Annotated in this window: 235 protein-coding genes, 1 pseudogene and 1 other annotated feature (2 of these 237 running past the window's edge); of the genes and pseudogenes, 31 read left to right on the top strand and 205 right to left on the bottom strand. The window is 43.7% G+C overall.

Going from position 1 to position 230,686, the window contains the following annotated elements:
- From tsf to QNH36_RS08895, 70 genes are all read right to left on the bottom strand, one after another.
- Positions 1-803: the 5' portion of a translation elongation factor Ts gene (gene tsf / locus QNH36_RS09240; protein WP_144474899.1), read on the bottom strand. The gene continues 82 nt to the left of window position 1, outside the view; only the first 803 of its 885 coding nucleotides appear in the window; its start codon is at positions 801-803; its stop codon lies off the left edge, out of view.
- A 148-nt stretch (positions 804-951) separates the two neighbouring features.
- Positions 952-1,662, bottom strand: coding sequence for a 30S ribosomal protein S2 (rpsB, locus tag QNH36_RS09235; protein ID WP_144474898.1), 711 nt, complete (start codon positions 1,660-1,662; stop codon positions 952-954).
- Positions 1,663-1,805: 143 nt separating this feature from the next.
- Positions 1,806-2,390 (bottom strand): hypothetical protein, encoded by a 585-nt coding sequence (locus QNH36_RS09230; protein WP_283905073.1) that lies wholly within the window; start codon positions 2,388-2,390, stop codon positions 1,806-1,808.
- 9 nt (positions 2,391-2,399) lie between these two features.
- Entirely contained in the window at positions 2,400-2,714 is a 315-nt protein-coding gene (locus QNH36_RS09225; protein ID WP_283905072.1) for a hypothetical protein, read from the bottom strand.
- Between the two features lies 1 nt (position 2,715).
- Positions 2,716-4,104, bottom strand: coding sequence for a flagellar assembly protein A (locus QNH36_RS09220; RefSeq protein ID WP_283905071.1), 1,389 nt, complete (start codon positions 4,102-4,104; stop codon positions 2,716-2,718).
- 13 nt (positions 4,105-4,117) lie between these two features.
- Positions 4,118-4,879: a FliA/WhiG family RNA polymerase sigma factor gene (locus QNH36_RS09215; protein WP_283905070.1), complete on the bottom strand. Its 762-nt coding sequence runs from the start codon at positions 4,877-4,879 to the stop codon at positions 4,118-4,120.
- 48 nt (positions 4,880-4,927) lie between these two features.
- Positions 4,928-5,425 (bottom strand): chemotaxis protein CheD, encoded by a 498-nt coding sequence (locus tag QNH36_RS09210; RefSeq protein ID WP_283905069.1) that lies wholly within the window; start codon positions 5,423-5,425, stop codon positions 4,928-4,930.
- On the bottom strand, positions 5,418-6,059 hold the full coding sequence (locus QNH36_RS09205; protein WP_283905068.1) for a chemotaxis protein CheC: 642 nt from the start codon (positions 6,057-6,059) through the stop codon (positions 5,418-5,420). The genes QNH36_RS09210 and QNH36_RS09205 overlap by 8 nt, the downstream gene beginning before the upstream one ends.
- Positions 6,060-6,077: 18 nt before the next feature.
- Positions 6,078-6,533 carry a chemotaxis protein CheW gene (locus QNH36_RS09200; RefSeq protein ID WP_144474892.1) on the bottom strand — a complete coding sequence of 152 codons (456 nt, stop codon included), beginning with the start codon at positions 6,531-6,533 and terminating at the stop codon, positions 6,078-6,080.
- A gap of 46 nt (positions 6,534-6,579) precedes the next feature.
- Entirely contained in the window at positions 6,580-8,643 is a 2,064-nt protein-coding gene (locus QNH36_RS09195; RefSeq protein ID WP_283905067.1) for a chemotaxis protein CheA, read from the bottom strand.
- A gap of 19 nt (positions 8,644-8,662) precedes the next feature.
- Positions 8,663-9,751: a protein-glutamate methylesterase/protein-glutamine glutaminase gene (locus tag QNH36_RS09190; RefSeq protein ID WP_283905066.1), complete on the bottom strand. Its 1,089-nt coding sequence runs from the start codon at positions 9,749-9,751 to the stop codon at positions 8,663-8,665.
- A 7-nt stretch (positions 9,752-9,758) separates the two neighbouring features.
- Positions 9,759-10,625, bottom strand: a complete 867-nt coding sequence (locus QNH36_RS09185) for a MinD/ParA family protein (RefSeq protein WP_283905065.1) — start codon at positions 10,623-10,625, stop codon at positions 9,759-9,761.
- Entirely contained in the window at positions 10,618-11,796 is a 1,179-nt protein-coding gene (flhF, locus tag QNH36_RS09180) for a flagellar biosynthesis GTPase FlhF (protein ID WP_144474888.1), read from the bottom strand. The genes QNH36_RS09185 and flhF overlap by 8 nt, the downstream gene beginning before the upstream one ends.
- On the bottom strand, positions 11,793-13,829 hold the full coding sequence (flhA, locus tag QNH36_RS09175; protein WP_144474887.1) for a flagellar biosynthesis protein FlhA: 2,037 nt from the start codon (positions 13,827-13,829) through the stop codon (positions 11,793-11,795). The genes flhF and flhA overlap by 4 nt, the downstream gene beginning before the upstream one ends.
- Positions 13,830-13,864: 35 nt before the next feature.
- Positions 13,865-14,950, bottom strand: a complete 1,086-nt coding sequence (gene flhB / locus QNH36_RS09170; protein WP_144474886.1) for a flagellar biosynthesis protein FlhB — start codon at positions 14,948-14,950, stop codon at positions 13,865-13,867.
- 1 nt (position 14,951) lies between these two features.
- A complete protein-coding gene (fliR, locus tag QNH36_RS09165) occupies positions 14,952-15,728 on the bottom strand; it encodes a flagellar biosynthetic protein FliR (protein WP_144474885.1) in 777 nt (258 codons plus the stop codon).
- Between the two features lie 4 nt (positions 15,729-15,732).
- On the bottom strand, positions 15,733-16,002 hold the full coding sequence (fliQ, locus tag QNH36_RS09160) for a flagellar biosynthesis protein FliQ (protein WP_144474884.1): 270 nt from the start codon (positions 16,000-16,002) through the stop codon (positions 15,733-15,735).
- Between the two features lie 14 nt (positions 16,003-16,016).
- The gene (gene fliP, locus QNH36_RS09155; RefSeq protein WP_144474883.1) at positions 16,017-16,682 is read right to left on the bottom strand and encodes a flagellar type III secretion system pore protein FliP; all 666 of its coding nucleotides are present in this window, start codon (positions 16,680-16,682) and stop codon (positions 16,017-16,019) included.
- A complete protein-coding gene (locus tag QNH36_RS09150; protein WP_395883493.1) occupies positions 16,675-17,352 on the bottom strand; it encodes a flagellar biosynthetic protein FliO in 678 nt (225 codons plus the stop codon). The genes fliP and QNH36_RS09150 overlap by 8 nt, the downstream gene beginning before the upstream one ends.
- Positions 17,353-17,377: 25 nt before the next feature.
- A complete protein-coding gene (locus QNH36_RS09145) occupies positions 17,378-17,740 on the bottom strand; it encodes a response regulator (protein ID WP_023614882.1) in 363 nt (120 codons plus the stop codon).
- An 18-nt stretch (positions 17,741-17,758) separates the two neighbouring features.
- Complete coding sequence (gene fliY, locus QNH36_RS09140) at positions 17,759-19,036, bottom strand: flagellar motor switch phosphatase FliY (RefSeq protein WP_144475005.1); 1,278 nt, start codon at positions 19,034-19,036, stop codon at positions 17,759-17,761.
- Positions 19,026-20,024, bottom strand: a complete 999-nt coding sequence (fliM, locus tag QNH36_RS09135; protein ID WP_251542000.1) for a flagellar motor switch protein FliM — start codon at positions 20,022-20,024, stop codon at positions 19,026-19,028. The genes fliY and fliM overlap by 11 nt, the downstream gene beginning before the upstream one ends.
- A 42-nt stretch (positions 20,025-20,066) precedes the next feature.
- A complete protein-coding gene (gene fliL, locus QNH36_RS09130; RefSeq protein WP_144474880.1) occupies positions 20,067-20,495 on the bottom strand; it encodes a flagellar basal body-associated protein FliL in 429 nt (142 codons plus the stop codon).
- Entirely contained in the window at positions 20,485-20,706 is a 222-nt protein-coding gene (locus QNH36_RS09125) for a flagellar FlbD family protein (RefSeq protein ID WP_283905064.1), read from the bottom strand. The genes fliL and QNH36_RS09125 overlap by 11 nt, the downstream gene beginning before the upstream one ends.
- A 54-nt stretch (positions 20,707-20,760) precedes the next feature.
- Entirely contained in the window at positions 20,761-21,975 is a 1,215-nt protein-coding gene (locus QNH36_RS09120; RefSeq protein WP_144474878.1) for a flagellar hook protein FlgE, read from the bottom strand.
- Positions 21,976-22,061: 86 nt separating this feature from the next.
- Positions 22,062-22,451 carry a TIGR02530 family flagellar biosynthesis protein gene (locus QNH36_RS09115; RefSeq protein ID WP_251542002.1) on the bottom strand — a complete coding sequence of 130 codons (390 nt, stop codon included), beginning with the start codon at positions 22,449-22,451 and terminating at the stop codon, positions 22,062-22,064.
- A gap of 17 nt (positions 22,452-22,468) precedes the next feature.
- Complete coding sequence (flgD, locus tag QNH36_RS09110) at positions 22,469-23,098, bottom strand: flagellar hook assembly protein FlgD (RefSeq protein WP_144474876.1); 630 nt, start codon at positions 23,096-23,098, stop codon at positions 22,469-22,471.
- 10 nt (positions 23,099-23,108) lie between these two features.
- On the bottom strand, positions 23,109-24,350 hold the full coding sequence (locus QNH36_RS09105) for a flagellar hook-length control protein FliK (protein WP_283905063.1): 1,242 nt from the start codon (positions 24,348-24,350) through the stop codon (positions 23,109-23,111).
- Positions 24,351-24,379: 29 nt separating this feature from the next.
- Positions 24,380-24,979, bottom strand: coding sequence for a MotE family protein (locus QNH36_RS09100; RefSeq protein WP_144474874.1), 600 nt, complete (start codon positions 24,977-24,979; stop codon positions 24,380-24,382).
- A gap of 4 nt (positions 24,980-24,983) precedes the next feature.
- On the bottom strand, positions 24,984-25,430 hold the full coding sequence (gene fliJ / locus QNH36_RS09095; RefSeq protein WP_251542008.1) for a flagellar export protein FliJ: 447 nt from the start codon (positions 25,428-25,430) through the stop codon (positions 24,984-24,986).
- Between the two features lie 7 nt (positions 25,431-25,437).
- Complete coding sequence (fliI, locus tag QNH36_RS09090) at positions 25,438-26,751, bottom strand: flagellar protein export ATPase FliI (RefSeq protein ID WP_144474872.1); 1,314 nt, start codon at positions 26,749-26,751, stop codon at positions 25,438-25,440.
- Entirely contained in the window at positions 26,751-27,515 is a 765-nt protein-coding gene (fliH, locus tag QNH36_RS09085; RefSeq protein WP_186326642.1) for a flagellar assembly protein FliH, read from the bottom strand. The genes fliI and fliH overlap by 1 nt, the downstream gene beginning before the upstream one ends.
- Positions 27,508-28,521, bottom strand: a complete 1,014-nt coding sequence (gene fliG / locus QNH36_RS09080; RefSeq protein ID WP_144474870.1) for a flagellar motor switch protein FliG — start codon at positions 28,519-28,521, stop codon at positions 27,508-27,510. Before fliG ends, fliH begins: the two co-directional genes overlap by 8 nt.
- 14 nt (positions 28,522-28,535) lie before the next feature.
- Positions 28,536-30,131: a flagellar basal-body MS-ring/collar protein FliF gene (gene fliF, locus QNH36_RS09075; RefSeq protein WP_144474869.1), complete on the bottom strand. Its 1,596-nt coding sequence runs from the start codon at positions 30,129-30,131 to the stop codon at positions 28,536-28,538.
- Between the two features lie 77 nt (positions 30,132-30,208).
- Positions 30,209-30,487 (bottom strand): flagellar hook-basal body complex protein FliE, encoded by a 279-nt coding sequence (gene fliE, locus QNH36_RS09070; protein ID WP_283905386.1) that lies wholly within the window; start codon positions 30,485-30,487, stop codon positions 30,209-30,211.
- A gap of 45 nt (positions 30,488-30,532) precedes the next feature.
- Positions 30,533-30,982, bottom strand: coding sequence for a flagellar basal body rod protein FlgC (flgC, locus tag QNH36_RS09065; RefSeq protein WP_251542012.1), 450 nt, complete (start codon positions 30,980-30,982; stop codon positions 30,533-30,535).
- Between the two features lie 2 nt (positions 30,983-30,984).
- The gene (gene flgB, locus QNH36_RS09060) at positions 30,985-31,380 is read right to left on the bottom strand and encodes a flagellar basal body rod protein FlgB (RefSeq protein ID WP_144474867.1); all 396 of its coding nucleotides are present in this window, start codon (positions 31,378-31,380) and stop codon (positions 30,985-30,987) included.
- Positions 31,381-32,126: 746 nt separating this feature from the next.
- Entirely contained in the window at positions 32,127-32,906 is a 780-nt protein-coding gene (gene codY / locus QNH36_RS09055; RefSeq protein ID WP_144474866.1) for a GTP-sensing pleiotropic transcriptional regulator CodY, read from the bottom strand.
- A gap of 128 nt (positions 32,907-33,034) precedes the next feature.
- The gene (hslU, locus tag QNH36_RS09050; protein ID WP_186326640.1) at positions 33,035-34,462 is read right to left on the bottom strand and encodes an ATP-dependent protease ATPase subunit HslU; all 1,428 of its coding nucleotides are present in this window, start codon (positions 34,460-34,462) and stop codon (positions 33,035-33,037) included.
- Positions 34,462-35,004: an ATP-dependent protease subunit HslV gene (gene hslV, locus QNH36_RS09045; protein WP_251542014.1), complete on the bottom strand. Its 543-nt coding sequence runs from the start codon at positions 35,002-35,004 to the stop codon at positions 34,462-34,464. Before hslV ends, hslU begins: the two co-directional genes overlap by 1 nt.
- A 21-nt stretch (positions 35,005-35,025) precedes the next feature.
- Entirely contained in the window at positions 35,026-35,928 is a 903-nt protein-coding gene (gene xerC, locus QNH36_RS09040; protein ID WP_144474863.1) for a tyrosine recombinase XerC, read from the bottom strand.
- Positions 35,929-35,988: 60 nt separating this feature from the next.
- Positions 35,989-37,296: an FADH(2)-oxidizing methylenetetrahydrofolate--tRNA-(uracil(54)-C(5))-methyltransferase TrmFO gene (gene trmFO, locus QNH36_RS09035; protein WP_283905062.1), complete on the bottom strand. Its 1,308-nt coding sequence runs from the start codon at positions 37,294-37,296 to the stop codon at positions 35,989-35,991.
- A gap of 540 nt (positions 37,297-37,836) precedes the next feature.
- On the bottom strand, positions 37,837-39,912 hold the full coding sequence (topA, locus tag QNH36_RS09030; protein WP_144474861.1) for a type I DNA topoisomerase: 2,076 nt from the start codon (positions 39,910-39,912) through the stop codon (positions 37,837-37,839).
- A 303-nt stretch (positions 39,913-40,215) separates the two neighbouring features.
- A complete protein-coding gene (dprA, locus tag QNH36_RS09025; RefSeq protein WP_144474860.1) occupies positions 40,216-41,073 on the bottom strand; it encodes a DNA-processing protein DprA in 858 nt (285 codons plus the stop codon).
- Between the two features lie 62 nt (positions 41,074-41,135).
- Positions 41,136-42,038: a succinate--CoA ligase subunit alpha gene (sucD, locus tag QNH36_RS09020; RefSeq protein WP_144474859.1), complete on the bottom strand. Its 903-nt coding sequence runs from the start codon at positions 42,036-42,038 to the stop codon at positions 41,136-41,138.
- Positions 42,039-42,060: 22 nt separating this feature from the next.
- Positions 42,061-43,221, bottom strand: coding sequence for an ADP-forming succinate--CoA ligase subunit beta (gene sucC, locus QNH36_RS09015; protein ID WP_144474858.1), 1,161 nt, complete (start codon positions 43,219-43,221; stop codon positions 42,061-42,063).
- Positions 43,222-43,522: 301 nt separating this feature from the next.
- A complete protein-coding gene (locus QNH36_RS09010) occupies positions 43,523-43,807 on the bottom strand; it encodes an EscU/YscU/HrcU family type III secretion system export apparatus switch protein (protein WP_144474857.1) in 285 nt (94 codons plus the stop codon).
- Complete coding sequence (locus tag QNH36_RS09005; protein ID WP_283905061.1) at positions 43,804-45,660, bottom strand: hypothetical protein; 1,857 nt, start codon at positions 45,658-45,660, stop codon at positions 43,804-43,806. The genes QNH36_RS09010 and QNH36_RS09005 overlap by 4 nt, the downstream gene beginning before the upstream one ends.
- 22 nt (positions 45,661-45,682) lie before the next feature.
- A complete protein-coding gene (locus QNH36_RS09000; RefSeq protein ID WP_283905060.1) occupies positions 45,683-46,453 on the bottom strand; it encodes a ribonuclease HII in 771 nt (256 codons plus the stop codon).
- Positions 46,454-46,531: 78 nt separating this feature from the next.
- A complete protein-coding gene (gene ylqF, locus QNH36_RS08995) occupies positions 46,532-47,419 on the bottom strand; it encodes a ribosome biogenesis GTPase YlqF (RefSeq protein ID WP_283905059.1) in 888 nt (295 codons plus the stop codon).
- A 52-nt stretch (positions 47,420-47,471) separates the two neighbouring features.
- Entirely contained in the window at positions 47,472-48,026 is a 555-nt protein-coding gene (gene lepB, locus QNH36_RS08990) for a signal peptidase I (protein WP_144474853.1), read from the bottom strand.
- A gap of 169 nt (positions 48,027-48,195) precedes the next feature.
- Positions 48,196-48,540 carry a 50S ribosomal protein L19 gene (gene rplS / locus QNH36_RS08985; protein ID WP_041964491.1) on the bottom strand — a complete coding sequence of 115 codons (345 nt, stop codon included), beginning with the start codon at positions 48,538-48,540 and terminating at the stop codon, positions 48,196-48,198.
- Between the two features lie 130 nt (positions 48,541-48,670).
- Entirely contained in the window at positions 48,671-49,411 is a 741-nt protein-coding gene (gene trmD, locus QNH36_RS08980) for a tRNA (guanosine(37)-N1)-methyltransferase TrmD (RefSeq protein ID WP_144475003.1), read from the bottom strand.
- Positions 49,411-49,929 (bottom strand): ribosome maturation factor RimM, encoded by a 519-nt coding sequence (gene rimM, locus QNH36_RS08975; protein WP_144474852.1) that lies wholly within the window; start codon positions 49,927-49,929, stop codon positions 49,411-49,413. Before rimM ends, trmD begins: the two co-directional genes overlap by 1 nt.
- 7 nt (positions 49,930-49,936) lie before the next feature.
- Positions 49,937-50,329, bottom strand: coding sequence for a YlqD family protein (locus tag QNH36_RS08970; protein WP_144474851.1), 393 nt, complete (start codon positions 50,327-50,329; stop codon positions 49,937-49,939).
- A gap of 354 nt (positions 50,330-50,683) precedes the next feature.
- Positions 50,684-50,914: a KH domain-containing protein gene (locus QNH36_RS08965; RefSeq protein ID WP_023614919.1), complete on the bottom strand. Its 231-nt coding sequence runs from the start codon at positions 50,912-50,914 to the stop codon at positions 50,684-50,686.
- A gap of 14 nt (positions 50,915-50,928) precedes the next feature.
- Positions 50,929-51,201 carry a 30S ribosomal protein S16 gene (rpsP, locus tag QNH36_RS08960; RefSeq protein ID WP_144474850.1) on the bottom strand — a complete coding sequence of 91 codons (273 nt, stop codon included), beginning with the start codon at positions 51,199-51,201 and terminating at the stop codon, positions 50,929-50,931.
- Between the two features lie 109 nt (positions 51,202-51,310).
- Complete coding sequence (ffh, locus tag QNH36_RS08955) at positions 51,311-52,663, bottom strand: signal recognition particle protein (protein WP_283905058.1); 1,353 nt, start codon at positions 52,661-52,663, stop codon at positions 51,311-51,313.
- Positions 52,664-52,676: 13 nt separating this feature from the next.
- A complete protein-coding gene (locus QNH36_RS08950) occupies positions 52,677-53,006 on the bottom strand; it encodes a putative DNA-binding protein (protein ID WP_144474848.1) in 330 nt (109 codons plus the stop codon).
- A 100-nt stretch (positions 53,007-53,106) separates the two neighbouring features.
- Positions 53,107-54,111 carry a signal recognition particle-docking protein FtsY gene (ftsY, locus tag QNH36_RS08945; protein ID WP_144474847.1) on the bottom strand — a complete coding sequence of 335 codons (1,005 nt, stop codon included), beginning with the start codon at positions 54,109-54,111 and terminating at the stop codon, positions 53,107-53,109.
- A gap of 18 nt (positions 54,112-54,129) precedes the next feature.
- Positions 54,130-57,696, bottom strand: a complete 3,567-nt coding sequence (gene smc, locus QNH36_RS08940; RefSeq protein ID WP_283905057.1) for a chromosome segregation protein SMC — start codon at positions 57,694-57,696, stop codon at positions 54,130-54,132.
- 188 nt (positions 57,697-57,884) lie between these two features.
- Positions 57,885-58,652, bottom strand: a complete 768-nt coding sequence (gene rnc / locus QNH36_RS08935) for a ribonuclease III (RefSeq protein ID WP_144474845.1) — start codon at positions 58,650-58,652, stop codon at positions 57,885-57,887.
- 409 nt (positions 58,653-59,061) lie between these two features.
- The gene (locus QNH36_RS08930) at positions 59,062-59,295 is read right to left on the bottom strand and encodes an acyl carrier protein (RefSeq protein ID WP_044394334.1); all 234 of its coding nucleotides are present in this window, start codon (positions 59,293-59,295) and stop codon (positions 59,062-59,064) included.
- A gap of 105 nt (positions 59,296-59,400) precedes the next feature.
- Complete coding sequence (gene fabG, locus QNH36_RS08925) at positions 59,401-60,144, bottom strand: 3-oxoacyl-[acyl-carrier-protein] reductase (protein WP_144474844.1); 744 nt, start codon at positions 60,142-60,144, stop codon at positions 59,401-59,403.
- Positions 60,141-61,088 carry an ACP S-malonyltransferase gene (fabD, locus tag QNH36_RS08920; protein ID WP_144474843.1) on the bottom strand — a complete coding sequence of 316 codons (948 nt, stop codon included), beginning with the start codon at positions 61,086-61,088 and terminating at the stop codon, positions 60,141-60,143. The genes fabG and fabD overlap by 4 nt, the downstream gene beginning before the upstream one ends.
- Before the next feature lie 39 nt (positions 61,089-61,127).
- A complete protein-coding gene (gene plsX / locus QNH36_RS08915) occupies positions 61,128-62,126 on the bottom strand; it encodes a phosphate acyltransferase PlsX (protein WP_144474842.1) in 999 nt (332 codons plus the stop codon).
- Positions 62,127-62,139: 13 nt separating this feature from the next.
- Positions 62,140-62,709, bottom strand: coding sequence for a transcription factor FapR (fapR, locus tag QNH36_RS08910; protein WP_144474841.1), 570 nt, complete (start codon positions 62,707-62,709; stop codon positions 62,140-62,142).
- A gap of 300 nt (positions 62,710-63,009) precedes the next feature.
- On the bottom strand, positions 63,010-65,106 hold the full coding sequence (gene recG / locus QNH36_RS08905; protein WP_144474840.1) for an ATP-dependent DNA helicase RecG: 2,097 nt from the start codon (positions 65,104-65,106) through the stop codon (positions 63,010-63,012).
- A 282-nt stretch (positions 65,107-65,388) separates the two neighbouring features.
- Positions 65,389-67,059 (bottom strand): DAK2 domain-containing protein, encoded by a 1,671-nt coding sequence (locus QNH36_RS08900; protein WP_283905056.1) that lies wholly within the window; start codon positions 67,057-67,059, stop codon positions 65,389-65,391.
- A 15-nt stretch (positions 67,060-67,074) separates the two neighbouring features.
- Positions 67,075-67,437: an Asp23/Gls24 family envelope stress response protein gene (locus tag QNH36_RS08895; protein WP_144474838.1), complete on the bottom strand. Its 363-nt coding sequence runs from the start codon at positions 67,435-67,437 to the stop codon at positions 67,075-67,077.
- A gap of 293 nt (positions 67,438-67,730) precedes the next feature.
- Here QNH36_RS08895 and rpmB point away from each other — a divergent pair, with 293 nt between their 5' ends.
- Positions 67,731-67,919 (top strand): 50S ribosomal protein L28, encoded by a 189-nt coding sequence (gene rpmB / locus QNH36_RS08890; protein WP_023614934.1) that lies wholly within the window; start codon positions 67,731-67,733, stop codon positions 67,917-67,919.
- Between the two features lie 213 nt (positions 67,920-68,132).
- Here rpmB and spoVM read toward each other — a convergent pair whose 3' ends face one another.
- The 17 genes and pseudogenes from spoVM to QNH36_RS08805 form a co-directional block, all read right to left on the bottom strand.
- Positions 68,133-68,213, bottom strand: a complete 81-nt coding sequence (spoVM, locus tag QNH36_RS08885) for a stage V sporulation protein SpoVM (protein WP_144475002.1) — start codon at positions 68,211-68,213, stop codon at positions 68,133-68,135.
- Between the two features lie 137 nt (positions 68,214-68,350).
- Positions 68,351-68,998 (bottom strand): thiamine diphosphokinase, encoded by a 648-nt coding sequence (locus tag QNH36_RS08880; RefSeq protein WP_251542042.1) that lies wholly within the window; start codon positions 68,996-68,998, stop codon positions 68,351-68,353.
- A gap of 70 nt (positions 68,999-69,068) precedes the next feature.
- Entirely contained in the window at positions 69,069-69,713 is a 645-nt protein-coding gene (rpe, locus tag QNH36_RS08875) for a ribulose-phosphate 3-epimerase (protein WP_283905055.1), read from the bottom strand.
- A 3-nt stretch (positions 69,714-69,716) separates the two neighbouring features.
- A complete protein-coding gene (gene rsgA, locus QNH36_RS08870; RefSeq protein ID WP_251542059.1) occupies positions 69,717-70,598 on the bottom strand; it encodes a ribosome small subunit-dependent GTPase A in 882 nt (293 codons plus the stop codon).
- Between the two features lie 18 nt (positions 70,599-70,616).
- Positions 70,617-72,569 carry a Stk1 family PASTA domain-containing Ser/Thr kinase gene (gene pknB / locus QNH36_RS08865; RefSeq protein ID WP_283905054.1) on the bottom strand — a complete coding sequence of 651 codons (1,953 nt, stop codon included), beginning with the start codon at positions 72,567-72,569 and terminating at the stop codon, positions 70,617-70,619.
- 5 nt (positions 72,570-72,574) lie between these two features.
- Positions 72,575-73,327, bottom strand: a pseudogene (locus QNH36_RS08860) (Stp1/IreP family PP2C-type Ser/Thr phosphatase).
- Positions 73,328-73,331: 4 nt separating this feature from the next.
- Entirely contained in the window at positions 73,332-74,423 is a 1,092-nt protein-coding gene (rlmN, locus tag QNH36_RS08855; protein WP_144474833.1) for a dual-specificity RNA methyltransferase RlmN, read from the bottom strand.
- Position 74,424: 1 nt separating this feature from the next.
- A complete protein-coding gene (gene rsmB, locus QNH36_RS08850) occupies positions 74,425-75,774 on the bottom strand; it encodes a 16S rRNA (cytosine(967)-C(5))-methyltransferase RsmB (protein WP_144474832.1) in 1,350 nt (449 codons plus the stop codon).
- Position 75,775: 1 nt separating this feature from the next.
- Positions 75,776-76,720 carry a methionyl-tRNA formyltransferase gene (gene fmt / locus QNH36_RS08845; RefSeq protein WP_283905053.1) on the bottom strand — a complete coding sequence of 315 codons (945 nt, stop codon included), beginning with the start codon at positions 76,718-76,720 and terminating at the stop codon, positions 75,776-75,778.
- Positions 76,717-77,202 (bottom strand): peptide deformylase, encoded by a 486-nt coding sequence (def, locus tag QNH36_RS08840; protein ID WP_283905052.1) that lies wholly within the window; start codon positions 77,200-77,202, stop codon positions 76,717-76,719. The genes fmt and def (QNH36_RS08840) overlap by 4 nt, the downstream gene beginning before the upstream one ends.
- 282 nt (positions 77,203-77,484) lie before the next feature.
- Positions 77,485-79,899: a primosomal protein N' gene (gene priA / locus QNH36_RS08835; RefSeq protein ID WP_283905051.1), complete on the bottom strand. Its 2,415-nt coding sequence runs from the start codon at positions 79,897-79,899 to the stop codon at positions 77,485-77,487.
- Positions 79,896-81,107: a bifunctional phosphopantothenoylcysteine decarboxylase/phosphopantothenate--cysteine ligase CoaBC gene (gene coaBC, locus QNH36_RS08830; protein ID WP_144474828.1), complete on the bottom strand. Its 1,212-nt coding sequence runs from the start codon at positions 81,105-81,107 to the stop codon at positions 79,896-79,898. The genes priA and coaBC overlap by 4 nt, the downstream gene beginning before the upstream one ends.
- 153 nt (positions 81,108-81,260) lie before the next feature.
- Entirely contained in the window at positions 81,261-81,485 is a 225-nt protein-coding gene (gene rpoZ / locus QNH36_RS08825) for a DNA-directed RNA polymerase subunit omega (RefSeq protein ID WP_079508381.1), read from the bottom strand.
- Positions 81,486-82,100, bottom strand: a complete 615-nt coding sequence (gene gmk / locus QNH36_RS08820) for a guanylate kinase (RefSeq protein WP_144474827.1) — start codon at positions 82,098-82,100, stop codon at positions 81,486-81,488.
- Between the two features lie 9 nt (positions 82,101-82,109).
- Complete coding sequence (gene remA / locus QNH36_RS08815) at positions 82,110-82,373, bottom strand: extracellular matrix/biofilm regulator RemA (protein WP_023614949.1); 264 nt, start codon at positions 82,371-82,373, stop codon at positions 82,110-82,112.
- A 56-nt stretch (positions 82,374-82,429) separates the two neighbouring features.
- Positions 82,430-83,305 (bottom strand): YicC/YloC family endoribonuclease, encoded by an 876-nt coding sequence (locus QNH36_RS08810; protein WP_144475000.1) that lies wholly within the window; start codon positions 83,303-83,305, stop codon positions 82,430-82,432.
- Positions 83,306-83,416: 111 nt separating this feature from the next.
- Positions 83,417-86,107 carry a calcium-translocating P-type ATPase, SERCA-type gene (locus QNH36_RS08805; protein ID WP_144474826.1) on the bottom strand — a complete coding sequence of 897 codons (2,691 nt, stop codon included), beginning with the start codon at positions 86,105-86,107 and terminating at the stop codon, positions 83,417-83,419.
- 849 nt (positions 86,108-86,956) lie between these two features.
- On the opposite strand from QNH36_RS08805, the gene QNH36_RS08800 reads away from it, so the two are divergent.
- The gene (locus tag QNH36_RS08800) at positions 86,957-88,654 is read left to right on the top strand and encodes an Rqc2 family fibronectin-binding protein (protein ID WP_283905050.1); all 1,698 of its coding nucleotides are present in this window, start codon (positions 86,957-86,959) and stop codon (positions 88,652-88,654) included.
- 244 nt (positions 88,655-88,898) lie between these two features.
- On the opposite strand, the gene pyrE is transcribed toward QNH36_RS08800, so the two are convergent.
- The 48 genes from pyrE to QNH36_RS08560 form a co-directional block, all read right to left on the bottom strand.
- Complete coding sequence (gene pyrE, locus QNH36_RS08795; RefSeq protein ID WP_283905049.1) at positions 88,899-89,534, bottom strand: orotate phosphoribosyltransferase; 636 nt, start codon at positions 89,532-89,534, stop codon at positions 88,899-88,901.
- Positions 89,531-90,247 carry an orotidine-5'-phosphate decarboxylase gene (gene pyrF / locus QNH36_RS08790; RefSeq protein WP_283905048.1) on the bottom strand — a complete coding sequence of 239 codons (717 nt, stop codon included), beginning with the start codon at positions 90,245-90,247 and terminating at the stop codon, positions 89,531-89,533. The genes pyrE and pyrF overlap by 4 nt, the downstream gene beginning before the upstream one ends.
- The gene (locus tag QNH36_RS08785) at positions 90,219-91,160 is read right to left on the bottom strand and encodes a dihydroorotate dehydrogenase (protein ID WP_251542091.1); all 942 of its coding nucleotides are present in this window, start codon (positions 91,158-91,160) and stop codon (positions 90,219-90,221) included. Before QNH36_RS08785 ends, pyrF begins: the two co-directional genes overlap by 29 nt.
- Entirely contained in the window at positions 91,157-91,924 is a 768-nt protein-coding gene (locus QNH36_RS08780; RefSeq protein ID WP_283905047.1) for a dihydroorotate dehydrogenase electron transfer subunit, read from the bottom strand. Before QNH36_RS08780 ends, QNH36_RS08785 begins: the two co-directional genes overlap by 4 nt.
- Positions 91,921-95,133 carry a carbamoyl-phosphate synthase large subunit gene (gene carB / locus QNH36_RS08775; protein WP_283905046.1) on the bottom strand — a complete coding sequence of 1,071 codons (3,213 nt, stop codon included), beginning with the start codon at positions 95,131-95,133 and terminating at the stop codon, positions 91,921-91,923. Before carB ends, QNH36_RS08780 begins: the two co-directional genes overlap by 4 nt.
- A complete protein-coding gene (locus tag QNH36_RS08770; RefSeq protein ID WP_283905045.1) occupies positions 95,120-96,217 on the bottom strand; it encodes a carbamoyl phosphate synthase small subunit in 1,098 nt (365 codons plus the stop codon). The genes carB and QNH36_RS08770 overlap by 14 nt, the downstream gene beginning before the upstream one ends.
- A complete protein-coding gene (locus QNH36_RS08765; protein ID WP_283905044.1) occupies positions 96,214-97,497 on the bottom strand; it encodes a dihydroorotase in 1,284 nt (427 codons plus the stop codon). Before QNH36_RS08765 ends, QNH36_RS08770 begins: the two co-directional genes overlap by 4 nt.
- The gene (locus tag QNH36_RS08760) at positions 97,460-98,404 is read right to left on the bottom strand and encodes an aspartate carbamoyltransferase catalytic subunit (RefSeq protein WP_144474817.1); all 945 of its coding nucleotides are present in this window, start codon (positions 98,402-98,404) and stop codon (positions 97,460-97,462) included. Before QNH36_RS08760 ends, QNH36_RS08765 begins: the two co-directional genes overlap by 38 nt.
- Before the next feature lie 174 nt (positions 98,405-98,578).
- Positions 98,579-99,901, bottom strand: coding sequence for a solute carrier family 23 protein (locus tag QNH36_RS08755; protein WP_144474816.1), 1,323 nt, complete (start codon positions 99,899-99,901; stop codon positions 98,579-98,581).
- A 148-nt stretch (positions 99,902-100,049) separates the two neighbouring features.
- Positions 100,050-100,592 (bottom strand): bifunctional pyr operon transcriptional regulator/uracil phosphoribosyltransferase PyrR, encoded by a 543-nt coding sequence (gene pyrR / locus QNH36_RS08750; protein WP_144474815.1) that lies wholly within the window; start codon positions 100,590-100,592, stop codon positions 100,050-100,052.
- 211 nt (positions 100,593-100,803) lie between these two features.
- Positions 100,804-101,715, bottom strand: a complete 912-nt coding sequence (locus QNH36_RS08745; RefSeq protein ID WP_283905043.1) for an RluA family pseudouridine synthase — start codon at positions 101,713-101,715, stop codon at positions 100,804-100,806.
- Positions 101,687-102,178 carry a signal peptidase II gene (gene lspA, locus QNH36_RS08740; RefSeq protein ID WP_144474813.1) on the bottom strand — a complete coding sequence of 164 codons (492 nt, stop codon included), beginning with the start codon at positions 102,176-102,178 and terminating at the stop codon, positions 101,687-101,689. The genes QNH36_RS08745 and lspA overlap by 29 nt, the downstream gene beginning before the upstream one ends.
- Positions 102,179-102,562: 384 nt before the next feature.
- Positions 102,563-102,850, bottom strand: a complete 288-nt coding sequence (locus tag QNH36_RS08735; protein WP_283905042.1) for a TraR/DksA C4-type zinc finger protein — start codon at positions 102,848-102,850, stop codon at positions 102,563-102,565.
- 158 nt (positions 102,851-103,008) lie between these two features.
- Complete coding sequence (gene ileS / locus QNH36_RS08730; RefSeq protein ID WP_144474811.1) at positions 103,009-105,768, bottom strand: isoleucine--tRNA ligase; 2,760 nt, start codon at positions 105,766-105,768, stop codon at positions 103,009-103,011.
- Positions 105,769-105,847: 79 nt separating this feature from the next.
- Positions 105,848-106,091 (bottom strand) — a binding site (T-box leader).
- Between the two features lie 49 nt (positions 106,092-106,140).
- Positions 106,141-106,662, bottom strand: coding sequence for a DivIVA domain-containing protein (locus QNH36_RS08725; RefSeq protein ID WP_144474810.1), 522 nt, complete (start codon positions 106,660-106,662; stop codon positions 106,141-106,143).
- 90 nt (positions 106,663-106,752) lie between these two features.
- Positions 106,753-107,526, bottom strand: a complete 774-nt coding sequence (locus QNH36_RS08720; RefSeq protein WP_144474809.1) for a YlmH family RNA-binding protein — start codon at positions 107,524-107,526, stop codon at positions 106,753-106,755.
- Between the two features lie 417 nt (positions 107,527-107,943).
- Entirely contained in the window at positions 107,944-108,204 is a 261-nt protein-coding gene (locus QNH36_RS08715; RefSeq protein ID WP_144474808.1) for a YggT family protein, read from the bottom strand.
- A gap of 5 nt (positions 108,205-108,209) precedes the next feature.
- Positions 108,210-108,650, bottom strand: a complete 441-nt coding sequence (locus QNH36_RS08710; protein WP_144474807.1) for a cell division protein SepF — start codon at positions 108,648-108,650, stop codon at positions 108,210-108,212.
- Between the two features lies 1 nt (position 108,651).
- A complete protein-coding gene (locus QNH36_RS08705; protein ID WP_144474806.1) occupies positions 108,652-109,338 on the bottom strand; it encodes a YggS family pyridoxal phosphate-dependent enzyme in 687 nt (228 codons plus the stop codon).
- Positions 109,338-110,168 carry a peptidoglycan editing factor PgeF gene (pgeF, locus tag QNH36_RS08700; RefSeq protein ID WP_144474805.1) on the bottom strand — a complete coding sequence of 277 codons (831 nt, stop codon included), beginning with the start codon at positions 110,166-110,168 and terminating at the stop codon, positions 109,338-109,340. The genes QNH36_RS08705 and pgeF overlap by 1 nt, the downstream gene beginning before the upstream one ends.
- A 68-nt stretch (positions 110,169-110,236) precedes the next feature.
- On the bottom strand, positions 110,237-110,509 hold the full coding sequence (locus QNH36_RS08695; RefSeq protein WP_144474804.1) for a YlmC/YmxH family sporulation protein: 273 nt from the start codon (positions 110,507-110,509) through the stop codon (positions 110,237-110,239).
- Positions 110,510-110,630: 121 nt separating this feature from the next.
- Positions 110,631-111,410: an RNA polymerase sporulation sigma factor SigG gene (gene sigG / locus QNH36_RS08690; protein WP_144474803.1), complete on the bottom strand. Its 780-nt coding sequence runs from the start codon at positions 111,408-111,410 to the stop codon at positions 110,631-110,633.
- Positions 111,411-111,577: 167 nt separating this feature from the next.
- Complete coding sequence (sigE, locus tag QNH36_RS08685) at positions 111,578-112,297, bottom strand: RNA polymerase sporulation sigma factor SigE (RefSeq protein WP_251542120.1); 720 nt, start codon at positions 112,295-112,297, stop codon at positions 111,578-111,580.
- A 44-nt stretch (positions 112,298-112,341) separates the two neighbouring features.
- On the bottom strand, positions 112,342-113,280 hold the full coding sequence (spoIIGA, locus tag QNH36_RS08680; RefSeq protein ID WP_144474801.1) for a sigma-E processing peptidase SpoIIGA: 939 nt from the start codon (positions 113,278-113,280) through the stop codon (positions 112,342-112,344).
- 448 nt (positions 113,281-113,728) lie between these two features.
- Positions 113,729-114,871, bottom strand: a complete 1,143-nt coding sequence (gene ftsZ / locus QNH36_RS08675) for a cell division protein FtsZ (protein ID WP_144474800.1) — start codon at positions 114,869-114,871, stop codon at positions 113,729-113,731.
- Positions 114,872-114,911: 40 nt separating this feature from the next.
- On the bottom strand, positions 114,912-116,195 hold the full coding sequence (ftsA, locus tag QNH36_RS08670) for a cell division protein FtsA (RefSeq protein WP_144474799.1): 1,284 nt from the start codon (positions 116,193-116,195) through the stop codon (positions 114,912-114,914).
- Positions 116,196-116,332: 137 nt separating this feature from the next.
- Positions 116,333-116,683 carry a small basic family protein gene (locus tag QNH36_RS08665; RefSeq protein WP_144474798.1) on the bottom strand — a complete coding sequence of 117 codons (351 nt, stop codon included), beginning with the start codon at positions 116,681-116,683 and terminating at the stop codon, positions 116,333-116,335.
- A complete protein-coding gene (locus QNH36_RS08660) occupies positions 116,683-117,417 on the bottom strand; it encodes a DUF881 domain-containing protein (RefSeq protein ID WP_144474797.1) in 735 nt (244 codons plus the stop codon). The genes QNH36_RS08665 and QNH36_RS08660 overlap by 1 nt, the downstream gene beginning before the upstream one ends.
- Positions 117,418-117,509: 92 nt before the next feature.
- On the bottom strand, positions 117,510-118,244 hold the full coding sequence (locus tag QNH36_RS08655; protein ID WP_144474999.1) for a DUF881 domain-containing protein: 735 nt from the start codon (positions 118,242-118,244) through the stop codon (positions 117,510-117,512).
- Positions 118,192-118,983: a cell division protein FtsQ/DivIB gene (locus tag QNH36_RS08650; protein WP_144474796.1), complete on the bottom strand. Its 792-nt coding sequence runs from the start codon at positions 118,981-118,983 to the stop codon at positions 118,192-118,194. The genes QNH36_RS08655 and QNH36_RS08650 overlap by 53 nt, the downstream gene beginning before the upstream one ends.
- 225 nt (positions 118,984-119,208) lie before the next feature.
- Positions 119,209-120,117, bottom strand: coding sequence for a UDP-N-acetylmuramate dehydrogenase (murB, locus tag QNH36_RS08645; RefSeq protein WP_144474795.1), 909 nt, complete (start codon positions 120,115-120,117; stop codon positions 119,209-119,211).
- Between the two features lie 64 nt (positions 120,118-120,181).
- Complete coding sequence (murG, locus tag QNH36_RS08640) at positions 120,182-121,276, bottom strand: undecaprenyldiphospho-muramoylpentapeptide beta-N-acetylglucosaminyltransferase (RefSeq protein ID WP_283905041.1); 1,095 nt, start codon at positions 121,274-121,276, stop codon at positions 120,182-120,184.
- Positions 121,277-121,641: 365 nt separating this feature from the next.
- The gene (spoVE, locus tag QNH36_RS08635) at positions 121,642-122,742 is read right to left on the bottom strand and encodes a stage V sporulation protein E (protein ID WP_144474793.1); all 1,101 of its coding nucleotides are present in this window, start codon (positions 122,740-122,742) and stop codon (positions 121,642-121,644) included.
- Between the two features lie 100 nt (positions 122,743-122,842).
- On the bottom strand, positions 122,843-124,195 hold the full coding sequence (gene murD / locus QNH36_RS08630; RefSeq protein ID WP_144474792.1) for a UDP-N-acetylmuramoyl-L-alanine--D-glutamate ligase: 1,353 nt from the start codon (positions 124,193-124,195) through the stop codon (positions 122,843-122,845).
- On the bottom strand, positions 124,196-125,170 hold the full coding sequence (mraY, locus tag QNH36_RS08625) for a phospho-N-acetylmuramoyl-pentapeptide-transferase (RefSeq protein WP_144474791.1): 975 nt from the start codon (positions 125,168-125,170) through the stop codon (positions 124,196-124,198).
- Positions 125,170-125,619, bottom strand: coding sequence for a hypothetical protein (locus QNH36_RS08620; protein WP_144474790.1), 450 nt, complete (start codon positions 125,617-125,619; stop codon positions 125,170-125,172). The genes mraY and QNH36_RS08620 overlap by 1 nt, the downstream gene beginning before the upstream one ends.
- Before the next feature lies 1 nt (position 125,620).
- Entirely contained in the window at positions 125,621-127,081 is a 1,461-nt protein-coding gene (locus QNH36_RS08615; protein WP_144474789.1) for a UDP-N-acetylmuramoyl-L-alanyl-D-glutamate--2,6-diaminopimelate ligase, read from the bottom strand.
- A gap of 296 nt (positions 127,082-127,377) precedes the next feature.
- Positions 127,378-129,291 (bottom strand): stage V sporulation protein D, encoded by a 1,914-nt coding sequence (locus QNH36_RS08610; RefSeq protein WP_144474788.1) that lies wholly within the window; start codon positions 129,289-129,291, stop codon positions 127,378-127,380.
- Between the two features lie 733 nt (positions 129,292-130,024).
- Positions 130,025-132,235, bottom strand: a complete 2,211-nt coding sequence (locus tag QNH36_RS08605) for a penicillin-binding protein (RefSeq protein WP_251542122.1) — start codon at positions 132,233-132,235, stop codon at positions 130,025-130,027.
- Positions 132,235-132,606 (bottom strand): cell division protein FtsL, encoded by a 372-nt coding sequence (ftsL, locus tag QNH36_RS08600; RefSeq protein WP_349654844.1) that lies wholly within the window; start codon positions 132,604-132,606, stop codon positions 132,235-132,237. Before ftsL ends, QNH36_RS08605 begins: the two co-directional genes overlap by 1 nt.
- Positions 132,607-132,637: 31 nt before the next feature.
- Positions 132,638-133,576 carry a 16S rRNA (cytosine(1402)-N(4))-methyltransferase RsmH gene (gene rsmH, locus QNH36_RS08595; RefSeq protein WP_144474997.1) on the bottom strand — a complete coding sequence of 313 codons (939 nt, stop codon included), beginning with the start codon at positions 133,574-133,576 and terminating at the stop codon, positions 132,638-132,640.
- A gap of 57 nt (positions 133,577-133,633) precedes the next feature.
- On the bottom strand, positions 133,634-134,065 hold the full coding sequence (mraZ, locus tag QNH36_RS08590; RefSeq protein ID WP_102262102.1) for a division/cell wall cluster transcriptional repressor MraZ: 432 nt from the start codon (positions 134,063-134,065) through the stop codon (positions 133,634-133,636).
- A gap of 380 nt (positions 134,066-134,445) precedes the next feature.
- A complete protein-coding gene (bshC, locus tag QNH36_RS08585) occupies positions 134,446-136,080 on the bottom strand; it encodes a bacillithiol biosynthesis cysteine-adding enzyme BshC (protein WP_251542125.1) in 1,635 nt (544 codons plus the stop codon).
- Between the two features lie 223 nt (positions 136,081-136,303).
- Positions 136,304-136,696, bottom strand: a complete 393-nt coding sequence (locus QNH36_RS08580; protein WP_349654843.1) for a DUF3397 domain-containing protein — start codon at positions 136,694-136,696, stop codon at positions 136,304-136,306.
- Complete coding sequence (locus tag QNH36_RS08575) at positions 136,693-137,589, bottom strand: 2-dehydropantoate 2-reductase (protein WP_251542126.1); 897 nt, start codon at positions 137,587-137,589, stop codon at positions 136,693-136,695. The genes QNH36_RS08580 and QNH36_RS08575 overlap by 4 nt, the downstream gene beginning before the upstream one ends.
- Positions 137,590-137,793: 204 nt before the next feature.
- A complete protein-coding gene (locus QNH36_RS08570) occupies positions 137,794-139,335 on the bottom strand; it encodes an acyl-CoA carboxylase subunit beta (RefSeq protein WP_251542127.1) in 1,542 nt (513 codons plus the stop codon).
- A gap of 170 nt (positions 139,336-139,505) precedes the next feature.
- A complete protein-coding gene (locus QNH36_RS08565) occupies positions 139,506-139,718 on the bottom strand; it encodes an acetyl-CoA carboxylase biotin carboxyl carrier protein subunit (RefSeq protein ID WP_144474783.1) in 213 nt (70 codons plus the stop codon).
- A gap of 14 nt (positions 139,719-139,732) precedes the next feature.
- The gene (locus tag QNH36_RS08560; protein WP_251542128.1) at positions 139,733-141,076 is read right to left on the bottom strand and encodes an acetyl-CoA carboxylase biotin carboxylase subunit; all 1,344 of its coding nucleotides are present in this window, start codon (positions 141,074-141,076) and stop codon (positions 139,733-139,735) included.
- Between the two features lie 232 nt (positions 141,077-141,308).
- Between QNH36_RS08560 and QNH36_RS08555 the strand changes: the two genes are divergently transcribed.
- Positions 141,309-141,782: an N-acetyltransferase gene (locus QNH36_RS08555; protein WP_144474781.1), complete on the top strand. Its 474-nt coding sequence runs from the start codon at positions 141,309-141,311 to the stop codon at positions 141,780-141,782.
- 139 nt (positions 141,783-141,921) lie between these two features.
- Here the strand turns inward: QNH36_RS08555 and tnpA are convergent, their stop codons facing one another.
- The 5 genes from tnpA to QNH36_RS08530 form a co-directional block, all read right to left on the bottom strand.
- Positions 141,922-142,392 carry an IS200/IS605 family transposase gene (gene tnpA, locus QNH36_RS08550; RefSeq protein ID WP_144481521.1) on the bottom strand — a complete coding sequence of 157 codons (471 nt, stop codon included), beginning with the start codon at positions 142,390-142,392 and terminating at the stop codon, positions 141,922-141,924.
- A 182-nt stretch (positions 142,393-142,574) separates the two neighbouring features.
- The gene (locus QNH36_RS08545) at positions 142,575-143,195 is read right to left on the bottom strand and encodes an RsfA family transcriptional regulator (protein ID WP_251542129.1); all 621 of its coding nucleotides are present in this window, start codon (positions 143,193-143,195) and stop codon (positions 142,575-142,577) included.
- A gap of 78 nt (positions 143,196-143,273) precedes the next feature.
- A complete protein-coding gene (locus QNH36_RS08540) occupies positions 143,274-144,041 on the bottom strand; it encodes an enoyl-CoA hydratase/isomerase family protein (protein WP_251542130.1) in 768 nt (255 codons plus the stop codon).
- A 116-nt stretch (positions 144,042-144,157) separates the two neighbouring features.
- On the bottom strand, positions 144,158-144,331 hold the full coding sequence (gene rpmF, locus QNH36_RS08535) for a 50S ribosomal protein L32 (RefSeq protein WP_023615018.1): 174 nt from the start codon (positions 144,329-144,331) through the stop codon (positions 144,158-144,160).
- A gap of 80 nt (positions 144,332-144,411) precedes the next feature.
- Complete coding sequence (locus tag QNH36_RS08530) at positions 144,412-144,936, bottom strand: YceD family protein (protein WP_251542131.1); 525 nt, start codon at positions 144,934-144,936, stop codon at positions 144,412-144,414.
- Positions 144,937-145,082: 146 nt separating this feature from the next.
- On the opposite strand from QNH36_RS08530, the gene QNH36_RS08525 reads away from it, so the two are divergent.
- Positions 145,083-146,300 (top strand): nucleotidyltransferase, encoded by a 1,218-nt coding sequence (locus QNH36_RS08525; protein ID WP_251542132.1) that lies wholly within the window; start codon positions 145,083-145,085, stop codon positions 146,298-146,300.
- Positions 146,301-146,317: 17 nt separating this feature from the next.
- Here QNH36_RS08525 and QNH36_RS08520 read toward each other — a convergent pair whose 3' ends face one another.
- Positions 146,318-147,343 carry a SepM family pheromone-processing serine protease gene (locus QNH36_RS08520; RefSeq protein WP_251542133.1) on the bottom strand — a complete coding sequence of 342 codons (1,026 nt, stop codon included), beginning with the start codon at positions 147,341-147,343 and terminating at the stop codon, positions 146,318-146,320.
- Positions 147,340-148,155: a patatin-like phospholipase family protein gene (locus tag QNH36_RS08515; RefSeq protein ID WP_186326639.1), complete on the bottom strand. Its 816-nt coding sequence runs from the start codon at positions 148,153-148,155 to the stop codon at positions 147,340-147,342. Before QNH36_RS08515 ends, QNH36_RS08520 begins: the two co-directional genes overlap by 4 nt.
- 264 nt (positions 148,156-148,419) lie before the next feature.
- Here QNH36_RS08515 and ylbJ point away from each other — a divergent pair, with 264 nt between their 5' ends.
- Positions 148,420-149,643 carry a sporulation integral membrane protein YlbJ gene (ylbJ, locus tag QNH36_RS08510; protein WP_283905040.1) on the top strand — a complete coding sequence of 408 codons (1,224 nt, stop codon included), beginning with the start codon at positions 148,420-148,422 and terminating at the stop codon, positions 149,641-149,643.
- Between the two features lie 16 nt (positions 149,644-149,659).
- Here ylbJ and coaD read toward each other — a convergent pair whose 3' ends face one another.
- Both coaD and rsmD read right to left on the bottom strand, forming a co-directional pair.
- Positions 149,660-150,151: a pantetheine-phosphate adenylyltransferase gene (gene coaD / locus QNH36_RS08505; protein ID WP_144474773.1), complete on the bottom strand. Its 492-nt coding sequence runs from the start codon at positions 150,149-150,151 to the stop codon at positions 149,660-149,662.
- Positions 150,152-150,724, bottom strand: coding sequence for a 16S rRNA (guanine(966)-N(2))-methyltransferase RsmD (gene rsmD / locus QNH36_RS08500; protein WP_144474772.1), 573 nt, complete (start codon positions 150,722-150,724; stop codon positions 150,152-150,154). It lies immediately after the preceding gene.
- Positions 150,725-151,110: 386 nt separating this feature from the next.
- Here rsmD and QNH36_RS08495 point away from each other — a divergent pair, with 386 nt between their 5' ends.
- Positions 151,111-151,500: a DUF7147 family protein gene (locus QNH36_RS08495; protein ID WP_144474771.1), complete on the top strand. Its 390-nt coding sequence runs from the start codon at positions 151,111-151,113 to the stop codon at positions 151,498-151,500.
- 41 nt (positions 151,501-151,541) lie between these two features.
- On the opposite strand, the gene QNH36_RS08490 is transcribed toward QNH36_RS08495, so the two are convergent.
- The 4 genes from QNH36_RS08490 to QNH36_RS08475 form a co-directional block, all read right to left on the bottom strand.
- Complete coding sequence (locus tag QNH36_RS08490) at positions 151,542-151,817, bottom strand: YlbG family protein (protein WP_144474770.1); 276 nt, start codon at positions 151,815-151,817, stop codon at positions 151,542-151,544.
- Between the two features lie 142 nt (positions 151,818-151,959).
- The gene (locus tag QNH36_RS08485) at positions 151,960-152,427 is read right to left on the bottom strand and encodes a YlbF/YmcA family competence regulator (RefSeq protein ID WP_144474769.1); all 468 of its coding nucleotides are present in this window, start codon (positions 152,425-152,427) and stop codon (positions 151,960-151,962) included.
- Between the two features lie 95 nt (positions 152,428-152,522).
- The gene (locus QNH36_RS08480) at positions 152,523-152,762 is read right to left on the bottom strand and encodes a YlbE-like family protein (protein ID WP_214703721.1); all 240 of its coding nucleotides are present in this window, start codon (positions 152,760-152,762) and stop codon (positions 152,523-152,525) included.
- A 15-nt stretch (positions 152,763-152,777) separates the two neighbouring features.
- Positions 152,778-153,167 (bottom strand): YlbD family protein, encoded by a 390-nt coding sequence (locus QNH36_RS08475; RefSeq protein WP_251542135.1) that lies wholly within the window; start codon positions 153,165-153,167, stop codon positions 152,778-152,780.
- Between the two features lie 196 nt (positions 153,168-153,363).
- Here QNH36_RS08475 and QNH36_RS08470 point away from each other — a divergent pair, with 196 nt between their 5' ends.
- The gene (locus QNH36_RS08470; RefSeq protein WP_251542137.1) at positions 153,364-153,855 is read left to right on the top strand and encodes a PaaI family thioesterase; all 492 of its coding nucleotides are present in this window, start codon (positions 153,364-153,366) and stop codon (positions 153,853-153,855) included.
- A gap of 11 nt (positions 153,856-153,866) precedes the next feature.
- Positions 153,867-154,223 carry a hypothetical protein gene (locus tag QNH36_RS08465; RefSeq protein WP_251542139.1) on the top strand — a complete coding sequence of 119 codons (357 nt, stop codon included), beginning with the start codon at positions 153,867-153,869 and terminating at the stop codon, positions 154,221-154,223.
- 1,067 nt (positions 154,224-155,290) lie between these two features.
- Here QNH36_RS08465 and QNH36_RS08460 read toward each other — a convergent pair.
- Entirely contained in the window at positions 155,291-156,304 is a 1,014-nt protein-coding gene (locus QNH36_RS08460; RefSeq protein WP_251542141.1) for a CAP domain-containing protein, read from the bottom strand.
- Positions 156,305-156,657: 353 nt separating this feature from the next.
- Complete coding sequence (locus QNH36_RS08455) at positions 156,658-157,086, bottom strand: CBS domain-containing protein (protein ID WP_251542143.1); 429 nt, start codon at positions 157,084-157,086, stop codon at positions 156,658-156,660.
- Between the two features lie 243 nt (positions 157,087-157,329).
- Between QNH36_RS08455 and QNH36_RS08450 the strand changes: the two genes are divergently transcribed.
- Positions 157,330-157,689 carry a YugN family protein gene (locus QNH36_RS08450; RefSeq protein ID WP_144474762.1) on the top strand — a complete coding sequence of 120 codons (360 nt, stop codon included), beginning with the start codon at positions 157,330-157,332 and terminating at the stop codon, positions 157,687-157,689.
- 22 nt (positions 157,690-157,711) lie between these two features.
- Here QNH36_RS08450 and QNH36_RS08445 read toward each other — a convergent pair whose 3' ends face one another.
- Entirely contained in the window at positions 157,712-158,068 is a 357-nt protein-coding gene (locus QNH36_RS08445) for an Asp23/Gls24 family envelope stress response protein (RefSeq protein WP_144474761.1), read from the bottom strand.
- Between the two features lie 271 nt (positions 158,069-158,339).
- On the opposite strand from QNH36_RS08445, the gene ytvI reads away from it, so the two are divergent.
- Positions 158,340-159,398, top strand: a complete 1,059-nt coding sequence (gene ytvI, locus QNH36_RS08440; protein WP_144474760.1) for a sporulation integral membrane protein YtvI — start codon at positions 158,340-158,342, stop codon at positions 159,396-159,398.
- Between the two features lie 42 nt (positions 159,399-159,440).
- Here ytvI and QNH36_RS08435 read toward each other — a convergent pair whose 3' ends face one another.
- The 8 genes from QNH36_RS08435 to cyoE all read right to left on the bottom strand — a co-directional run bounded on the left by QNH36_RS08435 (position 159,441) and on the right by cyoE (position 167,806).
- Positions 159,441-160,619, bottom strand: a complete 1,179-nt coding sequence (locus QNH36_RS08435) for a GNAT family N-acetyltransferase (protein WP_144474759.1) — start codon at positions 160,617-160,619, stop codon at positions 159,441-159,443.
- A 533-nt stretch (positions 160,620-161,152) separates the two neighbouring features.
- On the bottom strand, positions 161,153-161,617 hold the full coding sequence (locus QNH36_RS08430; RefSeq protein WP_251542145.1) for a DUF420 domain-containing protein: 465 nt from the start codon (positions 161,615-161,617) through the stop codon (positions 161,153-161,155).
- Between the two features lie 146 nt (positions 161,618-161,763).
- Positions 161,764-162,675 carry a cytochrome c oxidase assembly factor CtaG gene (gene ctaG / locus QNH36_RS08425; RefSeq protein ID WP_251542147.1) on the bottom strand — a complete coding sequence of 304 codons (912 nt, stop codon included), beginning with the start codon at positions 162,673-162,675 and terminating at the stop codon, positions 161,764-161,766.
- Positions 162,676-162,833: 158 nt separating this feature from the next.
- Positions 162,834-163,169 (bottom strand): cytochrome c oxidase subunit IVB, encoded by a 336-nt coding sequence (gene ctaF / locus QNH36_RS08420; RefSeq protein WP_144474756.1) that lies wholly within the window; start codon positions 163,167-163,169, stop codon positions 162,834-162,836.
- A 4-nt stretch (positions 163,170-163,173) separates the two neighbouring features.
- Positions 163,174-163,803 (bottom strand): cytochrome (ubi)quinol oxidase subunit III, encoded by a 630-nt coding sequence (locus tag QNH36_RS08415; RefSeq protein ID WP_144474755.1) that lies wholly within the window; start codon positions 163,801-163,803, stop codon positions 163,174-163,176.
- Positions 163,803-165,674 (bottom strand): cytochrome c oxidase subunit I, encoded by a 1,872-nt coding sequence (gene ctaD, locus QNH36_RS08410; RefSeq protein WP_144474754.1) that lies wholly within the window; start codon positions 165,672-165,674, stop codon positions 163,803-163,805. The genes QNH36_RS08415 and ctaD overlap by 1 nt, the downstream gene beginning before the upstream one ends.
- 31 nt (positions 165,675-165,705) lie before the next feature.
- Positions 165,706-166,779, bottom strand: a complete 1,074-nt coding sequence (coxB, locus tag QNH36_RS08405; protein WP_144474753.1) for a cytochrome c oxidase subunit II — start codon at positions 166,777-166,779, stop codon at positions 165,706-165,708.
- A 100-nt stretch (positions 166,780-166,879) separates the two neighbouring features.
- Positions 166,880-167,806, bottom strand: a complete 927-nt coding sequence (gene cyoE, locus QNH36_RS08400; RefSeq protein ID WP_144474752.1) for a heme o synthase — start codon at positions 167,804-167,806, stop codon at positions 166,880-166,882.
- A 615-nt stretch (positions 167,807-168,421) separates the two neighbouring features.
- Here cyoE and QNH36_RS08395 point away from each other — a divergent pair.
- Entirely contained in the window at positions 168,422-169,378 is a 957-nt protein-coding gene (locus tag QNH36_RS08395; RefSeq protein ID WP_283905039.1) for a COX15/CtaA family protein, read from the top strand.
- A 38-nt stretch (positions 169,379-169,416) separates the two neighbouring features.
- Here the strand turns inward: QNH36_RS08395 and QNH36_RS08390 are convergent, their stop codons facing one another.
- Both QNH36_RS08390 and QNH36_RS08385 read right to left on the bottom strand, forming a co-directional pair.
- The gene (locus QNH36_RS08390; RefSeq protein ID WP_283905038.1) at positions 169,417-170,625 is read right to left on the bottom strand and encodes an FtsW/RodA/SpoVE family cell cycle protein; all 1,209 of its coding nucleotides are present in this window, start codon (positions 170,623-170,625) and stop codon (positions 169,417-169,419) included.
- A 189-nt stretch (positions 170,626-170,814) separates the two neighbouring features.
- The gene (locus tag QNH36_RS08385; RefSeq protein ID WP_144474749.1) at positions 170,815-171,096 is read right to left on the bottom strand and encodes an Fpa/YlaN family protein; all 282 of its coding nucleotides are present in this window, start codon (positions 171,094-171,096) and stop codon (positions 170,815-170,817) included.
- 187 nt (positions 171,097-171,283) lie between these two features.
- Between QNH36_RS08385 and QNH36_RS08380 the strand changes: the two genes are divergently transcribed.
- The gene (locus QNH36_RS08380; protein ID WP_283905037.1) at positions 171,284-171,784 is read left to right on the top strand and encodes a peptidyl-prolyl cis-trans isomerase; all 501 of its coding nucleotides are present in this window, start codon (positions 171,284-171,286) and stop codon (positions 171,782-171,784) included.
- 90 nt (positions 171,785-171,874) lie between these two features.
- Here QNH36_RS08380 and QNH36_RS08375 read toward each other — a convergent pair whose 3' ends face one another.
- Positions 171,875-173,215, bottom strand: a complete 1,341-nt coding sequence (locus QNH36_RS08375) for a PhoH family protein (RefSeq protein ID WP_144474747.1) — start codon at positions 173,213-173,215, stop codon at positions 171,875-171,877.
- Between the two features lie 182 nt (positions 173,216-173,397).
- Here QNH36_RS08375 and QNH36_RS08370 point away from each other — a divergent pair, with 182 nt between their 5' ends.
- Positions 173,398-173,985: a YhcN/YlaJ family sporulation lipoprotein gene (locus QNH36_RS08370; protein WP_144474746.1), complete on the top strand. Its 588-nt coding sequence runs from the start codon at positions 173,398-173,400 to the stop codon at positions 173,983-173,985.
- A 26-nt stretch (positions 173,986-174,011) separates the two neighbouring features.
- Here QNH36_RS08370 and QNH36_RS08365 read toward each other — a convergent pair whose 3' ends face one another.
- The gene (locus QNH36_RS08365) at positions 174,012-174,467 is read right to left on the bottom strand and encodes a pyridoxamine 5'-phosphate oxidase family protein (protein ID WP_144474745.1); all 456 of its coding nucleotides are present in this window, start codon (positions 174,465-174,467) and stop codon (positions 174,012-174,014) included.
- 156 nt (positions 174,468-174,623) lie between these two features.
- Between QNH36_RS08365 and QNH36_RS08360 the strand changes: the two genes are divergently transcribed.
- The gene (locus tag QNH36_RS08360) at positions 174,624-174,824 is read left to right on the top strand and encodes a YlaI family protein (protein ID WP_144474744.1); all 201 of its coding nucleotides are present in this window, start codon (positions 174,624-174,626) and stop codon (positions 174,822-174,824) included.
- A 937-nt stretch (positions 174,825-175,761) separates the two neighbouring features.
- Here the strand turns inward: QNH36_RS08360 and QNH36_RS08355 are convergent.
- From QNH36_RS08355 to typA, 3 genes are read right to left on the bottom strand one after another with little or no spacing between them, the layout of a single operon-like run.
- Positions 175,762-176,055, bottom strand: coding sequence for a hypothetical protein (locus QNH36_RS08355; RefSeq protein WP_251542152.1), 294 nt, complete (start codon positions 176,053-176,055; stop codon positions 175,762-175,764).
- 11 nt (positions 176,056-176,066) lie between these two features.
- On the bottom strand, positions 176,067-176,381 hold the full coding sequence (locus QNH36_RS08350; RefSeq protein WP_144474742.1) for a YlaH-like family protein: 315 nt from the start codon (positions 176,379-176,381) through the stop codon (positions 176,067-176,069).
- Between the two features lie 19 nt (positions 176,382-176,400).
- On the bottom strand, positions 176,401-178,236 hold the full coding sequence (gene typA, locus QNH36_RS08345; RefSeq protein ID WP_251542166.1) for a translational GTPase TypA: 1,836 nt from the start codon (positions 178,234-178,236) through the stop codon (positions 176,401-176,403).
- A 153-nt stretch (positions 178,237-178,389) separates the two neighbouring features.
- On the opposite strand from typA, the gene QNH36_RS08340 reads away from it, so the two are divergent.
- Positions 178,390-178,575, top strand: coding sequence for a DUF5325 family protein (locus QNH36_RS08340; RefSeq protein ID WP_144474740.1), 186 nt, complete (start codon positions 178,390-178,392; stop codon positions 178,573-178,575).
- A 35-nt stretch (positions 178,576-178,610) separates the two neighbouring features.
- Here QNH36_RS08340 and QNH36_RS08335 read toward each other — a convergent pair whose 3' ends face one another.
- The 3 genes from QNH36_RS08335 to QNH36_RS08325 all read right to left on the bottom strand — a co-directional run bounded on the left by QNH36_RS08335 (position 178,611) and on the right by QNH36_RS08325 (position 180,315).
- Positions 178,611-179,072 (bottom strand): GNAT family N-acetyltransferase, encoded by a 462-nt coding sequence (locus QNH36_RS08335; RefSeq protein ID WP_251542170.1) that lies wholly within the window; start codon positions 179,070-179,072, stop codon positions 178,611-178,613.
- On the bottom strand, positions 179,066-179,869 hold the full coding sequence (locus tag QNH36_RS08330) for an inositol monophosphatase family protein (RefSeq protein WP_144474738.1): 804 nt from the start codon (positions 179,867-179,869) through the stop codon (positions 179,066-179,068). Before QNH36_RS08330 ends, QNH36_RS08335 begins: the two co-directional genes overlap by 7 nt.
- A 251-nt stretch (positions 179,870-180,120) precedes the next feature.
- Positions 180,121-180,315 carry a hypothetical protein gene (locus tag QNH36_RS08325; protein ID WP_144474737.1) on the bottom strand — a complete coding sequence of 65 codons (195 nt, stop codon included), beginning with the start codon at positions 180,313-180,315 and terminating at the stop codon, positions 180,121-180,123.
- Positions 180,316-180,481: 166 nt separating this feature from the next.
- Between QNH36_RS08325 and QNH36_RS08320 the strand changes: the two genes are divergently transcribed.
- Positions 180,482-181,102, top strand: a complete 621-nt coding sequence (locus QNH36_RS08320; RefSeq protein WP_251542172.1) for a YktB family protein — start codon at positions 180,482-180,484, stop codon at positions 181,100-181,102.
- Positions 181,103-181,395: 293 nt separating this feature from the next.
- Here the strand turns inward: QNH36_RS08320 and QNH36_RS08315 are convergent, their stop codons facing one another.
- The gene (locus tag QNH36_RS08315; protein ID WP_251542174.1) at positions 181,396-181,686 is read right to left on the bottom strand and encodes a UPF0223 family protein; all 291 of its coding nucleotides are present in this window, start codon (positions 181,684-181,686) and stop codon (positions 181,396-181,398) included.
- Between the two features lie 109 nt (positions 181,687-181,795).
- A complete protein-coding gene (locus QNH36_RS08310) occupies positions 181,796-182,755 on the bottom strand; it encodes an NAD(P)H-dependent flavin oxidoreductase (protein ID WP_251542176.1) in 960 nt (319 codons plus the stop codon).
- A gap of 220 nt (positions 182,756-182,975) precedes the next feature.
- Here QNH36_RS08310 and QNH36_RS08305 point away from each other — a divergent pair, with 220 nt between their 5' ends.
- Complete coding sequence (locus tag QNH36_RS08305; RefSeq protein ID WP_144474733.1) at positions 182,976-184,445, top strand: aminotransferase class I/II-fold pyridoxal phosphate-dependent enzyme; 1,470 nt, start codon at positions 182,976-182,978, stop codon at positions 184,443-184,445.
- A gap of 40 nt (positions 184,446-184,485) precedes the next feature.
- On the opposite strand, the gene QNH36_RS08300 is transcribed toward QNH36_RS08305, so the two are convergent.
- Both QNH36_RS08300 and QNH36_RS08295 read right to left on the bottom strand, forming a co-directional pair.
- A complete protein-coding gene (locus QNH36_RS08300; RefSeq protein ID WP_079508283.1) occupies positions 184,486-184,608 on the bottom strand; it encodes a GapA-binding peptide SR1P in 123 nt (40 codons plus the stop codon).
- 314 nt (positions 184,609-184,922) lie between these two features.
- Complete coding sequence (locus QNH36_RS08295) at positions 184,923-185,222, bottom strand: DUF3055 domain-containing protein (protein ID WP_251542180.1); 300 nt, start codon at positions 185,220-185,222, stop codon at positions 184,923-184,925.
- A gap of 157 nt (positions 185,223-185,379) precedes the next feature.
- Between QNH36_RS08295 and QNH36_RS08290 the strand changes: the two genes are divergently transcribed.
- Positions 185,380-185,814 carry a DUF1885 family protein gene (locus QNH36_RS08290; RefSeq protein WP_144474731.1) on the top strand — a complete coding sequence of 145 codons (435 nt, stop codon included), beginning with the start codon at positions 185,380-185,382 and terminating at the stop codon, positions 185,812-185,814.
- A gap of 28 nt (positions 185,815-185,842) precedes the next feature.
- On the opposite strand, the gene QNH36_RS08285 is transcribed toward QNH36_RS08290, so the two are convergent.
- Positions 185,843-186,715, bottom strand: a complete 873-nt coding sequence (locus QNH36_RS08285; RefSeq protein ID WP_251542182.1) for a polysaccharide deacetylase family protein — start codon at positions 186,713-186,715, stop codon at positions 185,843-185,845.
- A 526-nt stretch (positions 186,716-187,241) separates the two neighbouring features.
- Between QNH36_RS08285 and QNH36_RS08275 the strand changes: the two genes are divergently transcribed.
- Entirely contained in the window at positions 187,242-187,619 is a 378-nt protein-coding gene (locus tag QNH36_RS08275; protein ID WP_251542186.1) for a small peptidoglycan-associated lipoprotein, read from the top strand.
- Positions 187,620-187,661: 42 nt separating this feature from the next.
- Here QNH36_RS08275 and lpdA read toward each other — a convergent pair whose 3' ends face one another.
- The 5 genes from lpdA to QNH36_RS08250 form a co-directional block, all read right to left on the bottom strand.
- Complete coding sequence (lpdA, locus tag QNH36_RS08270; protein ID WP_144474730.1) at positions 187,662-189,071, bottom strand: dihydrolipoyl dehydrogenase; 1,410 nt, start codon at positions 189,069-189,071, stop codon at positions 187,662-187,664.
- A 3-nt stretch (positions 189,072-189,074) separates the two neighbouring features.
- A complete protein-coding gene (locus QNH36_RS08265; RefSeq protein WP_144474729.1) occupies positions 189,075-190,433 on the bottom strand; it encodes a dihydrolipoamide acetyltransferase family protein in 1,359 nt (452 codons plus the stop codon).
- 42 nt (positions 190,434-190,475) lie between these two features.
- Positions 190,476-191,453 (bottom strand): alpha-ketoacid dehydrogenase subunit beta, encoded by a 978-nt coding sequence (locus tag QNH36_RS08260; RefSeq protein ID WP_144474728.1) that lies wholly within the window; start codon positions 191,451-191,453, stop codon positions 190,476-190,478.
- A gap of 3 nt (positions 191,454-191,456) precedes the next feature.
- A complete protein-coding gene (pdhA, locus tag QNH36_RS08255; RefSeq protein ID WP_144474727.1) occupies positions 191,457-192,572 on the bottom strand; it encodes a pyruvate dehydrogenase (acetyl-transferring) E1 component subunit alpha in 1,116 nt (371 codons plus the stop codon).
- A gap of 606 nt (positions 192,573-193,178) precedes the next feature.
- Positions 193,179-193,856, bottom strand: a complete 678-nt coding sequence (locus QNH36_RS08250; protein ID WP_251542188.1) for a YkyA family protein — start codon at positions 193,854-193,856, stop codon at positions 193,179-193,181.
- A 242-nt stretch (positions 193,857-194,098) separates the two neighbouring features.
- Here QNH36_RS08250 and QNH36_RS08245 point away from each other — a divergent pair, with 242 nt between their 5' ends.
- Together QNH36_RS08245 and def (QNH36_RS08240) are read left to right on the top strand one after the other, a co-directional pair.
- Complete coding sequence (locus tag QNH36_RS08245; protein ID WP_144474725.1) at positions 194,099-194,227, top strand: YjcZ family sporulation protein; 129 nt, start codon at positions 194,099-194,101, stop codon at positions 194,225-194,227.
- A 116-nt stretch (positions 194,228-194,343) separates the two neighbouring features.
- On the top strand, positions 194,344-194,898 hold the full coding sequence (gene def / locus QNH36_RS08240) for a peptide deformylase (RefSeq protein ID WP_144474724.1): 555 nt from the start codon (positions 194,344-194,346) through the stop codon (positions 194,896-194,898).
- Positions 194,899-194,966: 68 nt separating this feature from the next.
- Here def (QNH36_RS08240) and QNH36_RS08235 read toward each other — a convergent pair whose 3' ends face one another.
- Positions 194,967-195,737, bottom strand: coding sequence for a Cof-type HAD-IIB family hydrolase (locus QNH36_RS08235; RefSeq protein ID WP_144474723.1), 771 nt, complete (start codon positions 195,735-195,737; stop codon positions 194,967-194,969).
- Between the two features lie 630 nt (positions 195,738-196,367).
- Here QNH36_RS08235 and QNH36_RS08230 point away from each other — a divergent pair.
- Together QNH36_RS08230 and rnjA are read left to right on the top strand one after the other, a co-directional pair.
- Positions 196,368-196,580 (top strand): DNA-dependent RNA polymerase subunit epsilon, encoded by a 213-nt coding sequence (locus tag QNH36_RS08230; protein ID WP_144474722.1) that lies wholly within the window; start codon positions 196,368-196,370, stop codon positions 196,578-196,580.
- A gap of 3 nt (positions 196,581-196,583) precedes the next feature.
- The gene (gene rnjA / locus QNH36_RS08225) at positions 196,584-198,251 is read left to right on the top strand and encodes a ribonuclease J1 (protein ID WP_144474721.1); all 1,668 of its coding nucleotides are present in this window, start codon (positions 196,584-196,586) and stop codon (positions 198,249-198,251) included.
- Positions 198,252-198,371: 120 nt separating this feature from the next.
- On the opposite strand, the gene QNH36_RS08220 is transcribed toward rnjA, so the two are convergent.
- From QNH36_RS08220 to QNH36_RS08175, 10 genes are all read right to left on the bottom strand, one after another.
- On the bottom strand, positions 198,372-199,325 hold the full coding sequence (locus QNH36_RS08220; RefSeq protein ID WP_283905036.1) for a DUF4349 domain-containing protein: 954 nt from the start codon (positions 199,323-199,325) through the stop codon (positions 198,372-198,374).
- A 96-nt stretch (positions 199,326-199,421) separates the two neighbouring features.
- On the bottom strand, positions 199,422-201,239 hold the full coding sequence (locus QNH36_RS08215) for an ABC transporter ATP-binding protein (RefSeq protein ID WP_481825304.1): 1,818 nt from the start codon (positions 201,237-201,239) through the stop codon (positions 199,422-199,424).
- Between the two features lie 57 nt (positions 201,240-201,296).
- Positions 201,297-203,045: an ABC transporter ATP-binding protein gene (locus tag QNH36_RS08210; protein WP_283905034.1), complete on the bottom strand. Its 1,749-nt coding sequence runs from the start codon at positions 203,043-203,045 to the stop codon at positions 201,297-201,299.
- 851 nt (positions 203,046-203,896) lie between these two features.
- On the bottom strand, positions 203,897-204,352 hold the full coding sequence (locus QNH36_RS08205) for a TlpA family protein disulfide reductase (protein WP_251542192.1): 456 nt from the start codon (positions 204,350-204,352) through the stop codon (positions 203,897-203,899).
- Between the two features lie 38 nt (positions 204,353-204,390).
- Positions 204,391-205,515 (bottom strand): N-acetyldiaminopimelate deacetylase, encoded by a 1,125-nt coding sequence (locus QNH36_RS08200; protein ID WP_251542194.1) that lies wholly within the window; start codon positions 205,513-205,515, stop codon positions 204,391-204,393.
- A 63-nt stretch (positions 205,516-205,578) separates the two neighbouring features.
- Entirely contained in the window at positions 205,579-206,289 is a 711-nt protein-coding gene (gene dapD, locus QNH36_RS08195) for a 2,3,4,5-tetrahydropyridine-2,6-dicarboxylate N-acetyltransferase (RefSeq protein WP_144474716.1), read from the bottom strand.
- Positions 206,290-206,426: 137 nt separating this feature from the next.
- The gene (locus QNH36_RS08190) at positions 206,427-207,320 is read right to left on the bottom strand and encodes a transcriptional regulator CcpC (protein WP_144474715.1); all 894 of its coding nucleotides are present in this window, start codon (positions 207,318-207,320) and stop codon (positions 206,427-206,429) included.
- Positions 207,321-207,588: 268 nt separating this feature from the next.
- Entirely contained in the window at positions 207,589-209,094 is a 1,506-nt protein-coding gene (locus tag QNH36_RS08185; RefSeq protein WP_251542196.1) for an MDR family MFS transporter, read from the bottom strand.
- 57 nt (positions 209,095-209,151) lie between these two features.
- On the bottom strand, positions 209,152-209,598 hold the full coding sequence (gene cbpB / locus QNH36_RS08180) for a cyclic-di-AMP-binding protein CbpB (RefSeq protein WP_251542199.1): 447 nt from the start codon (positions 209,596-209,598) through the stop codon (positions 209,152-209,154).
- A 215-nt stretch (positions 209,599-209,813) separates the two neighbouring features.
- On the bottom strand, positions 209,814-210,050 hold the full coding sequence (locus tag QNH36_RS08175) for a YkuJ family protein (RefSeq protein ID WP_079508258.1): 237 nt from the start codon (positions 210,048-210,050) through the stop codon (positions 209,814-209,816).
- Between the two features lie 183 nt (positions 210,051-210,233).
- Between QNH36_RS08175 and QNH36_RS08170 the strand changes: the two genes are divergently transcribed.
- Both QNH36_RS08170 and QNH36_RS08165 read left to right on the top strand, forming a co-directional pair.
- Positions 210,234-211,196: an MBL fold metallo-hydrolase gene (locus QNH36_RS08170; protein ID WP_251542201.1), complete on the top strand. Its 963-nt coding sequence runs from the start codon at positions 210,234-210,236 to the stop codon at positions 211,194-211,196.
- A 1-nt stretch (position 211,197) separates the two neighbouring features.
- Positions 211,198-211,437, top strand: a complete 240-nt coding sequence (locus QNH36_RS08165) for a glutaredoxin family protein (protein ID WP_144474711.1) — start codon at positions 211,198-211,200, stop codon at positions 211,435-211,437.
- A gap of 79 nt (positions 211,438-211,516) precedes the next feature.
- Here QNH36_RS08165 and QNH36_RS08160 read toward each other — a convergent pair whose 3' ends face one another.
- From QNH36_RS08160 to QNH36_RS08150, 3 genes are all read right to left on the bottom strand, one after another.
- Positions 211,517-212,185: a DUF3993 domain-containing protein gene (locus QNH36_RS08160; protein WP_251542203.1), complete on the bottom strand. Its 669-nt coding sequence runs from the start codon at positions 212,183-212,185 to the stop codon at positions 211,517-211,519.
- A 212-nt stretch (positions 212,186-212,397) separates the two neighbouring features.
- Positions 212,398-212,640, bottom strand: a complete 243-nt coding sequence (locus tag QNH36_RS08155; RefSeq protein ID WP_251542206.1) for a hypothetical protein — start codon at positions 212,638-212,640, stop codon at positions 212,398-212,400.
- A gap of 73 nt (positions 212,641-212,713) precedes the next feature.
- Positions 212,714-213,922: an EAL domain-containing protein gene (locus QNH36_RS08150; protein ID WP_251542209.1), complete on the bottom strand. Its 1,209-nt coding sequence runs from the start codon at positions 213,920-213,922 to the stop codon at positions 212,714-212,716.
- A gap of 171 nt (positions 213,923-214,093) precedes the next feature.
- On the opposite strand from QNH36_RS08150, the gene QNH36_RS08145 reads away from it, so the two are divergent.
- Positions 214,094-214,882, top strand: a complete 789-nt coding sequence (locus QNH36_RS08145; protein WP_251542211.1) for a C39 family peptidase — start codon at positions 214,094-214,096, stop codon at positions 214,880-214,882.
- A gap of 39 nt (positions 214,883-214,921) precedes the next feature.
- Here the strand turns inward: QNH36_RS08145 and QNH36_RS08140 are convergent, their stop codons facing one another.
- Positions 214,922-215,146, bottom strand: a complete 225-nt coding sequence (locus QNH36_RS08140) for a hypothetical protein (RefSeq protein WP_144474706.1) — start codon at positions 215,144-215,146, stop codon at positions 214,922-214,924.
- Positions 215,147-215,314: 168 nt separating this feature from the next.
- Between QNH36_RS08140 and QNH36_RS08135 the strand changes: the two genes are divergently transcribed.
- On the top strand, positions 215,315-216,199 hold the full coding sequence (locus QNH36_RS08135) for a metallophosphoesterase (RefSeq protein WP_251542213.1): 885 nt from the start codon (positions 215,315-215,317) through the stop codon (positions 216,197-216,199).
- On the opposite strand, the gene QNH36_RS08130 is transcribed toward QNH36_RS08135, so the two are convergent.
- On the bottom strand, positions 216,200-218,311 hold the full coding sequence (locus QNH36_RS08130) for a sensor domain-containing protein (protein WP_251542214.1): 2,112 nt from the start codon (positions 218,309-218,311) through the stop codon (positions 216,200-216,202).
- Between the two features lie 202 nt (positions 218,312-218,513).
- Between QNH36_RS08130 and QNH36_RS08125 the strand changes: the two genes are divergently transcribed.
- Positions 218,514-219,011 carry a L,D-transpeptidase family protein gene (locus tag QNH36_RS08125; protein WP_251542222.1) on the top strand — a complete coding sequence of 166 codons (498 nt, stop codon included), beginning with the start codon at positions 218,514-218,516 and terminating at the stop codon, positions 219,009-219,011.
- 110 nt (positions 219,012-219,121) lie between these two features.
- Complete coding sequence (locus QNH36_RS08120) at positions 219,122-219,592, top strand: YkyB family protein (protein WP_251542224.1); 471 nt, start codon at positions 219,122-219,124, stop codon at positions 219,590-219,592.
- Positions 219,593-219,638: 46 nt separating this feature from the next.
- Here the strand turns inward: QNH36_RS08120 and QNH36_RS08115 are convergent, their stop codons facing one another.
- The 3 genes from QNH36_RS08115 to QNH36_RS08105 all read right to left on the bottom strand — a co-directional run bounded on the left by QNH36_RS08115 (position 219,639) and on the right by QNH36_RS08105 (position 221,843).
- On the bottom strand, positions 219,639-220,544 hold the full coding sequence (locus QNH36_RS08115; protein WP_251542226.1) for a chemotaxis protein: 906 nt from the start codon (positions 220,542-220,544) through the stop codon (positions 219,639-219,641).
- Between the two features lie 179 nt (positions 220,545-220,723).
- The gene (locus tag QNH36_RS08110) at positions 220,724-221,293 is read right to left on the bottom strand and encodes a dihydrofolate reductase family protein (RefSeq protein ID WP_144474701.1); all 570 of its coding nucleotides are present in this window, start codon (positions 221,291-221,293) and stop codon (positions 220,724-220,726) included.
- 76 nt (positions 221,294-221,369) lie between these two features.
- Positions 221,370-221,843 (bottom strand): DinB family protein, encoded by a 474-nt coding sequence (locus tag QNH36_RS08105; protein WP_283905033.1) that lies wholly within the window; start codon positions 221,841-221,843, stop codon positions 221,370-221,372.
- A 136-nt stretch (positions 221,844-221,979) separates the two neighbouring features.
- Between QNH36_RS08105 and QNH36_RS08100 the strand changes: the two genes are divergently transcribed.
- On the top strand, positions 221,980-223,125 hold the full coding sequence (locus QNH36_RS08100; protein WP_283905032.1) for an aminotransferase A: 1,146 nt from the start codon (positions 221,980-221,982) through the stop codon (positions 223,123-223,125).
- Positions 223,126-223,162: 37 nt separating this feature from the next.
- Here QNH36_RS08100 and QNH36_RS08095 read toward each other — a convergent pair whose 3' ends face one another.
- A complete protein-coding gene (locus QNH36_RS08095) occupies positions 223,163-223,339 on the bottom strand; it encodes a hypothetical protein (RefSeq protein WP_186326637.1) in 177 nt (58 codons plus the stop codon).
- A gap of 62 nt (positions 223,340-223,401) precedes the next feature.
- Entirely contained in the window at positions 223,402-224,283 is an 882-nt protein-coding gene (locus tag QNH36_RS08090) for an NAD(P)-dependent oxidoreductase (protein WP_283905031.1), read from the bottom strand.
- A gap of 230 nt (positions 224,284-224,513) precedes the next feature.
- Between QNH36_RS08090 and QNH36_RS08085 the strand changes: the two genes are divergently transcribed.
- On the top strand, positions 224,514-225,179 hold the full coding sequence (locus QNH36_RS08085) for a GNAT family N-acetyltransferase (protein WP_283905030.1): 666 nt from the start codon (positions 224,514-224,516) through the stop codon (positions 225,177-225,179).
- A gap of 540 nt (positions 225,180-225,719) precedes the next feature.
- Here QNH36_RS08085 and ptsP read toward each other — a convergent pair.
- From ptsP to QNH36_RS08060, 5 genes are all read right to left on the bottom strand, one after another.
- On the bottom strand, positions 225,720-227,435 hold the full coding sequence (gene ptsP, locus QNH36_RS08080) for a phosphoenolpyruvate--protein phosphotransferase (RefSeq protein WP_144474696.1): 1,716 nt from the start codon (positions 227,433-227,435) through the stop codon (positions 225,720-225,722).
- Positions 227,435-227,701, bottom strand: coding sequence for a phosphocarrier protein HPr (locus QNH36_RS08075; protein ID WP_144474695.1), 267 nt, complete (start codon positions 227,699-227,701; stop codon positions 227,435-227,437). The genes ptsP and QNH36_RS08075 overlap by 1 nt, the downstream gene beginning before the upstream one ends.
- Before the next feature lie 310 nt (positions 227,702-228,011).
- Positions 228,012-229,271, bottom strand: coding sequence for a hypothetical protein (locus tag QNH36_RS08070; RefSeq protein ID WP_283905029.1), 1,260 nt, complete (start codon positions 229,269-229,271; stop codon positions 228,012-228,014).
- Positions 229,268-230,464: a DUF58 domain-containing protein gene (locus tag QNH36_RS08065; protein ID WP_144474693.1), complete on the bottom strand. Its 1,197-nt coding sequence runs from the start codon at positions 230,462-230,464 to the stop codon at positions 229,268-229,270. The genes QNH36_RS08070 and QNH36_RS08065 overlap by 4 nt, the downstream gene beginning before the upstream one ends.
- 4 nt (positions 230,465-230,468) lie before the next feature.
- Positions 230,469-230,686: the end of an AAA family ATPase gene (locus tag QNH36_RS08060; RefSeq protein WP_283905028.1), read on the bottom strand. It continues 727 nt past the right edge of the window; the window shows 218 of its 945 coding nt (coding positions 728-945); its start codon lies beyond the right edge, outside the window; its stop codon occupies positions 230,469-230,471.

The raw sequence follows: 230,686 nt of genomic DNA, 5'->3' as shown, positions 1-230,686 counted from the left end.
GTGAACTCACGAAGTGTTCCGCCTTTTGATTCAACAAACTGGCGTACTTTTTGGTCAGGGTTTTTAACGAATGCCTGGTCAAGAACACAAACATCTTCGAAATATTTGCTTAGGCGGCCTTCAACCATTTTAGCAACGATGTTTTCCGGCTTGCCTTCGTTAAGAGCTTGTTGAGTAAGGATTTGACGCTCATGCTCAACTTCTTCTTGAGATACTTCGTCACGTGATACATATTTAGGGTTCAATGCAGCGATGTGCATAGAAACGTCTTTAGCAGCTGCTTCGTCAGTAGTTCCTTCAAGAACTGAAAGTACGCCAATGCGTCCGCCCATGTGAAGGTAAGCACCGAATGCATCGTTATCAGTTTTAGTTACAACTTTAAAGCGGCGAAGTGACAGTTTCTCACCAATTTTAGCAATTGCATTGTTGATAGTAGTTTCTACTGAATCGCCATTTTCCATAGTTTGAGCATTAGCTTCTTCTACAGATGCTGGCTTATTCTTAAGAAGGTGCTCAGCGATTTCCTTAACAAGAACCTGGAAGCCTTCGTTCTTTGCTACGAAGTCTGTTTCAGAGTTTACTTCTAGGATGACTGCTTCATTTCCTTCTGTAAGGATGTAAGTTGTACCTTCCGCAGCGATACGGTCAGCTTTTTTTGCAGCTTTAGCGATACCTTTTTCACGAAGGAAATCGATAGCCTGGTCCATATCACCATTTGTTTCCTGAAGTGCCTTTTTGCAGTCCATCATACCTGCGCCAGTTTTTTCGCGCAATTCTTTTACCATTTGTGCAGTAATTGCCATAATGAAATTCCTCCTAAAATCTCGGTTATATGTAACTATACTTTATTTTAACTTGATTTTGCCAATATAAACCCTAACGAGGCTTATATGGAATAAAGTCTTAAAAAAAGGTGATAAAGGGCGCTTCCCTATATCACCTTATTTTAAATTAAGCTTCTACAGTTTCTGTAGTTTCTTCGCCTTGCTTAGCTTCGATAATAGCGTCAGCCATTTTAGATGTAAGCAATTTAACAGCGCGGATCGCGTCATCGTTCGCAGGGATAACTACGTCGATTTCGTCTGGATCACAGTTTGTATCAACAATTCCAACGATAGGAATGTTCAATTTGCGTGCTTCAGCAACAGCGATGCGCTCTTTGCGTGGGTCAATGATGAAAAGAGCATCTGGAAGAGTCTTCATATCCTTGATTCCGCCTAAGAACTTTTCTAAGCGCTCTTGCTCTTTTTTCAATTGAACTACTTCTTTCTTTGGAAGTACTTCAAAAGTTCCATCTTCAGACATTCTTTCAATGTTCTTAAGACGAGAGATACGCTTTTGGATTGTTTCGAAGTTTGTTAAAGTACCGCCCAACCAGCGTTGGTTCACATAGTACATACCAGAACGAGCTGCTTCTTCTTTAACAGAATCTTGAGCTTGTTTCTTAGTACCTACGAAAAGAACAGTACCGCCGTTACCAGCTAGCTCTTTCACGTAGTTGTATGCTTCTTCAACCTTCTTAACAGTCTTTTGAAGGTCGATGATGTAGATGCCGTTACGCTCAGTGAAGATGTATTTCTTCATCTTAGGGTTCCAACGGCGAGTCTGGTGACCGAAGTGTACACCAGCTTCAAGCAGTTGCTTCATAGAAATTACTGACATTGTGTTTCCTCCTAATGGTTTTGATTTCCTCCGTCCAAATCACCTTCAGCCAGGAACTGCCTGGCAGCACCATCTGGCCAAATCATTGAACGTGTGTATTAACACCATGAGATAATATAGCATAAATAAAACTGACAATCAAGTTAATCTTTCGTATTTTGCCGAAATTTAAGCAAAAGTTCAATCTCTGTTTTCCCTTTATCAAGATCCCTGGCTATTTCTTCGATCGTCAGCCCCTGATGTCTCATGGCTGTAACCTGATCAAACAAGGTGAGTTCTTTTGTTTCTGGTCCTGGATCCGCAGTTTGGCCGACATCGATTTCTGTCTCATCCGTATCTCCAGGGGTAATTGTGGTTGTTTCACTGGCTTTATGATATGCCTGTCTTGCAGCGTGATAAGATATACCTTTACCGGGACGGTGTTGTTGGATTTCGTGGTCTCTGGCTTCGGGGTCCTTCTGTGATCCCATATCTGTTACATCAGCAGGCTTTTCCGCTTTGTCCGTATTTAATTTAATATTGCTGTTTGACATCAACTCAAGAAACTTATCATTCTCTTCTTTCAATTCAAATAGATAGGACGAAAAAATCTCTTCCATTTCGCTGATGATTTTTCCCTGTTTTTTTTCTGCTTCAACAAGCCGATTCTGCCGTAAATATAATAGGATAATGGCGAAGATTGCTGCCGCGTTCAGTATGAGGCTTAAGAGTAGTAGAAAAGTGGTCATTATATCCCTCTATCCGCTGTAATCAATCACCTTCCCTTTATAAGGGTGGTGTGGCTGTACATCTTGATCATCCTTGCTTTTTTTATCGTCCCTGTCTTTTTGCTGATGGTGGCCTGGTTGGCCGCCATCCTGATTCAGGCGGGCTTCCTGCTTCTGGTTGTTTTTAATCACCGTTTTGCGTTTTAATTCATCTTCCTTCGTCACACTTTGTGCCGCATGTTCCTGAAGATGCTGTCCCCGCTGTTGAAGTTGCTCTTGAATTTTGCCGGCATCATGTGTCCTCGGAAGAGCAATCTGCATTTCGATTGCTTTGAGGCTCATCATGTCACTTCCTAACTAGTGATGGTTCGAGTTTTACAATCGGATTAATCGAAATCTCACTATTTTCGAGATGGAAATTCACCTTTTTATATATCTGGTTTGTCAGGAAAGCGTACTTCCCGAAAAAAACTTTCGTATTTGGAAATACCTTATCATTTACGGTTAAGCAGGAATTCAATCGATCTTGTTTTTCAAGCTGTAAAAACTCCAGATCGGCCAACAGTTCCTCAAGGGATTTTTCAACTTGCAGCCTGGTATTCCGCTGTTTCGCTATCATTTGCTTCTGCTCGTTCGTTAAGGTACCTGCATGCCTGCCAATTTCAGCAAGCTTCACTTCTATTTCTGTCAGTTTCCGGATATTGATTTTGGCTGTTTCGATGGAAGCAATCGTGTCCTGTTCAGTTTTCTCCAACAATGGGTCCCAGCCCACAGCTAATTCTGTTTTAGTAAAGAGCTCATTCCCCAATTCCTTGACTGAAATATTTCGGCCAGCCGAAATAGTGCCTCCGATGATGGTTCCAGTTTGGCAGTCCACATTTCCAGCAGCTGTCAGTTTGCTGTGCAGAATGGATGTCTTGACAATGATATCCTGGCCAGCTTTTACATTTGCCTGGTTAAGGTAATTGGCGAACACGTTCCCGCCTGCAGTCAGCCGGCCCTTCATGGCTCCGGCCACTCCGCCTTTAATGACAATATTTCCTCCAGCCTGGAGATTGGCTGCTTCAACAAGTCCATCTACGATGATATCCCCGCCGGCTTTCAGTTCATAGCCGCTGGGAACATTGCCTTTTATGACGATATTGCCTACAAAATCCAAATTCCCTGTTCTCAGATCAAGATCTCCTCTTACCTCATACACAGGATTAACGGAAATGGATTTCTGCGTAACACTCATTTGTCCATCGCATGCGGCATAGAATTGTCCAGCTTCGAACACAACATTATTCCCTGCTTTAACCTTTAGCGGCCGGCCAGGCTTTGCAGGAACGATTCTTCCGGTCACGTCTTTTCCAGGTGTTCCATTGACAGGAGGGACCACACTTGCGAGCAGCTGACCTTTCGTTACTGAAGGGATATGCATAATCGTGCGGAAATGAAAGACTTTCTGTTCCTCAATGCTTGTTTGTTCTAGTTCATTGCGCAGATAGGAATCTTCACCATCCACATTCTCCATTCCAACCGCTATTGCCACAGGATATTCAACAGAAGCAGGACTTTCGGCAATTTGCGCCAATACATCCATTTTAATACCGAACACGACTTGCTCTTTCTCCAAGTAACCCAATAGATTTCGAACAGATATAGCAAAATCCTGATCCTGGATATTGAGTTCCAGTTCTGCAGAAAGCCTATCTTTGGATATCCTCACTAAATAATCCGTCGCCACATCCATCTCCTGCCTTCTATCAGGCTGACTCCAGCCATTTTCTTAGCTTAAAAATTGCCTTTGAATGAATCTGCGAAATTCTGGAGGTAGATAAATTCATGACTTGACCGATTTCTGTTAACGTTAATTCTTCTTTGTAAAACAAACTTAATACAAGCTGCTCTTTATCATTCAATTTAGAGATTTTATCAGCTACTTCGTCAAGCAGCTCAGACTTTATCAGCTTGTCCTCAGGAATTTCAGCCTTATCGTCCTTGATTATGAATGACTGGTTATCACGCTCATCATTTTCATTTGGATGCTCATCTATTGAGAGGACATTCGCGAAAAAATGTTCATTTATAGTCGTGTATATCTCCGTTTCATCCATATTCAATTCTGTGGCGATTTCCTCGATGGTCGCATTGCGCATGTGGCGCTGTTCGAGCCTCTCAATTGCTGCGTCTATTTTCTTTGCTTTTTCCCGGGTACTTCTTGGGAGCCAGTCTTCCTTTCTTAATCCGTCCAAAATTGCCCCGCGAATCCGAAATGAAGAATATGTATCAAACTTCAGATCCCTGTTTGGATCGAATTTTTCCAGAGCATCATATAATCCAATCATTCCTAAACTTCTTAAATCATCCCTGGAAACACTCTTCGGAAGACTCACAGAGATTCTTTGCACATGGTAGGAAACAAGTGGCATATATTTTTTTATCAGCATATTCCCCGCATCCGGATCTCGGGATTGTACCCATTTATCCCATGTAATCTGTTCTTCCGAAGTGGATCCTCGCACCATTGTCATCCTCCTCACGCGCATTACGCTTTTTTCTAGTTGCTATCCAAACTAAATCTCACTATTCCCTTTATTCACAGTCCTGATCTGCATTAAACCGGTCTTCGGGTCGAATTCTATGGTCCTGCCGCTATTGCCGCCGACATCGTGGGCCATAAGCGGGATACGAAATTCTTTCAATTCCTGTAAAACTGCCTCTACATTCCTTGGTCCGATTCTCATCATGTCACTGCTGCCTGAAAATTGGAACATTTGTGCGCCCCCGGCAATCTTTGCTTTAATGCCTGCCTGTCTTGCACCTGATTGAATCATGAGCTCCAAAAGTTCTTTGATTGCTGTATCAGCGAATTTCGCCTTATTCAGCGGTTCGGTACGGGAGAGTGATGAATCGGGAAGCATAACATGCGCCATGCCAGCCAATTCAGCACCCTGATCATACAGCACTACGCCAACACATGATCCCAGTCCAGTAGTCCGGATCAAATCAGGTACTTTCACAATATTCATATCGGCAATGCCCACTTTAACGATTTCTGCTGTTTTATGCATCCACCTTTACTCCCAGCGCAGAAAAAATGATATGGAATGAATCGGGATCAGGCAACAAAAAGAAATGGCCTTTCACACTTTCTGGCAGCTTGGCATCTTCTTCATCCAGTGCCGTATCAATCACAATTGCGTAATCACTTACCTGTGATAACTCCAACAGCCCAAAACTGACGACTGCCCCCACCATATCAATACTAAGCGCAGGAACAGATGGATACAGGCTCAAATTAGTAAAATCGGACAAAGAAGAAAGATATGAACCTGATAGAATATTGCCTAATTCTTGAAGTGCCGACAACGCCAGCTCATTGTCCTGTTCATCGGTGAATGTGAATGTCTGGTTCTTTGTCAGCTGGCGGATATATTTTTCTGCCTGAGGAAGAGGAAGGATAAAAAACATACTCCCCGGAGCCTCCCCCTCAATCCGGAGAAACACGCTCGCTACAACATTGTCCGCTCCTCCTGCCAGTTCCATCACTTCATCGAAAGACACAACTCTGACACTGGGCACCTTCATATCAATCTTTTTATTCATTAAGGTAGATAAGGCTGTTGCAGCATGTCCAGCTCCAATATTACCGACCTCTTTTAAAATATCCAGGTGAACGTCCGAAATGCTTTTTAGAAAAGTCATAGCCAGATTCCTTTCCGCCTATAAAGCTTTTTCTTCATCGGACTCAAGAATTTTATCCAAATCAATTAAAATCAATAACCTTCTGTCGAGATTGGCAACTCCTTTGATGAACCCCTCTGCAGCAAGGCCTACTACCTCCGGCGGGGGTTCAATCATGCTTGACGGTATATCAATGACGTCATTTGCTCCATCCACAATCAAACCTACTTCTTTATCCTCATCCGCAACAATGATGACTCGAGTGCTGTCTGAGTAACTTTGTTCCTCCATGCCGAACCTGACACGCAAATCCAATAGCGGAGTAACCACTCCTCTAAGGTTCATAACCCCTTTCACAAACGGGTTCACATGTGGAACTCTTGTAATATGCATGATTTTTTCAATTGACCTAACCTGACTAACAGGAACCGCATATTCTTTTTGATTCAATTGGAATACGATCACTTTCAAATCTGAAACCAAACTTTCAGCCATCTTCATCACTCCTAAAATATCATTCTTCCTTAGCCTGCCAAGGAATCTATTTAATCAATGCGTTGCAATCCACGATCAATGCTACCTGGCCGTCACCAAGAATCGTTGCACCGGAAATCGCAAAAACATTGGTTAAGTAATTTCCTAGCGATTTAAGGACTACCTCTTGCTGGCCAATGAAGGAGTCGACGATTAAACCAGCCATTTTATCTCCTTTTCGAACGATAATGACAGAGTGGAATTGATCCTCATCACCTTCGTAAGGAACCTCGAAGATATCTTTTAGGAATAGCAGCGGGACGACCTTGCCCCTGAAATCAATCACCTTTTGATTATGGGCATTCATGATTTCAGAATCCTTGATTATCGCTGTCTCAATGATGGAAGACAGAGGAATAGCGAATTTCTCTTTCTGGATTTCCACTAACATGACCGAAATGATTGATAATGTAAGCGGAAGCTGTATCGAGAAGATCGTGCCCTGATTCTCCTTGGAATCAATAGAAATCGAGCCTCCCAGTGATTCGATGGTATTCTTAACAACATCCAGGCCTACTCCACGTCCTGAGATATCCGAAATAGTCTCTGCTGTAGAAAAACCTGATGAAAGAATCAATTCAAATGCTTGTTTATCCGTAAAGCCAGCAGCAGATTGTTCCGTAATGATTCCCTTGCTGATGGCTTTTTGCAATACTTTGTCTTTGTTGATTCCAGCACCATCATCTTCAATTTCAATGAACACATGGTTTCCGCTATGGAATGCACGCAGCACCACGGTTCCTTCTTCGTTCTTGCCCTTGGCCCTGCGAGCTTCGGGTGATTCAATGCCATGGTCTACAGAATTTCGCAGTAAGTGCACAAGCGGGTCGCCTATTTCATCAATGACAGTACGATCCAATTCTGTTTCCGCGCCGACGATTTCAAGATTGATTTTTTTATTCAAGTCCCTCGCTAATTGACGGATCATTCTAGGGAAACGATTGAATACCGTCTCCACCTGCACCATCCGCATATTCAGGATGATGTTTTGCAAGTCTCCGGAAATCCTGGACATACGCTCAACCGTTTCAGTTAGTTCCCCATTCTCCAATTCCTTGGATATTTGCTCTAATCGGCCGCGGTCGATGACTAATTCTTCAAATAAATTCATGAGAATATCGAGCCGTTCGATATTTACACGGATAGTTTTGCTATTAGTCTGCTGTTTAATGCTGCTCTTACCGTCTTGGACAGGCGCTGCCTCTGGTATTGCATTGGCAGAGGACGATTCAGCTGCTGGGGCCTTTTCTGTATCTGCAACGGCTTTTTTTTCCGGGATTTCAATCGTTAATTCCGGGTTTGCTGTATTGAAATCGATTGGCATTACATCCGTTTTGACCACTTCAGATACCTTCATGATCTTGCCTTTGACATCTTCAGGATTCTCCCTTGTGATGATCGTTACAGAAAACTCATCATCAAACTGCTCTTCCTCTAGCTGTTCAACTGAAGGGTTCGCTTTGATTACCTCTCCGATTTTTTCCAGCACTTCAAATACCATGTACACCCGGGCAGCTTTCAGCAGGCAATCTTCACGCAATCCGATTTGTATTTCATACACACCGAACCCCTGCTCTTTAGACTGCTTTAAAACGGTCAGTTCAAATTCATCATAGTTGGAGGAGGACTTAGGAGATGCTTCAAGCGTTGCAGCAGCAGCCACTTCCAAATCTGCCGAACGGGACAAGGGCTCTCCCTTTTCAATTAACTTCAACTTCTCGACTGTATCGGAAACGTTCTTCTTCCCATCTCCTCCGGCAGCAATTGATTCAACCATTTCCTCGAGATGGTCAACAGCCATAAAGATAACATCGAGTATTTCTGGAGTCGTGAGCAAACGATTATTGCGGATAGCATCAAGAACGTTTTCCATTTGATGCGTCAGGCTAGCGAGATCCTCATATCCCATCGTTGCTGACATCCCTTTTAACGTGTGGGCAGATCTAAAAATTTCATTAATGATCGATAAATCCTGTGGATTTTTCTCCAGCTCGAGCAGCTGCTCATTACAGTTCTGCAAATGCTCTCTACTTTCTTCTAAAAACACTTCAAGATATTGGTTTAATTCCATGTGCACCGCACCTCCGGCCTTAAATATAATTCATGATTGTGTCAGCAATGTGATCGACATTTGCCACTTCATCAACCATGTTCGTTGCAATCGCTGCTTTAGGCATCCCAAATACAATCGATGTATCCTGCGATTCGGCAATCGCTTTTACCATGCCGTTCTTTTTCAATTCAACCAGCCCTTTTGAGCCATCCGCACCCATCCCGGTCATGATGACAGCGATTTTCGAGTAATTCTGGATGGTACTGACCGACTCGAACATTACGTCCACGGAAGGACGATGACCGTTTCGGGGAGGTGATTGACTCAGGCTGATTGCCAGAGCCGGGCCAACACTCTTAACCTCGAGATGAAATCCTCCAGGTGCTATATATGCTGTTCCTTTTTGCAGCAGCTCTCCATCCTCCGCTTCCTTGACGGTAATCTCGCTCAAGGAATCCAGTCGGCTGGCAAGGGACTTGGTAAAGCCAGGCGGCATGTGCTGGACAACAAGCACAGGCACGCAGATATCTTTTGGAAGTGATGTTAAAACTTGCTGCAGAGCCCTTGGCCCGCCTGTTGACGTTCCGATACAGACGATTTTTTTTGATTCTTGACTGAATCTTCTGTTGTACAGGGCCTCAGCTGGCTTTTTCTCTGGTTCTATTGCAATGGATAACTGTTTCCTGACCGTTCTTGGTTCGTGCTGACTGTTTATTTTGGATAGATTTGCCTTGCTCGCAGACAACACTTTCTGAATTAACTCTGTTTTGACTTTATGTAGATCAATTGATATGGATCCTGAAGGCTTTGCCACAAAATCCACAGCACCTGCCTGAATTGCCTGCAGTGTCGTGTCCGCACCTTCTTTAGTCGTGCTGGAAAGCATGACGACTGGAAGCGGGCGTTCCTGCATGATTATTTTCAGGACATCGAGCCCATTCAGTTTTGGCATTTCGACATCAAGCGTAATGACATCAGGGCGCATTTCCCGGAATTTCTTTACTGCATCCTCTCCGTTTCGCGCCGAGCCAATAACCTCTATCTCTGGGTGTTCTGATAGAAAGTCGCTGATCAGCTTTCTCATGAAAGCTGAATCATCTACGATGAGAACTCTTATCTTTTCCACTCGACCACTACCTTTCGAAAAGGAATTGCTTCAATCTTGCTGTAAAACTCCTGTTATCTCTCTTTTCGGCATTGTAGCTCTGTTTATTGATATATTTTTCGATAATCTGCGACATTCCCTTTGACGCTTGTGACCGTTCATTGAACAGCACAAAAGGGATTTGCCGCTTTACCGCTTCCTGGACGGAATTATCATCCGGCAGCATACCGAGCTTGATCGGTGTCCTGCCCAGAAATTTTACGAGTACATCCTCAAGCCTGGCCATCGTTTCCCTGCCTTCCTTGACAGAGCCTGCCCTATTGACTACTAGATAAAAGGGCAGCCCGGCATCGGCAAGATGGATGTATTTCATTGTAGCGTAGGCATCCATCAAGGAGGTCGGCTCCGTCGTGGTAATCACGAAAATTTCGTTTACCGAGAGAAGGATTGAGAGAGTTTCTTCATTTAAACCTGCTCCCATATCAAAAATAAGATAATCATATTTTCTTAGTACATCACTTAAGCTTGAGGTAAAATATTCGACACTTTCCCTGTCCATCCGGATCAGATGGCTCAAGCCTGTCCCGCCTGATATATATTCAATCCCATGCGGGCCTTGAAAAATCACTTCTTCCATCGATGCTTTGCCTGAAAGAAAGTCAGCTATCGACAGCGGAGAATGCTTGCCCATTAAAATCTCGATGTTTCCCATTCCGATATCCAGATCAAAGAGCAATACTCGATTTCCCTGCTTTGCCAGGGAAATCGAGAAGTTCAGAGAAAAGTTCGATTTCCCTACCCCTCCCTTTCCGCTGACAACAGCAAGGGTCTTTGCTTCATTCATCGGAATATTTGTCATGAGCCGCTTTCTTAACTTTTCTGCCTGGTCACTCATAGTGGTTGACTCCAATAATTGTATTGGCCGTAATTTCAGGACTGGCCCCGATTAAATCATCGGGTACATTCTGTCCATTGGTTAAATAGGCAATACCGGTCGAAAACTTCTCTGCCATATTGAGCATTGAACCGTAAACGGATGTCTCATCAAGTTTGGTAAAAATGTATTTGTCGATATTGATAAGCGAAAATTGCTTCCGTATTTCCTCCATATCCTTTTGCTTTGAAGTCAGCGCCAGGACCAGGAAGGTTTCCATTTCCTCACTGAAGTCAATTACATCGTTTAAATCATTTACATATTTTTGATTCCTGAAATTACGTCCTGCTGTATCAATAAAAACCACGTCATATTGTGCGAACTTCGTGGTCGCTGCCTTGAAATCGTCCATGTTGTAGCAAACCTCAATTGGCACATTGAGGATTTTCGCATATGTTTTCAACTGATCGATTGCTGCGATCCTATATGTGTCTGTCGTAATAAAAGCTACATTTTTTTGATGCTTCAAAACACATTCAGCTGCGATTTTTGCCAGCGTAGTTGTTTTACCTACTCCTGTCGGGCCAACTACATTGACGAATTTCTTTGTAAAAGTAACTCCTCCGAAAGAAAGTCTGCTTAACCTTTGCTGAATGGCTTGAGCACTCCAATCGGCTATCTCACCTTCACTTGAGGCTGCTCCGTTCAAATACCATTTTTCCAGAATGACACCAGACAATTCATCAATAATGGACTGGTCCACATCCTGATCCCTTAAGTGCTGGAGTTGTCTGCTTATAGGCTCTGGAAGTGAAATTCCTTCTGTAGTGCCAGATGATTTCAGCAGGTCTTTCAGCTGTGAGATCTCCTTTAATAAATCTTTGTCAGCCATTGAAGATGCCGCCAGTCCCGCTCCCTTTTTATAAGAGTTCGGTTCTGCCTTAGTTTCTTCTGTTTTTATCGATAAAGGGGGATATTTCATGGATTTATCCATGTTTGCCTGTTTAGGGACTAGCTCAGTGTCCGGATCAATAGCTGCAATGACTTCAATGCTGTTTTTCTTGAAGAAACCCATGAATCCTCCTGTCTGGATCACACGGGAATTCAGGATCACGGCATCGCTGCCAAGCTCGGATCTAACCTGTTTCATTGCTTCGGGCATGGATGAAGCTGTATATTTTTTTACTTTCATTCTATATTCACCACTCCGACACTTTGGACTTCGACATTCGCTTCAAGTTCGTTATATGACAATACAGGGATCTGCGCAAAATATCTTTCCGTCAGCTGGCGCACATACATTCTTACTGCTGGCGAGCAGAGGATGATCGGTGTCTGTTCCATGATGCTCAGCTGTTCCACCTGACTTGCAACCGATTCAAGAATCCCCTGAGAAACCGAGGGATCAAGCGATAGATAATTTCCATGTTCGGTTTGTTGGACACCTTCGGCTACCATTTTTTCTACCCTGCCAGATAATGTGATAACCTTAAGTGTTTCTCCATTTCTAGAATACTGGTTGGTAATTTGCCTTGCCAGTGCCTGCCGTACATATTCAGCAAGGATATCCGTATCAGTTGTGACCTTTCCATAATCAGCAAGTGTTTCAAAGATGATTGGCAGGTTCCTGATTGAGACATTCTCCCTAAGCAGCTTGCCAAGCACTTTTTGAATTTCGCCGACTGACAATGGATTTGGCGTAGCTTCCTCGACCAGTATAGGGTAGCTTTCCCGAAGATGGTCGATCAGCTGCTTTGTTTCCTGTCGTCCTAGAAGCTCGTGGGCATTTGCTTTGATTACTTCTGTAATGTGTGTGGATACGACTGAAGGCGGATCAACGACGGTATAACCAAAAATTTCAGCCTGCTCCTTCATTTCTTCCGTAATCCACTTCGCCGGCAATCCAAAGCTAGGTTCAACCGTATCAATTCCTTCAATCGATTCATCCTCGATTCCGGGACTCATGGCGAGATAGTGGTCCAGCAGCAATTCTCCCCTGGCCATTTCGTTTCCTTTGATTTTCAGCCTGTATTCATTTGGCTGAAGCTGGATATTGTCACGGATCCTGACGACTGGGATAACGAGTCCCAGTTCAATGGCAAGCTGTCTTCTGATCATGACAATCCGGTCAAGGAGGTCCCCGCCCTGGTTGGCGTCTGCCAGTGGAATGAGTCCATAACCGAATTCGAACTCTATTGGATCCACATTCAAAAGATTGACAACACTTTCCGGACTCTTCATTTCATCCATCTGGATATCCTCTTCCATTTCCTGAAGCTGTTGTTGATCAGGTTCTGGTACACGGGAGAAAGCATATCCGCCATAAGCTAATAACCCGGCCAGCGGAATGGTCAGCAAATCTGTTATTGGTGTGAACAAACCAAGCATGAAGATCGTACCACCGGCGACATAAAGCATCTTTGGGTAAGCAGTTAGCTGTGAAGTTATGTCGAAACCCAAATTACCATCTGATGCTGCCCTGGTGACGACAATGCCGGTAGCAGTTGAAATCAACAATGCTGGGATCTGGCTGACAATGCCATCTCCCACTGTCAATAGCGAATACCGTTGAGCGGCATCGCCAATCGCCAGTCCCTGCTGCGCCATACCGATGACGATACCAAAAATCAGGTTAATCAGAACAATGATGATACCAGCAATTGCATCCCCTTTAACAAACTTGCTGGCACCGTCCATCGCTCCATAGAAATCTGACTCCCTGCTGACCTTTTCGCGTCGTTCACGGGCCTGTTGTTCAGAGATCATCCCTGCGTTCAAATCAGCATCGATGCTCATCTGTTTACCAGGCATCGCATCGAGTGTAAACCTCGCAGCAACCTCTGATACACGTTCAGATCCTTTTGTGATGACTATGAATTGGATAATGACCAAAATGAAGAAAACAACCATACCTACTACTACATTTCCACCTACAACGAAAGAACCGAATACCTCAACAACTCCCCCAGCCTCTCCATGGGACAGGATGGAACGGGTCGTGGAGACATTGAGGCCCAGACGAAACAAAGTTAAAATTAACAGCAATGAAGGAAAAACAGAAAATTGCAGCGGCTCCGTCATATTCATTGTGTTCAAAAGCACAAGCAGCGCGATTGATATATTGACCATGATCAGTATACTTAACAGCCAGGATGGGAAAGGGATGATTAGCATCGCAACTATTAAAATGACACCGAAGATGACAGATAGGTCTTTTCCGGACATATTTCTTCTCTCCTAAACACTGCATACCTTGAAAATTACAGCACTTTATTTTTTGTTTGATATACATACGCGAGAATCTCGGCCACAGCCTTGAAAAATTCCTCTGGTATGGCATCCCCGATTTCAGCCTGACTATATAAAGCCCTGGCAAGCGGACGATTCTCAACAGTCATGATTTCATTTTCTTTGGCAATCAATTTGATTTTCTGGGCGACAAAATCGACACCTTTGGCAACCACGACGGGTGCATCGGCCTTCTCTTCGTCATACTTTAAAGCAATAGCGTAGTGAGTCGGGTTCGTTATGACTACATCTGCTTTTGGCACTTCTTGCATCATCCGCCGCATTGCCATCTCTCTTTGCTTTTGCTTGATCTTTGATTTGATGAGCGGGTCACCTTCTATGTTCTTATACTCATCCTTCAAGTCTTGCTTAGACATGCGGATACCCTTTTCAAAGTCATATTTTTGGTACAAAAAGTCCAATAATGACAAAAATAGCAATGCTCCGGAAGCAAAAAGCCCCATTTGGAGCGTAAGTCCGGCAATAGTCGCAATTGCAGCACCAACGCTTTTATTGGCAAGCAGCAAAACTTCATCCATCCTCAGCCAAAGGATCGAAAAAGCGATGACTCCAATGAAGGTGATCTTAAGAATTGATTTAAGCAATTCGACAATTGCCCTCATCGAGAAAATCCTTTTAAAGCCGCTGATTGGATTGATTTTTTCTAATTTCATCTGGATTGCCTCAGTGGAAAACATAAAGCCGACCTGCATATAATTAGCGGCTACCCCTGCAATCAAGGCAACGGCCATTACTGGTCCTAAGAAAATGACCAGTTCACCAAGTATCTCAATTACAATTGATTCTATATTATTAGCAGTCAATTCCATGAACATATAATTTTGCAGCGAGTGACGCAGAACTCCTATCAATCTCTCAGTCATCGTCTTTCCAAAAAACATCAAAAACAGGAATACGGCAAGCAGCACTATCGCTGTATTGACATCCTGGCTTTTGGCAACCTGTCCTTTTTTTCGGGCATCCTGTCTTTTCTTAGGAGTCGCTTTTTCTGTTTTTTCACCAGCAAAAAATTGAAGGTCCAATGTCAAAAAATTCATTTTATGCTCCCCCGATCAGTTCCATCAATCCCCGCATCGTCGCGAGTGTTGTCGAAACAAGATCCGATGTAACCGCGATTAGCACACCCATTACTGCTATGAGGACCAAAAAGCTGACACCGATTTTAATAGGCAGGCCAACAACAAAAATGTTCAGCTGCGGCACAGTCCTAGCCACGATCCCAAGAGCAACGTCCACCAGAAACAATGTGCCCACAACCGGAAGAGACATCTGGAAGGCAATGATGAACATCTTATTAAATGAAAGAATGACGAATTCCGCGATGTTTTCATTGCCGAATGGGATCATCATCTGGTCTATCGGTATAAAGTTATAGCTGTAAAAGATCCCGTCCAATAGCAAATGATGGCCATTGACAGTCAGTAAAAACAAAAGTGCGATGGTATATAAATATTGTCCCATCAAAGGACTCTGTGCGCCTGTTTGTGGATCGATGACATTGGCAATTGCAAATCCCATCTGGAAATCGATAAACCCGCCTGCAATTTGGATAGCAGCCATCATTAACGCAGCGATGAACCCTATGAATAAACCCACCAGGGCCTCCTTGATGACTAACAAGAAATATACGCTGTCAATCGCCACCTCAGGAGCACCTATTGCAGAAAACATGATAAGTGCCAGCATAAAGCCAAGACCTATTTTATGTGTTGCCGGGATCGTTCGATATGAAAATAACGGCATCATCAGAAAGAATGATGTCACCCTCACAAAAATCAGCAGGAAAGCTGGAAAAGATGGTATAAAATCTAGCATCTCATCAGCCTACGAACCTTGTAAGATTTGAAAAAATCTCTGTTGCATAGGAAAGCATATAGCTGAGCATCCATGGCCCGAAAAAAATTATTCCGACGAGGACAGCTACAATTTTCGGGACGAAAGCCAGTGTCTGTTCCTGTATTTGTGTGGTTGCCTGAAAAATACTGACAATCAAGCCAACTACAAGCGCCAAAATAAGCAATGGTCCTGATATCATCAAAACTGTATATATTCCACGTTCGGCTATTGAGATTACCGATTCTGCTGTCATTATCAATCACCTGCTTAAAAACTTTGTAATAATGATTTCACGACTAAATACCAGCCATCCACCATGACAAACAGGAGGATCTTGAATGGCAGAGAAATCATTACCGGCGGCAGCATCATCATACCCATTGACATCAGGACACTCGCTACTACCATATCAATCACCAGGAATGGGATGAAAATCATAAACCCAATCTGGAATGCGGTTTTGATTTCACTGATCGCAAAAGCCGGGACCAGCGCTGTCAGCGGAATATCCTGCACCGATTCAGGAGTTTCCGCCTTAGCATATTGAAGGAATAATGCCAGGTCCTTCTGCCTTGTATGCGCGCTCATGAACTCCTTAAAAGGAATCGATGCTCTATCATAGGCCTGCTCCAGATTGATTTCTTCATTAAATAACGGCGTCAGTGCCTGTTCATTCACTTCCTGGAAAGTAGGTGCCATGATGAAGAATGACAGGAACAACGCAAGACCAACCAGTACCTGGTTAGGCGGCATTTGCTGAGTGGCAAGCGCCGTTCTGACAAAGGAAAGAACGATGATGATTCTTGTAAAACTGGTCATTAGAATCAAGATGCCAGGCGCAATCGAAAGAACAGTGAGCAAGAGCATTAATTTTACGGATGTAGATACACTTTCTGGATCACTGCTGTTGAAAAACTCCATGAACTCATTCATCGTTCTTTGATCCTTTCTTTTGTATCTCCTCAAGCATCTTCTTTCGTCCGCTCGCCATGTCATTCAGCTGACTTTTAAGCAATGCGGAAAAGTTGGAACTTTGTGGATCGCTGCCATCTTTCTTCGCTCTTTTAAGCAACTTTGTCACAATATCGCTTGGCTGTATAAGCTGTTCCATTTTATTGTTATACTCCTGGATGACTTGATCGTACTCTTCTGGATCGTCTATTTCTCTCAACAGCTGAATATTTTCTCCTACTCCAACAATCAACAGACGGTTTCCCGCCTTTACGATCTGGACAGACCTGTTTGCTCCAAGGCTTGTACCTCCAAGATTCTCAACAAGCTGTGAGCTTTTATATGACATACTCTTTTTATTGATGAATTTGAGAAGGAAATAGATTAACGCTGCCACGAACACCGTAGCAAAAATCATCCTGACAAAATCCAGGAAACTTACTCCTACCTGTGCTTCTTGTGCCTGTGCTTCACCTGATTGCTTTGCTGTAGTTTTTGCCTGTCCCTCTTCACAAGAATCAGGATTTTTAATGCAATCCTGAACACTTTTATTCAGCTGCTCTGCCTTTGTCAAGCCAATAGGACTGAACAGAGCAGCTAATAAGAATAGAATGGCCGAGGCAGTTCGGATTAGTCTTAACAATTGCCGCACCCTCTAAAATATATAAATAAGTCCATTATGCTAATGTTTTGGAAATCGCTTCAATAACACGATCTGCCTGGAAAGGTTTCACTATGAAATCCTTCGCTCCTGCCTGGATGGCATCAATGACCATTGCCTGCTGGCCCATTGCAGAACACATAATGACCTTGGCATTCGGATTGATTTTTTTGATCTCCTTCAGTGAAGTGATCCCATCCATTTCAGGCATGGTAATATCCATTGTGACGAGGTCTGGCTGAAATTCTTTATATTTCTCAAGCGCCTGGGCTCCATCCGCAGCTTCAGCAACCACCTCAAACCCATTCTTTGTCAAAATATCCTTTATCATCATTCTCATGAAAGCCGCATCATCTACGACTAAAATTTTGTTCGCCATTGGAATTCCTCCTGTAGATTATTTCAATTTTTTAATTCGATCGCTCTGGCTGATAATATCTGTAACCCGGACTCCAAAGTTCTCATCGATGACCACTACTTCCCCTTGTGCAATCAAGCGGTTGTTCACCAGGATATCAACAGGCTCTCCTGCCAGTTTATCCAGTTCAATGATCGATCCGGACCCTAGTTCAAGGATGTCCTTTACCGAACGTTTCGTCCTTCCCAATTCCACAGTTACCTGTAACGGAATATCAAGCAGCATATTAAGGTTCTTTGTTTCAGCCTGCTGCCCTTGGACATTCTCGAAACTGGAGAAGACTGCGGGCTGGACCGTCGGCTGGCTTCCGGTCATCACATTTCCTCCATAATGCTGCGGCCCAGGCTGCATCGGCTGAGGATTATATCCAAATCCTTGCGGCATATTTTGCTGCGCATGAGGCTGATAATAAGCCTGCTCCTGCTGAGGCTGATATTCCGGCTGATGGAAACCCTGATGTTGAACAGTATTTTGGTGCTGCCCTTGTTCATTTGGATTGTTTTGCGCTGCGGGAGCATGGTTGGCCTGCGGTGTTTGAGACACTGTCTCTTCCTCCTGGGCCGATCCTGATCCCCCTGGATTCAATAATTCATCAACAAGGCTTTTCGCGAAGGTTACCGGCAAAAGCTGCATGATGTTTGAATCAATTAAACTGCCAATTTTTAATGAAAAGGATACCTTAACTAAAATATCATCTTCAGGAATCGATTCTGTTCCTTCTCCTTCAACTACATTCAATAAATTGATATTTGGAGGCGAAATATCGACCCTCTTGCTAAATACAGTTGACATCGAGGTTGCCGCCGAACCCATCATCTGGTTCATCGCCTCTTGTACTGCACTAAGCTGGATTTCATCTAGCAGTTCCCTTGGATTCATGCCATCTCCGCCCAGCATTAAGTCAGCGATGATCGCTGCGTCATTTTGCTGGATTACTAGCATATTGCTGCCAATGAATCCTTCAGTATAATGTACCTGAACGGCCACATACGGATCCGGGAATTCGTCTTCCAGTTTAGACTTGTGCACAACTGTAACCGTAGGTGTATTTATTTCAACCTTTTGGCTTAGCAGAGTGGATAATGCTGTAGCCGAGCTGCCGAATGAAATATTCCCTATTTCACCAAGGGCATCTCTCTCCATAAAAGAAAAATAGTCATCTACATCAATCATGTTTTCTGTTTCTTCCGCCTCATCAGAAGTCCCTCTGAGAAGCGCATCAATTTCATCTTGAGATAACATGTCATCACTCACCATCATCGTCTCCCCCCTTAAATGTATCAAACACTTGAATGGCTAACTTCTTGTTCAATTTCCCTGGCTGTCCTACAAATTTAGGGATATCTCCGACTTTTATCAGTAACGGCTGGTCAATCTGCTGATTCAATTCAATTACATCGCCGATTTCAAGCATCAGGAAATCCTGGATCGATATTTCTGACGACCCTATTTCTGCTGTAATTGAAACATCAGCCTTCTGGATCTCACTCTGCAGTACTGCATTTTCAATTGGCAAGCTTTGTTTCTTATCCGATTGCATCCAATATTTCACTGACAATTTAGGAATGATCGGTTCCAGGACAACATGCGGTATACATATATTGATCATTCCGCTCGCTTCCCCGATCGTCGTATTCAAAGAGATGACTACGACAGTTTCATTTGGCGAAACCATCTGCAAGAATTGCGGGTTGATCTCAAATTCCGAAAGCTGCGGATCGATATCCGAAATCGAACTCCAAGCCTCCCTGAAATTCTCAAAAGCTTTCTCAAACATATTTGACATGATTTTTGTCTCAATTTCTGTCAAACTGTCAACTTTGTTGTGGCTTGTCCCCCTGCCGCCTAGCAGACGGTCCATCATGGCATAAGCAATGTTCGGATTTACTTCCATGAGAATCCTGCCTTCAAGCGGTTCTACATCGAATGCATTCAATATCGTCATCTTAGGAATCGACCGGATAAATTCCTCATAAGGAATCTGATCTGCCGATGCTACGCTGATATTGACATATGTCCTTAATTGAGCGGAGAAAAAGGTAGTCAGCAGCCTGGCAAAGTTTTCATGAATCCTGGTCAGGCTTCGGATTTGATCCTTTGAAAAGCGCAACGCTCTCCTGAAATCATATACTTTCACCCTTTTTTCTACTTGTTCCTTTTTTAATTCATCCGCATCCATTTCCCCTGTTGACAGGGCGGACAGTAAAGCATCTATTTCACTCTGTGATAATACCTCTCCCGACATTCTCTTCACCTCCATACGTTTACGATAATAGGATTCATTCTGTTACTGGAGTAGAGAACCTGTTATATAGACCTTCTTGATTTTTCCATCCTGCATCAGGTCATTCAACTTCACTTTGAGAGTTTCTTCAAGGTTCATCTTGCCTTCCTTGCCTTGCAGTTCTTCTGCCTTTTTCTCGGATAGTTCATAGATAATCAGGTTCTTAACCTGGAAATCTCTCTTCTCGAGTTCTTCTTTTGCTTTTGTTCCATCTGTTTCAATTTTGAATGAAATCTTGATGAAGTCATTTGATGCAAGGTTCGTGGTTACCTCCGGTATATCTACCGAAGCCTCCAGCACCTCTTCAATACTTGGTTCCTTCTCACCATCACCAGCTTTAAGCTTCATCACTGCTACCACTGCGACTGTCCCTACAAGCAGGATGGCTACCAGCATGACTGTCATAATCATGACCAGTTTATTATTCTTCATGTTCCAGTTCCTCCAACAACCGGCCTCCCAAAAGGCCGATACTCTGGTAATATTCCTTGATTAAAATCGTTACTTCATTTTTGCTTTCCCTGACAACATACTTCCGGCCATTGGCTAGAGTAATCGTCGTATCCGGAAAAGCCTCAATTGTCTCAATAAATAATGAATTAAGCCTGAACGATTTACCATTTAATTTCGTTACTTTTATCACTATTATCCACAGGGGCTAAAAGAATCACCCTTTCAGCCCTGCTCCTCTCTTAATCTATCGTTTTAAGTTCACGAGCTCCTGGAGGATTTCATCAGATGTAGTAATGATTCTTGTATTTGCCTGGAAACCACGCTGAGCCGTGATCATTTCGGTGAACTCTTCAGAAAGGTCTACATTGGACATTTCAAGTGCACCTGCCGCGATGGATCCCCTGCCTTCTCCAGGAACATTGATATTCGCTGTTCCAGAGTTGACTGATTCCTGGAAAGTATTATTCCCAACCTTGGAAAGACCTGACGGGTTGCTGAATTTAGCAAGCGCAAGTTGTCCAAGTGTGAGGACTAATCCATTTGAGAATACTCCATTGATTTCACCAGTTGAGCCGATGTTGAAGCTTTCCAAAGCACCCTGGGTGTTGCCGTCAGGGTAGGCGTTTGCATCCATGCTGCCGCCGTCGACAGTTAAGCCACCAAGCGGCAATGCAACGGTAAATGGTACAGCTGTACCTGACCCGTTGTTAAGATTTAAAGTAATATTTTGAGCGGTATTTGTCGGTATCTGGATGTTTACTGTCGTGATATTGGGGTTCGGCTGAGTAGGATCAGCGACCGGAATCGATTTATCAACAAAAGAGACCGTCCAATTACCTGTTGCAGCACCATTTGCACCATCTGGCTTTATAGTCATGTCAATAACATGCTCAATTCCATTTCCATCAACGACTTTTAACTGCTGAAGCAGTTCAGATGCCCCTTTAGCATCCTCTGGAAGATTGCCTTTCATCACCAGTTCAGTCGTTTGCTTAGCTGGCAAGAGCGCATTAACGTTAACTGTAATATCTTCTAGGATTCCATTATTCAAAGACTGAACCTTCAATCCATCACCAGTAACTAGCGTACCATTATCATCCAGATAGAAGTTTCCGGCACGTGTATACATTTGTGATTGTCCTTGCTTTACGACGAAATATCCATCACCTGAAATGGCAAGGTCAAGAGCGCGACCTGTTGTTTGCAAGCTTGATTGAGTATCGATCAAATCGATGCTTGCAATTGTAGACCCAAGGCCTACCTGCATCGGGTTCTTTCCGCCTTTATTCTGTGTCGCAGCACTAGCACCAGAGATGGTTTGATTCATTGTATCTTTAAAAGTGACACGGCCTTTTTTGAAGCCGTATGTATTTACATTGGCGATGTTGTTGCCGATGACATCAAGTTTAGTCTGGAAATTTTTCATTCCGCTGATTCCTGAGTACATTGAACGAAGCATAACTTGTAAAACTCCTTTCGATTTAGGGGCTGCTTCAATCGGTCCACAGCCCAGGCCTCCGTGAAGGTCCAGCCATTTAGTATTTTTTAATTATCCATCACAATCGTTCCATTTATATTGGTGAAAATTTGTTCTGCCGCTTCCTGCCTTCCCATCGCAGTGATGACGGTGTTGTTTTTCGCACTGACAATCAGCGCTGCGTCTTTCAGCAGGACAAGCGAATCACTCACGCCCTTGGCCTTCGCCTGACTGACTTTCTCCTCTATCCTGTTCCAGTGCTCCTGGGAAATACTTATTCCCCGCTGCTCCAGCCGTTCAGTTGCATGCTTGCTAATGGTCAGTCCATTCTTCGATTGGATGGCATTTTGCAATTGCAAGGAAAAAGGTGTTTGCGTAAAGTTGTTGGCTTTCACAGGTTTTTGGTTTGTCCTGTTAACAGGCAGTGAATGAATTGGACGAAAATTTGTTTTATCCATTACCTCACTTCCTTAGGTCATTGAATTTTGGTGATTTGTGAAGAAATGATGCTTGTTTTATTCTCATCATCCAGCAAATAGGATGTTTTTCCATTTTTAAATGAGACAGACAGGACATTAGCTGATTTCTCTTGTTTATTTTCATCTACATAGGTAACAGATTTGCCAATCAGCATGCTCGCCTGCAGCATATGGTTTTCACTTGAAAGCTCATTGATTTGCGAAATATTCGCGGGTTCCAGAACAGTGCCATCTTCAAGAATAAAAGAAACTGTATCTTCCTTGAACTGGACAGAGGCAACTTTTCCATTTCCTTGTTTAATCGTTTCCTGGCCGTCAGCAGAATCAATCTTGTGCCAAGTAATCTCCTTGCCTACAAACTGGCTGTAGGAAATCATTTTGTTTTGCTGTTCAGCCTGTACAAATCGGTCGATGGATTTTCCCATATTCGTTATTTGCTCAAGTGTCGAAAATGTTGCCATTTGTGCTATAAAATCTTTATCCTGCATCGGATTCAAAGGATCCTGGTTCTGAAGCTGGGTCATCAGGATCTTCAAAAAATCATCTTTCCCAAGAATATCCGAACCTGCTTTCCTTTCCTTTTGAAGATTCGATAGCAGATAAGAAGAATTAATTGAGTTCACCATGGTATTTCTCCTATGCTTCTGTATTTAGCAGTGCTTCCTCGAAAGTAAGGTTAAAATCCCCTTGTTCTTCTTTCTTTTCCTGTTCCCTGGTGTCAGGCTGTCTTTCCTGCTGCTGGGAATCTCTATTCAGGAAACGTTCTTGTTGTGCCTGCTGCTGGGTAACTTCGATTCTGTCGACTGAAAGGTTTTGTGCAGCAAAAGCCTGTTTGAGACCGTTAATATGGGATTCCAATGTTTCTTTTGCACTGCCTGAAGTAGTAATGATTCTGGCCATCATTGTCTGGTCTTTTTGGAATAACTCTACCCGAATGCTGCCCAGGTGCTCTGGAAACAATTTTATGAATAGTTTTTGTGTTCCGCCGCTATTCATGAATTGAGACCTTGAGAGAATCGATTCGAATTGTTTCATTAATTGCTCTGCGGAAACCGGCCTTTCAGGACTATTCATCATCAATGTAAGCTGCTCAGCTCTTGCCATTTGCGGAAGAAATGTGACAGCCCCTGTTTGCCCATCGGCCTTAATCGACGATCCAGTTTCTGCTAAACTATTAACCTCTAAAAAATTTGTTTTTTTCGCATCTAACAGGTTTAACTCTCTCGCTAACTGGGTAAATCGATTTTGGATATATTCTTGGCCACTTCGGTTATCAGGCTTTAAAAGACTAGTCAAACCTTCCTCGAGGTTTTGCATTGACTCCTTCAGTAATGCTGTTTTCTTAGATTCATAGCCATCAGCATACTTTGACATCAGCTCATACAGCTTTAGAACCTTGATGGTTTCAACATCATTGGTATCAAGCCTGGCGGCGAGTTCTTTTTTTGGCAAATTTGCGATTCCAGCCAGGATAGCGGCAAGAGACGCCAGCAATTCATCTTCCGGAACATTGTCTGTCTTTTCCTCATTGTTCCCAGGCCATTTCTGAAGCAGCTGCTGAACTTGGTCCATGCTGATTCCCAGATGGGAAAGAGCCTTGCCTAAAAGATTTTCTGAATCTGCCATAAGTGATTCCATCAGCTTCAGTCCATCTTCCAAATCCAACAGGTCCTCAGTGTTCAAAAAGCCAGCCAAGTCTGCCAGACTCTCCAATGCTTTTGTATCTTGTCCTGGTATTTCAGCAATCTTTGAGCCATTTGCCCCTGAAAGGACCATTGCCATCATGCCAGCAAAACCGCCTTCCAATTCACTCTTGCCGGCTGCAGGCTGTTTTACGGCTGCGACACTATTAAAGAACCCAAGCCCTCCAACTTCCATGTTTTCACCCCCTTTCAAAATACAACTCTCTAATTGCTTTCGGTTTCGTTAGTCAAAAATTCCGTATACTTTGCTGCTACATCTGCCGGAAGCTTTTCCATGATTGCAGCAAGTGATTCGGGTTTGATATTTGTCAGGATCTTTACCGCTTCATCTGAGTCCATTTTAGAAACAATTGCTGCGGCATTTTTGGCTGACATCGTTTCATACGTTTTGACAATTTCCCGAAAGGCTCGTTTGTTTTCTTCCTTGATTGCAGTCAATTCCTCTATCTGCGCCTGGAGCTGGGTTTTCTCGAGCTCGATCCTTTTCAGCTGTGTATCTTTGCTTTCGATTTTGGACTGAAGCTGTTCCACTTTAGCTTCACGATCCTTTATCTCTGCTTCCAGACTGACAATATTTTTTTGGAACTCCTCAACTGAAGGCTGCTTATCCTCATTCACGATTTCTGATAGGAATGGGACCCTGCCGCCGATATCCTTTGCTGTTTCAAAAATATTGATTCCGAGAAAGGAAAGGGCAACCAAAGCCACAACAATCGCAAATAAAATCGGTATTGCTACTACGAGCAAAAAACCCTGGAACTTACTCTCACGCTGGTTTTCTTTTTCCTCCATGCTCTCTGCCATTTAATCACCTTATTTCCCGGTTCATGTATTGCTGAATCGAGACTTCGTCCATCATCCTGCTCTCGACATATTTTTCATTCGCAAGAAACTGAAGATGGTCTTTCTCTTTGATTTTTTCGTACTTTTTGACTTCCTTGTTCTTTTCCATCAGTTGCATTTGCTGAAAGTTCATTATATTTCTCGCGTTCATCACAACTTTTTGATAATGCGCAATCGATTTTTCCAGATTGCCGATAAATTGCTGATGGTGGCGTATTTCCTGTACCGGCAAACCTCCTAAAAGCCTGTCTGACTGGAAGCTCTCAAGATCCTCTTTTTTCTTTAAAAGTTCATAAAGTCTTTCAGCTGCATCTTCGAACTTTTTGACTGAATCTTGGTATACGACTTGTGCCTCGTCCATTTCTCTTGATTTGAGAGATAGGATTTTATCAAATTTGTATTGATAACGCATTGAACAATCAACCTTTCCTTACTAGCTGCAATAAAGCCTCCACACTCTCATTGATCGAGACCTTTTCATTCGTACTCTGCTTCAAAAAATTCAGTATTTGAGGATATCTGGTAATGGCTTCATCGATTTCTGCAGACGTGCCTTTCTTATATGCCCCTATATTGATCAAATCCTCAGAGTTTATATAGGTGCTTAATAATTCCCTCAATCTCTCAGCAGCCTTGACATGATCATCGCTGACAATATTGTTCATGATCCTGCTGATACTTTTCAGGACATTCACTGCAGGGTACTGGCCTTTATTGGCTAAGTCCCTGTCCAGTACAAAATGGCCATCCAGGATTCCCCGGACCGTATCCGCAATCGGCTCATTCATATCATCTCCATCGACAAGGACAGTATAGAAGCCAGTGATTGACCCATATTCATTGGTACCTGTTCTTTCGAGAAGCCTTGAAAGGATCGCGAACACCGACGGAGTGTAGCCTTTGGTGGTTGGGGGTTCGCCAACAGCAAGACCAACTTCACGCTGAGCCATCGCGACTCGTGTTACTGAATCCATCATGAGCATGACATTCAGGCCCTTATCGCGAAAATATTCTGCGATCGCGGTTGCCGTATAAGCCCCTTTGATCCGCATCAATGCCGGCTGATCTGATGTTGCAACAACGACAATCGAACGCTTTAAACCTTCAGGCCCTAAGTCGCGTTCAATGAACTCCCTTACTTCCCTTCCACGTTCTCCGATCAGCCCGATGACATTCAGGTCTGCGGTGGTGTTTCTCGCAATCATCCCCAGCAATGTACTTTTCCCAACGCCACTACCCGCGAATATCCCAACACGCTGGCCATTGCCAACTGTCAGCAGACTGTCAATCATCCTGACTCCCACTTCGATAGGTTCTGAGATTGGCGGCCTGCTCAAAGGGTTGGGTGGATCTTGCTCCGTAGGAACCGAGGCAAGTCCTTTCGGAAGACTGGATTGATCCAATGGGACTCCCAGAGAATCAACGACTTTCCCGATCAAGCCCGGTCCAGCTTTTATTTCAAGTGGTTTCATTGTAGTTTCCACTAGACTTCCAGGCGAGATATCATGAAGAGATGTATAAGGCATCAGAATGACATTTTCATCTTTAAAACCAACGACCTCTGCCTGGATTTTCCGTTTCTTCTTTGTGCCTACATGGATAAAACAAACATCTCCGATTGAACTTTCAGGACCTTGAGACTCGATCATCAAGCCGACTACCCGCTTGACCCTGCCATAGCGCTTGAAGCTATCCAACGAGTCGACATGCTGCAATAAATCCTCAGCCTTCACTATAGTTCACTCTCCAAAATCTCGAAAAGTTTATTCTTGATTTCCTCTAACTGGCTGTCCACACTCGCATCAGTCCTGCCATTTTCAGACTCGATCACGCAGGCCGATTCTTCCAGTTCATCATCTGGATAGATATAGAACACAATCTCTTTTGGGAAGATAGCGATCAATTCTTCTTTGTGTGCAAGCAATTCCTGATAATGATTCGGATGGACATGGAGCTGAATATCCTTATAATCCCTTGCGTTTTTCAACGCTCTTTTAACAAGCGGAAGGAATCCTTCTTCAGCGGCCAGTTTTTCTCCAATGATCTTCCCAGCGATTTTTACCCCAAGGTCGAGAATCACTTTTTCCGATGAATCGATATGGTTCTGGTAATCCTGTTTTGCCGCTTCCACCGTTTCTTGCGCAAACATTATTGCCTGACGGTATTCTTCGTAGCCTTGATGTCTGCCATCTTGAAATCCCTGTTCAAAACCCGATTGTCTGGATTCTTCCGCCAGAAGATTTTTTTGCCTCTCCCAATCCTGCTTTTCCAATTCAACTTGCTTCCTGATAAGATCGGCTTCCTCCATCGCCTTTGAAAAGATATGATTCGCTTCCATTAACGCGTTATCTAGGATTCTCTTCCTCTCGTCCTCTGTATGGGTGAATACAGGTGAAGCCGTTTCTGCCTCTAAGGAAGTTTCCAGCATCTTGATGGAAATGACTTTCTTCTCTGTTGGCAAAGTACTGGTGAACTGTGATTTGATTAGCCTAGACAATGATATCATCCCCTCCGCCACGGGCAATGACGATTTCACCGGCTTCCTCCAGGCGGCGAATGATGGCGACAATCCTTGATTGGGCCTCTTCCACATCGCGAAGCCTTACAGGGCCCATGAATTCCATTTCATCCTGGAAGGTTTCAACCATGCGTTTAGACATGTTTTTAAAGACAATCTCCTTGACCTCATCACTTGAAACCTTAAGAGCAAGCATAAGATCTTCATTTTCACAATCGCGGATAACACGCTGGATCGCGCGGTTATCAAGTGTGACAATATCTTCAAATACGAACATCCGCTTTTTGATTTCCTCAGCAAGCTCAGGGTCCTGGATTTCCAGGGCATCGAGAATTGTGCGCTCGGTTGCACGGTCTACACCGTTCAACACATCAACAACAGCCTCGATTCCGCCTGTTTGAGTATAATCCTGCGTGACCGTAGCTGACAGCTTTCTTTCAAGGATTTGTTCAACCTCATTAATGATTTCCGGCGATGTACTGTCCATCACTGCAATACGACGGGCAATATCCGCCTGTACTTCCTGCGGCAGTTCAGATAAAATCTGGCCGGCCTGGGCGGAGTCCAAATAAGAAAGGATCAGTGCGATCGTTTGCGGATGTTCATTTTGTATGAAATTGAGAATCTGGCCAGCATCGGCTTTACGCGCAAAATCAAACGGCCTTACTTGCAGTGATGAGGTCAATCTATTGATGATCACCGCTGCCTGATCGTTTCCTAATGCTTTTTCTAAGACCGTTTTCGCATATCCGATTCCACCCTGGGTGATGTAATCCTGCGCCAGGGCAATGTTATGAAACTCTTCAAGAATTTCTTCCTTTGCGATGGAATCCACTTTTTTCACACCTGAGATTTCAAGTGTAAGCTTCTCGATTTCTTCTTCACTTAAATGCTTGTATACCGAAGCAGAAACATCTGGTCCAAGCGAGATCAGGAGGATGGCTGCCTTCTGTTTTCCGGTTAATTCTTTTTGGTCTTTCCTCACTGTTGGTCCTCCTCCTAATCCTCAGAAATCCATGTCCGCAATAGCTTCGCGAAATCCTCTGGCTTTTCTTTCGCCATTTTTTCCAGCTGTTTTTTCTTCATTGTGCCCTCTGTCTCAAATTCCTTGTTCACATCAGGAACACGAATTGGTTCATACTTTTCTTCCATGACATACTCTTCTTCTTCCAATTTGTTCTTTCTTGATCTCATGAATAACAGCAACAGAATCACGATTGCCGCCAGCAGCAACCCGCCAATGAGGTATATCCACCAAGGCAGTTTTTCAACAACCTGATTATCAAATGTAACCTTGCCGTTGAATGGCTGGACAGAAACGACGACTTTGTCCTCGATCAATTCATCAGTCAACTCTGATCCAAGAGCATCTTTGTCAATTGTTGTCCTTATAATCGTACCCAGGATTTTTGTTATATCTTCTCTTCTTTCCTGAGGCAATGAATTAGGGTCATCAGGAGTCGGAGGTTCAACCATTACCTGGATTCCCAAATCCCTCACCTTGTACGGACTTTCTGTTATCTCTTTTCGGATCCTGCTTACTTCATTATTAATGGTCTCTTCCACTCGCTCATAATCACCGTTCCCGGTCGCTCCTTCAAGGTATTGGGAACCAGTCGTTTCACCAGGATTTCCTCCTTCAGGAATTCCTCCAGCCTGATCTGCATTGCCGGTGAATGTCTCTGTGATCCGCTGGGCGCTGATTGCGATGCCTTCCATATTTTCTTTATCAACAGGCTCAACAATGTTTTCTTCCCTGTTTTCCTGGGTAAAGTCAATATCGGCAGTTACTGAAACAACGACTTTATCATGACCCATAAGCGTTCCGAGCATGTTTTGGACTTGTCTCTGGACGTCTCTTTCAATCTGTTGTTTTATTTCATGCTGTGAGGCAAATGTAGCACCACTGGAATTTTTTTCATTTTTTAAATCAAAATACTCAAAAAACTGATTCATGATGACGATATTATCTGTAGGAAGATTCGGAACACTTTTTGCTACCAGATGGTAAAGAGCAGTGATCTGTTCATCTTTGAATTGATAACCCGGACTTGTATTTAGCACGATGGATGCTGAAGCCGGCCCAGCATTATCACTGACGAATATCCCCTTTTCAGGAAGGTTAATCATTACATTGGCATCATTTACTCCGTCGATTCCTTTCATCAAGTTGGCCAATTCCGTCTGCATGGCTTCAAGCTTCAATACATTGAACTCATTATCTGTCATGCCCATACCTGCGTTCTGGCTAAAGAAGGAATAATCGATACTGCCAGATTTCGGAATCCCTTCAGCCGCCAGCTCTACTTTCAAGCTATCGACCGCCTCTTCGGGAACCATGATGGTTTTTCCGCCATCCGTTATTTCAGATGTAATGCCCCTGGCATCCAGACTTTCTTTGATCGTTCCAGTCTCTGCGGGCGATAAATTGCTATAAAGCGGAACTAGGGAAGTCCTTGTTACAAAAAAGGCGGTAAGGACGGCAACGGTCAAAACAAAGAAAATAGAAGCCCCAATACTTATTTTTTGTTTTCTGGTGCGCCCTTGCCAGAAATCCTTCATTGTATGTAGATACTTTTGAACGGTTTCTTTCATTTCAATCCCCCGGTTATTATGTCTCTTCTTTTTATACAGCTAATAACCGATCTAATCTTAGTTTTTAGCCTATAATATTAAACTTGCATTCTCATCATTTCCTGATACGCTTCGATTACTTTATTTCTGATTTCCATGGTTGCCTGCAGTGTTATGCTTGCCTTTTGGCTTGCGATCATCACCTGGTGGAGGTCAACATTTTCTCCACGCGCCAATTTTTCTGTCAGTATATCGGATTGAAGCTGGGTTTGATTTAAATTTTCAATTGATTGCTTAAGTACGGACGAAAAACTTTTCTGCGCTTCGTATGGTGTAGGTGTGGGAGTAGACCCTTTTGTTTCAAACGGCTTGACCATTTGGGTTACTGAATTGATCCCAGCTGTGTTCATTTAGTTATCTCCTTACTTTCCAATTTCAAGTGCTTTCATCATCATGCCTTTAGAGGCGTTGAAAACTGTGACGTTTGCTTCATAGGAGCGAGTAGCGCTTATCAAATCCACCATTTCTCTCAAGGGGTCCACATTGGGATATGCAACATAGCCATCTGCATCTGCATCGGGATGCTCTGGATCATATACCATTTTGAGCGGGTTTTCTCTGTCTTCTATGATTCTTGTTACTTTAACTCCATTTCCAGCTCCCGAGCTGTCTGTTTTTCCCATTGCTTTATTGAGAAATGAAGAAAAGTTTCCTTCCTTTGGCTGCATGACGACCATCTTCCTGCGGTAAGGCTCTCCATTCACCCCTCTTGTGGAATCCACATTCGCCATATTGGAGGAAATGACGTCCATTCTCAAACGCTGCGCAGTTAACGCAGAAGCGGTAGTGTTCATACTATGAAAGATTGTCATCCTTACTTGCCTCCTCTTATGACAGATTGGAGCGAATTGAATTTACCATTGATTCTTTCAGTCAGCGCATTGTAGTAAATTTGATTCGTTGCCATATCGGCCATTTCTTTATCCAAATCAACGCTATTCCCATTCTCGTTATAATTGACGTTTGGTTTACTGATGATTCCAGGCATGCGGCTTGGCTTGCTGCTGAAATCATAATGTCGTGAGTCCGATTTATGAGCTTGAAAGGATTGTCCCATGACATCCTGGAATACCGCTTTGAAAGACACATCCTTCGCTTTATAGTTCGGCGTATCAACATTGGCAATATTTTGCGAAATAACTTTCTGCTTTGCAGAAGAGTAGTTCAGCGCATGTTCCAGCGTCGATACCGTATTTGAAAACAACTTCATTTTTACACCTCTCATTTACAAAACAGGATGATTTTGCTGAATTTTGTAATTCCTTGGTGAATTTCGTCAATCTATCACTAATTGTAAAGAATCTGAAATAATCTGTCTATGTACTTTCAGTTAATTTTTATCATGCATAATGCTCATTTTACAAAACAGTACAAAAGACCTATGCACTTACTTTTTTTTATATTTTTTAAAATACCACCCATTTTATTGTCAAGTTTTATTAGATAAATAGGGCCAAAGGAATTAAAAAAACCACCTTTAAAGTTACTTAATTAGGATAAAATGCTCATAACAATTTATGTATTTTCCATTATTTTCTTTATTTTTTTAATAAAGTTAATCGCTTCTGCATCTACCTGTGTAAAAAAACAGCAATCTTTTTGTAACATTTAACGAGTTAATCCAAGCATAAGTTTCTATTATATGCAAAAAACTTCGCTGATCATCAGCGATGTTTTTATGAAGACATACTTGACTGTTGATTTAGGTTCCAGACACTCGCTTTCCGCGAGACTGCGGAGAGCCTCCTAACAGTCTTTAGCGTCTCCTGGGTCTCTCACTTGTCCAAGTTGTTCCTGCAGCACTTTGATAAAGCTTCTACACAGCTGGCCAGGCTTTTTTCGAAGTAGTTTACCCTTTGATTAAATTAAGCAAATGACAAAAAGGGATTCGGAATGAGACCATCCGAACCCCTTTAGTCAACAAAGTAAAATCCGCTGAGATCAGCGGATTTTCTTTTAGCTATTTTTAAGTTTTTCTAGTTCAAACAAGAACTTATCGTTCAATACTTTAATGTATGTTCCCTTCATTCCTAAAGAACGTGATTCAATGACGCCTGCGCTTTCAAGCTTACGCAACGCGTTTACGATGACAGAACGAGTGATGCCGACTCTGTCTGCGATTTTTGATGCAACAAGCAAGCCTTCCTTTCCATTAAGTTCTTCAAAGATGTGCTCGATTGCTTCAAGTTCACTGTATGATAGTGAGCTGATCGCCATCTGGACGACAGCTTTGCTGCGTGCCTCATCCTCGATTTCTTCAGCCTTTTCACGAAGGATTTCCATCCCTACAACCGTTGCGCCATATTCGCCAAGGATAAGATCATCATCATGGAACTGTTCTTCCAGACGGGCAAGGATTAATGTTCCAAGTCGCTCGCCGCCACCGATGATTGGCACGATTGTTGTTAAGCCGCTCTTGAATAACTCTCTGTTTTCAACCGGGAATGCTGTATACTCACTGTCAACATCCAAATTCGGAGATGTCTCCTGGATGTTGAATAGATTCTTTGTATACTCTTCTGGGAATTGACGGTCTTCAAGCATTTTAACCATGCGCTCATTCTCGATTTGCTGGTTGATGGCGAAGCCTAGCAGCTTACCTCTGCGGCTGACAACAAAGATATTCGCTTCGATTACTTCACTTAGTGTCTCTGACATCTCTTTGAAATTCACCGGTTTACCGGCAGCTTTTTGGAGCAGGGCATTAATTTTTCTAGTTTTTGATAGTAAGTCCATTGTTTCTTCCTCCTATTTGCTTCAAACAAAATAACATTTATTTAAATACTGGCCAGTTTCAATGCTTTAGCACAATAGGCAGCCTTTATTTGTCTACCCTATTGAGTATGCATTAAAACGGTAAAACATTATAATATGAACTGGCTTAAATCCTTATTTCTTGAAATGGCGCCCAGTTTTTCTTCAACATATTGCGGAGTGATCGCTACCTTCTCAAGATTGATGTCTGGTGCTTCGAAGCTTAGATCTTCAAGGAGCTTCTCAAGGATTGTCTGCAGCCTTCTTGCTCCTATATTATCAGTATTCTGGTTCACTTCGTATGCAACTTCTGCTATCTTACGTATAGCATCGTCAGAAAATTCAATTTGTATACCTTCAGTTTCCAATAAAGCTTCATATTGCTTTGTCAGTGCGTTGTCTGGCTCAACCAGAATTCGATAGAAATCTTCTACAGTTAACTTGGTGAGCTCGACACGGATCGGGAAACGACCTTGCAGTTCTGGTATCAGATCAGAAGGCTTCGCCATATGGAAAGCACCGGCAGCGACGAATAAGATGTGATCTGTTTTGACAGGCCCATATTTCGTATTGACCGTCGACCCTTCCACTACAGGCAGGATGTCCCTTTGAACACCCTCTCGTGAGACGTCGGCACTGGAACCGCCAGAATTCTTGCTGGCGATCTTATCAATTTCATCAATGAAAATGATACCCGCCTGCTCAGCACGATATGTAGCTTCCTGAGTAACCTCATCCATATCGATCAGCTTTTGTGCTTCCTCATTGATCAGCAATTTCCTTGCCTCACGAACAGGAAGTTTTCTTTTCTTCCTTTTCTTTGGCATCAAACCGCTTAATGCATCCTGCATGTTCATCCCCATTTGTTCCATTCCTGAGCCCTGGAGCATATCAAACATGGAAGGTGCCTGCTCTTCGACTTCAACGGTTACCAGCTCATCTTCAAGTTCACCTTGTTCGAGTTTTTGCTTGATGTTTTTCCGTTTTTCGAATAATCCCATATCCTCTGACTGGCTTGTTTCTTGCTCGGGCTGCTGCTGGCTGCCGCCAAAGAGCATCTCCAAAGGATTTTTATAATTCACCGATTTTTTCGCTGATGGGACAAGGAGCTCGACCAGACGGCGATTTGCATTCTCTTCTGCTGGTTCCTTGACTTTCTCCATCTTTTCTTCTTTTACAAGTCTGATTGAAGTTTCGACAAGATCCCTGACCATTGACTCGACATCACGGCCCACATAGCCGACTTCGGTAAATTTGGTGGCTTCAACCTTTACGAAAGGAGCCCCAACCAATTTAGCCATCCTTCTGGCTATTTCCGTTTTACCTACGCCTGTTGGTCCAATCATCAGGATGTTCTTGGGAATGATTTCATCCCTGATATTTTCAGCGAGCAATCCACGTCGATACCTGTTCCTAAGAGCAACTGCCACCGCTTTTTTTGCATCTTTTTGTCCGATTATATACTGGTCCAGCTTTTCAACGATCTGCCTTGGAGTTAAATTTGTTGTCTGTTTCACACTCTTCACTCCTTTTATCATTACAGTTCTTCCACAATGATATTGTGGTTTGTGTAGACACAAATATCAGCTGCAATTTCCAATGAAGACTTCGCGATTTCTTTAGCTGTCAGATGATCTCCAGCATATTGCTTTAGCGCACGGCCTGCAGACAAAGCATAATTCCCGCCAGATCCGATGGCAAGAATGCCGTCATCAGGTTCGATGACTTCACCAGTTCCGGAAATTAGAAGCATACTGCTTTCATTCATAACAATCAGCATGGCTTCAAGCTGCCGGAGGACTTTGTCACTCCTCCACTGTTTGGCAAGTTCCACAGCAGCCCTTTGAAGATTGCCGTTGTATTCCTCCAGCTTGCCTTCGAACTTTTCAAACAAGGTGAACGCATCAGCTACCGAACCGGCAAATCCTGCAATTACTTTACCATTAAACAACTTCCGGACTTTCTTTGCTGTGTGTTTCATCACTACAGCATTGCCCATGGTAACCTGACCATCGCCTGACATGGCGCATTGCCCTTTATGTTGAACAGCAAATATCGTTGTGGCATGGAATTCCGACATCTTTTTCGTCCTCCTTTTGGCTTATGCCCTCGGGTGGTGTGACAAATAAATACTGCGTAAGTGCTCCTTTGTAACATGGGTATATACTTGCGTGGAAGACAGGAAGGCATGGCCCAGAAGCTCCTGGACAGTCCTCATATCAGCTCCATTGCTCATCATATGTGTCGCAAAGGAATGGCGCAATTTATGCGGATGGATTTTCCCGGTAAGGGCAGACTTTTCGATCAGTTTATTAAGGATTTCCCTGATACCTCTGTCTGTAAGAGCCCCGCCACGGAAATTCAAGAATAAATGGCCATGGTCATCCTTGCCATTCAGCAAGTCAGGCCTACCATTCTTTATGTAGTCTTCAATCGCATCCTGAGCAAAACTTCCGAATGGCACATATCGATCCTTTTTCCTTTTTCCATGAACCAAAACAGTCGAAAGCGATAAATCCACTTCCTTCACCTGGATTTTACAGCACTCACCTACACGGATTCCAGTCGCATAAAGCAGCTCCAGGAGTGCTTTGTTCCTTTTTCCAAGTGCTGTCTCGGTTTCACATACTTTGAACAACTGTGATAGTTCCTCTTCGTAAAAAAAATCCGGCAGCCGCTTTTCCAGTTTTGGAATGGATACAAGCGAAAATGGATTGTCACCGACCATTTTCTCACGTAGCAAAAACTTATAAAAGCTGCGCATGCAGGAAATTTTCCGTGCGACTGATTTTCTGGAGAGCTGCTGGTCAAACAATTTTGTCAGGTAAATCCTTGTGTCCGCATACTCTACATCATCCAGACTTGTCAGCCCTTGTTCAGACATGAACAAAAAAAATTCCCTAATATCATGTTGATAATGTTCAATTGTATATTGTGAGTAGTTTTTCTCAATTTGTAAATATTCAATAAATAACTTTAAAGAATTGTTCACATTTGCTTCCATCTTATCACCTCACAAGGGCTACTAAATAGTATCATATTTGTATAGCCCTCGCAATAGAAATTACAAATTTTTCACAAATTTCTGAATTGTTTCCAATGCTCTGGAAGCATGCTTTTCATTACGTTCCTGCTTGGCTTTGATTTTCTCCGGAAGATCAGGGAAAAGACCAAAATTGGCGTTCATCGGCTGGAAGTTCTTTGCATTAGTTGTTGTAATATATCTTGCCATGCTCCCCATCGCTGTTTCATGCGGGAATTCAAGCGGCTCTTCCCCTTTGACAAGACGTGCCGCATTGATTCCGGCGATCAAGCCGCTGGCAGCAGATTCAACATAACCCTCAACACCGGTCATTTGTCCTGCAAAGAATAAATCCTCTCTATTCCTGAATTGGTACGTCGCTTTTAACACTTTTGGAGAGTTAATGAATGTGTTGCGGTGCATCACACCATAACGGACGATCTCAGCATTTTCAAGACCCGGGATTAATCTTAGCACTTCTTTTTGCGGGCCCCATTTCAAGTGTGTCTGGAAGCCAACTATATTGTACAATGTCCCAGCAGCATCATCCTGGCGCAGCTGGACGACAGCATATGGCCTTTTCCCTGTTCTTGGATCCTCTAGACCCACAGGCTTCATAGGGCCAAACAGCATCGTCTTTCTTCCTCTTTGCGCCATCACCTCAATCGGCATGCACCCTTCGAAAAAAACTTCTTTTTCAAATTCCTTCAACGGTACCGTTTCAGCGGTAATCAACGCTTCGTAAAATCTGTCGAATTCTTCTTCTGTCATTGGACAGTTAAGGTAGGCAGCTTCACCTTTATCATACCTGGATTTCAGGTAAACTTTATCCATGTCGATGCTTTCCTTCTCAAGGATCGGTGCAGCAGCATCATAAAAGTATAGATACTCTTCTCCCGTAAGCTGCTTCAATTGCTCGGATAAAGCCGGACTTGTCAATGGACCGGTGGCAATGACTGTAGGCCCATCCGGAATTTGAGTGATTTCTTCATTAATGACCGTTACATTCGGATGCTCTTTTACAGAATTCGTTACGTGTGCTGCAAATTCGTGCCGGTCAACCGCCAGAGCACCGCCAGCTGGTATAGCACAAGCATCTGCAGCTCCGATGATGACAGAGTTTAGCATTCTCATTTCTTCCTTTAATACTCCTACCGCATTTGTCAATGTATTCGCACGTAAAGAATTACTGCATACCAGCTCCGCAAATTTGTCGGTATGGTGGGCTGGTGTCTGCTTCACCGGCCTCATTTCATATAGGTTGACCTTGATGCCTCTTTCAGCAAGCTGCCAGGCAGCTTCACTTCCGGCAAGACCGGCACCAATGACATTTACTGTTGCTTCTGTCATATCTATTTCCTCCATTGCTATTAAAAGTCATCAATAAATGTAATATCATGTTTAAACAGTATGTAATGCTTCAAAGTCAGGCTAAGTCGCATGAACAGCATTATCAAAAAGCTTATTATACCATCTGCCTTAACATAAAGCTTCTATTATATACTCCATCTTACTTACTTTTCCCTGACACCTGTATCATTTTGCACCTTTATTTACGAAAAAGAAAGAAAAAAGTTTCATTTTTAGAAAAGCGGAAGCCCCTTGATCAGCCCTGACAAGCACTGGAGGGCCAGTCAATGAAGTCACTCTTTGACTTCATTGACAGGACACCGAAAACGAAATGTGTAGCCACTGACCAGAAACGCAGAAACTGGAGACTCAGACAAAGAAGCGCTTTTTGCTTCTGCCGGCGGAGTTGAAGTTTCGAAGTTTCTAGGAGGCGAAAATAGACAAGTGACTCGAAGGGCTGAGCGCTGGAGCTGGACAATGAAAAGCGGAGGCGCCATGACAACTTCTTTACAAACATAAAGAGTGAGCCCCTGGCTCACTCTAGCTTTGTGGTTCTTCTTTGTAATCACACTCTGTACACTGAACCTGGACACCCTTTTTAAGCTTCTTCTCGACAAGCATATTTTCGCATTTCGGGCATTTCCTTGCAAGTGGTTTGTCCCATGATAGGAAGTCACATTCAGGATAGCGGTCACAGCCGTAGAAAATGCGGCGTTTCTTGCTCTTCCGTTCGATGATATTCCCCTCTTCACATTTCGGGCACTTGACTCCTATATCCTTCACAATTGCCTTTGTGTTCCGGCATTCAGGGAAATTGCTGCAGGCCATGAACTTTCCGTAACGGCCCATCTTAAAGACCATAGGCGAGCCGCATTGTTCACAATCCTCGCCCGCAGGTTCATCCTTGATTTCGATTTCCTGCATTTCTTTCTCCGCTACCTCTAGACTCTTTTCAAAATCGCGATAGAAATCATCAATGACCTTGACCCAATTGATCTTTCCTTCCTCGACATGGTCAAGATTCTCTTCCATTTTGGCTGTGAACTCGAGATCCAATATCTCAGGGAAGAACTCAAGCATCAATTCATGGATAACCTCGCCAAGTTCTGTCGGAACAAACCGCTTATTATCAAGGGATACATATCCTCTTTTCTGGATTGTATCAAGAGTTGGCGCATATGTTGATGGCCGGCCTATTCCCATTTCTTCAAGTGTTCTGACGAGCCTGGCTTCTGTATATCTTGGAGGCGGCTGGGTAAAGTGCTGTTTCGGTTCCATATCTTTCTTGGTAACCTCGTCGCCTTCCTTAAGGTCGGGAAGGAATTTATCTTTTTCCTCAACCTGGTCATCCGTTCCTTCTACATACACCTTCATGAAACCTGGGAATTTAACCTTTGATCCTGTTGCACGGAAAGTTATATCCCCATTCCTTAAATCCACGCTCATTGTATCCATGATTGCAGAAGCCATCTGGCTGGCCACAAAGCGTTCCCAGATCAATTTATAAAGCCTGTACTGGTCCCTTGAAAGAAATTCCTTTATCTTCTCTGGAACTTTCATGGTGCTCGTTGGCCTGATCGCTTCGTGGGCATCTTGAGCGTTTGACTGTTTCTTCTCTTTTCTCGGCTCGGTTTGGACGAATTTTTCACCATATTCCCCAGTGATATACTCTCTTGCTTCTCCCTGGGCAAGCTCGGAGATCCTTGTAGAGTCCGTTCTCATATACGTAATCAAACCGACTGTTCCTTCTTTTCCAAGATCGATACCTTCATAAAGCTGCTGGGCAAGCATCATGGTCTTCTTGGCACGGAAGTTAAGTTTCCTTGCTGCTTCCTGCTGTAAGGAAGATGTGATGAATGGCGGTGCAGGATTTCTCTTCCTTTCCTTCTTCGTCACTGTATCGACTGAGAATTTGTTCCCCTTCAGTTGCTTGAGGATGTTCTTTACATCTTCCTCAGATTTCAATTCGGTTTTTTCCTTGCCAATGCCATAGAAGGAAGCTTCAAAAGCATTTTTGCCTTTTAGGAATTCAGCGCCGATTGTCCAATATTCTTCTGGCTCAAAGGCCGCAATTTCTTTTTCGCGATCGATGATCATCCTTAGAGCGACTGATTGAACGCGGCCAGCGCTCAGCCCTTTCTTTACTTTCTTCCAAAGGAGCGGACTGATATTGTATCCTACCAGCCTGTCTAATGCACGGCGTGCCTGCTGGGCATCTACCAGGTCCATATTAATCGCCCTTGGGTGTTTGAAAGATTCCTTGATGGCATCCTTTGTAATCTCATTGAATACCACCCGGCAATCGGAATGGACATCAACATCAAGGCTTTGTGCTAAATGCCAGGCAATTGCTTCCCCTTCTCTGTCGGGGTCAGCCGCGAGATAGACTTTCTTTGCCTTTTTAGCGGCAGATTTCAATTCTTTCAGTACGGGACCCTTGCCCCTGATTGTAATGTATTTTGGATTATAGTTATTTTCCGTATCGATTCCCATCTGGCTCTTGGGCAAATCTATCAAATGGCCCATAGAAGCTTTCACTTTATATTTTTTTCCAAGATAACGCTCGATCGTCTTAGCCTTGGCCGGCGATTCGACGATTACTAAAAAATCTGACATCCATTTGTCCTCCTTAGAGGTATAAAATTATCATTAATTATTATATACATATCTTAAAATTGTCAAATTTACCCTAAAAGTAAACGGTTTCATCTGATTTGGGGATTTTAAAATACCTGATGCAAAATGTATAACAGATTGAAAATTATTTCAACCTTTTTGTTGCAATTTCTAATATAAATTCTTAATTTTCTTCCAAAATGGGGCAATTTCAAACAAGCTTAACAGTTGAATCATACCCCTAAAAGTCAATTCTTGCTGCTTTTTAAGCATTATATACAATTCTCTTGTTATCATTCCACATTAGTTTCCGAGTTCCTCCAGAATATCCTCCGGACCTTTTATCAGTTTAGCGCCCTGTTGAATCAAATAGTGGACTCCATCGGAATCTGGAGTCAGAATACTTCCAGGAACAGCAAATACATTCCGTCCATCATTCAAAGCAAAATCTGCGGTGATCAATGAACCGCTCTTCTTCCTTGCCTCAATAACCAGTGTACCCTCTGAAAGGCCGCTTATAATCCTGTTTCGCATCGGAAAATGCCATTTTGCCGGGTGAGTTGCCGGAGGATATTCCGATATCACGAGCTGCTTCTCCATCATATATTCTGCCAGCTTGCTATTTTCCCTGGGGTATAGATGTTGAAAACCTCCAGCAATGACACCGATAGTTTTCCCGCCCAGTTTTATCGCTGTCTTATGGGCATGCGCATCAATCCCTTTTGCAAGGCCACTTACAATCAGAATATTCTTTTCTATTAATGAGGGAAACAAGAAATCAATTGACTTAAACCCATAGTCTGTCGCATTCCTTGAGCCAACGACAGCCAGGGCATTATCTATATTCAGCAGGGAAAGATTACCTTTTGCGAATAGGACCCATGGAGGCTGATAGATGTTTTTGAGTCTTTCAGGGTATTCTTCATCAAAAATGGTGATCAGATGGATATTTTGTGAGGAGTAATGATAGAGAAGTCGATCAACGGAAATAAGCTTAAGGTCTTGGTGGAGTTTTTGTGTTTGAGGTTGATTTTTGAAGGCAAAATGGGTTTCTTCATTAGTATTAGTGGATGCATCGTATTTCAAGATTGAGTAGATGGTTTTCCAGCTCGCATGCCTGCTGTGGACAAGCTGGATCAGTTTCCTTTTAAATTCGTCCATTTTCTTCCCCCTGGGATTAATAAACAGTCCCTCTGTTCGGAGGGACTGCCTGATTGATTATATTAGTGTGTTTTGCACTTATCGTATAAACCTTGTTCCTTCAATACACCGATCAGCGTTTCACCCATTACAGATGGAGTATCAGCAACCTTGATTCCGCATTCGTTCATGACACGGATCTTTTCGTCTGCTGTACCCTTTCCGCCTGAAATGATCGCACCAGCGTGGCCCATGCGCTTTCCTGGAGGCGCCGTTCTTCCGCCGATGAAGCCGACAACTGGTTTAGTCATGTTTGCCTTGACCCACTCAGCCGCTTCTTCTTCAGCCGTACCGCCGATTTCACCAATCATGATGACAGCGTATGTTTCAGGATCTTCATTGAATGCTTTTAAAACATCGATGAAGTTTGTGCCGTTTACCGGGTCTCCGCCGATACCTACAGCTGTTGACTGGCCAATTCCAGCCTGTGTCAACTGGTGTACAGCTTCGTATGTCAATGTTCCGGAACGTGATACAACACCGACATGCCCTTTAGTATGGATATAACCTGGCATGATGCCGATCTTGCACTCTTCTGGAGTAATGACACCAGGGCAGTTAGGGCCTACAAGACGAGTCTTCTTGCCTTCCATATAACGTTTTACCTTTACCATATCCAATACTGGAATATGTTCTGTGATACAGATTGCCAGATCAAGCTCTGCATCCACTGCTTCAATGATCGCATCTGCTGCGAATGGAGCAGGTACATAGATAACAGACGCGTTAGCACCCGTGGTTTCAACAGCCTCTTTTACTGTGTTGAATACTGGAACGCCTTCTACTTCTGTACCGCCCTTGCCCGGAGATGTTCCCCCAACAATTTTTGTACCATATTCAAGCATTTGTTTTGTATGGAAAAGGGCTGTAGAACCCGTAATCCCTTGAACAATGACTTTTGTATCTTTATTAATGAATACGCTCACGTCAAATTCTCTCCTTTCGATCCTACTTAACTAATGAAACGATTTTTTCAGCGCCGTCTGCCATTGATTCAGCAGCAATGATATTCAATCCAGATTCGTTCAGAATCTGTTTTCCAAGATCAACATTAGTACCTTCCAGGCGGACTACAAGCGGTACTTCAAGGCCAACCTGCTTGGCTGCTTCCACGACACCTGTAGCGATGACATCACACTTCATGATGCCGCCGAAGATATTAACAAAGATACCCTTAACATTTGGATCTGAAAGGATGATTTTGAATGCTTCCGTAACTTTCTCTGCAGTAGCACCGCCCCCAACATCAAGGAAGTTGGCAGGGTCTCCGCCGTAATGCTTGACGATATCCATTGTTGCCATCGCAAGTCCTGCACCGTTAACCATGCAGCCGATGTTGCCATCCAAAGAAATATAGCTCAAATCATACTTGGATGCTTCGATTTCTTTTGGATCCTCTTCTTCCAGGTCGCGGTACTCAAGGATGTCCTTCTGGCGATATAGAGCATTCGCATCGAAGTTTAATTTAGCATCAAGAGCCATTACCTGTCCGTCACCTGTAACAACAAGCGGGTTGATTTCAGCAATTGAGCAATCTTTTTCGATATATGCAGTATATAAGCCCATCATGAACTTAACAGCCTGATTGACAAGCTCTTTAGGGATGTTGATATTGAAAGCGATTCGGCGAGCCTGGTATGGCATCAAGCCTAGTACAGGATCGATTTCCTCTTTGAAGATTTTTTCAGGAGTCGCTTCTGCAACCTCTTCGATTTCAGTTCCGCCCTCTTCTGAAGCCATCAGGACAACACGTGAAGTCGCGCGGTCAAGTACCAGACCTACGTAGTACTCCTTCTTGATGTCACAGCCTTCTTCAATCAGCAGACGTTTTACTTCCTTGCCTTCTGGACCAGTCTGGTGAGTAACCAGGGTCTTCCCAAGGATTTCAGATGCATATGTACGCACTTCATCAAGGTTTTTCGCAACCTTGACACCGCCAGCTTTACCCCTTCCGCCGGCATGGATCTGAGCTTTCACGACTACTACTGACGAGCCAAGCTCTTTAGCAGCTTCAACAGCTTCATCGACTGTAAAAGCAACTTTCCCATTAGGTACTTTTACCCCATATTTTCTGAGGATTTCTTTTCCTTGATACTCATGGACATTCATTTCCCATCCTCCTATCTATTAGGAAAACTCGATCGTTTCATGGCCAGATAACGGCCTGAAAAGGTTTTCCTAAGTAGAAAATATAATTCATTTAAATTTTTAAAAAATAGACTGCGCTTTCATTTTATATAATGAAATATTGATTGTCTACCTTTATGATTTAAATATTTCCCCTTTTTAAATATTGTAAAAAAGTATCATGGTGATTGTATGCCACTATAAAAAGCCGGGATGATAACCTTTCCCGGCTTTTAGCATTGATATTCATGGACAGAAAAACTATTTTTGTTAATTGAAAATATTAATTTCGTTTCCCTGCTTGCTGATCAAGATGATAGATATAGGAAAAAACCTCGGCGACTGCCTGGTACAGCTCTTCTGGTATTCTTTCATTCAATTCCAGCTGTGACAATACTTCAACCAGGGATGGGTCTTCCTGGATGGGAATATCATGATCCTTTGCTTTGTCTATGATTTGCTGAGCCACCAGGCCCTTTCCCTTCGCCATCACTTTCGGGGCATCCATGCTTCCCGCGTTATAACCCAAGGCAACAGCTGTCTTTCTTGTATGCTTAGGAGTTTTCATATTTTAATATCCACTCCATAATATTCTTTTTGCCCGTATAATTCTGACAGACTGCGCTGATTACTTCTGCCATTGGATTCTCCAGGGACATGGAAGTGAACAGATGATAATTTATATTCCAGTTCAGATAACTTCGTTTTCAATATCGGCGTCATCTGTTCGGCCATTTTTTTAAGATCGGGTTGATCATTAAAAATCTGTATGCTCATGACTCGATTCTGAACCTGCATATCGATTATGGTATCGTCGAGGTACTGCAGTTTCAGATAGAAGAGGACACGGCAGAAATCAGCGTCTATTTTGCCATCTTCAGTCCTTTTCCCACTCCACTGCATCGAGAGTTCGCTTGTCTTCCCTCCCAAAAAAATTGGGACCTGGACCACGAGCTGCTGGATGGGGCCTGCTTCCTGCGATAGCAGCTGGAAGCCTGTAAGTTTGTTTACCAGCGGCTCTGCAGCGTCTTTGACAATCTGGGGAGGATTTTCATTCAACAATCGAAGTGTCAGTGATTTAAGGGTATCAGGGACTTGCGTTTTTCCCACCTCACCATCCTTCATGATTTCACTAAGATGATGTTCGTAAGATAGACCCAGAGCAGAAAGGAATCTTTTAATCTTTACATCCGACAGAAGTGAGAGTCCGTTTTCCTGAAGTGCAGGTGCCGGCTCCGCTTTGCCAGCCGCTTCCGATAACAGCTGGGCATGCATCCCCACTGTACCGGCTTGCTGCTGTCTTCCTGCAGCCTCCAGCAGTTTTAATCCTGCTTGTTCCCAGTCTGCCTTACCTGCAAGTAAGAGGGACAGCGCACTGCTGGCATTAGAATGTGATAATAACTGTTTAAAGGCCAGAAGCCCGGTTTGTGTATTTGTGTCTTTGCCATTTGCCCTGTCAAAAATGAAATGAAGTGAGTCTGCGAGATCGTTGACAGGGAATGATTTATCATTAATGAAGCTTGCCATGATCTGCCGAGCGGAAAAACTGTCTCCCTTCTCGATAAGCGTTAGGACTGTTTTTAGAAACTTCAATCCTTCTGGCAGATTCTCTTCCGCACCATCCAGATGTTGAAGACTCGATAACAGCTGCTGTAAAACATTCTTTTCACTGCTTTTCGCGGGAATCGCTCCGTACTGTTGAAGAAGGTCCAGAGCGGCTTCGCTTTGCTTGCCATTGCTGCCGAGCCATGCTGAAGCAAGATGGTTTAAAGCGGCTGCAGAAGATATTGTCTTATTTGCTGGAAGCATTTCATTCAATAGCTTTCTCAGGCTTACAACTGTATCTGACTCATCTGCTGCCTCCAGGGACTTTCCGAGCTGTTCCAAAAGCATAACCAGAGATTGTTCCTTCGTGGCTGTATAAAGGGCCTCAAATGCAGCCTTGGTGACAGGCATCCCCCTTGTCAGCAGCATCTTTATGGCATCCTCCCCGGCAGTCCGGGATCCAACCGTTTTCAACCATTCTGAGGCGCGTTTAAGAAGCTCACCATTGACAGGGAGCTGTTCTTTGATGAAAAAACGGACAAGATCCAGGTTTTCCTTTGTCGGCTGCAATCCGAATTCAGACAGGATCCTGGTCAGGTTTCCCGGCTGGCCCTTCTCCTCACCACTTGAACTGATCAGCTTTAAGTGGACTTTTCCTTCTCCAGGCTGAACCTGAAACCAGTAGCGTTCATTTGCCGATAACGGCACTTCTAATTGGGCGACCATTTTTTGGTTCCCGATTTGGACTTCTGCTACTTGATCAGGGAATAGCTTAATGATTTTGCCATTGATGATTTGTCCTGGACGAAATTCGGTTATTTTTGTCTGCTGTGTTGTCTTTTGGTTAAATAAACTTTTAAGCGCTCCTGTTTCCATGGTTCACCCGCTTTGCCAAGTTCTACTGAATACGCTCTCTTACTGGAGCGAAGGTCTTGCGGTGATGTTCTGTAACACCGTGTTCTCTCAGGGCATTCAAATGCTCAGCAGTTCCATAACCCATATTTGCCTGAAAGCCATATTGCGGGAATCTGAGACCCAGATCCTTCATCAGCCTGTCCCGTGTTACTTTTGCAATGACCGAAGCCGCGGCTATGGAAACGCTTCTGGCATCCCCCTTGATTAATGCTTCAAAGGGATAAGGTGTCTCCAGCTTGACTGCATCAATCAAAAGAAAATCAGGATTGATTTCCAATTGTGCTGCCGCATGGAGCATCGCTTTTTTACTGGCCTGAAGAATATTGATTTCATCTATTTCGGCAGCTTCGATGATTCCGATTCCGACAGCAAGGGCTTGGTCATTAATGATTTCAAAATATTCTTCCCTTTTCGCTTCTGTCAGTTTCTTAGAATCATTGAGACCCGGAAGGTAAAAATCCTCTGACAAGATGACTGCCCCTGCTACAACTGGCCCAGCAAGCGGTCCTCGGCCAGCTTCGTCAATACCGGCAATGAACCTGAAACCCTGGGACCGATACTTCCTTTCAAAGGAAGTCATCTCAACAAACTGACTGTGGGCCAGCTCTTTTTGCGCTTCTTGCTTTTCCCACTTCATGATGAGTTTTTGAACACCTTTGCGGTTGTCTTTTTTTAATTCCTCAATGTACTCCATGTCCACTTTATCTTTACTGAATAGCAGCTGATCAATTTCGCCAATTGTCCATTTTTCCATATCCTATTTCCCCTAGTTATGTTCTTTATTATGTATCGGCAAGAAGAAAGAAAAATAAAGGTCCTGGAATCAGGACCTTCAATTTTCTTCTTGTTTATCTGCATCTTCATCCCTCAACAGGTCTTGAGGCCTTTCAAAGGAGAGAGGACCTAATTTTTCTGTGCGTATTTCCCGAATTACCAATTCAGCGACTTTATCATAGTCTACATAACCGCCAGGCATTCTGCAGCCCCGGAAATCGCCAATCTCGTCGAAAAGCTCAACGATATCCACAGGGAGCGAGGAAAGCTTGTACCTCTCCTGCAGCCGCTCAGGGTAATACTTTTCTAAAAACCTTAAAGCATATACGGTTAAATCCTGAAGATTGAGGATGGTATCCTTGATAGCCCCTGTTATAGCGAGCTTGGTCCCTACCTCCTGATCCTCAAACTTTGGCCAGAGGATACCCGGAGTATCAAGGAGTTCAAGTTCCTTTCCTACCTTGATCCACTGCTGTGCTTTCGTCACACCCGGCCTGTTCCCGGTCTGGGCTATATTTTTCCCGGCAAGACGGTTGATCAATGTCGACTTCCCCGCGTTCGGAATCCCGACAATCATCGCCCGAATCGCTCTTGGCTTGACTCCTTTAGACTTTAAGCGGTCAAGTTTATCCTTAAGCAGGGCCTTTGATTCCTGGACAATTTGCTTTAAGCCTGTCCCGGCCTGCGAGTTGATTGCAAGTGCAGTAATCCCTTTTTCGCGATAATAGCGCAGCCACTCATCGGTGACAGCTTTGTCGGCCATATCTGCTTTGTTCAATAAAACTATTCTTGGCTTATGCTGGATAATTTCATCAATCATCGGATTTCTGGATGAGTATGGAATCCTGGCATCCACCAGTTCAAATATGACATCGACAAGCTTTAGTTTTTCCGTGACCTCTCTGCGAGCCTTGGCCATATGGCCAGGAAACCATTGGATCGTCAAAGCAGCCACCTCCTATCTGTTTACATCTTTCAATACGGCGGCAGTTCATGGACTAGTCTATTGTGCGGATATCCTCAACCGGCCAGTAAATGACGTTTGTTTTTCCCAGTACCTTTTCGAATGGAACAGTACCTATGTGACGGCTGTCCTTGCTGAAACGGCGGTTATCGCCCATGACGAAAAGATGGCCTTCAGGGACTGTTTCACTGCCAATCTTCTCTTCCAGCGTAAATGGGTCTGTCAGCGGCCCATCAATAACCTGTTTTTTATATTCTTCCAAGTATGGTTCTTCGTATGCTTTGCCATTCACATACAGCGTGTCATTTTTGTATTCTATTTTATCGCCTGGAAGGCCGATGACCCTTTTTATGTAATCTTTATTCTCTGGGGCATGAAAGACAATGATATCGAATCTTTCAGGCTCGCCTACTTTATAGCTCAGCTTATTTACGATCATCCTGTCCTGGTCATGGAGAGTCGGCATCATCGATAATCCGTCCACTACGATTGGGGCAAATAAAAAGTATCGGATCACAGCTGCGAGCACGACAGCAATCAGCAGTGCCTTCGTCCATTCCCATAGTTCATTCTTCTTTTTTTCGGCCATTCTTTTCCCACCATTCCAAAATAAATGTAGTTTAGGTACATAACTTTATTTTACATAAGTCAGTCAAGATAAACACGATGGGCGGTGATTTTTTAAAATAAATTTTCAAACTGGCATTTTGTAATGAAAAAGGAGCTTGGCTAGGCAAGCTCCTTTTTGACATTCATTCTTATCGAATTTCTTTGATACGAGCTTTTTTACCACGCAGGTTACGCAGGTAGTAAAGTTTCGCACGGCGGACTTTACCGCGGCGGATAACTTCAAGCTTCGCAATTTTTGGTGTGTTAACAGGGAAAGTACGCTCAACGCCTACTCCGTAAGAAATCTTACGAACTGTAAAAGTTTCGCTGATTCCACCACCACGACGCTTAATCACTACACCTTCAAACAACTGGATACGTTCACGAGTTCCTTCGACAACCTTAACGTGTACACGTACTGTGTCACCAGGACGGAAAGATGGAAGATCAGTGCGAAGTTGTGCTTTTGTGATTTCTTCGATTAATTGTTGCATCGTTTTCATCTCCTCCCACGAATGCTCTTGCACACTTTCTTTGCAGCGGAACATTGTTATAAGCAGCAAAAAGCACGATTGCTTTTAGCCACAAGAAGTATCTTAACATAAACAGGGACTGACTGCAATATTATTCATTAAGTTTTATCAGTTCATCCAGCCATTTTTTTTGCTGATGTGTCAAGTCTGCTTCTTCAAGAAGATCAGGTCTCCGGCTCAGCGTCCTTCTCAGGCTTTCCTTCATCCTCCACTCTTCAATCAGCTTATGATTGCCTGAAACAAGGACATCCGGAACCTTCATCCCACGGAAGTCGGCCGGTCTGGTATAGTGTGGGTGCTCGAGCAGGCCTGTGCTGAAAGAATCCTGGATATGGGACTCTTCACTGCCCAGTACACCCGGAAGCAGTCGTACAACGCTGTCGATCACGACCATTGCCCCGAGCTCGCCGCCTGTGAGGACATAATCGCCGATCGAAATTTCATCGGTGATGACATGCTCACGGATGCGTTCGTCATAACCTTCATAATGTCCGCAGATGAATATTAAATGTTCTTCCTTCGCCAGTTCTTCAGCTTTCTTCTGTGTGTACCTTTCCCCCTGGGGACACATCAGGATCACTCTTGGCGAAGTGCTTTTTGCCTGTTCTTTCAAATCAGATACCGCATCGAAAATTGGCTGTGGCTTTAACACCATGCCAGCACCGCCGCCATATGGATAATCATCGACTGTCTGATGTTTGTTATCAGCAAAGTCCCGGAAATTGACGACATTGTACTGTGCAGCTCCTTTTTCAGAAGCCTTTTTCAAGATCGAATGGCCAAATACGCCCTCGAACATTTCTGGAAAAATAGAAAGGACATCGATATTCATCATGAGAGAAGCCCTTCCATAGGCTCAATCACAATCATCTTTTCCTTGACGTCAACTTTTTTCACAATGTCCTCAATATACGGAATCAGGATTTCCTTGCCTTTCTCTCCCTTTACCACCCATACATCATTGGCACCTGGTGTAAGGATTTCAATTACCTTGCCAAGTTCTTCACCATCGACGGTCATCATTGTGCAGCCGATAATATCCTGGAAATAGAACTCGCCTTCCTCCAATTCGCCGCGCTGTGTCTCAGGAACCTTGAGGATACCGCCCCTCATCCTTTCAACCTGATTGACATTATCGAAACCTTCAAATGTCAGCAGATTGAAATTCTTATGAGTCCTGTGGCTTTTTACGACCAATTCCTCGGGATCCTTTGAACCAGGCATGAATAAAAATAGTGTGTTGCCTATTTTATAACGCTCTTCTGGAAAGTCAGTCCTCGAGATCACCCTTACCTCGCCCCGGATTCCATGAGTGTTGACAATCTTTCCGACATTAAAAAATTTCTCCATTATTCGATCACCTCTCGCGTATTTCGGTCACGATGCCATCTTTTACAATTATCGTCTTACCTGAAAGAAACTCATCCCACTGGTCGCCTATATTCACATCAACAATCCCTTGAAGCTCTGTTTCTTTAATTTCACTCCCAAGCGGAAGAATATGTAGTTGTTCTATTTGAAAATCCAGGAGCTTGATTTTTTCTTTATGGACTTTTATTTCTTGTTCAAAATGCTTTTTCAATGTTTCAGGTGAAAACTTTTTAGACTTTTCTAGCTTCTTCAGTTCAAATCTCAGTTGATCGCATTCTTTCTGCAGCTGAAGCTTTCTGGAGTGGTATTTTTGGTGGATTTTTCCCTTGCTTTCTTCCGTAAGTACCTGTTTGACAATGATCGTTTGCAGTACCTTCAAAGCATTCCCTCCTTAAAGCCCACCTGTTAACAGCATTTCTCCAACTACTGGTCACAGATCACCTTAATCCTTGTGGTCACTATTATATCAAGTATTTATTATACCGTAATTTTTACAAATTTAGAAAAGCGTAAGCGCCTTGGTCAGCCGCGACAAGCGTTGGAGGGCCGACCGTTGAAGTCGTTCTTTGACTTCAATGGGCGGACCGAAACGTCTCGAGGGGCTAGGCGCTGGAGCTGGACAATTCTCGAAGTTAATTTTACACATTTTTAATCTACAAAAAAAAGGAGGGTTACCCCTCCCTTTTAGAACAATCATATAGAGTTATCTACCTTCTGCTTGCGCAGCTGATTGTTATTCGACGATTTCCAAGAAAATCTTCTTTTGCTGTGATGATCCTGCTGCATAGACTACTGTTCGAATCGCCTTTGCAACGCGGCCCTGCTTTCCAATTACTTTGCCCATATCACTTTTGTTGACGGAAAGCTTATAGGTTACGCGCTGATCCTCTTCATGTTCATTCACATGAACATCTTCCGGAAAATCAACAAGGGGTTTCACGATCGTCTCAATTAATTCTTTCATGGGCGTGTCCACAATTACTTGCTAAGCTTTGCGTTGTGGAATTTTTCCATGATACCTTGCTTAGAGAACAAGTTACGCACTGTATCAGATGGTTTAGCTCCGTCGTTCAACCACTTAAGAACCAACTCTTCGTTAAGTTCAACCACTGCTGGTTGAGCAACTGGGTTGTAAGTTCCTACAGACTCGATGAAACGGCCGTCACGTGGTGAACGGGAATCAGCTACTACAATACGATAGAAAGGAGATTTTTTAGCTCCCATACGTTTTAAACGAATTTTTACTGCCATTTTAAATAAGCACCTCCGAATAGTTTCACACAAGATAGAATAATACCAAATAGAAAACAGCTTGTAAAGGGTTTTTTCTTTACAGACTGAAAATACCTGATTTTACAAGTTAAAAAGGGTTGAACGGAAGCTTGAATCCGCCTTTTTTCTTGCCTTTTTGCTGCATGTTCGTCATCTGTTTCATCATCTTTTTCATGTCTTCGAATTGCTTGAGCAGGCGGTTGACTTCCTGGATGGAGGTCCCGCTTCCTTTCGCGATCCTTTTGCGCCTGTTGGCATTGATGATTTCAGGATGAGTTTTTTCATTAGCCGTCATCGATTGGATGATTGCCTCAACATGCGAGATTTGTTTCTCGTCGATTTGAAGATTGTTCATGCCCTTGATTTTATTTGCACCAGGCATCATTTTCAGGATTTCATCCAGCGGCCCCATCTTCCTTACCTGGCCAAGCTGATCCAGGAAGTCATCAAGGGTAAATGATGCTGTACGCATTTTTTTCTCGAGCTCTTTCGCTTTTTCTTCATCGACGTTAGCCTGGGCCTTCTCGATCAGAGTAAGGACATCACCCATGCCAAGGATTCTGGATGCCATCCTTTCAGGGTGGAATGCTTCCAGTGCATCAAGTTTTTCACCAAGACCAACAAATTTGATTGGCGTATTGGTCACGGCACGGATTGAAAGTGCTGCACCACCACGAGTATCGCCGTCAAGCTTCGTCAGGACGACACCAGTCAAGCCAAGCTGCTCATTGAAACTCTGGGCAACATTGACGGCATCCTGCCCTGTCATCGCATCGACAACAAGGAAAATTTCGTCCGGCTTGGACAGCTCCTTGATCTGCTTAAGCTCATCCATCAGGTTTTCATCCACATGAAGACGGCCCGCAGTATCGATGAGGACATAATCATTGTGGTCTTCCTTCGCCTTGGCAATTGCCTGTTTAGCAATTTCAACCGGACTGACCTGGTCTCCCAGTGAGAATACCGGCATACTCAATTGTTTGCCGAGTGTCTCAAGCTGCTTGATGGCAGCCGGGCGGTAGATATCCGCCGCTACAAGCAAAGGCTTGCGGTTATATTTCTTGCGAAGGAGATTTGCCAGCTTTCCGGTTGTAGTCGTTTTACCTGCACCTTGAAGCCCGACCATCATGATGACGGTCGGCGGGCGATTGGATGCAGCAATCTTGCTTTGTTCCCCGCCCATCAACTCGGTTAGTTCTTCTTTAACAACCTTAATGACCTGCTGGCCTGGTGTCAGGCTTTTTACAACCTCCTGGCCAACGGCCCTTTCAGTGACCTTCTTAACGAAGTCTTTTACAACTTTAAAGTTAACGTCGGCTTCAAGAAGCGCCAGACGGACCTCTCGCATCATTTCTTTTACATCCGCTTCTGAAACCTTGCCTTTTCCGCGGATCTTTTGCATTGTATTTTGCAGTCGGTCGGCCAATCCTTCAAATGCCATATCATGTGCCTCCCTAGTCTAATTTCTCAAGCTCGGCTATCATTTCAGCTAGATCACCGCTGTTCTCGCCATCCCCCATTAGCTGTTTCATTTTTGAAATCAGCTCATTTCGCTTCTGGAATTTTTCGAACAACAATAACTTCTCTTCGTACTCCTCGAGCATCGCTTCAGTACGTTTGATGTTGTCGTATACTGCCTGCCGGCTAACATCATACTCTTCAGCAATTTCCCCAAGAGAGTAATCATCAAGATAATATAGAGCCATATAACTGCTTTGTTTTGGAGTCAGCAATGCCTGATAAAAATCATACAAATAATTCATTCGGTTCGTTTTCTCAAGCATTTCAATTCCCCCATGTTAAGTGAAATACCTTTACATAAAGAGTTTACACACGTTCATCTTTCCTGTCAAGATAAGTTCTTTACAGCAATTTGCCTGTAAATCAAGATTCATCCGCTATTTCCTCTTCTTCGACGAGGTCAGCAAACAGACCATATACATATCTTTCAGGATCGAATTCCTGAAGGTCATCCATCTTTTCTCCAAGACCGACAAATTTCACCGGGATATTCAGTTCATTGCGAATAGCCAGGACGATACCACCCTTGGCAGTACCGTCAAGCTTGGTAAGAACGATACCGCTGACATCTGTCGCTTCCTTGAACGTCTTGGCCTGGATCAGGGCATTCTGCCCGGTAGTGGCATCCAGCACAAGCAATACCTCATGAGGAGCGCCCGGCACTTCTCGTTCGATGACACGCTTCACCTTTTCAAGCTCTTTCATGAGATTGACCTTGTTTTGAAGACGCCCTGCAGTATCACAAATCAGGATATCTGCTTTACGGGATTTCGCAGACTGGACAGCATCATACATGACAGCCGCAGGGTCGGAACCTTCTGCCTGCTTGATGACATCCACCCCGACACGCTCTCCCCAGACCTCAAGCTGCTCGATTGCTCCTGCACGGAATGTATCCCCTGCAGCAAGCAGGACATTCTTTCCTTCATTCTTGAATTTATGGGCCAGCTTGCCGATGGTCGTGGTTTTGCCGACTCCATTGACTCCTACGAACAAGATGACAGTCAATCCATCCTCCTGGATGTTCAGGTCGAACGATTCGTCTTCAGATCCGTTTTCATAAATTTCAACAAGTTTCTCGGAAATGACAGCCTGGACTTCTTTCGTGTCCTGGATGTTGCGTCGCTTCACTTCTTTCTTCAGTTCCTCGACTAATTCCATCACCGTTTCGAATCCAACATCCGCCTGGATGAGGATTTCTTCAAGTTCCTCAAAAAAATCCTCATCGACTTTACGATAACGGGATACCAGGTCATTCACTTTATTGGAAAAATTATCTCTCGTTTTCGTCAAGCCATCTCTGAATTTCTCTGTGACACCCTCAGTCTGTGTCGTAAATTTTTCTTTTAATTTCTTGAAAAAACTCACGGTCCATCGCCTCTCTCATTACATTTTCACAAGTTCTTTTGAGTCCTCCAGCCGGACGGATACAAGCTTGGATACGCCCGATTCCTGCATCGTTACACCATACAAGACATCTGCTTCCTCCATTGTACCTTTTCGGTGGGTGATGACAATAAATTGCGTTTCTTCACGGTATTTTTTCAAGTATTGGGCGAAACGGTATACATTGGCTTCATCCAACGCCGCTTCCACTTCATCAAGAATACAGAATGGGACTGGACGTACCTTCAGGATGGAGAATAATAGTGCGATCGCCGTCAATGCACGTTCACCGCCAGACAGGAGCCCAAGATTCTGAAGCTTTTTCCCGGGTGGCTGTGCAACAATTTCGACCCCGGTGTTTAACAGGTCCTCAGGCTGGGTCAGCCGCAAGTCTGCTCTTCCGCCGCCGAACAACGCCTGGAACACGGGTTCGAAGTGGGAGCGGATGCCGGTGAAAGTCTGCTCAAAACGCTTCTTCATTTCCTGATCCATTTCCTCGATGACAAGGAAAAGAGTGTCCTTTGCTTCCTGGAGGTCATTCTTTTGTTCCAGCAGGAATTCATAACGCTCAGATACTCGCTCATATTCCTCTATTGCCCCGAGATTGACGCTTCCCAGTTCTTCAATCGCCAGCTTGATAAGCTTCACTTTCCGTCTTGCTTCATCAGCCGGGATTGTCAGCGGATACTGCTCTTTAGCCGCCTCATAGGAAAGCAGGTACTCTTCGCGAAGATGGGCCAGTTTATTGTCCAGTTCCACATCCAGCCTGTTCAGTTTCACTTCCTCATCCCTGAGCACTTCATTAATACCTTTTTGCAGCCTTCTTAGTTCCTTAGACTCCAATTCCTGGTCCTCAAGTCTGTTCTGAAGCTCGAGTCTTTCATGTCTTCTGGATGCAATCAGCTTCAGTGTTTCATTTTTATCCTGAAGCTTGCGCTTTGCTGCTTCCTCCAGCTGAGTTTCTCCAGAGGAACTATCCGTCATCTCTGACGAAAGAAGAGACAGATCTTCTTTCAACACTGACAATTTCCCTGATTGTTCATCTGCCTGCAAGCTTGCTGAATCCAGTTTCTCCTTTGCATGCGAAAGCTGCTCTTTCTTAGCAGCCAGGCTGATCTTCAAATCACTGATTTCGGAAACAAGTGTATCCTTGGAGGTAGAATTCGAGTTTTTAAGCTCTGTCAGCCTTTCAATTTCTTTATCAAATTGAACGAGTGTCTGCTGATACTTTGCCAGCAGATCATCCAGTTCGGCCAACCTTGATTCAAGCTTTTCCTTGTCTGAATCAAGCTGGGTCTTTTCAGAATCATAGACCGACAAGCGTTCATTGATATTTTTCTGTTCCAGCTCGACTTCCCGGAGGTCGCCTTTCAGGGCCTGCTGCTTGAATCGAAGCTCTTCCCCAGTTTTCCTGAGTTTTTCAAGCCTCGCTTCACTTGATTGGGTGTCAGCCTTCAATGCCTTTACCCGCGATTCCAGCGTTCTGGTTTTCTCTTCCATGTCAGCGAGCTTGTTGGTCAAATCCTCCAGTTCACCTTTACGGCTTAAAAGAGACGATGACTTTTGCTTCACTGCACCGCCCGTCATCGAACCGCCCGGGTTGACTACATCGCCTTCAAGGGTCACGATTCTGCTGCGGTATTGCAGCATTTTCGCTATTTCATTGGCACCCTTCAGATCTCTGGCAATCACGACATTCCCGAGCAGGTTCTTCACGACTTCTGCATACTTCTGATCATATTGAATCAAATCAGCGGCCGTGCCGATATAGGCGCCATGGCCTGAAAGAAGCGATAGCTGCGAGCCTGCCAGATACTTGCCCTTGATGATGCTGAGAGGCAGGAAGGTTGCCCTGCCAAATGACTTTTGCTTTAGGTACTGGATCGCAGTCCGTGCATTTTCTTCCGTCTGGACGACAATATGCTGCATTGCACCGCCAAGGGCCGTTTCAATTGCCGTTTCATATTGCTTTGGCACATGAATCAGTTCGGCTATGGCGCCCTCTACCCCCTGAAGACGGGTATCCCTGGCTTTCAACACTTCTTTGACCCCCTGGAAGAAGCCTGAATAGTCTTCTTCCATTTCCTCCAGCATTTCTTTTTTCGATTTCGCCTGCTGCAGGAATTGATAGGCTTGATAAAGTGTTTTCTCCTGCTTCTCATAATTGCTTCTTAAAGATTCCAGCTTCCTCTGTTCTTCAAAATAGAGCTTTCCCTGCTCTTCCAATTCCAGCTGTGAGGAAGCAGCCCTCTTTTCGATTTCTGCTTTTTTCTCCTTGATTTCATCACGGATCGATACAAACCGATCATTGTCATGATCCAGTCTGGATCCCTTGGCTGAATGCTGCTGCAGCTGCTGCTCAATATAGATTTTTTCATTTTTGGCGCCGGCCTGTTCATTCAGCACCTCGATATAATCACTCTTAATTGAATCGATCTTGAGCTCGACATCTTCGCTATAGAGCGTCAATTGCTCCTGTTTCTCCTGAAGCTCTTTTTGCAGCGCAGCCGCCTCAGCTGCAAGCTCAGATACAGATTTCTCATATTCAGCCTTCTGTTCTTCCAATCTGGCAATGGAGAATGTCAGTTCCTCAATATTCTTTTCAAGCTGGCCTTTATTTTGTGAAGCATTCTTTTTACGTTCCTTGAGGACTTCCCTCCTGCCTTCCAGCTTTTCAAGCTCCTCGCTTGCATGCAGGAGGACATTCTGAAGGTCGCTGACCGATTCATCCAGTGCAGCTAACTGATCCCTCATTTTTTCAATTTCTGCCTCTTTTTTCTGGAGAATGGCAGACTGCTTGATTTCATCTTCTTTATGCTGTTCCAGCTGCCTTGAGAGCTGTTCCCAGCGGGCATGCAGATCCTCTATTTCATACGCTGTCAGCGCTACTTCAATCTGTTCCAGTTCTTCTTTTTGCTGAAGATAGTCCTTTGCAATCGATGCCTGGATCTTTAACGGCTCAACCTGGCCTTCAAGCTCATGGATAATGTCAGTTACACGGTTTAAGTTCTCTTGGGTTTCGAAAAGCTTGCTTTCTGCTTTTTTCTTCCGCGATTTATATTTTAGGACCCCAGCCGCTTCTTCAAAAATCGTCCTCCGTTCCTCAGGCTTGCTGTTGAGGATTTCTTCAACCCTTCCCTGGCTGATGATGGAGAATGCTTCTCGGCCAAGTCCGGAATCCATGAATAAATCGACAATATCCTTAAGTCTGCAATTCTGTTTATTGATTAAATATTCACTGTCACCTGAACGGTAAACACGCCTTGTTACACTCACTTCGTTGTAATCAAGCGGTAATGATTGATCTTCGTTATCAAGGGTTAATGTGACTTCTGCAAAATTCAGCGGTTTTCGTGAATCACTTCCGGCAAAAATGATATCTTCCATCTTTGCGCCCCGCAGCGACCGGGCTGATTGTTCCCCAAGGACCCAGCGAATGGAGTCGGTGATATTGCTCTTTCCGCTTCCATTCGGTCCTACGACAGCCGTCACGCCGGGAACGAATTCCACAGATATTCTCTCGGCAAACGATTTAAAGCCGACCACATCTAATCGTTTTAAAAACAATATGGCTCTCCCTTTCCTGTTTAACTTTTTCTAAGGTGTCATTAGACACATGCGACTCGAGCAGCTCCAAAAAGCTTTTCGCAAGTTCATCGAGAAAAGCCAATCCAGGGATGTAACGGCTAAGCGCTGGAACTGGCTTTTTTCATAGTGGAAATCATTTATGAATCTATAATGAACCTTGTTGTGTCCTATTTTTCGTCCTGTTCCGGGGCAGCCTCTATGTGGGCCTTCAGCTTTTCAAGAGCCATCTGGGCAGCATGCTGCTCCGCTTCCTTCTTGGAGCGGCCAGTACCAGCACCCAATTCTTGGCCATTAAGGTAGACATGGGATTCGAACTCCCTGCTGTGAGCTGGACCAATCTCCTTCATGATCTTGTATTCCAGCGAGCCTGCGGCATCGCGCTGGACGAGTTCCTGAAGCTGGCTCTTAAAATCCATCACATGAGAAAAAGCACCGGCATTGATTTTTGGAAAAACTATTTCTTCCAGAAATGTTGTGACTGTATCAATTCCTTTATCAAGGTACAAAGCGCCGATGAAGGCTTCGAAAACATCAGCCAGGAGCGCAGGCCTTGTCCTGCCGCCTGTCATCTCTTCACCTTTGCCCAGTAAAACGAGGTCGCCAAAGGCCAGCTCATTTGCAAAGGCCACTAGTGATGGTTCACAAACGACAGCCGCCCGAAGCTTTGTCAATTCACCTTCGCTCATCATCGGGTATTTTTTAAACAAAAATTGGGATACAGTCAGCTCCAACACAGCGTCCCCGAGAAATTCCAATCTCTCATTATCCTCATGGGGTTTCCTGCGATGCTCATTCACATAGGATGAATGGGTAAAAGCCTGTTTCAATAGCTTGTCACTTTCAAAATGAATTCCGATCCTATCCTGGAATTCTTTGAATTTCAGGTCCTTTGCGCGGATATTCTTCTTTTCTCTTTCTCTGCCATTATTGCGCATGATTAATTCCACCTTGCTCATAAATTAAAGCTGTTTTCGTAAAGATTGTTGTTAAAATCCTAAAGCCGATTTTAACGTGATAATAGCCATTTTGTATGTCGGTACTAAGTTTGCAAGCTCTTTTCTCAGCATAAGCGTTAATTGTATGAATAATCTAAGGTAATTCAACCCTATTATTTAGGCAATAGCAACAAAGATTGAGAAAAGAGCCTAAATTAAAGCTGATCTTCTATGAATTGCGGATTACACAATTCTATACAGACTACTAACAGTTTACAAAAAATGATGTCCATAAAGCAAAAAAACTTGGTTTGATTCCAGCAGATTCCTTGTTGAAGAAAGCCAAGAGCTTTATTTACAGAAGAAAGCCCCGTTTTTTAAAAACGGAGCTTCTCAGTAAATCGAACAATTACACTTGGCTATTTATGTAGTTCACAGCGTCACCAACTGTACCGATTTTCTCAGCGTCATCATCGGAAATTTCCATGTTGAATTCGTCTTCCAATTCCATAACCAATTCAACAACATCAAGGGAATCAGCACCTAGATCATCTTTAAAAGATGCTTCTAAAGTTACTTGAGATTCATCTACTCCCAAACGGTCAACAATAATTTTTGTTACGCGTTCTAAAACGTCTGCCATGCTCGTTCACCTCCCCTCAAGCCATTATAGATGATTTTATATAATTAATAAATGGCTGCAATCACTTTTTATTTTGTTCCGGCTCTTTTTCAGGTGTGCAGGATTCTACATTACCATGCCGCCATCGACGTGGAGGGTTTGGCCTGTCATATAGGCACCGTCTTCTGAGGCAAGGAAGATAACAGTCCGGGCGATATCCTTTGGCTCTCCGAAACGCGCCAATGGGATTTGCTTCAACATTTCTGACTTGACGTCTTCATTCAGTTTATCTGTCATGTCAGTCGTGATAAAGCCTGGGGCAATGGCATTGACAGTGATTCCTCTTGACGATAATTCCTTCGCAGTTGTTTTCGTCAGTCCGATCACTCCCGATTTTGCCGCAACGTAATTCGCCTGCCCAGGATTACCGCTGACACCGACAATCGATGAAATATTGATGATCCTGCCGCCTCTCTGCTTCATCATTTGCCTTGTGACGGCTTTCGTGCAAAGGAAGACACCTTTAAGGTTAATGTTGATGACATCATCCCACTCGGATTCTTTCATTCTCATCAACAGGTTATCTTTTGTAATACCCGCATTGTTGACAAGTATGTCGAGTTTCCCGAAATGTTCGATTGTTTCTTTTACCATCTCAGTGACTGAGTCGGAACTGGAAACATCTGCCTGGATCGCGAAAGCATCTCGGCCCATCGCTTTGATTCCATCGACCACTTCTAGTGCTTTCGCTTCGCTGCCGGCATAATTGACAGCAACTGAGGCTCCTTCCCGGGCAAGTTCAAAGGCGATTTCCCGGCCAATTCCACGTGATGCGCCAGTTACAAGCGCTACTTTACCTTCAAGTCTCATTCCTTCTCCTCCTTCAATGCAGCCACGGCCGCGGCACAAGTTTCCGCATCATAAATTGCGAATGTCCTAGCAGAGCGGTCCACTTTTTTTACTAGCCCGGACAACACCTTGCCAGGTCCAATTTCTACAAAAGTATCAACTCCGAGCTCAAGCATCTTTGACACGGAATCCTCCCACAGCACAGGAGAGTAAAGCTGCTCTACCAATCTCTTTTTAATTTCAGATGCTTCTGTCATCGGTTCAGCAGTCACATTGCCAATCACCGGGGTTGAGGCATCCTTTAGTGAAATATTATCCAGTACTGCTTCAAATCGTTCGGCTGCAGGCTTCATTAGCGAAGAATGGAATGGCCCGCTCACATCGAGTGGAATGACCCGTTTTGCTCCTGCTTCCTTTGCTTTGACAGACGCTTCTTCCACTCCAGATTTGGAACCTGAAATGACAATTTGCCCCGGGCAATTTAAATTGGCCAGCTGAACAGGATTACCACCCGCCGATACTGTCTCGGTCACATCCATAAGTTTATCGCGATCCATTCCAAGGACGGCTGCCATCGTGCCCTCTCCATTTGGCACCGCTTCTTCCATGAACTCACCACGCTGGCGGACTGCGTAAACAGCATCCTCAAAGGATAACGCCTCCGATGCTACAAGTGCAGAATATTCCCCTAGGCTATGCCCAGCGGTATAGTCCGGCTTGATTCCAAATTGGCTGAAATATTTCAGGATGGCAATGCTTGTTGTCAGGAGTGCAGGCTGAGCATTTGTTGTTAGAGTCAGCTTTTCCTGAGGGCCTTCAAAAATCAATTTGCTCAAAGACTCCCCAAGGACTTCATCCGCTTTATTAAATGTTTCGGAAACTGCTTGCTCGGACTCCGCAAGTGCCTGCCCCATGCCAACAGTCTGTGACCCCTGGCCCGGAAATAAAAACGCGATTTTCCCCATGAAAGATTCCCCTTTATCGTTTATTTTATCCAGTCGCTCCTACTGAATGACGCCTTCTCTTTTTTCAACAGCTGTCCTGATCGTGCCTGAAACATCTTTTTCAACCATTTCTCTGGCCTGCCGGATTGAGTTGAAAACGGCATTCGCATCCGATGATCCATGTGCCTTAATGACCGGGGCTTTCAATCCGAATAATCCGGCGCCACCGTATTCTGTGTAATCCATCTTATTTTTCAACTGAGCGAGGTCCGGCTTCAGGACTGCGGCAGCCATCTTACTTTTGAAGCTTGATGTCAGGGCCGATTTCAGCATTTTAAATACTGACATTGCCGTTCCTTCGATTGTCTTCAGCACCATATTGCCGGTGAATCCGTCCGCCACAACCACATCTGCTACACCATCCAGCAAGTCTCTCGCTTCAACATTGCCGATGAAATTGATATCTGTGTCCTTAAGTAATTCGAAGGTGCTCCTTACTAATTCATTTCCCTTCTTCTCTTCTGTGCCGATATTCAGCAATCCAACTCGCGGGCGTTCAATCCCTCTTGCTTTCTCACTGTAGATCGAGCCCATGATCGCATATTGGACAAGGTGCTCCGGCTTGGCGTCAGCATTTGCGCCAACATCCAGAAGCAGGAAGCCTTCTCCCCCGATCGTCGGAAGTGTAGGAGCAAGTGCGGGCCGTTCTATGCCATTGATCCGTCCGACCACAAACAATCCTGCAGCCATCAGAGCTCCAGTGTTTCCGGCTGAAATGCAAGCGTCAGCTTTTCCGTCTGCTACCTGCTGCGCCGCCAAAACCATGGACGCAGTCTTTTTACGGCGAACAGCCCTTACAGGTTCATCTGTTCCCAGGATGACCTCTTCAGTATGGAGAATTTCAATCCTATCTTCGGTCGTCAAATGCTCCCTGATTTTTTTCTCGTCACCTACAAGGAGGATATGTATGTCTTTGAAGTTCTCTACTGCCTTCATTGCTCCGAGGACGATTTCTTTTGGTGCATTGTCTCCGCCCATCGCATCTATTGCAAGCCTCATCGCTTTTCATCCCTTACTTCTCATTATTTGATCTGTACATTTCAAATTCGCCTTTGAAGACAAGTTCATTATTTACGTAACTCATCACTTCCACATTCGTCCGCCCATTATCACTATCGATTTTTGTGACCCTCGCTTTAGCGATGACCCGTTCACCTTCTTTTACCGATCTGGTAAACTGGATACTCGATTTTGCAGTCAGCGCCAGCTCATCATTGATCACAGCAACCGCCAATGAATTCGCCTGGGCAAACAAATGGTGTCCTCTGGCAATTTTATTTCGTTTAAAAACATGTTCTCTTTTTATATCAAGTATGGAAATTGCACTTTGATCAAGTTCAATATCGATGATTTCTCCAATTACTTCTTCCAGCGGCAATGAACGGACTTCGTCTTCAAAACGTTTTTCAGCAACGTTCTTGATTCTCTCCCTGAGTTCAGGTATAGACAATTCGAGTCTGTCCAGTCTGATCGTCTGGATGCTGACAGCAAATTTTTCGGCCAGCTCTTCATCTGTTATGAATGGGTTATCTTTTATCGTATCAGTCAGCAGTGACTGCCGATCTTTTTTATTGCGTTTCATCTAAAAACACCGCCCGAGCTATTAAGACTAGGTACTAATAGTAGTATATATATTATAAAAAAAGATTGCAAGAAGAAATATTTTTAGTAAAAAGACCCTGTTATACAAGACTGTGGATTTCCGTTCCAGGCGCTTCGCTTTCCGCGGGGATGGCGCTAAGCCCGCGGGTGTCTACGCGTATTCCACTACAATCAACAGGGTTTAAAAATCAACTTCAGCTTTAACAGAGCCATCAAAAAAGGAAGCAGATGACTGCTTCCGCTCTATCATTCTTCTAAAAATTAATAGATTGGGTTTGAATCAATCCAGTTTTTCATTTGCCAGTGCACCTGACTCCGCCAAATATTCTCTCAATGAACGATATTTTTCGCTTTGCCAGAAAGCTCCTGACTGCACCAGCAAGGACGCATCATTCCTCGCTGTTTCCAGTGCACGGTAGTCATGGACCATGTCCGCCACTTTGAATTCTGGCAGTCCGCTTTGTTTTTTTCCGAAGAAATCTCCAGGGCCGCGCAGCTCCAGATCCTTCTCACTAAGAACAAAGCCATCATTCGTTTCAGACATGATTTTCATGCGTTCTTTCCCGACTTCGCTTTTCGGATCGGCGAGCAAAATGCAATATGATTGGTCACTTCCACGGCCAACCCTTCCTCTAAGCTGATGAAGCTGTGACAGACCAAATCTTTCGGCATCATATATGAGCATCACTGTCGCGTTCGGGACATTCACCCCTACTTCAACGACGGTAGTGGAGACGAGCACTTGCACTTCATTTTCACTGAAGGACTTCATCACCTGGTCTTTTTCGTCGGAATGGAGTCGTCCATGCATCAGGCCAACCTGAAAACGGTCCTTAAAATAGAAACTCAGGGTGCTGTGGACATCGATCGCATTCTGGACATCAAGCTTATCTGACTCCTCGATCAATGGGCATATCACATATGCCTGCCTTCCTTTTGCCAGTTCCTTTTCCATGAAGGCGAGCACCCGCTCAAGCATCTCGTGCTTGGCCCAATACGTTTCGATCGTCTTGCGTCCAGCCGGCATTTCATCGATCACCGAGACATCCATTTCACCGAAGACCGTGATTGCCAATGTCCTCGGGATTGGTGTTGCGGTCATGAACAAGACATCGGGATTTTCACCTTTCTCCCTGAGAACCCGCCTTTGTTCAACCCCAAATCGATGTTGTTCATCTGTGATGACAAGACCGAGGCGTTGGAAGTCCACTTCATCCTGGATCAAGGCGTGCGTGCCAATCAATACATCAATATCACCCTGCTTCAGCTGCTCGAGCATCTCTCTTCGCCGTTTGCCTTTTACCGAGCTTGTCAGCAGAGCCGCTTTAACACCGAATGGCTCAAGCAGCTGTGTCAGGGACTGAGAGTGTTGTTCAGCCAGTATTTCTGTTGGGACCATCAATGCTCCTTGGTAGCCAGCTGTCTTAGCAGCATAAAGGGCAATCGCCGCGACCACCGTTTTACCTGAACCAACATCACCTTGAAGGAGGCGATTCATACGGTATGGAGATTTCATGTCACCGAGGATCTCATTGACTACTCGCTTTTGTGCGCCCGTTAACGGGAAAGGCAGTCCGCCGATAAATTGTTTCAGCTTGTCCAATTCATAGGAGAACGAAATTCCGGGACTCTGTTCCCGTTCCAGTTTCCGTAATGACTGCATTTTAAGCTGGAATAAAAGAAACTCCTCGTAAACAAATCTTCTTCTCGCCTGTTTCATTTCGTCAGAACCTGAAGGCAGGTGCATGATTCTTAAGGCATCCCTGCGGTTCAGCAGCTTATATTTTTGCAAAAGCTCTGCCGGCAATATTTCGTCTATTTCATGCCCGAACTGAGAAAAAGCCTGCTTGATCAGCCTTCTGATCGTTTTTACGGTCATTTTTCCTTTCACTGCGTAAACCGGTTCAAAATCCTGGCTTTGAGCATGCTCTCCCAATGACATTTGACTGGCTGTGATCGTCTGTCTATGCTGATCCCATTTCCCCGTGACTGTAATCGTCTCTCCGACGGTTATTTTTTGTTTTAAATAAGGCTGGTTAAAGAAAGTTGCAATGATTAAGTAACGGCCCACGAGCAGCCTGACGGTAAGCCGATTCTTTTTGCGGCCGTAATAGACAAGTGCAGGCTCACTGTGCACCTTGCCCTCCACCGTGACTCTTTCGTCATGCTTAACTTCTGCCAGATCCTTAAGCCGATAATCTTCGTAACGATATGGGAAGTATTCGAGCAGATCACCGACAGTCCTGATGTGCATATCCGCCAGAGTCTCCGCCATTTCATTGCCGATTCCTTTTATTGCTGTTACTGGTTGCTTTAGTTGTTCATTCACATTATTCAAGCGGTGTGCCGAAACTCTTGGCCTCCAGCTCCCGGCCAATCGGTGCTGCCGCTCCCCCTCCTTACGCTGTTTCTGGAGTATTGATGTTATTTGTTTTACGTGGAATCAGACATGACCATGCAAAATAGTCTGCTTTTCCCCCTGTTGTCCACCCACTGCGTATCCGAATCTACAGCTGTTCTTACGTTTACCTTTTCACATATGAATGCGGAAACAATCCTTTTATATACAAAACGAAATAGAAGGGGATTCCCCTTCTATTTCTTAGTATCATATTACAATTTTATTTGTCCAGCCGGAGATTCTCCGACATCGGATTAATTATTCAATCGCGAAGATGAAGGCGTATAATGGCTGTTCTCCATTATGGACTTCTATCTCAACATCTCCATACTTGCCCTCAACAAACTCAACGATGGAATCAACATCATCATCTGAAGCATCTTCCCCTTTAAGGATGGTCAGGATTTCAGTGTCTTCATCGAGCATCTGGTCCAGCAGGTCCTTTGCTGCTTTAACTTTATCACGATCTTTCAAGACAATTTTCCCATCCGCCAGGCCCATGAAATCTCCGGTTGAGATTTCAAGTCCGTCGATGCTGGTGTCACGAACTGCATAAGTCAGCTGGCCCGTTTTCACATGCTGCATCGCTTCTGACATGGCATCTTTATTTGCGGCAGGATCGGCTGATGGATTGAATGAAAGCAATGCTGTCATTCCCTGAGGCACAGTTTTCGAAGGGATGACTACCACTTCTTCCTCCGCTACCTCGGCAGCCTGTTCTGCAGCCATGATGATATTTTTATTGTTCGGCAGGATGATGACCTTGCGTGCGTTCACCTCTTTGACAGCCTTGATGATGTCCTCGGTGCTCGGATTCATCGTCTGGCCGCCTTCGATCACGGCGTTGGCACCAATGCTGCGGAAAAGTTCAGCAATTCCGGAACCCATCGAGACAGCGACGATTCCATATTCCTGCTTTTCTTTCTTTGGTTCATTAGCCTGTGTGCGCAAAGGTGTTGTCGGTTCACCGACAATATCTGTATGCTGCTGACGCATATTTTCAATTTTCATATTGATGAGGCTTCCGTATTTTTGTCCATATGACAATACATCGCCAGGCTGTTCTGAGTGGATATGTACTTTTACGACCTCTTCGTCGGAAATGACGAGAAGAGAATCTCCATATTTGCTCAAGTCCTGACGGAAATTCTCCTCAGAGAATGTCTCTTTCCCCTCAAGTTTAACCATGAATTCGGTACAATAGCCGAATTCAATATCCTCAGTATTCATGTGGCTCTGGACGCTCTTATGGTGCTCGGCGCTTACAAGCTCAGTCATATTCGGCATCGCAGATGGGGAGTCAGGAAGCTTTTCGCCCTTCAATTCTGCAAGAAAACCTTCATAAACGAAAACAAGGCCTTGTCCGCCGCTGTCTACTACTCCTACTTCCTTTAGGACCGGCAGCAAATCTGGCGTACGATTCAATGAAGCCTTTGCTTCTTTAAGAACCTCTTCCATAAGTCCGTCAATGCTTTCGTGGTTTGGCGCAACTGCAACAGCATGCCTTGCAGCATCTTTGGCCACTGTTAAAATCGTTCCCTCAACCGGCTTCATAACTGCTTTATAAGCAGTCTCCACACCCGCGTTTAATGCAGAAGCAAATTCAACAGCTGTTACAACCGGCTTTGTTTCAATTGCTTTCGCAAATCCGCGGAATAATTGGGACAGGATGACTCCTGAGTTGCCCCTCGCTCCCATAAGCAAACCTTTGGCAAGCGCGGAACCCACCTTCCCGATATGTTCCTGTACATTGTTCTTTACTTCCTTAGCTCCGGAAGTCATGGATAAATTCATATTTGTTCCCGTATCACCATCAGGAACAGGGAAGACGTTCAACGCGTCGACATACTTGGCATTGGCCGCCAAATGGTTGGCACCCTGAATCACCATCTCCGCAAAACGTTTTCCGTCTAGAACATTAATAGACACAAATCTTTCCTCCTCTTACGGGTTCGTTACACGAACTCCTTGAACGTAAATATTGACCGAGTCAACAGCCAGCCCGACTGTTTTATCAAGGGTGTACTTAACCTTTGATTGGACATTGTGGGCAACCTCGGAAATTTTCGTCCCATAGCTCACAATAATATACATATCGATATGTACTTCGTCATTTTCCTGGCGAACGATGACTCCGCGGGTAAAATTCTCCCTGCGCAGGATATCTGTTAATCCGTCCTTGATCTGATTCTTAGAAGCCATCCCGACAATACCATAACAATCAACTGCTGCACCGCCTGCAATTGTTGCAATGACATCATTTGATATATCAATTTGTCCGTACTTCGTTTTTAGCTCGATGGACATGATTCGTTCCCCCTTTGGAAAAATAGCATTATGCTACAGTTATTTTACTATAAGCCAATCAATTTTTAAAGTTATTCTGCACTTCCCTTTATTATTCAGCAAGAATCTGAACTATATGTCAAGGTTTTTTTCTTTATAGCTTTTGCCGGAAGTATTGCAAATGGGAAATTTCTATGATAAATTATTAAAGTATGTCAGAGAAAAGGTTGTCCTGTTTCATTCGCAATTCTGACGATATGCAAATAATTGCAGCAAAAAATAGTAACAGCTCTGTCAGTTAGGAGGGAAATCATATGCCACGTAAATGTGTAGTAACTGGTAAATCAACTCGTTCTGGTAACGCACGCTCCCACGCAATGAACGCTAACAAGCGTACATGGGGTGCTAACCTTCAAAAAGTACGTATTCTTGTAGACGGTAAGCCAAAGCGTGTTTGGGTATCTGCAAGAGCTCTAAGATCAGGTAAAGTTGAACGCGTTTAATTAAAAACCGCAGACTTGCTGCCTGGCTCCAGCAGCCGGAAGTGAGCTGCATGGCATCCATAAAGGGTGCCTTTTTTTATTGCCTGAACACTCACCGTCCGTCCTTCTGTTCATTCTGCCCAATTCATGAAAAAATAATAGCACCCCGTAACCAGGGTGCCAAATGCTTGCATATCGGTTTTCAATCTTTGATTACTCCATACTAAATGGTTTTTAATCCTTCTTAAATGCACCTAACATCGCCCGTACGAGGCCACCCAAAAATCTAGGCAGTTTGATTGTATAGAATCTCATACCGTCCCTCCTCACCATCTCTCGCAAACAGTCTTCTTTCTGTATCCCTATAGTATATTCCCGGGTATACAAAATTTGCTCTTTTCAGGGGAAGAAATCATATTGCTGAAAAGAACCCTGAGCTAAATGAAGACATCTCAATCCTTGCTCCTTACTACTAATAATATGCCTTCGGAAAAAGAAAAAGTACCATGACCTCTAATAAGTTCATTACTAATACATAGTGTCGAGCCCATTGGAATATGACAATCAATTAACGGGTATTTAAAATTTTCAAGTGACAGTCCGGATACAGACGGTGTGATTGGAAGGAAGGAAATGTACTTAAAATCATCATTTGGGTTAACTGTATAGCATCCTGGTTTTTTTATATATAAGATATTCTGGGTATCAATGATCTGGATGTGTACAAAATCATCCTTCTCAAGAGGCCTGACCAGCAGCTGGATATTGGCCATCAAATGGTCAAGGCGCCCCCCTGTCGCCCCGAAAATGGTGATTGACTCCGGGTGCTGGTCAAGGGCCCAATTTAGAGCCAGCTCCATATCTGTCTCATCTTTTTCCGGCTTGAATTTCTTCAGGTCAGCAACCGTCTTTTCAATGTTTTCCATTTCTCCTTCGGAAACGGAATCAAAATCGCCAAATGCTGCTGCGGGATTTAATCCTGCTTCTAATAAATAGAATACACCCCTATCGATCCCGATCCAAACCACGTTTTCCTCTTCATAGAGATGGAAATCTGGTATCATGTACCGCGGTCCACCGGCAACCAAATTAATTCTCATTAAAAAATCTCCTTTGTTTCTGGATTCCACTTATTGAAGAAAAGCCAGCCTCTGCAAGGCTGGCTTTTCTTTATGGTCTCAAGCTGGCGATTGCGGCTTCCCTGTCTTCTTTATTGAAGACTGCTGAACCCGCCACCAGAACATTGGCCCCTGCTTCAATTACAAGCTTGGCTGTTTCCTCGTTCACGCCGCCGTCAACCTCTATTTCCAGGTCTGGATTTAGTGAATCAGCAAGTTCTTTAACCTGCCTGATTTTTGGAAGGACCGAAGAGATGAACTTCTGACCGCCAAATCCAGGATTAACAGACATAAGCAGGACCATATCAACATCCTCGATTATGTGCTTCAGGCTATCAACTGGTGTAGCAGGGTTCAAGACGACGCCTGCCTTGACCCCTGTCGATTTAATCAATTGTATGGTCCTATGCAGATGCCTGCATGCTTCCACATGGACAGTGATATAATCGGCCCCTGCCTTGGCAAATGCTTCGATATATTGGTCCGGGTTCTCGATCATCAGGTGAACGTCAAGCGGAAGCTTTGTAACCGGCCTGATTGCCTCGACAATCAGAGACCCGATCGTGATATTCGGCACGAAATGCCCATCCATTACATCCACATGTATATAATCGGCCCCACCGCGCTCGACATCCTTTATTTCTTCGCCAAGTCGGGCAAAGTCTGCCGATAAGATTGAAGGTGCGATCTTAACCATGATTTAATACCTCGGCTTTCTATCTTTGATTTCTAACAAAAAGTCTTTATAGTGCTCATACCTGTATTCAGGCAGAATTCCTGACTCAACTGCTGCCTTGACCCCACATTTAGGCTCCGCCATGTGAAGACAGCCGCGGAACTTGCAATTCTCACTGAACTCAGCAATATCAGGGAAGCATGAATTCAGCTCTTCCGTTTCAATCTCTGTGAATTCCAGAGAACTGAATCCTGGAGTGTCAGCAACTAGCCCATTGTTAATCGTAATCAGCTCTACGTGCCTTGTTGTATGCTTGCCCCTTCCCAAATGGGAGGATATATCATCGGTTTTCAACTCGAGATCCGGCCTGATTGCATTGAGCAGGGATGACTTCCCGACCCCTGACTGACCGGCAAAGACAGAAATCTTACCTTCAATATGCGGCCTCAGCTTTTCCAGACCTTCTGAAGTTTCAGAGGATGTAAAAATAACCTCATAGCCTGCCTTCCGATAATCTTCTGCATATTCCTCGAGACGTGATTTTTCCTCTTCATTGGTCAAATCCATTTTCGTAATGCAGATGAGGGGCTCAATGTGGTTATACTCAACAAGAACCAAAAACCGGTCGAGCAAGGTTGTACTGAATCCAGGTTCAACAGCAGAAAAAACAAGGATGGCCTGGTCTACATTCGCAATCGGCGGACGGACCAGCTCATTTTTCCGGTCCTTGACTTCCAGGATATAACCTTCCGTGTCATTTTCAGCCTGATAAACCACCTCGTCACCAACAAGGGGTGTAACCTTATTCTTGCGGAAAACCCCCCTGCCGCGGCATTGCACTATACCGTCCTCATTGGCAACATAATAAAAACCGCTCAGCGCCTTGATAATTTTGCCCTCAGGCATAGCAACACTCCCTGTCTGTTAGTCTTCTGGATAATCAACGCTGCCACTGTCAAAGATTTCTCCATCCCGCAGAATTCGATACTCACCCTGTTTGCCAGGCGCAATTAGGAAATCAAGGCTAATCATTGTGTCCTCTGTGATTTCAATCGTATCTACTGGAGCTTCATCTGTATGGTTTACATCATTCATATAGATTTTGAGTTCCTGTGGAACGCCTTCTTCTTTAGGCTGGTATGGTACGTTAATTTCAATCGTCTTTTCTTTCGGAACAGGTTCCGGTCCTTTTGAAATGACGACACTTACCTTACTTCCTGGCGGCAGTTGAGTTCCCGCTTCAGGTTTTTGGGATATAACCAATCCGGCCGGTATGGTATCATGAAAACCCTCCGTACTTTCAACAACAAGCCCAGTGGTGTCAGCATAAAGATCGAGATTTCTCTGGTTGTATTCTTTTAAATCACCCAGAGTTACCAATTCAGGACCCATGCTGACCTTGAATTCCAAAGTTGTGTCCTCGGGGACAACAGACTCCCCACCAGGAGGATATTGTTCCAGAATAGTCCCAGGCTCGCTATCATCATGCTCTTCGGTTTTTTTGATATCTTTGAAGCCTTTACCTTCAAGCAGTTTGACGACATCATCGTAGGCCCTGTCGGTATAATCCGATAACTCTATTTCTTCTTTGCCAGTACTGATATAAAGATCAATTTTATTTCCCTCTTTTATCATCTTACCGGCTTTCGGATTTGTTCTGATGACATTTCCTTCTTCGATCTCTTCATCGCTAATCTCTTTTTTGTCCCCAATAATAAAACCTGCAGACATGAGTTCAGCGACTGCTTCTTCTACTTCCATGCCACTTACATCCGGCACTTCCTTATCCTTTGGCCCAAAAAGATCTGGCCCCATTGTCACCATGACAATACCCGCAGTCAGTATGAGCAAAAACAAAACAGTTAAAATCACTGGCCATTTCTTTTTCTTCTTCTTCACAGGTTTATCCTTTGATGGCTGATCCATGGAGTCTAAAGCATCTTTGCGAATAATGGTTTCATCAAGATTATGATAAGGCCGGTCATTCGTTATGATAGGGATTGCTTTGGTTGCTTCATCGTCCTCAGGAATCACAAACTTGCTCTCATTCAGACGCTTGCTGTCAAGTGCTGTCCTTAGATCATCTTCCATTTCATCGACATTGTCATATCGATGGAAAGGATCTTTCGCAGTGGCCTTAAGCACGATATTCTCTACGCTCTGTGGAATTTGCGGATTCCACCTTTTTAATGAAGGTGTTTCTGATTGAAGATGCTTCAATGCGATCGAAACGGCTGATTCACCTGAAAAAGGGAGTCTGCCTGTCAATAATTCGAACATGACGATCCCGATTGAATAAATATCCGATTTTTTATTTGCCATGCCGCCTCTGGCCTGTTCTGGTGACAGGTAATGCACAGATCCAAGCACAGAATTCGTCTGGGTGATGCTCGTTGCACTCAATGCCATCGCAATGCCAAAGTCTGTGATCTTCACTGTACCGCTGCTGTCTACCAAAATATTATGCGGCTTGATATCACGGTGGACAATATGATTGTGATGGGCATGAGAGATAGCAGATGTCAGCTGCTTCATGATGTCTAGGGCTTCTTCAACAGGAACGGGTGCATGCTGCTGTATGTATTGCTTCAGTGTTTGGCCATCGACATATTCCATCACAATATAGTATAGACCATCCTCTTCACCGACATCATATATACTGACGATGTTCTGATGGGCCAGACTCGTTGCAGATTGTGCCTCTCTATGGAACCTGCGGATGAATTCATCATCATTGGCAAAATCAAGACGGAGCATTTTGACCGCAACATCCCTGTCAAGGATCATATCATGGGCAAGATAGACATTCGCCATACCTCCGCCGCCAATCATATCCTTGATTTTATAACGACCGCTGATTCTTTTTCCGATGATCATATTTTTCACCTGCCCTCGTTGAATTCCTTGTATTCGACGATTGCAAGAGTTATATTATCTTCGCCGCCATACTGATTGGCCCTTTTAATAAATTCTGCCGCTTTATCTTCCAGTGACATATTATTGTCTGTCAGGATGCTTTCCATTTCTTCCTGGCTCACTTTATTGGAAAGGCCATCCGAACAAAGCAACAGCACATCTCACTCTTCATAGATGATGGTCTTAATGTCCATCTCCACTGATTCTTCTGTTCCAAGGGCTCTTAATAGAACATTTTTACGAGGATGATGCTCTGCATCTTCTTTGGAAATTTGTCCGGAACGTACAAGTTCATTGACGAGAGAATGATCCTCTGTCAGCTGTTTGAATCCCGTTTCATTCAGTAAATAACAGCGGCTGTCTCCTATGTTCACCACTGTTGCGAACAGATTCGTGCAAATGGAGGCAACAATTGTTGTGCCCATGCCTTCACATTCCGTATTATTCAATGAATGCTGAAAGATCTCCTGATTCACCTGTACAACAGATTCCTGCAGCCATTGTTCCGCTTCTTCTGCTGTATGTATCAATGCTGACGTTTCCCAGAGAACTTTTAGATGCTGGATTGTCATTTCACTGGCTACATCTCCTGCACGGTGGCCGCCCATGCCATCTGCTACGATGGCAAGGCGCTGTCCGTGAGGGTTCATAAAGATGCCGCCATTGTCTTCATTATGCAGGCGGACCTTTCCCCTGTCTGTCATGAAAACAGCCTTCATCTTGTCACCTCGTCTCTTCTTTTCTTTCTTTTGCCCGAAGTTGTCCGCAAGCTGCTTCAATGTCATGCCCTTGTTCTCTTCTAATCGTTACATTCACTCCGCGGTCGCGAAGAGTGCGTTCAAATTTGAAGATCTGGCTCTTAGGTGTTCTTACGTAATCACGTTCAGGTACATAGTTGACCGGAATCAAATTGATATGGCATTTCAATCCTTTTACCAGCTGGGCAAGCTCTTCTGCGTGCTCAACCTGATCATTCACTCCTCCAAAAAGACCATATTCAAAGCTGATTCTGCGGCCGGTTTTGTTCACATAATATCGGACCGCATCCATTAGATCAGGAAGCTTGTATGCTCGGTTGATCGGCATCAATCTGCTTCGAAGCTCGGTATTCGGAGCATGAAGTGAAATCGCAAAGTTGATTTGCATATTTTCATCCGCAAATTGATAAATCTTAGGAATGATTCCGCTTGTAGACACGGTAATATGGCGCGCTCCAATATTCATGCCTTTGTCATGGTTCATGATTTTCAGGAATGAAAGCATGTTGTCATAGTTATCAAACGGTTCGCCGATCCCCATGATGACAATCGAGCTTACTCTCTCATCTGTCTCATCAAGTGCCTGTTGTACTTTTACGACCTGGGCAACGATTTCTCCTGCTTCCAGATTCCTTTTTAAACCGCCGAGTGTGGAAGCGCAGAATGTACATCCAATACGGCAGCCCACCTGTGTGGTGACACAAACTGAATTTCCATATTCATGCCTCATAAGCACCGTCTCGATCGATACTCCATCATGCAGTTCAAACAGGAATTTGATGGTTCCGTCAGATGATGTCTGCTGGATGATCGTGCTGAGTGTTGTCAGCACAAAATGCTGATCCAGCTTGTCCCTTAAAGGCTTTGACAGATTGGACATATCCTCAAATGATGCTGCTCTCTTTTTGTAGAGCCAGTCATAAATTTGTTCTGCCCTGAATGGCTTTTCTCCTTGTTCCTTCAGCCAGTCTTTCAGTTCGTGCAGCTGAAGTGAATAAATGGATTTCTTGACTGATTCTTGTGTTGCTGGTGTTCTAGTTGATTTTTCCTGTTCCATGTTATTCCACCTTCTTTCTCAAACAAGCAATATAAAACCCATCAGAACCAAAATCCTGTGGAAGAATCTGAACATCGAAGCCATTGATCAATGGCCTGATTGCTTCTGGCATTCTTTCTGCAAGAGTTGGATCTCCCGAGAATTCAGGATGCTCGCGTAAAAATATTTCTATTACTTCCTGGTTTTCTTCCCTGTCTACTGTGCAAGTGCTATAGACAAGCGTTCCGCCATCTTTAAGCAATGGCGCGACAGATTCTAGAAGGCTGAGCTGGATTGATTTCAGCTGACTGAGATCCTGTTCTTTTTTCGTATATTTCATGTCAGGCTTCCGTCTCATTACGCCAAGTCCTGAGCAAGGAGCATCGAGCAAAACTCGGTCAATCGATTCATGCTTGAAATGATGTGCCGCCTCTCGACTGTCCATTTTTTGAGCTTCAATATTTTCAAGCCCAAGACGCTCGGCATTCTGGGCAATCAGCTTGACCTTATGCTCGTGAAGATCCAGTGAAATCACTTTTCCGCTGTTGCCGAGTTTCTCTGCAATATGAGAGGATTTCCCCCCAGGGGCCGCACATGCATCAAGGATTACCTCTTCTTCCTCTATGCCAAGTGCGTGGGCAACTAGCATAGAACTCTCATCCTGAATTGTCAACAAGCCATATTTAAATGCCTTTGAAGATGCAAGATTGCCTCGGAGGCATTTGATGGCTTCAGGCAAGATAGGGCTCGGTTCTACTTCGAAACCTTCTTCTTCCAGCAATTCCAGGCATTCATCACGGGAAATCCGTGTCAAATTGACCCTTCCTGTCTGCAGCGGTGCAGTCAGATTCACTTCACACATTTCCCTCGTCTTTTCAATCCCGAACTGGCCGACCCACCTTCTGACTAACCATAATGGGTGGCTGGTCTCTACTGATATTCTTTCCGCAGGGTCGGTTATCGAATCCAGAGAAGGAAGTCCATTTCGCTGAATGCTGCGGAGAACACCGTTCACCAGGCTGGCAATGCCTTTATGTCCTCGCCGCTTGGAAATTTCGACTGCCTCAAAAATCGCTGCCCTGTCTGGTATTTTATCTAAATACACCATCTGGTAAACGGTCATGCGAAGCAGATTGACCACCCAGGTTTGCAATTTCTTATTTTTCTCGATAAATGGCTTAAGGTAGAAATCAAGAGTCATCTTACGCTGTAAAGTACCATATACCAATTCAGTCAGCAAGCCGACATCAATCGGACTGATTTCATTTTTTTCAATCGCATTGTTCAGGAGCAAATTGCTGTAAGCCTGGTTCTTTTCAATCGTTTCCAGGAGCTGCACTGCCGCATCCCTGACATTCTTCTTTTTACTCATTTCAGTCTCCTAACCTGACGCCGGTCTCTAAGTTCGACCCTGCCCCAAGCAGGAATTGCTTAGCGTCCATCTTTTTCTTGCCAGCTGGCTGGAGCTCTGTAATCTTAATAGCTGTTCCATCTCCGGTTGCCACTATAAAACCGTCAGCTTCAATTCTGACGATGGTCCCGGCTTGTTCGCTTCCTTTATAATCCACCTTCAGGGAATTCCATATCTTCACCACTGCACCTTCCATTGTCGTATAGGCAACCGGCCAGGGATTCATGCCGCGGATATGGTTATAGATTTCGTGTCCTGTTTTTGTCCAGTCGATTTTCTCCTGTTCACGCTTGATATTCCAGGCAAAAGTCGCCTCGTCATCATTTTGCGGGACAGGAGTGATCTCCCCGTTCAATAGCTTTGGAATCGTCTCAGATAAAAGATCTGCTCCAGCAGGGCTCATTTTATCGTGCAATGAACCCACTGTATCTGTTTCCGTGATCGGAACTTCGACTTGTGTCAATATGTCCCCTGCGTCCAGCTTTTCAACCATGTACATAATCGTGATTCCCGTTTTCTTTTTTCCTTCGATGATTGCGTAATGGATTGGTGCACCGCCGCGCAGTTCGGGCAACAACGAAGCATGGACATTGATACAGCCAAACTTTGGTGCCTCAAGCAGCTGATTTGGCAAAATCTGTCCAAAGGCCGCAGTGACGATTAAATCTGGTTCAAGCGCGAGGATTTTATCCAGTTCTTCCTTTTGGCGGATTTTTTCCGGCTGGTAAACAGGGATGCCATGTTTCAGCGCTTCCGCTTTTACAGGAGGCGGAGTCAGGACTCGTTTTCTGCCAACAGGGCGATCAGGCTGCGTGACGACACCGACCACCTCGTAACCTTCCTCTACCAGTCTTCGCAAAACCGGTACTGAAAAGTCTGGAGTTCCCATAAATACGATTCTTGTCATTCCTGGTTCAACTCCTCTAAATCAGCTTCTTCCATATATTTTGACACTTTCGTGGTAAATAACACACCGTGCAAATGGTCGATTTCATGGAGGATTGCCCTTGCTAAAAACTCCTCTGCCTCGACTTCGAAGGTCTTTCCTTTCCGGTTTTGGGCCTTCACCTTCACATAATTCGGTCTGGTTACCTCTCCGTATAATCCCGGGAAGCTCAAGCACCCTTCCGGCCCGGTCTGCTCGCCACTGGTTTCAAGAACTACCGGGTTGATCATCTCGATTGTTCCATGCTCATCATCGATGTCGACAATCGCAATCTGTTTCTTTATATCTATCTGAGGGGCGGCGAGACCGACTCCATCAAACTCGATCATTGTATCGTACATATCATCCAGCAGTTTGGCCAGCTTTTTATCAAAAACGGTGACTTTTTCACATTCCTGCTCCAATATTTCTGCCGGGTAGGTTACTATTTTTCTTACTGCCAAAATAAATCCTCCAATAACTCCATTTGAATATAGTATTAGCTTGTTCAATCAGCTTTTACTGTAAACTTTCATGTTTCCATAAGGCACTTTTCTCAAACTTTGTTGCTAATGCCTAAAAAATAGAATTGAATTACCTAAAATTATTCACATAAATATCAACTATTATGAGAAAAGAGCTTGCAAACTTAGTACCGACATACAAAACAGCTATTATCACGTTAAAATCGGCTTTAAGATTTTAACAACAACCATTACGAAAACAGCCTTCCATAAAATGAATCATTACATCAGGATGTAAGGGTTCAGGTCGACAGAAATCTGCAGCCCGCCTGATCCCATTTCCTGCTGGTAATGGTCCAGTATGGTTTTTAGCGTAGTGCTAAGCTCTGGTTCCTTTTTGTATTTTATCAAACATTGATAACGATATCTATCATTGATGCGAGGGATCGGTGACGCAACCGGCCCGAGGACCACTGAATCCTTCGACAATCTGGAAGTGATGAATTTGGCGATTTTCTCGGTGACCGATACGACCTTCATCAATTCTTCATGACTGACCGTAACAAGGGACAAATAATAAAACGGCGGATATTGATGCACCTTCCGCATCAGCATCTCCTGTTGGTAAAACCGGTCGTAATCCTGGCTTCCTGCCAGCTCAACACTATAGTGCTCAGGTGTATAAGTCTGGATAACCACCTCACCTGGAAGCTTGTGCCTTCCAGCACGCCCGCTGACCTGGGTCAGAAGCTGGAAAGTTTTTTCTGAAGAACGGAAATCCGGGAGGTTCAGCATCGTGTCTGCCGAAAGCACGCCTACAAGCGTGATATTGGGGAAATCAAGCCCCTTGGCAATCATTTGAGTCCCCAATAATATATCTGCCTGTCCTTCCTGGAAAGCAGTCAGCAGCTTCTCATGGGACCCCTTTCGACCAGTCGTATCGACATCCATCCTGATGACTCTCGCTTCAGGAATGAGCTTGAGCAGCTCTTCTTCCACTTTTTGGGTGCCTGTCCCGAAATAACGGATATGTTCACTATTGCATTCCGGGCAAATAGTCGGCACTCTGTCTTCATATCCGCAGTAATGGCATTTCATCTGTTCATTGTACCGGTGGTAGGTCAGCGTGATATCGCAATGAGGACAATTCATCACGTATCCGCAATCACGGCACATGACAAAAGACGAATGTCCGCGCTTATTAAGGAATAGGACCGTCTGTTCTTTTCTCTCAAGCCGGTCTTTAATTTTTTCAAAAAGCTTTACTGAAAACATCGAGCGATTGCCAGTTCGGAGCTCTTCCCGCATATCAACGATTTCAACCTCGGGCAGTGCCTGGTTGTTCATCCGTTTCGGAAGTGTCAGCAAAGTGTATCGCCCTTTTTGCGCCCTTGCAAACGATTCGAGTGATGGTGTGGCGCTGCCAAGAACGACCGGACATGCATAGGTTTTAGCACGCTGAATCGCAACATCCCTGGCATGGTAGCGTGGATTTTCTTCCTGCTTGTAGCTTGTTTCATGCTCTTCATCAATGATGATGATGCCAATGTTTTCGAATGGAGCAAAAATCGCCGATCGTGCCCCTACGACTACTTTGACTTCCTTGCGTTGGATTTTCCGCCATTCATCATATTTCTCACCTGCAGAAAGGCCGCTGTGCATGACAGCAACAAGGTCTCCGAACCGCTCCTTGAAACGAGTGACCATTTGGGGAGTCAAAGAGATTTCTGGCACAAGCACGATTGCTTCCTTTCCTTTGCGCAACACTTCCTGGATCGACTGCAAATAGATTTCCGTCTTGCCGCTGCCTGTGACTCCATATAAAAGGAAGACTTCATGATGCTCCTTTTCAATCGAAGATAGAATTGGGCTGATTGCTTTTTCTTGCTCAGCAGTCAATTCCAGGGCAACCTTCCTTTCAAATTCCCTTTCTGCGTAGGGGTCTCTGTATACCTCCATCTCTTCGGCTTTCAGGATTCCCTTCTTGACGAGTGATTGAACCGATGCCTGGGAAATTCCAAGAGTGGTGAGAAGCAGCCTCTGTTCCACAGGCTCAGGATGCTTAAGGAAGAAATCAATCACAGCCTGCTGTCCTGACGCTTGTGATGAAAGCTTGGCTCTTGCTTCTTCCAGCTGTTCCGAACCAATCGCAGGATAAATATGCTTAAGCAGTTTTTTGCGCACCCGGTCCTTCACTTGGTAGACAACCTCAACCCTGCCGGCAGCCGCTTCCTTCTGCAGCTGCTGGACAAGCCCCTGTGCGACGGCATCTTCCCATTTTAGCTCACTATTATTTAGAAAGAGTTCGGCAAGATTTTTTGGCAAGCTGTTTAATTCGGTCCCTTTTGCCAGTACAATCTTTTTCTCGTATTTTGCTTTTAATGCAGCTGGCAGCATTGCCTGGTAAGAGGAAATTTTATAGCTTAATGTATGTTCTGTCAGCCATTCCCCCAGCTTCAGAAGCTCCTCATTCAACACCGGCGTCAAATCCAGCGGTTCAACGATGGAACGCAGCTTTGAAAAACTCGACTGGTCTTTGAGCTCCGTAACAAAACCTTGAATTTTCCGCGGGCCAAAAGGCACGATGACCCTTGTTCCGGGCTTAATGACCTCCAGGAACTTATCGGGAATTTTATAGTCAAATGTTTTGTCCGTCTGCTTTGCAGGTACATCGACAATAACACTGGCTATATTCATTGGCTTTCATCCTTTTTTAAAAGGAAGACGACTTCTGAGAGGATCCGGCGGGCAACCTCAGTTTTGGCCATGAGAGGCAATTCGTTCTTACTGCCGTCTTTCTTGTACATGGTGACAATATTCGTATCGGCACCGAACCCGGCACCTGCCTGTTTTACGTCGTTTGCCACAATCATGTCAGCATTTTTCCGGGTAAGCTTGCCCATAGCATGCTTTTCGATATCATTGGTTTCCGCTGCAAATCCAACAATGACCTGAGCTGCTTTTCTTTGCCCTAGTTCAAAAAGAATATCCTGCGTCCGTTCTAGCTCGAGTGCCTGGTCGCCTTCTTTTTTCTTCATTTTTTCTTCAAAAGTATATTTAGGCCGGTAATCTGCTACGGCAGCAGTTCCGATCAGGACATCCGTTTCCGCGAAATTTTCAAGTGCGGCGTTGTACATCTCTTCGGCACTTTCAACTTTAATCAGCTCTGCTCCTTTTGGCGGAATAAGGGAAACCGGGCCGGAAACAAGGATGACTTTAGCCCCCATCTTTACCGCTTCACCGGCAATCGCATAACCCATTTTTCCGGTTGAATGATTGGTCAGGAACCGGACTGGATCGATTTTTTCCCTCGTTGGCCCCGCAGTAATCAAAACAGTCTTACCGGAAAGTTCCCCGCTTTCTGTTTTGAAAAACTGACTGGCGCGCTCTACAATCGTCTCCGGTTCCTCCAGGCGGCCTTTCCCTGTGTATCCACATGCCAGATAGCCTTCACCTGGTTCAATGAATTCATATCCAAAGCTCCTGAGCGTTTCCATATTCTTTGTCACGGCCGGATGCTGGTACATATGCACATTCATGGCCGGAGCTATCCATACCGGAGCAGTCGCCGCCAGCAATGTTGTCGAAATCATATTATCGGCAATTCCGTTTGCCAGCTTGCCGATGATGTTGGCAGTAGCCGGGGCAACGATAATCAGATCTGCCCAATCCGCTAAATGGATATGCGCGATATTTTCAGGATTTTTTTCGTCGAATGTATCGGTATAAACCTCACTTCTGGACAACGCCTGGAACGTGAGCGGAGTGACAAATTTCGCTGCTGATTCACTCAGGATTACTTTTACCTCTGCGCCAGCCTGGGTCAGCTTGCTTGTCAGCGCAGCGCCTTTATATACAGCAATCCCGCCGGTTACGCACAATAGAATCTTTTTACCGTTCAGCATGTCAGAGAACCCCCATTTTATAACAATCTATCATTATGATAGAACTATAACATTTTTTCACTTAATAAGCATGAAATAGGCAAGATTAATCCACTTCAAACTTTTGAAAAACAAAAAAAATAACAACCCAATAAATAGGTTGTTATCGCGGTGTTATTCGTTGATATTGAGCTCTTCGTGGCTTCCGGCTGTTTTGAAGTGAAGCTTTTCAGCGTTGATTTCTTCAAGTGCTTTTCCAACGAATTTGTTGGAAACATACTTGTCGATTTTCGGGTCCATATGAACCTGCATGCTGCGTGCACGCTTGGCTGCAACAGATACCAAAGAATATTTCGAATCAATTTTTGTCATTAAAGAATCAATAGAAGGATAAAGCATTTAATCTACCTCCAGCATTTTTTTATAACGATGTTGAACTCGTTCCCTGCGGCAGTGCTCAGCTACGACAATCGATTTGACACGTGCGGCTGCTCTCTCGACCTGGTCGTTTTCAACAACATAATCATATAATTCCATCATTTCAAGCTCATCTCTTGCAGCTTTCATCCTGCCTTTGATGATATCCTCCGTCTCAGTGCCCCTAGTCACGATCCGGTTCTCCAGTTCTGAAAGGCTGGGCGGCGCAAGGAAAATGAACAGGCCTTCGGGGAATTTCCTCCTTACCTGGCTCGCTCCCTGAACTTCTATTTCAAGGAAAACATCTTTCCCTGCATCAAGAGTTTCACGGACGTACTCAACAGGAGTGCCATAGTAATTGCCTACAAATTCTGCAAACTCAAGCAATTGGTCCTCCCTGATCATCTCTTCAAATTCTTCCCTTGTTTTGAAGAAATAATCTACTCCATTCCGTTCTCCTTCCCGCGGAAGCCGCGTTGTCGCGGACACAGAGTATTCAAAAGCGGTATCCGGCTGGGAAAACAACTCTTTCCGGACCGTTCCTTTACCAACCCCGGAAGGTCCTGAAAGCACAATCAACAATCCTTTTTCCTGCATGAACACGTCCTACCCTTCATCAATAATATCATCTCTGTCATTCAAGCGGTGTGCCACTGTTTCCGGCTGTACCGCAGAGAGAATGACATGGTCGCTGTCCATGACGATGACAGCCCTGGTCCTTCTTCCATATGTAGCATCTATTAAAGATCCACGATCACGTGCATCCTGGATGATCCGTTTAATCGGAGCTGATTCAGGACTTACGATTGAAATGATTCTGTTTGCTGAAACAATATTGCCGAAGCCTATATTGATAAGCTTAATTGCCATGATGGTCCCCCAATCATCAGTTAATTATTTTGGCCCTGCAAGGCCCTTTCTAAACGCTACTCTATATTTTGTACTTGTTCCTTAACCTTTTCAAGGAGGCTTTTCATCTCGACAACTTCCCTGGCAATCTTTGAATCATTCGCTTTGGATCCAATCGTGTTGACCTCTCGGTTCATTTCCTGAAGCAGGAAATCCAGCTTCCTTCCCAGCGGCTCATCCACCTTCAGGATTTCGGTGAATTGGCAAACATGACTTTCCAGCCTGGCAATTTCTTCGCTTATATCTGCTTTATCTGCAAAAAAGGCTGCTTCTGTCATGATCCTGTCATCCCCTGCATTGCCTTCCATGAAATCAGCCATCTTCTTTCTTAGCCTCTCACGGTACTGGTCCACAACATCGGGAGCAAATTGCTTAACACGCAAAATATGATTTGACATCAGACTTATATATTGCAAGACATCCTTGTGAAGGGCTGCACCTTCAAGCCTGCGCATTTCTACAAGCTTAAGGCCGGCCTCTTCGACTGCAGATAGAACAAGCAGATCCAGCTCCTCATTCTCTGCTTCCCTTTCTTCAATATGGATGATGTCCTCCCTGCTGACAATATCACGGATTTCTAAGTCTCCAGCTAAACTGTACCTGTTTTTAATTTCGGATATGTTATCGACAAATTCGTCAAGGGCCTCCCAGTCAATATGTACCCTTCGGCTGACGATCCCTTCGCCTTCCAAAGTGACAAATACTTCGACTCGCCCTCTTTTAATATGTTCGCCAAGTTTCTTCTTGATTTTTTCTTCTGTTTTCAGGAGCTGCCGCGGCATTCGAATATGAAATTCACAAAAACGGTGATTGACCGTTTTCACCTCAACCGTGACACTGCAACGTTCAGATTCTGCCTTGCCCCTGCCAAACCCAGTCATACTGACGACCATTCCAGACACATCCAATCTCTCCAAAAAGTCGAGTTTCCTGTTGACCCATGGAACGGGTAATATATGTAAAAAAAAAGAAAGGCAATAGAGTCTTCTCTATTACCTAACGGATTATATCATATTTCTCTTTGTTTTTCTTGCAAAAAATGTTCCGGCAAGCAAAAATGTTGGAACGGCAGATAAGCCTATAATCAACAGCCAGTCAGTCAGCAGGATCGGGACAGTATGGAAGATTGGCTGCAAGACTGGTGAATAGATGACTCCAAGGACCATAACCAGCGAAGAGATTACTGCCCAAACCAAATATTTGTTTCCAAATGGATTACGGGCAAAGATCGATTTTTCGCTTCTGCAGTCAAACACATGGATCAGCTGCGCCATGACAAGTGTTGTGAAGGCAATCGTCTGGGCGTAGATGAGTTCATCCGGGTTCCTTTTATATACGACGATGAATGCGATCAATGTCATCAGTCCAATCAAGAAACCACGGGAAACGACCTTCCACCCTAACCCGCGCGAAAAGACACCTTCCTTAGGATGACGAGGATTCCTCTTCATCACATCGTCCTCGGGCTGGTCAAGACCTAGAGCCATTGCAGGCAGGCCATCTGTAACCAGATTCACCCAGAGGATTTGAATCGGAACGAGCGGCAGCGGCAATCCCATGATCATTGCGAATAGCATGACCAAAATCTCGCCAACATTCGAGGCAAGAAGATAGCGGATGAACTTCCTGATATTCTCATAGATATTCCGGCCTTCTTTGATAGCTGCTTTGATGGTGGCAAAGTTATCGTCCAGGAGTACCAGAGATGAAGCTTCTTTCGCTACATCGGTACCCGTGATTCCCATCGCCACACCGATATCCGCCGCTTTGATGGCCGGTGCATCATTAACTCCATCCCCAGTCATCGCGACGATATGCCCTCTGTTTTGCAGTGCCTTTACGATTTTTAATTTATGCTCCGGTGATACTCGGGCAAAGACCGAAACATCGTCTACGATATCCTCGAGCTCTGAAACTGACATCTCGGATAACGCTTTGCCTTCTATCACTTTGCTGTCTTTTGATAAAATCCCCAGCTGTTTAGCGATCGCCTTTGCTGTGATGACATGGTCACCAGTAATCATGACGGTTTTGATTCCTGCATCCCGGCATTCTTTTACAGCCGTTTTCACTTCGGGGCGAGGCGGATCGATCATTCCCTGCAGCCCGATGAAGGTCAAGTCTTTTTCAGCTTCGTTTTCATGGAGGATCACCGTCCCCTGAGGAATTGGCTTGAACGCGATTGCAATAGTCCTTAATGCGTTACCTGCCAATTCATCAATCGCTCCCTGGACTTTTGCACTCAATTCCTTCGTTAACCTTTGCTGCCTTTCATCCCAGAGAATGGATTCACTTAGTCCAATCAGGACATCCGGTGCTCCCTTTACAACAGCAAACTTTCTGCCTGTTTTATCTTTAACAATCATGCTCATCATTTTCCGTTTGGAATCGAAGGGAAACTCATTGACAATTTCAAATTGCTCGAGCAGGAGGTTTTTCCTAAACCCTGCTTTCATCGCGGCAACCAGCAGTGCCCCCTCGGTTGGATCACCATCGATGGTATACTCCCCTTCTTTCTCAATCATCTCGGCATGATTGCAAAGCATTCCGAAGGTCAGCAGCTGCTGAAGTGATTTTTCTCTCTGTGGATCAATGCTTTTGTCTTTATGGAAAAACAATCCTGTCGGGGAATAACCAACCCCATCAACTCGCCAGGTTTTGCTGCCGCTCCATAAATGGGTCACCGTCATTTTGTTTTGCGTCATCGTTCCCGTCTTATCCGAGCAAATGACAGATGCACAGCCAAGCGTCTCCACTGCAGGTAATTTCCGCACGATTGCATTCTTTCTGATCATCCTCTGGACACCCAGTGACAATGCAACGGTTACGATGGCCGGAAGACCCTCTGGAATCGCTGCCACGGCCAGGCTGACTCCTGCAAGGAACATGGTATACAGATCATGGCCTTGAAGAACACCAATCCCAACAACGAGCAATGTCAGGAAGAGCGCTGCTGTTATCAGGATTTTCCCTAACTGTTCAAGTCTGCGCTGCAGAGGTGTTTCCTGTGCTTCAGCGGTTTGCAGCAAATCAGCAATTTGCCCCATTGCCGTTTTCATTCCCGTAGCAACGACCACCCCGGTACCGCTTCCTCTTGTGACCATCGTGCCCATGAACGCCATATTTTCCATATCGCCAAGTCCCGGATTCGGAATCCTTAATGGTGTGGTGCTTTTCTGAACCGGAACTGATTCACCAGTAAGTGCTGACTCTTCAATCTCAAGACTCCAGGATTCAATCAGCCGAATATCCGCGCCAATCCTGTCCCCGCTTGAGAATTTCAGGACATCTCCTGGCACGACATCCTTTGAAGGAATCTTCACCCATTCCCTTTCCCTTAATACATGTACCTGAGGTGCAGAAAGTTCCTTTAAGGCATCGAGTGACTTCTCCGCCTTCCTTTCCTGGAAAAATCCCAGGATGCCATTAACCAGTATGATGGCAATGATCGCTATTGCATCAACCATCTCACCAAGAAGGCCTGATATTAACGTTGCCGCTAAAAGGACTAGCACCATAAAATCCTTGAACTGGCTGAAGAATAATAACAGGGCGGATTGCTTTTCGCCTTCCGCCAGAGCATTATACCCATGCTGATCACGTCTGCGTTTTACTTCCTTTTCATCCAATCCTTCTGTAAAATCTGTTCTTAAGGCACTAGCAATTTCTTGTTCATTCATTTCATGGAACTTCATGGGGCCATCACACTTCCTCCTTGTTTGTCCTACTCTAAAGAAAGCTTATTCAGCCCTGTCCAAAAAAATGATAAGATGTTTGTAGATATAAAAGCGGAAGCGCCTTGGTCAGCCCCGACAAGCGTTGGAGGGCCGACCAGTGAAGTCGCTCTTTGACTTCATTGGGCGGACCGAAACGTCTCGAGGGGCTAGGCGCTGGAGCTGGATAAAGAAAAGCGAAGGCGACTGTCCAACTCCGACAAGCGCTGGAGGGCCTGACAGTGAAGTCGTTCTTTGACTTCATTGTCAGGACCGAAACCGAAAAGTATAGCCGACTGTCCAGAAACGCAGAAACTGGAGACACCGACAAAGAAGCGCTTTTTGCTTCTGCCGGCGGAGTTGAAGTTTCGGAGTTTCTAGGAGGCGACACTGGACAAGCGTCTCGAGGAGTTAGGAGCCGTAGCTGGACAATATAAAAGCGGAAGCGCCTTGGTCAGACCCGACAAGCGTTGGAGGACCGACCAGTGAAGTCGCTCTTTGACTTCATTGGGCGGACCGAAACGTCTCGAGGGGCTAGGCGCTGGAGCTGGATAAAGAAAAGCGGAAGCGCCTTGGTCAGACCCGACAAGCGTTGGAGGGCCGACCAGTGAAGTCGCTCTTTGACTTCATTGGGCGGACCGAAACGTCTCGAGGGGCTAGGAGCCTTAGCTGGACAATAAGAAACATGAAGTTAACTCGCTAATTCCAAACGGTATTGGTGACTTCTTTTTCGAAAATCAACCGTTTTTGGGCGCCAATAGCTTTGCACAAGCTAGACAGAATACCCGCTTATACCCAGCATGCCAGATAATAGAAAAGGATGTAATTCAAATGTCATTTGACGGATTGTTTACAAGAGCGATTACACATGAACTTTCCTCCCTGCTTAAAGGAGGAAGAATCAATAAAATACACCAGCCATATAAAAACGAAATCATTCTTGCGGTGAGAGCGAATGGCGTCAACCATAAGCTGCTGCTCTCGGCTCATCCAAGCTACGCAAGGGTCCAGATCACCAATGAGCAATATGATAATCCAAATGAGCCGCCAATGTTCTGTATGCTGTTGCGCAAGCATCTGGAGGGATTCATCATCGAAGATATCAAGCAGGCAGGACTTGACCGAATGATTATTTTTGAGGTGAAAGGACGGAATGAAATCGGTGATATTTCATACAAACAGCTGATTGTTGAGGTCATGGGGCGCCACAGCAATATTATCATCGTGGATAAGAACAGGAACATCATTCTTGACAGCATCAAGCATATTTCTTTCGCCGTGAATTCACACCGGGCGATCATGCCTGGCCAGGAATATATCATGCCTCCTCAACAGGAAAAACTGAACCCGCTTGAGGCTGGGGAAGAAGATGTCCTCAGGGTGGTTGATTTCAACGCTGGAAAGATCGATAAGCAGTTGGTTGCAAATTTTGCCGGGGTTTCTCCTGTACTGGCAAAAGAGATTGCCTTTAAGGCAGGGCTCGTCAACCGGACAACTCTCCCTAAGGCTTTCGCCGCCTTGATGGAAGAGATTAAAAATCATCATTACAAGCCGGCTGTAACGTATGGAAGCAATAAGGAAGCCTTTTACCTGCTCCCTCTTGAACATTTACAGGGAGAGACCAAATCTTTCGAAACGCTGAGCCAGCTTCTTGATCGCTTTTATTTTGGAAAAGCTGAGCGCGACAGGGTCAAGCAGCAGGGAAATGACCTGGAACGTCTGCTGGCGAATGAAAAAGAAAAGAACGAGAAGAAAATCAAGAAGCTCGAAGCTACACTGGAGGATGCAAAAAAGGCCGAGCAGTTCCAGCTTTACGGAGAATTGCTGACCGCGAATATTTTTATGGCCCAAAAGGGAATGAAAGAAATCTCGGTCGTGAATTATTATGATGAAAACGGCGCTTCCATCAACATACCATTGGATCCGCGGAAGACTCCATCTGAAAATGCGCAAAAATATTTCACAAAGTATCAGAAGGCCAAGAACTCCGTCAATATTGTAAAGGAGCAAATTCAACTGGCACAGGACGAGGTGGCCTATTTCGATTCCCTGCTGCAGCAGGTTGAAACAGCTTCACCAAAGGATATTGAAGAAATCAGGGAGGAATTGATTGAAGGCGGATATATCCGGGCGAGACAGAAAAAGGGCAATAAGAATAAGCAGAACCTGAAACCTGTCCTGGAAAAATATCATTCAACTGACGGAACAGAAATCCTCGTCGGTAAAAACAATAAGCAAAATGATTATTTAACGAACAAAGTTGCAGCCCGTGATGAAATCTGGCTGCACACAAAAGATATTCCAGGATCACATGTCGTGATCCGAAGCAAAGAGCCTTCGGAAGATGTCATCCTTGAGGCCGCCCAGATTGCCGCTTATTTCAGTAAAGCAAGGAATTCAAGCTCTGTTCCAGTCGATTTCACCCGGGTTCGCCATGTAAAGAAGCCGGCCGGTGCCAAACCAGGATTCGTCATTTACGAACAGCAGCAGACCGTTTATGTCACACCAGATGAAGATGTGATCCTGTAATTGAAGCAATGAAGAACAAAAAGCGCAAGCGCCTTGTTCAGCCCCGACAAGCGTTGGAGGGCCTGACAGTGAAGTCGTTCTTTGACTTCATTGGCAGGACTGAAACGTCTCGAGGGGCTAGGCGCTGGAGCTGGATTAAGACACCCATATGTAGTTATCCACACAAAAATACTATTATAATTTAATGTAGACCCAAAAGAACCTGCCGGCAAGCTCGGCAGGTTCTCTTCTTTTTTTGCGAGGGTCAAGAGTTTTTAGCTGTTCCCCATTCAGCCGGATCCTGTTTCCATTCTTCCAGGCTGCTAAGGTTCTCCTTCGTTATCAGTCCCTTTTGTTCCGCGATTTTTGCCAGTGTACTGAAATCTGTCAATGAGTATGCTTCTATATTAGACGATTTCAGCTGCTGTTCTCCTTTTGCCAGTTCGTATGTAAAAATAGAGACCACTCCAAGCACCTGACAGCCTGCGTTCCGCAAAGCCTGGACGGCTTCGATTACACTGCCCCCAGTTGAGATCAGATCCTCTACAACCACTACTTTCTGTCCTTCCGTCACCTTGCCTTCAATCTGATTGCCTTTTCCATGTCCCTTTGCTTTAGAACGTACATAACACAAAGGAAGATCCAGCAGTTCACTTACCCAGGCGGCGTGAGGGATCCCAGCAGTAGCTGTTCCGGCAACCATCTCAGTCTCTGGGAAATGCTGCTCGATGAGATCCTTTAATCCTTTAGCCACTATTCTGCGGACAGCAGGATAAGAGAGTGTCAATCTGTTGTCACAGTATATGGGTGATTTCAGTCCTGACGACCATGTGAATGGATTGTCTGGCTGTAAGCTTACCGCTTCGATTTCAAGCAAGGATTCTGCAATTTCTTTTCTCATATTCTAACACCCTTCCAGTCACTTTTAATTTTAAGGTAGCTCTCAAGCGGATTGGCAGCACGGGTGATTGGCCTGCCGACAACGATTGCCGAGATTCCTTGTTCTCTGGCGAACTCCGGGGTGGCTGTCCGTTTCTGGTCCTGCTTCCCGCTTTCCACTGGACGGATTCCCGGTGTCACGGTATGAAATTCCCATCCCAATCGGTGATGAATCATGCCGGCTTCATGAGGTGAACAGACAACACCATCCAAACCTGATTTTTTGGCTAATTCTGCGTAATTCAACACGGATTCCTGTAAGGAAACACCGATTTGCTGTTCTGTATTGACCTGGGCTTCAGATGTGCTTGTCAGCTGTGTAACCGCAATGCAATCAGGACGCTTTAGACCTGATGGTGTGCCTGCATCCAGACCTTCGAGCGCCGCTGTCATCATTTCCGAACCCCCAGCAGCGTGGACATTGACAAGGTCGCAGCCTAAACCCGCAAGAACCTTCATTGCACTTTTTACTGTATTCGGGATGTCATGAAGCTTCAAATCGAGGAAAATTTTGCGATTCTGCTTTTTTAACTCCTCGATGATGGACGGTCCTTCAGAATAAAAGAGCTCCATTCCAACCTTGACAAAAAGCTGCTCATTTCTGAATGGTTCAAGGAAATCCAGCACCTGCCCTTTGTTTGGAAAATCAAGGGCGATAATAAGCGAGTCTTTCATTCTTCTTCCAGCTCCTCCCGGTTAATTCTGAGATATGCTCTGCCCCTAGATTTTCCAGGATTTCGGGCAATTCTTCTATGATTTTCGGGCATACAAACGGATCAACGAAATTCTGGGTTCCAACCGCCGCTGCGCTTGCTCCGGCAAGGAAAAATTCGACCACATCCTCTGCTGATTGGATGCCACCCATGCCGATGATCGGGATGGAAACGCGCTGGCTGACCTCATAGATCATCCTGATGGCTACTGGTTTTACAGATGGGCCGGATAACCCTCCCGTCTTATTCGCAAGTATTGGCTGACCAGTTGAAAGGTCAATTCTCATTCCAAGCAATGTATTGATCATCGTAATCCCGTCAGCGCCGCCATTCTCAACCGCCTTCGCGATACTGACGATGTCAGTAACATTAGGGGAGAGCTTCACATATACAGGCACTTCTGACACTTCTTTTACCTTTTTTGTCAGTGCCTTTGCCATTTCAGGATCCGTACCAAAAGCGATTCCGCCAGTTTTGACATTCGGACATGAGATATTCAATTCAAGCGCTTTAACATTTGGTGCCTTTGACAGCTGTTCAGCGACAGCGACGTAATCATCCTCCGTAGAACCAGCTATGTTTGCAATAATTGGTACATCGAATTCACTGAGCCAGGGCAGTTCCTCATTGAACACCTTTTCCAAGCCGGGGTTTTGCAAGCCGATGGCATTCAGCATCCCGCCTGGTGTTTCCGCGACCCTTGGTGTAGGATTTCCGAAGCGCGGTTCGGGAGTCGTTGCTTTGATCATTATTGCCCCGAGCAGACTCAGGTCGTACAATTGGCTGAACTCCCTGCCAAATCCGAAGCAGCCGGATGCAGGCATGACTGGATTTTTCAGAAGAAGCCCAGGCAGCTCGATTGATAGTGAACTCATATGACAACCTCCCCTGCTTTAAATACTGGTCCGTCGCTGCAAACCTTTTTGTATGAGAATCCTTTGAGATCGTCCTTCGTATGGCAAACACAGGCAAAGCACGCGCCGATGCCGCAGCCCATCCGTTCCTCGAGCGACAGGTAGGTTTTCGCCGCATAGTTTCCATTCTCGATGGCTCTTAGCATAGGTGTCGGACCGCAAGCGTAAATGATATCCGCTTCCTGGCCCTGAAGAATATCTGTTACAAACCCTTCTCGGCCGTGAGATCCATCAACCGTCGCGACATAAACTTCACCAAATTCGCCCAGTTCTTTTTCATAAAAAACAGCATGTGCTGATTGGAATCCGATAATGCTGATCACTGTTACCCCTTTTTGGGCTAGCTGTTTGGCCAACTCGTACATCGGCGGGACCCCCACTCCGCCCCCAACCAGGATTGCGGTTTGCCCAGGCTTTGCCTCCGTTACCGGGAATCCATTTCCCAGCGGGCCGAGGACATCGACTGACATCCCGGGTGTTCTTTCGGCAAGCAGGGAAGTGCCTCTTCCCTGCCTCCTGTATATGATTGTGAAGGTTCCATCATTGATTGAAGCAATGCTGATCGGGCGGCGCAAGAGCGGATCGAATCCTTCACCAGTTTTTACATGAACAAACTGTCCAGGCTGGTCCATTTCGGCAGAAAGGTCACCGCTTAGTACAAGTTCAAAGATATTGTCGGCAATCTGCCTGTTGCTGACAACTTTGCAGATTTCCTGCCTGATCATGAAAGGACACCTTCTTTGGCTTGCTCCATTGGCTTTAAGGCATCCGCTGAGAAAGTCATAGATTCAATGACTCTTAAAATCGCTTTTGCTGTATCCAGGGACGTCAGGCAAGGCACGCCATTTTCAACTGATTCACGGCGAATCCTGAAGCCGTCGCGTTCAGGCTGTTTTCCTTTTGTAAGCGTATTGATGACCATCTGAGCTTCCCCTTTACGGATGACATCAATCAGGTTCTGGCCAGGAGAGCCAATCTTGCCGACTGTTTTGACTTTGATTCCGTTATTTTGCAGGTATTTTGCCGTGCCCTCGGTAGCCATCAGCTGATAGCCGATGCTCGAGAACCTTTTGGCTAACGCCAGTGCTTCTTCTTTATCTTTATCCGCCACTGTCAGCAGCACAGTCCCGAATTCCTTGAATTTCATTCCGGCAGCGATCATGCCTTTATACAGAGCTTTTTCAAGCGTTGTATCCTTGCCCATTACTTCACCTGTCGATTTCATTTCAGGTCCTAACGTAATGTCCACGCGGCGCAGTTTTTCAAAGGAGAACACCGGTACTTTGACAAACACTCCCTCTTGTTCTGGTACAAGTCCAGTCTGGTAGCCCTGGTCTTCAATGCTTTGTCCAAGGATTACTTTTGTGGCGATTTTTGCCATCGGCACATTCGTGATCTTGCTCAGGAATGGTACCGTCCTGCTTGAACGCGGATTGACTTCCAGAACAAAAACCTCTTCATTCGCGATTACATACTGGATATTCAGCAAGCCTACGATGTTTAGTCCTCTTGCAAGGTCGATTGTATAGGATACTAGCTTTTGTTTTACTTCTTCACTCAGGCTTTGCGGCGGATAGACTCCGATTGAATCACCTGAGTGGACGCCGGCTCTCTCGATGTGCTCCATGATCCCGGGAATCAATACATTTTTGCCATCCGAAATCGCGTCCACTTCAACTTCTTTTCCAGTCAGGTAACGGTCAATCAGTACCGGATAATCTGGATTTACCTTTACTGCATTTTTCATATAGAAAAGCAGCTCTTCTTCTTTGTAGACGATTTCCATTGCTCTGCCGCCAAGTACATAGGATGGGCGGACGAGGACTGGGTAACCAATTTCCGCTGCTATTGCGGCTGCCTCTTTTACTGATTTTGCTGTGCTTCCTTTTGGCAGCGGAATGTTCAGGTCTGAAAGAGCATATTCAAACTTGTCTCTGTCCTCTGCACGGTCTAGGTCCTCAAGGCTTGTGCCAAGTATTTTAACCCCTCTGTCCACCAGCTTCGAAGCTAGATTGATAGCTGTCTGGCCCCCGAATTGGACGACAGCGCCAATCGGTTTCTCCAGGTTCACGATGTTCATGACGTCTTCAATTGTTAGTGGTTCGAAGTACAATTTATCAGAGATGCTGAAATCGGTAGATACCGTTTCCGGGTTATTATTGACGATGATTGCTTCATAGCCTGCCTCTTTTATAGCTTTGACAGAGTGGACGGTAGCATAGTCGAATTCGATTCCCTGACCAATCCTGATTGGACCGGACCCCAGTACGATGACGCTTGGCTTTTCCGTCACGATCGACTCATTCTCTTCCTCGTAGGTACCATAGAAGTATGGAGTTCCAGATTCGAATTCAGCCGCACAAGTGTCGACCATTTTAAAGACAGGAGTCAGCCCATTATCTATGCGCCATTGGTATACTTCTTTTTCTGTCACCTTCCACAGTTTGGCGATGACCTTATCGGCAAAGCCTTTTTGTTTCGCGGTCCTGGCTGTTTCGAGCTCGAATGGCTGTGCCGACAGCTCCTTTTCGAAAGCTATTAATCTCTCTAATTTATATAGGAAGAATAAGTCGATTTTGCTCCAGCTGTGCAGCGTTTCGATGGTGATACCTCTTCTGATCGCTTCCGCAAGATAAAACAGTCGCTCATCCCCTGCTTTGCGGATCCTTTTTTCAAGCAGTTCATCATCGATTTCATCTTTATTATTCAGTGAAAGATGGGTGACGTCCGCCTCAAGTGAACGGATTGCTTTTAGCAAAGACTCCTCAAAGTTTCTGCCGATTGCCATGACTTCGCCGGTGGCTTTCATTTGCGTACCCAGTGTTCGGTTGGCGGATTCGAACTTATCGAATGGCCAGCGCGGAATTTTTGTTACGACATAATCCAGTGCCGGTTCAAAGCAGGCATATGTTTTACCTGTGACCGGATTCAGCATTTCATCGAGTGTCAACCCTATCGCGATCTTTGCAGCCAGCTTGGCAATCGGGTATCCTGTCGCCTTGGAAGCCAGTGCGGACGACCGGCTGACACGTGGGTTCACCTCGATTACATAGTAATTGAAGCTGTCTGGGTCAAGCGCCAGCTGTACATTGCAGCCGCCCTCGATTTTAAGTGCCCTGATGATTTTCAGGCTTGCGTTCCTGAGCAGCTGGTATTCACGGTCACTCAATGTCTGGCTAGGTGCGACAACGATTGAATCCCCTGTGTGGACGCCAACCGGATCGAAATTCTCCATATTGCAGACTACAATGGCATTATCATTGCTGTCGCGCATCACTTCATACTCAATTTCCTTGAATCCGGCAATGCTTTTCTCGAGCAGGCATTGTCCTACCGGGCTGTTTTTAATTCCGCTTGTCACGATTTCAATCAATTCTTTTTCATTGCTGCAGATTCCGCCGCCAGTTCCTCCCATTGTGAAAGCGGGACGGACGATCACGGGGTAGCCGATACTTTCTACGAATGCATATGCCTCTTCAAGGCTATGGATGATTTCGCTGTCCGGAACCGGCTGCCCAAGCTCGTTCATCAGATTCCTGAACAGCTCCCTGTCCTCAGCCTGGTTGATTGCTTCAAGTTTGGTTCCGAGGATTTGTACGCCGCATTCATCCAATACTCCTGAATTGGCCAGTTCGACAGCCAGGTTCAAGCCGGTCTGCCCGCCAAGGGTCGGAAGGATTGCATCCGGGCGCTCCTTGCGGATGATCCTTGATACAAACTCCTGTGTAAGGGGTTCTATGTATACAACATCGGCAATTTCCGTGTCCGTCATGATTGTCGCCGGATTGGAGTTGACAAGGATGACCTTGTAGCCTTCTTCCCTTAATGCGATGCATGCCTGTGTGCCTGCATAATCGAATTCCGCCGCCTGGCCGATGATGATTGGCCCTGAACCTATAACTAAAATTGTCTGTACATCTTTACGCTTTGGCATGTGCGACAACCTCCTTTTTTTCTGCTTCAACTAACTCCATGAATTGATTGAACAATCCGTTTGCATCCTCCGGTCCTGGTGATGCCTCCGGATGATATTGTACAGTGAATGCCGCCACATTTTTGTGGGAAAGCCCTTCGATTGTGCCATCATTAAGGGCAATATGGGTGATCTCCAGTTCTGTTCCTGTTACTGAATCTTCTTTTACCGTATATCCATGGTTTTGGGATGTCAGCGCGACCCTCCCTGTCCGTATATCTTTCACCGGATGGTTCGAACCTCGATGGCCGAATTTCATTTTCTCGGTATTGGCTCCGCAAGCAAGCGCGAACAGCTGATGGCCAAGGCAGATTCCAAACAGCGGCACCTTGCCGAGCAAACCCTGGATCATTTCGATTGCTTCCGGGACGTCCTTTGGGTCCCCAGGTCCGTTTGAAAGCATGATGCCATCAGGACTAAGGCTGAGAATTTCTTCGGCAGTCGTATTGTATGGAACGACAATCACATCACAGTTTCTTTTATTCAATTCTCTCAAAATCCCGTGCTTCAGCCCGAAATCAACCAGGACAACTCTATGTCCGCGGCCTGGGCTTGGATAAGGTGTTTTTGTTGATACCTGCTTCACCTGGTCATTTGGCAGGTTTTTCATTTTCAATTTTGCAACAATCTCTTCGGCATTCTCTTCAATACCGCAAATCATGCCTTTCAACGTTCCGTGCTGGCGAATGATTTTTGTCAGTTTCCTTGTATCGATCCCGGCAATTCCCGGAATGTTTTTCATTTTAAGGTAATCGTGCAATGACAGTTCAGCACGCCAGTTAGAAGGGAATTCGGCATTCTCTTTAACGATTAATCCCTGGACTGCAGGATTGATCGACTCAAAATCATCCCTATTGATTCCGTAATTTCCAATCAAGGGATAGGTCAATGTCACGATTTGGCCGCAGTAGGATGGGTCAGACAGGATTTCCTGATAGCCGGTCATACCAGTATTGAAAACAACCTCTCCTGTCGTCTGAGTTTCACTTCCAAAGCCTTCTCCCACAAAAACCGTTCCATCTTCCAATATCAGCTGCTTCTTCATGCCTTAACAACTCCCTTTTCCCAGACTATTTTTCCTTCAGCAATTGTCAGTACTGGCCAGCCCTTGCAGTTCCAGCCGCCGAATGGTGTGTTCTTTCCTTTTGATAAAAATTCATCTGGATTAATCTCTTTTTCCTGATCGAGATCAATCAGAACGATATCTGCAGGTGCACCAGGCTTCAACTCCCCATATGGCAGCCCGAATGCTTTTGCAGGCTTGATGGTCAAAAAGTCAATCAGTTCCTTTAGTGTAAGGACCTTTTTTTCAACAAGATGTGTGTATAAGAGCGGGAATGCTGTCTCCAGGCCGACAATCCCGAATGGCGCAAGTTCAATTCCTTCTGCTTTTTCCCCGCTGGTATGCGGCGCGTGGTCTGTAGCGATAAAATCGATCGTGCCATCCAGCAATCCTTCAATCAGTGCTTCCTGGTCGGCTTTGCTCCTTAGCGGAGGGTTCATTTTAAAATTGGCATCATTCCCTGGTATATCCTCTTCACTCAAAATCAAATGGTGTGGAGTTACTTCTGCAGTAACCTTGATGCCGTACCGTTTTGCATCGCGCACTGCCCTGACAGATTCCTTCGTGCTGATATGGCAGACATGGTAATGGCAGCCCGCTTCTTCAGCAAGAAGGATATCCCTGGCGATATGAACTGACTCGCATACTGATGGGATTCCGTTGATGCCAAGCTCTGCAGCTTTTTTTCCCTCATGAAGCGAGCCTTTGTTGATCAGTGTATTGTCCTCACAATGAGCGACGACAGCCATATCAAGCTTTGCAGCCCTTTTCATCGCTTCAAGCATCATTCCTGCTGATTGGACTCCTACTCCGTCATCAGTCAGTGCGAAGGCACCTGCTTCTTTCAGTTCAGCGAAATTGGTGAGCTCCTGGCCCAGTTCTCGGACAGTGATCGAAGCATATGGCAACACCCTAACTGAAGCAGTTTCCTGTATCCTTTCCTGCAGCCATTCCATCTGGGCTTTACTGTCCGGTACGGGTCTTGTGTTCGGCATGGCGGCAACGGTGGTAAATCCGCCTTTCGCTGCTGCAAGTGTCCCGGTTGCAATCGTTTCTTTCTTTTCACCGCCTGGCTCGCGAAGGTGTATATGGAGGTCCACCAGTCCTGGTGCCAGCAGCTTTCCGTCTGCATCAATGATTTCTTCTGCTTCTATTGAGATTTGAGGTTCAACCTTTAAGATTTTTCCGTTTTCTATTAGAATCTCAACATTTTCAAACCCGTTCTCAGTAAGCAGTTTGCCATTTTTGATTAGCATTGACATCTTCCATTCCCCCATTTCTTTTTTCAAGTGCCCTTTTCAACACTGCCATTCTTATGTAGACACCATTTTCCATCTGCTTGAAGATCCTCGATTTAGAACACTCCACTAATCCGTCTGCAATTTCTACACCGCGATTGACCGGTGCTGGATGGAGAATGATACTTTCTCTTTTCATCTGCTTTTCTCGTTCCAGCGTTAAGCCGAAGCGATTATGGTAGTCATTTTTCTCAAAAAGGAGCTTTCCGTCATGGCGTTCATGCTGGACGCGGAGCAGCATCACAACATCAGCCACACGTACTGCATCATCCACTTCCATATACTCGCAGGCTTGCGGAAGTTCATGAATGTCCACCCAGCTTTCAGGCCCTGAAAAAATAATCCTGGCTCCGAGCCTCACAAGCGCATCAGCATTGGACCGTGCCACCCGGCTGTGAAGGATATCCCCGATGATTGCTACTTTCAACCCTGAGAAGCTTCCGAATTCCTGCTGAATGGTCATCAGGTCAAGCAATGATTGTGTTGGATGATGACCTTTGCCATCGCCGGCATTAATGACCGGGATGGATATGCCCTTTTCCAGTTCTGCAAAATAATTATCAGCACTATGCCTGATCACGACGGCATCCGTTCCAATCGCCTCGAGTGTCCTGACTGTGTCATACAATGTCTCGCCTTTTAAAACGCTGGATGTCTGCACCTCAAATGGAATAACCTCGAGACCCAATTTGCGTTCGGCCATTTCAAAACTTGATTTTGTCCTGGTGCTCGGTTCAAAAAACAAATTACTGATAAAAACCCTTCCTTTTGGCTGCCAGATTTCCCCCCTGGCAAAGCCCGTTGCGCTCTTTAGAATTCCCTCTATTTCATCTATTCTCAGCTTTGATGTTGTCAGCAGATCCCATTTCATGCTTGATCCTCCCCTCTATTTGCAAAAAAAGCACCCTGTTGAATTCAACAGGGTGCTTTTACATGAACTTTCCGGCATAAAACCGCATGAATGCGTGTTTAAGTATACGCTGAAATAAGCCGGTTCGCTCATAACACCCTTTTAAGCCTCTCTGGACCTTTTTAAAAGGTGGAACTATGCTACATCGTTCTTTAACTCAGTTTTTTTTTCAGATTCAAGTTCGAACATATCTTCCTGGATCTCTGGACGTCCAGGCAGGACAAGGTTCAGGATGACACCTACCAAAGCCGCTAAAGCCATGCCATGAATTTCGAAGTTTTCATTTACCTTGATGAATGCTCCGCCAATCCCGATTACAAGGATGACTGATGAGACGACAAGGTTACGTGTGTTGCCAAAATCGATTTTGCTGTCAACCAGCATTCTTAATCCTGATGATGCAATGATCCCGAACAACAGGATGGATACTCCGCCCATAACTGGTGTTGGAATCGAGCTGATCAGCGCTGTGATTTTACCGATGAAGCCGAATACTGTCGCGATGATTGCCGCTCCAAGCAGGACATAGACACTATATACTCTTGTGATTGCCAGCACACCGATGTTTTCGCCGTAAGTCGTTTTTGGTGGGCCGCCGATCAAGCCGGAAATCATCGTTGCCATACCATCACCCATGATCGAACGGTGAAGGCCTGGTTCTTTTATATAGTCTTTGCCGACAACCTTGCTTAACACAAGCTGATGGCCAATGTGTTCAGATAGAGTTACGATTGCGACTGGTACCATCAGAAGGACAAGTTTCAAGCTGATGCTTATATCATAATCTACAAACGGGAAGATGAAATCTGGCATTTCAAATACTTTTGCTGCTTTTACACCGCTGAAGTCTACAATCCCAATCGAGAGGGAATATAGATATCCGACTACGATTCCCCCTAAGATCGGAACCATGCTCAGCATTCCTTTTCCATAAATCGAGAAGACGATTGTTGCGGCAAGCGTCACAAGTGCAGCAGAGAAGTGGATCAAGCTGTACTCATTCGTTCCAGGGTTATTCATTGCCATGCTAACTGCAGTACCAGCTAATGAAAGTCCAATTACGATGATAACCGGGCCTACAACTACAGGCGGCAACAACTTCATGATCCAGCGATAGCCTGCTTTCTTGATGATTAAAGCGACGATTCCATATACAAGGCCGGCAAGGAAGGTCCCGACCATGGCTGCTCCCGGTCCGCCGCCTGCTTTGGCTGCGATGACGGGTGCGATAAAAGCGAAGGAGGACCCCAGGTAAGCTGGAACCTGGAATTTTGTGATGATCAGGAAGGCGATCGTCCCAAGTCCGCTTGAGATCAAGGCGATTGCCGGGCTTAAGCCCACAAGATAAGGTACAAGGATTGTAGCGCCAAACATGGCGAATAAGTGCTGAAGGCTTAGTGTCACCCATTGAAAAGGTGATGGTACGTCTTTTATATCCAGGATTGGTTTTGTATTCATCTGTAATATCCCCTTTCTTTTATAAAAAGAAAAACCCTCTTTGCCAGTGAGTGGATGCAAAGAGGGTGGGTAAAAAAGCCCGCACAAAGCCATCGGCGTTGCGCTCCCCCTTTCCAGCCTCTCTGGACTGTTATTAAAAGGGCACTATTTATTTTTCAAAAATGCTTACGCGGTCTTCTTCATCCACTTCCTGCAGTTCAACCACAATTTTTTCCGAACTTGAGGTCGGGATGTTTTTTCCTACAAAGTCTGCCCTGATCGGCAGCTCCCTGTGACCTCTGTCAACCAGGACTGCAAGCTGGATGGTCGCCGGACGACCGATGTCAATCAGCGCATCCATTGCGGCACGGACTGTCCTGCCTGTATAGAGTACATCGTCAACTAGGATCACCTTTTTATTTGATACGTCCACCGGAATATCCGAGCCTTTTACTTCAGGCTCCATGTCAATGGTTTTCGTGGTCAAGTCATCGCGGTACAGAGTGATATCAAGTTCACCTACCGGCATTTCCGCCCCTTCAATCTCGCGGATTCTCTCTGCCAGCCGATTGGCTATATAAATTCCTCTCGTGCGGATGCCAACCAGGACACAATGTTCGATCCCTTTGTTTCTTTCAATGATTTCATGGGCGATCCTCGTCAACGCCCGGCGAATTCCCTGGTTGTCCAGGACAACCGCTTTTTCGGACATTTGTTTTCACTCCTTCTCTTTCTATGGTTTGAAAACGGATTTAAGTAAAAAACCCTCCTGCCAGTTCGGGCAAGAGGGTAAACGTGTAGTGTAAATTGCATCGAGGCATAGAATAATGCCTGTTGCAGATCCGTTTCCTTCTCAGCCTCACGGGACTGTCTTTAAAGGACTTATTAAACTATAGTCATCTTAAGATACTTGTTGAACTTTGTCAACGATTTTCTCTTAATTGATTTAAAAGCTCCGTGAAATAGTCAGGAATCGGCGCTTCAAATTCAAGATATTCGCCTGTTCTCGGGTGGTCAAACCCAAGGAGGCCGGCATGCAATGCCTGTCCGCCAAGCTCTAGCGTCTTTTTCGGACCATATTTCGGATCCCCGGCAAGCGGATAACCGATGTATTTCATGTGGACACGAATCTGGTGAGTCCTTCCTGTTTCAAGCTGGCACTCAACCAAGGTGAAGTCCTGGAACCGTTCGAGCACATTAAAGTGTGTGACAGCATTTTTCCCATTATCGACAACTGTCATGCTCTGGCGGTCTTTTGAATCACGTCCGAGCGGCGCGTCGATTGTGCCATGGTCATGCGGGATATTTCCATGGACGAGCGCTTTGTATTTTCGGGTTACCGATTTGGCAACAAGCTGGTTCACTAGGCTTTCATGTGCCATGTCATTTTTAGCGACCATCAGCAGGCCTGATGTATCCTTGTCAATCCGGTGGACGATACCGGGGCGCAATACACAATTGATTCCAGACAAATCTTTGCAATGTGCCATCAGACCATTTACAAGCGTGCCCGTCATATGGCCTGGTGCAGGATGAACCACCATTCCTTTTGGCTTGTTTACTACAAGGACATCATGGTCCTCATAATAAATTTCAAGATCCATCTCTTCAGGAATGACGTCAAGGATTTCTGGTTCAGGAATGACGATTTCCAGTTTGTCATCCAGGCTGCATTTATAGTTTGTTTTTACCTGGGTTCCATTTACAAGTACATTGCCTTCCTTGATCCATTGCTGGACCTGGCTTCTTGACCATTCAGAATCCAATGTTGAAACGACTTTATCTATTCTGTCACCAGCCTGTTCCTCACTGATGATGTGTTCCATTTTCTCCATAAGCTTTCCTTTTCGCCTCTCTCTCTTCCCTGATCATATCAATCATCAACAGACCCACTCCAATGACAAGAGCAGAATCCGCGATATTGAAAATAGGGAAATCGTAACCAAAAATATATGTGTTGACGAAATCAACTACTTCTTTCCGGAATACCCTGTCGATAAAATTACCTATTGCCCCGCCAAGCATGAAACCAAGCGAAACTCCCAGCAGCAGTTTGCCTTTCGCTGCCTTTTGAATATAAATGACAAGGCCAATCACCACTGCGATGGTAATGACATAAAAGAACCACATTTGCCCCTGCAGGATTCCCCATGCAGCCCCACGGTTGCGGTGAGAAGTGATGTACAAGAAATTCTCAATGACCTTTATGCTATCTCCAAGCTCCATGTTTTTAACAATTAACCATTTAGTAATCTGATCAAGCAAAATAACAAACAGCGCAATTATGTAATAAAACACAAAGGTACCCTCCACATCAAAAGCAATTCATATATCACCTTTGCATTTTAGCACATCTGCGGTCAAAACTACAGATTTTATCAGTTTTAGTATTGTTGCTCGCATTCTACACTGGTTTAACATATGCAAATTGAAATATTCAGTTGGAAACTGGAGGTTTTTATCTCGATTTTCCCAGAAATTAAATTACGGTTTGTTTATTGGCGAAAAAATATTTTTATTGGCGATTTTCAATGTTTTATTGGCGGAAAATTTATTTTATTGGCGATAATGCACAGTTTATTGGCGAAAACCGATTTTTATTGGCGACTTGGAAATTTTCACTGATTTTTTCCAATTTCCAGCTTTCAACTCGTGAATTTCATAGGGATTGCCACGAACCCATCACGAGTAAATCGGTTTCCGGCAGTATTGTTCTATTTGCGCCAATTCTCCTGCAGACCTGGCTGTTGGGATGGTCTGCAAAAACTCATATGGCAGGTATTCTCCGGATATTTCACATATTCCATATTCGCCATTTTCGATTTTTTCCAGTGCTGCTTCGATATCGCGAAGTTCATCCTTGATATAATGTAAAATCCTAACATCACTTTGACTATAGTTCAGGTACGTTAACAATTCTATTCTTGTTTCGCGGAGCTCGTTGTAAATGTAATCAAGATTACCTTCCATATTTCTGCCCCCGTTCCTGTTTACAGCTATTATTTCCCGTTGCCATTTGCTGACTCAGTTAAAGTTTTAACATGAACTGCAGGAATTCCCGGAGCAGGAAGATATTTGACATGATAAAAAAACTCCGGGTTCGAAAACCCGGAGTTTCATATAACGGATTAGTAATTTTCTTTTACAACTGTTGCACAGCGTTCGCAAAGTGTTGGATGTTCTTCCACCTTGCCGACTTCCGGAGTGACAACCCAGCATCTTTCGCAGGTTTCGCCTTCTGCTTTTGTGACGACGATTGCCGCATTCTCGAGTTTGATCGCATTTTCAGGAGCCTGGTCGTAGCTTCCGGCTACCTCAAAGCCTGAAACGATGAACAGCTGGCTTAAGTTTTCAGAGATGGAATCGAGCAGTTCTTTCGTGCTGTCATTGACATATAAGGATACCTTGGCAGTCAGTGACTTTCCGATCACTTTCTCATTTCTTGCTTCTTCAAGAGCCTTCAGGACATCGTCACGAAGCTTCATGAATGCATTCCATTTCTTCTCAAGTGCTTCAGCGTTTGCGACTTCTTTGGCTTCAGGCATATCTGTAAGCTGGACACTATCTTCCTTGGCAGAAGGTATGAAAGCCCAAACCTCATCAGCAGTATGTGAAAGGATTGGAGCAGTAAGCTTAACCAATGCAAGCAGGCTTTCGTGCAATACTGTCTGAATTGCACGGCGCTCTGCGTTATCTGCTGCTTCGATGTAAAGAACATCTTTCGCAAAATCAAGATAGAAAGCACTCAAATCTAAAGTACAGAAGTTATTCACCGCATGGTATACACCCGCGAATTCATAGTTGTCATAGGCATTGCGTACATATTTGATTAACTTGTTGAGCTTCACAAGCATGAACTGGTCGACTTCACGAAGCTGGTCGAATGGAACCGCATCAGTCTCAGGATTGAAGTCTGACAGGTTTCCAAGCAAGAACCTGAATGTGTTACGGATTTTACGATATACCTCGGCAACCTGTTTTAGAATTGCGTCAGATACACGTACATCTGATTGATAGTCAACGGATGCAACCCATAGACGAAGGATATCAGCTCCCAGCTGGTTCATGACCTTGGCAGGAACGACGACGTTCCCGATTGACTTACTCATCTTGCGGCCTTCGCCATCCAGAGCAAAACCATGGCTTAGTACACCTTTGTATGGTGCCTTACCTGTGACAGCTACCCCAGTAGATAGAGATGAGTTGAACCAGCCGCGGTACTGGTCAGACCCTTCAAGGTAAAGGTCTGCTGGACGCTGCAGTTCATCACGCTCGACAAGCACTGCCTGGTGAGAGGATCCTGAATCGAACCAAACATCCATGATATCAGTTTCTTTCGTAAAATGGCCGTTCGGGCTGCCAGGATGGCTGAAGCCTTGAGGCAGCAATTCCTTCGCTTCTTTTTCGAACCATATGTTTGAGCCGTGCTCGCGGAACAGGTTTGAAACATGTTCAATCGTTTCATCTGTGATGATTTCTTGCCCGTTCTCAGCGTAGAATACTGGGATTGGAACACCCCACGCACGCTGGCGGGAAATACACCAGTCACCGCGGTCGCGGACCATGTTGAACAATCTTGTTTCTCCCCATGCCGGAACCCATTTCGTTTCTTCCACTGCCTTGAGCAACTCGCTGCGGAAGTCTTTGATTGAAGCGAACCATTGGGCAGTAGCGCGGAAGATAACCGGCTTCTTTGTTCTCCAGTCATGCGGATAGGAGTGTGTAATGAAGCTTAACTTCAATAACGCACCGACTTCCTCAAGTTTTTCGGTGATTGGCTTATTAGCCTGATCATAGAATAAACCTTCAAATCCTTCTGCCTCAGCAGTCATGACACCCTTATCATCAACAGGACATAAAACATCCAGACCGTATTTCTGGCCGACATGGAAGTCATCCTCACCGTGTCCCGGAGCAGTGTGTACGCAACCTGTACCAGCATCAGTCGTAACATGCTCTCCAAGCATCACCAGGGAATCGCGGCCGTAGATTGGATGTTTTGCAAGAACACCTTCAAGCTCTTTACCAGAAACTTTCTTGACAGCAGAAACCTCTTCCCAGCCGATTTCCTTCGCAACAGCTTCAAGCTGAGCTTCGGCAACTAGATATTTCTTATTGTCAGCCTCCACTACCACATAAGTGAGGTCAGGGTGAACAGAAATCCCAAGGTTGGCAGGAATTGTCCAAGGAGTTGTTGTCCAGATGACGATTTCCACATCCTGATCAAGAACACCTTTCCCGTCTTTTACCGGGAATCCAACATAGATGGAAGCTGAACGCTTATCCTGGTATTCGATTTCTGCTTCTGCCAGCGCAGATTCACTTGATGGTGACCAGTACACTGGCTTTTTGCCTTTGTAGATATAGCCTTTCTTTGCCATTTCACCAAATACCTTGATTTGCTGTGCCTCATATTCTGGCTTCAATGTGATATAAGGATTTTCCCAGTCACCGCGAACACCAAGACGCTTGAACTGTTCACGCTGGTTGTCAATCTGTTGGTAAGCATATTCTTCACAAAGCTTTCTGAACTCAGCGACTGTCATTTCCTTGCGCTTAACGCCTTTGTTCGTCAACGCCTGTTCAATCGGCAGGCCATGTGTGTCCCAACCAGGAACATAAGGTGAGCAGAAACCGCTCATTGACTTATAACGGACGATAAAATCTTTCAGGATTTTATTCAATGCGTGGCCCATATGGATGTCTCCATTGGCATATGGAGGTCCGTCATGCAAGATGAACAGCGGACGCCCTTCAGTGTGTTTTTGAACCTTTTCATAGATATTCATTTCTTCCCATTTTGCCTGGATTTCCGGTTCCCTGTTTGGAAGGTTTCCGCGCATTGGAAACTCAGTCTTCGGCATGAGCAAAGTGTCTTTGTACTCCATTTTATTGATCCTCCTATTTTTACCGTTGCATACATGTTCGAAATCAATCATGAAAAATAAAAAAACCTCCTCATCCCTGAAAAGGGACGAGAAGGTTTATTTCCCGCGGTACCACCCTAAATAGACAAGGATCATCGTGATCCTGTCCTCTTAGCATTCTTAACGCGAATGTCACGCCTGTGCTTACTGATCCTGATTGGATGTTCAGCTCGGAACTATCGGGTGATCTTCTGGCAATCCGCTTGCAATGGGCTTCCACCTTCCCCATTTCGCTGAAAAAGCAAGCAACTGGAACGCCATACTGTCCCTGTCATCGTTTCTGTCATGTATTGCACTTTGTTATGAAATTATATGCGAAACAGCGTGCCTGCGTCAAGCCAGTGAATCTTCTTCTTCTCTTGCAGTCGCCTTTAATTCTGTTGAATCAAGCTCATATTCAAGCAGGTGATCCCAATCATCGGTATTCAGCATATCAAGCTGTGCTTCAATCAGCATCTTGAATCTTGTCCTGAATACTTTGGACTGTTTCTTCAATTCTTCAATCTCCAGGGCAATTTTTCGTGCTTTGGATAAGGATTCATTGATGATTCGATCAGCGTTCTTTTCCGCTTCCTTAACGATCAGCTTTGCCTCTTTTTGCGCGTTGCGGCGGACTTCTTCCCCAGCTTCCTGGGCAATAACGATTGATTTATTCAAGGTTTCTTCTATATTTGTAAAATGGCCAAGCCTGGAATTCATTTCATTCAGCTTTTCTTCCATTTCTTTTTTTTCACGGATTATTAGTTCGTAGTCCTTGATGACTTGATCAAGGAACTCATTCACTTCATCTTCATCATACCCGCGAAATCCCTTATTGAATTCTTTGTTGTGTATATCTAACGGCGTTAAAGGCATTACGCCACCTCCCATTTCGTTATAATCCTTTATGTACTTAAAGCAATGATTCGACAAAAAGACTAAAAATCCTTCTTCTTTACTATATAATTATTTTTTTCTTCCGGCAATAACTCGATATTTATCTTTTTTCGTTTTCCCTTCAATTGTGATGATTTTCGCACGCCCATATCCGCGAGCAGAGATGACATCCCCTTCACCACATTCAAATGCTGTATTTTCGATAGCTGTCCAATTGACTTTCACATGCCCATGCTGGATCAAAAGCTGGGATTTTTGCCTGGAAAGATTGAACAGTGCAGACATGACTGTATCCAGCCTTAAAGATGAGACCGTGGTACTCATCTCATTCCATTCATCATCAATTGCTGCAGCATCTTCAAGGGGAAGCTCGGCCAGGCTGATTGTAGCCCTTCCGACAGATTCTAGCTGCAATCTGATGTAGTCGGCGATTTCAGCAGCAGCAAAAAATTGGACCGTATCCCCATCAATAAGGATGTCGCCAAACTTTCCGCGCTTCAGCCCAAGTGACATCAGGCTTCCGAGTACCTGTCGATGCTCGATGTTCACGAACTTACTGGCATAATCAATGCCGAAAAGCTTAACTTGAAAATCCTCTTGTTTCGCTTCCAAATACTCTGGAAACAGAAACGCCCGTTTTCTCTCTGTACCTGCAGCCCCACCAAACAATTCCCATTTCACTTCTGAATGCTTTCCGATGACAGTTCCTAAGATTTGCTGCTCCCGCGGGTCCAAGAAATCAGTCAGCTTTGGAGCATAATTTTGCTCAACATATTCTTTCCAGTTAATCACCTGATCGATAAATTCCCGTTCCTCAGGACGGAAATGCTGGTAAATACTCATACTTTACTCCTTTGGTACCTTAATAGAAGGCTCTGTTAAACAAGGTTGTTGATTTTCGTTCCAGGCGCTTCGCTTTCCGCGGGGGAAGAATTTAAAAAGCTCAAGTGCCAGCTTTTTCAAAGACCAAATTCTTCTTGGCTGGCGCTGAGCCTCCTCGTCGCTTTGCTCCTGCGGGGTGCAAATGATTCCTCACGTGAATCATTTCACCTAGGTCTCACCTGACCAGCTGCGCCCGCAGGACACTGAATAGCTTCCTCGAATCAGCCCACGCACGATGGAAATGCGTTAGCATTTTCGGAGGAGTCTACGCGCCTTCCACTACAATCAACAGGTTTTTAAAAACAAAATTCAGCTTAAACAGAGCATAATAGAAAATAAACAGGGCCTGAATCAGACCCTGCAAGAATAGTCATATTTTTAAAACCAATGAGCCAACTGATACAAGCCTGATACCGCGAATTTCAATACTAGAAACGCCACGATTGGCGAAATGTCAATCATGCCAATTGAAGGCACGATCCTGCGGAACGGCTCCAAAAACGGCTCGCAAATTCGAGCCAAAAATTGTCCGATTGCTGTTTCCCTTGCATTAGGAAACCATGACATGAAAATATAAATTATCAATGCCCATTGATAAATTCCAACTAATTGGGCTATTAATCCAATCACTATATCCATTAACCCTACCACCTCGACTCTTGGTAATCCCGCTCCTGCATCAGTTCAGAAATATTCCCTGTCACTTCCACATTATCCGGGGTACATAAAAAGATATTCATGCCGATCCGCTGGATATCACCACTGATGGCATAAACGGTTCCGCTTAAGAAATCCACAATCCTTCTCGCCTGGTCTTGTTCAATACGCTGCAGGTTCACGACAACAGCCCGGCGATTTTTCAAGTGGTCAGCAATTTCCTGCGCTTCGGCATACATCCTTGGTTCCATCAGGATAACCTTGGATGCTTTTTGCACGCTTTGAAGGCTTACCACATTCTGCTTTTGCTGGACAGGATGTTTGCTCGGCTTGTATGGTTCAGTTTCTTCTTCGAGCATTTCCTCATCATTATAGTCATATTCATCTTCCAGGAAAAAAAATGTCTTTATTTTTGATTTTAAACTCATATTATTGCACCTCCGATTCATTGCCTACCAGGGCTGTACCGATTCGCACCATAGTGGAACCCTCTTCAACCGCTATTTTAAAATCATTTGACATTCCCATTGACAATTCATGGCATGGAGCATATTCCAGTCTAAGCTGTTGGATCTCTGCCTGAAGATTTTTCAGTGTTCTGAAGCAACTCCGGATCACCAGTTCATCTTCAGTAAATGGAGCCATCGTCATCAATCCGCTTACTTCTATATTGGGGTACTGATTCAATTCTTGAACAAATCCAGTGACATCTTCAGGATTCAATCCGTGTTTGCTCTCTTCCCCAGAGGCATTCACCTGAATCAGGCATTTTACCTTTGAGCTGGCTCGTTTGTTAATTTCCTTTGCAAGCGACAGCCTGTCCAGTGAATGGATATATGTAACGTGGTCTATGATACTTTTGACCTTTCTTGTTTGTAAAGTACCAATAAAATGCCACACAGGCTTGTCCTGCAAATGGCTGATTTTATGGAGCAGACCCTCATCCCTGTTTTCACCGAGATGGAGCACACCAGCATCGATCGCTTGCTGTGCCCTTTCGGGGGAAACATATTTGGTCACGGCGATGATTTTCACCTCGTCCGGACTCCGGCCCGCAGCTTGGCAGGCATTTGCTATTTGACTCTGGATAACCTCCAGATTTTCTGCGACATTCATTATGGACGGCTATCCTCCTTCCAGCCGATATATGCCATCATACGGCCTGCATTCCCCTTATCCCTTCTATGGGAATAAAAGTGCTCACTATGGCAGCTTGTGCAATAATCGGTTACTTCTATATTCTCGTCTTTCACTCCGGCCTTCACCAAAATATGGCGGTTCAATTCTTTTAAATCGAGAGAATATTGGCCGTCACTAACTTGATTATATGGTAATATATCGACACCATCTAGTATATTTTTCACTAAATTGATGACTCTCTCATCAACAATATAACATTTTTTGCATATTGATGGGCCAATTATGGCAGAAATATTTTCGGTTTTCGCCCCATTTTGCCTAAATTTGCTGACCATTTCGCCTGCAATGCCATGGACGGTGCCTTTCCATCCCGCATGCGCGACGCCAATCAACCTGGATTCTGGCTCAATAAAATACAGCGGTACACAATCTGCATAGCAAAGTGTCAGCAAAATGCCCTGCTCTGAAGTCAAAAAACCATCCGTTGCCGAAAAAGAAGATTCATAATCACTTGAGCCTTTTCCATGATGGGCTTTGTCGATTTTTGCAATCTGGATGTCATGGGTCTGTTCCGCTCCAACCCAGCTGGAAAGCGGAAAATCGATCTTTTCAGCCAGAAGAAGACGATTTTCGCAAACAGATGACTGCTCATCTCCGACATGGAAGCCGAAGTTCAAACCCGAAAAGGTCTGCAGCTGGCTCACTCCGCCATTTTTTGTCGTGAACCCAGCCTCAAGTCCGGGATAGCGCTCCATCCACTCTTTTATTGAAAAATATTCCTGGCTTTTTAAGATGAATGGCTCCATAAATTTGTACCTCACACGTTTTTGTCTAGTTTATCACATACTACCCGCAATATAACAGTATTACGATGCTACTGGTCCTGATTCTCCTGCAGCAGATATTCTCCACTGTCCTTATAGCGGACCAAAATGACATCTTCACCTATTTTCAGGATGTTCCTCCATGGTATGACGACCTCTTCTTCCTTCCCGAAGAATCCTAGTACCTTGCCGGAACTCCCAATGACGACAGCCTCGATTTTACCGGTATTTAAATTGATTTCAAAATCCTCAATGCTCCCAAGTCTTTTTCCATCCGACACATTCACGACGTCTTTCACCTGGAACTCGGTAACCTTTACCATTCAGATCCCTCCGGATTTCACTGTGGCGTTTTCCGCCCCTTATAGCATTATATGAATCAGGAAAAGATGTATGATTGCGCAAAAGCATTCAAAAATTGAAAAAGCTGCCCGTTAAGGCAGCTTAGCTTTGGATATTTTTATTCATTTGTTTGATGGCTGCTTTTTCAAGCCGTGAGACCTGGGCCTGGGAAATGCCGATTTCATCAGCTACTTCCATTTGAGTCTTGCCCTGGAAGAACCTTTTCCTTAAGATCAGCTTTTCCCTTTCATTCAGGCGTCTCATCCCCTCTTTCAGGGCGATTTCCTCAATCCAGTTCGTATCCTTGTTCCGTTCATCGCTTAGCTGATCCATCACATAGATTGGATCTCCGCCGTCATTATAAATCGGTTCGAACAAAGATACTGGATCCTGTATGGCATCGAGGGCGAAGACAATCTCTTCATGCGGTACTTCAAGCACCTTCGCAATTTCTTCTGCAGTCGGCTCCCTTGAAGCCTCACTCATAAGCTTTTCGCGTACCTGCAATGCTTTGTATGCGATATCCCTGAGTGAACGAGAGACTCTGATTGGATTATTATCTCTTAAATACCGTCTGATTTCACCGATAATCATCGGGACGGCATAGGTTGAAAATTTAACATTCTGTCCCAGATCAAAATTATCAATGGACTTCATAAGGCCTATACACCCGACCTGAAACAGATCGTCGACAAACTCGCCCCGGTTGTTAAAACGCTGGATTACACTCAAAACAAGCCTTAGGTTCCCATTCACCAGTTTTTCTCTTGCTGTGATGTCACCGCTTTGCATCTCTCTAAATAGTTTTCTCATTTCCTCGTTTTTCAGAACGGGAAGCTTTGATGTATCAACACCGCAAATTTCAACTTTGTTTCGTGTCAATCTTTTCCCTCCTCACAGGAGCTGCTGTCAAAATTCAGTATCTCCGCAGGAAGGAAAAATATGCACTGATTACCGGGAGGCTGGAACGCCTTCTGGAAGAATCAGCCGGCCAAACCCCCTTGTTATTGATATTTTAAGGTTAAAATTTATTTGTGAAAATTTTTCTGCTATACCATTTTATTGAATTCTTTTCTTAAACGTTTGATGATTCGCTTTTCCAGGCGGGAAATGTACGACTGGGAAATCCCCAGCATATCCGCTACATCCTTTTGCGTCTTTTCCTCCCCGCTGCCAAGGCCAAAACGCAATTCCATGATCTGTTTTTCGCGGTCAGAAAGCTGCTGCAGCGCTTTTACCAGTAATTTTTTATCCACATTCGATTCGAGATCCTTCGTGATAATATCGTCATCCGTACCGAGGACATCGGATAGAAGAAGTTCATTTCCATCCCAATCGATATTCAGCGGTTCGTCAAATGATACTTCCGAACGAAGCTTATTATTCCTCCGCAAATACATCAGGATTTCATTTTCAATACACCTGGATGCATAGGTAGCCAGCTTGATTTTTTTCTCCGGGTTGAAAGTATTGACCGCCTTGATCAATCCGATTGTTCCGATGCTGATCAAGTCTTCAATGTTGATCCCTGTGTTTTCGAATTTGCGGGCGATGTAAACGACCAGCCTAAGGTTCCTTTCGATCAGAATCGACCTCGCAGCTTTATCCCCGTTAGGAAGTTTGTTCAAAAGCACTTCTTCCTCTTCTTTCGTTAAAGGAGGGGGCAACGCTTCGCTACCGCCGATATAATATATTTCATCTGTTTTCAAGCCTAGTTTCATTAATAATTTATACCAGTAATAGGATAACCGAAGCCGCAAATTTTTCATTGATTGTCCTCCTTCTAAATTATGTATTTCTGAGTATAGTAATATTAGCTTACCTTCACCGTCTGCTCTGACTTTGCCATCCCTGCAAGCATTTTAGGATGGATGATACACTGAAAACTTCCATCTGCCGATAATTCCTGTGCTGTGAAAGAAATCAGGCTCTTTTCTGCTCTGTATATGCCATCTTCCGTAGTAATCATGATTTGATCCGGATTAAAGGCAATAATTAACTGATGCTCTTGTCCGACGACTTTACATGGAATAATTCTCATTCTGTTTTCAAGCTGCTGTGAAAATTGTCCGTCACCAGACAATACACAATCAGGATTTTCGGCAATCTTTTTGATTTCTGTCGGTATACGATCCAAACAGTGGGTGATAGATAAAATCATGACCGGCTGTTTAGAAATGGGATCATATAACTGGTTCCCGCTGTCAATCAATCCTCTAATGTTAAAATCCATCTCCATGAATTTCACTTCCACATCAGCAAGGGAATCATATTGGATCTTCGTCATTTCGAATTGTTCAATATTCCTTCTGGAAAAATGCCAGGCCAGCGGAAAACCCAATAACACAAACAGCCAGCTGACAGGGTCGCCGAACCCTTTTATATGATTCATGGCGACATCTGAGGCCAAATCCATATCAAATTGGATGAAATAGTGGACACCTGTCAAGGTACCTCCAAGCAGGAAAGTCGTGACATAAAAAGTCATAAGTGCTTTTAAGAAAAACCGCATTCTTTTATAGCCAAAAGCTGCCAGTACCATCAAAATTGAAAAGAGTAATTTCCCAGCCGGATGTCCGGCTGCCGCATGAAATGGCGTTATCGATAATATAATGAGCACTGAACCAATAGCTCCTCCTGCCGCCAAACGCCAAAGCTTAACCTGCCTCTTCAGGATAATCGCAGCCAAATATAGAAGAAACGTATCAAATAGCAGATTCAATGCCCAGATCACATCCAGATAGACCTTCACCTCTCATCCTCCTGTACAAAATAGCAGACGCCTTATGCCCTTTCAGTCAGATATTCTCTAGTTTGTAAGGTCAATGGCGCAATGTCTGGCTAAATCCCCATAAACAGCAAATATCTGATGGCAATACGATTGGCACCGAACAAGATCATGGTAAGTGATACAAGTTTGCCTCTTGCTCTATCATTCCGTTACGAAAAAGTATATCGTCATTGGCATATGAAGTGTGTCACATTCTGGCAACAAAACAACAGAGATTTTCACTTATCCCTTCGGATTTTGTCAGTTTTCTGATTTTTATTCTGCAGGTTGAAAGAAGCCAGATTTAATAGTCTGTATGACTACTTCTTCACATTCTTTTTTTGGATGTTAAATCACCCTAGTAGATTTCCAGCAAACATAAAAAAGGCATAGCCGTTATGGCTATACCTTTTAGTCTTATAATGTATAATTATCGTCTTCTGTTACGGTTACGCAGGAATGTTGGAATATCAAGAGCATCATCCCCTTGTGAAGATGGATTGCTTCGTGGCGCTTCCTGCTGGATTTCTTCGCGTTTTGGCTGTTCACGCTTGATTGCGCCTATTCCAGGCTTTTGCTGTCCTCCAAAACCAGGTCTTGTCGGTTTTGGCTGGACAACTTCCTCATTGAAGCCTGTAGCGATGACAGTAACGATGATTTCATCTTTTAAGTTTTCATTGATTACGGAACCGAAGATCATGTTGACGTCCTGATCTGAAGCAGAAGCTACAATATCTGCAGCCTCCTGAACTTCATACAGGCTAAGGTTTGTGCCGCCTGTAATGTTCATCAGGACACCTTGCGCTCCATCAAGGGATGTTTCAAGCAATGGTGATGAAATTGCTTTCTTAGCAGCTTCAGTTGCACGGTTTTCACCTGAAGCAACACCAATGCCCATCAATGCAGAACCTTTGTTGGACATGATTGTCTTCACATCAGCAAAATCGAGGTTGATCAACCCTGGTGTAGCAATCAAGTCGGAAATACCCTGAACACCCTGGCGAAGAACATTATCCGCTTCACGGAATGCTTCAAGCATAGGTGTACTTTTGTCGACAATCTCAAGCAAGCGGTCGTTTGGAATGACGATCAGTGTGTCTACCGCTTCCTTCATTGCACCTATTCCACCGCCAGCTTGTCCAGCGCGCTTGCGGCCTTCAAAAGTGAATGGGCGTGTAACAACCCCTACTGTTAAAGCTCCAAGATCCTTAGCGATCTGTGCAATTACCGGTGCAGCACCTGTTCCTGTTCCTCCACCCATGCCGGCAGTAACGAATACCATGTCAGCGCCTTTAAGCACTTCTTCAATTTGTTCTTTGCTTTCCTCGGCAGCTTTTTTACCTACCTCTGGATTGGCACCAGCACCAAGTCCGCGTGTTAGTTTTGCGCCGATCTGCATCCTGATTTCAGCTTTGGAAAGGTTCAGTGCCTGTGCATCCGTATTAACCGCAATGAATTCCACACCTTGAACGCCGTGTTCGATCATTCGGTTAACCGCATTATTTCCGCCGCCGCCAACACCGATAACTTTTATAGTAGCAAGTGAATCTAAATTCGTATCAAATTCCAACATGACAAATCCTCCTAATTCGTCGATTTCCTGTTAGCTCTGATTATTCAAAAAAGTAGCCAAGAAATTTTTTCATTCTTGTGGTGACTTTTTCTTCAGGCTGTTTCTCAGGCTTCGATTTTGGATGCGGCTGTTTTTGAACTCTCTTTTCTTTCGGTTCTAATTCGCTAAAAGCTGCTTCCATTTTCTTCCCTTTTAATTTTGCGTTTCTATAAGCAAATTGTATCAAACCAACGGCAGTCGTATATTGAGGTTCCCTGACGCCAATATAGTCCGGAATGGCTATCCTTACCCTGCTTTGGAAGATATCCTGCGCTAGCTCCAGGACTCCCTGCATATTGGCTGTTCCCCCTGTAAGGACAAACCCGCCAGGCAGGTCCCTGATGTTCATATGTTTCAACTCATCCTGGACAAGGGAGAAGATTTCTTCCATTCTCGCTTCAATGATATCGGCTACTTCCAGCTGGTTGAACTGCTGCTGCTGGTCACTGCCGATAATTGATACTTCAAATACCTCGTCCTCTGAAGCATGGTCGTAAAAAGCATGTCCGTGCTTTAATTTCAATTGATCCGCTTCTTCGGTCGTTGTGCGCAATCCGATGGACAAGTCCTTGGTAATATGGTCTCCTCCAACCGGTATAACAGATGTACCCCTTAAGTGCCCGTTTTCAAAAACAGCGACTGTTGATGAACCGCCGCCGATGTCAATCATCGCGACACCCATATTCTTTTCATCCTTTGAAAGTGCGAATGCACCTGCAGCAAGCGGCTGAAGGCCAATATCTACAATTTCAAGTCCAGCACGCTCAACACAACGAAGAGTATTATGTAAGATTGTCTTTGATCCAGTAATGATCGTACCTTCCATTTCAAGCCTGACACCGATCATGCCTCTTGGATCATTGATCTCATCAAGACCGTCAACGATAAATTGCTTTGGAATCACGTCTATTATCTCTCGCTCAGGCGGGATCGATACCACCTGTGCAGCATCAATGACTCTCGCTACATCCTCATTTGTAATTTCGCGATTGTCGCTGGAAACCGCAACCACGCCATGGCATGGCAAAAGTGAAACATGATTGCCGGTGACACCTACAATCACCTGGTTAATCTTCAAACCTATCATTCTTTCAGCCTGTTCAATTGCCCTTTTAATAGAATGAACGGTTTCATCTATATCAACAATGGAGCCCTTCCTTAAACCTTCGGACTTCACATTGCCAACACCAATTATATTCAACGTGTCATTAACCATTTCCCCAATGATAACCTTAACACTGGATGTACCGATGTCAAGACTGACATATATATCATTGCTGTTCATTCTGTGGCACCTCCTTCAACAATTCCTAATGTTTGAACAACAATTTCCACTCTGTTATCTAATTGCGTTTCTTTTTTAATTACATTACTTTATTCGTCACAATTAAATATTTCCCTTTTAAAATATCATTTTTTTTTCTACTTTTCACTTGTCGTTGACCATTTTGTCAATATTATTCTTCTGATGACCGCTATATTCTGGAACAGCCTTACCCCAAAGGCAAAAACTGCTGCTAAATACAAGTCTACACCAAGATGAACACCTAGAAAAGCTAAACTTGCTGCCAATATTATATTAAAAAAGAAACCTGAAACAAAAACTTTTTCATCGTAGATATTTTGAAGCTGGGCACGAATCCCGCCAAACAATGTATCGAGGGCTGCAAGGATCGCGATGGATAAATAATTTGAATACTCTTCAGGGATACGGATATCGGTCAACAAGCCTATGATGGCACCGATTATCAAGCCCATTATTGGAAGCCACATTATCCGTTGCCTCCCCCTTTTTCTGTTTTAGCAGATTCCATGTATCTGATCCTGATCGTATCCTGATAAGCAGGAATGATCAGGTCTCCCACGGGCCTGTTTACCTTAACTTCCAGATTATCAATGAAGAAGTCCTCGGCAACCGTAGAAACCTTCATCCGGTTGTATAATTTTTCAGCTGTATCCCCATTCTCTGTAATGACCTTCACCTCAATGGGAAACCGGTTCAGGGAATGGTTGTTTATTTTCGTCACCCTGTTAATATCCCGGATGACGGTTGTATTGATGACCCTCTCACCATCAACTGAAACATGTTTTGCTCCATACATATTCAATTCATTCAAGAGCCTCTTTAGCAGGTCAGGAGACACCGAAGGAGGATTGTCTCCTTCGACTATCAGATTGAACGCAGGCTCAATCGACAGGGAGAGACCAGGACCCTTAACCTCTTCCAGGCCGGCTTCATCTTTCAATTCAGCGAGTGTTTCACGGAGCACTTCTTCTTTGCTTTGCTGCCGTTCAGTTTCATACTTGGTGATTTTTTCTTCGTTCGACCTGATCTCGAGAAGCAGCCTTGATTGCAATTCCTTCTCTTTCATTAAATCTTCCCGAAGCTGCCATGTGTCACGTGTATCCCGGACTTCTGGTTCCCTGACGGTTTGAAACTGAATGGCGACCATTAATCCAATAATAGCAGCGATCAAGCTGAAGCTGAGATTTTTAGGTCGGCCCATTGTTTTTCACCTTGCTTTCTATAAGGCCTTTTCATTTTAACTTGCCGAAATCATCTCTTCATGCAATATATCGGAAAGAGAGATGACCTGCTTTAATTTCCAAGGATTGGCTCCATCGCTATTTCCGACTTTTTTTCCAATGAAAAAACAATCTGGTCATTCACTAGCTGGTCTTTTACCCCACCGGTAATATTTAACGCGGAGGAAAGGACATCGGGGTCACCTATCGCAGTGATTTCAAAAGGGGCAGGATGCTGGTAGCCATCCACAGTGATAACCGGGCCAGTACACAAAATATAAGAATTATGCGCTATTCTCTGCCCATTCACAGCGACCGCTGCTGCTCCTGAAATGTAGAGTTCGTTAATCACCTTGAAAACATGATGTTCATGGACAAGATAATTATTGATATTCTCTTCATCTGGATCGTACTCACCATCAGCAAGAGTTACTTTCACACCTTTACCACTGACCTTTACCTTTCCGAGAAACATCCGATATTTTTCAGCGTCTTCAGCCATGTTGAAAAATACTTGCGCTTCCTTGGACAGGCTTGTTTCAATTTCCCTTACCTTCTCCTGCTTGGAATTCAACTCTTTTTGCAGTTCCCGGTTTTTTTCTTCTTGTTCGATCAACTGATTCCTCAGGCTGATATGCTGCTCCCACTGCCTGTCCGTCAATCTCTTGCCTTTGTCGCTGTCATTCTGGGTGACACGGAATGAAAAAGCGACCATGAAGCCGAGAACCAGGAAAACGATTGAAAGAACTACTCGGTTACTGTTCATTTTCTTGTTCAATTTCAACTTCCTCAGCTTCCTCTGCTTCATATGCTTTAAAATAAGAGCCAACCTCAAGATCGATTACACCCTTTTTTTCAGGGTCAAGCTGGCTGACTATGGACGGATAATGAGCCATTTTTTCTGAGAAAGTCCTGAGTGTCGCATTCACTTCAAAGCCATCGTTCATATAGAGCTTAATTAAATATTTGTCTGTCTTCACCGGCTTCGAGTGAATTTCAGAGATTGAATTGATGACCACCTCAGGCAATTCTTCCAGGGATGCCAGCATTTCGTCCAACACTTTTCCTTCTTTAAAACCGATCAGGATTGGTGCGTTGACAGGGATTTCTTCAATTTGCTTCTTCCCGAGTATATGCCCGTTTTCAAGGACCGGGTAGAAACTCTTTCCTTTTGATATGTATGCAAGCCTGTCGTACTCCTCGACCTTGATTCCCACTGTATTCGGTAGTTTGACATTGACAGTCGCATTTTCGATTTCCTCGATTTTTTCAAGCTTCTTTTCAATCTCGCCCCTGTTGACCTTCCAGATATTAAATTCAAGTGACAGCCCGCTTTTTTCGACGATTTGTTCAGAGGTATACGAATGGTTTCCCGAAACGGTAATCTCCTTCACCTTACTAAGTGGCGACTGGAAATAAATAATACCTGCAATCAAAATGAAAAATAAAGCAAGCAGCATGATCAGCCTGCGATTGGCCTTCTTCCTCCTTTGATGTTTCAGCTTAGGAATCCGGTCTTCAATTGAGACGATTTTACCCTTATCCATTTTCAATCCCCTCTTTAATCGGCTGAACCCATTCCTTAAAAGATAACATCTATCAATACGGTCTTGCAGGTTAAAGCCATCATTTATCGTACATCATCAGGAAGGTGTCTTGTCCATCATTATGGGTAGAAAGACCAACGGCACGATGTATTACCATGCCGTCTCTGCATCCTAATCTAATGTCATATTATAGCATAAAATTTGACAGCCTGAATCAATTTCCTGCTATTTCCGTCCGATAATTTCTACCTCTGTCTCCATTTTCACACCATGTAAATCCAGGACTGTATCCTTAACATGCTGAATCAGGCCGAGTACATCCTCAGCTTTGGCGCTGCCTTTATTCACAATGAAGTTTGCATGGAGCTCGGAGATTTGTGCACCGCCGATTTGATGGCCCTTCAAGCCCGATTTTTCAATTAAATTACCAGCATGGTCAGGAAGGGGATTCCTGAAAACACTGCCGCAGCTTGGATAATTGTATGGCTGGGTCTCTTTGCGATAATCCTTATTTTTCTGAAGTTCTGCTACGATTTCCTCCTTGTTTCCTGCCTTCAGCTGGAATACTGCAGCTACGACGATTCCAGGACGCTCCTTTTGGAGGACGGAAGTCCGGTAAGAAAACTTCATTTCTTCATTCGAAAGCCACTCCAGGGAGCCATCCTCGAATAGAACATATGCTTTCTCAAGGATTTTGGAGATGTCTGAACCGTGGGCGCCTGCGTTCATATATACAGCGCCTCCGATCGAGCCAGGGATGCCGCCGGCGAATTCGAGTCCGGAAAGCCCTTTACGGCTGATGGTGATCGCAAAGTTAACAAGTGAAAGGCCACCCCCAGCGGTGACTCTTGTTCCTTCAATCTCCAGGTCATCCAGCCCAGAGCCAAGTTTGATAACTGCGCCTTCAATCCCTTTGTCCGATACAAGGAGATTTGACCCCCTGCCGATCACCGTCAATTTGACTCCAGATTCCTTGATGGCTTCCACTGCCTTTTTCAGATTTTCTATTGACGAAGGCTCAATTAGTAAGTCTGCGGGACCGCCAATTTTCATTGATGTATGGTTCGCGAGCGGCTCGTTTTCCTTTACCGATCCGATATTCATTTCTCTAAGTTTGATAGCCAGATCCTTCATAAATTACCTTCCTTTCACGATACAGCCTTTATTCAACCAGTTTATGCAGCTCCAGCCCTATAGGCTACTTTGCCGCCAGTTCCTCCATCAAACGATAGAGCCTTTGGGCAGCATCTGGTATGCCGAGTTTCTTTGCTGCTTTCTTCATATCAGCCAGTTTCTGTTCATGCCCGAGAATCTGGTCAATACTCTCTACCAGCTTTGGCCCGGTCAGGTCTTTTTCAAGCAGCAGGCGTGCTGCTCCGTTCTCACTCAAAGCCCGTGCATTCTTTTCCTGGTGGTTGTCTGTTACATATGGGCTGGGAATCAGTATGCTTGGTATTCCGAGTGATGTCAGTTCAGCAAGTGTAGTCGCTCCAGCCCTTGCTACCGTCAAATCCACACCGGACAGCACTTCAGGCATATTGTGTATGAATGGCTTGATAATCACGTTTTCTGGATTTCCAACCAGTTCCACTTCTTTCTGGACTTCTTCGAAATGAACATCACCAGTTACATATAATACTTGATATGGTTTACTGCTTAATTCTGTCAGACTTTTGACGACCGCCTCATTAATCGGCCTGGCACCTCTGCTCCCGCCAAAGATCAGCACAGTCGGCACCTTAAGTTTAAGGCCCGCAGACAGTCTCCCCTTGATTCCATCCTGTCCCAAAACTTCAGACGCGCGGGGATTGCCTGTCAATTCGACTTTTTGTTCCGGGAAAAACTGCCTTGCCTCCTCGAAGCAGATGGCAACCTTATCAACGTACCTGCTCAGGAATTTATTGGTCAAACCTGGTACGCTATTTTGTTCATGGACAATTGTTGGTATGCCCATTTTGGCCGCTGCATAGACAACCGGGCCACACACATAGCCACCTGTCCCGATGACGACATCAGGGTTGAATTCCTTAAGCATTTTTTTACTATCTCTTACGCCCTTCAGGAATCGCAGCACCGTTTTTACATTTTCAAAAGAAAGTTTCCGTTTAAAGCCTGTGATATGTATTGACTTAAAAGGGATATTCTCCCTCGGCACGAGCTTGCTTTCGAGGCCCTTTTCTGTTCCTATGTATAGAAACTCAACCTTCTCATCCTTTTTTTGAATCTTCCTGATTAGTGCAAGCGCAGGATAAATATGTCCTCCTGTACCACCGCCGCTAACTGCAATCTTCATTTTCCACACCTCAGCAACTTATCTCTTTTTTTAATTGCTGTCAATCACGCATTTTACCACCGCTTCCAGCAGCAGTTCCGAGCGAAATGACAGAAATAATCGTCAAAAGTGCCCATAAAAAAGGCACTCCCCGGTTTTACCCTATTCTACTATATTCTAAACTGCAGAACTGATTTTAAAGATATTGTTATTTAAATGTAATATAGCATGAACAAAGGCATATTCCTAACATATTCATCGTTCATGTCCGAATTTCCAGGATTCTTTTTCGGTCTTGATACACTAACCGTAAAATCAGGTATTCCTATAGGAAGATAATAACAAACAAAAGACCCTGGAATCAGGGTCTTTATCGTGTGTATAGCTCAATACCTTGAGTGGCGGCTGATATTCAACAGCACTCCAACTGCCATCAGCATCAATGTCAGGGAAGATCCTCCGTAGCTGAGGAAAGGAAGTGTTATTCCCGTTACAGGCATAAGGCCCGTAACAACCCCGATATTGATCATGACCTGGATGGCAATCATCGCGATGATCCCGGTCGCAAGAAATGTACCGAATAAATCGGGTGCTCCGAGCGCAATCCTGATGCCCCGCCAGAGGAGTAAAGAGAATAAGAGTAGAATCAATGATCCTCCAATGAATCCGAGTTCTTCAGCCAGAATCGCAAAGATAAAATCTGTCTGTGGTTCCGGGAGATAAAAGAACTTTTGCCGGCTTTGTCCCAGCCCCAGTCCGAACAATCCTCCAGGCCCAATAGCATAGAGTGATTGAATCATTTGAAAACCGCTTCCAAGGGGGTCCTGCCATGGGTCAAGAAAGGATGTGATCCGTTTGATCCTGTAAGGCGCAGAGGCAATCAGGCCGACAAAACCCGCAACACCCAGGAGACCAAGTCCCACGAAATGACTGATTCTTGCTCCGGCAATAAAAATGATGACAACTGAAGTACCGACCATAACTGTTCCAGTACCCAGATCCGGCTGCAGCATAATCAGGCCAAATGCCAAAAAGACAAGTCCCAGTGATGGCACAAGACCTTTTTTAAAAGAGGTGATTGCCTTCTGGTTCTCCGACAAAAACTTTGCAAGAAAAGCAATCATCGCAAGCTTCATGAATTCGGAAGGCTGGACCGAAAAGGCGCCGACACCAATCCAGCTCCTCGACCCATTCCGTACATTCCCGACCCCAGGGATCAATACAAGGATCAACAGGACAAAACAGACAATCAGGATCACCTTAGACCATGTCCGCCACGTCCAGTAGTCAATATTCATGATAAAAAACATCGCGATGATTCCCACTCCCGCAAACAGCATTTGCCGTTTCGCAAAAAAGAAAGAGTCATTGAACTTATAGTCTGCCCAGACAGCACTTGCGCTGTATACCATGATCAGTCCCACAGTCAAAAGCGCAAAGGTCACAATCATCAGGAATATGTCTGGAGTCGATTTTTTCGTTGGCAAAGCAATACACCTCGGCTGTATGATTTAGGGCTCATATGCCGCTTCCCATCCAGCCTGCATGAGGCCAGGCAACCTGAGTCATGTTGTTCAAGACAAGCCCTTACTTAAGCTTATGCACGGCCTCGATAAACATGTCTCCCCTGACTTCAAAAGTTTTATATTGATCCCAGCTGGCACATGCCGGTGAGAGCAGGATAACATCTCCGGGTACTGAATGTTCGAACGCCACGGGAACGGCCTTTTCCACATTATCGACGCGAAGAATTGTTTTTATTCCTGCCTCCTGCCCAGCCTGTCCCACTTTTTCAGCAGTTTCCCCAAAAGTAATCAATACTTTGACGTTTTTTAAAGAGGGGATAAGTTGATCAAAGGAATTCCCTCTGTCCAGACCGCCTGCAAGCAATACGATTGGATCATCAAAAGCCACCAGGGCATTTTCAGTTGCCAGTATATTCGTTGCTTTTGAGTCATTATAAAATTTCCGGCCGGCGATATTGCCGACATATTGAAGCCTGTGCTTTACGCCTGCAAAAGATGTTAGCACTTTGATAATCGCTTCTTGGTCTCCTCCTGAGAGCAGCGTCGCAGCCACAGCCGATAAGATGTTCTCCAGATTATGCTTGCCCGGCAATACAATATCCTTTGTATCGATAATCTGCTCACCATTGAAGCAAACCCAGCCATCCTTCACATAAGCCCCGCTGTCCAGTACTTTTTTCGTTGAAAAAGGAACGATTTTTGCTTTTGAAGTACGGGCAATAGCCATCACTTCTTCCTGGTCAGCATTTACGATGAAGTAATCCTCTTCCGTCTGGTTTTTCGTAATCAACGCTTTCGCTGCAATATAATCTTTCCTTGTACCATGATAATCAAGATGCGCATCGTACAAATTGGTAATCACGGCAATCTTCGGCTTGAATGTGTCGATACCCATTAATTGAAAAGAGGAAAGCTCAATGACAATCGTATTTTCCTCTGTTGCTTCCTGGGCAACACCCGATGCAACTGTACCGATATTCCCGGCAATCAGCGGTTGTTTTTTACCGGCTTCGAGCATTTCAAAAATCAAGGTTGTTGTCGTGGTTTTCCCGTTTGTTCCAGTAATCCCCACAAGTGGTGCCTCTGATATCTGGTAGGCCAGCTCAACCTCGGTAATGATCGGTATCCCGTTTTCTTCTGCCTTTTGGATCATTGGATTGAAATACGGAATCCCTGGGTTCTTGACGACCAGTTCGAATCCTTCATCCATCAATTCAATCGGGTGGCTTCCGCAGACCACTTTGATTCCCTGTTCAAGCAGCCCCTGTGCTTCAGGATTTTCCGATAATGGCTTGCTGTCATTAACTGTAACGAAAGCGCCTAATTTATGTAGCAGAGCAGCTGCGCTGACTCCGCTCTTGGCAAGGCCAAGTACAAGAATTTTTTTATGTTGATAGGTTTTAATATGTTTCATCTAAATCCACACCTCAATATAAATTCCAAGGATTGCGAAAAGCAGGCCGACAGTCCAGAATGTCACAACAACTCGCCATTCCGACCAGCCAATCAATTCATAGTGGTGGTGAAGCGGACTCATCCGGAAAATCCTTTTTCCTGTTGTCTTGAATGAAATAACCTGAAGGATCACTGACAATGTTTCGATGACGAAGATTCCGCCAATGATGATCAGGATAATCTCAAGCTTCGCCAGGATTGCCACAGTTGCAATGGCACCACCCAGTGCAAGTGAACCAGTGTCACCCATGAACACTTTCGCAGGGTGTGCATTGAATACTAGAAAACCTAGAACAGCTCCTACAACTGCGACAGAAAAAATCGACAGCTCATATTGCGATTGATTCCAGGCCAGGACAGCAAAGGCACCAAATGCAATTGCTGCTGTACCGGAAACCAGCCCGTCAAGCCCGTCCGTCAGGTTAACTGCATTTGAAAAACCGACCATCCAAAAAATAATGAACAGCGCATATCCCCAACCGAGATCAAAAGAAAGATCGGTTAACGGGATACTGACTACTGTTGAAAATTCACTTTGGTTAAAAATAAAGAAAAAGATAACGGAAATAATAATTTGCCCAAGCAATTTTTGCTTGGACGTCAAACCAAGATTCCGCTTCATGACTACCTTGATAAAATCATCCATGAAACCTAGGAGCCCGAACCCTAAAGTGACAAATAGCAAAAGATAGGTTTCCACACTAGGCTGCGAGAATTTTCCTGTCATAACAAGTGTCGTGATTGTGATTGAAATTAGAATCATGACACCGCCCATTGTAGGAGTCCCTGTTTTTTTCTGGTGTGATTTAGGTCCTTCCTCTCTGATGCTCTGGCCGAATTTAAGCCTTCTCAGGAAAGGAATAAATACTGGCGAAAGCAAGACTGTTATTAGAAAACCCATCAATATTGTGAAAAAGATAACTTGCTCCAGCATTATTCCTCACCTGCCTTGCTTATATTGCCGCCAAATCCATTGATTTTTTCGGCCATCACAGCTATATCATATGTTTCATCCGCTTCATTAAGAAGTCCTTTGTCAGGGAAAATGAATTTCGTTCTTTCCCTGGTTTCTTCGTGTTGTGTCAAATAGTTATAGTATGAATTCATGATTTCCTCTAAGCCTTTCAAATTATCTTGTGCATAAAAAATCGGGAAGTGATTGGGAGCATATGAAGGAACCTGCACTCCCTCAGGCCATAGCGCTGCCACGGCACCGTTCGAAATCGCTTCCTGTAAAGTTCCGGATTCTTCGGATATCGGAACAAACAGCCCCTTTGGCTGTTTGGCTCCTGCCTGGCTGCTTACAGTGTGAAAGCGGATCTTTTCTTCTTTTATTCCACTCACCTTCGAAAACAGTCTCGAAACATCCTGGTATGTCAGCATATTACCTCTCCTCTATCGCCTCGCGCGCTACAATCCTGTCATCAAAGTCAAACGTTCTGTCTCCGATTTGCTGATACGTTTCATGTCCCTTTCCGGCAATCAGGATCACATCGCCAGCATCGGCATTTTTGATGGCATGCTGGATCGCTTCTTTTCTGTCGATGATCGAAGTATAAACTTCACCCAAGACTCCTTCTTCCATATCCTTGATGATTTCTGCTGGATCCTCACTGCGCGGGTTATCAGAGGTAAAGATGGCATCCGTAGAATACTGGCATGCAATCTTCGCCATGAGCGGACGTTTTGTGCGGTCGCGATCCCCGCCGCAGCCAACCACACAAAAAATTCTCTTTTGCCCAAATTGCTGCACGGTCTTAAGGACGTTCTCAAGACTGTCCGGTGTGTGGGCATAGTCTACAATGACAGAGAAATCCTGTCCTGCATCAACCACTTCAAACCTTCCTGAAACCCCTTTAACACTTTCAACAGAATCAATGATAGCCTCCAGAGAAATTCCGGATACAAGGGCAGCTCCAATGCTCGCTAGAACATTGTAGATGCTGAACTTGCCGATCAGCTGAATATTTACCTTCCTTTCACCAAACGGGCTGACTAAATCAAATGATGTTCCGCTGGCAGTCATGGAGATATTGGTTGCCTGCAAGTCGGCATGATTGTCAATCCCATAGGTCAATAAATGAGCAGTTGTCAGCATCGCGAATTCCTCGCTAGCAGGATCATCTGCATTCAATACAGCAAATTTCGGGTTCTCATGGTTAAAGGCATTTCCAAGCTGCGAAAACAACAAGCCTTTTGCCTTCTTGTATTCTTCCATGGTTTTATGGTAATCGAGATGGTCCTGGGTCAAATTCGTAAAAACTGCAACATTATAGTCTGTACCATGAACACGTCCATATACGAGTGCATGTGAGGAGACCTCCATCACAGCCGTCTCGACCTGTTCATCGACCATTTTCCTGAACGTCTTCTGGAGTGTCAGACTCTCCGGAGTGGTATTCTTCACTTCAAAGGTTTGTTCACCGATCTTTGTGTACATCGTCCCGATCAAACCGGTTTTTTGTCCTGAATCTTTGAAAATCTTTTCAATAATATGGCTCGTCGTCGTTTTTCCGTTCGTCCCTGTAATCCCTACCATATGTAGCTTCTGGCTCGGCTGCCCGTAAAAAACATCGGCCAGGACCGCCATCGCCCGCATGGTGTCCTTCACAACAATCACCGGTACATTTACAGGAAGCTCGCGCTCAGCAAGAACAGCTGCCGCGCCATTTTTTACGGCCGCCTCTGCAAAATCATGGCCATCAACTGTATAGCCTTTAATGCATATGAATAAACTTCCCGGATTCACTCGGCGGTTATCATTTTCAATTGAAGTAATCTCGGGATTTTCTCCCTTGTAATCCACGAATGGGTGCAAATAACCGATCAATTCGTGTAGTTTCATAAATATCAAATCCTCTCAAACAACATGGCGACTCTTATTTTACATGATTAGGCTGAAATTAGCCATTGTTGAGGTGAAAAGTACAAGCCCTTTTTATCGATGGCTTTTTACAATCTTTAAGCATTTCCCATTCAGCAACATCTCTGAAAGCGTCTCGGAATCGAAAAGCAACACTATGAGCCAAAAGAGAGTTATAGATAAGAGTTTAATTGGGGTCAGCATGCAAAAGCAGCGGCGGATATTGATCCTGCCGCCGCCTCCTGCTATCGACTGTTTCCTAAAACACCGTATCCGGGTCAATCATTCATATATACCCTTATCGTGGATCCTTCCTTGATTTTCACACCCGGTGAAGGAAGCTGTTTGACCACTTTCTCCCCATCTCCTGCGATATCCAGTTTTAAATTGATCAATTGCTGTCTTAGTTCTGCCTTGGATAGGCCAATCAGGTCAGGAACCTCGACCATTGGAGTATCCAGCCATGTGAGCTCTTTCTCGATTTGATCCTTTCTCGGCGGGACCTCCATCGCCCTCAAGCTATCTTCCATGATATCCCCGACAATCGGAGCGGCTACAACTCCGCCGAACTGGACGGTGCCCTTTGGGTTGTCAACAGCAACATAGATTACAATTTGCGGATCGTCCGCAGGTGCAAAGCCTATGAAGGAAACGATATGGTTATTTTCTAGATAACGTCCATCTTTTGCTTTTTGCGCGGTACCTGTCTTGCCGCCAACCCTGTACGAATCCACAAATGCATTTTTACCAGAGCCCTTCGCAACGACACTTTCAAGCGCATGCCTGATTTCTTTCGAGGTTTCTTCTGAAATGACTCTTCTTTTCTCCTGAGGTGTCTTTCTCATCACAATTTCCCCAGTTATCGGATCACTCAATTCTTTGGCAATATACGGTGTATATAGTATACCGCCATTAACCGCGGCTGAAACCGCAGCAACCTGCTGAATCGGTGTAACTGATACACCCTGACCGAATGCCGTAGTTGCCTGTTCGATCGGTCCCACTCTATCCAGGTTAAAAAGAATTCCCTTTCCCTCTCCCTGAAGGTCAATTCCCGTTTTTTCGCCAAATCCAAAATCCTTTACATATTTGAACAGTTTTTCTTTTCCAAGTCTATCCCCCAGCTCGACAAATCCAGGGTTGCATGAATTCTCGACAACTTCAAGGAAGGATTGGCTTCCATGGCCGCCCTTTTTCCAGCAGCGGATCCTCGCTCCCGCCACCTCAACGGAACCTGAATCATGAAAGTGATCCTTTTCCAGATCGACCTTTCCTTCCTGAAGCGCAGCTGCGAGCGTCACAATCTTGAATGTCGATCCGGGTTCATAGGTGCTCCAAATCGGCAAGTTCCTGTTATAGACCTCAGGCGCTACATTACGGAAATTAGCAGGATCAAAATCCGGTCTGCTGGACATTGCCAGGATTTCCCCGTTTTTAGGGTTCATCGCGATCGCAATAATCCCATCCGGATTGTATTTCGCCTGAGCAATATCCAATTCTCTCTCAACAATTGTCTGGACCCGGCTGTCGATCGTCAGCTTCAGATCAAGCCCGTCCACCGGCGGCTCATAATCATCTGCCATATTATGCATCCGCTGCTGTTTCGCGTCAGCATAAAATTGCACAGATCCCTTTTTCCCTTTTAACTCCTTATCATAGTAGAGCTCGAGTCCCATCAACCCCTGGTTATCGACCCCAGCAAAACCGAGGACATGGGACAGATAGCTTCCATATGGATAATGACGTTTCGAATCTTCCCCAATATAAACACCTTTAATATCCAGCGCCCTGATTTCTTTCGCTTTTTCGTGTGAGATTTTCCTTCCCTCTGGTATTCTCTCAATCATCGCTTTTTTAGTGATATGCTGGAAGGCCTTTTCCTTCGGCATATCCAATGCCTTGGCCAATAATTCAGCAGCCGCCTCAGGATCCTTCACCTGGCGAGGAACCACATAGACAGTCGGGGCACTGATATTCGTTGCCAGCGCTACACCATTCCTGTCCGTAATCTCTCCACGTTGAGGTTCGAACGGGACATTCCTGCTCCACGAGTCCTTCGCCTTTCCTGTCAAAAGATCCCCAAGCATGAACTGTACATAGCCAAGCCGGACATCTATGATAAAAAACACCAAAATCCCGATCACAAGAACGAGAGCCAGCCTTTTTCTGACCGTCACATTTGATACACGCATATATTGAACGAACCTCCTCCTAAAATTGTTCCGCTGAAAACCATGACACTCGTTCAAATATATGCTTGTACGATTTTGAATATAACAAGAAGTCGAGACAAGCTTGGCATGGATACGTCATCTGGAGGTGATTTGGGAGGATTTTGAGGTTGATGGCGGTGGGGTTGGCTGAACTTGAAGTTACTTCGGACAACTTTCGTGCTTACTCGCGAAAAGCTGTCCGAACTTGCGGCTGCTTCGGACAACTTTCGTGCTTACCGTTGAAAAGCTGACAGAACTGGAGGCTACTTCAGACAGTTTTTGTGCTTTCAGGCGAAAAGCTGTCCGAACTTGTGGCTGCTTCGGACAACTTTTGTGCTTACCCGTGAAAAGCTGTCCGAACCTGTGGCTGCTTCGGACAACTTTTGTACTTACAAGTGAAAAGCTGTCCGAACTTGTAGCTGCTTCGGACAACTTTTGTGCTTACCAGTGAAAAGCTGTCCAAACCTGTGGCTGCTTCGGACAACTTTTGTGCTTACTCGCGAAAAGCTGTCCGAACTTGTGGCTGCTTCGGACAACTTTTGTGCTTACCGACGAAAAGCTGTCCGAACCTGAGGCTGCTTCGGACAACTTTCTCGTTTACCGTTGAAAAGCTGTCCGAACCTGAGGCTGCTTCGGACAATTTCCGTGATTGCCCGGTTTGGTTTTATCTGATCGCTTCAAACAGTCCTCAAAAAAAAAACAGAGGAAGGGCTCAGCCGCCAACTTCCTCTGTTTCCTCACTATCTTCTTTTTTTAAGGAGTTCTCGAATTGCTGCAGCGGTGTTTCGAGCTGAACAATAAGATTTTCTCCTTCATTGATCGGCAAGCCTGGTTTCAGGCTCTGTTTTGTCACATATCCGCTACCGGCTTTATTTAGCTTAACCCCAGTTAGTTGGGTGAGCTTCATGACATCCCTTAGCGACCAGTCTGTAAGATCCGGATATGTCATGGTGCCTGAAGCTTTTATAATGATTTTTTCTCCTTCTAGAGAGACTATATCAGCGTTTGGCAATTGTTCTTCCACCTGATTCCCATCACCAATGACTACGGTCTCAAACCCTTTGGACTCAAGCAGCTTCTTTGCTTCACCAGTTTCCATCCCGGTTACATCCGGTACAGAACTTGAATCAGCCTTTTCCATGGAAGCAGGCTTTATATTCAGATACTGAAGACTGCTTTGCATCACTGATTTGAAAATCATCGATGTTGGAATCGAACCTTTGAAATAGTGGTCAATTTCAGGCTGTTGGACCGCAACGTACACAATCAGCTTGGGATCATCTTTTGGAGCCATGCCGAGGAATGAGAATAGATAGTCGCTAGGCCCATTAAGATATTTACCATTTTCGGTAAGGTTGGCAGTGCCTGTTTTCCCGGCAATCTTATAACCATCAATTGCATATGATTTACCCGTACCATGCTCCGAGGTAATAACTGTTTCAAGTACATCGCGAACCTCTTTGGCTGTTTCAGCTGATATCGGCTTGCCAACTGCCTCGGGTTCAGTTTGTTTCACTATTTTACCAGTGTTCGGGTCAACTATTTTATCAATTACTTTAGGCTTCATCATGGTGCCGTCATTTGCAACGGCGGATGCGGCCTGGATTAATTGAATAGGTGTAAACGTCGATCCCTGGCCATAAGAGACCGTTACTTTTTCAACTGGCCATTTATACTGAATTTTACCCACAGCTTCGTTTGGGAGGTCAATGCCAGTCGGCTGATCAAAACCAAATTCAGTCAAGTATTCCCGGAATTTATCCGTACCGATTTTTTCATTAACAAGCTTTGCAACCGCAACATTTGAGGATCGCTGTATACCTTCCAGATAAGTAATCGTTCCCCATCCCTGCCGCTTATTATGATCTCCAATAGGAACCGAGTTCTCAGTAACTTTATAGGAACCAGATTTATAGTATTCTCCTGGATTCCACTTATTTTCCTCAATTGCCGCTGCTAATGTAAAAATCTTCATCGTCGATCCCGGTTCGATCGGTGTTTCAACAATCTCGTTATGCCAGCTTTTATCTAACCCATCCCTTGTAGTAGGGTGGAATGTAGGACGCTGGGCCATTGCAAGTATTTCGCCGGTTTTAGGGTCAGCAACGACAGCCAGAATTTTTTTAGGCTTATATTCCTTATCAACTCGATCGACGGCATCCTCAACAAAAGTCTGGATTTTTTTATCAATCGTCAGGTAAATATCATCGCCATCTTTTGCAGGAGTTACTTTTTCTTCTGCACCTGGAAGAAGGAAACCCCATAAATCACTTTTAAAGGAAATCGACCCATTTTCACCAGTCAATTCATCATTTAATGTTTTTTCTACACCTAGCTTGCCAGTAGTAAATGTTTTGTGATCCTCTGTTTCTTCATTCTCAACAAAGCCCACTAAATGTGATGAAAATATACCATTTGGATAGAATCGCTTTGAATCTCGTAAAAAAGTAATTCCCGGCAGCTTTTCCTCTTCTATTTCCCGCTTGGTCTGGTGGGTAATATCACGGCCGGCCTTTCCGAATTCAACCTGCCATGCCCCATCTTTTGTAAGTCTCTTGTATATATCCGACTCGCTCATATCGATATACTTCGCCAGTACAGCGGCTGTTTTTGCCGGGTCTTTAACATGTTTCGGCTTCTTTTTATTCGTTGTCACCGATTCATCAAGGATGGCGACGAGCGTATAGGAAGTGGTGTCTTCCGCAACTACTTCGCCTTTGCGGTCAAAAATCGTGCCTCTGACAGCCTCGATGACTTTCTCATTGGAATATTTCTGCTGCGCTCTTGCTGCCAGTGCTTGTCCATGAACTTCACCTGTGACCTGGATGGAGACAAACCTGAAAATCAAGATAAAAAAGAGCAGGCTGAATATTACGAATAATACCGCTGCTCCTGCATTCATATTTGGCTGTTTCTTGATCATCAGTTTTCCACACCTTTAACATTGTTTTCATTCAATGTTAGGCCGAGCTTTTCTGTCACCTTTTTGATTCTTTCATAGGTACTTAATTCGCTAATCTGGACTTCAAGGTCACTATTAACCTTTTGCTGCTCCTGAATATCGCCTTCAATAATCTGGATTTCTTTGTTGACTTCATAAATGGCTGCCTGTTTTGATACCATGAATGTTGCGCCGAAGCATACGATTGCTCCGAAGACAAACATCAGGATTTTTTCACCGGGCGTTAAAATCGAATTTCTTTTCGCAGGTGCTTTTACCGGTGCTTTTGCTGGTGCCTGAACTGTACGATGCTGCTGTTCCTGCTGCAATTTTGTAGCCAGATTGCTCATCATTTTCCCTCCTGAAAATTTTATATTTTTATTTTTAGTTTTTTACTTTTTCAGCTATCCGCAGTTTTGCCGATCTTGCCCGGTTATTGAACTCGAGCTCTTCCTCGGACGGAAGGATTGGTTTTCTAGTAATCAGCTTCAATTTAGGCTGAAACTCATCCGGAATGATTGGCAGACCTGGTGGAAGCGGCGGTGTTTCGCTCGCTTTTTTCAAGGTTACCTTACAAATCCTGTCTTCGAGTGAGTGGAAGGTGATGACACTGATCCTTCCTCCTACGGATAAAAGTTCGATTGCCTGCTCCAGTGACTTTTCAAAAACACCAAGTTCATCATTTACCGCGATCCTGACTGCCTGGAAAACCCTTTTGGCGGGATGGCCGCCTTTTCTCCTTGCAGGTGCAGGAATTGCATCTTTAATCAACTCGACCAGTTCACTAGTGGTCTCAATCGGCTTGTTTTCCCTTGCGGCCTCGATTTTGCGGGCAATTTGTTTTGAGAATTTCTCTTCTCCGTACTGGAAAAAGATTTTGACCAATTTTTCATATGGCCATTCATTAATGACATCGTAAGCGGACAATGCTGCATCCTGGTCCATCCGCATATCGAGCGGAGCATCGTGGTGGTAGCTGAAGCCGCGTTCCGGAGTATCTAGCTGCGGTGAGGAAACTCCCAAATCATATAGAATCCCATCAACTTCTTTTACACCCAATTTTTCAAGCTCGTCCTGCAGATAAAGAAAATTACTTTTAATGATTGTCAGCCTGTCGCCGTAAGCTGCAAGCTTTTCTTTCGCATTTGCAATCGCGACATCGTCCTGGTCAAATGCATATAGCTTTCCTTTTTCCGAAAGCCTGGACAAAATCAATTCACTGTGGCCTGCGCCACCGAGAGTGCAATCCACGTATGTACCGTCAGGCTTGATATTGAGCCCGTCTACTGTTTCTTCCAGTAAAACTGTTGTATGTTTGAACATCATGATCCACCTTTCCAATCGAGGAGCAGGTAATATTATATCAGAATAATGTTACCCTTAAATATCAAATCCAATCATATTTTCCGCAATTTCAGCAAAAGATTCCTCAGATTCTGCGAAATATTCTTCCCAGATGGCTTTGCTCCAAATTTCAATTCGATTGGAAACACCTAAAATCACACATTCTTTCTCAAGCTTGGCGTATTGCATCAGCGGGGAAGGAATATTGACTCTCCCCTGTTTGTCAATTTCACTCTCGGTAGCACCCGAAAAGAAAAAACGGGTAAATGCACGTGCATCTTTTTTAGTCAGCGGAAGTCCTTTAAGTTTTTCTTCGATCACTGACCATTCAGAAACGGGGTAACCAAATAAACACTGGTCAAGTCCACGGGTAAGAATGAACATTTCTCCAAGATTTTCACGGACCTTGGCAGGGATGATCAATCGTCCTTTGCTATCCACATTATGATGGTATTCACCCATGAACATGCCACTACCCCCACTTTCTAAATACAATGTACCACATTCCCCCACTTTTCACCACCTTATTTTAAATATTCTCTCCACCAACCCAAATTCCTTTGTTATTTCTTACTTTTTTATATTTTTAATTGCCAGTTGATAGACAATCGAAGACTGCCAATGAACAACAGGAACCATTAATTGCACTGAAATCAATAGTAATAGTAATTGCACTGTCACCCTCGACAATTGAACCTTCACCCTAAATAATTGCACTGTCACCCTCGACAATTGAACCTTCACCCTAAATAATTGCACCAACACCTGTAAAAATTGCACTTTCACCCGTATTTTGAAACTACCCCCGAACGAAAAAAAGCCCCATCCGAAAAGGATGGAGCTCAATTTTATAGTTTTATGATTTTATGGGTTCCATCGAACCTATACTGCAGCTTTAATAATTCCGGAACTAGTTCCAAACCATACTTATTCAGGTAATAGAAAGGATTCCATACTCTTTCTTGTGGCGCCCCGCCTGGTCTTAGTGCATTCTCCACTCTAGAGAACTTTCGAAGGATATGGTCATTTTTTTGGCAGATTGCCTCTACAATTTTATCCTCCATGAACTTAATTTGATTCAGCAGGATTGATTCGTTCTTTTGCAGCATTGGCAATAATACCGGATCGATTCCGTTTGATTTTTCACGGATGAGATGATATTGATCTGACAGCATCCCTTTAACCTTACCGAATAACTCTTCTACTTCCCGATCCTTCAGTGAGTCGATGAATTTTAGTTCATGTCCGCTTGTGCCTGAAATCAACACTTCTTTTAGATCCAATTTCAATTCGTTCAGGTCAGATTCAATCGATCTTTCCAATAAGGTGATATTCAGTCTTGGGACAAGCGGAGGCATCCGGACACCGAAATGCTCGAAGACAAGTTTCAGCTCTGCCCAGTAGGCAATTTCTCCAGGACCTCCAATGAAGGCAAGCGTCGGGAAAAGCCATTCTTGCATTAACGGACGGGTCACGACATTATTGCTGAGTTTTTCCGGAAACTCATTCGCAATCTCCATCAGTTCATCATATGTGAAGCTGACTTCGCCATTTTTACCTGCAAACCCTCCACTTTGTGGGTCAAATTGAAGCAAGATACGTTCATTTACCTGTTCATCATAAAAGAACAGGTTCGCCGTATTTTCATTGATATCAATCATATTAGAAAAGCCTGCCGCTTTGGTCTTTTCTTGCTGGCCAAGGACTGCGGAAGTGGTTTCACGATGATTTTTAATTTGATTGATAAAATATTCTTTTTCAAGCTTGCGCAGCTCTTTATTCCCTGAATCAACAATCAGCAGGCCTGAATCCTTGAAAAGCTCCATAATGATCGTGGCAAAAAAGTCCACGAAGGATTCCGCTTTCTTCAAGGATTCCAGGGCAAAGGATAATACTTCTTTCGTGTGTTTTGTTTCGCCGTAGGTTTCAATGATTTCCTCAACCCAGGAATAACACAGGTCCCGGTTGATACACACTTCGGAAATCATTTTTTTCTCGAGATTCTTTTCCGGGTAGACCCATTTCTCCTGCCTGTTGTCCTTCATGACATAAACATGATTGACTTCCTGGTAGTCATGGTCTTCACCCGCAATCCAAAATACCGGTACCACCGGGACGCCAAGCTCCTGCTCTTTCTGTTCAGCCAGCTTGATAATTGAAATCACTTTATGGATCGTATAAAGCGGCCCGGTCAGGATACCCGCCTGCTGGCCGCCGATAACCGCAACGCTGTTTTCCTTCCTGAGTTTCCCGATATTCTCAGCAATTCGATCAGACTCCGCATATCTGGACATGAATGTCTGAATATGGTCGGCAAGTTCTTGTCTCATGAAACTTCTATTTTTCAATTCATCAAGGCGATGAATATATGAATTTTCGTCTGTAAAATTATAATGAAAGAACCTCTGAAGTTCAGGGCTCCCAGCAAGGTAATCTGTCGCAAACCGGTTCGCAGCCGGAAGTGAGAGATTCAACATCTCCATTAACTCGTACTTCCTTTCTCGTTAACAATTTTCACTGTAATGAGTATAGCATTGTTTGAATTGAAAAGAAAAAAACTTTGCCTTTCGAAATTTCTAAAATCAAGGTTTTTTTGAATAGAAGCTGCCCTACCCTTGGTTAATTTCGGTGTAGCAGGCTTTTGCTACGTTCGGTTTGCAGAAATCAAAAAATGCTGGACCTTCGAAGAGACGGTCCAACATCGGGTCAAGCAAACAGGAACATCAGTCGCTTATACAATCCAAATAGCACAAGGATGATATAAGCCGAACTGAAAAGCAGAAAATTAAACCGCCAAAAACCCTTAAATACCTTTGGCAGGACGATTTCTTCTTTATATTGCCAATGGATCCAGACGAATATAGCCGCCAAGCCAAATAAAATGATCAGTATGAGCCAAAAAAAGGATTTTCCCCAAATGGTTAGGATCAAAAAATGGACAGACATTACTAGCAAAAAAGTACTGAAGTCAATGGCCAGATTGACAGAACGACGATGGTTTCCCGTGATTTGTTTGGTGATGATGAACACAGCGAGATAGCCAATTATAGGCACTGTGATCAATGCGGCAACAAGTGCGGAGAAGAATCCAGGCATCATGCTCCCTCCCTTTCTTGCTCCTTCCCCTTGATGCAATGATAATAGTTATGTATTAATGGAGCTTTGATATTTTTGCTTATTGATAATTCGAGCAAGTAACCTAGGATGGCATCAATCTCAGTCTGTCCGCCATTTTCAATATCCTTATACATGGACGAATGGTTATCTGCTGTTTTTGCGCATACTGTCATCAGGTTCTGGAGGTATTCTTCCCGATGTTCCAGACCAAGGACAAGGGCACACTCCTCAAACATTTGCTTGAAGATCTCAAAGTAAAAGGGATTATCGATCAGCTCGCCATTCCTGACTTTCAGGATTGCAGTCAATGGATTGATGACAGCATTGACCACCAGCTTCTTGATGAGCATCTCTTTATAATCAGATTCTAAGTGTACTGGAAAGTCATCAGGAGCATTCATCGACAATTCTCTGAGAAGATGGGCTTCTCCGCGGTATACTGCAGTTCTGGTGACTCCGATGCCATTATGCTGAACTGTAAATTCATTAGCCCTTACTGCTCCATGTTCGACCGCTCCCATATAAATATCAGGCGCAGTAATCTCCGAGAGCAGCTTTATATGGCCGTAGCCGTTTTGCAGAAAGAGAATGCTGCTTCGGGCATTCGCCTTGAGCTCATCCATTAGTCCAGAGAGCTGATATTGCTTCACTGCCACAACCGTAAACTCTTCTTTTCCTTGCCAATCCTGGATGGCCGCAGCCGAAACCTTGAGCGGAGGCTGCGCTATGCCGCCTTTTAAAAGATGCACTCCATTTTTGTTGATTTGGTCTGCTTGCTCTTTTGTCCTCGTATAGATGGAAACTTCGTTTTTGATTCCGAGGTAATAGGAGAATAATAAACCTAATGAACCGCCGCCAATTATCGCTATCTTCATAAAAACCCCTCATTGAAGGAGTCAGCACACCCTCAACTTGTGCATCTCCTGAAAATCTATCACATGTGTAATCAATAGTAAGATCTTTAGTCATATTTTAGCAGAAACAAATGCCACTTAGGAAGAAAGGATTAAGGATTTTTCATATAATTTCTAGACGTCCAAAAATGAAACGGAGACCCTCAAGGATCTCCGTTTCATTTTTTATACAGGATAGACAGGGTGTTTCCTGACACTGAATTCCATGTCCTTTGTTTCATATAATTTGAAGCGATCGATCAGGGCATTCCTCAAATCGTTCGCTGCGACGATATCATCTACGATCAGTTCGGAAGCCAGTTTATAAATGTCAATGCTCTCTTTATATTCCTGATGCTTTTCCTGGACAAAAGCGATTTTTTCTTTCGGGTCTTCGATTTGATTGATTTTATTTGAATACACCGCATTTACAGCTGCTTCAGGACCCATGACCGCAATTTGCGCAGTAGGAAGCGCTATGCAGCAATCCGGTTCGAATGCTGGTCCTGCCATTGCATATAAGCCTGCACCGTATGCCTTTCGGACAATAACAGAGATTTTTGGTACGGTGGCTGAACTCATCGCCGCAATCAGCTTTGCACCATGGCGGATGATTCCTGCTCTTTCGACCTTAGTGCCAATCATGAAGCCTGGAACATCTGCAAGGAACAGCAGTGGAATATGGAACGCATCGCAGAGTGTGATGAATTTCGCCGCCTTATCAGCAGAATCAACGAATAAAACTCCGCCTTTTACCTTCGGCTGGTTCGCGATGATTCCTACCGCACGTCCGTCAATGCGGGCAAGGCCGGTTATGATTTCAGGGGCGAACAGCTTTTTGATTTCAAAGAAACTTCCCTCATCAATCAAGGCATCGATTCCTTCATACATGTCAAAAGGTGCATTTTGATTCAATGGAACAATCTCTTCCAGGCTTCTTCCTGCCTTTGGGGCAACTCCTTCAATCAATGCTGTTTTGGACTGGAAATTTGCAGGGAAATAACTCACATACCGCTTCGCTGCTTCAATGGCTTCTTGCTCACTGTAGACAAGCATATCGCCTACACCGCTCACAGAGCAGTGCATCCGGGCGCCGCCCATTTCCTCCAATGTGACCTTTTCGCCAATGACTTTTTCCGCCATCCTTGGGGATCCAAGATACATCGATGCATTCTGGTCCACCATGATCACGATATCGCAGAACGCTGGTATATATGCCCCTCCTGCTGCGGAAGGTCCGAATAGAAGGCAGATTTGCGGGATCACACCGGACAATTTTACCTGATTATAAAAAATCTTTCCTGCTCCCCTTCTGTTCGGGAACATATCAAGCTGGTCAGTGATACGGGCTCCTGCCGAGTCGACAAGATACAATAAAGGAACCTTCAGCTTTTCAGCTGTTTCTTGGATTCTGATGATCTTCTCAACCGTCCTGGCACCCCATGAACCTGCTTTTACTGTCGAATCATTCGCCATGACACAAACAGTTTGTCCGCCGATTTTGCCAATAGCTGTCACGACGCCATCCGCAGGCAGGTCCCCAGCCTGGAAATTGGCGAACTTGCCATCTTCCTCGTAGACTCCCTCGTCAAATAAAAGATTCAATCGATCCCTTACGAACATTTTATTTTGCTCAGCCAGCTTGTCATGATATTTCTGGTGGCCGCCAGCTTCAATTTGCTGGACATTCTCCTGTAAAGTATCCGTTAATGTCTTTGCAGTTGTCATAGTTCCCCTCCTAAAAAACCTATTTGAAACTGTCAAAGGGTACATTTCAGCCTTGATCAGGCCATTATAAAGGCACTTTCCTCTTCCTAAGGATCAAGTTTGGCGTAAATTGCACCCTTATGCAGCCTTTTCACTCGATATAAGAGTCTTTCGGCATCTTAACTGCGCTATTATTCTAGTACGAGCAGGACATCGCCTTCGTTAACAAAGTCTCCGATATTCACTTTCACTTCAGCTACCGTGCCAGCACCCTGGCTTTCTACAGGGATTTCCATCTTCATCGATTCGAGCATCAACACTTCCTGGCCTTCCGTAATTGAATCCCCAGCTGCCACCATCACATTCAATACCGTTCCTGCCATACTTGCTGTAATTTCTTTCATATCCATATCCTCCTCTATTTTGATGCCAATTTTCTTTCTGTTAAATATGCAGTTGTATAGTTTCCGGATTTAAAGCCTTCTTCACTTAAGATTTCCACAAACAATGGAGCATTCGATTTGATTCCATCCAGCTTCATGTTTGCAAAAAATTCCTCAGCAATCTTGATTGCTTCTTCCCGGGTACCTCCCGCAGCGATGCACTTCGCAACCATTGGGTCATAAAAAGGTGTTACTGTCGAACCTGCTTCATAACCTGCATCGACTCGAACTCCTTCTCGATCCTCCCATGAAAACTCGGTGATTTTACCTGGTGAAGGCAAGAACCTGACTGGGTCTTCCGCATAGAGACGGAATTCAATCGCCGATCCCTTCTTCTCGATTTCATCCTGGAGCAAAGGAAGTCTTTCACCCCGCGCTGCATGGATTTGCCACTTCACAAGGTCGAGACCGGTAATGGCTTCCGTGACCGGATGTTCAACCTGCAATCTTGTATTCATTTCAAGAAAGTAAAAATTCTCATTTTCATCCACAATGAATTCTACGGTCCCGGCATTCACATAATCCACTGCCCTGGCAGCTGTCACTGCCGTTTCATACATTTTTTGCCGCGCTTCTTCCCTTAAGAATGGTGACGGTGCCTCTTCAATCACTTTTTGGTGGCGGCGCTGGATCGAGCAATCACGTTCAAACATATGTACATGATTGCCATGGCTGTCGCCGAAAATCTGGACCTCGACATGCCGGGCATTTTTGATGTATTTTTCAATGAATACTTCGTCTGATCCGAAATATGCCTTTGCTCTGCCCTTCGTGGATTCAAAATTCTTAGCGAGCGCTTGCTCATTTTCACAGAGCACCATGCCAATTCCGCCACCGCCGCCGCTAGCCTTCAGCATGAGCGGGTAGCCGATTTCTTCTGCAAGCCTGACAGCGTCATCCAGTGTTTTCAAACCCTGTTCACTGCCCGGCACTACAGGAACACCCGCAGCCTCCATCGTCGATCTTGCGACGATTTTATCGCCCATCTTTTCAATCGTATCCGGAGCAGGACCGATGAAGGTCAACCCGGCTTCCTTCACTTTTCGGGCAAAATCCGCGTTTTCCGATAAAAAGCCATAACCAGGATGGATGCCATCCACTTTTTCTTCTTTTGCGATTCTCAAAATTTCATCTGAATTGAGATAGGATTTCTGAACAGGCGGCTCACCAATCCTGAAAGCGCTGTCAGCTTCTTTTACAAAAGGCAGTTCCTGATCCGCATCAGAATAAACAGCCACAGATTCAATCCCAAGCTCACGGCAAGTGCGGATAATGCGAAGCGCTATTTCTCCTCTGTTTGCAATCAATATTTTTTGCACGCTCTTTCCCCTTTCCCGTAAAAAATACGCTCACTATATAAAATTCTACAATATTCTGTATCTTTCCTGCAAAAATTGGAACCGCTTTCTAAAATTCAAATGCAGAATTTTTCATGTTTTTATAATATAATAAAAATAGGTATAAAAAAATAAATAATTTCAGCTGCCTTTTTCAGAATAGGAAAAGCGCATGATCAGTCATTGATTGGCGGCTTGATAGAGGGAGTGTATTATGGTGAAAAAAGTGGAAAAACTTAAAATCAATTATAAGACATTGGAAGAATTCAAGAAATTCAAGGAGTATGGCCATCAGGAGCTTTCAATGTTAGAGGATTTGGAAGCGAATATTGTGGAAAATGATAGCGATTCACCGTTCTACGGTATTTATTTCGGTGACAAGCTTGTCGCACGCATGAGCCTTTATCAGGTAAAAAAACAGTTTGACCGCTACTTCGAACCTTCCCAGGATTATCTGGAGCTTTGGAAGCTTGAAGTACTTCCGGATTACCAGGGTAAGGGCTATGGAAAAGCACTAGTTGAATTCGCGAAGAGCTTTGGCCTGCCAATCAAGACGAATCCTCGTGTTAAATCACAGGATTTCTGGGAAAAGATGGGCTTTACTCCTGTTCATTATGATGTGGAAAGAGACCGTGGCGAAAACCCTCTTGTGTGGTATCCTGCCGGTGTAACAGAACAAGTTCAGTAATATCATAATCAAAACCACCAGTGTGAACTGGTGGTTTGCTCTGCGGCTGAAAGCCTCTCTTACCGGCCTTGGCCTTAAAGGCCCGCTGAAAGGGTTTCCCTTCTGCACCACATTCACTCACCAATTCTAAAGAATTTCTTTATTTATTCTTATTTTTTTGTCCTGTGAAAGGATCAAACTCTTCGAACAATGTTAACTGGTCAGCTTGATAGTCTTCCACGAGCTGATTTCGAATGTATTCTTGTATTTGCTTTTTGTTTCTGCCTACTGTATCAACATAGAAGCCTCGGCACCAAAATTTCCGGTTTCCATACCGGTATTTTAAATTGGCATGTCGATCGAAAATCATGAGGCTGCTCTTTCCTTTCAAGTAACCCATGAATTGAGACACACTCAATTTCGGCGGGATACTAACTAACATATGAATGTGGTCCGGACAGGCATTAGCTTCATGGATCACAACACCTTTTCGTTCACATAAATCTCTGATAATTTGGCCTATACTCTTTTTATATTTTCCATAAATGATTTGTCTTCTGTATTTTGGGGCAAATACTATGTGATACTTACAATTCCATGTTGTATGTGCTAAACTGTTCATGTCCTTCATAGGGCATACCTCCTTCTACGGTGAGATGAAGTGGTCGGGAAACCAACTTTATCCTACCATGAAGTGAGGTTTTTTTATTACTACCACGCTATAAGCTCTCTGGAACCCCCGGCATAGCCAGGGGTTTTCTAACACAGTAACAAATAATAGCGCCTGCCAGATCTGGCAGGCGCTTCTTATTGTTATTTTTCAACCTTTTCCAGGTTTCCCTTTCCCTCTACCTGAAAGTTCATTTTCTGCTGTTTTTCTTCGTCTTTGGGGCCTACTCTTTTTTTGGCCCGCTCCATGATATCAATCAGGGCACGATAGTCTTCTTCCATCGACCGCAGCTTTGTCTCTAATTTTTCATTTTCAGCAGACAAGTAATAGATTTGTTTTTCAAGGCCGCGAATTTTTTCCTTCTGATCATCCTGACTGTTAAGAGCTCCCGCTTTTTCATAGAGGTCATCAAGATACTGTTTTACTGCTTCAATGCTTAAATTCGATTGCTTTTCCTGTTTTTCCTGGACCGGGCTTAGCATTTCGCTTGCCGCAGCCTGAGCCTCTTCAGTAACTTCTTGTGCTTTCACCTGTTTTTTTGCTTCTTTTCGCTGTTTTTTTGCTAGTTCGATTCCGGATTTATACTGTTTCCTCACATATGAATTCCAGCGGAAACCGCAGGCCGCAGCTGTTCTTGACAGCTGTTTCCCGACTTCCTCAAAAGCTTTTAATTGCGTGCCGCCCTCGCGGATATTGCGCAATACAACTTCAGCAAGCAATAAGTCTTCGTCCTGTGACCAGGCATCCTGACGGGTTAGTGGCATCAGAAAATCCCTCCTATTGTTTTTTATTCATTCTTATGCATCTAATAGGAAAGATAGACTGATATCATCCAATACCGATCAATTATTTTTATTTTTTTTGTTAATGAATTCGTCCACTTTTTTATGATGTACTTCTTCTCCCCATAGTACAGCACATTTTGCGGCTTCTGCCCCCATCCTTTCTCTCATTGATAATTGCTCCCATTTTTTATTGATTAAAGATTTATAGGCTTCTAAAACCGCTGTCTCTTTTTTCAAGCTTCCTTCCATGAATGAGAGACAGGCATCAATAGGATCCTTTGTATAAATATGATTCAGGAAACCAAGGCTCATCAACTCCTCAGCATTATGGATCCTGGCATCAAGCAGCATTTTCAATGCAGCATGGGGAAGCCTTTCGAGGAGGATTGTTCCCCCTCCCCAGCCGGTTGTGATCGCCAGGTTCGCCTGGACGAAACCTGCTTTGATCCCTTGCTTTCCAATCCTGAAATCACAGGCAGATGCTATTTCACAACCGCCTCCGACTGCAGAACCATTGAGAATCGCAATGCTTGGTTTTGGCAAGGTCAGCAGCTTATACAAAATCCCAGCCATGCGCGAAAGCATCCCATATGCCTGTTCTTCTGTCTTCAATTGATGGAAGGCAGATAAATCTCCTCCCGAACAGAAAGCCTGCTCGCCAGCCCCCGTAATGGCAAATGCTTTAACATCCTGATCTGCAGCCATTTCAATTGCAGATTCCAGCCCTGCCATTACCTCAAAATCAATTGCATTTCTCCTGCCAGGCCTGTTGATTGTAAAAAGCAGCACTCCGTCTTTTTCTTTTGAAATTATGTATGAATCCATCCTGCTCCTCCTAAAATACTAGTCCTTCAAATTGTATCAATTTTCTGTATTAAGGAGCAAATATACAAAAAAAGCACAGCGATGCATATGCATCCTGTGCTTTTTTTGAAAGAAAATTAGTCGTTAACAACTTCTTTTCCTTTGTATGTTCCGCAAGCTTTGCACACACGGTGAGCAAGTTTCATTTCACCGCAGTTAGGGCATGCTACCATACCCGGAACTTGTAATTTAAAATGAGTACGGCGTTTTCTTTTCGCAGTTTTAGATGTTCTTCTAAATGGTACAGCCATTCTTCCCACCTCCTTAAAAGGAATAAGAAAGTTTATGAAGGCCAGTCCTTTTCTGGACCTCCACGCTCTTTTTTAATCAATTAGTCAGAGGAATCCTTAGAGTCCTCAAAGAATTTTGCAAGTCCGGCAAGCCGGGGATCAAGTTTTTCGGATTTCTCCTGTTCCTCGATTACTTCCCAATCCTTACCTGACTGGGGTGCGCCTTCTTGACCAGCGCTATCATCACAGAATACTTGCATCGGCACTTCCACCAGCAAGATCTCCCTGATGATGGGTTCAAGATCAATGACATCGCCTGTTACTTGATGAACTTCCTCATCAGCCTCATAGTCGTGGCTGTTTAACATGAAAGTTTCAGTAGTTTCCACATCAATTGGATATTTTACATCAACCAGTGTCCGTGAACAAGGAAGGATCAGATGACCATCAATCCGGACATGGAATGTCACTCTCGTGGCACTGATATCCGCCCTTCCTGTTAGATGGATGGGAGATACCTCGCGGATTGTCGGATCTGTTTCCTTAATTGAGTCCATTCGGACAAACTCGTCAATCAGAAAGTCCTTGTTTCGATGTTTTTGTATCTGACTTATTGTCCATTTCATAGAATCACCCCAAGGCAACAAAGGTAATTATAGACCTTCGCATAATCATTTGTCAATATTTTTTCTTTACACTATAATTTACATAAATACATTAATCTAAACTTCCAAACAATGCAATATCCATCTTAACACGAAGGGGTACAAGAATGAAAGCTGTTGGTGTCGTCGTTGAATATAATCCTTTCCATAATGGCCATCTATTTCATTTGCAGCAGGCGAAAGAAGAGTCTGGTGCTGATGTTGCCATCGCCGCTATGAGCGGAAATTTTCTGCAGCGGGGGGAACCTGCGCTTGTTTCGAAATGGGCAAGAACAAAGATGGCACTGGATGCCGGTATAGACATTGTATTTGAACTTCCCTACCGATTCGCGACGCAGCATGCCGAAGTCTTTGCAGATGGTTCTGTCTCAATCCTGTCTGCAGCCGGCTGTGAGATTCTGTGTTTCGGCAGTGAATCAGGTGATCTCAATGCGTTCATGCGGACGATCAGCTTTCTCGAGGCCAATAATGATTTTTTTCAGAAAAAAATAAAGTTTTTTGCAGGAGAAGGAAACAGCTATCCTAAGTCAATAGCACTTGCATTCCAATCCCTCGCTCCTTCAGAAAGCTTCATTGATATTTCCAGGCCAAATAACATTTTGGGGATGCATTACATCCAGGCGATCCTCAGACAGGAAAGCCCAATGAAGGCACAAACAATCACCAGAAAAAACGCCGGCTACCATGATGAGCATTTTGCTTCAGCGACTATTGCCAGTGCGACCAGCATCCGCAAAGCGCTGTTCGGCGCTTCAGGCGAAATCGAAACGATCAGGCAATACGTCCCAGATTCAACTTACAACCACTTGATCAGCTACAGGGAAGAGTATGGAGGATTCCATTCCTGGGAAGATTACTGGCCATTCTTAAAGTACAGGCTCCTGCAAAGCAGCCCTGAGGAATTGAGCGAGTTCTATGAAGTAGAAGAAGGCCTGGAAAATAGATTGCTTGCCGCTGCAGCTGCCTCAAACAGCTTTAAGCAATTCATGGAATCCATTAAAACCAAACGTTATACATGGACAAGGCTGCAAAGAGTCTGCCTCCATATTTTAACCAATACAAGAAAAGATCAAATGAAATCCGCCAAAAATACGGTGAATTATCTAAGGTTACTAGGTGCAACCGAAAAAGGACGTTCTTACTTGAACTTAAGGAAGAAAGATTTTGGCCTGCCTCTTGTTTCGAAGCTTTCGGCATTCACTGATCCTGATCTTAAGCTGGATACCAGAGCAGCAAGGATTTATGCGCTTGGCCAAAACGGCAGCGGTCAGGAAAAATTGCTGGCAGAAGAATTCGCACAGCCGCCCATCATGTTAAAAGGGTAAGAAAAAATCACGCTGGATCAGCGTGATTTTTCTTTTAGATTTTCCAGATACGACACCGCTTCATCAAAAGTATCAACAGGAACAATCTTCATTTTTGTTTTGATATCTTTTGCAGCTATAAGCGCTTCTTCGTAATTCGAACCTTTTGCACCTTTTTCAAATGGTGCGAAAAAGATTTCGGCACCGGCCTTATCCGCCGCTACTACTTTTTGCTGGATTCCCCCGATTCTTCCAACCGTGCCATCAGGGCTCATTGTCCCGGTTCCAGCTATTTCGTACCCTTTTGTCAAATCTTCCTCTGTCAATTGATTGTAAATTTCCAATGAGAACATAAAACCTGCCGATGGTCCGCCGATCTCTTCTGATTCCACCGTGACATCCGGTTCCACGTCAATTTCTTTGTCATCAACAAGCTGGATTCCTACTACAGGGCGATTGCTTCCATCATCAAGTGCCTTCAATGGAATATTGGCCTGTTTTGACTTGCCATTTCGCTTATACTCTAGCTTTACGGTATCCCCTGGCTTCTTTGAACTAATATATTCAATGAATTCTTGGGATGATGAAAAAGGATTGCCATCTACCTTGAAAACGAGGTCGCCTGGCTTTAGTTTTCCATCAGCCGGCATTCCTTCCATAGTCCTTAGTACGTAAACACCTTTATACGTATAGTCCACTGGTTTTCCGGCTTTTTTATAGGCCACCTCGATTGCTGACGTTTTAGAATTATCCATCATGTGAAGCTGGCGGATATTGTATTCTTCATCCGTTTCATCTTCTGCCCTGATATCTTCGACTGGATAAATTTCCTGGTACTTGCTGAACTTTGCGATGATGTATGCATATATATTGGCTCTGCCCATCCTGACGGTTGTAAGCATGAAATTGCCTTCCTCGTCATAACCGCCTTCCACCTCGACAATCGGTTCAAGCTCCTTTGCCATTCCAGGCTTCGTTACATAGTATGGCAGGTAAAAAAGTGCACTAGCCATTATTAAAACAGCTGCCAATATAGAAATGCCTATGGATGTCTTTCTGCTCATTCTGTTTGCGGCTCCTTCCATTGTCCAATGCATTGTTTGATTTTATCGATATGCTTTCTCGCTTCTTCTTCGCCAATCTCAATGATTTCTTCTATATTAGTAAATGCTTTTGAATTGAACATTTCAACTGGCGGCCGGAGCATCACATCTGAAGCAACCTCCCGATTCGCAACCAGCTCCATCTGCATGATATCGATACTTTGCATGATGACATCAAATATAGAGGTGACATCCTCGTTGATTTTCACACTTGATACATCAACGGCGATAACGATATCGGCACCCATTTCCTTGGCGACAGAAACGGGGATCCGATCAACGACCCCGCCATCGACGAATAATCGGCCCCCGAGTTTTTCCGGCACAAAAATCCCCGGAATCGCGATGCTTGCCCTTACAGCTTCAGCCACAGGACCTTCTTTGAAGACTACCTTCTCGCCCGACATGAGATCTGTTGCAACAATTCCAATTGGGATATCCAGTTCCTCAATCATTTTCCCATGAGTGAAGATCCTGATGAGCTCTTTCACTCTTTTCCCGGCGATAAACCCCATTTTTGGAACCGTAAAATCAAGATAATATTTCCGTTTGAATACACGTGATAGTTTATAGAGCCGTTCAACATCCAGTCCTGCACCGTAGAAAGATGCAACAAGCGCCCCCATGCTGCTTCCGGCTATTAAATCAATGGGGATGTCTTCGTCCCTAAGGACTTTTATGACACCCAGATGGGCAAATCCTCTTGCTCCACCAGAACCCAAGGCTAAACCGATCTTTGGTCTTGCCAAAGCTTTTTCCTCCCTCAAACCCATGTTTTTGTCGATACATCCTAAACTTGGTCTAATTTGAAGTTCAGCGAGTATATTGATTTATATGAGGACAAGGCTGACAACTTATCATGTTTTCACGTAAAAATTTATTGATTAAAACCGGCCCGTCACAAAGGCTTTTCATAAATGTGACAGCATGCAAGGTATATAGAATGGGATGGAAAATTACCCCACCGGTGAGTTTCACTTTATTTTACCATTGTTTAAAAAAGTTTCACAGCAAGACCGCAGGAAGGAGAATCTTAAGTGCTAAAATCCAGATTGAAAACACTGTTCCTTGCAGCCTCCGTCACCTTTCTGGCTGTTTCACTCATTACCTTTCCCCAGGAATCCTTTGATGCTTCGATCCGGGGATTGAATATGTGGTGGGAGATTGTCTTCCCCTCGCTCCTTCCTTTTTTCATCGTATCTGAAATGCTGATCGGATTCGGAGTCGTCCGTTTTATCGGCGTACTTCTCGAACCCCTAATGAGGCCTCTGTTCAAGGTACCGGGTGTTGGCGGATTTGTCTGGTCGATGGGAATGGCTTCTGGCTTTCCAGCAGGAGCTAAGCTGACGGCAAGGATGCGCCAGGAAGGTCAGCTGACAAAAATTGAAGCAGAAAGGCTGGTTTCTTTTACAAACTCCTCGAATCCTCTTTTCATTTTCGGAGCTGTATCAGTGGGATTCTTTTACAATGTCCAGCTTGGGGTCATACTCGCGCTGGCTCATTATCTTGGCAATATCAGCGTAGGTTTGATCATGAGGTTCTACGGGAGAAGCGAAGAAAGCACTACAAAGGATAAAGAACGGAATTTATCCATAAGAGATGCTTTTGCTGCACTGCACAGAACGAGGATCAAGGACAACCGCCCGATTGGAAAACTGCTCGGTGATGCCGTAATGTCTTCCATCCAGACCCTGTTGATGATCGGTGGCTTCATCATCTTGTTTTCAGTCATAAACAAACTGTTATTTCATCTTCACATTACTGGATTCCTTGCCAAATTCCTTGAAATCATGCTCGGAATGCTGGGAATGACAGATATGCTTAGCCTTCCATTTATTTCTGGCATATTTGAGATTACACTCGGGAGCCAGATGACTAGCCAGGTACAGGATGCAACCTTGATGCATCAGGCTGTCATTACAAGCTTCATACTCGCATTCAGCGGTTTTAGCGTTCAGGCCCAGGTGGCAAGCATTCTCGCCCAGACAGATATCCGCTTCCAGCCATTCTTTTTCGCGAGGATCATTCATGGGTTCTTTGCAGCTTTTTATGCTTTCATCCTTTGGAAACCAGTATATGAACGCTTTTTCCAGGATGGCCAGCCATCAAACGCTTTGCCAGTAATGGAATATCTGACTTCGGAGGGAAGCCGCCTGGCAGAAGCATACAGCCTCCTTGCCACAGCAGGGCCGCTGATCACGATTGGCAGTTTGCTCATTTACATCTGGATCTTCGGCAGGCGGATACTGCAAGAAAAATAACGGGCATTTCTGCCCGTTATTTTTTGTCTTCATTGAATTTTTTCAGTAAGGCTTCCTCGACTTCACTCGGAACCAATTCGGAAATTTTCCCGCCATACTTGGCAACTTCTTTAACGATGCTTGAACTTAAGAATGAGTACTGGTTATTTGTCATGATGAAAAAAGTCTCAATTTTGTCATCCAAGACCCTGTTCATTGAAGTGATTTGCATCTCATACTCAAAATCCGAAACGGCGCGCAACCCCCTGATAATGGCATTGGCATTTACGCTCTCTGCATAATCAACCAGCAGGCCCTGAAATGAATCCACTTTTACATTCGGGATGCTCTTTGTGACCTGGTCTATCAAGTCGATTCTTTCTTCTACTGAAAACAGCGGTTTCTTTGAAGAATTATTCAATACGACTACATAAAGTTCATCGAATACCTTCGCAGCCCTTGTGATGATATCCAAGTGCCCGTATGTAATTGGGTCGAAACTGCCTGGACAAACAGCAACTCTTGCCACCTATTTTTCCCCCTCATCTACTGCCTCAACATTATAAAGAGTTATTCCGATAATACCATATTTTTCATTTCTGGTTTGCACCAGTTTTCCTATTTTTTCTGGCAGCCTGATATCAGAGGCATGTTCACAGACAATCAAACCTTCCTGATGGATAAGCCCCTCTTTATCCATCATTTCCAATAGCTTGACCAGCTGCTGTTTTTTGTAAGGAGGGTCCAGGAAAATAAAATCGAAGACCAGCTCTCTTTTTTGAATGGCCTTCAAGGCCCTGACAGCCTCATTCCTGTAAACTTCTGCTTTCTCTTCCAGGTCGCAGGATTTCAGGTTCTCATTTATAACATGAATCGCCTTTCCTTCACGATCAACAAAAATGACTTTGTCCAGTCCTCTGCTAAGTGCCTCAATCCCCAGGCCTCCACTTCCGGCAAATAAATCAAGTCCAAGGCCTCCTGTAAAATAAGGGCCAATCATATTGAACAAAGCTTCCTTAACTTTATCAGTAGTAGGCCTGGTAGACGTCCCGGGCACCGCTTTTAAAACCCGGCCCTTTAAATCACCTGATACAACTCTCATTTTTTTACTCCTTAAATATGTAAGCTTATTACATTATGTTCGTATAAATTACTCCCTTATCCTACCACACATTCAAAAAATTAACCAAACCAGTGTATATCCATTCCTAATATGGAAATAATAAAGATTAACAACATCAATTTGAGGATGTTGTTGCCAACCGCGGAGAAGACTTACGTTTCCCCATAAGTTTTCCTCCGGTTTCTCCTCTCCCTTTGCCTTCAGCACTATTGCGGTGCATGGAAGGAAGCCTTGAGCCTGAATGGTTCAAGGCTTTGTTTTTGTTTTAATTAAATATCAAAAACGAAGAAAGAGAGGAATGCTTCAAATATAAGGCTGCAAATGGTAAAGTATGATGGAGTGATAAGCCGGAAGGGGAAATAAAAGTGATTCAGCGTTTTATCGAGCTTGGAGAAGGATATTCAGATCTATACGAATTGATTGAAACGGCCAGGGCAAACCGCCATCGGTTGATGCACTTAATGGCAATCCATACAAAAGTGAATGAAAAAGAAGTAAGTTCCCTCCTGGTGGTCCTTAAGCCAACCAACCCCGGGAACTTCCAGGCTTTATATATCTGCAGGGAGGGAATATCGAACCCTCATATTTTAAAGAACAAGCGCTTTGACATGTTCAAGGAGCTGGCTGATGAACTGGACAAGACGATCATAGAGTTTGATGCCAAACCGTCCACGATGTTTGCCGAAAAGGAATTGTATTTTCAGTATTTGATCGGCATCTTGAGGCTGAACCATTATATTCCGCCACTTCAATAGCTCAAAAAAGACGAGGGTTCTCCTCGCCTTTTTTTGTATTGCTATATTCCCATCTTATAGTCATATTCCTTTGCCTTGTCAGGGGAAGAATTTTCAAACTCCATTTTTAAGAATGGTTTGTAAGAAGGTTCCACCTTTTTAACGAATGAATATGATTTAATCTTTTCCATAAGGCCCTCTGCCTCGTCGAGATTGCAATAAATAACGGCATATTTCAACTTTTTTGAGACAAAATGAACATTGCCAAATCTTCTGAGCATCTTGGCCTGTTTCAGTGAATACAGCCATACGATGATTCCCTGTCTCTGTCCTATCATATTCTTTTCCCCTTCGGTAAACGTTTGCTTTGTACTAGTCTAGCATACAAAAACCAGTTTTTTCAATCATCAATCATGTTTTGCCATTACCGTAGTTGAATCAAAGCAAATAAAAAGCATGGGGGGGCCCATGCTTTTCATGTTATGCAGAGCATCCACAGCTTCCACCGCTGCCGCATCCGCCACCGCAGGAGCTTTCGAAGAACGGGTTTCCGGTTGGTACTTTTACACTCTCGGAAACGGATCTGCCGATGATTACGCTCACCTCATCAAGAAGGCTTTGCAAATCATTTTCCGCTTTCTTGAATTCGAAAATGGTCTCGTCCATATCAAGCTCTCTTTTGACAAGGCGAATCTTGCCCATGATTTCTTTGTAGTCAGGATGGTATTTTCCGAAACGCTGAACCTCTTCATAGCGTTCCTTCATGTCCACAAATTCACGGACCTTTCTTTGTGTATCTGCATTGTTTTTTACCTTATATAAACATTCCCGATAATATTCGGCAATATCAGATTGCAAAATCATGCTGACTAATTGTTCAGCTTCTTCCAACAATAAGACTCTTTCTGATGTAACAGCAAGCAATGCTGGCTCACCTCCGAACCTCATTTTACCATGAAACTGCCAGAAAAGCTAAGGATTCTGGTCCGAAGGCTTTTACATTCTGAAAAAACTAAGCTTCCCTCATCGAGAAGGAAGCTTTATCATGACTGTGAATTCATGCTCGAGAACATATGCATCATCATTGACGCCATCTGTACATTGTTGGAGAACTTCTGGACCTTATGAGGAATGGTTTTTTCAAAATGATGCAGCGCAGCAATTTGTGCTGAATGCAAATCCCTCGGATCCCTGCTCAGCTTCCTGTACCAGTGGGGCTGGGCTCGGACGAACTCAATCAATTCCTTATTCGATCTTAATTGATCCATAACATCTTTTCGCATGCTTACGCCTCCATTCTAATCCTTCCTGAATGAAAAGGGATTTGACGGCCCTGAATTGCTTGATCCCTGGGACCCGCCTGATTTTCCCTGGAACTGGGAAAGCACACCCTGAATTGCCCCGAGTGCCTGGCTGATATTGTTAATCTGCCCTTGAACCTGAGCGGGGTCCATATTTTTCACTGCCCCCATGATGGTACCGAGCCAATCCGTTTTCTTTTCCTTCTCTTCGTTTTTATTGTCCGATTTAGTATTCCATCTCGGATCGTCTTCACCAAGCAAGTACCAATCCTCGAACATTTCCTGCCAGGTCGTTTCTCCCTTCCGAACTTGCTGTGCCAGTTCCGGGCGTTCTTTAACAAATGCCTTGAACTTTTCAACAGAAGGATGGAGTTTCTTTTTGGCCATGCCTTTCACCTCACAGTGTAACAAATGCCTATAATAGCATATGAAATCCGTCATGAATGGTGAAGGATATCACCGAATAGTTCCAAATTGAAATCAAACTTGTTAAAATAGAGAACATAAAATAAGGCTTTGCTAAAATAATGTTTCAGAATAAGAATGAAAGAAACAGAGCCATTTAGAAAGAGGTTTAAATATAGTGGAAAAAGATTTGCACCAACTTTTGGACGAATGCATCTCGCTATCAGGCGAACAGGAATTAGAAGCACTTAAAACTGTGCTGGCCGGAGTCAAAAATAAATTAAGCGGCAAAAACAGCACATATATCGATGGACTCCTGCACATGGACAGAAGGCTTGATGACCAAACTTGTGAAATTGTTATTCCGATTACAAGGGTGCTCGACAATACACTTGGAATCGTTCATGGCGGATTTACCGCCACTGTACTGGATACAGCAATGGGCACATTGGCGAACAGGTTGCTGCCGGAAGGCTACGCAGCAGTGACATCACAGCTTAACATCCATTTCCTTGCTCCTGGAATCGGCGACAAACTCCATTGCAAGGCCACCCTTATCCATAAAGGCAGGAGCACCATCGTCCTCGAAGCCGATGTCTTCCGTTCCGACGGAAAAAGAATCGCCCATTCTTCCGGAAGCTTTTTCGTTATCGAAAAACAGCATCAATAAGGGGATCTTACATGGTTACAGCAATTGCGATTCCAATAATCCTTGCCTATTTTTATTGGCTGACAAAAAAAGAGATGCAGCGAAATGAACAGGAATGGATTGGTCTGGAGGAAATTCCAGAAGAAGCAATCGTCAGTGGAAAAATCATTGAAGTCCATGAACACAAAGAACGTTTTTACTATCATCGCTTCAACCATGTGACTGTTTTGAAAATCAACACCGGATTAAAAGAATTGACGGTGAAAAAGGTAACGCCTCTAAGAAAAGGAGCAGTCCCTCCCACCTTCAGTGAAGGGGAACTGGTGCATCTGTATGGAAACTGGAAGCATGGCTACTTTTCCATCAATAGAGTGGTCAGGAAAGACTAAAGAGCATATCAGTGTGGCTTTTAAACTGTAGACAACCGAGTTTTCTGCAGTTTTTTTTATTTTGTTTAGAGTTGTAAATTTCAGCTGCTGATTTCCGTTCCAGTAGTTTCGCTTTCCGCCATGCTGGCGGAAGTAGCTTCGGGTCTGTCTACTATTGTGTCTGTTTGCACAATAGTGGACACAAGTAGTCTCTAGTTTAGACAGCTTTTCTTCGGTTAGCACGAAAGCTGTCTGAAGGGTTGCCTCGGGTTCGGACAGCTTTTCTACCGTAACCACAAAAGTTGTCCGAAGATGACTCTAGTTCGGACAGCTTTTCTACCGTAACCACAAAAGTTGTCCGAAGTAACCTCCAGTTCAGACAGCTTTTCACCTGGAAGCACAAAAGGTGTCCGAAGGTGACTCCAGTTCAGACTGCTTTTCAACAATAACCACAAAAGCTGTCCAAAGGTGACTCTGGTTCGGACAGCTTTTCACCTGGAAGCACAAAAGTTGTCCGAAGGTGACTCTAGTTCGGACAGCTTTTCACCTGGAAGCACAAAAGTTGTCCGAAGGTGACTCTAGTTCGGACAGCTTTTCTACCGTAACCACGAAAGTTGTCCGAAGTAACCTCCAGTTCGGACAGCTTTTCGCCTGTAAGCACCAAAGTTGTCCGAGTGTGACTCTGGTTCGGACAGCTTTTCTACCGTAACCACGAAAGTTGTCTGAAGTAACCTCAAGTTCGGACAGCTTCTCACCTGTAAGCACAAAAGTTGTCCGAAGGTGACTCTAGTTCGGACAGATTTTCACCTGGAAGCACAAAAGTTGTCTGAAGGTGACTCTAGTTCGGACAGATTTTCAACGATAACCACAAAAGTTGTCCGAACTCGCCTCCAGTTCAGACTGCTTTTCAACGATAACCACAAAAGCTGTCCAAAGGTGCCTCTGGTTCGGACAGTTTTCTCAGAAAGATCACTCTGAGAATGACAAAAGGGGTTCGAAATGGAACCATTCCGAACCCCTTGTGGAGGGAGCAAGCACTCTAGTATGCTCCATATTATGAATATCGTAGGAATTAATTAAAATTGCTATTACTGTTGATTCCACATTTTCAAAAAGTTCTGGGTATAATGCTTTTGATATACCCCTACCCCAAGATGTGAGAAGTCTTCATTCAATAGTGCCTCACGGTGGGATTCACTATTCAGCCAGCCTTCTACAACCGCTGGAGCATCTGTATAGTTCGCTGCGATGTTTTCCCCGGCCACTTCATATAATATTTCAGCTGCTTTTAGTCTTTCTGAAAGATCACCGTACTTTTCCGACTCATGAGAAAAATAGTCTTCGATTGCCATATCTTTGCTGTGGGCATAAGCGACCTCAGCCGTTTTTTCGTCCCACTCAAGTAATTGGAGCTCATGTCTCGATCTGATGGCATTGGTTATGTCGAGAATCTGTTTCTCCAGTCCTGCTTCAATCCTGACCCAGTCACCATCGGATAACACTGGAGGTTCGATCAGCGTCCCTCTGTAGACCATTTCATATGGCCGTTGTTTAATAATGGTTTCCTTGTCCATATATCGGATGCTGGATACGGAACTTGTGAATTTATCGATATAAAGCTGTACGAAGTAGTCACCCATCTTAATGACTGGCCTTGTGTTCATATCTTGTTCGGAAAGCTCAAACTTGTAAGAGCTGCCATTGTATTCGAATGTTACTTCTGGTTCTATTACATTCATCGAAAAAATCTCTTCGATCGGCTGCCCAATTTTAAATGGCAGTACATCCACCTTTGGACCAATCGCATAGGCTGTCACAACCTTGTCATTCAGGACACCAGCCTGTATATATTGGTCAGGGTCGTTGTTGAAGATCCACCAATGAAAACCATAAGCTGATAGGTCAACCCTGGAAGGATTGCCTAGAATTTTTTTAAGTCCTTCAATGTCTTTTCCTAATAGAGAGGCTACACCCTGCTGGGGCTGTTCAATGCCTTCGCTGATATTTTGTTCTGTGATATCCTTTTTAAGAGATTCATCCACTTTAGGAGTCGATTTTTGTTCGATTACCAGATCATCATTTTCTTCCTTGTTGTATCCCATGTATAAACCTATAAATAGAAATATTGCAGCAAAAATCAATATCCTTACAATTGTTCGCAGATGGATCCCCCCTTATTCTAGCCTGCTGTTTCCCTGAAGCAAGCCTTTATCTCTCTATTACTATATGAGCGGTTTTAGATTTTATTATACCATTTATCTTGACCTTTTTAATAGAACTGTTCCTTCAGCCCTATAAAAAATTATGGACCTATCAACAAATTGGACACTTTCCTCTTTACACTGTCAAATATGCACTATCAGATTGGCTGGAATGAAATTCATTATCCATGCCATAACGTTTTGCTATAGGCAGAGAAAGACAAAAAGGCACCCTGAGAGAGTGCCTTTTCTCATTATTGCATGTGATTTTGTGATTCTGAGATTTCGGTTAAAGCATAATGGGCCTGCTCGTCTGTCATTTCATCGACAGCAAAGTCACCAAGTGCCACAATTCCTACCAATTTGTCTCCTTCGACTACAGGCAGCCTTCTGATCTGGTGTTCCGCCATCAGGCTTGTAGCTTCTTTCGTGGACATATCAGGGGTTGCTGTTACTAGATGGTCACTCATGACACTTTCAACCTTTGAGGAAGGGGGATGTTTTTCAGCAATTCCTCTAATGACAATATCACGATCGGTAATCATTCCTACCAGTTTATCATTGTCAACAATAGGAATGGCTCCAACATTCAGCTCCTTCATCTTTACTGCTACTTCGAACACATTATCCAGCAAGGTACATGTCTCTACATTACTCGTCATAATTTCCCGGATTTTACGCACGTTTTTTTTCCTCCTTATTGATTAAGCTTAACCTGCTCGATATTATGGTTGCCGGGATTTTGCTAATTATGCCAAAAACACGAAATTGTTATTCTTGCCGGATGCTATAAAGAATAAAACAAGAAACACTCAAAAACGCTTTTATATTCATTGCAACTTAATCATATTTTTACTATTATTAAATTTGAGATATACTCTATTATAAAGCTTGAATTATGCAGTGTGTTTTTAGGAGGGAAAAGGATGAAATTCGAAAATACAGGTATCGAAAATCTGAAGGCGGACTTGAACCGTCTTGATGAAGTTATGCTTGATCACGGTCTTGTACGTGAAGGACAATGGGATTATGAGCGAGTAACTTATGACAAAAAGCTCGTCGTCAAGGAAGGTACATATTATCTGCGTGTCCAGGGCCATGTCCACGAGGGTGATGTTGGAGCACACAAAGCAATCATTCAATTAATGACTCCTTTGCTGGGCAAACATTATTATCCGCATGGTGTCGAATACGGTGAAGGCGAACACTTCCCGAAATCATTGGTCAGCCAGTGTGAAAAGCTTCTGAATGAAGTGAAAGCTGAAGTCGAGAAATTCGCTATTTAGTTCTAAAGGGAAAAAGACGCTTTCATTGCGTCTTTTTTGCTTTTACGCCAGTGACAATCACATCAATTTTTTTTGGCAAAATAGAAGTATACAGGATAATTTCCTCTGCTATGCGTCTCTGAAGCTCCAATGCACTATGATAGATTGAGTGCTCCCCTAGCATAGCGATGACAAATACCTTTATATTCACATTTCCCTGATCCAGTTCACACTTTACCCCATTATCACTAAATGCAGTTCTTCGAAAAACGGGGATTCTCGTTTGAAGCTCAGATTGATGAAAAAAAACGTCTTCATTGACGTTTGCATGGATGATTGCACAAATGGCACGGCATAACTCTCTATATTGCGCAGGAAAGATGCTCCCGGAACTCTTCATTGCCTCACCCCTATATGGTTAGGTTATCGAACATGATGTTCAGGCACATGGACAGGGAATGATGACAAACCATCATTTTTCAGCAATAGCTGCCTAAGGGAATTTAATGTTATATAAAATCCCAACGGCAATAGCTGATTTTTGTTGTTTCTTATATTAGATGCGTACTATAATTTAATTGTTAAGGATTTTTAGTGGTTTTTAATGATTTGAACAAAACTGAATATTTGTAGAGGTATATACTCAGCACGAGTATAGAAAGGAGTTCCAATTGTCCGGTATTTTCACGAAAAGAACGATTATTATTGCACTCATCACCATCTTGGTGGCAGCGATTCTTTATATTATCCTTCCGGTATCGATCCCGTTGATCGCAGCATTGATCACTGCCCTATTTCTCGAGCCGGCAGTTGTATACTTCCAGAAAAGGCTGAAGAGCGGAAGGCGCCTGGCTGTTCTCGTCATTTTCCTAATGTTTGTACTGCTTATCGTGGTTGCGGGGTATTTTCTCACGACAACCGCAGTGACAGAGGCAATTGACCTTATTGATAATACTCCTGTCTATATAAATGAAATCACCAATGCCTGGTATAAGGCTGAAAACAGATTTGTAGAAGCTGCAAATGACCTTCCGAGTGAGGTAGTCACTGAAATCAGCAACCGAGCCGAGGATTTCTTAAATAAACTCAAGAATGACATGATCGCTTTCATCAATATAGATAATTTAAAGGCATTGTTGACCTATATTCCGAATTTCCTGATCAGTTTTCTTGTGTATTTGATTGCCTTATTCCTTTTCTTGCTTGAACTTCCATCTCTAAGGAGAAGCGTATATAGTCACTTAACTGAAAGAACAGCGGATAAAGTCCATTTTATGACATCCCGTCTTTCATATGTTGTGTTCGGATTCTTAAAAGCTCAATTTTTAGTCAGTGTAATTATTTTCATTGTTTCCCTGATTGGCTTACTTTTCATCACTCCAAAGTACGCGATTGTAATGTCAGCGATCATCTGGGTTATAGATTTTATCCCGTTGATTGGTTCAATCGTCATACTTGCGCCATGGTCTATTTTCCATCTTGCGACCGGAAATATGGCGTTGGGTACCCAGCTTGCTGTTCTGGCAGTCATCTTATTGATCATCAGGCGTACAGTCGAGCCAAAGGTAATGGGCAGCCAAATCGGACTTTCTCCGCTATCTACACTTATTGCCATGTATCTTGGCCTGAAGCTTTTTGGATTCATGGGCTTTATCATCGGACCGCTTCTGCTGATCGCTTTCAATTCAGCGAAAGAAGCAGGGATCATTAAATTGAAATTTAAAATATAAACAATAAAACCCGGGAAGTCGATTTCCCGGGTTTTATTGTATTTAAAAGAAATCATAAAAGAATGGCTTGAATAACGGAATGATTTTCTCAAGATGTTTAACTTCTTCCAAGTCCCCTTTTATAAGTTCCAGGTCATATAGTTCTTTAGGGCGCTTGTAGCCAAACAATACCGCTGTTAAAGAATTGATGTTCAAATGAAGACCCTTTTTGGGGGCAGTAACACATGAACCGCCTTCTTTCACCGGGTAAAATTTGATCCCTTCCCGGCTTATCAAATAGGTACCAGTATTCCATGGAGCGGCACTATCTTCAAGATGAATGAAAACTTTTCTGTCCGTGTCGCTCGACAAGAACGGATAGCTGGACAGAGCTTTTTCAGCATTGACGACCCTACCCATAAAATAGGGAGAAATTTCTGTTTTAAGCTTAGGCTCTTTTAAAAAATACGGGAACAGGTCATGGACGGATAACAACACTTCCACTTGGTCCACCATCGAATCATGCTGGCATATGAAGTTCCAAAGACCTTTTCTTGCTTCATTAGTTAAGGAAACGTATTCCTCTACTTTCATGACATTATCCTTAACCTCGTATAAGAGGTATCCTGCTGCCACATTTTCTGAATCGTAATAGACAGCGGCGAATTGGGAACCGTATACACTTGAGTTCCACCAATCAGAATCCCTTGCTAACATTCCGCTGTGCATGCCTGCATATTGCCTGTACACCGTTTCGATATCATTATTGTGAGCCTTCTCTGTATGCCGCTTGATTTTTCCAGGCTGAATATCTACTGGTTTTAAATTGATTTTTTCCACTGTCACTTTCCTGTTATCAGAAATGATTTCCCAGCCAAACCGTCTGTAAAAATCTATTTGGAACGGATGAAGGAAAGAAACTATACTTCCATCTTGATTCATATCTTCCAGCGCTTTTTTCATCAAGGCATTCACATGCCCTTTGCGCCGGTACTCAGGATATGTTGCCACACCAGCGATTCCGCCCATTTTCCACTCTGTTTCTCCCAGCAATACTTTCAGGGAAAGAATATGCAGCTTGGATGCCAGCTCATTTCCTTCCAAAATCCCTAATAAACGATGTTTTTTCAACCTCTCCAGCCTTTTAGGAATATCACTTTCCGGTACTTTATATTGAAAGGCGTACTCTGACAATTTCAGTGATTGCAGGTAATGTTCTGATGTTAAAACTTTTATTTCCATTTAACTAGACCCCCTTTGTACCACTGTATTAGTTCGTCTTCAGGAGGGGAAATACCTGCAAAAGAAAAAAACATTGCTATACACAATGCAATGTTTCATCTTACGGAAGGGTCCTGAGGAACCAGTTAGTCCAAAGCAACCATTTCTAATTGGTATCATTGGATTGGATTATTTTCCGAAAGCATATTCATCACCTCAAGCGTTATATGTATCTATTTTAAAAGAGAGACACTAAGTTGAGGAATCCTGTTGATTGGAGTGGAAGGCGCGTATACTCCTGCTGGATCAGACGGACAGGTGAATCCCCCTCAGACGCCAACGCGGCGAGGAGTCTCAGCGCCGGCCCCAAGGAAGAATTGCTTATGAAAAAGACGGCAGTTGGTCTTTTTCATATTCTTCCAGCGGAAAGCGAAGCGCCTGGAACGGAAATCAACAGCCCCATTCTAGCACAAATAATTAAACTGTAGACAAGCTCCATTTTCACCGAGTTTGTCTACAGTCTGAAACATTGCTATACGCAATGTTTTATTGCCTTATGTTCCAAGAATCGCTTTGATGACTGAAGTAGTTTCCCCGCCCTTATAAAATACATAAAGAAGAAGGTAAACAGCGACACCTGTGATTCCGGTAAAAAACCAGGTAACACTTGTTACTGGTCCAAGTTTCCGATGACGCTCAAGCTTGTTCTTGTATCCAGTGTAAAGTGAGATGATTCCAAGCACTGCACCTATTGTTGCAAGTGTGATATGGAAAATCAAAAACAATGTGTAATAGATTTTGATATCATCCGGTCCGCCAAAAGATGTGTTGCCAATAAAGATAGTCCTTGTAGCGTAAATCACAAAAAAGATGATCGCAAATATGCCGGCTAGAGTCATCGTCTTCCGATGTTGATCAATCTTCCTTTGTTTTATTTGGGCCCAGCCAATTGCCACTGTAATGGCACTGAGTACAATAAAGGTCGTGCTGATCGTAGGCAGAATCGGTAAATTCGACATTTCATTTCCCTCTCAATCATTATTTCTCCATAAGGTTAATTGTAGGTGACATGTCCTTATTTTTCAACCTTTGAGTAGCAGATTCATATTAAAAAACACAAAAAAATAAAAAGCTCCCTTTAAAAAGGAAGCTTTTACATTTCATTTCATTTTAATGGCTGTGGAGCACTGGCAAGATTGATGGCATCCTGTTCAGCCTGGCGTTCTTCTTCATTCCGGAACCACTGGAAGAATGCATATCCCAGGAAAATTCCATACACGATTTCCTGAATGACCTTCATAATTACTCCGCCAAGCTGCTGGTCATGCAAAAGCGAAATAGAACTGAAGGTTTCAGGACCGCTAAGATTCAAGCTGGAAAGGGTCGAAGGCGGAACACATAATTTCAACGCTTCTCCCCATGCATTTGGGTCTGCAAAGGTTGCATACATTGGTGTATCCGCAAATATGATCAGCGCGCAGGCAGGGGTAATCAATACTCCGTCAGCAAAGATATATCCCATCTTTTTTACGCCTGATAATGTTTGATATTCTTCCAATTTATTGACTAACGGCCACCACATGAACATGGCCAGTACAAAAAGCACTGATGTATAGCCTGCATGCAGCCACATATCCGTTTTGACAAAATCAAAAATCAGCGGAATATGGTAAATGGAGAATATTCCATTGAACATGATCAAGGCAATTAGCGGCTTGGTGAAAAAGCGAAACAACGGATCGACTGCCGGCAGGGAAAGGAAGGATCGCCATAGCCAATTAGGCAGTCCGAAAATCAATAGAGGCGGAACGACAAGATAAAGAACAGCCATTTGGATCATGTGCATATAAAAAGTAATATGGGCCATCAAATCGACAGGTGAACCTTTAACGATATACAGTACGATTATGGCTGATGTTAAATAAACAGCCTGTTGTCGTGTAGCCCGAGTCCCTTCTTTAAAACGACCATAGTATTTGTACACAATTAGATAATAAGCAACTAATAGAGCTGCCATCACTAGAAAAAATACCGGGCTCCATAGGGCTCTGAACCCAAATATATCTAGAGTAAGCATCTTTTTTCACCCCGTCCAGTTATAGAACTTTACTCTCATTATACTTCCATTGGTATGCAACATCAACGAAACGACACTTCCATTAAATGCTAATCCAGCGAATATCATAGAAAAAATCGGCTGTGACAGCCGATTTTCCCTTTAAGTCATATTTATGCTTACCACCAGATGATTGTACTGAACGCAAGGATGGTAACTGCGCCTACAAGCACTCCTGAGTATAGGAATAATGAAGGTGCTTCATGTCCTTTGTGACTCATGTGCATGAAATAATAGAGCTGGAAAATCACTTGCACTACCGCAAGCAAAAGGATGAACGGAACTGTGAACCAGCCAGAAAATCCTTCATATCCAACTGCAACAAATGCAACAATCGTCAAGAAAATCATCAATGCAAAGGAAACGATTTGGTATCTCATCTCTTCGGCGCTCTTCTTGCGACGATATTCGACGTCTACTCTTGGGTTCCCTGAACTTGGTTGTTGATTAGCCATCAGTTTATCCCACCATTCCCATTAGATATACAACCGTGAAGATGAATACCCATACAACGTCAATGAAGTGCCAGTAAAGGCTGGCTACGTAGAACTTAGGAGCGTTGTACAGATTCAACCCACGTTTGGAGTTACGGATCATCAGTGTAGTGATCCAAAGTAAACCAAATGCCACGTGTCCACCGTGGAAGCCAACAAGCGTGTAGAAGGCTGAGCCAAACGCACTGCTTGTAAACGTATGGTGGAACTCATGTACATAGTGATTAAACTCATAAATTTCAAGCGCAAGGAAGGCTGCACCTAAAGCTACAGTCAATCCAAGCCATAGCTGCATCTTCTTAAAGTTGAAATTCTTCATGTGATACATTGCGTATACACTTGTCAAAGAACTTGTTAAAAGCAGCATTGTCGCTGCAAAAGCAAGCGGTATTTCAAAAATATCTTTTGCCAGTGCATGGTCAGCGCTGGGAACCTTATCTTTCAATGCAAGGTAAGTCGCAAATAAAGTTGCGAACAAAACTGTTTCTCCGCCAAGGAAGAACCAGAAGCCCAAAAATTTGTTCTTTGCTTCGAGGGTTGCTTTTTCAGGCTCGGCAGGCCATGTTTCATATGTGAATTTTTCTTCAGCTTGCATTATGCCTTTACCCCCTTATCATTCTCATCATCCATTAGGTCTTCTTTATGAATATGGAAGCCATGATCATCTTTAATAGAGCGGACGAACATTGCTCCTAATGTTACTGCCATTCCCAATATCAGTACCAGCAAGCCCCAGCTCGTCTCAGCACGGTACATTGCACCAAATGCTGCGATGAAGAGACCAAGCGCGATAACGAAAGGAATGAATGAGTTGTTCGGCATGTGGATATCGCCCAGTGGTTCTGCAGGCGTCATACCCTTCTTGCCTTCCATTTTTTCAAGCCAGTAAGCATCCAAACCACGAACAAGCGGAAGCTGTTTGAAGTTGTAGAATGGCGGCGGTGAAGCGATAGCCCACTCTAGTGTACGGCCATCTCCCCAAGGGTCATTTCCAACCTTTTCGTTTTTAACAGTTGTGATTACTACATTGATCAATAGAACGATAACAGCAACTGCCATGAACGCAGCTCCAATTGAACTGATCAAGTTTCCTGTTTCAAGTCCCTGTCCAGGAAGGAATGTGAAGATACGACGCGGCATACCCATCAATCCCAGGAAGTGCTGGATGAAGAATGTTAAATGGAAACCAATCAGGAATAACCAGAAAGTGATCTTTCCAAGAGTTTCGTTTAGCATTGTACCGAACATTTTCGGCCAGTACAGGTGTGCACCTGCAAATAACGCGAATACTACCCCACCTACGATTACGTAGTGGAAGTGAGCTACTACAAAATAGCTGTCGTGGTACTGATAGTCAGCTGCAGCTGATGCAAGCATGACACCAGTTACACCACCGGCTACGAATGAAGGGATGAATGCTACAGCCCAAAGCATTGGCGTAGTGAACTTGATGCTTCCGCCCCACATCGTGAACAGCCAGTTAAAAATCTTGATTCCAGTAGGCACGGCAATGGCCATAGTCGCTACTGCGAAGATTGCGTTGGCAATTGGTCCAAGACCTGTTGTGAACATATGGTGAGCCCAAACCATGAATCCTAGGAAACCGATCAAAACAGTCGCGAATACCATGGATGAGTAACCGAAAAGACGTTTTCTAGAGAAGATTGCGAATATCTCTGAGAAAATACCGAAAGCCGGTAAAATCAAGATATAAACTTCAGGGTGACCAAAGATCCAGAAAAGGTGTTCCCAGATGATAGTGTTACCACCGTTGGCTACATCAAAGAAGTTAGAACCAAACATGCGGTCAAAAATCAGTAAGAACAAGCCTACAGTCAATGGAGGGAATGCGAACAAAATCAGTGCAGATGTCACGAATGTAGCCCAAGTGAACATCGGCATCCTCATATATGTCATTCCCGGTGCACGCATATTTACGATCGTTACGAGGAAGTTGATCCCCCCGATTAGTGTACCCGCACCTGAAATCTGCAAACCAAGTGCGTAGAAATCAATACCATGTGTTTCAGACGCCATTGATAAAGAAGCGTAAGAAGTCCAACCAGCATCAGGAGCTCCACCCAGGAACCATGAAAGGTTCAGGAATACTCCACCAAAGAAGAATAGCCAGAATCCTAAAGAGTTCAAGAATGGGAACGCAACGTCACGCGCACCAATCTGGAGTGGCATTACAGCATTCATGAATGCAAATACAAGCGGCATCGCTGCAAGGAAGATCATCGTCGTTCCGTGCATCGTCAGGATTTCGTTATAGAACCCTGCGCTAACAAAATCATTATTTGGCACAGCGAGCTGGATACGGATAAATAGCGCTTCAAGTCCTCCAAGAAGGAAGAAGAATCCGCCAGCGATTAGATAAAGGATGGCAATTTTCTTATGGTCAACTGTTGTCAGGTAGTCCCACAATGTTGCGCCGAATCCTTTTTTCTGAGCATAGGTACTCACAGTTTTACCTCCCTTTCAAACATATCCCCTTTTATTTCTGGACTTTCAAGCCCATCAGATACTCTGCCAATGCGTCTAGCTCTTCTGGAGAGAGTTCAGGATACTTTCCAGTCATCTTATTACCTGGCTTATAAGCCTCTGGGTCCTCAAGCCACTTCTTCACATTTTCAGAAGAATGATCAAGAACACCAGCAACACGGGAACGTTCACCGAAGTTAGTCAGGTTAGGACCAACGCGTGCTGCTTCTGGAGCCGTATTTGCAGGAGTTACCGCATGGCATCCAATACAGCTGTTATTGAAGATTTCCTGTCCTTGCTGTGCAGTTGCTGTTTCAGCTTTAACAGGTTCTTTAACTGTTTTCATACTTGATACCCATTGATCGAATTCAGCGCGAGGCATTGCCTTTACTTTGAAGTCCATCAATGCGTGTGAAGGGCCGCATAGCTCAGCACATTTTCCATAGAAAAGGCCGCCAGCTTCATCAGCACCTTTACTGTCGAACTCAAGCCAGAACTTATTGACGTTGTCGGTATTCGTATCCATCTTTCCTCCCGCAGAAGGAATCCAGAATGAGTGCTTAACATCAGAAGCTTTCAGATTAAAGTAAACCTTTTCATCTGTCGGCACTACCAATTCCTGGCTAGTGATGATTTCTTCATTTGGATATTCGAATTCCCACCAATAAAGGTTTGCACGGACATTAACTACTAGAGCATCCGTCTTTCCATCGGCATTTTTCTTTTCCATTGGTGACACATCAGCTAACTTGAACGTTGCAGCCACTGTTGGAACAGCTAGAATTAGAAGCAATAAGATCGGAATAACAGTCCAAAGGATTTCCAGTTTGTGGCTTCCTTCAACCTGCTTTGGAATTTCGTTGTCGTTTTTCCTGCGGAACTTCATGACAACATAAATAAAAATGATTGTGACGATTGCAATTACTCCAACCATAATCGCCGTGCTCAACAACATGAGTTCATACTGGGATTGAGCGACTTCACCTGCTGGTCTTAACGCAGACAAGTATGGCTCTCCACAGCCTGACAAGACTAATGCCATCAATGCGAACAATGATAGCAGACGCCATTTAGCAAGCATCTTCATAGCTTAATTAAACCCCTCTTTCGTAAAAAATCTTATTAATTTGGTTTTAAAATATATGGAAAAATCCTCTCTCATCAAAGAGTGAATCTCCTAACGAAGGTTAGATAAGTGTGACAATTACCATAGCGACAAACATGACCGTTAAGTATTGTAAGGAATATACAAACATCAGTTTTGCCCACTTTATATCATCTTTAAGCTTTTCTAGATAGATTCCCAATACAATCCACCCAATATTCAGGATGGTTGCCAGAACCATGAAAGAGATTCCAAGCTCCTGAAGAAAGAATGGCAGCGGCAATAAAGCCGTGATCCAAAGGTAAATTGATTTCTTTGTCGCCTTGAATCCTTTTACGACAGGAAGCATCGGGACTCCAGCTGCGCGGTATTCTTCTGCCCTTCTCATGGCAAGAGCATAGAAATGCGGCGGCTGCCATACAAAAACGATGGCAAAAAGCATCCAGGCCATGATATCAAGATTTGCGTCAACTGCAGCCCAGCCAATTAATGGCGGTACTGCTCCTGAAATACTTCCGACAATCGTGTTGGAAACATATTTTCTTTTTGACCACAAAGTATATAGAACAACATAACTAAAAACTCCAAACAGCCCGATTACAGCAGCTGTAATGGTAGTAGTAAGCAAAAATCCGGTGCCGATCCCAATCAACAGGAAGCTCATCAATGCCACTTTGCCCGGTTGGACTCTTCCTGTGACAGTTGGACGGTCTTTTGTTCGTTCCATCAAGTGGTCGATATCCCGGTCAATGTAATTATTCAGGCTGCATGAGCCGGCAACGATCAGCGATGAACCGATCAATGTCGCAAGAATCAAATCAATACTGTCCAGGAATCGCGCACCGCTAAAATGAAGCGCAAGCCATAAACCAGTAAAAGTCGTCATTGCATTGGAATTAACAATTCCTACTTTAATCAGTGCCAGAAAGTCTTTCATCATAGTCTTCTCCGCAACTGCAGGCTGTCCGTTCTCCAATACAGCTTCTGATAAAGCTTTTGAATTAGACATCCATATCCTCCTCCATCCCCTTTTCTTCCAAATTCTAGATACGAATTTTTACAAAAAAAAGAAGAGTATTTTCAACTTTATATTCCAGATAGTTTTCACTATTCTCAACGTGTTAAGGCTGTTAAATGTTTGTGTAGAAAAATAAAGCCTTCGTTGTATATTAAATCACACTTCACAACTTTTTTGTGAATTTTTTTTGAACAAAATTTGACTAATTTGTGTCTTACCGCCATTATCCATAAAGTTCATTTTTATTGCAAGGAATTTTGACTAGAATCGAATGTTTATTAAAAGGGTCGTCGGAGAGCTATTATTACATATTCTTGGATAATATTTTCATGAAAGTAAAAAAGCTGGTATGTAGTATGCCATTTTCCCAGGGATGGTACTGCCAAGAGAATTTTACCGATAAAAGGCTTCAATGTCCATCCCGGAGGTTAGTATTGAAAAAAAACCTTATTTTGTGTAGTATCTTAAGTATTGTTTTCTATCCTTTTTCGCCAAACTTCGTTATTATAGGAATAGAATTTTTTATTTTCTACAAGTTTCTTACATTATACATGTCAAGTTTATTATTTGACAACTTATCGAACTTTGAATGAGCAGGTGATGATTATGAATCGTTCCCTAAAGTGGCTTGCTGTTTTGACCACGATTGGGATGCTTTTTGTTTTATTAGGGGGAGCACTGGTTACTAAAACTGATTCCGGAATGGGCTGTGGGAAATCCTGGCCACTATGCAATGGAGTGTTTGTTCCCACCAGCATAACACCGGAATTGGTAATAGAACTGGCCCACCGATTGGTTTCCGGTAGTGTCGGCATCATGGTTCTGGTTTTATCCATTTGGACTTGGAAAACAATCGGACACATCCGTGAAACGAAGTTCCTGGCAGTTTTATCATTTTTCTTTTTGGTTCTTCAGGCTTTGATTGGCGCTGCCGCTGTCGTTTGGGGCCAATCTGATTTTGTTCTCGCGCTTCACTTTGGCATTTCACTCATTTCTTTTGCAGCTGTTCTATTATTGACCATGCTTATTTTTGAGGTAGATAAGAAATTCGAGGCTGATAAATTAGTGATCGATAAAAGAATGAGGTTCCATATCATCGGACTGGCGGTATATAGCTATATTGTCGTCTATACGGGAGCTCTGGTAAGACATATGAACGCAAGCCTGGTCTGTAAGGACTGGCCATTATGCACGAATGACGGTTCTTTCCTGCCTACAAACCTGTATGAATGGGTTCAGATGGGCCACAGGGCAGCAGCGGGATTCATTTTTATCTGGATTGCCTACGTAACATATATCACCGTAAAACATTACAAACATGAGAGAGTATTATACTGGGGCTGGATCATCTCCATGATACTGGTTTCACTTCAGGTGACCGCGGGTGCGCTGATTATTTATACCAGACTGAATTTGTATATCGCTCTGGCGCACGCATTCTTCATATCAGTACTGTTTGGTGTGTTCAGCTACTTCATCCTTCTAGTTTCAAGAAGCAAGAAAAATGCCGCAAGAGTAGAGAAACCTACAGCCGCAGACCTTTCTCCGGCAACTGTAAAATAAGAAGCTGCAGCAATCGCTGCAGCTTCTTTTGTTTTATATTACTGCCGGAACTTGAATGCATTCTGGTTGACCATGGCCGGAGAAGGCTTTGGCTGGGATGTCTTGTCCTTTTTATACTTTTCTTCGTAATTAACAAACATTGAAACATTGACGAGAATCCCCGTAGCTATAGCCAGCTGAAGCAATGAAGAGCCACCATAGCTTACAAATGGAAGCGGTACTCCTGTCAATGGAATGACTCCTGAGGCGCCGCCCAGATTGACAAACGACTGGATCCCAATCATGCTCGAAATTCCAATAGCCAGCAAACTTCCAAATGGATCTTTACACTTCAGCGCTATATGGATTCCTTTTAAGACAATGAATCCTAAACTCAGCAGTACAAATCCCACACCAAAGATTCCTAATTCTTCGGAGATTACAGCAATGATGAAGTCGGTATGCGGCTCTGGAAGATATCCAAGCTTTTGTACACTTTCACCTAGCCCAAGCCCTTTCAGCCCTCCTGAGCCAATTGCATAATATGAATTGGCCAAATGATACCCCGTATTTTGTTCATCAGTGAACGGATTGCTGTAGGCAGTAAACCTGCCCATCCTCGTTTCAGAAAAAATCTCACCTTGAAGGAAGATAACAAATGGGGTCAAAAATGCCAGTCCGAACAAAATCAGCTTGGTGATATTCCTCAGGTTCATACCTGAGGAAATGATGATTGTCGCTGCGATCGCGAAAATAATCGCTGCAGTACCGAAGTCTGGCTGGATGGCAACCAGCATACAAACCAGGATTAAATAAACAAGCGGCGGTACTACTCCCTTATTGAATTGGTTTATGTAGGCCTGTTTTTTGGCATATACCGCAGAAAGATAAATAATAACGCTCAATTTGGCGAATTCTGATGGCTGAAGGCTCCTTGCACCAAGTTCAAACCAACTTAACGCATTGTTCGTCACTTTCCCGAATAAAAACAATGCACCAAGCCCCCCGAGGATAAACGTGACCATGGGAAGCAGTAATTTAGTGCTTTTCATCGCTTTATAGGGGAATAATGCCGCAAGGATGAACAAGACAGAAGCTACTAACAAATTAATCTTTTGTTTTTGAAAGAAAAAATCACTTGGATAGTCATACCTTTGAATGGCAGTGACCATGCTGGCACTGTAAACCATGACAAGTCCGAACAAACATAAGAGCACTACAGCAATGATCAATGAATAGTCATAGGATTTCAGTATTTTTTTAAACATTGTCTCTTCCCCATCTTCTAAGTTGTTTAATCTATTCTACTATAAGTTGCAATATCCTGCCTTTGTTTAGGAAAAGTTATAAAGAAATGTAATAAAGTCATATCACTGTTATGTTCAAATGAAATAACTTGATGTGGGTTACACAAAAAAACCCAAACATCCATCCTAGGATTGTTTGAGTTTTTAGGGTTATTTTTTTAACGAAGCTTCATGCAAAATGGAAAGTTCCCTTTCCAATTGGTCAAGAATTACTTTCCCATCTGATTCTTCGATTAAGCCGAGCCTCACTGCAAAGTCTATCTCTCTTGATAATCCAAACATTTGCGTATCTAAAACCTCTTCATAAAGAGGGCATTGAGGCATTGTCAGGTTATCCATTTGCACTTTGATCAGCCTTAAAATTTTATCAGCGTCAGCCTTTAACAAGGCATGGGCTTTTTCCTGATGGTTAATAATCATATCAGACGCCAACTTGATCCCCCCGTTTCCGAGCGATTACCCAATCCTTCTATAAATTTTACCCTTATGCGGACAAAAATGCAAGAATATTAAGGATGCAGAATTAATTGGTTATTGCAATTGGGATAGCTTGAATGACATTACTTCCAAATATCGCTATACTTATTAAATAACATATAAAACAAAGGCGGGAGAAATTATGGAAACTATCATCCCAATTAAAGGAAAAGTTAAATATAAAATCACCTTGGACTCTGGCGTATGGATTTTTGATGACAGAAAAGTGGATTTGAATACATATTTCAATGATGAGAAGGAAAGCGAAGATCATCTTGAAGAATATACAAAGTCGGTATCCAAGCATTGGGACCGCGAAATCATGGAAGGTGCTGTTTATCCGCCGACACTCAAGACTGAAGTGAAATTCGAGAAAGAAAAAGTCCTTACAGGTACATTCGGAATTCCTTTTAAACCATTTCTTGATAATGCTGAACCCGAGCAAGATGCAAAAAAAATTGTCATTGAATACGGTGAAAACAACCAAGCAGTAATTCCTCTTGAACAGGCAGCAGAAATCATACTCGGTTTTTCAAAGGACGGAAAGCCATTAAGGGAAGACGGACCATTGCATGTATACTACAAGGATGGCCCCAATAAGGAACAGCCAATCAAAAATGTAACCGGATTTACTGTCGAATGATATGTAAGATACACGAACGGGCATCCAGCAGGGTGCCCGTTATATTTTTGCTGTAATGCTGACTTTCGCTGCAGGATTTTACAAATGCCTTTACTTTAAGATGTCTGCAGCCAGCTGGGCGAGTGGTGATCTTTCTCCTTTCACGAGCTGTACATGCCCGGAAATCTGCTGATCCTTGAATTTCTCTACAACATAAGTCAATCCGTTATTATAAGCATCCAGATACGGATGGTCGATTTGATCAGGGTCGCCCATCAGGACGATTTTGCTCCTTTCCCCTACCCTTGTGAGGATTGTTTTCACCTCATGTTTGGTCAAGTTCTGGGCTTCATCAATGATGATGAATTGATCCGGGATACTTCTTCCCCTAATATACGTCAATGCTTCGACCTCGATTGAGCCCATTCCCGCCAGGATGGCATCAAGCTCTCCCGGTTTTTTCGTATTGAACAGAAACTCGAGGTTATCATAGATTGGCTGCATCCACGGCCTGAGCTTTTCCTGTTTTTCGCCCGGCAAAAAGCCGAGATCCTTTCCGACAGGTACAATTGGCCGTGCGACAAGCAGCTTCTTAAATATATTCAAATCTTCCGTCTGGAGTAAACCGGTTGCTAAAGCAAGCAATGTTTTACCCGTTCCCGCACGGCCGATCAGTGTGATTAAAGGCATGTCTTGCCGTAAAAGCAATTCCATGGCCATGATTTGCTGAACATTTCTCGGCCGGATTCCCCAGGTATGTTTCCCCTCATGCTCGAATACAAGTTTTTTTACTTTTTTCTTCTTTGTATCGACCATTGCGATGGCCGATGCCGAACTGCCAAGAATGTCCTTCATGATTACAAATTGATTGGGATAAAAAAAGTTTTGTCCCTTTAATTCAGAGAAATCCAGTTCCCCTTTTTCATAAAAACGGTTAAGCACCTCAATTTCAAGATATATTTCAGCATAGCCGGAATAAAGATGATTCATTTCCACAACCCTATCGCTTAGGAAGTCCTCAGCGATCAGTCCTATCGCATCTGCTTTTACGCGGACCAATGCGTCTTTACTGACCAGGATTACCGGGCGCCCGTCTTCCTTTGTTTCTTCTTCAAGACTGAGGTTTTTTGCCACTGCCAGAATGCGGTTGTCATTAGTTTTTTCAACGAAGATTTCCTGAAGCTGATGGAATGAACGATGGTTTAACTCAATCCTGAGTGTCCCCCCGCCTTCCAGATTGATTTTCTCATGCAGTTTCCCTGTTTCCCTCATTCCGTCTATAAGCCTTGAAACCTGGCGTGCATTACGCCCAATTTCATCCATATACCTTTTCTTTGAATCCACTTCCTCCAGAACTACAGCAGGTATGACAACTTCATTGTCTTGAAAGGAAAAGATTGCGTGCGGATCCTGTAATAAGACGTTTGTATCCAGTACATATATTTTACTCAAATTGATGCCTCCCGCCTTCTTGATCTCGGCTCTGGCCAACTTGGCAGCCTTGGCCGGGACTTTGGTAAAATATATGACTTTCTGAATAAAGATAGAAGATATTTTGCACAATAACCTTTGAGCATTTCTTTTTTTATATAACGATTGATGGTTTTTATAGAATAAATATCCGGAGGGATTTAATGATGATAAGATTGGTTGCTGCTATCTCGTTTATTTTTCTATTGACTGCATGTACTGGACAAAACAGCGCAAATGATAATGACAAAAACCATAAGGTCAAGGTGCAGAATAGTACGATTCAAGGGGTCGACCGCCAATCCGGACAGAAAATTTCCCGTCATCTGGTGAATTTGACAACACATATTCCGAATGTTGATGATGCTGCAGCGGTAGTGATTGGCCGTTATGCTATTGTCGGAATCGACGTAAACGATAACATGGAGCGATCCGAAGTAGATACAGTTAAATATACAGTCGCCGAGGCTCTAAAAAAAGATCCGCATGGTGCCAATGCCGTAGTCGTGGCAGATCCGGATATTACTGCAAGGTTAAAGGAAATCGGAAAGGATATCCAAAATGGACAGCCTATCGTAGGAATCCTGAATGAGCTGGCGGATATAACAGGAAGGGTCATGCCCGAGGTTCCGGCAGACATGATCGAACCGCAAACGGAGAGTCCGACGGAGGATCCAAAAAAGAATCTAAATCAGGGTGAGAAAAGACAGCTGGAGAAAGATCAGGAGCAACAGTCGAACTATCATAAATAGGGCGCAAAAAAAGCTTAGTCAATTGACTAAGCTTTTCTCATGGCATCCATTACTTGCTTATCGAGACGCGCTGCGGCGTCCTTATCATATGTCTTGTCATATTGAGGTTCTGCAACAATTTTCGAACCATAAAACATGACGTCCCGGACTTCGCTGATTCTGATTTCAACTAACGCCAGCTTTAACGGTACCCCTTCAAGCTTTTCCTGCTTGACACTTGCCGTTCCGCTGATTGAATATGTAGATTCATTAGCAATCAGATTGATGACTGCCTTGTCATTGCTTTTAATGTTCTCGATGATTCGAGAGCGGTTATCTACCGCGAAATAAATGATCTCTTCGTCTTTAGCAAGCACCCATGATATTGCGCTGACATTTGGTCCGCCGGTCTCATGATCCACTGTCGCCAAGGTGACAAAACGCTCTTTTTGAAGTTCATCAACCAATGGTTTAATTAGCTTTGGTTCCACTTGATTTGCCATATTCACCCTCCTTAAACTATCATAATAGTACTACGAACCGTTATTTTGGGGCAAATCAAACGATTCCCCTTTTTCCGGCTTTAAACAATGATATACTATAATATAATCCAAACTCAAATTGTCTATGTAAGCTAATTATTGATAAGAGGTGCAAGTATGAGAGTCAAATGTGTATTATGCGACAAAATCGAAAATATAAACAGCGATACCCTTCAGGCGAAAAGGCTCCGAAACCGCCCGATCCATACATATATGTGTGAAGCATGCAATGAGCGGATTGCCGAAAAAACAAACAACCGGATTGCGACCGGGAATTTCAAACTTTATCGCAGCCGTGTTGAGAAAGATGACTGGTGATTAGTGATTGATATTTAAATGGTGCCTTCAAAGATTAAGTTTTGGTCTGGTACTGACAGCTTTTTTAGCTTGTGACTTAACCTGTCTTAATTCAGACGGTATTTTGACAGGTTTTAGGCCTCATTGCTCGAACCTGTCAAAATTAAAAGCTTTTTTTGACAACTTTCAGGCTTCATGGCTCGTACCTGTCAAAATCAAGAGAGTTTTTTGACAGCTTTTATGCTTCATGGCTCAAACCGGTCAAAATCAAGAGGGTTTCTTGACAGCTTTTCCGCCTCACCCCTCGAACCTGTCAAAATCAAGAGGGTTTTTTGACAGCTTTCCCGCCTCGTCCCTTGAACCTGTCAAAATCACGAGGGTTTCTTGACAACTTTTCCGCCTCACCCCTCGAACCTGTCAAAATCACGAGGTTTTTTTGACAACTTTTCCGCCTCGTCCCTTGAACCTGTCAAAATCACGAGGGTTTTTTGACAGCTTTTCCGCCTCGGCCCTCGAACCTGTCAAAATCACGAGGGTTTCTTGACAACTTTTCCGCCTCACCCCTCAAACCTGTCAAAATCAAGAGGGTTTCTTGACAACTTTCCCGCCTCACCCCTCAAACCTGTCAAAATCAAGAGGGTTTCTTGACAGCTTTTCCGCCTCACCCCTCGAACCTGTCAAAATCACGAGGGTTTTTTGACAGCTTTCCCGCCTCGGCCCTTGAACCTGTCAAAATCACGAGGGTTTCTTGACAACTTTTCCGCCTCACCCCTCAAACCTGTCAAAATCAAGAGGGTTTTTTGACAACTTTTCCGCCTCATACCATAAACCTGTCTGAATCCAGGGCTTTTTTTTGACAGCCTTCGGTTGCTTTCACGTCGAACCTGTCTGAATCCAATTCCCACTTAGAAATGCCAATTCCTAATATAAAAAATCCGCCCATCGCTGGGCGGATTTTTTAGTCTTCTTCTGGATAGTTCACGTATTTGTCTGGTTCCTGCCTGATTTGGTCTAGCATGACTTCTATCAGGTCTCGCGGGAATCGGTATTCTTTTGAGTTACCTTCCTGCACGACCGTGACATAATACATCAATGCGTCCCGTTTTAGTTCTTTTGATTCAACTTTATGTTCATCTGCAAGAATTTGCTCGAACAATTGAGTTGTATCTGCTGCTGCTGTATCTTCTGGCCGGGCGTCGCTGACGATTTTAATGGTCAGCCAATTATAAATTGCATCCTGGAGTGACTTCATTTCCCCAACTCCTATTTGACATTTGCTTCTGCTTTTTTATGCTGGCGCAGCCTGAGCTTGTAAATGATCAGGATGAGTGCAGCGACCACAAGCCCTTCCGCGATGGGAAGGAAAATAGCAAGGAAGGTCAGGACTGTAGAGCCCAGTAATAGAAATACATAGATGATGATACTCTTCAGCACTGGCAGCTTCTGTGCAAATCCTAGTTTGTAGACCAGGATGCTCAAAGCGGCAATTGTGAGATACAGCATCCACATACCAACCGTCGGATTCTCATCTACCCTGAATAATGCTGCAAAAAATGATAATCTCTGGCTTACATCCATACTTCTTCCCCCTACTTAATTAAGCCTCAGCAAATTTCTTCTTTTTAGCCTGTCTTTCACGCTCGTTCTTATCAAGAATCTTCTTGCGGAGTCTGATCGATTCTGGTGTTACTTCGCAATACTCATCATCGTTCAAGTATTCTAATGATTCTTCAAGAGTCATGATTCTTGGTTTCTTGATGACAGAAGTCTGGTCCTTATTTGCAGAACGAATATTCGTTGCTGCCTTTACCTTCGTGATATTTACAGTGATATCATTTTCACGAGTGTGCTCGCCGACAATCATGCCTTCATAAATTTCAGTACCTGGCTCAACGAAGATCGTTCCTCGGTCTTCTACCTGCATGATACCATAAGTTGATGACTTTCCGGATTCCATTGAAACCAGAACGCCCTGGCGGCGTCCGCCTACCTGGCCTTGAAGCATTGGCTGATAGCTGTCGAATGTATGGTTAATGATACCATACCCGCGAGTCAATGTTAAAAATTCTGTTGTGTATCCGATAAGTCCGCGTGCTGGTACGTTGAAGATCAATCGAACCTGGCCGCTTCCGTTGTTAATCATATCGAGCATTTCACCTTTACGAGCACCGATAGATTCCATGATTGAACCAGTATGTTCTTCAGGAACATCGATTTGAACGCGTTCAACCGGTTCACATCTTACTCCATCAATTTCCCTTACAATAACTTCAGGTTTAGAAACTTGAAGCTCATAGCCTTCGCGGCGCATGTTTTCGATCAAAATAGACAAGTGGAGTTCCCCACGGCCTGAAACGATCCAGGCATCTGGTGAATCAGTATTGTCTACTCTTAGACTTACGTCAGTTTGAAGCTGTGCACGAAGTCTTTCTTCGATTTTCCTCGCAGTCAGGTATTTACCCTCACGGCCTGCGAATGGGCTGTTGTTGACCAGGAATGTCATTTGAAGTGTCGGCTCATCAATACGTAAAACCGGCAGCGGATCCTGGTTATCGAATGGACATACAGTTTCACCGACATTGATGTCTTCCATACCAGATAAAGCAATTAGGTCACCCGCATATGCTTCCTGTATTTCCTGGCGCTTCAGTCCGAAGAATCCAAAGATCTTTGTTACCCTGAATTGTTTTACTGAACCGTCAAGCTTCATTAATGCTACCTGCTGGCCAACCTTCATTGTTCCACGGAATACACGGCCGATACCGATTCTGCCAACATAATCATTATAGTCAAGAAGAGCAACCTGGAATTGAAGAGGCTCTTCACGGTTATCAATTGGTGCAGGAATATGGTCAATGATTGACTCGTACAATACCTGCATGTTTTCATCCTGTTTTTCTGGATCCAAGCTTGCAGTTCCGTTGATACCAGATGCGTATACAACAGGGAACTCAAGCTGATCTTCATCTGCACCAAGTTCGATGAATAAGTCAAGGACTTCATCAACAACCTCAGAAGGGCGAGCAAAGTCGCGGTCAATCTTATTAACCACAACGATTGGTGTTAAATGCTGTTCAAGAGCCTTCTTTAAAACAAAGCGTGTTTGCGGCATGCAGCCTTCATAAGCATCTACAACCAGCAATACGCCGTCAACCATTTTCATGATACGCTCAACCTCGCCGCCAAAGTCAGCATGGCCTGGAGTATCAAGAATATTAATTCGTGTATCTTTATAAGAAATAGCTGTATTTTTCGCGAGGATTGTAATTCCTCGTTCTCTTTCCAAATCGTTTGAATCCATTGCGCGCTCTTCCACATGTTCATTGATACGGAATGTGCCTGATTGCTTCAGAAGCTGGTCAACCAAAGTCGTTTTACCGTGGTCAACGTGGGCAATGATCGCTATATTTCTAATATCTTCTCTTAATTTCAAAAAAGTCACCCTGCCTTTAATATCGTAATTTATCTTTTGGCTTTTTACACAACTTACATATTATAACACAATTAGAGTAGAAACCTAAAAGCATTTTAATGTACAATTAAATATATTATTATTTTCACCAAATGTCGAATGGGAGGAATCAACTTGAAGCAGATAAAATGGCCATTATTATTTTTCGCATTTGCAGCCGCTTCATGCATGATCGGCATCGGTATCGCCATCGGTGAACGAAGTGCTGCCGGCGCTATCGCATGTATCATCGCCCTTGTGTTTGTTATGGGATTCGGTTTTAAGAAAAAAAAGAAGATGAGAGAAGCAGGAGAGCTTTAATTTGAAAAATAAAACCGGCTGGAATTTCCAGCCGGTCATCCAAGAGGGCGGACCATGATCAAAAAGGTCTCGCCCTCATTTTCTTCTGTTTTGAATTGTTCAAAACCGCAATCCGTCAAAAAGTTGGACCATTCATATTCATCAATTGGAACAGCGGCAAACAGAGCCTTGTGCCCGCTTGCCTTAAATTCAGCTGAAAGCCTGTCCATGATGGACGAAGCAATTCCTCTCCGCCGTTCATCTGCTTTTACCAGGATCGTACCCAGCCATGGCTTTTGATTGGAAGGAGCATATTCCAGATGGTAGGTAACAGAAACAGGTATGCCCCCTTTTTCCCAGACTCTCCATTCACCAGACAGCCTCTCATATTGCTTCAGGTAGCCAGGCAGATCCAGATCTTTCAATTCATTTTCCATCCATTTCCGGCTCGATTCCGCAAGTTCCTGTAAAAAGCCTGAATCTGAACTTAAAAATGGACGCCAGGCGAGGTTCACCATTTTCCATCCTTAAGATAGTTTCGTAAAATATCACCATGCAGGCCAGGTTTCGAAACAAACAAGGAGTTCTGCTTCAGCATATCAAATTCTTTTCCCCTGAGATCCGTCGCCTCTCCGCCAAGCTCCTTGATCATGATGATTCCCGCTGCAATATCCCATGGTGCCAGCCTTGGTGTCATATAAGCATCGATCCTGCCGGTAGCGACATAGACCATTTCCATTGCCGCTGAACCATAAGACCGTGTTCCTCTTACATCTTTAACGAGAGGAATCAGCAATTGATGGTCGATCCGCTTATTTGGAGCGACCCAGGTAGCATTAAGGGCGATGATTGATTCACTGACCTTCGCTTCCGTAAGTTTAGGAATCGACTTTTCGTTTAAATATACTCCATTGCCCTTTATGCAATGGTACAGTTCATCATGTACGACATCATAAATGAGACCGATCATTCCTTCACCATCAATATAAATCCCTATGGAGATCGCGAAGTTCCGCTGCTGATGGACAAAATTCATCGTTCCATCAATTGGGTCTATAATCCATACTACTCCTGATAGTCCGGTTACTTCATCCCCATAGCCTTCTTCACCCATGATTTTATGGTCAGGGTACGTCCCTTTGATTTTTTTTATGAAATATTGCTCTGTCGCTTGGTCTATATCCGTAACAAGATCATTCGGATTGGATTTCGAGGTCACATTCAATGTGTTTGGGAACGAAGCCCTGATATTCTCTCCGGCCTCTTTCACCCATTTTTTCGCATATGTATCCATTTCTTTCAGGTTATAGTTCATTCAGTTTTCCCCCGTTCCAATATTTTTTACTATTTGAGGAATCTACCTTAGCTTATCGGATTTCCTTCATTCCCATCAAGTATTAGGATTTCCCTTGTCAAGTGGATAACATGCAAGACTCGGAACGTTGTTCGGAAACATAAGAAACGAACTCCATCTGCATTACAGGAGTTCGTCATGGGTCTTGATTGCCGCAGTATTCCGTTTGTTTAAGCATTCGCCGACTTCTTCTTTCAATTTACGTTTCCTGCTTACAAAGCCTTTAAACGTAATAGTTCCTGTCGGATTCTTTCAAGCTTCTGTTTGCATTCTTTCATTTTCGGTTTATCTGAGTCAGTCATTGCATCGAAAAGGGTGGCTAATTCATAATCCATTTCCAATCGCAGTACAGCCGTTCTCTGCAGTTCGCCATTTTTCTTTCTCGTTGAATTTATAAGTTGTTTCATTTATTTACACTCCTCTATTAAATTCTATTTTTTATCCATTGTATGAAGTTCCAACTGCCTGTGGTACAAATATGTGCGTTTACCCAGGTCTCCGAAAAGGCCTGCCGCTTCTATTTTCCATAAGCTTTTGCTACAATATTTGACAAAGTACTAGGAGGTTTTTATATTGTCATTTCAAGGATTCGAAAAAGCAGATTTCGATGTTTTTAAAATTGACGGTCTCGATGAACGAATGGAGGCCTTAAAATCCCAGATCCGCCCCAAGCTGGAACAACTGGGCCATCACTTCGCCCCAACGCTTTCAAATATTGCCGGCGAGGAAATGCATTATCATGTCGCCAAACATGCCAGGAGAACGAAGAACCCACCTAAGGATACTTGGGTCGCTTTTGCCAGCAATCCAAGAGGATATAAAATGCTGCCACATTTCCAGATTGGCCTCTGGGAAACTCATGTCTTCATCTGGTTCGCCGTAATTTACGAAGCACCTGAAAAGGAATCAATCGGGAAAAAACTTGAAAAGGATCTTGATTCAATTTTTGCCCGTACTCCCAAAAACTTCTTTTGGTCAGGCGATCATATGAAGCCAGAAGCCACTATGCATGGTGAGCTTTCCAAAGAAGATCTTCTGTCGATGTTCAAGCGTCTCCAAACTGTTAAAAAAGCTGAAATCCTTTGCGGATTGAACATTCCTCGCGAGGAAGCCGTCAAGCTAAGCGGTGAAGAAATGCTTTCGAAAATAGAGTTTGTATTTAAAGAAACATTACCCCTATATAAAATGGCTTAAACCATGAAATACGTAGGCGACTGCCCTATTCCGACAAGCGCTGGAGGGCCTGACAGTGAAGTCGTTCTTTGACTTCATTGGCAGGACCGAAGCCGAAAAGTATAGCCGACTGTCCAGAAACGCAGAAACTGGAGACTCCGACAAAGAAGCGCTTTTTGCTTCTGCCGGCGGAGTTGAAGTTTCGGAGTTTCTAGGAGGTGCCACTAGACAAGCGTCTCGAGGAATTAGGAGCCGGAGCTGGACAATAAGAAAGAGCCCATTTTTACTTGGGCTCTTTCTTTGATTTCAACAGATTATCTTTTAGCCTTTTTCGGAGCGACTTTAATCTTTTCGCCGGTCCCTGTTTGTTTGATTTCTTTTACTGCCTGGTAAGAAACATACCCGCTTACTTCTTCAAATTCATTGAAGAGTGTCTTTTCCTCAGCTTTTCCCGGAACAATCTCTTTAAAGCGTCTATAAGCCTGAAGCAGAGTGTCGCGATCGATCCCTTTTTCATGAGCTTTTTCAATGCACTCGTAAAAATGGATGACATCGACAATTTCATCGGTCGACCATGTGTAGTCTATTGGATATTGGTATTCCATCTGTGCTCACCTGCTTTTTTTGCTGTGCGCAGGAAAACTTCCCTTTGCACCCTTATTATGTTAATCGATTGTACCTTTATTTATCAGTGAGCGCAAGCATGGCGGAGCTTTATCTTCCCCAGGATGTTCTGATTGCCTCTGCTTCTTTAATGATCCTTTCGAAAAGCTCAGCGACTGTAGGTGAGTCTTTGATCAATCCCATAACCTGTCCGGCCCAGCCAAAACCGTTTTCCTGGTCTCCTTCATAAATATATTTGCGGTTTGCCGTTCCGCTGATCAGCTCCTTCAGGGCATCATATCCTCCGCCTTGCTTCTCTATTTCCAGAATCTTTTCTGTCAATGGATTGGCAATCGCCCTTGCTGGCATGCCCAGTGTTCTTTTTATCACAGCCGTGTCATTCTCTGTTCCTTCAATCAGTTTTTGTTTGTACAGCTCGTTCGCATGGACACATTCTTTTGTTGCAATGAAGCGGGTTCCCATTTCAATCCCCTGCGCGCCCAGGCTTAATGCAGCCATCAAACCTCTTCCATCACCAATTCCCCCTGAGGCAATAACCGGGATGCTGACGGCATCGACTACAGATGGAATCAGCACCATCGTGCCAATGTCGCTCTTCCCAAGATGCCCGCCGCCTTCCTGACCGACTACCATGACTGCATCAGCACCGAGTTCCTCTGCTTTCTGTGCTTGCCTTTTGGCTGCAACCAGGACGAGCTTTTTACTGTCGGTCCCTTTTAATTGTTCAAAAATTGGTGCCGGGTTGCCCCCTGTCATTGAGATAACTGGTACACCTTCATCGATGGCTACATCCAGGAAATGTGAGAATGGCCTTCCATGCTGTCCGATGGCAAAATTGACCCCAAATGGCCTGTCAGTGAGTTTCCTGACTTTATGTATCTCATTTCTCAGTGCATCAGGGTCAGGAAGTGACATGGCAGTGATCTGTCCCAATCCTCCTGCATTCGATACCGCCGCAGCAAGCTCAGAATAAGCAAGATAAGCGAGTCCTCCCTGGATAATCGGGTATTGTATTCCTAATAGGTTCGTTACTTCAGTATTCCAGTTCATATTCCCTCTCCTTCATATGCTTGTTTCATTACTACTTCTATTATAGGAGGCAGAATTCCTGTTTTCTTTAAGCAAGATTACCGTATTCCTTGTATTTTGAAATTCTTTGCAAACACCTTGATTAGTGCTATAATGCATGTGTTTTATTTTTTTAAAAGCTGATCAATAATCATAACCTATAAAAAGGAAATCCAATACAATAAAGAGGTGTGATCATCCATTGTCACAATACGAAACACCACTATTTACTAGCCTGTTGAAGCACGCAGAAAAGAATCCGATCCAGTTTCATATACCTGGACATAAAAAAGGCAGCGGGATTGACCCTGAGTTCCGCGAGTTCATCGGCGATAATGCCTTGTCGATTGACTTGATCAATATCGGCCCCCTTGACGATCTTCATTCACCAAAAGGGATCATCAAGCAGGCACAGGAGCTGGCAGCTGAAGCTTTCGGCGCGGACCATACTTTCTTTTCAGTACAGGGGACAAGCGGCGCAATCATGACCATGATCATGACTGTATGCGGACCTGGAGATAAAATCATCGTTCCGCGGAACGTGCACAAATCAATCATGTCCGCAATCGTTTTTTCCGGTGCCATTCCAATTTTCATCCATCCAGAGATCGATAAAAAATTGGGTATTTCTCACGGTATTTCAACTGACTCTGTTGAAAAGGCTCTAGAGCAGCATCCAGATGCAAAAGGCTTGCTGGTAATTAATCCAACATACTTCGGCTTTGCTGCCGATTTAAAGAAGATTGTGGAGATTGCTCATTCATATGATGTTCCCGTACTTGTGGATGAAGCGCATGGTGTCCACATTCATTTCCATGAGGATCTCCCGCTATCCGCCATGCAGGCAGGTGCCGATATGGCTGCAACCAGCGTGCACAAGCTTGGCGGTTCGATGACCCAAAGCTCTATCCTGAATGTTAAAGAAGGCCTGGTTTCAGCAAAGCGTGTCCAATCAATCATCAGCATGCTGACGACCACCTCTACTTCCTATTTGCTGCTTGCATCATTAGATACGGCGCGGAGAAGGCTTGCTACCGAAGGAATGGACATTATTGACAGGACAATCAAATTGGCTCAATGGATTCGCAGGCAGGTAAACGAAATCGAACATCTTTACTGTCCTGGTGAAGACCTGCTTGGTACAAACGCGACATATGATTTTGATCCAACGAAAGTTCTCATCAGCATCAAGGATCTGAATATCACAGGATACGAGGTCGAAAAATGGCTTCGCGAAAAATACAATATCGAAGTTGAACTCTCAGACTTGTATAATATCCTGTGCATCATCACGCCTGGTGACACCCAGAAAGAAGCTGATATTCTTGTAAAGGCATTGGGTGAGCTCTCAAAGGAATTCCATCATCTAGCTGAAAAAGTCCATGCCGAGGTCATGCTGCCTGATATTCCATTATTGGCTTTGACACCTAGAGATGCTTTTTACGCTGATACAGAGGTTGTTCCTGTCGAGGAATCAGAAGGACGAATCATTGCCGAATTCGTGATGGTATATCCTCCAGGAATACCGATTTTCATTCCTGGCGAAATCATCACCAAAGAAAACCTTGTTTATATCAAGACCAATATGGAAGCTGGCCTTCCTGTACAAGGACCTGAGGATGATGAACTTAAATCATTCCGAGTGATCAAGGAACACAAAGCGATCAGATAAAAAAGAAGGGCATGCAGTGCGCATGCCCTTTTGTCTATTCTTATCTTTCCTCTGCACCTTCATGGTCGCAGCAATTGCATTTTTTTGAATATAACACCGTTACTTTCTCATCTTCGAAATGGTCAATTGTAGAATTGCAAGTTTGACAAACGATTGTGCCCATCTTTTCAAACCCCTTTTCATTTTGAATTGTGAAAGCGCTTTAACATCTTCTGCTTATATAATAATATAACACTATTAAGATTTCAAGCCTAAATTGTATAACACTTTTATTTTTTTAAAGGCAATTTATGTAATACTCAAACACATTATATGTTTTAACTTCTATTAGTATGACACTTTTGACTTCAAGCAATTACAAAGGCTTATAATTACCGAGACAGGAACGTTAGCATGAAGGAAATATGAAAAGGTCAATCTAAAAAAGTTTCCCAAAAATTAAAACAGACCTGCAGCAGGCCTGTTCTCTTCATAATCTTATTCATATTGAGTCTGGAATGGGGCTGTTGGCAATTCTTCGTTAAAAAACAGCGCAAGGTCCTCAGCCTGCCGGACTTCTGTAATATGGAATGCTTTCTGTAAAAATTCTATGTCTTCTATGTCCTTTGGGTCGAGGAGTGCTGAACGTCCTGTCTGCATGCAGACTACAAGCGGTTTTCCGAAAAACATATTGGTATACACGATCCCAAAGTCATAACGGGTGTCATACGTGGTGAACCCCACAAACCTGACATGAACCTTTTCGTGCTCGTCATAAAGCTTTTCGAATAGTTCCATAAGCCTCCTCCTTAAAATTAAATATTTAGAATATTATTATAATTCTATTTTGACAAAAAGGCAAGTGCAAGTAAAGCTAAAAAGCTTTTATTCTATTGGCACACTTTTTCAGGAGTGATAAAATGGGAAGGAATAGATAGGAAAAGGGGATTGGACGATGTCTAGTAATGCTTATATAAAACTTGTTCCATCATCATCTCAGCAAGCCATTTCCACCGAAGAACTTAAAGATTTATTTAATTATTACAAAGAAATCACCTCAAAGACAGGCGACCAGGTAGCCTGGAATTATGAAAACTCGGCGTTTCCATATGAATTGAAGGAAAAAGAAGATGGTAAAGGTACATGGTTTTACCTGCAATCATCCCAGGACCGTTACAATGCAATTTTGATTGGTATCGACAAAGAAAGCGTTGTCAATGAGGACGGCTCTGAGCGCGAACAATCATACATACAAATCACCCTTCCTCCCACTGCAACTGCTGGCGATAAGGGAAAAGCAAACGAATTCAGCAAATTCATCGGGAAAAAATTGCAGGGCGAACTGCATTTATTCAATGGGAGAATCATGTACTTCTACCCTCGCAAATAATAACCTCCCTCTAAAAACGAAACGGCTGCTAATGAGCAGCCGTTTCGCTATTTGCTGGCGTTTCTATTTGTGAAGGATCTACAATTTTATAACCTTTATCTTGCAGTCCCTTCACGATATCCCTCAATGCCTCGCTTGTCCATTTCCTGTCATGCATGAGCAAATTGGCACCATTCCTCAAAAATGGAGTATTTATCATGATATCAGCCAGGGCGTCCTTGGATTGATAGTCTTGCTCCCAATCGTAACCATAAGTCCAGTTCATGACCAGCATCTTTTCGTCAGCAGCTAGCTGTTTGCTGAAATCTGTATTCATCCCAAATGGCGCCCTGAAAAAATGCGGCCTTTCGCCTATCAGTTCTTCCACTCGATCGTTAAGATCCACAATTTCTTTTCTTTGTTGTTCCATCGATAAATCCTTCAATGATTTGTGGTTATATGTATGATTGCCAATCACAAAACCCATCTTGTGAATCTCCTTCAACACTTCCCCTTCTTCTGGAGTATCAAGAAAATGCCCATTCACAAAAAAGATCGCATTAACATTTAACGCCTTCAATGTTTTCGCCATCTCAAGAGCATTTTTATCCGGCGCATCATCGATCGTCAGCAAAACAATTTTTTCATCGGGATTTTCAATATTTTCAATCGAAAAATCAGTTTTCATTCGATACTGTGGTGTGCTTTGTTCCACTTCCACACTCTCTTGAACATCTTCTGACGTTTCTTCTACCTGCTCTTCATTTTTATTTTCCGTTGTTTTCTCAGCTGCTTTTTCTTCCTTATCGACTTTTTCATTCTTCACTTCATCTGTCTCTTTTGGTTTTTGAGCATCCTCAGCCGCACTGCAGCCAGCTAGCAATAACGAAGCAGTGAGCATATATGATATTGTTCTATTCAACCCTTTCCCCTCCTGCTGTGTATCTTGCTGACAATGCTGATGAATTAATGGCGATTTTCCGGGATGGTTTCCCATATTATATAATGAGAGACATTGTTAAATGAAAAGACACATAAAGGGCAAGACTTAGAATGGTAATCAAAAATGTTTTCCTTGCCGATTTCATTATATAATTTCCGATTATTATTGCCAGATAAAAAAACACAATGAACATAATACCATTATAAATCGGATGATCGTGTTTGGATAGCCATTCCGTTAAGGTATATCCACTCCATATGAGTGATTGAAGCAGTAAAACAGTATACACCTTCAAACCCTCCACCACCATGTCTAGTTTATCTTTCCCGACCAGCAAACTGCTAAACATCTGATCTTTTTTACTAGTATATGTACTGGATGGAAGAATATTTTTCAATTATGTAACATTTCAATAACATTCCATTCTTTTGGAAATTGCTGTGATAGAATATGGACAACTAGTTATCCAGAGGAAACATAATCTAAAAAAGTGAGGCAAAGATAAATGAAAAGCTTATCTTTTGTTTTTGTCACTACGTTCCTTTTTCTGACGGCTTCATGCAATCCGGTCAACAATTCAGACAAACTGGTGCTGAATGAAGACATAAAACAGGTTGTCTTTTTTTCTGATGAAGAGAATTACAAGCAAGAATCATCCTACTATGATGCAATCATAGAGTTAAAGAAGGAATATCCCGCAGAATTTGATAACATTGTTGTCATTCCAGCTGCAAAGGCTAATCAATACCATGATCTTCTTAAAGAGAAAAAGTTCCCGGCCATCCTGATTGTCCACCGTGACCAGGTGCTCGCGAATGTAAATGGAAGTGCCACTAAAGAACAGATTATTGAGCCGATCTCTGCTGTTTTGAATCATGAATAAAAAAAATCCTTCCCAGAATGGAAAGGATTTTTTTATTTGATTTTATTTTATGATATGAATTGGATTTCCAAGCGCAACTTCTGCTGCTTCCATCGTAATTTCACCTAATGTTGGGTGAGCGTGGATGGTCATTGCCAGATCTTCAGCAGTCATTCCTGCTTCTATTGCCAGACCAAGTTCTGCAATCATATCAGAAGCATTAGGGCCTGCAATTTGCGCACCGATGACGATATCATCTTCCTTACGAGTGATCAGCTTCAGGAAGCCGTCAGTCTGATTAAGTGAAAGTGCACGGCCGTTTGCAGCAAATGGGAATTTCGCTGCTTTAATATCGATGCCCGCATCCTTTGCTTCTTTTTCAGAATAACCTACAGAAGCTAATTCTGGGTCAGAGAATACGACAGCAGGGATTGCCAGGTAATCGATTTCTGAAGGGTGTCCAGCGATTGCCTCAGCAGCAATCTTACCTTCGTAAGATGCCTTATGAGCCAGTGGCGGTCCTTCAACAATGTCGCCAATTGCGTAAATGTTGCTGACATTTGTGCGGCATTGCTTGTCGATTTTGATCACACCACGATCAGTCATTTCAATTCCTACTTGCTCAAGGCCAAGTTCGTCAGTGTTTGGCTTTCTGCCTACCATGACAAATACGTAGTCTGCTTCTACTTTTTGCTCTTCACCTTTTACTTCATAGGTTACAGTTACGCCAGTTTCACTTTCTTCAACACCCTTGGCAAGGGCCTTCGTAATCACTTCTGCGCCCTTTTTCTTAAGGTTCTTTTTCACAAGTGAAGACATTTGCTTTTCGAAACCATTCAAGATTTCGTCAGCACCTTCTAGGATTGTCACCTTCGTGCCGAAGCTTGCATATGCACCGCCAAGCTCTGTGCCGATATAGCCTCCGCCGATGACAACAATGCTCTCAGGAAGCTCCTGAAGATTCAATGCACCAGTAGAATCAAGCACACGCTTAGAGAATTTGAAAGCCGGGATCTCAATTGGGCGGGATCCAGTAGCAAGGATAGCGTTCTTGAAAGTATATGTCTGGGCTGAATTTTCATCCATCACACGAATTGTATTGGCATCCACGAAGTACGCTTCGCCTTTAACAATATCGATTTTATTGCCTTTTAACAATCCTTCAACGCCGCCAGTCAATTTCTTGACTACTCCTGTTTTGAACTCTTGTACTTTTGAAAAGTCAAGCGTAACGTTTTCTGCTTTAACGCCCATGTCTTCTGAGTGTTTTGCATTTTCGTATCTGTGACCAGCCGAAATCAAAGCTTTAGATGGAATACATCCGACGTTCAGGCAGACACCGCCAAGAACCGCCTTTTCTACGATTGTTACTTTTTGGCCCAGCTGGGCAGCGCGAATGGCTGCCACATATCCGCCAGGGCCGGCACCGATGACAAGAGTATCAGTTTCGATTGGAAAATCTCCTACTACCATTTATTACCCCTCCATTAACAATAGTTCTGGATCGTTCAACAGGCGCTTGATATGGTTCAATGCGTGCTGTGCAGTAGCTCCGTCAATCATACGGTGATCGAAGCTTAGAGATAGTGCAAGTACTGGAGCAGCAACGATCTCACCATCTTTTACTACAGGCTTTTCTGCGATGCGGCCAATTCCAAGGATTGCAACTTCCGGATGGTTGATAACCGGAGTGAACCATTGTCCGCCAGCAGAACCGATGTTTGTGATTGTGCAAGATGCACCTTTCATTTCATCTGGAGCCAATTTTCCGTCACGTGCTTTTCCTGCAAGTTCGTTGATCTCATTAGAGATTGAGAATACAGACTTACGGTCAGCATCTTTAACGACCGGAACTAGCAAGCCTTTGTCAGTATCAGCAGCAATACCGATATTGTAATAGTGCTTGTGAATGATTTCGCTTGTTGCATCATCTAATGATGTGTTCAATGCTGGGTATTCACGAAGTGCACTTGTTAAAGCTTTTACCACATAAGGAAGGAACGTAAGCTTAATTCCTTTTTCAGCAGCCACTTCTTTGAACTTCTTGCGGTGTGCAACAAGCTTTGTTACATCTACTTCGTCCATTAGTGTAACGTGTGGAGCTGTATGCTTAGAGTTAACCATTGCCTTTGCAATCGCTTTTCTGATGCCGCTCATCTTCTCACGAGTCTCAGGATATTGTCCCTCTGGGATAGCCTGAGCTGCTGCCTTAGGAGCTGCTGCTTCAGCTTCTGGCGCCTGTGCTTGGTCAGCCTTTGGTGCAGCTGCTGCTGGTGCTCCGCCGCTTAAGAAGCTGTCAACATCGTTTTTCTGGATGCGGCCATTTTTGCCTGATCCAGCAACCTGGCGAATATCAACGCCTTTTTCACGTGCATATTTACGAACAGATGGCATTGCTACGATGCGGCGGTTAGGATCAACTTCTGCCTGTGGTGCAGCTGCTGCGCCCGCACCGGTTTCGCCTGCAGGAGCAGGGGCTTCTGTTGCTTCTTTTTCAATTTTTTGCCCAGCCTCCATAGTAGATTGAACCTGTGCTTCTGTTTTCTCAGCCGGAGCATCTTCTTCTTCTTCACCTTTGAACTTAAGGTCTTCATACCCTGGAGCATCAAATGTTACGAGAACCTGTCCAACTGTTGCAACAGTTCCTTCTTCAACTAAAACTTCTTCGACTGTACCAGCGACAGGGGAAGGAATTTCTACTACTGCTTTATCATTTTGTACTTCGCAAAGTACATCGTCTTCCTGAACTTTATCGCCAGGTTTTACGAACCATTTGACGATTTCACCTTCGTGAATACCTTCGCCGATATCTGGCAGCTTAAATTTGAATGCCAATGGAATTCACCCTCCTATGTTTTATCGATCGTGTTTGCTTTTTTAGAATTCAAGTACTTTCTTAGCTGTTTCGATTACATCCTTATAGTTAGGCAGCCATACTGTTTCTGCCTGAGAGAATGGGAATACTGTATCAGGTGCAGCCACTCTTAAGACTGGAGCTTCAAGGCTAAGGATAGCGCGGTCATTGATTTCCGCAACAATTTGTCCAGCCATTCCAGCCTGTTTTTGTGCTTCCTGGACAACGATCGCTCTTCCTGTTTTTTCAACAGAAGCAATGATTGTTTCAATATCGAAAGGCATTACAGTCCTTAAGTCGATTACTTCTACAGAATGGCCTTCTTTTTCAAGTTCTTCTGCAGCTTTCAGTGATTCATGGACCATTGCACCATAAGTGATGATGGAAAGGTCTGTACCTTCACGCTTAACATCCGCTTTTCCAAGAGGGATTGTGTACTCTTCTTCAGGAACTTCCTGACGGAATGAGCGATAGAGCTTCATGTGCTCAAGGAAAATGACTGGATCATTATCGCGGATTGCTGAAATCAGCAAACCTTTTGCATCATATGGAGTTGAAGGAATAACAACCTTCAAACCAGGCTGTTGTGCAACCATTCCCTCCAGGCTGTCAGCGTGCATCTCTGGTGTATGTACGCCTCCGCCGAATGGTGAACGGATGGTAACTGGTGAGCTGTAGCGTCCGCCTGAACGGTAACGCATACGAGCCATTTGACCAGCGATTGAATCCATTACTTCGAACACGAATCCGAAGAACTGGATTTCCGGGACAGGACGGTACCCCTGCAAAGCAAGACCGATTGCCAGTCCGCCAATACCGGATTCTGCAAGCGGCGTATCAAATACGCGATCTTCCCCAAACTCTTTTTGCAGGCCTTCTGTCGCACGGAATACACCGCCGTTTACGCCAACGTCTTCCCCGAATACAAGGACGTTGGGATCATTTTTCAGTTCTACGCGAAGAGCGTCTGTAATTGCTTGAATCATTGTCATTTGAGCCATGGCTTACTTCGACTCCTTCTCTTTGTATATTTCATATTGTTCTTTTAAGTGGTCTGGCATTTCTTCATACATGATCTCCATCAAGTCTGTGACTTTCTGCTTAGGAGTATCATCCGCTTCTTTGATAGCGTTTTTGATTTCTTCTTTTGCTCTTTCGATTGTTTCGTTTTCCATCTCTTCAGTCCAAAGATTCTTCTTCTCGAGGAACTTACGGAAACGAACTAATGGATCCTTCTTTTCCCATTCATTATCCAAATCCGATGTACGGTAACGAGTTGGGTCATCACCAGCCATTGTATGAGGACCATACCGGTAAGTCATTGTTTCAATCAATGTTGGTCCTTCTCCGTTTACTGCGCGCTGACGTGCTTCAAGAGTTACAGCATAAACCGCAAGCGGGTCCATTCCATCTACCTGGATACCAGGAATACCTGCAGCTACAGCTTTTTGAGCAATTGTCTGTGCAGCAGTCTGCTTTTCTACAGGAGTAGAAATCGCGAATCGGTTATTTTGTACGAAGAAAATTGCCGGCGCTTTATATGCCCCCGCAAAGTTGATTCCTTCGTAGAAGTCACCTTGGGAAGAACCGCCATCGCCTGTGTAAGTCACAGCGACTGCTTGAGCTCCGCGTTTTTTCATTCCCAGCGCCACACCTGCAGCCTGGATATATTGAGCACCAATGATGATTTGTGGTGAAATGACATTTACACCTTCAGGGATCTGATTGCCCTTGAAGTGTCCGCGAGAGAACAAGAATGCCTGTGTAAGCGGAAGACCATGCCAAATCATTTGTGGTACATCACGGTATCCTGGAAGAATAAAGTCTTCTTTTTCAAGTGCGAATTGGGATGCAAGCTGGGAAGCTTCCTGCCCTGCTGTAGGAGCGTAGAAACCAAGACGTCCCTGGCGGTTCAATGAAATTGAACGCTGGTCCAAAATCCTTGTGTAAACCATACGCTTCATCAATTCTTGTAATTGCTCGTCCGAAAGTTCAGGCATTGCCGCTTCATTAACGACTTCACCCTCTTCATTTAAAATCTGGAACATTTCAAATTGGCTTTCGATCTTTTCGAGCTGCTTCTTTGCATCAAGAGTGTTGTTTTTCGTTTTAGATGCCATCAGAGCCACCTCTTCCTTTCTAACTCATAAATTTTATTAAATATACAAAAATAGGTTACCCAATATCAGGATTAATTTCCCCGGGTTCTCAAAATACATCTTGAGCTGATTGATCGTCTTATTTATGGCAGAACACAGGAAACTCAAGCATCTTTGGCTGAAGCCGCATGTGGACACACCATTCTATAGTTTTCCACAGATGCACAATAAAAAAACTTATATTTCCCCATTCCAGCATCCTGAATCCTGTATTAGTAAAATTCATAAACAGAGTAATACAATTCGCTCATTCGTTTTTTAGTTTACATCACGAAAATAACTCCGTCAAATACTATGTTTTATCTTTTTTAATTTTAATCATCATCGTTATGTTATTATCCTAAAAAAGCAACTGTATTACTATTCGATTAATACTGTACTATAATAAATTACTTTTAATTCAAACTGTATTAATGTTAAACACTAGACTTTTAACAAAAATGAGCACATTAGGTGTCGGCCGCGGTTTGGCGTGGCCAGTTGGGGTTGGGATGGGCTTTTATGGATAATTGTTTTTAAAAGCCACAAAAAAACCGCTTTTGAGTTAAAGCGGCTTTAGATCTATTCCTATTCTTCCTTTTCCGGGCTTACTTCTATTCCGGCTTTTTTATAAAAAGCCAGTTTTTCTTTATTATACTGGTCCGTTTTATCATTGAATTCCTGGTTATCCTTCAGTACTGTCTCATATATCTCATTTACTTTATTGATTTGCTCTTCCAGGTTATCAAAGCTTAACTCCTTATCCTTCAGCATTTCATAAAGTTTTTTGTCATATTGGAGACCTTGTTTATAATTTTTGTACAGGTCATCATGTATTTCATATCGTTCATTCATCGTGGCCTTCAATTCATTTGCCTGCTTCTTTAGGCCGGAATCCTCGATCTCTTCAATAATTTGGTCGATGTTTTTGAATTCTTTTCGTGATTCGTCAATACTTTCTTTTTCTTTATCTATATGTTCAGCTCGTTTGTCGGCGTTAGCCAAAGCCTCATCAGCCAGCTTTACAATTTGGTCATATTCCTTCATGCCAAGCGAAATGATCTTTTCATATATTTCCTTTTCCTTCTTTTCCAGCTCTACAAGTGGATCCTGCTGATCCTCAAATGTTTTTTCAATTGAAACAACTTTTTCAAGCTCCTCGAACATCTTTTCCTCAGGTGATTGCTTGTCCAAACACCCAGCCAGACTAAAAACTCCAGCCATCATGATAATAGCTAAACTTATTTTTTTGAATATGGACAACATAATAACCTCCTCATAGATACCAATTTTACTATAGCGATTGCGGCGAGATTTGACAATAGAAATGAAATTCTGCAGTTTTTTATCCATAATCGAAGTGGAAAAGCTTGTCCTTTCCCTAAATATATTCAACCATAATGCTCTTTATGCTTTGGGCTTGAGCCTATACCATCTAATTTCTTTTGCATAGGCTATAGCAATCGACCCGAATTGCGGGCGAATCATACAAAAGAGGAGGTTTCCATATGTACGGATACGGATATGGATGTGGTGGATATCCTGTTGCGGGAGTAGGTTATCGCGGCGGCTTCGCTTTGATTGTCGTGTTGTTTATCCTTTTGATCATCGTTGGATGCGCCTGCTGGAGATTTTAATTGTGAAGAGTAAAGGGAGAAGGGATTTATGTCCCTCTCTCTTTTCATGTTTTCTAGTTAACTTTTCGTAATACATTTGTTAGACTTAACATTATTACATACTAGAGGTGAAATATATGTTGACGATGGATGATATCGTCCGTGATGGACATCCTGCGCTCCGAAAAGTTGCGGAAGAAGTTCCCATGCCTCCTTCACAGGAAGATAAAGAAATACTCCAAAACCTGATTGAATACGTGATAAACAGCCAGGACCCTGAGATCGCACAAAAACATGGACTGCGACCGGGAATTGGTCTTGCGGCTCCGCAGATAAATGTGACAAAAAGAATGATTGCTGTTCATTTGACGGATGAGAAAGATAACTTGGTCAGCTATGCCCTTTTCAATCCAAAAGTCATCAGCCATTCAGTTGAACGATCCTATCTGGCAGCTGGTGAGGGCTGTCTCTCAGTAGATGAGGCAATCCCCGGATATGTGCCAAGATATGCAAGGATTACCGTAAAAGGAATCGACCTTGAAGGAAACGAAGTGAAGATTCGTCTCAAGGGCCTTCCTGCTATTGTATTCCAGCATGAAATCGACCACCTGAACGGAATCATGTTTTACGACCATATCAATAAGCACGATCCATTTGCCGATGTCCCGGATGCTGTCCGGGTAGAACGGTAAAAGCCGAATCTGATTAGATTCGGCTTTTTTTTGTGGAGCATTTTTCGAATTGATTGCTGATTATTATTCTAGATCAAATTCAACTTTTTCAAACCATGCCATATGCCATCATCATCAACATCACGGGTCACCATATTCGCCAGTTCTTTTAGTTGTGGCACAGCATTGCCCATCGCGACACCCGTTCCCACAGCCTCCAGCATTTCAAGGTCATTTAGTCCATCGCCGAATGCATAGACGTCCTCCGGATTGAAACCTAACCGTTCGATCATCTTCTTAATGCCTTCTGCCTTGGAACCACCTGCAGGAAGGACATCAACTGAATAAGGATGCCATCTGATTAAAGTAAATTCCGGGTAATTCTCCCGGTAATACTCCTCCTTACCTTCTTCACAAAAAAGAAGTGTTTGGAACAAATCCCTGTCAACATAAAATCGGTCATCATGCTCCGGATGGGCAAATTTCAAGCCTCCCAGGCTCGTTTCGATAAATTGGTGGTGCTTAACGGATGACTTCATCGTCTGATGATTCATAAATACGACCGGGTGTCCCTGGTCTGCAGCCTCTCTATAAAGCTCCTCTATTTTTTGGTTGTTCAAAGGGTTTTTATAAATTGGTTCCCCTTCAAACACCACGTATTGTCCATTGAAACTTACAAAAGAATCGATATCGAGCTCTTTTCTAAGATTTTCAAACATGAACGGAGCCCTTCCAGTAGCGATTGCTACGAATACTCCATTTCCCTTCAGCTTTTCAATTGCTTCCTTGGCGGAGGCAGGCAGATTTTTATCATGGTCCAATAGTGTACCATCAATATCAAAAAATACGATTTTGCTCATGATATTCTCCTTCGATGCTCTTTCTTATTGAAAGTATTTTCCCAACCATTTAGTTTTATTAAGTAATTCCGACAGTCTACCAAATAGCACAGTACCTGTACAGAAAAACGCAGTTTAAAAATGTGTCAAATGAATGACAATTTATGCCATTCCATCAATATCCATGAAAAAATTTGCTATTTCATCATATAATATAAACAAAAAGATAGGAATTTGAAAAATAATCTTTGCTAAACTTTTCCTTGTTTACTTTACATTGGACAAGGATAGTTTAAAATAAGAATTAAGGAGATGATCCACTATGTTAAAGAAGCTCAGAAAGAAGCTTTTGAAACAGTGGAAAGATTTGCTTCGTAAAAAAACAATCGCTTAACTTTTTGAGCCCTTCAAACTTGCGAAGGGCTCCTTCCTTATTGTAAATTGGTTAATAGCGGAAAACACGCACGGTTGATAATAACAATGGTAACATTGTCATTCTATATAGGGCTGAGATTGAATTGATTTCAAAGCCATCAAACATTCCGGCATTGCATATGCTGCAACTTGAGCTGGAATTGTCAGCGAGTGAAATCAGTTCCATTAAGGGGCATCTGTAAAATAGAAAAGTTCATTTAAGGAGAGAGATTTATAATGATTTTTAAAGTTTACTTCCAGGAATCCAACAAGCAAGTACCAGTTCGTGAAAAGACACAGACTATTTATGTTGAAGCTGACTCTGAAAGAGAAGTACGGACAAAAATTGTTGACCGCCAGTATAACATCGAATATGTAGAGGCAGTTGAGGGTAATTATTTGGAGTATGAAAAGCAAAAAGAAGACTTTGAAGTATTGGAGATCGAATAATTTATGAAATTCGTAAAAAATGACCAAACAGCTGTTTTCGCGCTCGGAGGATTAGGCGAAATCGGCAAGAACACGTATGGCGTGCAGTTTCAGGATGAAATCATTTTGATTGATGCAGGCATTAAATTCCCAGAAGATGAATTGCTAGGAATTGATTATGTGATTCCTGACTATTCCTTTCTTGTAAAAAACGAGGACAAAATCAAAGGCCTGTTCATTACTCACGGACACGAAGACCACATCGGCGGCATCCCTTATTTGCTTCGTGAAATCAATGTCCCGATTTATGGAGGCAAACTGGCACTCGGCCTGATTAAAAACAAGCTTGAAGAACATGGTCTGCTGCGAAAGGCCAAGCTGATTGAAATCAAGGAAGATGATATCATCAAATTCCGCAAGACATCTGTCACGTTCTTCAGGACGACACACAGTATTCCCGATTCATATGGGATCGTTGTAAAAACACCTCCAGGACAAATTGTACACACCGGTGATTTTAAATTTGACTTTACCCCGGTTGGTGAGCCGGCCAACATTACAAAAATGGCTGAAATCGGCAAGGAAGGCGTCCTATGCTTGCTATCTGATAGTACAAATGCTGAGGTGCCAAATTTCACAATGTCTGAACGCCGTGTAGGTGAGAGCATTCAGGATATTTTCCGGAAGGTGGACGGACGGGTCATATTCGCTACTTTTGCGTCGAACATACATAGATTGCAGCAAGTTACTGAGGCTGCAGTCGCAAATGGCAGAAAAGTTGCCGTGTTCGGCCGAAGCATGGAATCAGCAATCACGATTGGACAAGAACTTGGCTATATCACAGCTCCAAAGGATACATTCATTGATGCTCAGCAAATCAACAGGTTGCCTGCCAACCAGGTCACGATTCTTTGTACCGGAAGCCAGGGCGAGCCAATGGCCGCTTTATCACGTATTGCAAACGGTACCCACCGTCAAATCCAGATTCAGCCTGGCGATACAGTCGTATTCTCGTCATCTCCAATCCCCGGGAATACCATCAGCGTCAACAGGACCATCAATATGCTGTCCCGCGCTGGTGCTGATGTCATCCATGGACCATTGAATGATATCCATACTTCTGGCCATGGCGGCCAGGAAGAACAAAAATTGATGTTGCGACTGATTAAGCCGAAATACTTTATGCCGATTCATGGTGAATTCCGCATGCAAAAGATGCATAGCAAGCTTGCTGCCGACTGCGGAGTGCCTGAAGAAAATTGTTTCATTATGGACAATGGTGAAGTTCTTGCTATTGGCGACAATGAGGTCGGTGTAGCAGGAAAGATTCCTTCTGGCAATGTTTATATTGACGGAAGCGGAGTTGGCGACATCGGCAATATCGTTCTTCGCGACCGACGTATTCTATCAGAAGAAGGTCTTGTCGTTGTGGTGGTAAGCATCAATATGAAGGAATTCAAGATTGCCGCTGGCCCTGACCTGATTTCACGCGGATTTGTCTATATGAGAGAATCCGGGGATCTGATTAATGATGCACAAAGCTTGATTAATAAGCACTTGAATAAAGTGATGGAAAGAAAAACTACTCAGTGGTCTGAAATTAAAAATGAAATCACTGATACACTTGCACCTTTCTTATACGAAAAGACAAAACGCCGCCCGATGATCCTGCCGATCATAATGGAGGTATAGTAAAAAACCGTTGCGACCACCGCAACGGTTTTTTTATATATAATTCAGCTGCATCCACGAAAAAAGCCCGGAGAAAAGTATATGTTCGTTTGTAAGGAATCACAGCATAGTCAGCTTCTGTTACCTATTAGAGTCCATATTATTATTTTGGCCTGGTTTATTCTTCTTCCGTACAAAATAAATGATTGCTGCAACAATCGTTCCAACAATCAGGATAATGGGAAGATTGCCCACCAAAAATACGATGATTCCTGACCCGGCAGCAAGCAGAATATTAATGTTATCTGCAAACTGCTTCTGTATTTTCTGCCAGGTGTTAAGATTTTCATTATCGATTTTCGGGACAGCTACAAGAGTTTCCTGTAAAGAGATTGTTACCGTCGAGTATGCAGTCTGATTTTCGAGGAATTTCTTCCTTCCTGCGATCTGTTCGATTTCTTCCTGGACATCGGCCAAATCTGATGAAATCTTCAACAGGTCCTCAGTTTTCTGGGAATCTTTCATGAATTCAAGCAGCCTGGCTTCTACTGCTTTTTTCGATTTCAAGCGTGATTCCAGGTCAACATATTCCTCTGTAACATCCTGACCGCTCACGCGCCGATTATTGACCTGAACAGAAAGTCCCTGTGCATCATTCAAAAAGTCGTGGAAATGCTCCTGTGGAATCCTGAACGTCATCATGCCGCTTTGCTGTTCATCATCATAACGGTTAGAATCAGATTGAACAATATATCCATTGTAGCTTCGTGCCTTCTCTTCGAGTGAATTACGCGCATTTTCAAAGTTTTTCACAGTAATATCCATTTCAGCATTGAATATGACCATCCGCTGGGCAACAGTGTTCTTTTCTGATACACCGTCTTGATTCTCTGTTTCGGATTTATTCCCGGCAGCACGGTCCTGTTCTCCTTTTGCTGAAAAGCTGACCCTGTCCTCGCTGACATTTTCCGTTTCGGCAGACTTAGCGTCTTCCGCATTGTTCATTTCACTTTTTTCACTGGAAGATTCTCCCCCACTGCAGCCAGCTAGCAAAAATAATAACGAAATAAACATAAGCAAGTTTCTTTTCAACAATGGATAGCCCCCTAAATTTTTATCTTTATGTAATAGACGGCCTTTTTGTAAATATGTTACAAAATAAAAAAAGAAAGCCTTCACAAAGAAGACTTTCTATCCCGCATCCAGCATATTGAATTGTGCTTTTACAAGATCATGATATTCTCCCTGAAGCTCCATCAACTGGTCATGATTTCCCCGCTCAATGATCAAACCATTTTCCAGCACGAAAATATTATCCGCTTCCCTGATGGTTGACAATCGGTGAGCAATGATGATTGCTGTCCTGCCTTTTAACAGTGTCTTGAGGGCTTTCTGGATTTTCACTTCTGTTTCCGTATCGATGCTTGCAGTCGCTTCATCCATGATCAGGATACGGGGATTTGCAAGCAATGCTCTTGCGAAGGATAGGAGCTGGCGTTCTCCCACTGAAAGGATATTTCCACGTTCTTCAACCTCTGTTTTATAGCCATTCGGCAGTTTGGCGATGAAATCCGCTGCCCCTACCGCTTCAGCAGCTGCCATGACTTCTTCTTCGGTGGCATCCGGCCTGCCAAAAAGGATATTATCATAGATCGTACCCGAAAAAATGAAGGTATCCTGCAAGACGATGCTGATATGTTCTCTAAGGCTGCCAATGGAAATTTCTTTCAGATCATATCCATCAACCAAAACCTTCCCTGATGTCGGATCATAAAACCGACTGATCAGATTGGCTATTGTCGTTTTCCCTGATCCCGTATGCCCCACTAATGCCACTGTCTGGCCCGACTGCATTTCAAGGCTGATACCCTTTAGCGCAGTCCGTTTTTCGTCATAAGAAAATACTACTTTATCAAATTTAATGTCACCACGTATGTCATCCAGTTCAATTGGATTATCTGTTTCAGAGACAATAGGCTTTTCATCAAGAAATTCAAAAATTCGTTCCGAGGATGCCATCCCCATCAGCAGCTGGTTATACACCTGCCCCAATCTTGATATCGGCTCCCAAAACATCCCTAGATAAAAGGCAAACGAAACAAATACACCGATGGAGATAGTATCATTTTGGATCAGGCTTGCTCCATACCAGATCAGCACTGCGGTCCCAAGGGCATTTGTCAATTCCACCATTGGACGGAACATGGCATTTTTCTGTGAAGCAGACTTCCAGCTTTGGAAGGTCTCATCATTTACACCATCAAAGAAGGCCATATTTTCATTTTCCTGCGTAAATGATTGTGTAACCCTTATCCCCTGAATGCTTTCATTCAAGTGGGAATTCAGCTTTGATTGCTTCATTCGTACATCCTGCCATGAGCGCCTGATATTCTTTCTCAGCTTCGTGGAGATCAGGAACATAATTGGCAAGATGATCATGATTGCCAATGTTAACTGTGGACTCAGCGAGAACAGGATAAAGAAGATCCCGATCAGGAGGACCATATCCATCAACAGGTTGATGACACCATTAGTGAACAATTCCTGAAGGGAATTGATGTCATTCATGATCCTTACCAGTATTGAACCAGCCGAACGCTGGTCAAAAAATCGGTGGGAAAGATTCTGCACATGGGTGAACAAGTGTTTGCGCAAATCATAAATGACATTTTGGCCCAGTTGATTCATCCAGCGAATCCTGAAAATATTTGCGATATAAGAGACGGTATATAGGCCTCCGATGATAGCGACAAGCCAAAACAGCATCGTTTCATCCTTGTTTTTCACTGCCCTGTCAAGTGTGTAGATCCCAATCAAGATCGGAATCACAAGCCTTACCGCTGTCGTAATCAATACCATCGCAATCGACAGCGGCACAAGTGTCCTTTTATACGGCATCATATAGCTGAAAAGCCTTAGCATCTGTTTCCAGTTAAAAGGCTTATCGATAATCTGGTCTGTAGAATAGTGAAATCTTTTTAGCACTTGAGAATTATTTTTCCTGCTCAAAAACCTTCCCCCCTGCATTCTTGGTTATTAGCGATTGACGGATTGTGACTCAGGATATCAGCCAGTTTGTATCACCTTTTGACGGTCTTTGAACTGGATATCATAAATCTTTTGATATGTTCCGCCATTCTGGATCAATTGCTCATGTGTCCCGCGCTCGGCAATAGATCCATTTTCGAGTACAAGAATTTCATCTGCATGTTTGAGAGAGGATATGCGGTGTGCGATGATGAATGTCGTCCGTCCCTTCATGACTTCCAGTAATGCTTGCTGGATCTTGAACTCGGTTTCCATATCAACCGCACTTGTAGCATCATCCAGGATTAAAATACTTGGATTGACGCAAATTGCCCTCGCGATGGCGATTCTCTGTTTCTGGCCTCCGGATAGTCCCATGCCTCTTTCACCAAGAATCGTATCATATTGATCCGGAAGTTCCATGATGAAACTATGCGCCTGGGCCCTTTTGCCAGCTGCAATGATTTCATCCATTGTCGCATCCGGGTTACCATAGGAAATATTGGCTTTAATCGATGATGAAAACAAGAAAGATTCCTGAAGGACAATGCCAATATTGCTTCGAAGTGAGCGAACTGAATATTCCTTGATATCCTGGCCATCAATAAGAACCTGACCTGAAACCGGCTCATAGAATCTTGTCATCAGCTGGGTTATGCTTGTTTTCCCTGATCCTGTCGATCCAATCAGTCCAATTGTCTGTCCAGGCTTTGCCTTGAAGGAAATATCATATAAAGCTGCATTTTCATCATCCCCGTAGCGGAGTGTGACATGATCGAATTCTACTTCTCCGGATAGCTTTTCAATCTGCAAAGCTCCCTTCTTTTCTTCAATCTCGGCGTCAGCCTCAAGAATTTCCAATAATCTTTCACCAGATGCCTTTGATTGCGAAAATAAATTTACCACGAATCCCAGGTTCATGATCGGCCACATAATATACCAGACAAGACTGTAAAATGCGACTAGTTCTCCTGGAAGGAGCGATCCGTCCATGACAAGAAAACCACCGTAACCCAATAACAGGACGACGCTTAAATTGCCGAGAAACTCCATGAGCGGAAAATACTTCGCCCAGATTTCAGATGTAAATAAATATTGATCCTTATAATTGCCATTCGAATCATTGAATCTGCCAATCTCATAATCTTCACGCGACAGAGATTTCACCGTGTTGATTCCGCTGATATTTTCCTGGACCTTAGTATTCAATTTGCCAAATGATTTACGAATTCCCCTGAAAGCTGGATGTACCGCCTTGTCAAACTTATAGACGACCACCGCTAGAAAAGGCAGGGTCGCAAGTGTCACCAGAGTCAGCGGGATGGAATAATAGAACATCACGGAGAAACTTATGCCGATTAAAAGAACAAAACGAATCAATTCGGAGAACCCGAAGCTCAGAAAAAAGCGGAATCCTTCTACATCAGCCGTCAGCCTCGACATCAGATCCCCTGTCTTCGCATTGTCATAATATCGGAAGGAAAGAAATTGAAGCTTTTCATAAAGCGAATTCCTAAGTTTATATACAGAGTGAATTCCGAAAAGGTCCCCTGTATATTGATAAATATAAGTACAAACCCCTTTAACGATCATGAATCCCACGAAACCAGCTGCCAGAACCGGAATCATCTCATACCTTCCGCCAATGACGGCTTCGTCAATCGTAAGCTGAAGAATCATAGGATACACTACAGTAATTGCTGTTACGATCAACATAAATAAAATCGACCATATAAAGTAATTTCTGTAAGGCCAATAATACTCCTTCAGTTTTTTGAATGTCTCCATTCATTTCCCTCCTTTGGAAAAGCTTAACAAAAAGAAAAGGCACGTATACATTAATATATCGAGTTTCGAAATATTTTTCCAGCTTTTTTTAAGAATTTTTTTATTTTTTTGTATATGGGAATTATCTGACTTTATAGGTAGAAAAATTGGTGGATTTACTTCTTTTGTGGTTGAGTAAGTGAGAAAAACATAGCAACATAAGGGTACCATTAGACAAGAAAGATACCCTTATGAGAGGGAAAAGAGAAACATAAGGGTGCCTTTAGCCGAGAAAGATACCCTTATGAGAGGGAAAAGAGAAACATAAGGGTACAATTAGCCGGGAAAGATACCCTTATCAGAGAGAAAAGAGCAACATAAGGGTGCCTTTAGCCCAGAAAGATACCCTTATCAGAGAGAAAAGAGCAACATAAGGGTGCCTTTAGCCGAGAAAGATACCCTTATGAGAGAGAGAAGAGCAACATAAGGGTGCCTTTAGCCCAGAAAGATACCCTTGTAAGAGAGAAACGAGCAACATAAGGGTGCCTTTAGCCCAGAAAGATACCCTTATGAGAGAGAGAAGAGCAACGTAAGGGTGCCTTTAGCCCAGAAAGATACCCTTATGAGAGGGAAAAAAGCAACATAAGGGTACCATATTAGCCGAGAAAGATACCCTTATCAGAGAGAGAAGAGCAGGATGACGCAGAGCGATCCTTAAGACTTGAATCCAAAATGTCCGACAGATTCCTCTGTCGGACATTTCCTTGGCGATTTACTTTGGAAGTTAGACTCGTTCTAGCGAACATTCTCATGACGATTTCCTTGAAAAAAGTCCGAGTTCTCGAACGTAAAAGAAAGATGTTGATCAACCATCATTCGTTGTTTTCCGTTTCATCGATTATTCTGACCAGGCGCTTTTCCAGCATCTTCATTCCGCTTCCGCCAGCCTGGAAATGCCTTAAGAGACCATTTTTGTCAAAAAGGTAGTAAGCTGGCACGTACTTGTTTTCAAATGCATCCGTCAATTTAAGATTGTCGTCAATGAAGATGGGCTGGGTAATCTGATGCTCTGCTGCTGTCTGTTTGATTTCATCCATATTCATGTCCTGTTCTGACCGCGGCATATGGACAGACATCACATTCAGTTTGTCTTTATAAGTATCTCGGAGTTCATTTACCATTGGCATTGCTACCTTGCATAGATGGCAGCTGATCGACCAAAAGTGGATCAGCGCAGGCTTTTCGCCGACCAGCTGTTCTCTCGTTATCTCACCATTCAGCCATTCAGTGGCTCCTGATATTTCAGGCATAGTCTGACGCAGTCTCATATCGAACACCTCTTTTTTGGGAATGATAGATTCTCAATCTATTTACTATTATATTCGATATACTCCCTTAATAAATCAACGGCGGTTTTGATCGCTTCTTCATCAGGATTCAGCCTGGAATGATGCAGTCCGTAGCCCGAGTTTACACCCAGCCAGAACATGATTCCGGGAATTTCTTTAAGCATATAGCCAAAATCTTCCCCAGTCATTGCTTCCTTACACACGACCACTTCAATGTTTTCCTTTTTTTCAGCAAAGGCAATGAAGTCACGCGCTATTTCTTCATTATTATAAACCTGGTGATACATGGCACCATAGTCAATTGAGGTTTTGCATTGGTAACCAATTTCAATGCCTTTTACAAGTGCCTCGATTCTTTCCTTGACTCTTGCCATTGATTCCACAGACAGCGTTCGGATTGTACCCTCCAGCCTTGCTGTTTCAGCAATGATGTTTTGAACGGTGCCACCGGTGATTTTTCCTATTGTTACCACCGCACTATCAAGTGGATCGACATTTCTTGAGACAACCGACTGAAGCTGGTTCACAAGTGCACATGCAGCGACAACCATATCATTGGTTTGATGAGGATATGCAGCATGTCCCCCTTTCCCCTCAAGGTCAATGAACAACTCAGATGTATTGGCAAACAACAGCCCTTCCCTTGTTGCAATTGTTCCCACTGGATATTCAGGGGCAATGTGCAAGGCAATGATCAAATCTGGTTTCCATTCCTGCATGATATTTGTCTTCAGCATTGGTTCAGCGCCACCCGGACCTTCTTCCGCCGGCTGGAAAATAAACAGTAAATGATCATCAATTGGGTTCTCGACAAAGTAAGTTATCAGCCCAAGGGCGATTGTCATATGGAAGTCATGGCCGCAAGCGTGCATTTGGCCTTGATGAAGGGATTGGAATTCTAGTCCTGTTGCTTCTGAGATCGGCAGTCCATCGATATCTGCCCTGTATCCGATTGTTTTTTTGGGATTCGTCCCTTGGATTTTGACAAATATACCCGTTTTCCAAGTCTTTACTACAATCCGGTCAAGGGGAAGATTCTTCAGATAATCAAGTAGATAAGCCTGCGTCTTGAACTCCTTGAAACCAAGTTCAGGAATCTGATGCAAATCTCTTCTAATTTTAATGAATGTGTCCCAATTCATATCGTTCTCTCCTTATAAAAGAAAGCGCGGACCAATTATCCACGCTTTCTATCATGCTTGCTATTAAAGCTGGCGAAGTTCCTGCTTGATTTCAGTTTTTGATTTCGTTTTTTCGTCAATTTCCTTAATGACGCGTGCTGGTGTTCCAGCAACAACTGTGTATGGAGGCACATCGTCAATGACAATAGCGCCTGCAGCTACAACAGCTCCTTTTCCTACTGTTACCCCTTCAAGGACTACTGCGTTAGCACCGATGACGACGTCGTCCTCAACCACGACTGGCTTTGCTGAAGGTGGCTCAATGACACCCGCAAGTACGGAGCCTGCACCGATATGGCAGTTCTTTCCGACTGTTGCACGCCCGCCCAGAACGACGTTCATATCAATCATCGTGCCTTCACCAATAACAGCACCGATATTGATGGACGCTCCCATCATGATTACAGCGTTGTCACCGATTTCCACCTGGTCCCTGATGATGGCGCCTGGTTCAATGCGAGCTTTGATATTCTTCATATCCAGCAATGGAATGGCAGAATTCCTGCGGTCGTTTTCAACGACATACTCTTCGATTTTTGCCTGGTTCGCTTCAAGTGCCTGATTGATTTCAGCCCATTCACCAAAAATGACACCTGTGTTTCCGGAGAAGAATGTCTTTGAGTTCTCGCCGAAATTAATACCCTCAAGATCACCTTTGATATAAACCTTTACCGGTGTCGCTTTTTTGCTATTTTGAATGAACGAAATAATTTCGTTCGCATCCATCATTTTCATAGACTTTACCTCCAATTATGTATGTGTTGTCACAGGCTCTTCTTTTCGACGCCTTGCTAATGTACTAAAGCAATCGAATGAAAACAGCCTTTTCTAAAAATTACTTTAACAAACAAAAGTTTTTAAAACAAGAAAAACTAATTATCGTTTTTCTTTGAATCGACTATGTGTTCCTTGACGATTTCAATAAAGGCCTGAACCTGCTTTAACTGGAAGGCTGATTCGTAGCCAAGGAGCCAGGTGTCCCTTCCTAATGGTTCATTGTTTTCGTCATGAAGCGGTACTTTGAAGATATCCTTTTCAGCCCCATTGAGTGTAATTGCCGGGAGGATGGCGTAGCCAATCCCATTGAAGGTCATTTGTTTACAAGTTTCAATCTGGTCGACAATGATTGTTCTTTTAGGCGCTGTCTGGAATTGCCGCAGCCACCAATCCTGGATTTCCTGATAGTAATTCGAATCACTTTTAAACTGGATGAACGGCCGGTCTGTATCCAGGACTTGCTCCGGACTTGTGATTTCTGTGTCAACCAGGTAAAGGCTGTCTTTGAAAAGGTGGATTTTGACACCCTTCCAGTCTGGTGTTCCCCTGATAATGCCGATGTGGACCTGGTCCTCATAAAGCGCCTTGGATATTTCACTGCTCCAGCCCGTCACAAGCGAGATTTTCGCCTGTGGATAACGGCTTACATATTTCTTCAACACCTGTGGCAGCCAATTTTGCCCGACAATTGAAGCGACAGCTATTTTAAGGGTTCCATACACTTCTGAGTTTAATGCATGGATCGTTTCTCTCGCTTTTTCTTCCCTGGCGATGGTCTCATTGACAAATTGAAGGACGACCTCTCCTGCAGGAGTCAAAGTAAGCCCCTTCTGGGAGCGAAGGAAAAGCTTGGTGCCCCAATCCTTCTCAATTGATTGAAGACGCTGGGACAAGGCTGGCTGTGAGACAAACAGTCTCTCCGCTGCCTTCCTCATATTCATCTCCTGTGCAAGCACTGACAATAAATGAAATTCCGAAATTGATGACATCGTTTACCCTCTTTAAATGTTTTTCAACTATATAGTACCATTCTCATCGATTATTTTATAAGGCTCTTTTCTAATACTTTGTTGCTATTGACCACAATATGGGATTGAATGACCTAGTTTTCATTTAAATACATGCTTATAATCAGAAAAGAGCTTGCATACTTAAAAACGAACTGCAAAATGGCTTTATAGCACGTTAAAATCGGCTTTAAGATTTTAACAACAATCTTTACGAAAACAGACTTTATAAACAAAAACTGCAGAAGCTTCAATCTGCAGTTTTTTCTTCTTTTGGCAGAAATAAGATGAACAGCAAGCTGACGACTGCGAATATGAACACGACAATATAGACAGAATGCAGTGCATTTGTCAGTGCGTCCTGGAGGATCGTTTTCATGCCAGCAGAAAGCTTTTGGCGTTCCGCCTCATTGAGCAGCACATTTGCTGCATCTATCGAAAGATCCTGGTCTTCTGCTCCATGCTTTTTCATATAGCTGAGGATGCTGCTGTTGAGAACTCCGCCGAGCAGTGCTGCACCAACGGTATTGCCAAGGTTCCTCATGAACATATTTGCGGCGGTAGCGATTCCTCTCTGCTGCCAGGTGACCGTACTTTGAATAGAAACGATGAAAGCCGTGCTTGTCAGTCCCATCCCTACTCCGACGAAAAACGACCCTGCTGCAGCCCATAACGGACCTGCCTCAGGTGTCAAAGTGACAAACAGAATGCTGCCCAGGATCAGGGATGCTCCGCCAAAAAGGGAAGTTTTACGGTATCCGATACTCAGTAACAGCCTCCCGCTGGCTGCTGAAGCAATTGGCCAGCCAATCGACATTGCCGTCAGGGTGAAGCCTGCTACGATCGGGGACCGCTCCATGACACCCTGTACGAATGCCGGTAAAAAGCTTGATATGCCAATCAGCATGACGCCCGTAGTCAATGAGGTCATATTGGCAATGAAAATGGATTGTTCCCGCCAAATATTAAACGGCATCATAGGCTCTTCTGCCCTTTTCTCTTGAAGAATGAAGAAAATGAATCCAAGGACGCTCAGGCTGATGAGACCGATTGTTTTCGGTGAAGTCCAGGCCCAGTTCGCTCCAGCTTCTACAAGGACAATCATCAAGGAACTAATAGAGATTGTCAGCAGGATAGCACCCGGATAATCGACTTTATGCTTCTTTTTCTCGATATTTTCATGAAGGTATAACCATAGACCCGCGATTGCGAGTATACCAAGCGGAACATTGATCCAGAAAACATATCTCCAGCTTGCATATTCCACAAGGAGGCCTCCGAGTGCCGGGCCTGATACAGCTGAGATTCCCCAGACACTGGAGAGATAGCCCTGTACCTTTGCCCGTTCCTCCCTGGAATAAATGTCCCCGACAATTGTTGTGGCAATCGGCATGACAGCGCCTGCGCCAAAACCCTGGATGAAACGGTATAAGATCAACATCTCCATCGTTTCTGCCGTACCGGACAGGATGGATCCAATCAGGAACACAATGATACCAAAAGTCAGTATTGGCTTCCTTCCAAATAAATCAGAAAGTTTCCCATAGATAAGGACCGTAACAGCATTCATCAGCAAATATGCTGAGAAAACCCAGCTGTATAATGCAAACCCGCCAAGATCCCCGACAATAGCCGGCATCGCGGTTGACACTATAGTCCCTTCCACGGCTCCCATGAACATGGCGAGCATGACTGTTGCCAGGACATATGGCCGTTTCGTTTCTTTTTTCACAGTCTTTTGTTCAGCTTGTCCCATACTTACACCTCGAAAAGTAAAAAATTCAGCTCCCGTATCCGGGAGCTGCCTCATGCACTATTTTTTATTCATTCTTTTCACTTCGTTCGTCAATTTCTGCAAAACAGTCCGTCTTGTCAGAATTCCTTCAAAAATCCCTGATTCATCTTCTATACATAGAAACGGATAATCTACCAGCAGATCAAGGGAAGATTGCAAATTGGAATGGACATTGATCCTGGGGATTTCAGTGTTCATCGCGGTTTCAACTTTTTTAGTATCAAGCTGCTCAAATTCAATTCTCTCGAGTCCGAGGATGGAATCCATAATGATAGGTGTACTGATCAAACCCATTAAACGATAATGTGGATCCAGTACAGGAATTGCAGTATATCCGCTCTTTGTCAAGACAAGGAGGGCGTGCTCAAGACTATTGCCGACTTGGACGTGGGCTACACGTTCAGAAGGAATCATCAGGTCCTTAACCGATAATCCCAGAAATTCACCGCTGTAAAGACTAATCATGGCGAAAACTCCCTAAAATGGATTTCTTTCCATTTCATTTTATCATAAATTATATAGTGGTGCTTTTATTTAGTTTGCTCCAAAGAATAATAAAAAGCGCAAGCGCCTCTTTCAAAGCGTTGGAGCTTGCTGGTATCCACACCTAATTGTTTTTATTATTTCCTAAAGAACAAAAAAGGACCACAAAATGAGGCCCTTTTGTTATGGATCTTTGATTACTGAATAAGGTCAAAGATCTCAATCGTAATCATGTCGATGTTATCGAACTGGTATTTCTTCGGCTTTTCCTTGTCGTTGTAAACTTCCAGTTCATATGTTTCCGTTTTTGGATGGTATGTAACCTGGCATTTACGCTCCCCATTTACCTCAAAAAAGCGCTGGGAAGGCTCCCCTCCATTAGACTGCTCTTGCAGATTCTTTAAACGGGTGATGATTCCTTGAAGCTGTGACATTGCTCCCTCTCCTTTCAAGACAAAAACCAATAACTTATCAATAGATTTTGCAATTGGCCTATTTATATCCATGTAAAATGATTTCAGAATTTTCTATACATAATTCTTTACATGTCAATATTAACAGAATAAAATATTGTCAGACGATGTACAAGTAAAAGCTCTAAGAAAAGGAGGGATTTTTTGAAAAAGCCAGTACAAATATCACAAAATGTCTATCTTATTGATGATTATGATCTCAAGATGGAAGAACGTACAGGAACCTATGTATTGACTGAGGACAAGGTTACCATTATCGAAACTTCCGCGAGTCCATCCATTCCCTATATCCTTGAAGGCTTGAACATACTCGGAATATCCCCGGCAGATATATCATACATAATCGTTACGCATATACACCTCGACCATGCTGGCGGTGCAGGTTTGATGCTCAAACACTGTCCAAATGCAAAAGTCATCGTTCATCCTAAGGGTGCCAGACATCTCGCCGATCCTTCCAGACTGATTCAGGGAGCAAAAGCGGTTTATGGCAAAAAGTTTACCGACCTGTTCGATCCGATTGTTGAGGTACCGGAGGATCGTTTGCTCATCAAAGGAGAGGGCGATACACTGAAAATCAGCGAGAAGCTGACGCTTGAGTTTCTGGATACTCCCGGCCATGCCAATCATCACCTGAGCGTTTATCATCCTTTAACAAAAGGGATTTTTTCAGGTGATACTGCCGGGATCTTTTATCCGCAGCTTTACCGTGAAGGAATTGAATTCTACCTTCCCACCACATCGCCAAATCAATTCGATCCGGGAAAAATGCTTGAATCCATGAAAAAATATAAGGAATTAGGTATCGAAAGAATCTATTTTGGTCATTATGGCATGTCGGAAAGACCGGCCGAAGCTTTCAGGCAGGTTGAGCATTGGCTTGAAATATTCATTCAGGAAGCAGAATTAGCTTTCTCAGATAAAAATCAACGTGAAAAGCTAGTCGAAAATATAACAAAAAACATTTATGATAAAATACGTTCCCATTTAAAACAGCAAGGTCTGGCTGACAGCCATCCGATCTACGAGCTGCTCTTCCTTGACATCAATGTAAGTGCGATGGGACTGGCACATTATTTAACAAAACTGAACGGAGGAAGCTATTAATATGAATGACATCATCGTGTATACACAAAATGATTGCCCTCCCTGCAAGATCATTAAAATGTTCCTGACTGAATTCGGTTTTTCTTTTACCGAGAAGAACATCAATGAAGATGACAGCAGCAGACAGGAGCTGACTCAGACTTACAACTCCTACTCAACCCCTACGATCGTCATAGGTGAAGAAGTCATCACAGGGTTCGATCTGGAGCGGTTAAAAAAAGTCCTGGATATAAAAGATTAAAGTCGGTTACCTTTGATTCATAATGCTTGCGAAAAAAACCATAAAAGAAGAGGTGCCCTCGAGTGCACCTCTTCCACCTTTATAATAGCCCAACTAAAATGGTCCTGTTTTCGCTCCGGAATACCACTCCTAATTCCATGAATGTTTTCAATGTCGAGAAATTTGGTCCAAAAACGATTTCACCAATGAACGGCTTTTCTTCACTTTCTGGTTTAGCAGCCTGCTGATCTTTCATTTTTTCTGGATATGCCTGTTTGATTACTTCCTCGGGCACCTGATCATACAAATATTCAGCAACCTTCCATCCATCCTTTTCCTTAATGAGCTTCAATCCTTCATAATGATCCTCATAGTTTACAGGTCCTTCCTCAGCAGACGGAAAAAATTCGACAACGTATATTTCATCTTCAGATTCCACCACTTTTGTTTTATCGGAAAATGCATAAAATGGGATATAATATGGTGCTATGTCGGTCCCATATGTCTGGAAATCATTTTCCTGGCCGACAACGTTCTCATCAATGAATCCTGACTTGTACGCATCTGTAAAATAAGGGTCAAGGATGCTGTCAATTTCCTCCATCGTCCTCCCTTTTTCACTTAACGAGACCTGTGAATCAAAAGCTTTCCCGAGGAATTCGAAAACTTCTTCCCTGCCATGCAGATCTGATTGTGCATATGCATTGGCCGGGACGAACAAAACAAAAAATCCAAATAATAGAGATAATAGCTTAGAACGCTTGTCCATTTTCTCCCCCTCTTTCTTGATGACTAATACATACAATATTACCAAGATTTACCCTCTATGATTATGAAATTTTTTCGTAAAATAACTTCAGCATCTGACATAAAAAGCGGCTTCTTATTCTCAAATTACCCTATACTGGCTCGAACTAACGCAAATATTGAAAAAATTGTTGGTTTATCAGGGCAAAAAAAAATAACCCCCAAACTTGGAGGTTAATACCTGGCTGTGGTCACCGCAAAATAAATGATGAACAACAGGGCAATTGAAAGGACAATGATATAGGTTAAAAAGATTGGATTGCGGATATATGCGTGCTCCTGGACGGCGCCTGGAACCTGGGAATCGAGATTTCCCTGCGCTCTTTTCTGTCCCTTGCCTAATGCCCAGGTATAGAACAGACCGCCAGCCAGCACACCCGCACCTGCTAGTAAAAGCATTGTTGTATAGATACTCATATAAATCCCCCTTTATAGAAGGCTGTATATATAAATTGTGCTTAATCCGCTTTCCTATTCGCCGATCACCCTGTCAAAATAACCCTTCCCTTACATGTAAAAAAGATGCACTTAAGTCAACGAACAAAAACTCCTTTTCGTTCAATGGAAGCGAAAAAGTCCTTATGACTTCTCCAGTTTCTATGTCACTGTAGCGATCTGAGAGGATCCCTTTTTTTCCGCCTCTCATCCGGATGATATTCTCAAGAAAATATGGGCGCCAGCTCCAGTTCTTATTTTCGTATTCCGGCTGCAAAAGCCACTCATTCCCTGCTTTATAAAGATTAGGTGATAGCTGGAATCCGTCTTCATCACAGACATACATGCGGAAAGCAACCCCATCCATACGATCACCGAGAGCCATCAGTAACTCACTTGGATTCTGTTCTTTTCTATACTTGCTGATCAATTCCTGAAACCTGCTGTTCAATTCTATCCGCAAATCATAGAATGACTGAAGCCGTTTCTTCTCGGATAAAATAAACCCGTGGATTTCACCCTTCAGCTTATCCTTGAGGATCTCTTTGTCCACTAATCCATGATCAGGTTTTTTTAAGTAAAATCCTTGATAGAACCTGCCGCCGTTCTTCCAGGCAAATTGCAGCTGGTATGGTGTTTCAATGTTTTCAAACAATATCGCGGCGCCAATTTTACGGGCGAGGATGGATAAGGAATGTAGAACATCCAGGTAAGCTGGTCCGCCGTTATTGGATCGGAGTGAGGACATATCAATTTTTAGTATTTCTGGTTCTATGCCTGCTATACGGTTTAAATAACTGCTTTCGCTGCCTACTTTATCCATCGCGATTTTTATTCCGTAAGATTTATAATAATTGATTAGATGCTCGATATGGCTTTGGACATGGCGATCAGATATTTCAAGGACAATATGATCTGGACGAACACCTTTATCCTGGTAAGACAGAATCAATTGCAAAAAACCTTCCCCATCGTCCAACATCAATAATGCCGCATCCCTGTTAACAAACCACAATAACTCCTGCTCGCATGCACTAGAAGCTATTTCAAGAGCTTTGCTAAGTACAGCATTCTCCACTTCAATCCGGTATTCTTCCGGTATCGAGTCATCATCAAAAAAAGATCCAAGACTTATTTCTTCGTTTTTGCCTACATAACGGCCTAAAATTTCGTACCCGATGATTTTATGTTCTTCCGCATTAAAAATCGGCTGAAAGTATGGTACAACGTGCTCAAGGTCGGTTAATATATCAAGAGCATCCAAAAAACTCAAACCTCCCTTCAAAATTTGCGCATTTTCTATTCCATTACTTTGATATGAACGATTTTACCACAATATGATAAATCCCTCAGTTACACTGTTTCCATTTTCCACAAGTCATAAAAGCCTCCAGATGGCCAAAGATAAAAGCAGAGCTTATGGAAGGATGATGACATGAAACCGTGGCATTTCATCGGCATTATTCTTCCATTGCTTGGATGCAGTCACGGCTCGCCCGCCGAAAACCAAATCAAGACCCTCAAGACAGACCATGAACCAATCGTTATCAAGGAAGTTCCTGAACAGATTCAGGAACTGGCGGTCCCGAAACCAGAACAAAAACCAAAAGTACAGCATCAGCGTGACAAACAGATAATGATGAATGTACCCTTGATTATACAAAATCCAGAATTAAAATATGGGTGTGAAGTAACCAGCCTGGCCATGATGCTGAAGTATGCCGGGGCTGAAACGAATAAAATGAAGCTTTTCAATGAGATTAAAAAAGATAATGATCCACTGAAGCGTTCTGCAAATGGGGATATCATAAGCTGGGGCGATCCAGCTGATGGCTTTGTTGGAGATATGACAGGGAAACGCGCAGGGTATGCAGTTTTTGATAGGCCTATGGAAGAGTTGATCAACAATTATCTCCCAGGCCGGGCCGTGAATTTGACCGGCAAAAACTTTGAGACTGTTCTGAATCATGTAGCTTCCGGTTATCCAGCCGTCATGTGGACGACAGGTGACTATCGTCTTCCGGATCGCTGGGAATCATGGACACATGGCAACGAAGTCATAAAAACGCCACTCGACTTACACGCAGTCGTCCTTGTTGGTTTCAATGACACGACTGTCTATCTGAACGACCCTCTTTCAGGCCGAAAACAAGTGCCTGTTAACAAGCAGCGTTTTATTGAAACATGGAAAGCGATGCAATCAAGAGCAGTCAGTTACCGTTAAAAAATCGATAAAGGCTGGATTCCTTCCGGCCTTTCTCTTTTATTTCCCTCCGCTCTTCCTCTCAAGCGATTTATGAAGTTTGGCAATAGAATGGACGATTGTCCTCTTCTTATTAAAACCTTTTGCTGTTGCCGACACCCCATTAAAGACAGCGATTGAGTTCCCCCAAGTTCCTAAACGGTCAAAACCGGAAACAAAAACTTTTAAATAGCCATTTTTCATGGGTATGAACATTATTTCCATTCTCATATCATAATATTTCATCAACAACACCTCTTTTACCGAAAGGACAAGTCATACTTTTCCTTTCTCTTCCCCAGAGTCATGATCAAGAAACACAAAAATGAATTCCTTCCCTAAAATGGCACTTCTTTTTTCCATGTATGTTTGCTAGTATAGTAGAGAAAATTTGGAGATAGGTTGGTATTTTTCATGTCTGAGCAAATCACCCGGAGGAAATTTATAAAAAAGGCAGTCGGCACATTATTGACTGCAGGCGGACTCACCGCTGGCGGCTATTTCTATGCCCGGGAAGTCGAGCCTCGGATGCTTGATATCAAGCGCCATACTATCAGGAGCGCCATGCTTCCGGCAGGATTTGATGGAGTGAAGATCATCCAATTCAGCGATACTCATATTGGTTTTCAATATACAATTGAGCAGCTTGCGAAGCTGGTTGCCAAAATCAATGAACTGAATCCGGATTTGATTGTTTTTACAGGCGATTTACTTGATGACCCCCGGCACTTTACAGAAAAGAAAAGGACAATCATCACACTGTTACAACAGTTAGAGGCCCCTCTTGGAAAATTTGCTGTATATGGAAATCACGATCATGGAGGATATGGTTCTGATTTATATAAACAAATGATGGAGCAATCAGGTTTCACCTTGCTGCTGAACGATTCTGCTGATGTCAGGCTTCTTGATGGCAGTTCGATCTGGATTTCCGGCATTGACGATGCCATGCTTGGCAAGCCAAATCTGGCAGAGGCTATGTCCAAAATACCTAATGAATCCTATACCATCCTCTTATCCCATGCTCCAGATAAAGCAGATGAAGCAGCACAATATTCTATTCAATTGCAGCTGAGCGGCCACAGCCACGGCGGACAAATCCAGATACCCTTTTACGGTCCACTGGTTACCCCGCCATTTGCCGAAAAATACGTAGAAGGCTTCTATGACGGAGGAAACAACAAGGAATTTAAACTATATGTGAATCGCGGACTGGGAACAACCAGGCTTCCGTTCAGGTTTTTGTCACAGCCTGAACTTACATTATTTACACTCCGCCACAAAAAAACAAGCAGCTGATCAGCTGCTTGTTTTCATTATGAATCTCTCTTCTGCTTCCATTACTTTTAATGGTCTTGCAAAAAAGAACCCCTGGGCTTTTTCGCAATCGGCATTTGTAAGGAATTCTACCTGGCTTGGTTCTTCAACACCTTCGGCAATCACTTCCATGCCCAGGCTTTTGCCAAGGTGGATAATGGTTGTTATGATGGCGGCATCCTTGCCGTTATACTTTATATCCCCTATGAAACTCTGGTCAATCTTCAATACATCAATAGGAAACTGCTTTAAATAACTGAGTGATGAGTAGCCTGTCCCAAAATCATCAACGGAAATTTTGATTCCTAGATCTTTCAAACGTTTCAAGGTTGGGATTGTTTCTTTCGTATCCTGCATTGCTCCTTCTGTAATCTCAATTTCCAGAAGGCCAGGATCTATATCATGCTGTTCAACCGCATTTTTAATCACCCTGACTAAATCCAGCTGCAAGAATTGCTTCGGGGATATATTGACCGCAATCCTGATTGGTCTCCCTGCCTTCTCAGACCATTCCCTGATTTGACGGCATGCCCTGTCAATTACCCAGTTGCCGATCGGGATGATCAACCCGGTATCTTCTGCAAGCGGAATGAATTCAGCAGGAGAAATAAAGCCAAACTCAGTGCTGTTCCATCGAAGCAAAGCTTCAAAGCTGGAAATTTCATTGGTAATTAAGTTCACCTGCGGCTGAAAATAAAGTTCCAGTTCTTCCCGTTCGATGGCTTTTCGCAAATGGGCCTCAAGGGTAACGACATTGATTCCTGTTGATTGCATGTCTGACCGATAAAATTGGTAGTGTGCTTTCCCTTTTTCTTTAACGCTATATAATGCTTCATCCGCATATTTAATCAAGGATTCAGCGTCCCTGCCATCATTGGGATATAGACTGATTCCAATGCTTGGTGTTATATAATACTCCTGGGAATTGAAATAAAAAGATTCGTTGAATCCGGATAATATTTTTTGTGCAAATTCACCTGCGGCCAGCCTTCCTGTTTCTTCAAGGACAATGATGAATTCGTCACCGCCTTGTCTGTACACAGTACAGTTTTCTTTTTGGATTTCGACCAGTCGATCGGCAACCTGTTTCAGAATCTGGTCGCCAACAAGATGACCCAGTGTATCGTTCAAATACTTGAACCGATCGATATCAAGAAAGAGAAGGGCGAATGGATTTTTTTGCTTCATTCGGCTTTTGACAAGACTATCAAGATGATCGAGAAGTGCCCTTCGGTTTTGCAGCCCTGTAAGCTGATCGTGGAATGCCATGTATCTTATCAACTCGGTATTTTTAGCCTGTTCGGAAAGGTCCCGTATGATGATATACATGCCTTTTATTTCAGAATGAATCACAATTGGTATCGTCTTCAAATGGACTGTCAGGAAATTGCCCTTTCGGTGCATGAAGCGGCAATCAAGCGATTCCTTTGCATTTCCATGTTTCGTATCAGCCAAAAGTTCGTGGAATGGCGGCAGGTCACTCTCGCAAATCAAGCTGGTGATCTTCCTCGATTTAAGCTGTTTGACCGTATAACCGGTCAATATTTGCGCAGCTGGGTTGACATCAAGGATTTTTCCTTTTAGATCGATTGAAAAAACCGCATCAAGATTATGGTCGATAAGTGAACGATAGCGCTGCTCACTGTCAATCAATCTATTCTTTTCCTTCATCGTTTCGGTAATATCCCGGGTTACCGCTACAACATATTGAACGTCCCCTGAAACATTCTTCACCGGGGTCAGCAGCGTCTCACCAAGAACCTGTTTTTCATTTTCTAGATCAACTTCATGATGGAAAACGACTTCCTCACCAGTTTTCACGGACTTTACATACTGCTGCTGCAAATGGGCAAACCGGTCAACAGGCAATACTTCCTTCATCGTCTTGCCAATATCACGCGGGTCCATTCCCGCGTGAAGCAGCCCGTTTTCATTCGCAAATAAGTAACGGAATTGAAATCCCGGTTCTACCTTCATGATAAAAACAAGATCCGTCACATGTTTAAAGATGATATCTGAAATCATCTGTTCTATTTTATTGGGAGCTGGTGTGCTCCTCCTTTTTGTGATTCGTGATTGCTTCATCTGATCCATCTAACCATCCTCATTCCAGAAGTACGTTCGTACCTGGTCCATGATCCGAAATAGTTTTATATCCCTATTTTACCTTTTTGAATAAGGAAAAACGATACTATTTTTTTAATATTTACAAATTTTCGCTAAAAATCGACATCCGGAAACCGCAGGGTGACCTTCCTCTCCAACAGGCATAAGCTGATTCAGAGGAGGAGATTTTATGTATCATATTGTTAAAAAAGGCGAGTCTTTGGTCGTTATCGCAGCTAATTACCGCCGGCCCATCGGCCAAATCCTGTCTGCGAATCCCGGAATCATCAACCCGGCGCTCATCTATCCAGGCCAGCGGATTTCAATTCCCGGACTTCCAGAGCCAGCTTCCATTCCTTATTCCATTTCGGTATCATTAACCAGCAAAAGGCTCAGTTTATCCAGAGCAGGCCATACAGTAAAAACCTACCCAGTCGGCATCGGGAAAATGCTGACTCAAACCCCGGTCGGTGAATTTGTCATTGTCAACAGAGAACCCAACCCAGGCGGGCCTTATGGCGTAATGTGGTTATCACTTTCCAAACTTGGGTATGGAATCCATGGGACAAATAATCCTGCCTCCATCGGCAAGTTAGTTTCAAAAGGATGTATACGCATGCATAATAAAGATGTCCTCGAATTGGCCCGGCAAGTACCCAATGGAACAAGAGTAACCATCAGACCATAATAATGCTCGATGATAGGCTTCTATTTCTCAAAAAGCCAAATAAAGGGTATAATAGAAATATGGTTAAAAAGGACTTGCATAAGTCCTAACGAAGAAAGGAGCCTATCCAATTGAAGAATGAAAGGAACAATATTCCCCAACTCCGTCCAACGATTGAGAACCTCTCGCAAGCAATCTTCACCGTGAACCGTCATGCCAAGACTGCTCCAAATGCGAAATTTCTTTATCAGTTAAAACATGATGCGATAAAAAAAATGCTCAGGGAAGGAAAAGCCAAAAAGGCTGGTCTTCATTTTTCAAACAATCCGAGGAACAGTCAGCAGCAGTCAGACGTACTCGTGGTTTGCGGAGATTATACATTCCATATCCCGCCGACTAAGCAGGACTTTGAACTGCTGCCCCATCTGGGAAAGCTTGATCAGACAGTCCGGAATCCGAAAGCATCGATCTCATTGACCAATGCAAAGAAATTATTGTCATCCTACACTGGTTTAAAGGAGGCACAGGAAGCTTCCAGTACTGCCAGGACAAGAAAATATGCAAAGCCAGTATTCAAAAAGCTTGGCGAAAGATATCCTTAAAAGAAAGCTGGAAGCCCAGCTTTCTTTTTTTGATAGCCAATCTGCCTTATAAAATTAATTCATCAATCTTCAGGACCAGCTGTGCGATCTCCGGCTTGCTGATCTGGGCATCCGCACCCACAACACTTCCCTTATGGCGCAGCTCGTTCGTGATCAACGAAGAGAAGATGATCACCGGGAGCTTTGACAGAACCGGATGCTCCTTTATCCTCTTTGTCAGATGATGGCCATCCATCTGCGGCATTTCAATATCCGTGATCACAAGCTGGACTGCCCCTGGCAGCTCCTGTGGATTTCCTGCCAGGTGTTCAAGATAAGTGATTGCATCCTGCCCATTCTCGAAGAACTCCAGGTTATCGAATCCTGCTTCACTCAATGTGTCATGAAGCATTTTTCTCAGCATCGCAGAATCCTCTGCAATCACGATTTTTTTCAATGAACGCTCTCTCGGCCCCAGCTTTTTGACATCACTGATTTTTACCCCAGAATCAGGATTGATCTCAAGAAGAATCTTTTCAAAGTCCAGGAAAAGAACCATCTCTCCTCCCAGCTTGATCACACCGATCACCTGGCTCTCCTGTCCCTGATACAGATCAGATGGTTTCTCAATCTGAGTCCATGAGATACGATGAATTTGCGAAACTGTATGGACGTGGAATACCGTCTTTTGCCGATTGAATTCCGCTACTATGAACTTATCCATTTGAGGATTGGCAGATTGAGGCAGTCCTAAAGCAGACGCCACATTAATGACAGGAAGCACCTCTCCCCTCAGTTCCATGATTCCCTCCACAAATGGATGTGACTGTGGAATCTCCACGACAGGCACCGGATTGAGGATTTCTTTTACTTTCATGACATTTATGGCAAATTTATTCTGGCCGATGCCGAACTCGACAATTTCCAGTTCATTCGTGCCCGATTCTAATAAAATACTGCTATCATTCATCATGCTCTTCCTTCTCTAAAAAAAATATAAGTACTATATACCTATTATCGGCAGGTCGGCTAATACCTTTAGGCAAAAGGCCTTGTAAAAATTTTGTGTTGATAATTACATTAAAAAAGGGAACCCATTATTTATGGATTCCCCTTTAACATTCAATATTAGATTATTTATTACAATAGGTTTTAGTTACCGTGCCAATGATAAATTATTTGCACAACGCCTGAGGAAAATGTTCTTGTATTAACCATTTTTAAATTAATCCTCTGTTTTAAATCAATAAACAACGGTTTTCCTTCCCCCAATGCAACAGGGTGAATAGATAATCTAAATTCATCAACAAGCCCGAGATTTATAAAAGTTTTAATAAGACTTGCTCCGCCATATAGCCAAATGTCTTTACCAGGCTCTTGCTTCAATTTATTTACTTCTCCAAGGATATTATCATTTATGACTATTGCTTGATGATCAATCGCATTCAGTGTTCTGGAAAAAACATATTTCTTTTTACTATGAACCAGTTTCCATATTTCCTTTTCGGTATCAGGGTCATCATTTTTTGGAAAATATTGTCCCCATGAATCGTAGCTTTTCCTGCCATATAAAATAGTATCAATTTGATTCAAGAAATCAGTAAACTCCATATCAGGGTCCATGATACACCAATCAACTTCTCCATTTTTCCCTTCAATAAATCCATCTAAAGTAATTGCTAAATCTAAAATTATCCTTCTATGTTTTACGGTATTTGACATAACTACTCATCCTTTTTTGATTGTTTGTTTTTGTCGAAAAAATTTAAAGCACACCAAAAAAGGTCTGCATATGAAATCAATTTGCGACTGCCCATCCTAACACAGCATCTACTTGTTTTTGATGATGGAGATCGTGCCAGATAAAGTCCGCAAAATATGCACCAGTCGTCATTTGATGGTCGGAAATTTTGAATGAGACTGCAAGAGCGTCTTGATTCATGTGTTCAAGCATTCCATGGAACTCTTGACGGACCTCAAGGAGTTCATCAAGGATTTGGTCCTTTGTCGCATTATTTTCAGCATATTCACGCGCCTTGTCATTGATTTCCTGAAAATCAGGAAATGATGGCAAAACTGCGTCTTCTTTAAAATACGGAAATCGCTCCTCCAATGAAAATTTATCCCAGAAGAGCAGATGGGATACTACCGCGGCTACCGTCCATTTCCCCTCTCCCAGCGGCATAAGCCATTCACTGGCGTCAAGATTTCTCAATGATTGGATCCAGATATCAAACTCTGTATAATGTTTTTTGATTTGTTCCAAGTCCAAGCGGAACACCCCTTTCCATTTCTACCTAAATTAATATTCTCTGCTTCTTTCATTAACCCTTTTTCCTTTTAGATGAATTTACAACTTTCCACTTTAACATGGTAAAATAGGAATGATAATGGGAGGGATGTCATACGTGGAGCATTTAATTAATAATCGGGTTAAAAACATAGAGATCTCAGGCATCAGGAAATTTTTCAACATGGTTGCCCATGTAGAAGATATGGTTTCTTTGACAATCGGCCAGCCTGACTTCAAAACCCCTGAACATGTTAAAGAAGCAGGCAAGCAGGCTATAGGATCTAATATCACTACATATACACATAATGCCGGTCTGATTCAGCTAAGAGAGGCCGCAGCGGATTTCTACAGAGATAAGTACCATGTTTCTTATTCAGCTGAACAAGAAACAATCATCACAGTTGGCGCAAGTGAAGCGATTGATATCACCTTCCGGACCATCCTTGATGAAGGCTGTGAGGTGATCCTGCCCGGTCCTGTTTATCCAGGATACGAGCCAATCATCAAGCTTTGCGGTGCTACCCCAATCTATGCGGACATCAGGAAAACCGGATTTCGGATGACAGCCGCGTTGATTAAGGGCCTGATTACCGAAAAAACAAGGTGTATTGTCCTTCCATATCCATCGAATCCTACCGGGGTCAGCCTGAATGAGACCGAACTCAAAGAAATTACAAAACTCCTGATGGACAAGGATATTTTTGTGCTGGCTGATGAAATATACAGTGAACTGGTTTACGAGCAGGAACATATATCAATTGCGCAATTCCTGAAGGAACAGACAATTGTCATAAACGGGCTTTCCAAATCACACTCAATGACAGGCTGGCGGATAGGCATGCTTTTTGCGCCTGAATATCTGGCGAAACATATTCTGAAGGTACATCAATACAATGTGACCTGTGCAACTTCGATTTCACAAATGGCTGCGCTGGAGGCTTTGACGGCAGGGGTTGATGACGCATTGCCAATGAAAAAGGAGTATGCCATTAGGCGCGATTATGTATTCAAAAGACTCACCTCCATGGGCCTTGATGTCATCAAGCCTGAAGGAGCGTTCTACTTTTTCATTAAAATTCCGGAAAGCAATATTTCCTCATTTGATTTTTGCATGGATTTAGTCAAAGAAGCAAAGCTGGCAGTTGTTCCGGGGAGTGCTTTCTCTGAATTTGGAGAGGGGTATTTCCGCCTTTCCTATGCATATTCTATGGATACCCTAAAAGAAGGGCTTGACCGTTTGGAAAGATATTTACGACAATAATTTGAAAGCCGTTCCCCTACAGGGGAACGGCTTTTTATTATCCCTTGAATTTCCCGTTATTCTTAGGAGCTTTCTCTTTTTTCGCCTTATCTTTATGAATCTTATTTGTCGCCGCACTGCCAATCTCATGTGAGAACTCAGAATCAATGACAGCAGAGTCGAAACCCTTTTTGTTCTTTTGCTGCGGATCGTTCTTTTTTGTCCTTTTAGCCATAGAAATCCCCTCCTTTAGGTTTTAGTATCTTTACCTGGGGAGGGGTCTATGACTAGCAAATATTATGATTGTTTCCAGTACTTATATAACGCCTGTGTACCGCTGTTTTCTTCGCCTTTTTCCGCAAGCTGCTCATACAATGAAAGAGCCATCGAGAGTCCAGGCACTTCCATGTCCATCCGTTTCGCTTCATCGAGGGCTATTTTCATATCCTTGATGAAATGCTTGATAAAGAAACCAGGCTCGAAATTGCCTGCTATCATCCTTGGTGCCAGGTTTGACAGTGACCAGCTGCCTGCAGCACCGGTAGAAATGCTTTTCAATACGGTCTCAGGATCAAGGCCGGCCTTTTCGGCGTAGATGATTGCCTCACATACACCGATCATGTTCGATGCTATGGCAATCTGGTTGGCCATCTTTGTGTGCTGGCCTGCACCAGGCTCTCCTTGATGCACGATATTCGTGCCCAGTATATTAAGCAGCGGTTCCACTTCAAGGAAGGCCTCGTCATCACTGCCGACCATAATCGCGAGCCTTGCTTCCCGGGCACCTACATCACCGCCGGAAACAGGAGCATCAATCGCATGGATTCCTTTTTCTTTTGCTGCCTCATAAATCTTCTTTGCCAGGGATGGAGTGGATGTTGTCATATCAATCAGATAACTGCCAGGCTTCCCATTGGCGATTAGTCCCTCCTCGCCCAAATAAACCTCTTCTACATCTGATGGGTAACCAACGATTGTAAAAACAACATCCGCTTTTTGGGCAACCTCACGTGGTGACTCTGACCAGACCGCACCTTTTTCCAGCAATTCAGCAGCCTTTTCTTTTGTTCTGGTAAAAACCGTCAGCTGATAGCCTGCTTCAAGCAGATGACCTGCCATGCTTTTCCCCATCACACCAGTTCCGATGAATCCAATTACAGTATCTTCTTTGGATAGCATATGTACTCCTTCTTCCCTCTTTAATTTTAAATATATTCTAACATTAGAATCAAAAAAGGCCGAGAAATTAATCCCGGCCTCCAGAGCGATCTACCATTTTTTATGCGAATCATTATGTTACCCTTTCTTTGATCTTTTTAAACAATCGACTTTATTTAATGGAACACAAGTTGACCTTGTGTGCCCGAACTTTTTATACTGTGGTTATGACGACTTTTCGAGGTGCGAACATGTTTTATAAAGAGATTTATGTTTACGATAATAATAAACCTGTCAAGGCAACGTTTAGAAATTATACGAGAGACGATTTTGACCAGTTAATCCGTGTCCAGCAGGAAGCCTTTCCCCCGCCATTTCCGGAAGAACTCTGGTGGAATGAAGAGCAGCTGACAAATCATATTAGCTTGTTCCCAGAAGGGGCTATATGTGTTGAAGTTGGCGGCCGCATTGCAGGGTCGATCACCGGCCTGATTGTTGAAATGAAAAAGGGTGATGAAGAACATTCCTGGGCTGATATTACCGATAATGGCTATATCCGGAACCATGATCCGGACGGCAACACCCTTTATATTGTAGATATTTGCATCAGCCCTGCCTATCGTAAATTGGGACTTGGAAAATGGATGATGCAATGCATGTATGAGACAGTTGTTCATTTAGGATTGGATAGACTTTTGGGAGGCGGCAGGATGCCAGGTTATCACGCATTCTCTGCACAAATGTCAATTGACCAGTATGTAGAAAAAGTTCTAGATGGTGAATTGAGGGATCCGGTCGTTTCCTTTTTGCTCCGCTGCGGCCGTACTCCGGTAAAACCGGTAGCCAATTATCTGGAAGATGAAGAATCACTGAATTATGGAATGCTGATGGAGTGGAAAAACCCATTTAAAGTTTAAGAAGCTGACCTGCTGTTGCGTGACAGGCACCTTTTTTATTTGTACAGTCATTAGGGGCAGCCGTTATCAGCACTTTACCTATCCGGTGAGTATTGTTTTTGACAGTTTTGATGCTCTTCCTTATGAACTTGTCGGAAGTTGGACTGGTTTTTGACAGGTTTCCTGCTATTTTCTCTAGAGCTGTCCGAAGTTGATCTTGCTTCGGACAGCTTTTTTGCTTTTTCCTGCAAACCTGTCTGAAGGTGCTCTTGCTTCGGACAGCTTTTCTGCTTTTCCCTTCAAACCTGTCCGAAGTGGCTCCTGCTTCGGACAACTTTTCTGCTTTTCCCTTCAAACCTGTCCGAAGTTGTTACTGCCGGACATCCCGCCTTTAAATTTAATGCGAATTGGCTTTTAGACACAAAAAAATGCCGGCTGTTTAACAGCCGGCCAAATCTGGGGGAAAATGAGAATGATTAGCTTACTTTCAGTCTAACCAAAGTGCTTATTCATATATACCCGCCATCTATAGGGTAAAACATTTTTTGTATTACAAATATATTACAAAGCGACTGCTTTGTTTACTGCTTCGACTACTTCTTCTGTGGTGCTCATGTTTAAGACGTCAGAAGCCAGCTTTTCCATATCGGCTTTGTTCAGGTTTCTGATCAAAGAGCGTGCTTTCAGGATTGAAGAAGCACTCATTGAGAACTCATCAAGACCTAAACCAAGCAAAATCGGAATAGCAGTTTCGTCACCGGCCATTTCCCCGCACATGCCAGCCCATTTGCCTTCTTTATGCGCTGCATCAATAACCATTTTCACAAGACGAAGGATGGACGGATTATACGGCTGGTACAAGTAGGATACCTGCTGGTTCATCCTGTCTGCAGCCATCGTATATTGAATAAGGTCATTTGTTCCGATACTGAAGAAGTCAACTTCCTTTGCGAACTGGTCTGCAAGGACCGCAGTTGAAGGGATTTCGACCATGATTCCAAGTTCGATGTGGTCGGCAACCTTGATGCCTTCCTCTACAAGCTTAGCTTTCTCTTCTTCCAGCATCGCTTTTGCTTGCCTGAATTCATTAAGAGTAGCGATCATCGGGAACATGATCTTCAGGTTGCCATGAACGCTGGCACGCAATAGAGCGCGTAACTGTGTACGGAAAATATCTACTTCCTCCAGGCAAAGACGGATTGCCCTGAAACCAAGGAAAGGATTCATTTCTTTTGGCAAGTCAAGATATGGAAGTTCTTTGTCACCGCCGATATCCAATGTGCGGACTACGACTGGCTTGCCTTCCATGCCTTCAAGAACAGCCTTGTATGCTGTAAACTGTTCCTCTTCAGTAGGAAGCTGGTCCCTGTCCATATAGAGGAATTCCGTACGGTATAGTCCTACAGCCTCACCGCCATTTTCGACAACACCCTTTAAATCCTTCGGTGTCCCGATGTTCGCGGCAAGCTCTACATGATGGCCATCAGCTGTTACTGATTTTTCATTAACAAGCTTTGCCCATTCTGCTTTTTGCTTCTCAAAGTCTTCCTGAATCTGTTTATATGCATCAAGAACCTCTGGAGTCGGATTGAAATGAACTTCACCTTTCAACCCATCCACAACAACGAGATCGCCGTTATTGATTTCTTCTGTAGCTGCCTTGGTGCCGACAACCGCAGGAATTTCCATGGAACGAGCCATGATTGCAGAATGTGATGTACGGCCGCCAATATTGGTTGTAAAACCTTTTACAAACTGGCGATTTAACTGGGCTGTATCTGAAGGAGTCAAATCCTCAGCGACAATAACCACTTCTTCGGCAATCATGCTTGGATTAGGAATTTGGATTCCCAAAAGATGTGCAAGCACTCGCTTTGTTACATCGCGGATATCTGCTGCACGTTCTTTCATATATTCATTGTCCATAGATTCGAACATGCCAATGAACATATCAGCAGTTTCTTTCAATGCGTGTTCTGCATTGACATTTTCAGTTGTGATTTTATCTTCGATGGGTGAAATCAGTTCTGGATCACTTAATACTAGAAGATGTGCATCAAAAATCGCTGCTTTATCTGCACCCAAAGCTGTTCCTGCATGATCACGGATCTTTTCAAGCTCAGCTTTTGATGTCTGAAGCGCTGTCTGGAACCGTGCAACCTCTTCAGCAGGGGCATCTACCGATTTTTTTTCAAAAGAAAAATCCGGCTCGACAAGCTTATAGGCTTTTGCGATGGCAATGCCATTTGAAGCAGCAATACCCTGGAGAAAGCCCATTATTCAGCTAAGCCTTCTCTTTTAAGAGTTTCTTCCAGCGTATTAAGAGCATCTTGCTCGTCGCTTCCTTCAGCGATGATCGCGATGTCTGCACCCTGGCCGATTCCTAATGACATTACACCCATGATTGACTTAAGGTTAACCTTTTTTTCTTTATATTCTAAGTGGATTTCTGAATCGAACTTACTTGCAGCCTGAACAAGCATTGTAGCAGGGCGAGCATGGATTCCTGTTTCAGCAACAACCTTGAATTGTTTTTGTACCATACTAGATCAATCTCCTTTAAATAAATGTTTAAGATGACCATACATGATGCCTTCCGAACTAAATGGTTCAATTCAGCGAAAGGTCAAAATCTGGCCTGGCCAAAATGATATTTGTATTTTACCCATTTGTGTTGTTCTTTCACACCATATATTGTTTCCAATCATTTCCTCAGAAATATGGATTGGCATCCCACACAAAAGAATAGCATTTCACCCCACTATAGACAATGAAAAAACCTTGTTTTTTAAAGGTTTTGCGCATTTTTTTTAGTAAAACGTTTTCATTTTAACGAAATTGTGACAAAAGATTTTAATTTCGTTTTAAAATGTTTCTTAAGGTGTCTTTCAGTCCTGTTTTATTTTCTTCTTTGTAAAGTTTTTCAAGTGAAATTAGTTGTTTCTTGATGGCCTTGATATCCTCTTTGAACCAGCCTTCTACAGGTTCTTCCTGATCATTACCATATCTTACTTTTTCATATGTCCGGATGGTTCTGTGATCGTATAGAATACCGAGTCTTTCAAACCATTCATTGATTGATTCAAAATTAAGTCTCCCAAGATCTCTTTTATGTGCGAATTTTTCCAGTTGAAAAATCTCTTTCCGTACTTGATTGGCGGGCATTGCCATCCGCTTCCTTGAAAGCAGGTTATTCAGTGAAGAATCATTGAAGGGAGTATTTGTGACAAACCCAGCCTGGATTTCACTCGTTCCTTGTTCTTTTTTAAACAAACTTGTTTTTTTATAAATAAAATAAAAAGCGATTACCACTAAAAACACAAAAAGGATTGGTCCCCAGAAATTCGGATCAAAACCCAGCTTGGCCGTCTCAAAAGAATGGGCATCTTCCACATTCGGCTTTCTGTTTGGGAGGACTTTACTTGCCCTTTCCTGTAGGGGAGGAGAGGCAATCCATGAGAAAAGTGGATATAACAGCAGGGAAAGAATCCATCCAATTGCTTGCAGGACAAAAAAGAATGATTCCTTTAAAAGATTTCTTCCGAAGGTCAGTGCAGCGACCAGAAGCAGCATTCCACCCAGCAGGCTGGAATACGTAAATGCGAACCTATTTTTCGCAGCCGTTTCAATATCCAGCCATTTTAGCAAAAATTGCCCCGATAAGATAAACATCAACTGAAAAATCAAAAGGATCGCGATCTGCATTAAATAGCTCCCGCCATAAAAATACCCAAGCGGGGAAACGAACACTCCTGCGAGAAAGGTGACGACAAGCCAAACGCTTTCCGAATGACTTGTAGAATCCTCATGAAATTTCAGGGTCCTCCAAAAGACCATTACTGCGGTGGTCCCTGTATAAAAAAGATCCAGTCCGCTTATATTTCCAAGCAGGACAATCAACGGCAGGATGACAAGTACATACACTGGCTTGGCAAAATTCGGCTTTTTCTCCAACAGGATCGCGAAAACCAATGAGGCTGCCGCAGCTATAGCCATCATTGCAGTCAATGGCATTTGCTGTGAGGATAACAAATGCATAATCACAAAAATCAGACTGGCAAAGGTCCATTCGATATAAAAGCGAAAAAAGACATGCAAGACACGAATATTCATTTGCCGGCCACATCCTTTAACACGGTTTTTAGTGGTTCAAGGTATCCACCTTCGTTATGTTGTTGCAGTTGAAAAAGCTGTACCCCTTCCCTTGACCACTCTTGCATATAGCCATCTGTCCTTGGTGTACGGACCCCAGCATATATCATGACGGGTGCGAGCGCCAAATGCCTTTTATAGAAGAAAAGCAATTGTTCATGCGGAATGGTGGGAGAGTGAAAATCGGCAATCGCCAATAAATCCAGGAGCTTTTGCAGATGATCCTTTCCAGAACCTAATGGAAGATAGGTAAAAGGCGTCAACCCGGCAGACCTTATGTTCATGCAAAGGGAGAAAGGGATATTGTTCCGATGAAAAAAGTAACCCATTTCCGCAATGCTGCTCATTAAAAATTCAAGCTTGCTGGTTACTGAATACCCATCAGAAACGTTGATCAACAAAACGGCTCCAGCCTCATTGATCCTTTCAAATTCCTTTGTCTGCAATGTCATTCTCCTTGCACTTGCTTTCCAGTTAATTCTGTTGAAGCTGTCGGTTGGCAGATAATCCCTTGTTCCAACCGGTCCCATGTTATCTTCAAAAACAGAGAAAATAGATGGGCTGTTTCCAGGCTTGACTGATTTGTGGCGATCAATATTGTTCACCGATAGCGGTTTTGGATAGACAAGTGTCTCCATATTGATCACATCGGTAAATTCAAGAATCGTGTCCCCGAAGCCAAAAAAATGCGGAATATGAAGCTCCAGCTTCCTGATTTTCGATAGTCCCCGCTTTTCAGCAAGAAAAGGAATATGAATGTTGGCTTTTTCTTTTCGTCCGATCGAAAACGGCAGGGTGACATCTACTCTTGATTGATGGATATAATATTCAGCTGAAGCAGGGACAACTGCACTGTCAAAATAAATAGAGATATTCCCTTTCATGATTGGCAGCCCCTGATTGAGGAAATGAAGGTTCCAATCCCCCCGGTCTCCAATGAAAAAGCGATTGCGATTCCGGTTGTTCTCAAAAAACAGTCCCTCTCCTATATGTTTTAAATAATAGGAATTGGCGAATGCCAGAAAAATGATCAGAATGCCGACTCCGAAAATCAGCCAGGAGTTTATGTAAAAGCTTACAATCACCAATAAAATACCGAGAAATGCCAGAATGGACAAAAAGCGATCCTCAATCACGTTTTTTTTCCATTGCATGGCATCAAACCTCAGCTTCTACCGGAAGCGGGATAGATTCCAGCAAATCCTCGACTACTTTTTCCGGCGTCATCGTCAGTGAAGCCTCTGCGGACAGATAAATTCTGTGGGCAAGGACGAATGGAGCCATTTCCTTTATATCATTCGGCACCACAAAGCTCCGTCCCTTAACAAGTGCTCTGCCTTGTGCTGCTTTTACTAGAGCAAGCGTTCCACGGGGAC

It is taken from the genome of Mesobacillus sp. AQ2 (genome assembly GCF_030122805.1).
GTDB classification, from domain to species: Bacteria; Bacillota; Bacilli; order Bacillales; family Cytobacillaceae; genus Mesobacillus; species Mesobacillus oceanisediminis_A.
This window is presented reverse-complemented; position numbering and strand designations above follow the sequence as displayed.

What these genes read in the sequence shown, in the direction of transcription:
- rpsB (WP_144474898.1), bottom strand. Translation starts at nt 1,662, where the DNA reads ATGTCAGTAATTTCTATGAAGCAACTGCTTGAAGCTGGTGTACACTTC.
- QNH36_RS09230 (WP_283905073.1), bottom strand. Translation starts at nt 2,390, where the DNA reads ATGACCACTTTTCTACTACTCTTAAGCCTCATACTGAACGCGGCAGCA.
- QNH36_RS09225 (WP_283905072.1), bottom strand. Translation starts at nt 2,714, where the DNA reads ATGATGAGCCTCAAAGCAATCGAAATGCAGATTGCTCTTCCGAGGACA.
- QNH36_RS09220 (WP_283905071.1), bottom strand. Translation starts at nt 4,104, where the DNA reads ATGGATGTGGCGACGGATTATTTAGTGAGGATATCCAAAGATAGGCTT.
- QNH36_RS09215 (WP_283905070.1), bottom strand. Translation starts at nt 4,879, where the DNA reads ATGGTGCGAGGATCCACTTCGGAAGAACAGATTACATGGGATAAATGG.
- QNH36_RS09210 (WP_283905069.1), bottom strand. Translation starts at nt 5,425, where the DNA reads ATGCATAAAACAGCAGAAATCGTTAAAGTGGGCATTGCCGATATGAAT.
- QNH36_RS09205 (WP_283905068.1), bottom strand. Translation starts at nt 6,059, where the DNA reads ATGACTTTTCTAAAAAGCATTTCGGACGTTCACCTGGATATTTTAAAA.
- QNH36_RS09200 (WP_144474892.1), bottom strand. Translation starts at nt 6,533, where the DNA reads ATGGCTGAAAGTTTGGTTTCAGATTTGAAAGTGATCGTATTCCAATTG.
- QNH36_RS09195 (WP_283905067.1), bottom strand. Translation starts at nt 8,643, where the DNA reads ATGGAATTAAACCAATATCTTGAAGTGTTTTTAGAAGAAAGTAGAGAG.
- QNH36_RS09185 (WP_283905065.1), bottom strand. Translation starts at nt 10,625, where the DNA reads ATGAGTGACCAGGCAGAAAAGTTAAGAAAGCGGCTCATGACAAATATT.
- flhF (WP_144474888.1), bottom strand. Translation starts at nt 11,796, where the DNA reads ATGAAAGTAAAAAAATATACAGCTTCATCCATGCCCGAAGCAATGAAA.
- flhA (WP_144474887.1), bottom strand. Translation starts at nt 13,829, where the DNA reads ATGTCCGGAAAAGACCTATCTGTCATCTTCGGTGTCATTTTAATAGTT.
- flhB (WP_144474886.1), bottom strand. Translation starts at nt 14,950, where the DNA reads ATGAATTTTTTGACATTGGACCTTCAATTTTTTGCTGGTGAAAAAACA.
- fliR (WP_144474885.1), bottom strand. Translation starts at nt 15,728, where the DNA reads ATGCTAGATTTTATACCATCTTTTCCAGCTTTCCTGCTGATTTTTGTG.
- fliQ (WP_144474884.1), bottom strand. Translation starts at nt 16,002, where the DNA reads ATGACAGCAGAATCGGTAATCTCAATAGCCGAACGTGGAATATATACA.
- fliP (WP_144474883.1), bottom strand. Translation starts at nt 16,682, where the DNA reads ATGAATGAGTTCATGGAGTTTTTCAACAGCAGTGATCCAGAAAGTGTA.
- QNH36_RS09145 (WP_023614882.1), bottom strand. Translation starts at nt 17,740, where the DNA reads ATGGCGAACAAAATTTTAGTCGTAGATGATGCGGCTTTCATGAGAATG.
- fliY (WP_144475005.1), bottom strand. Translation starts at nt 19,036, where the DNA reads ATGGTGAGTGATGACATGTTATCTCAAGATGAAATTGATGCGCTTCTC.
- fliM (WP_251542000.1), bottom strand. Translation starts at nt 20,024, where the DNA reads ATGTCGGGAGAGGTATTATCACAGAGTGAAATAGATGCTTTACTGTCC.
- fliL (WP_144474880.1), bottom strand. Translation starts at nt 20,495, where the DNA reads ATGAAGAATAATAAACTGGTCATGATTATGACAGTCATGCTGGTAGCC.
- QNH36_RS09120 (WP_144474878.1), bottom strand. Translation starts at nt 21,975, where the DNA reads ATGCTTCGTTCAATGTACTCAGGAATCAGCGGAATGAAAAATTTCCAG.
- QNH36_RS09115 (WP_251542002.1), bottom strand. Translation starts at nt 22,451, where the DNA reads ATGGATAAAACAAATTTTCGTCCAATTCATTCACTGCCTGTTAACAGG.
- flgD (WP_144474876.1), bottom strand. Translation starts at nt 23,098, where the DNA reads ATGGTGAACTCAATTAATTCTTCTTATCTGCTATCGAATCTTCAAAAG.
- QNH36_RS09105 (WP_283905063.1), bottom strand. Translation starts at nt 24,350, where the DNA reads ATGGAAGTTGGAGGGCTTGGGTTCTTTAATAGTGTCGCAGCCGTAAAA.
- QNH36_RS09100 (WP_144474874.1), bottom strand. Translation starts at nt 24,979, where the DNA reads ATGGCAGAGAGCATGGAGGAAAAAGAAAACCAGCGTGAGAGTAAGTTC.
- fliJ (WP_251542008.1), bottom strand. Translation starts at nt 25,430, where the DNA reads ATGCGTTATCAATACAAATTTGATAAAATCCTATCTCTCAAATCAAGA.
- fliF (WP_144474869.1), bottom strand. Translation starts at nt 30,131, where the DNA reads ATGAAAGAAACCGTTCAAAAGTATCTACATACAATGAAGGATTTCTGG.
- fliE (WP_283905386.1), bottom strand. Translation starts at nt 30,487, where the DNA reads ATGGTCAAGCCGTTTGAAACAAAAGGGTCTACTCCCACACCTACACCA.
- flgC (WP_251542012.1), bottom strand. Translation starts at nt 30,982, where the DNA reads ATGACAATCTTTCATAGTATGAACACTACCGCTTCTGCGTTAACTGCG.
- flgB (WP_144474867.1), bottom strand. Translation starts at nt 31,380, where the DNA reads ATGAAGTTGTTTTCAAATACGGTATCGACGCTGGAACATGCGCTGAAC.
- codY (WP_144474866.1), bottom strand. Translation starts at nt 32,906, where the DNA reads ATGGACTTACTATCAAAAACTAGAAAAATTAATGCCCTGCTCCAAAAA.
- hslU (WP_186326640.1), bottom strand. Translation starts at nt 34,462, where the DNA reads ATGATAAAAGGAGTGAAGAGTGTGAAACAGACAACAAATTTAACTCCA.
- hslV (WP_251542014.1), bottom strand. Translation starts at nt 35,004, where the DNA reads ATGTCGGAATTCCATGCCACAACGATATTTGCTGTTCAACATAAAGGG.
- xerC (WP_144474863.1), bottom strand. Translation starts at nt 35,928, where the DNA reads ATGGAAGCAAATGTGAACAATTCTTTAAAGTTATTTATTGAATATTTA.
- trmFO (WP_283905062.1), bottom strand. Translation starts at nt 37,296, where the DNA reads ATGACAGAAGCAACAGTAAATGTCATTGGTGCCGGTCTTGCCGGAAGT.
- topA (WP_144474861.1), bottom strand. Translation starts at nt 39,912, where the DNA reads ATGTCAGATTTTTTAGTAATCGTCGAATCGCCGGCCAAGGCTAAGACG.
- dprA (WP_144474860.1), bottom strand. Translation starts at nt 41,073, where the DNA reads ATGGACGAATTTAAAAGGAAACTGATCCAGCTTGTCCACAGCAGGCAT.
- sucC (WP_144474858.1), bottom strand. Translation starts at nt 43,221, where the DNA reads ATGAATGTCCATGAGTATCAAGGAAAAGAAATCCTCAGAAAATATGGG.
- QNH36_RS09010 (WP_144474857.1), bottom strand. Translation starts at nt 43,807, where the DNA reads ATGAAAACTCCTAAGCATACAAGAAAGACAGCTGTTGCCTTGGGTTAT.
- QNH36_RS09005 (WP_283905061.1), bottom strand. Translation starts at nt 45,660, where the DNA reads ATGGAAACAGGAGCGCTTAAAAGTTTATTTAACCAAAAGACAACACAG.
- QNH36_RS09000 (WP_283905060.1), bottom strand. Translation starts at nt 46,453, where the DNA reads ATGGAAAAATGGACAATTGGCGAAATTGATCAGCTGCTATTCAGTAAA.
- lepB (WP_144474853.1), bottom strand. Translation starts at nt 48,026, where the DNA reads ATGGCCGAAAAAAAGAAGAATGAACTATGGGAATGGACGAAGGCACTG.
- rplS (WP_041964491.1), bottom strand. Translation starts at nt 48,540, where the DNA reads ATGCAACAATTAATCGAAGAAATCACAAAAGCACAACTTCGCACTGAT.
- trmD (WP_144475003.1), bottom strand. Translation starts at nt 49,411, where the DNA reads ATGAATATCGATGTCCTTTCTATTTTTCCAGAAATGTTCGAGGGCGTA.
- rimM (WP_144474852.1), bottom strand. Translation starts at nt 49,929, where the DNA reads ATGGAGAAATTTTTTAATGTCGGAAAGATTGTCAACACTCATGGAATC.
- QNH36_RS08965 (WP_023614919.1), bottom strand. Translation starts at nt 50,914, where the DNA reads ATGAAAGAATTAATTGAGACGATCGTGAAACCCCTTGTTGATTTTCCG.
- rpsP (WP_144474850.1), bottom strand. Translation starts at nt 51,201, where the DNA reads ATGGCAGTAAAAATTCGTTTAAAACGTATGGGAGCTAAAAAATCTCCT.
- ffh (WP_283905058.1), bottom strand. Translation starts at nt 52,663, where the DNA reads ATGGCATTTGAAGGATTGGCCGACCGACTGCAAAATACAATGCAAAAG.
- QNH36_RS08950 (WP_144474848.1), bottom strand. Translation starts at nt 53,006, where the DNA reads ATGCTTGAGAAAACGAACCGAATGAATTATTTGTATGATTTTTATCAG.
- rnc (WP_144474845.1), bottom strand. Translation starts at nt 58,652, where the DNA reads ATGCGCAATAATGGCAGAGAAAGAGAAAAGAAGAATATCCGCGCAAAG.
- QNH36_RS08930 (WP_044394334.1), bottom strand. Translation starts at nt 59,295, where the DNA reads ATGGCAGACGTTTTAGAACGCGTAACAAAAATTATTGTTGACCGTTTG.
- fabG (WP_144474844.1), bottom strand. Translation starts at nt 60,144, where the DNA reads ATGAGACTTGAAGGTAAAGTAGCGCTTGTAACTGGCGCATCACGTGGA.
- fabD (WP_144474843.1), bottom strand. Translation starts at nt 61,088, where the DNA reads ATGGGGAAAATCGCGTTTTTATTTCCGGGCCAGGGGTCACAGACTGTT.
- plsX (WP_144474842.1), bottom strand. Translation starts at nt 62,126, where the DNA reads ATGAGGCTTGCAATAGATGCGATGGGCGGAGACAATGCACCAAAAGAA.
- fapR (WP_144474841.1), bottom strand. Translation starts at nt 62,709, where the DNA reads ATGAAACGCAATAAAAAAGATCGGCAGTCACTGCTGACTGATACGATA.
- QNH36_RS08895 (WP_144474838.1), bottom strand. Translation starts at nt 67,437, where the DNA reads ATGTCCATCGAGCTAAAAACGAAGTACGGACAAATTGATATATCAAAT.
- rpmB (WP_023614934.1), top strand. Translation starts at nt 67,731, where the DNA reads ATGCCACGTAAATGTGTAGTAACTGGTAAATCAACTCGTTCTGGTAAC.
- spoVM (WP_144475002.1), bottom strand. Translation starts at nt 68,213, where the DNA reads ATGAGATTCTATACAATCAAACTGCCTAGATTTTTGGGTGGCCTCGTA.
- QNH36_RS08880 (WP_251542042.1), bottom strand. Translation starts at nt 68,998, where the DNA reads ATGAGAATTAATTTGGTTGCCGGTGGACCGCGGTACATGATACCAGAT.
- rpe (WP_283905055.1), bottom strand. Translation starts at nt 69,713, where the DNA reads ATGGTTAAGATCGCACCTTCAATCTTATCGGCAGACTTTGCCCGACTT.
- rsgA (WP_251542059.1), bottom strand. Translation starts at nt 70,598, where the DNA reads ATGCCTGAGGGCAAAATTATCAAGGCGCTGAGCGGTTTTTATTATGTT.
- pknB (WP_283905054.1), bottom strand. Translation starts at nt 72,569, where the DNA reads ATGATCATCGGAAAAAGAATCAGCGGTCGTTATAAAATCAAGGATATG.
- rlmN (WP_144474833.1), bottom strand. Translation starts at nt 74,423, where the DNA reads ATGGAACAGGAAAAATCAACTAGAACACCAGCAACACAAGAATCAGTC.
- rsmB (WP_144474832.1), bottom strand. Translation starts at nt 75,774, where the DNA reads ATGAGTAAAAAGAAGAATGTCAGGGATGCGGCAGTGCAGCTCCTGGAA.
- fmt (WP_283905053.1), bottom strand. Translation starts at nt 76,720, where the DNA reads ATGACAAGAATCGTATTTATGGGAACTCCAGACTTTTCAGTACCGGTT.
- priA (WP_283905051.1), bottom strand. Translation starts at nt 79,899, where the DNA reads ATGAATATAGCCAGTGTTATTGTCGATGTACCTGCAAAGCAGACGGAC.
- coaBC (WP_144474828.1), bottom strand. Translation starts at nt 81,107, where the DNA reads ATGCTGAACGGTAAAAAGATTCTATTGTGCGTAACCGGCGGGATTGCT.
- rpoZ (WP_079508381.1), bottom strand. Translation starts at nt 81,485, where the DNA reads ATGCTTTATCCTTCTATTGATTCTTTAATGACAAAAATTGATTCGAAA.
- gmk (WP_144474827.1), bottom strand. Translation starts at nt 82,100, where the DNA reads ATGCAGGAAAAAGGATTGTTGATTGTGCTTTCAGGACCTTCCGGGGTT.
- remA (WP_023614949.1), bottom strand. Translation starts at nt 82,373, where the DNA reads ATGGCAATTAAGCTTATCAATATAGGCTTCGGCAATATTGTTTCAGCA.
- QNH36_RS08810 (WP_144475000.1), bottom strand. Translation starts at nt 83,305, where the DNA reads ATGGTCGTCAGTATGACTGGGTTTGGCAGGGGCAAGGCAGAATCTGAA.
- QNH36_RS08805 (WP_144474826.1), bottom strand. Translation starts at nt 86,107, where the DNA reads ATGAAGTTCCATGAAATGAATGAACAAGAAATTGCTAGTGCCTTAAGA.
- QNH36_RS08800 (WP_283905050.1), top strand. Translation starts at nt 86,957, where the DNA reads ATGTCATTTGACGGATTGTTTACAAGAGCGATTACACATGAACTTTCC.
- pyrE (WP_283905049.1), bottom strand. Translation starts at nt 89,534, where the DNA reads ATGAGAAAAGAAATTGCAGAATCCTTGCTTGAAATCGAAGCGGTAAGC.
- pyrF (WP_283905048.1), bottom strand. Translation starts at nt 90,247, where the DNA reads ATGAAAGACTCGCTTATTATCGCCCTTGATTTTCCAAACAAAGGGCAG.
- QNH36_RS08785 (WP_251542091.1), bottom strand. Translation starts at nt 91,160, where the DNA reads ATGAGTTCACTATCAATCGAGCTGCCTGGGCTTCTTCTGAAAAATCCA.
- QNH36_RS08780 (WP_283905047.1), bottom strand. Translation starts at nt 91,924, where the DNA reads ATGATCAGGCAGGAAATCTGCAAAGTTGTCAGCAACAGGCAGATTGCC.
- carB (WP_283905046.1), bottom strand. Translation starts at nt 95,133, where the DNA reads ATGCCAAAGCGTAAAGATGTACAGACAATTTTAGTTATAGGTTCAGGG.
- QNH36_RS08770 (WP_283905045.1), bottom strand. Translation starts at nt 96,217, where the DNA reads ATGAAGAAGCAGCTGATATTGGAAGATGGAACGGTTTTTGTGGGAGAA.
- QNH36_RS08765 (WP_283905044.1), bottom strand. Translation starts at nt 97,497, where the DNA reads ATGTCAATGCTAATCAAAAATGGCAAACTGCTTACTGAGAACGGGTTT.
- QNH36_RS08760 (WP_144474817.1), bottom strand. Translation starts at nt 98,404, where the DNA reads ATGAAATGGGATCTGCTGACAACATCAAAGCTGAGAATAGATGAAATA.
- QNH36_RS08755 (WP_144474816.1), bottom strand. Translation starts at nt 99,901, where the DNA reads ATGAATACAAAACCAATCCTGGATATAAAAGACGTACCATCACCTTTT.
- pyrR (WP_144474815.1), bottom strand. Translation starts at nt 100,592, where the DNA reads ATGTCCGAAAAAGCGGTTGTCCTGGACAACCAGGGAATTCGCCGGGCG.
- QNH36_RS08745 (WP_283905043.1), bottom strand. Translation starts at nt 101,715, where the DNA reads ATGGAGAAAATGGAACACATCATCAGTGAGGAACAGGCTGGTGACAGA.
- QNH36_RS08735 (WP_283905042.1), bottom strand. Translation starts at nt 102,850, where the DNA reads ATGGAAGGTAATCTTGATTACATTTACAACGAGCTCCGCGAAACAAGA.
- ileS (WP_144474811.1), bottom strand. Translation starts at nt 105,768, where the DNA reads ATGGAGTACAAAGACACTTTGCTCATGCCGAAGACTGAGTTTCCAATG.
- QNH36_RS08725 (WP_144474810.1), bottom strand. Translation starts at nt 106,662, where the DNA reads ATGCCTTTAACGCCGTTAGATATACACAACAAAGAATTCAATAAGGGA.
- QNH36_RS08720 (WP_144474809.1), bottom strand. Translation starts at nt 107,526, where the DNA reads ATGAGTATTTACCAGCATTTCCGTCCTGAGGAACGGGAATTTATCGAT.
- QNH36_RS08715 (WP_144474808.1), bottom strand. Translation starts at nt 108,204, where the DNA reads ATGGATATAGTGATTGGATTAATAGCCCAATTAGTTGGAATTTATCAA.
- QNH36_RS08710 (WP_144474807.1), bottom strand. Translation starts at nt 108,650, where the DNA reads ATGAGTTTAAAATCAAAAATAAAGACATTTTTTTTCCTGGAAGATGAA.
- QNH36_RS08705 (WP_144474806.1), bottom strand. Translation starts at nt 109,338, where the DNA reads ATGAATGTCGCAGAAAATCTGGAGGTTATCCAGAGTCAAATAGCAAAT.
- pgeF (WP_144474805.1), bottom strand. Translation starts at nt 110,168, where the DNA reads ATGGAGCCATTCATCTTAAAAAGCCAGGAATATTTTTCAATAAAAGAG.
- QNH36_RS08695 (WP_144474804.1), bottom strand. Translation starts at nt 110,509, where the DNA reads ATGGTAAAGGTTACCGAGTTCCAGGTGAAAGACGTCGTGAATGTGTCG.
- sigE (WP_251542120.1), bottom strand. Translation starts at nt 112,297, where the DNA reads ATGAAAAATTTGCGGCTTCGGTTATCCTATTACTGGTATAAATTATTA.
- ftsZ (WP_144474800.1), bottom strand. Translation starts at nt 114,871, where the DNA reads ATGTTGGAATTTGATACGAATTTAGATTCACTTGCTACTATAAAAGTT.
- ftsA (WP_144474799.1), bottom strand. Translation starts at nt 116,195, where the DNA reads ATGAACAGCAATGATATATATGTCAGTCTTGACATCGGTACATCCAGT.
- QNH36_RS08665 (WP_144474798.1), bottom strand. Translation starts at nt 116,683, where the DNA reads ATGTGGCTTCCAATAATGGGCTTGATAATCGGTGCCATCATAGGCTTG.
- QNH36_RS08660 (WP_144474797.1), bottom strand. Translation starts at nt 117,417, where the DNA reads ATGGGCCGACCTAAAAATCTCAGCTTCAGCTTGATCGCTGCTATTATT.
- QNH36_RS08655 (WP_144474999.1), bottom strand. Translation starts at nt 118,244, where the DNA reads ATGAAGCAGAGGAAGCTGAGGAAGTTGAAATTGAACAAGAAAATGAAC.
- QNH36_RS08650 (WP_144474796.1), bottom strand. Translation starts at nt 118,983, where the DNA reads ATGGATAAGGGTAAAATCGTCTCAATTGAAGACCGGATTCCTAAGCTG.
- murB (WP_144474795.1), bottom strand. Translation starts at nt 120,117, where the DNA reads ATGAAGGATCTGGCTATCAAACTTAGAGAAATGAATATCGGATCGGTA.
- murG (WP_283905041.1), bottom strand. Translation starts at nt 121,276, where the DNA reads ATGAAGATTGCAGTTAGCGGCGGTGGTACAGGAGGACATATTTATCCT.
- murD (WP_144474792.1), bottom strand. Translation starts at nt 124,195, where the DNA reads ATGAAACATATTAAAACCTATCAACATAAAAAAATTCTTGTACTTGGC.
- mraY (WP_144474791.1), bottom strand. Translation starts at nt 125,170, where the DNA reads ATGCTGGAGCAAGTTATCTTTTTCACAATATTGATGGGTTTTCTAATA.
- QNH36_RS08620 (WP_144474790.1), bottom strand. Translation starts at nt 125,619, where the DNA reads ATGCTGACATACCAGGATGTTTCGAGACTGTTTTCGAAGGTGAGTGGA.
- QNH36_RS08615 (WP_144474789.1), bottom strand. Translation starts at nt 127,081, where the DNA reads ATGAAACTACACGAATTGATCGGTTATTTGCACCCATTCGTGGATTAC.
- QNH36_RS08610 (WP_144474788.1), bottom strand. Translation starts at nt 129,291, where the DNA reads ATGCGTGTATCAAATGTGACGGTCAGAAAAAGGCTGGCTCTCGTTCTT.
- QNH36_RS08605 (WP_251542122.1), bottom strand. Translation starts at nt 132,235, where the DNA reads ATGATCAAGAAACAGCCAAATATGAATGCAGGAGCAGCGGTATTATTC.
- ftsL (WP_349654844.1), bottom strand. Translation starts at nt 132,606, where the DNA reads ATGATGAGCAATCTGGCTACAAAATTGCAGCAGGAACAGCAGCATCGT.
- rsmH (WP_144474997.1), bottom strand. Translation starts at nt 133,576, where the DNA reads ATGTTCAAACATACAACAGTTTTACTGGAAGAAACAGTAGACGGGCTC.
- mraZ (WP_102262102.1), bottom strand. Translation starts at nt 134,065, where the DNA reads ATGTTCATGGGTGAATACCATCATAATGTGGATAGCAAAGGACGATTG.
- bshC (WP_251542125.1), bottom strand. Translation starts at nt 136,080, where the DNA reads ATGGAGATGTTGAATCTCTCACTTCCGGCTGCGAACCGGTTTGCGACA.
- QNH36_RS08580 (WP_349654843.1), bottom strand. Translation starts at nt 136,696, where the DNA reads ATGATGCCTGGATTCTTCTCCGCACTTGTTGCCGCATTGATCACAGTG.
- QNH36_RS08575 (WP_251542126.1), bottom strand. Translation starts at nt 137,589, where the DNA reads ATGAAGATAGCGATAATTGGCGGCGGTTCATTAGGTTTATTATTCTCC.
- QNH36_RS08570 (WP_251542127.1), bottom strand. Translation starts at nt 139,335, where the DNA reads ATGACAACTGCAAAGACATTAACGGATACTTTACAGGAGAATGTCCAG.
- QNH36_RS08565 (WP_144474783.1), bottom strand. Translation starts at nt 139,718, where the DNA reads ATGAAAGAAATTACAGCAAGTATGGCAGGAACGGTATTGAATGTGATG.
- QNH36_RS08555 (WP_144474781.1), top strand. Translation starts at nt 141,309, where the DNA reads ATGGTGAAAAAAGTGGAAAAACTTAAAATCAATTATAAGACATTGGAA.
- tnpA (WP_144481521.1), bottom strand. Translation starts at nt 142,392, where the DNA reads ATGAAGGACATGAACAGTTTAGCACATACAACATGGAATTGTAAGTAT.
- QNH36_RS08545 (WP_251542129.1), bottom strand. Translation starts at nt 143,195, where the DNA reads ATGCCACTAACCCGTCAGGATGCCTGGTCACAGGACGAAGACTTATTG.
- QNH36_RS08540 (WP_251542130.1), bottom strand. Translation starts at nt 144,041, where the DNA reads ATGGATTCATACATAATTTCAAAAGAAAAAGACGGAGTGCTGCTTTTT.
- rpmF (WP_023615018.1), bottom strand. Translation starts at nt 144,331, where the DNA reads ATGGCTGTACCATTTAGAAGAACATCTAAAACTGCGAAAAGAAAACGC.
- QNH36_RS08530 (WP_251542131.1), bottom strand. Translation starts at nt 144,936, where the DNA reads ATGAAATGGACAATAAGTCAGATACAAAAACATCGAAACAAGGACTTT.
- QNH36_RS08525 (WP_251542132.1), top strand. Translation starts at nt 145,083, where the DNA reads ATGAAAGCTGTTGGTGTCGTCGTTGAATATAATCCTTTCCATAATGGC.
- QNH36_RS08520 (WP_251542133.1), bottom strand. Translation starts at nt 147,343, where the DNA reads ATGAGCAGAAAGACATCCATAGGCATTTCTATATTGGCAGCTGTTTTA.
- QNH36_RS08515 (WP_186326639.1), bottom strand. Translation starts at nt 148,155, where the DNA reads ATGGGTTTGAGGGAGGAAAAAGCTTTGGCAAGACCAAAGATCGGTTTA.
- rsmD (WP_144474772.1), bottom strand. Translation starts at nt 150,724, where the DNA reads ATGAGAGTTGTATCAGGTGATTTAAAGGGCCGGGTTTTAAAAGCGGTG.
- QNH36_RS08490 (WP_144474770.1), bottom strand. Translation starts at nt 151,817, where the DNA reads ATGATAGGACAGAGACAGGGAATCATCGTATGGCTGTATTCACTGAAA.
- QNH36_RS08485 (WP_144474769.1), bottom strand. Translation starts at nt 152,427, where the DNA reads ATGAGGTTCGGAGGTGAGCCAGCATTGCTTGCTGTTACATCAGAAAGA.
- QNH36_RS08480 (WP_214703721.1), bottom strand. Translation starts at nt 152,762, where the DNA reads ATGCGAAAAGATGTTATGGATCAATTAAGATCGAATAAGGAATTGATT.
- QNH36_RS08475 (WP_251542135.1), bottom strand. Translation starts at nt 153,167, where the DNA reads ATGGCCAAAAAGAAACTCCATCCTTCTGTTGAAAAGTTCAAGGCATTT.
- QNH36_RS08465 (WP_251542139.1), top strand. Translation starts at nt 153,867, where the DNA reads ATGGTTACAGCAATTGCGATTCCAATAATCCTTGCCTATTTTTATTGG.
- QNH36_RS08460 (WP_251542141.1), bottom strand. Translation starts at nt 156,304, where the DNA reads ATGGGATACAACAAGGAAGAAAATGATGATCTGGTAATCGAACAAAAA.
- QNH36_RS08450 (WP_144474762.1), top strand. Translation starts at nt 157,330, where the DNA reads ATGAAATTCGAAAATACAGGTATCGAAAATCTGAAGGCGGACTTGAAC.
- QNH36_RS08445 (WP_144474761.1), bottom strand. Translation starts at nt 158,068, where the DNA reads ATGAAGAGTTCCGGGAGCATCTTTCCTGCGCAATATAGAGAGTTATGC.
- QNH36_RS08435 (WP_144474759.1), bottom strand. Translation starts at nt 160,619, where the DNA reads ATGGAAATAAAAGTTTTAACATCAGAACATTACCTGCAATCACTGAAA.
- QNH36_RS08430 (WP_251542145.1), bottom strand. Translation starts at nt 161,617, where the DNA reads ATGTCGAATTTACCGATTCTGCCTACGATCAGCACGACCTTTATTGTA.
- ctaG (WP_251542147.1), bottom strand. Translation starts at nt 162,675, where the DNA reads ATGCTTACTCTAGATATATTTGGGTTCAGAGCCCTATGGAGCCCGGTA.
- ctaF (WP_144474756.1), bottom strand. Translation starts at nt 163,169, where the DNA reads ATGGCTAATCAACAACCAAGTTCAGGGAACCCAAGAGTAGACGTCGAA.
- QNH36_RS08415 (WP_144474755.1), bottom strand. Translation starts at nt 163,803, where the DNA reads ATGCAAGCTGAAGAAAAATTCACATATGAAACATGGCCTGCCGAGCCT.
- coxB (WP_144474753.1), bottom strand. Translation starts at nt 166,779, where the DNA reads ATGAAGATGCTTGCTAAATGGCGTCTGCTATCATTGTTCGCATTGATG.
- cyoE (WP_144474752.1), bottom strand. Translation starts at nt 167,806, where the DNA reads ATGTCTAATTCAAAAGCTTTATCAGAAGCTGTATTGGAGAACGGACAG.
- QNH36_RS08395 (WP_283905039.1), top strand. Translation starts at nt 168,422, where the DNA reads ATGAATCGTTCCCTAAAGTGGCTTGCTGTTTTGACCACGATTGGGATG.
- QNH36_RS08390 (WP_283905038.1), bottom strand. Translation starts at nt 170,625, where the DNA reads ATGTTTAAAAAAATACTGAAATCCTATGACTATTCATTGATCATTGCT.
- QNH36_RS08380 (WP_283905037.1), top strand. Translation starts at nt 171,284, where the DNA reads ATGGAAACTATCATCCCAATTAAAGGAAAAGTTAAATATAAAATCACC.
- QNH36_RS08370 (WP_144474746.1), top strand. Translation starts at nt 173,398, where the DNA reads ATGATGATAAGATTGGTTGCTGCTATCTCGTTTATTTTTCTATTGACT.
- QNH36_RS08365 (WP_144474745.1), bottom strand. Translation starts at nt 174,467, where the DNA reads ATGGCAAATCAAGTGGAACCAAAGCTAATTAAACCATTGGTTGATGAA.
- QNH36_RS08360 (WP_144474744.1), top strand. Translation starts at nt 174,624, where the DNA reads ATGAGAGTCAAATGTGTATTATGCGACAAAATCGAAAATATAAACAGC.
- QNH36_RS08355 (WP_251542152.1), bottom strand. Translation starts at nt 176,055, where the DNA reads ATGAAGTCACTCCAGGATGCAATTTATAATTGGCTGACCATTAAAATC.
- QNH36_RS08350 (WP_144474742.1), bottom strand. Translation starts at nt 176,381, where the DNA reads ATGGATGTAAGCCAGAGATTATCATTTTTTGCAGCATTATTCAGGGTA.
- QNH36_RS08335 (WP_251542170.1), bottom strand. Translation starts at nt 179,072, where the DNA reads ATGGTGAACCTCGCCTGGCGTCCATTTTTAAGTTCAGATTCAGGCTTT.
- QNH36_RS08330 (WP_144474738.1), bottom strand. Translation starts at nt 179,869, where the DNA reads ATGAACTATAACCTGAAAGAAATGGATACATATGCGAAAAAATGGGTG.
- QNH36_RS08325 (WP_144474737.1), bottom strand. Translation starts at nt 180,315, where the DNA reads ATGAAACAACTTATAAATTCAACGAGAAAGAAAAATGGCGAACTGCAG.
- QNH36_RS08315 (WP_251542174.1), bottom strand. Translation starts at nt 181,686, where the DNA reads ATGGAATACCAATATCCAATAGACTACACATGGTCGACCGATGAAATT.
- QNH36_RS08310 (WP_251542176.1), bottom strand. Translation starts at nt 182,755, where the DNA reads ATGAACTGGAATACTGAAGTAACGAACCTATTAGGAATACAATACCCG.
- QNH36_RS08300 (WP_079508283.1), bottom strand. Translation starts at nt 184,608, where the DNA reads ATGGGCACAATCGTTTGTCAAACTTGCAATTCTACAATTGACCATTTC.
- QNH36_RS08295 (WP_251542180.1), bottom strand. Translation starts at nt 185,222, where the DNA reads ATGGAACTATTCGAAAAGCTTTATGACGAGCACGAAAAGGTTCATGTC.
- QNH36_RS08290 (WP_144474731.1), top strand. Translation starts at nt 185,380, where the DNA reads ATGTCTAGTAATGCTTATATAAAACTTGTTCCATCATCATCTCAGCAA.
- QNH36_RS08275 (WP_251542186.1), top strand. Translation starts at nt 187,242, where the DNA reads ATGAAAAGCTTATCTTTTGTTTTTGTCACTACGTTCCTTTTTCTGACG.
- lpdA (WP_144474730.1), bottom strand. Translation starts at nt 189,071, where the DNA reads ATGGTAGTAGGAGATTTTCCAATCGAAACTGATACTCTTGTCATCGGT.
- QNH36_RS08260 (WP_144474728.1), bottom strand. Translation starts at nt 191,453, where the DNA reads ATGGCTCAAATGACAATGATTCAAGCAATTACAGACGCTCTTCGCGTA.
- pdhA (WP_144474727.1), bottom strand. Translation starts at nt 192,572, where the DNA reads ATGGCATCTAAAACGAAAAACAACACTCTTGATGCAAAGAAGCAGCTC.
- QNH36_RS08250 (WP_251542188.1), bottom strand. Translation starts at nt 193,856, where the DNA reads ATGTTGTCCATATTCAAAAAAATAAGTTTAGCTATTATCATGATGGCT.
- QNH36_RS08245 (WP_144474725.1), top strand. Translation starts at nt 194,099, where the DNA reads ATGTACGGATACGGATATGGATGTGGTGGATATCCTGTTGCGGGAGTA.
- def (WP_144474724.1), top strand. Translation starts at nt 194,344, where the DNA reads ATGTTGACGATGGATGATATCGTCCGTGATGGACATCCTGCGCTCCGA.
- QNH36_RS08235 (WP_144474723.1), bottom strand. Translation starts at nt 195,737, where the DNA reads ATGAGCAAAATCGTATTTTTTGATATTGATGGTACACTATTGGACCAT.
- QNH36_RS08230 (WP_144474722.1), top strand. Translation starts at nt 196,368, where the DNA reads ATGATTTTTAAAGTTTACTTCCAGGAATCCAACAAGCAAGTACCAGTT.
- rnjA (WP_144474721.1), top strand. Translation starts at nt 196,584, where the DNA reads ATGAAATTCGTAAAAAATGACCAAACAGCTGTTTTCGCGCTCGGAGGA.
- QNH36_RS08210 (WP_283905034.1), bottom strand. Translation starts at nt 203,045, where the DNA reads ATGGAGACATTCAAAAAACTGAAGGAGTATTATTGGCCTTACAGAAAT.
- QNH36_RS08205 (WP_251542192.1), bottom strand. Translation starts at nt 204,352, where the DNA reads ATGAGACTGCGTCAGACTATGCCTGAAATATCAGGAGCCACTGAATGG.
- QNH36_RS08200 (WP_251542194.1), bottom strand. Translation starts at nt 205,515, where the DNA reads ATGAATTGGGACACATTCATTAAAATTAGAAGAGATTTGCATCAGATT.
- dapD (WP_144474716.1), bottom strand. Translation starts at nt 206,289, where the DNA reads ATGAAAATGATGGATGCGAACGAAATTATTTCGTTCATTCAAAATAGC.
- QNH36_RS08190 (WP_144474715.1), bottom strand. Translation starts at nt 207,320, where the DNA reads ATGTCATCAATTTCGGAATTTCATTTATTGTCAGTGCTTGCACAGGAG.
- QNH36_RS08185 (WP_251542196.1), bottom strand. Translation starts at nt 209,094, where the DNA reads ATGGGACAAGCTGAACAAAAGACTGTGAAAAAAGAAACGAAACGGCCA.
- cbpB (WP_251542199.1), bottom strand. Translation starts at nt 209,598, where the DNA reads ATGATTAGTCTTTACAGCGGTGAATTTCTGGGATTATCGGTTAAGGAC.
- QNH36_RS08175 (WP_079508258.1), bottom strand. Translation starts at nt 210,050, where the DNA reads ATGTCACAGCTTCAAGGAATCATCACCCGTTTAAAGAATCTGCAAGAG.
- QNH36_RS08165 (WP_144474711.1), top strand. Translation starts at nt 211,198, where the DNA reads ATGAATGACATCATCGTGTATACACAAAATGATTGCCCTCCCTGCAAG.
- QNH36_RS08160 (WP_251542203.1), bottom strand. Translation starts at nt 212,185, where the DNA reads ATGGACAAGCGTTCTAAGCTATTATCTCTATTATTTGGATTTTTTGTT.
- QNH36_RS08155 (WP_251542206.1), bottom strand. Translation starts at nt 212,640, where the DNA reads ATGAGTATCTATACAACAATGCTTTTACTAGCAGGTGCGGGTGTGCTG.
- QNH36_RS08145 (WP_251542211.1), top strand. Translation starts at nt 214,094, where the DNA reads ATGAAACCGTGGCATTTCATCGGCATTATTCTTCCATTGCTTGGATGC.
- QNH36_RS08140 (WP_144474706.1), bottom strand. Translation starts at nt 215,146, where the DNA reads ATGAAATATTATGATATGAGAATGGAAATAATGTTCATACCCATGAAA.
- QNH36_RS08135 (WP_251542213.1), top strand. Translation starts at nt 215,315, where the DNA reads ATGTCTGAGCAAATCACCCGGAGGAAATTTATAAAAAAGGCAGTCGGC.
- QNH36_RS08130 (WP_251542214.1), bottom strand. Translation starts at nt 218,311, where the DNA reads ATGGATCAGATGAAGCAATCACGAATCACAAAAAGGAGGAGCACACCA.
- QNH36_RS08125 (WP_251542222.1), top strand. Translation starts at nt 218,514, where the DNA reads ATGTATCATATTGTTAAAAAAGGCGAGTCTTTGGTCGTTATCGCAGCT.
- QNH36_RS08115 (WP_251542226.1), bottom strand. Translation starts at nt 220,544, where the DNA reads ATGATGAATGATAGCAGTATTTTATTAGAATCGGGCACGAATGAACTG.
- QNH36_RS08110 (WP_144474701.1), bottom strand. Translation starts at nt 221,293, where the DNA reads ATGTCAAATACCGTAAAACATAGAAGGATAATTTTAGATTTAGCAATT.
- QNH36_RS08095 (WP_186326637.1), bottom strand. Translation starts at nt 223,339, where the DNA reads ATGGCTAAAAGGACAAAAAAGAACGATCCGCAGCAAAAGAACAAAAAG.
- QNH36_RS08090 (WP_283905031.1), bottom strand. Translation starts at nt 224,283, where the DNA reads ATGCTATCCAAAGAAGATACTGTAATTGGATTCATCGGAACTGGTGTG.
- QNH36_RS08085 (WP_283905030.1), top strand. Translation starts at nt 224,514, where the DNA reads ATGTTTTATAAAGAGATTTATGTTTACGATAATAATAAACCTGTCAAG.
- ptsP (WP_144474696.1), bottom strand. Translation starts at nt 227,435, where the DNA reads ATGGGCTTTCTCCAGGGTATTGCTGCTTCAAATGGCATTGCCATCGCA.
- QNH36_RS08075 (WP_144474695.1), bottom strand. Translation starts at nt 227,701, where the DNA reads ATGGTACAAAAACAATTCAAGGTTGTTGCTGAAACAGGAATCCATGCT.
- QNH36_RS08070 (WP_283905029.1), bottom strand. Translation starts at nt 229,271, where the DNA reads ATGAATATTCGTGTCTTGCATGTCTTTTTTCGCTTTTATATCGAATGG.
- QNH36_RS08065 (WP_144474693.1), bottom strand. Translation starts at nt 230,464, where the DNA reads ATGCAATGGAAAAAAAACGTGATTGAGGATCGCTTTTTGTCCATTCTG.